The organism is Rhodothalassium salexigens DSM 2132 (genome assembly GCF_004341375.1).
Classification (GTDB): domain Bacteria; phylum Pseudomonadota; class Alphaproteobacteria; order Sphingomonadales; family Rhodothalassiaceae; genus Rhodothalassium; species Rhodothalassium salexigens.
Genome location: NZ_SLXO01000002.1, coordinates 171,274 through 400,805, shown reverse-complemented (window position 1 = coordinate 400,805; position 229,532 = coordinate 171,274). Strand labels below are relative to the sequence as shown.

Sequence of the window (229,532 nt, the reverse complement as noted above, 5' to 3'; positions counted from 1 at the left end):
GTCAAGACGGCTGAGCGCTTCCGATTGCAACGGCCCCGGGGCCGCCAGATCCCGGTCGAAGGCCGCGCCGTGCAGGATCGCCAGTTCCTTGAAATAGGCGATCACCATCTCGGCGCGCGGCAGGATGATCGCCCGCTCGCGCCGCGGGTCGAGCCGGGCCTCGCGGCACACGGTGTCGAACCGTTCGGCCAGCGCCGCCAGGGTCGGCTGGGCCATTTCGGCGATGGCGGCGCAAAAGCGGTCGAGCCGTTCGTCGCGGTCCTCCACCGGGGTCAACCTGCGCGCGGCGTCGGCACAGTCGACCACCGTCTCCAAGCCGGCGAGCAGGGCCTGCACGGTCTCGTCCATGGACCGGGCCACGTCGCCGCGGGTCGGCAGGCGGCCGGGACCGGGGATCACATTGTCGGTGCGTTGGTCGGTGCCGGTCACTGTCTGATCCTTTATTCGCGCGGGCGTCCGGCGTACACCGGGGCCTGCGACGCGCCGCCGTCCGGCCGCCCCCGGCTCGCAAGGGGCGCGGGCCGCGCCGCAGCGCGCGCCCTGACGCCGCTTCGGGGTCGCCGTCAAGCCGCCTGCCGGCCGCCTTGAGGGGACGACGGAGCGCGTCATGATGTTCAACCGATAATAAGGGGCTCCGGCCCCGGCTTGTAAAGGCACGCGTTGGCTCATGCCCCTCGATCCCCGTTATACCCTTGCAGCCCTCGACACCATCGGCTCCACCAATGACGAGGCCAAGCGCCTGGCGCGGCAAAGCGACGCGCCGACCCTGACGCTGGTCTGGGCGCGCCGGCAGAGTGCCGGCCGTGGCCGGCTCGAACGCCGCTGGATGTCGCCCGAGGGCAATCTCTATTGGAGCTGCGTGGTGCGTCTGCCGCTGGTCGGCGGACAGGTTGCGCCGGTGACCGGCGACCTGTGCTTCGCCGCGGCCGCTGCGGTGGTGGCGACGGTGCGGCGGCTGGCCCCCGAGGTCGCCGACCTGGCGGTCAAATGGCCCAATGACGTGTTGATCGGCGGTGCCAAAACCGCTGGCATCCTGGTCGAGGCCGACAATGGGGCCGCCCCCTTCGCGGTGGTCGGCATCGGCGTCAATGTGGGCTGGGCGCCCGACGACACGCCCTATCCCGCCACTTGCCTGGCCGCCCATGGCGGGACGACCGACGTGGCGCGCGCCTTCGACGCCCTGTCGGCGGCGTTCCTGCACTATCACGACCTGCTGATCACCGCCGGGCCGGCGGCGGTGCGCGCCGATCTGGAGGGCTTGTGGGCGCGGCTGGGCGAGCGCATCGAGGTGCGCGCCGGCGCCGAGCCGCTGGTCGGCGTGTTCGAGGGGCTCGACGGCCACGGCCGGCTGTGCCTGCGCCTGGACGACGGCCGCCGGCGCACGGTGACGGTGGGCGACGTGTTCTTCGTCTGAGCGGCCGGGCGCGGTCGCACCGGCCGGGGCCGGGCAGGGGGCGTCTCTCCCGCCCCCGCCTCTTCGCGCCCCCGCCTCTTGAGCTCCGAGCCTCTCCCCCCCTGAGCCTTCCCGGCCGAGCCTCGTCAAAGCCTGCTTGGCCGGCGCCCCGCGGGCCGGCGGGCTTAGAAGAACGCCTGCAAGCCGGTCTGGGCGCGGCCGAGGATCAGGGCGTGGATGTCGTGGGTGCCCTCATAGGTGTTCACGGTCTCCAGGTTCACCATGTGCCGGATCACGTGATACTCGTCCATGATGCCGTTGCCGCCGTGGATGTCGCGGGCCTGGCGCGCGATATCGAGCGCCTTGCCGCACGAATTGCGCTTGATCAGGGACACCGTCTCGGGCGCCAGTCGGCCGGCGTCCTTCAGCCGCCCGGCGCGCAGGCAGGCGCCAAGACCCAGGGCGATTTCGGTCTGCATGTCGGCCAGTTTCTTCTGCACCAACTGGGTCTGGGCGATCGGCTTGCCGAACATGGTCCGGTCGAGCGCGTAGCTGCGCGCCGCATGCCAGCAGAACTCGGCGGCGCCGAGCGCGCCCCAGGCGATGCCGTAGCGGGCATTGTTGAGGCAGCCGAACGGGCCCTTCAAGCCTTCCACATGGGGCAGCAGATGGTCGTCGGGCACCTCGACGCCGTCCATGACGATCTCGCCGGTGATCGAGGCGCGCAGGCTCATCTTGCCCTCGATCTTGGGCGCCGACAGCCCCTTCATGCCCTTTTTGAGCACGAAGCCGCGGATCACCTCGTCTTCGGTCTTGGCCCAGACCACGAACAGGTCGGCGACCGGCGAGTTGGAGATCCACATCTTCGCCCCGGTGAGCTTGTAGCCGCCGGCGGTCTTGACCGCGCGGGTCTTCATGGCGCCGGGGTCCGAGCCGGCGTCGGGCTCGGTCAGGCCGAAGCAGCCGATCAACGCGCCGCTGGCCAGGCCGGGCAGCCAGCGCTGGCGCTGGTCCTCGGTGCCGAAGGCGTGGATCGGGTGCATGACCAGCGACGATTGCACCGACAGCGCCGAGCGATAGCCCGAATCCACCCGCTCCACCTCGCGCGCGATCAGCCCATAGGCGACGCTCGACACACCGGCGCAGCCATAGCCTTCGATGGTCGAGCCGAGCAGCCCCTGCGCGCCCATCTCGGTCATGATCTCGGTGTGGAAGACCTCGTGGCGGTTGGCCTCCAGGATGCGCGGCATCAGCGATTGCTGGGCATAGGCGCGGGCGCTGTCGCGGATCAGGCGCTCTTCCTCGGTCAACTCGTCGTCGAGCAGCAGCGGATCTTCCCAGTTGAAGGTCGCACGGTTTTGCCGCTTGGGCGCATCGTTGCGGGTCTCGGGCGTCGGTCGGGCCACGGCCATCGGCCTGCTCCTTTGCGTCAGATGGTCTTTGGTTTCTTGATCCCGTCTTCTCATATACGGCTTGGCCCGTCGCGACGCCAGCGGCGTCACCGCGACGCGGGCGCCGCTGTTTCAGGCCTGGAGCATCGATTGACCGGCGTCAGCGCGCGGCCTAGCCTGGGGTTGAGGAACTGGAGAAGGGCGATGAAAATCGCATGTCTGGGGGGTGGACCGGCGGGGCTTTACGCCGCCATCTCCATGAAGTTGCGCGACCCTGACCAGACCATCGCCGTCTATGAGCGCAATCGTTCGGGCGACACGTTCGGTTGGGGGGTGGTGTTTTCCGACCAGACGATGGCCAATCTGCGCGCCAACGACCCCGAGACCGCCGACGCGATCTCCGCCGAACTGGCCCATTGGGACGATATCGAGGTGCGCATCGACGGTCATGTGGAGCGCTCCACCGGCCACGGTTTCTGTGGCATCGGCCGCAAGCGGCTGCTCGCCATCCTCCAGGACCGGGCCCGTGCCTTGGGCATCGAACTGGTGTTCGAGGCCGACATCGACCCCGACTGTCTGGCCGACGACCCGCGCTTCGCCGATTGCGACCTGATCATCGCCGCCGACGGCATCAATTCCAAGATCCGCAGCCGGTATGCCCAGCAGTTCAAGCCCGACATCGACGTGCGCCGCAACAAGTTCGTCTGGCTCGGCACCCACAAGCTGTTCGAGGCGTTCACCTTCAGCTTCAAGCGCACCGACCATGGCTGGATCTGGGCGCACGCCTACCGCTTCGACGATCGGACCTCGACCTTTATCGTCGAGTGCAGCGAAGCGACCTATCGCGGGCTCGGCTTCGATACCATGGATCAGGACGAGACCTGTCGGGCGTGCGCGCGGCTGTTCGCCGACGATCTGGACGGCCACGGGTTGATGAGCAATGCCCATCACCGGCGCGGCTCGGCGTGGATCAACTTTCCGCGCGTGCTGTGCGAAACCTGGCACCATGGCAATCTGATCCTGATCGGCGACGCCGCCCACACGGCGCATTTTTCCATCGGCTCGGGCACCAAGCTGGCGCTCGAAGACGCCATCAAGCTGGCCGAGGTGCTCGACGACGACGGCGACCGGCCGCTGGCTGCGGCCCTCGACGAGTATCAGGACGAGCGACGCACCGAGGTGCTGCGCCTGCAAAGCGCGGCGCGCAACTCCACCGACTGGTTCGAGGGGCTGGACCGCTACACCGGGTTCGAGCCGGTGCAGTTCGCCTATGCGCTGCTCACCCGCAGTCAGCGGGTCAGCCACGAAAATCTGCGTCTGCGCGACCCCGAATGGCTCGCCAAGGTGGAGCGGTGGTTCGCCGAACGGGCCACCGGTGCGCCGGTCAACGCGCCGGTGCCGCCGATGTTCGCGCCGTTTCGGCTGCGCCAGATGCGGCTGGCCAACCGGGTGGTGGTGTCGCCCATGTGCACCTACAGCGCCAAAGACGGCCTGGTCGACGACTTCCACCTGGTCCACTACGGCGCGCGTGCCATGGGCGGGGCCGGGCTGGTCTACACCGAGATGACCGACGTCAGCGCCGACGCGCGCATCAGCCCGGGCTGTGCCGGGCTCTATACCGACGCCCACACCGCCGCGTGGAAGCGCATCGTCGACTTCGTGCACACCCACAGCGAGGCCAAGATCTGCCTGCAACTGGGCCATGCCGGGCCCAAGGGGGCGACCAAGCGCGCCTGGGACGGCATGGACGAACCGTTGGACAGCGGTGCCTGGCCGATCGTCGCCGCCTCCGCGGTGGCGTGGACGCCCGCCAACCAGGTGCCCCGGGCGATGACCCGCGCGGATATGGATCGGGTATGCCGCGACCATGTGGCCGCCGTCACCCGCGCCGTCGAGGCCGGCTTTGACATGATCGAACTGCACGCCGCCCACGGCTATCTGCTGTCCAGCTTCATCACCCCGGTGCTGAATAAGCGCACCGACGCCTATGGCGGCAGCCTGGACAACCGGTTGCGCTTTCCCCTGGAGGTGTTCGCCGCCATGCGCGCCGCCTGGCCCGACGAGCGCCCCATGGCGGTGCGCCTCTCGGCGTGCGACTGGCTCGGAGCGCAAGGTGTGACGCCCGACGACGCGGTGGCGATCGCGCGCGCCTTTCGCGATGCCGGCGCCGACCTGATCGACGTGTCGGCGGGCCAGACCTCGCCCAAAGCCCGGCCGGTCTATGGCCGCATGTTCCAGACCCCGTTCGCCGACCGGGTGCGCAACGAGGCCGGCATTCCCACCATCGCGGTGGGCAATATCTACGAGATCGACCATGTGAACTCGATCCTGTGTTCGGGCCGCGCCGACCTGTGCGCGCTGGCCCGCCCGCACCTGGCCGACCCGCACTGGTCGCTGCGCGCCGCCGCCGAACAGGGCTATCGCGACATCGCCGTGCCGCCGCCTTACCAAAACGGCTTCGCCCAGTTGGGCCGGCTGTTGGAGAAGGCCGCCCAGGACCGGGTGCTGCCATGAGGGGGCGTCCATGAGCGAAGACGGTACGCCGACCGCCACCGCCACCGACGACCGGGCCGACGACCCGGGCCAGGCGGGTTTGGCCGGCCTGCACGCGGTGGTCACCGGTGGCGCCACCGGCATCGGCGCGGCGGTGGCGGGGCGGTTGGCGCGCGCCGGGGCGGCGGTGACCTTGATGGCGCGCAATGCCGAGCGCCTCGCCGAGGCCGCCGAGGCGCTGCCCGCGGCCGCCGGCGAGGTCTGCGACGTCACCGACGAGGGCGGCGTGCGCCGCGCCTTCGACCATGCGGTCCGACGCTTCGGCCCGGTGGCGATCCTGGTCAACAATGCCGGCATCGCGCCCACGGGGCCGCTGGCCAAGACCTCGCTGGCCGACTGGCAGCGGGTGCTCGACGTCAATCTGACCGGTGCGTTTCTGTGCAGCCGCGCGGTGATCCCGGCCATGGTCGAGGCCGGTTGGGGGCGCATCGTCACCATCGCGTCCACGGCCGGGCTCAAGGCGTACCCTTACGCCAGCGCCTATGTGGCGTCCAAGCACGGTGCCGTGGGGCTGACCCGCGCCATGGCCTTGGAGCTGGCCAGTACCGGGGTGACGGCAAATGCCGTTTGCCCTGGCTATGCCGACACCGATATCGTGGCCGCATCAGTTCGGACCATAGTGGAGAAGACCGGCCGCGAAGCCGACGAGGCCCTGGCGGCGCTCGTGAAGGCCAACCCACAGAAGCGGTTGATCGACCCTCAGGAGGTCGCCGCGACCGTGATGTGGTTGTGTTCGTCCGACGCGCGTTCCGTCACGGGCCAGGCGCTTGCCGTGGCCGGTGGAGAGGTAATGTAGATGGCCACCAACGAGGCGGAGATGCAGGAAAAACTGGGCGGCGCGCCGCAGTCGAAACAGGCGCTGCGTCTGTGGCTCCGGCTGCTGACCTGCACCACGCTGATCGAGAATCGGATTCGCAACCAGTTGCGCGCCGAATTCGATACCACCTTGCCGCGCTTCGACGTGCTGGCGGCCCTCGACCGCTATCCCGACGGCCTGACCATGGGCGAATTGTCGCGCTGTTTGATGGTCTCCAACGGCAATGTCACCGGCGTGGTCAACCGGCTGGTCACCGACGGATTGGTCAGCCGCACCGCGTCGCCCGCCGACCGGCGTACCCACTTCGTCAGATTGACCGACAAGGGGCAGGAAGACTTCAGGCGCATGGCCGAGGTGCACCATGGCTGGGTCGAATCCATGTTCTCGGGCATCGATGCCGCGGACGCCGACCAACTCTATAACGAACTCGAACGGCTGAAGCGTTCGGTGTTCGCCTTCGACGAGAAATCGGAGACCTCATGACCGCAACCGCCCCGGCCGATGGCCCCGACCCCGCCGCCTTCGACGTCCGTGTCGGCGGCCTTGAGCCCGAGACCTTCGCGCCCGCCCACTTTCGTTGGGCCTTCGGCCAGGGGGTTGCGACGATCACGCTCGACCGGCCGGCGCGCAAGAACCCTCTCACCTTCGCCTCCTATGCCGAACTGCGCGACACCTTTCGCGCGCTCGCCTACACGCCCGACGTCAAGGCGGTGGTGATCGCCGGCGCGGGCGACAACTTCTCCTCCGGCGGCGACGTCCACGAGATCATCGGCCCGCTGACCGCCATGGCGATGCCCCAGCTCCTGGCCTTCACCCGCCTGACTGGCGATCTGGTCAAGGCCATGCGCGGCTGCCCGCAGCCGTTGGTCGCCGCGCTCGACGGGGTGTGCGTGGGTGCCGGCGCGATCGTCGCCATGGCGTGCGACATTCGCTTCGCCACGCCCGAGACCCGGACCGCGTTTTTGTTCACCCGCGTCGGGCTCGCCGGTTGCGACATGGGGGCGTGCGCCATGCTGCCGCGGATTATCGGCCAGGGCCGGGCCTCGGAACTGCTTTATACCGGCCGCACCATGACCGCCGAGGAGGGCGAGCGTTGGGGCTTCCACAACCGTCTGGTCGACCGCGCCGAGTTGGCCCAGACCGCGCAGCGCTTCGCCGCCGACCTGGCCGCCGGCCCCAGCTTCGCCCACGGCATGACCAAGACCCAATTGCATACTGAATGGGCCATGGGGCTCGACGCCGCCATCGAGGCCGAGGCCCAGGCCCAGGCGATCTGTATGCAGACCCGCGACTTCGCCCGCGCCTATGAGGCGTTCGTCGCCAAGGCCCGGCCGGCGTTCGGGGGCGACTGATGGGCGAGCATCCCGCCACAACCCCGCCCGACGCGGTCGCCGAGCCCGGCGTCGCCCCGGCCCGCATGCCCCCTGCCTCGCCCGCCGGCGCCGCCGTCGGTGCCGCCGTCGGTGCCGATCCGGGGCGCTTCGTCGACCGCAGCTTTCTGCGCTGGCCGTTTTTCGAGCCGCACCACGCCCGGTTCGCCGAGGAGCTGGACGCCTGGGCGGCCGACCATATCGCGCCGCTGGCCCACGCGCCGGTCGGCGACGACGCCAGCCTCGACGCCCTGTGCACAGAGATGCGCCGGCGGTTGGGGGCGGCGGGCTGGCTGGCGCACGCGGTGCCGCGCGCCCATGGTGGGGTCGCCGACCGGCTCGATGTGCGCAGCCTGTGCCTGATCCGCGAGACCCTGGCGCGCCATTCGGGGCTTGCCGATTTCGTCTTCGCCCTGCAGGGGCTGGGCGCGGGTGCGGTGTCGTTGTTCGGCGACGCGGCGCTCTGCGCCCAAGTGCTGCCCCGGGTGGCGCGCGGCGACATGGCCGCCGCCTTCGCCCTGTCGGAGGCCGACGCGGGCTCGGACGTGGCCGCCATGACCACCCGCGCCGAGCCCGACGGCGACGGCGGCTATCGCCTGACCGGCACCAAGACCTGGATCTCCAACGCCGGCTTGGCCGATGTCTACACCGTGTTCGCCCGCACCGGCGAAGCACCCGGCGCGCGCGGCATCTCGGCGTTTCTGGTCGACGCCGACGCGCCCGGCGTCACCGTGACCGAGCGGATCCCGCTGATCGCGCCCCATCCCCTGGGCACGGTGGCGTTCGATGGTGTTCCGGTGCCGGCCAGTCGCCGGATCGGCGCGCCCGGCCAGGGCTTCAAGGTCGCCATGGCGACGTTGGACGTATTCCGCGCCACCGTCGGCGCCGCCGCCTTGGGACTGGCGCGCCGGGCGTTGGCCGAGGCCGCGGCGCACGCCCGGTCGCGGCGCCTGTTCGGCGCGCCGATGGCCGATTTGCAGATGATCCAGGCCAAGATCGCGCAGATGGCCTTGGCCGTCGACGCCGCCGCGCTGCTGGTCTATCGCGCCGGCTGGACCCATGACGTGGCGGCGCAGCGGGTCACCCGCGAGGCGGCCATGGCCAAGCTGTTCGCCACCGACGAGGCGCAGAAGGTGATCGACGAGGCGGTGCAGATCTTCGGCGGCCTCGGCGTGCGCGCCGGCCACCCGGTGGAGACGCTCTATCGCGAGATCCGGGCGCTGCGCATCTATGAGGGTGCTTCCGAGGTGCAAAAGCTGGTGATCGCCCGCCAAACGCTGGGGTAGCGCGCGCACGCCGCCCGTCGACACCGAATGCCCCGCCCCGAATGCCCCCATCGACTGCCCCCCGAGTGTGCCCGAGCGCCCAGGCTCCGCCGCTCGTCGCGCGGCCACCCGCCTCGGCCCGTGGCCGCCGTCATGGCGGGCGACGGCGACGCCATGGCGGGGCGTTGATCGCCGTGGGCAAGGGCGGCGCGTGATGGCTGGGGCTGTGATGCGGCGTCGGTGGTTGCGGGCCTGACGCGAGGCGCCGGGCGGGCGCGGGCGTCCTGGCGGCGGCGGGGGCTCTCAACAGTGGATGACAAGGGCCGCGCGGTCGATATGATGGCGGCCATGGACGATCTTCTGCGCACTTATACCCTTAGCCTGGCGGCGCTTTTGGCCACCCTGGCGGTGCTCAAACTGGGCTCGGGGCTGTTGATCCCGCTCGCCATCGCGGGCGTCATCTGGTTTTTGATCGAGGCCTTGGCGCGGGTTATCGGCCGCGCGGTCCGGGCGCCCATGTGGGTGCGCACGCTGGCCGCCACCTTCTTGATGCTGGCCGCGCTGATCGGCGTGGTCGAGATCGTGCGCGAGAACGTCGCCGGGGTTATCGAGTCCGTGCCCGACTATGAACGCCGCATCGAGTCCGCGTTGCGTAGCATTGACGAGACAGTGCCGTTCAGCCTGCCCAATTCGATCCCGACGCTGTTGGAGGCGAGCAACCTGCAGGCCTGGTTCCGCGACTTCGCCGCCGCGTTCGCATCGTTTCTGGGCAATATGGGGCTGGTGCTGGCGTTCGTGCTGTTTCTCTATATCTCGCAGCAGACCTTCCCCGAGCGCCTGCGCCGGGCGTTTTCGGACACCTCGCGGCTGCGCCACGCGCGCCGGGTGCTCAACCGCATCCAGCAGCAGGTGCGCAGCTATCTGTGGGCCAAGACCCTGATGAGCCTGCTGACCGCGGTGATCTGCGGCATCGTGCTGTGGGTCGCCGGGCTCAATTACTGGCTGTTCTGGGCGTTGTGGATCTTTCTGCTCAACTTCGTGCCCTATATCGGCTCGGCCATGGGCGTGTTGTTGCCGACCCTGCTGGCGCTGGTGCAGTTCACCAACCCGGTGGTGATCGCGGTGGTGTTCACCCTGCTGACCATCACCCAGGTGACCATCGACAATCTGGTCGAGCCGCAGGTGATGGGCAAGACGCTCAACATCGACCCGCTGGTGGTGATGATCGCGCTGGTGCTGTGGGGCAGCCTGTGGGGGATGGTCGGCGTGTTCCTGGCGATCCCGTTGACCGCCATCGCGATCTTCATCTTCTACCAGTTCCCGGGCACCCGCTGGCTGGCGATCCTGCTGAGCCAGGACGGCGACCTGGAAGGCGCGATGAGCGAGGATTGAGCGCGCCCGCGTCCGGGCGATCCCCGGACGCGGGCCTGCGGGCGCCGGACGGTCAGTCCTTGGGCGCCACCATGGTTTCGGGCCGGACCACGGCGCGGAACCGCTCTTCGCTCACGGCATTGAGTTCGAGCGCCGATTCGAGCAGCGTCAGGCCCTTCTTGTGGGCGTTCTTGGCCACTTCAGCGGCCTTGTCGTAGCCGATTTCGGGCGCCAGCGCGGTGACCAGCATCAGCGACTGGTCGAGCAGGGTGGCGATGCGCGCCTCGTCGGCCTCGATGCCGGCGACGCAGCGGTCGGTGAAGCTGGTCATGCCGTCGGCGAGCAGGCGGATCGACTGCAACAGATTGTAGATCATCACCGGCTTGAAGACGTTGAGCTCCAGATGCCCGGTGGCGCCGCCGACGGTGATCGCGGTGTGGTTGCCCATCACCTGGGCGCACACCATGGTCATCGCCTCGGCCTGGGTCGGGTTGACCTTGCCCGGCATGATCGACGAGCCGGGCTCGTTCTCGGGCAGCTTGAGCTCGCCGAGGCCGCAGCGCGGGCCCGAGCCCAGCAGCCGCAGGTCGTTGGCGATCTTCATCAGGCTGCACGCCACGGTGTTAAGCGCCCCCGACACCTCGACCAGCGCGTCATGGGCGGCCAGAGCTTCGAACTTGTTGTCGGCGGAGGTGAACGCCAGGCCGGTGATCGCCGCCACCTTCTGGGCCACCGTCTCGGCGAAGCCCGGCTTGGCGTTGATGCCGGTGCCGACCGCCGTGCCGCCCTGGGCCAGCGGGTAGAGCGCCGGCAGCGCGGCGCGCACCCGGCGCAGGCCCTGGCGCATCTGGGCGGCATAGCCCGAAAACTCCTGGCCGAGCGTCAGCGGCGTGGCGTCTTGCAGGTGGGTGCGGCCGATCTTGACGATGCCCTCGAACGCCTGCGCCTTGGCGTCGAGCGCGGCGAGCAGATGGTCCATGGCCGGGATCAGCCGCCGGTGCACTTCCTCGGCCGCGGCGATGTGCATGGCGGTGGGGAAGGTGTCGTTCGACGATTGCGATCGGTTGCAATGGTCGTTGGGGTGCACCGGGTCCTTGGTGCCGAGCTTGCCGCCGAGGATCTCGATCGCACGGTTGGCGATCACCTCATTGGCGTTCATGTTCGACTGGGTACCCGAGCCGGTCTGCCAGACCACCAGCGGGAAATGGGCGTCGAGCTTGCCGGCGATCACCTCGTCGGCGGCCTGCACGATCGCCTGGCCGAGCTTGGGCTCCAGATTGTCCAGGTCCATATTGGCTTCGGCGGCGGCGCGCTTGACGATGCCGAGCGCGCGGATCAGCGGCGCCGGCATGGTCTCGGTGCCGATCGGGAAATTGGTCAGCGAGCGCTGGGTCTGGGCGCCCCAATATTTGTCGGCGGGGACGTCGAGCGGGCCGAAGGTGTCGGTTTCCACGCGGGTGGCTGCCATGGCGATCACTCCATCGAGGGCGGGACAAGGTCGAAGGGTGGACAGACCGGTCGCGCGGGCGACGCCAACCGGCTCAACCTCGCGACCACCGAGAGGGCTGGGGCGGCCGGTCCGTGCGGCGGTGGACAATCAGGCGCGCGACGGCCGCCGGGTTGCCCGGCTGGCCTGCACCCGGCCGCTGGTCAGGTTTTCTTTCGGAACGCGTCGAGCGCCACCACGTTGGTGTCGTCTCCTTCGGCGTCGCCGTCGGGATCCTTGTCGCGGGTCGCGCCGGCCTCGGCGTCGGGTGCGGCCGCTGCGGCGTGCCCGTCTGCCGGTTCGTCCGCGTCGTCGTTCGGACGCTTGTCGGCGGTCGCCCCGGTGCTGGCGTGTCGGCGCTCGGCCTGGTCTTCGCGACCGCGGGCGCGCGCCGAGATATCGACCATCTCGGCCGGCGCGCCGCTGGTGTCGTCGGCGGCGGTGTCGGCGGTCTCGGCGTCCTGATCGGCCTCATGGTCTTGGAACTGCAAGGCGAACTGCACGCTCGGATCGACGAAGCCGACGATGGCGGCGAACGGTATCACCAGATGCTCCGGGTTCTGCTGAAAGCTGAGCCCGACCTGGAAATGGTCGTCGAACACCTTGAGGCCCCAGAACTTGTGCTGGAGCACGATGGTCATTTCGTCGGGATAGCGGGCGCGGAGATGATCGGCCATCTGCACACCCGGCGCGCGGGTGCGGAACGCCACATAAAAATGATGGTCGCCAGGCAGGCCGTCGCGGGCGGTTTTTTCAAGGATTTCCTTCACCACGCCGCGCAGTGCCTTCTGCACCAACTCGTCGTAATCGATTTCCAGCTTCGACATGAACAACGCTTTGCCGGTTATGGGGCCGCGGCAATGCCGGCAGCCGGTGTGTCGGAGACTATTGTGCACTGCCGTTATAGCGGGTGCGCCCCCGCGGCGCAAAGCCGAACCGATGGCGACCCTTGGCTTGTGCCGGGAATCAGATGGGGGCTTCTGTTGCTAGGTGCCCCCGGACCCCACCTAACCCTGTCGAGGGGCTAGGAATTGAAGAGTGCGATCACTCTTACCGCTTACGCGGCAATAGCGACCTCGACGTCATTGTCGTTCGCACTTGCTATATGGCCCGATAACGGCGGTACCATCCCGGGCGAAGGGTCACGTCCTTCAGTCCGCGTCGATCCTGGTTCGCCCCCATCAGCATCGTTCGCCCGCGCCGTTGCCGGCGGTCCAAACGCTGGTGGTGGAGGCGCCGGGCACTGCCCCCGGGTCCGCGTAACCTATTCGACGAGCCGTTTATCGCCATAGCCGACCGTCGCCGGCATCTATGGATATAGACCACAAGGGCCTGGATTTGAAGGGGGTGGACATCATTGCGTGCGCACCGACACCTCAGGCAGGGCTTGGGCGGCGATGCTGCGGATCATCTCGGCCATGGCGGCATAGTCGGTGGCGTTGCCGCTGGTGTGGCGCCACGCCAGGCCGATGGTGCGCACCGGTGGCTCACTGGCCAGCGGGCGCACGCACAAGTCGCCCCCGGCGGCGATTTCCGAGCGCACGTACAGGGCGGGCAGAAACGCCAGGCCAACCCCCATGCCGGCCATCAGACGCAGCGTATCGAGGCTGGTGCCTTCATAGTCCTGGAGGATTTCGGCACCATAGGCGTCGCACACCTGGCGCACCTGTTCGTGCAGAAAATAGCCGGGCTCAAGGGTCAAAACCTTGGCGCCTTCGAGGGCGCGCCGGTCGAGCGGGCCGGCGCCGGCCAGGGCATGGTCGGGCGCGCAGACCAGCAGCAGCGGTTCGTCGAACAGCGGCGCGAAGGCGATGTGGCGGCGCTCCTGCGACAGTGGCGACAGCACCAGGTCGAAGGCGCCGGCTTCCAGGCGGTCCGCCAGGGCACGGGGAAAGTCCTCGCGCACGAAAAGCTTGAGATCGGGGTAGCGGCGGTGCAGTTCGGGCACGATATAGCGCAGCAGATAGGGCCCGAGCGTCGCCGGCACGCCAAGCCGGACGATGCCCGCCAACCCGCCGGCACCCTTGGCGGCGACGCCGCGGATCGCGTCCACCTCGGCGAGCACGCGTCGCGCCCGGTCGACCACCTCACGCCCCACCGGCGTGATCGTGGCGCCGTGGCGGCCGCGTTCGACCAGTTGGACGCCGAGCGTCGCCTCAAGCGTGCGCAGCTGGCTGCTCAACGTCGGCTGGGTTGCGTGGGTGCGTTGCGACGCGCGGCCGAAATGGCCTTCCTCGGCGATCGCCACCAGGTAACTGAGTTGTCGCAATGTGGGCATAGCCAAACGCTTCCTTCTTCGATAGATATTGTCAATCGAAAAAGGCTTGTTCTTTCGATTGGACAAGGCTTAATCGGCGCGCCATCTGCTTAGCGCACAACGGCCGCCGGACTTCCGGGCGGGGAACGAGCAAAACCGGACATTGATACCATGTCGCAGGACATCGACAGCACGACCGCGCCGCTGACCGCGAAAAGCGTGCCCATGGGGCCCAAGACCGGTATCGGGACGACGCCCCCGCATGCGTTTTCGTTCAGCGAGTTGTGGTACTACTTCCGGCTCATTCTGGGGCCGGAGGCGCGCTATTTCTGGATGGCGGTGGTGTTTGGCGTGGCGATCAGCGTGCTGACGCTTGCGGTCCCGATCTCGGTCCAGATGGTCATCGACACGATCGCCAACACCGCCCTGGTGCAGCCGCTGATCGTGCTGTCGCTGGCGCTGTTCGGTCTGCTGGCGCTGTCGGCGCTGTTGATGGCGCTGCGCACCCATCTGCTCGAGATCTACGGCCGGCGCGCCTATGCCCGGCTGGTGTCGGAGTTTTCCCTCCAGGCGATCTACGCTCAGGCGCCGTTTTTCGAGGAGGTCAAGCGCGACGGCCTGTTCCACCGCTATTTCGACATCATGACCCTGCAGCGGAGCATGCCGGAGATCCTGATCGGCGGTTTCTCGATCATTCTCCAAGCGGTCATCGGCTTTGCCGTGGTGTCGCTCTATCACCCGGTGTTTCTGGCCTTCAATCTGGTGTTGATCCTGCTGTTGTTCCTGGTCTGGCAGATCTGGGGGCCGGGGGCGATCCGCACCGGCATCGACCTGTCGCACGCCAAGTATGAGACCGCCAAATGGCTGAGCCATCTGGGTGAGACCAATGGTTTTTACAAGTCGGACCACCATATCGGCTTCGCCTTGCAGCGCTCGGAAGAGTTGACCGCAAATTACATCAAGAAAAAGAAGGCCCATTTCCGGCGCAACTTCGCCCAGACCATCGGGCTGTTGTTTCTCTATGCCACGGCCAGCGCGGCATTGCTGGCGCTTGGCGGCTGGCTGGTCATTCGCGGACAGTTGTCGCTTGGCCAATTGGTCGCCGCCGAACTGATCATGTCGGCGATTTTCGTCGGCATGTCGCAGTTCGACTCCTATCTCAAGCGCTTTTACTATGTCTGCATGGCGATCGACGAGATCGGCCTGGTCTATAAGATCCCGTTGGAAAACACCGCCGGGCGGCTGCTGTTGGACGACAAGGTTTGCGACTTGCGCTTCGATCAGGTGGCCAAGACCGTTCGGCGGCGCGAAGCGGTGCTCGACATCGTCATCCCCGGCGGCGTCAAGGTGCGCGCGCGCGCCGAAGACGACGCTCTGCAACGCCTGTTCACCAACCTGCTCAAGCGCCACGAACTGCCCGACCGGGGCTGGATCACGCTGGCCGGCTATGACCTGATGGAATGCGATGTCCACCGCCTGCGCCAGGAGGTGGTGGTGATCGACCGGCCGATGGTCGCCGATTGCAGCATCGAGGAGTATCTGAGCCTGGCCGCCTCGGCCGAGGCGACGCGCGGGCAGATGTTCGATGTGCTGCGGATGGTCGGCATCGACGATATCGTCAAGTCGTTCGACAAGGGGCTCGACACGGTGATGTCGCCCTTGGGCCTGCCGCTGTCGCCCGAAGAGACCATGCGCCTGCAACTTGCGGCGGCGTTGTTGGCCGATCCGCACATTCTGGTGCTGAACGAGTCCTGCGACGTGATCGAACAGGCCGTGCTGGAGCGGGTTCTCGACCATATCGTGGCCGAGCGCGACATGACCGTGGTCTTCTTCAGCAACCACCACAGCCTGCCGCAACTGGACCATCGGTTGTGGCTGGGCTGGGATCGCCAGCGCTTGAGCCTGGTCGACTCCTCGGCCGCTGCCGGCGCCGAGGCCGTCACCGGCGCCCAGGCCGAATAACCGTTGCCGGCACCAGTGGAGCAGACAGGGATGTCCGTACCCAACGATCTAGGCTTTCGCGGCAAGCATCTGGATACCTGGCAGACGCTCGACTCGATCCGGATTCCGCGGGTGATGCGGATGGTCGTGTTGATCATTCTGGCGACGATCCTGATCGGCGGGACGTTTCTCTACTTTACCCCCTGGGTGCAGACCGCGTCGGGGCGCGGCGTGGTCACCGCGCTCGATCCGCGCGACCGGCAGCAGGACATCAACGCGCTGGTCGGCGGCCGCATCGAACAGTGGTTCGTGCGCGACGGCAGCACGGTCAAGAAAGGCGACCCGATCGTCCGTCTGGTGGACAATGATCCGCAACTGGTCGAGCGCCTGAAGAGCGAGATGCAGGCGCTCGAACGCAAGGTGATTGCGGCCGAACAACAGGTCTCGACGGCCGAATACGACGCCCGGCGCCAAAAGGAACTGTATGAAGAGGGCTTGAGCTCGCGGCTGGCCTATGAGAACGCCCAGATCAAGCTCGAAGACCTGCGCTCTAAGCTGGCCAGTGCGCGGGCCGAATTGAAGCAGGCCGAGGTGCGGCTGTCGCGCCAGTCGATCCAGACCGTGCGCGCGCCGCGCGACGGCACCATTCTGACCGTCAATGCCGGCGACAGCGCCACCTTCATCCAGCAAGGCCAGCGTGTCGCCACCTTCATCCCCGAGGATGTCAAGCGCGCCGTGCAGCTGTTCGTCGACGGTCGCGACGCCGCCCTGGTCGAAGAAGGCCGTCCGGTGCGCTTGCAGTTCGAGGGCTGGCCGGCGGTGCAGTTCTCTGGCTGGCCGTCGGTGGCGGTGGGCACCTTCGCCGGGCGCGTCGCGGTGGTCGACCGGGGGGCCAATCTGAGCGGCCAATTCCGCATCATGGTGGTCGAAGACCCCGACGGCGAACCCTGGCCCGAGGAACGCTTCGTGCGTCTGGGCACTCAGGCGCGCGGCTGGGTGTTGTTGGATACGGTCCGCCTCGGCTACGAATTGTGGCGGCAAATGAATAACTTCCCGCCCAACTTCACGGTGCCGGGTGGTTCAGGTGGCCAAGGCGGCGGCCAGGGCAGCGGCCAGGGCGGCGCGTCCGGCGGCCAGGGCGGTAGCGGGGGCAGTAATGGTGCGTCCTGACGGCGGAGCGGTGCGTCGTTATGTGGTCGGATTGGCAGCTGTGGCGTGGCTTGGAGTGGTGCCGGGGCTGGCCGTCGGCCCGGCGTCGGGGGCGGCTGCGGCCGCCGAGCCGCCCGGCGGTGCTCGGGTGGCGCCCCTGACCCTGAGCGACGGTACCGCCGATCCCGCCGACCCCGCCGACCCCGTATCGCCGACCCGGCCATTGCTGACCCTGGACATGCTCGACCGCCAGCAGGGAGGCCCCTCGGGGGCGTCCCAAGGCGCCTCTCCGGGGGCGTCGCAGGGCGCGGGCGGGTCGCAAACGCCTGCGGGGGCGCCATCACAGAGCCGCTCGGCCGAGGCGCAGGCCACGGACGGCGATCCCCTTGCCGCCGGCCGCCGGCCGCCGCTGACCCGCGATGAGGTGTTGGAAAGCTCGCTGCGCCACATGCCGCGCATCCTGGAGGCGATGGCGCAGTTCCGCGCCGCCCAGGGCGATATGGTGTCGGCCATGGGGGCCTTCGACCTGATGGTCAAATCGGAGGGTTTTGCACGCGCCAGCGGCTATTATGACGGTCGCGAGGTGGACGGACAGGTGCGCCAGGCGCTCGGGCCATTCGGCGCCGAGGTCTATGGCGGCTATCGGTTTTCCGGCGGCGACTTCCCAATCTATGAAGACAAGAGCTTCACCAACAAATTGGGCGAGGCGCGCATTGGCTTCGTGCTGTCGCTGTTGCGCGACCGCCAGATCGACGGCCGGCGCGGCGAGGTCCGGCGCGCCCGAATCGAGCGTGAACGCGCCGAGATCGAGGTCATGCTGACCCAGATCGGCGTTCAGTACCAAGCGCTCAGCGCCTATCTGCGTTGGATCGCCGCCGGGCTCAGGCAGGGGATTTTCGTCGACCTGTTGGCGCTTGCCGAGCGGCGCCAGGAGGCGTTGTCGCGGCGTGTGTCGGCTGGCGATGCGGCGGCGATCCTGCTGACCGAGAACCGCCAGAATCTGGCCCGGCGGGCCACGCTGGTGGCCCAGGCGAAGCGCGATTTCGTGAATGCCGGCCTCAGTCTGGCGCAATTCTATCGCGACGCCGCCGGCGAACCCGAGACCCCCGATCCCGCCCGCGCGCCCGACGGCTATCCGCCGATTCGGCAAGGCGAGTTGATGCAGGTGGAAAACGATATCCAGCGCGCGCGGGTGGCCCGGCCGGAACTGGCCCTGATCGATGCGAGCCTGGACCGCGCGCGGCTGTCGCTGGCTTTGGGGCGCAACGAGTTGCTGCCCCGCCTGCAATTCGGCAGCGAGGTGTCGCGCGATTTCGGCGCCGTCGATCTGGGCGGTCCGTCGCGCGACAGCACCGACACCATCGTCAAGTTCAGCTTTTCGGTGCCGCTGCAACGGCGCTTCGCCGAAGGCCGCATCAGCCGCGCCCAGGCCGAGTTGGACGCCTTGCGCTATCGCCGCCAATTCACCGCCGAGCGGATCGAGTTGGAAGTGCGCCGGCTGGTCAACGACCTGCGCGCGGCGGCCGAAACCGTGCGTCTGGCCGACTTGGAGGTGGATCAGGCACAGACCATGCAGGCGGCCGAGCGGCGTCGGTTCCGCGAAGGCGGCAGCGACTTTTTCGTCGTCAACCGACGCGAAGAAGCGACCGCCGACGCCCGCGTGCGGCTGGTCGACGCCCAGTTGCAGTATTTCGAAGCCCTGGCCAATTACCGCGCCGCCACCGCCGACCTCGGAGCGCTCGGCATCCGCTGAACCCGCGCTCCAACGCCTCGCCGATCCTGGGCGACGACGATGAGGACGACGGCCGCCGGCCGCGTGCGCCCCACCCGTGCCGTCGGCCGTCGGCGGACAGCCCCAGCCCAGAGACATCCGCGCTTCTGAAAGACGGTGCAAGACGCTGAGGCCGGTTTCGCCGGCCTTTGTCTTTTGGTGCTTCGGTGTGACAAAGCCACCCGAAATCGCCATGAATGGACGCAAAACCGGACTGCGACAATCTTGATTTAAGTATAGTTTAAGGGGTTTTTTTCTATTATAGGCTGTGAGTCTGGTAAATATCGATTTACCATTCTTATGGCTGATCATTTTTGTGCGGCTGTCTTGAAAAGGGCAGTGCCAAAGGGAAACCCTCTGCAATGCAACAATTGTCAAGCGATCCCGTTTTCGAGACCGACTTGGCCCGTCGAAAAGCGTTTCTGATGATCGACGACCGCGCTCTGGCCGATCTGAGGGCCATGCGCCCGGTGATCGAACCGATCATGGAGGAGATGCTCGACGCCTTCTATGTCCATGTCCGCAGCGTCCCGGAACTCGACGCCATGTTCGCCGATGACGGCATTGGTCGCCGGGCCCGCAACGCCCAGCAGCGCCATTGGATGCGCTATTTGTTCGATGGCAAGTTGGACGAGGAATACGCGCAACGCTGCACCGTCATCGGCCGCGTGCACCAGAAGATCGGCCTTGAACCGCGTTGGTACATCGGCGGCTACAGCCACATGCTCACCTGGGTCCAGGCCGCCCTCGCCGAAGCCTTCGGCGATGAACCTGGGCGCCTCGGCCGCCTGCAGGCATCGTTGCAGAAGGCGGTGATGCTCGACATGGACCTGTCGATCTCGGTCTATTTCGAGGCCGATCAGGCCGCCGACGACGCCCGGGTGGCGCAATTGGTGGCCGATTTCGAGTCGGATGTCCGGGCCTTGGTCGATGAACTGGGTCATACCATCAAGCAGGTGAACGACAGCAGCCGGACCCTGTTGGCGGGCGCCGACCGAACCTCGGCCCGGGCGCAAAGCGGCGCGTCGGCGGTCACGCAGGCGTCGGCCAATGTCCAGGCGGTGGCGTCGGCCGCCGAAGAGTTGTCCACCGCCATCGCCGAGGTCGCCGCCCAAACCGACAATGCTCACCGCCGAACCCGCGAGGCGGACGAGGCGGCCCGGGCGGCACGCGGTCAGGTGGAGGAACTGACCCAGTCCGCCGACGCCATGACGGCGGCGCTCGACCTGATCAAGTCGATCGCCGACCAGACCAATTTGCTTGCGCTCAACGCGACCATCGAGGCGGCGCGCGCCGGCGAGGCCGGCCGCGGCTTCGCGGTCGTCGCGGGCGAGGTCAAGACCTTGGCCAAGCGCAGCGCGCAATCGGCCGAGGATATCCATCGGCGTCTGACGACCATGAACCAGGCGACCCGCGCCACCGTCGGCCATATCGATCAGGTGGCCCAGGCGGTCGAGGGCGTGACCGAAATGGCGATGGCGGTCTCGGGGGCGGTCGAAGAACAGACGTCCGCGTCTCAGGAAATCGCTCGCAACGTGTCCGAAGCGGCCAACGGCACCACGACGGTCTCGGCCGATATCGAAAGCATGGCCGGCGACGCCGATGCCACCCGGGGGGCGGCGCAAACCATGCAGGAGGCCGCCGATCTGCTCGCCACCCGGTCCGACCAGTTGAACCGCAGCATGGCGGGCTTCATCGACAAGTTGCAGCGCCGCGGCCGCCGTCACGATGACGGCCCGGCCCGCCGGTCTCCCGCCCCGGTGCCGGCCACCGGCCGGGCTCACCGCCCGGCCGCCGCGGGCGCCCGATAGCGTCCCTGTCGGCCACTCTGGGTCTGCGGCGATGATCCGGATTGGCCGCGACAAAGGCCGCGATCGCCTCGGAGAGCGTGGTTTGGCGATCAGCCCGCCCGTGATGCCGCGCCTCTGCGGTCTTCGAGCGGCGCGCGGCGGCGTGCCATGCGAGGCAACCACCCGACCCCGGCAGCGCCTCGCCGGGAGCAAAAAAAAGCCGCACCGTTTCCGGCGCGGCCCAGGTTCAGGGAAGAAACGACAACGTCGTTATCCTCCCTTATGCCGGGAAAGTATTAAAAAATAGTTCACGTGATTTGCTATATTGCCGTTTTAGGCAAGCTTTTGTCAAAAGGCGCCATCTGCGCATCGAGCGGCGCGGCCGGATCATGGTCGGCGGCGCTGAGGTTCGACGGCGCGCCGGCTGGTCCGCCTTGCGGCCGTTGCGCGGCCTTGCCATGGTGGGGTGCCGGCCTGAGGCGCAGCGGCCGGCGGCGAGGAACGCATGGATCAACTCACGGCAATCCGGGTCTTTTTGCGGGTGGCGGACGTGGCCGGCTTTACCGAGGCGGCACGTCGTCTGGGGGTGTCCAAATCGGCGGTGTCGAAGCAGGTCACGGCGCTTGAGGACCATCTGGGCGTCAAACTGGTGCACCGGACCACCCGTCAGGTGCGTCTGACCGACGAAGGCCGCGCCTATGCCGAGCGGTGCCGGCGCCTTCTGGACGATTTGGACGAGGCCGACGCCGCGGTGCGCAGCTTGCGGGCGGCGCCGCGGGGGCGACTGCGGGTCAATGCGGCGCTTACCTTCGGAACCTTGCATGTGGCGCCGGCTCTGGCGGCGTTCTGTCGTGCCTATCCCGAGGTGGTGGTGGATCTGGACCTCAGCGACCGGTTCGTGGACATCGTCGACGAGGGCTATGATCTGGCGATCCGGATCGGCGCGCTGACCGATATGGGAATGATCGCGCGGCAATTGGCGCCGGCCCGGCTGGCCGTGGTGGCAGCGCCCGACTATCTCGACGCCCGCGGGATGCCGGCCGGACCGGAGGCGCTGACCGACCATGCCTGCCTGTTGTACAAAGGTCGGCGCGGGGCCGCCGAATGGACCCTTGAAACCGCCGACGACCCGCCCCGGCGCAGCGTCGTGCGCGTCGCCGGGCCGCTGGTCGCCAACAATGGCGATGTCATCCGCTGTGCCGCTCGCGATGGTCTGGGGCTGGCGCTCATGCCCACATTCGCCATCGCCGACGATCTGGCCGCCGGTCGGTTGGTCCCCGCCTTGCCCGGCTGGGCGCCGCCGCCGGCGGTGGTCCAGGCGGTCTATCCGCCGACCCGTCATCTGTCGGCCAAGGTGCGGGCGTTCATCGATTTTCTCGCCGTGCGTTTCGGCCCCGACCCGGTATGGGATCGCCTCGCCCGGGGCGAGGAAGCGGGGGCCGCCTGACCGCGCCGGCCGCTTGTCGGTGGGTCAGGGGGCCGGGCGGCCGGCATGGGCGGGGGCGGTGGCGTTTGCCGGCATGGGCGTTTCAATCCGACCGTGAAACGCTATAGAGTGCGCCGCCATTGCGTTCGCTGGGCAGTTGGAAGGGACCCCCATGGATCAGTATCACGACCTGTTGCGCCGGGTGCGCGAGACCGGCGTCTACCGCTCCGATCGCACCGGCGTGGGGACCTATTCGGTGTTCGGTCACCAGATGCGCTTCGACCTGGGCGATGGCTTTCCGGTGGTCACCACCAAGAAGCTGCATCTGCGTTCGATCATTCACGAATTGCTGTGGTTCCTGGCCGGCGACACCAATATCGGGTATCTGCGTGACCATGGAGTGACCATCTGGGACGAATGGGCCGACGCCCGGGGCGATCTGGGGCCGGTCTATGGCAAGCAGTGGCGGCGCTGGGAAACGGCCGATGGCCGGGTGATCGACCAGATCGCCGGTGTGGTCGACCAAATCCGCCGCAACCCGCACTCGCGTCGGTTGGTGGTCAGCGCCTGGAACCCCGCCGATGTGGACCGGATGGCGCTGCCGCCGTGCCATTGTCTGTTTCAGTTCTACGTCGCCGAGGGGCGCTTGAGTTGCCAGCTCTATCAACGCTCCGCCGACGTCTTTCTCGGCGTGCCGTTCAACATTGCCAGCTATGCCTTGCTCACCCACATGATCGCGCAGGTGACCGGTCTGGGCGTCGGCGATTTCATCCACAGCTTCGGCGACGCCCATCTCTACGCCAACCATATCGAGCAGGCGGATCTGCAACTGAGCCGCACGCCCCGGCCCCTGCCGCGCCTCCGTCTCAGCCCCGAGATTTGCGACCTGTTCGCCTTTCGCTTCGAGGATATCGCGCTCGTCGGCTATGACCCCCATCCGGCGATCAAGGCGCCGATCGCGGTCTAAAGCCGCTTGCCGGCCCAGATCACGCGGCCGCCCACGTGGACCTGCGCCAGATCGGCGTCGTGCCAGGGCGGGTAGGCGGCGTTGTCGGCGCGGATGGTGATTGCGCCGCTGCGTGGATCGCATTGGACCCGCCGCACCTGCCACTGTCCGCCGATGACCAGGACGAACAAGGCATCGGTCAGGCCCGACCCTCGGTCCTCGGCGGCCCATACCGCCCGACGTTCGAAGATCACATAGTCGCCTGGAAGCAGTGTGGGGATCATCGAATCGCCCATGACGCGTAGGGCGCAAAGCGCCTCCGTCTCGACACCCTCGCCCAAAAATAGGAAATCCATAGGGACTTCGATGTAGCCGGTAAGGGGCGGCCCATTGGCTGTCCCGTTCGCGCAGGTCGCCACCGGCAGGGTGCCCCCCTGCGGGCGCTCGCCGGCCGCGGGGAGCGGCGGCAACAGATCGCGTGCGGGAATGCCGAAATAGCGTGCGACGGCCGTCGCGTCTTCAGTCGATAAAAACTTTGGCGTGCCGCGCGTTATGTGCTGCTGCACATAGGCGTGGTTGCGTTTCAACAGCTTCGATACCGACGCATAGGTCTCGCCGTCGCGGCTGAGGACCAGTTCCTCCAATCGCGCCCGCGCGCGCCGCGATGCCGCGTCGATCAGTTCAATCCGCATGGCCATTCCGCCTCTCTGGTGTGTTTCGATCCACTGATAGGAGTGTAATAGGATTTTTTGTTGAAAAGTTCGTGCGTGTAGATAGACTAAGACACGACCTATAGTCGCAATAAAAGGACCACCCTACAATGACCCTGGTTGGTTTCAGCCCCCCCTTGAAGGCCGGTGGACGGAGGATTTCGGAAGCGGCGGCGGCGGTGCGGCGGCGGCTTTGCCCGCAGGTTTCTCCATGATGATCATGCGCGCGAGCGGTCCGGCCGCGCTGGTCATACTCGCCTCGCGCGTAAAACCATATTGACACGTTGGATACTATAAATGTACCATATTGGCTATATCTGCGATCGCTTTCGCCGCCCGACTCGGTTTGACCGATGGCGGGCTCTGCACGCCGCGCGGTCCGGGTCGCCCCCGTCCGACGGCGGATTTCGGGAGGACATCATGTGGAAGGATGTTGGCAAGCCTTTGACCCGGGCGGTCGTGGCGCGTCTGGCGCAATCGGCCGAATTGGTCGGTCTGGTGGGCGGTGCCGAGCGGATCGGGCCGATGCGGGTGGACGGCGCAGGCGATGGCGCGGCGTCGGCCGGGCACGACGGGCATGATGGGCACGACGGGCGGCGGTGCGCCGACGGGCCCGAGGCCCTGGCGGTGGCGGAGATGTCCCAGACCTGGTCGGCGCCGGATCTGGGCTCGGTGCGCGTGGCCGTTCGCGGCGTCCGGCGCTGGCACAGCGCCACCTTCGACGGTCAGGAGCATGATGTGCGCATCAGCGGCCGGGCGCGATCGGCGGCCGAGGTGGAGGCGCTGCGCCGTACGGTGATCGCGGTGTTGCACGATTGCGACCTGCCGCTGCCCGGTCAGGCACTGATCGACATGCGCTTCGAACGCGCCGAAACCCGCGATCCTGTCGGCGGCGCCTATGCTTGGTCGGTGGATTTCTTTGCGCTCACGGTCAACGACTGACCGTTGGTGCCACGGTCCGGGGGGCGGCATGGTCGGGGCGAAGCGAGCGCAAGGGAGCGCGCAACCGCCGGGTCGGTATTGCCCCGCCATCGTGGGGTGCACGACCCGGCCCACCGGTGACCCACCGATGGACGCCGGTCAGCCCCCGAAACGTCACCCCCCGGCCATTGGTCGGGGAGTGACGGGCCGGTCCGGTTTCCGGACCCAGTCTCAAGCGCCCCAGTCTAAGGGCCCACATGTCAGGGGCCAAGTCTCAGAGGCCAAGTCTCAGGGGCCGGGTTTCAGGGAGTGATCCCAGGCCCTGGAGGTCAGTACTCGTCTTCGCCCGGTAGCGGGAAATGCTCCGCTTCGAAGGACAGATAGCGGTACAGGCGATTGCCATAGCCGCGCAGCCAACGGCCGGCCTTTTTCAGATCGTCGAGCGGGCTGCCGCGCAGGGCGGTCAGGATGAACTGAAGAATGGCAATCGCCGTGGCGCCGAGCCAGGCGATGTAGGTGAGCAGAACCGCCAGCGCGGTCAGCAGTGCGCGCAGCAGCAATTCCTTGGCGCGGCCTTCCGGGGCCGGGGCGCCGGCTGCGGCGGTCGGGGCGGCGCTGCTGGGGCTGTCCGCGGTGCCGGTGGTCTTGGCCGACCCGGCGCTGGGCTTCGGTGCATCGTCACTCTTGGCGGCCATGCCCTTGGCCGGTTCGGCAGCCTGGGCGGTCGTGTCGGTGTCGCCGATGGGGGCTGCGGCGGCGGTCGTTTCGCCCTTGGGACGCTCGGTCGGTCCTTTCTTGGCGGAATCGGCCGACGCCTTAGCGGCGGTGCCGCCGGCCGCCGGTGTGCCCTTGGCTGGTTCGGCGGCGCTGGCCTGCGGGGCCGACGTCGGTTGGGCCGGCTTGTCGCTGCCCGATGTCTTGGTGGTTGCGCCGCTCTTGGCCGACTGGCTCGACGGCGCTGCCTCGGTGGTCTTGTCAGCGGCCGTACCCTTGGCCGGTGCCGCGGGCTTGGCGTTGTCGTCGGTTTTCTGGGCGGTCGCCTCGGCGGCGGGGGGGGGGGTGCCGGCCGTCTGGGTCTTTTTGCCGTCTTTCCGTGCGTCTTGTGCCGATTTGGCGGTGGTGGCGCCGTCAGCACCGGTGGGTTTGTTGTCCTTGTCCTCGGCCATCGTTTCGATCCCTGTTACTGAGCCGCGGGCGAGTATGCGGGCGCGCTCCGAGGCGGGTCAAGACGGGCAACGGGAATTCGGGCGGCGGGGTGAGCCCCCCACCGCCCGGATCGGGGTTACGAGCAGCCCGAGGTGGCGCCGCAGGTGTCGCACTTCATGCAGGTGCCGTTGCGCACCAGGGTGAAGTTGCCGCATTCGCCGCACGCGTCGCCCTCATAGCCTTTGAGCCGCGCCTGCACCTGGGCCTCCATGGTGGTGGTGGTCGTGGTGCTGGTCTCGCTCACCGACAGGGTCGCCTGGGCGGTGCCGTCGGTGCCGGCTCGCGCGGTCTCGCGGCTCACCTGCTGGTGCTTGGCCGGCGTTTGGCGCGGGTTCAGCACATAGAGGTTGGAGCGCACATAGCCGTTCGACGCCCATTCCATCATCCGGTCGATCGCCTGGCGCCCGACCAGACCGGCCGCACTGCCGTCGGCATCGCCGGCGGGCAGGGGCAGCCCTTCCTGGGTGGCGTCGCCGACGGTGTCGTGGCGCAGGTCTTCCAGGTCCACATGGGCCAGTTCGGTGCGGCCCAGATAGCTGACCGCCAGTTCGCGGAACAGATAGTCCAGGATCGAGGTGGCCATCTTGATGGCGTCATTGCCCTGCACCTGACCGAACGGTTCGAATCGGGTGAAGGTAAACGCGTCCACATATTCCTCCAGCGGCACGCCGTATTGCAGGCCGATCGAGATCGCGATGGCGAAATTGTTCATCAGGCTGCGGAAGGCGGCGCCTTCCTTGTGCATGTCGATGAAGATTTCGCCGAGCGACCCGTCGTCATACTCGCCGGTGCGCAGATAGACCTTGTGGCCGCCGACGGTGGCTTTCTGGGTATAGCCCTTGCGCCGGCCGGGCAGGCGCTTGCGCGCCGCCGGGCGTTCGACGATCCGCTCGACGATCCGTTCGGCCAACATATTGGCCTGTTGGCCGGCCGGCGCGTCTTCCATCTCGTCGACCAGGTCGGCGTCGTCGAGCAGCGCGCTCGACAGCGGCTGGCTGAGCTTGGAGCCGTCGCGATAGAGCGCATTGGCCTTGACCGCCAGCCGCCAGCTCAACTCATACGCCTTTTGGCAGTCTTCCACGGTGGCCGAATTGGCCATGTTGACGGTCTTGGAAATGGCACCCGAGATGAACGGTTGCGCCGCCGCCATCATGCGGATGTGGCTTTCCCAGCTCAGCGCCCGCCGGCCGATCTTGCCGCAGGCATTGGCGCAGTCGAACACCGCCAGATGCTCGTCGCGGATGTGCGGTGCGCCTTCCAGCGTCATCGCCCCGCAGACGTGCAGATTGGCCGCCTCGATGGCGTCGCGCTCGAAGCCGATGGCGGCCAGAAGGTCGAACGAGAAGTCGTTGAGCTGCGCGTCGGTCAGCCCCAGCGTGCCCTTGCAGAAGCCTTCGCCGAGCGTCCAGCGGTTGAACGCGAACTTGATGTCGAAGGCCGAGCCGAGCGCACCTTCCACGGCGTCGATCTGTTCCTGGCCGAAGCCCTTGGCGCGCAGCGCGTCATGGTCGATGCCCGGGGCGTCCTTGAGGCTGCCATGGCCGACCGCATAGGCCTCGATCTCGGCGATCTGCTGCTCGGTGTAGCCGAGCACGCCGAGCGCCTGGGGCACCACCCGGTTGATGATCTTGAAGTAGCCGCCGCCGGCCAGCTTCTTGAACTTGACCAGGGCGAAGTCGGGCTCGATGCCGGTGGTGTCGCAGTCCATCACCAGGCCGATGGTGCCGGTCGGCGCGATCACCGACGTCTGGGCGTTGCGATAGCCGTGCTTTTCGCCCAGTTCCAGCGCCTTGTCCCACGCCGTGGTGGCGGCGGCGAGCAGGCCGGCGTCGGGGCAGTTCTTGTGGTCGAGCGGCACCGGCGGGGTGTTCAGCGCCTCATAGCCGTCGTTCTGGCCATAGGCCGCCCGGCGGTGGTTGCGGATCACCCGCAGCATGTCCCGGGCGTTGGGCTTGTAGCCGGGGAAGGCGCCCAATTCGCCGGCCATCTCGGCCGAGGTGGCGTAGGCGGTGCCGGTCATCAGCGCGGTGATCGCGCCGCACAGCGCGCGGCCCTTGTCGCTGTCATAGCCATAGCCCAGCGACATCAGCAGGCCGCCCACATTGGCATAGCCCAGGCCGAGCGTGCGGTAGCGATAGCTCAACTCGGCGATGCGCGCCGACGGGAACTGCGCCATCAACACCGAGATTTCCAGCACCATGGTCCACAGCCGGGTGGCGTGGGCGAACGCTTCGGTCTGGAAGCCGCCGTCGGCAGCGCGGAACTGCATCAGGTTGAGCGACGCCAGATTGCACGCCGTGTCGTCCAGGAACATGTATTCCGAACACGGGTTCGAGGCCCGGATCGGCCCCGACTTGGGGCAGGTGTGCCAGTCGTTGATGGTGGTGTGGAACTGGATGCCCGGGTCGGCGCACGCCCAGGCGGCATTGCCCACCTTGTCCCACAGCTCGGCGGCGTCGACGGTCTTGGCCAGCGCGCCGTCGGTGCGCCGCTTCAGCTCCCACGGCTGGCGGTTCTGCACCTTGCGCATGAAGTCGTCGGTGACCCGGATCGAGTTGTTGGAGTTCTGCCCCGACACGGTCACATAGGCTTCCGAATCCCAATCCGTGTTGTAGGTCGGGAAGTCGAGCGACGTGAAGCCCTGCTGGGCGAACTGGATCACCCGCTGGATGTAGTTTTCCGAAATCATCGCCTGGCGCGCGGCCTTGATCTCGGCCTTGAGCGCGGCGTTGCGCTTGGGCTCGAAGGCGTCCTGGCCGAGCGCGTCCTGGTGCTGGTGGCAGGCGGCCATGATCGCGTTGAGGTGCTTGTTGGCCAGCTTGGAGCCGCTGACCAGGGCGGCCACCTTCTGCTCTTCGATCACCTTCCAGTCGATATAGGCTTCGATATCGGGGTGGTCCACGTCGACCACCACCATCTTGGCCGCCCGGCGGGTGGTGCCGCCCGACTTGATGGCGCCGGCCGCGCGGTCGCCGATCTTGAGGAAGCTCATCAGCCCCGAAGACTTGCCGCCGCCCGACAGCGGTTCGGCCTCGCCGCGCAGGTCGGAGAAGTTGGAGCCAGTGCCCGAGCCGTATTTGAACAGCCGCGCCTCGCGCACCCAAAGGTCCATGATGCCGCCGTCATTGACCAGATCGTCGGTCACCGACTGGATAAAGCAGGCGTGCGGCTGCGGGCGCTCATAGGCGTTGACCGAGCGCGCCACCTTGCCGGTCTTGTGGTCCACATAGAAGTGGCCCTGCGCCGGCCCGGCAATGCCATAGGCCCAGTGCAGCCCGGTGTTGAACCATTGCGGGCTGTTGGGCGCGGCCATCTGGCAGGCCAGCATGTAGCGCATTTCGTCATAGAAGGCGCGCGCATCGGTCTCGCGGTCGAAATAGCCGCCCTTCCAGCCCCAATAGGTCCAGGTGCCGGCCAACCGATCGAACACCTGCGTCGCCTTGGTCTCCTGGCCGAAACGCTGGTCTTCGGGCAGGCTGGCCAGCGCCTCCTCGTCGGCTTCCTGGCGCCACAGCCACTTGGGCACATGGTCTTCCTTGACCGGCTTGAGCGCCGCGGGCACGCCGGCCTTGCGGAAATACTTCTGTGCGAGCACATCGGTCGCCACCTGGCTCCACGCCTCGGGCACTTCCACATTGTCCAGACGGAACACCACGGTGCCGTCGGGATTACGGATTTCGCTGGTCGCCTTGCGGAAGCTCAGCGCGGCATAGGGGCTGGCGCCCTTTTCGGTGAAATGGCGGTCAATGCGCATCGCAAAAATGTCCTTCGTTCGCCGACGTCCGGCTGCCCGGCAGTGGTCTGCGGGGTGCCGGCTCCTGAGTCTTGTCTGAGGGGATATGTGCCGACCACACTTGGCGAACTCGGCGATTCGGCCGAACGCTGCCTACATATTGTGTGTCGTCCCCCTCTTGGACCCGAACTGTAGGTTTTTTTGGGGGGTCCCCGCAACCCGATTTTTTGTCCATGGCCCAATATACGGGGCTTGACGGCGTTTCCATCGCACCATGTAGGGGAGCGAAAGGAGCCGCTGCCCTTGGCCCGACTCACCGATCCGGGGCGTTCGGGCGTCCTGCGGGCAGGGCGCGGACCCGTCGGCGAGCCGGGGTGGCGGCCGGGTGCCGAGTTGGCGATTGCCATGGCCCGGCACCCTTTCCATATATAAGAACGTTGCTCGGTGATGCGACCCGTCAAGACCGGTGCAGGGCTTGACTTGGCCTCGCCGCGCGCGCATCACGCAAGCGAGTATGGGTCGCGATCCTTGGAGGGCGGCAGACGATGGTTTCGATTTTCGCATGGTGGAAGGGCGTGCCGCTCGGCACCTTGCTGACCACCCGGCGCAAGGGCCGCCTGGTCGGCCGGGACGATCAGGGCAACACCTATTATCAGAGCCGCGACGGCAAGCGCCGCTGGGTGCTCTATGATGGCGAGAACGAAGCCTCGCGGGTGCCGCCCGAATGGCATATGTGGCTGCACAAGACCACCGACACGCCGCCGAGCGAACGCCCGCCCGAACGCAAGACCTGGGAAAAGGACCACCTGCCCAATTTGACCGGCACGTCGGGCGCTTACTTTCCGCCCGGCAGTCTGAGCGTGGGCGGCGAGCGTGGCAAGATCAGCGGCGATTACGAAGCCTGGACGCCAGATAGCTGACCGGCCGACGGCGATCGGTCCGCTGGTGGCTCGACCGATCGGCTCGATAAAGCCCGGGCGAGGGCCGGCCGGCGGGCAGTTTCGCTGCCGCACGGCCGCCGCATTCGCCGGCCATAACCCCATCTTGACCCTGGACGAGAGAACACCATGCGCAGCAATCTTGTGGAAGCCTTGATCGGGGTGGTGGTCCTGGTGGTCGCCGGGGCGTTTCTCTATGTGGTCTACACCAAGACCGACGTGTCGGCCGGCAGCGGCGGCTATCGCTTGCAGGCCCGGTTCGACCAGGTGGGGGCGCTGTCCGCAGGCTCGGACGTGCGCCTGTCGGGGATCAAGATCGGCAGCGTGGTCGACCAGCGTCTCGACCCGCAAACCTTCCAGGCGGTGGTGGAGTTTACCATCGCGGACAGCGTCAAGCTGCCCTCCGACACGATCATCAAGGTGGGGTCCGAGGGGCTGTTGGGCGGCAATTACCTGCAGGTGGAGCCGGGCGGCGCGCCGGACAATCTGGTTGCCGGCGAAGAGGTGCAGTTCACCGAAGGCTATGTGGATCTCATGAGCCTGGTCAGCCGGTACGTGTTCAGCAGCGAGGGCGGCAATGGCAGTTCCTCCGGCAACTAGGCTGGCGGCACTCAAGCCAGCACAGGGGGCGCCTGCCAGGCGTCCGCGGCGCGGTTTGGTGGCGCTCGGTTTGGTGGCGCTCGGTTCGCTCGGGGCGCTTGGGGCGGGGCTCTGGCCGCCGGCATCGGCACTCGCTCAAAGCGTCAGCGTGCGCGTGGCGCCGCCCGAGGCTCGGACGCCCGAGACCGTCACCATCGCCCGGGCGCTCGACAAGGTGACCGCCGAAATCACCGAATTGCGGCTGCCCGAGGATCGCACGGTGGTGTTCGGCAGCCTGGCCATCACCGCGCGCCATTGCAAAAGCACCCCGCCCACCGAGGCGCCCGAGACCTATGCCTTCCTGCAGATCGACGAGATCGTCGGCGACACGGTCGACCGGCGCGCCGACGAACCGGCGTCGCAACGGCTGTTCTCCGGCTGGATGATGGCGTCGAGCCCGGCGCTCAACGCGCTCGAACACCCGGTCTACGATGTCTGGGTGCTGGATTGCGAAACCAACACCGATACCGACGGCGGCGACTGACCGAGCGCCGGGGGCGCGCCAGATCCACCATGGCCGCGCTCGCGATCACACCCCGTCGCACCGGTGTTCCTGCGAGCGTCGGGGGACGCGCGCGCCGGCCGGTCAGTGGGCCTTGCGCAGCGCCTGAACCAGCGTGGTGTAGAGCTTGCCCAGATCCGATGAGATCAGCGTGGTGCTGAGCGCGTTGCCGCCCTCGCGCTGGGCCGCCTGTTCCAGAAGCCCTTCGAACTCGCGCACATATTTGCTTGCTGCGGTGCGGAACTCGCCGTCCGTGTCATAGCGTTCGCGAATCCGCTGGCGCAGGTGCGGGGTGCCGATCTTGAGCGCCTGGCGCGCGAAGCGGCTGCGGTCGCCGGCCAGGAACTTGGCCCAGGCGTCGTCCGGCACGTCGTCCATCAACACCTTGGTCACGTCGATGGAATCGGACGCCAGCCGCTCGATGATGAACGAACTGGCGCGGATGAACTCGTCCTCGGTCGCCTCCTGGCGGCGTGCGGCAAGCTCGGCGGCCTTGGCCTCGAAGTCCCGGCTCATCTGTGCCAGCCGGTCGGCCTCGTCGCGCACATGGGCGGTGACCTGGTTGCTGGTCTCGTTGGTCGACTGGGCGGTCTGCTTGAGCAGCGCCAGCGCGCGCTCGAAGCCGTGGGCGGTCTCCTCGCTCAGCTTGGCGAAGCGGCCGCGATAGAGGGCGGCCAACTGGTCCATGGCGCTGCCCGACGCCTCGACGCTGCGCGACACCGTGCGCGCCAGCCGCTGTTCCAGGCGCTTGGCCGCCTCGGCGGTGCCGTCGTCCACCAGCGTCGCCATCTCGCGGATCTCGCTCGCCTGTTCCACGAACCGGTCGGCGGCCTGCTGGATCGTGGTTTCGGTCGCCGTGCGGGCCGCGTCGAGGGTCTCCAGCGTGGTCGACAGCCGGTCGAGCGCGGCGCCCGAGCGGTCGATCATCTGCGCGGTGTGGGCGTCGACCCGGTCGCGCTCGGCGCGCAGGTCTTCCAGCACCGAGGCCAGGGTGTCGCGGTTTTGCGCGATGCCGGTCTCCAGCGCGCCGCGCTCCTGTTCGAGGGTCTGGCGATGCGCGCTCAGCCGGTCGGCGACCCGGTCGCCGGCGTCGCTCAGGCCCGCCAGGCTGGTGGCGACCGCGCCGTCGGCGTCGCTCAGCCGGGTCACCACCTGGTCGGCGCGCGCCAGCATGGCCTGGAACGACGCCACCGTGTCCTCGGACAGGGCGGCGATCTGGCGGCCCTGCGCCTCGACCCGCTTGTCGGCGCTGTCGAGGGCGGCGAGCAGGGCGTCGTGGATGGTCTGGATGCGCTCGGCGCGCGTCTCCATGCCGTCGACCGCCGCGGTGATCCGGGTGTTGGCGGTCTCGGCGCGGTCGATCATGCCGGTCCACTGGGTCGACAGCCGCTCGGTCTGCTTGGCCATGGTGTCGCTGTGTTCGCGCGCGGCGTGGTTGAGAGCTGCAAGGCGCGCTTCCATCGCCTGTTCGAGCGTCTGGGCGTGGTCGTTGAGCAGTTCCATCTCTTGGACCAGGGCGCGGTTGCCGGTGCGGATCGGCGTCAGCACGCCCTCGACCGCCTCGTCGACGGTCTCGGGGATCGCCGACATTTCGCCGACGATGGTCTCGTTGATGCGGTTGGCGCTGTCGGTGGCGGCCTGCATGGTGTCGTCGATCAGCCGGCGCATGTCCTCGGCCTGGCGGTGGATGTCGCGCGCGGCGGTCTGCGCCTTGGCCATGGCCGCTTCCGCGCCGTCGGCCAATTGGCTGATCTTGTCGCCGAAGCCGTCGTCCAGTTCGCGCGCCGCCAGCACGGTGCGCTCGGCGGTCTCGGCCAGCGTGCGCCCGGTGCTCGCCAGATCCTGCGACAGGCTGCGCGCCATCGCCTCGACCGTGCCGACCCGGTCCTCGATCCGGCCCATGCCGCCTTCGAGCGTGTCCTGTGCCGCCGCGATCTGGCCGCTGACTGTCTGGCTCAGGCTTTCCAGGCGGCTCGACAGATTTTCGCCGGCGGCGTCGATCTGGGCGGTCAGGCCGTCGACGGTGCGGGTGGTGCGCTCGGACAGCCGGCGCTCGGCGCCGTCCAGATGGCTAATGAGCGTTTGGCCGGCCTGGTCCACGGTGGCGGTGGCGGCGGCGACCGCTTCGCTCAGCCGGCGGTCGATGGTCTCGGCGGCTTGCGCGCCGGCGGTGCGCGCCGTCTCCAGCCGGGCGTGCAGGTCGCCGAGCCGGTCGGCGGTCTCGCCTGCGGTGCGGTCGAGTTCGACGCGCACACCGTCGAGCGTGTCGACGCTGGTGCGGGTCTGGTTGGCCAGGCTCTCGGTGCCGGCCGCCAGCGATTGGGTGGCACCGCCCAGGCGCTGTTCGGCCTCGGCGAGGGTGTCGTCCAACTGCGCGCACAAGGCACCGAGCGCGTCGCGTTCCCGGCGCAGCGCCTCGCGCATGGCGGTGGCCTTGGCCTCGGTGTCGGCGGTGACCGAGAACAGCTCGGAAATCTCGCCGCGGAAGCTTTGTTCCAGGCTGCCGATGCGTTCGGCCGCCAGCTTGCCCGCCACGTCCAATTGCTCGACGCTTTTGGTCAGCCGGCTGTTCAGCAGCTTGACCCGCGCTTCCGCCGCGTCCACGGGCGCAAAGGCGCGGTTCATGTTCTGGGCGATATCCAACCGGTGTTCGAGCAGCGGATCGGTGCGTTGCAGCACCAGGGCCGCCAGCCACACCAGCATCACCGGGGCTAAGCCGCCGCCGAGCAGCGCGCCGACGTCGATCGGGCCGAGGCTTGCCGGGTCGATCGCCACCCGCCCCGACGCCAGCGCATAGCCGATCGCCGCGAACCAGGCGAGCGTGGCGACGCCGGCGAGCAGCGGCGGCACGATGCGGCGCACACGACCGGTGCGCGGCTGCTTGATGCGCGCGAGCGGGGTTGCCGGCGCGCTCGACGGGGTCGGGGTCTCGCCCTCGGGGGCTTCGAAGTGGATGGTCGGTCTCATCGCGGCGGCAATCGAACAGGCGTTAACGGACAAGTTGTTTTTCAAGCAGTATATTGTGCGGGCGGTTGGTTTACCATTTAATTTACGGGCCAAGCATCGCAGGGCAGGGGTGGAAAACGGCCATGACAAGCGCGCAAGAACCGCGGCCCGGTGCGGCGGGGCGGCCGCCCGACGCGCCGCGTCCGACCCGGGCGCAGCGGCATTATCTCAGCCAGGGGCTCGACCAGCCGGGCGGCAAGCTGCCGCTGTTCGACACTGCGGGTCAGGCCGTCGCCCCGGCGCTGATCCGCGCCTGTATCGACCGCGGCTGGGCGGCGCCCTGGTTCGCCAACCCGATCAAGCCGGACTGGCTGGTCTGCCGATTGACCGAGGCAGGGCGGCTTGCCCTTGGCGCCGGCGGCCCGGCCGCGGACGAGGCCCGGCTTGCGGCGGACCGGCCGACGCAGGATCGCCCGGCGGGGACCGGGCCGGCGGGGACCGAACCGGCGGGGGCCGGGATCGTGCCGGGGACGCAGACAGCACCTGGGGTCGCGCCGGTTGGGACCGGCCGGGACGGGGCTGTGGCGGCCGGGGACGGGATCGTGACCGATGAGGACGACGGCGATGTCTGACGATACGGCCGCGCCGCCGCCCATCGACCGGACGCACTTCTGGTCGGCGGTGTTCAATGACCACACGCTGGCGGGACAAATCCTGGCGGCGTTCATCGAAAGCGGCGACGAGTCCATGGCATCGTTGCGCGCCGCCGACAGCTATCGCGCCTTCAAGAGTGCGGCGCATCGGTTGAAAGGGACGGCGCGGTCGGTGGGCGCGCGATCGCTGGCGCGCCAGGCGGAACTGGCGGAACTGGCCCGCGACGCGCCCGAAGGCCCGCGCGCCATGCGTGCCCTCGACGCCCTCGAACGCCACTGGCTGGCAGCGCGGACCGACGCCGGGGCGCTGGCAGCCGACCTGTCATGAGCGGCCGGGGGCGCGCGGTGACGCCGGTGGCGCCGGCGCGGCGGGTGCGGTTGACTTCAAGCCCCCAGCCCGCCAGTGTCGCGCGGTTTCGGCAAGGTTATGGGATGCAGCAAGGCAGGATCGCCCATGGAAGATTATGATCTGGAGCGCCTCACCGTATTGGTGGTCGAGGACAGTCTGTTCATTCGCTCCTTGATCGTCAGTTCGTTGAAATTGCTGGGCGTCGGCCAGGTGATCCCCAAGGAACATGGCGGCGAGGCGATTGAGTTGTTGAAGCTGATCAGCATCGACCCCATGCTGGCCGGGGTTCAGAATATCGACGTGGTGTTCTCCAATTGGGAAATGCGTCCGGTCGATGGTATGATGCTGCTGCGCTGGATCCGGCGCCACAAGGAAAGCCCCGACCGGTTCGTGCCGTTCGTGATGATGACCGCCTATTCCGACAAGGACCGGGTGGCCAAGGCGCGCGACATGGGCGTGACGGAATTCGTCTACAAGCCGTTCACGGTCAAGGCGCTGGCCGAACGGATGCAGGCGATCATCGAGCGGCCGCGCCAGTTCGTCCACACGCGGACCTATTTCGGCCCCGACCGCCGGCGCCAGCAGCTTTTCTTCGACTATGAAGAGCGCCGCGAACTGACCGACAAGAGCCCCGGCGTGGAGATCATCTATGGCTAACGCGCGCAACAGCAGCGGCAAGAAGCCGCCCACCATCGTCCGCTACTACCGGTTCAAGAACCGGCTGAAGGAGAAGACGCTGGGCCTGGGCGGCGGCACCGGCGCGGTGTCCGACGAAGCCTTGCGGCGCGCGCAGGAAGCGCTGGAATCCATGGCCGAGGATTATCCCGACTGGGTCAACGGCCTGGTCACCGAGCTGGCCAACTATCACGGCCGCTGCGTCGACACGCCCGAACGCCGCCACGAGATTTTCGCCGAAATCCACTCGATCGCCCACGACATGCAGGGCCAGGGCGGCACCTTCGGCTATCCGCTGATCTCCAGCTTCGCCGAAAGCCTGCACAGCTTCACCGTGCCGACCAAGAACGAAATCACCGACAATATGATCGAACTGGTCAAGGCCCATATCGACGCCATGCGCGCGGTGATCCGCGGCCGGGTGTCGGGCGACGGCGGTAAGATCGGCGCGGAATTGCAAGGCTCGCTCAACGAGGCGATCGAACGCTACAAGAACCGCACCACCGAAGACGTGGCCGAACAGACCTACGACTACGCCTTCCAGCAGACACCGCGCGAATAGCCGCTAGCCGAGCCTCTGCCTTGCCCCCGGGCCGGCAACCGCAGGCCCAGGGCGCGTCCAAGCAGGCGAGGGCGGCCAAGCCCGAGCGCCGACGCGGTCTTGGCACCCGGACATAGCCGGACGCGGCGGTCAGCGCCCCAGCGTCGCCGCCAGGAAATCGAGGATATGGGCGGTGCCGCCGGTCTCGAACAGGTCCCAGCCATGGCCCGCGCCGTCGATCACCACCCGCTGGGCGTTGGGCAGGGCGGCGGCCAATGGTTCCGACAGGGTGACCGGCACGGTGGTGTCGCGGTTGCCGTGGACGATCAGCACCGGCTCGTGGACGTTCGGCGCGGCGGCCAAGCTGTCGAAGCGATCGGCCAGCACGGCGTCGACGAACCAGCGCGGATACTGGCCATAGCCCATCTGCGCGATCGAACCGAACGGGGCGGCCAGCACCACCGCGCCCACGTCGCGCCGGGCGGCCAGCGGCACCGCGACGCCGGTACCCAGTGAATAGCCATAGACCGCCACGCTGCCGGGGCGCACGCCGCGCCGGTCGAGCCAGTCGAGGGCGGCGGCGGCGTCGGCCAGCAAGGCTTCGTCCGTCGGCCGGCCCGGATTGCCGCCATAGCCGCGATAATCGAACACCAGCACGCCATAACCCGCCGCCACCAGCGGCGCGACGCCGGGCATATAGTCGCCCATATTGCCCGAATTGCCGTGCAGGTAGAGCACCGTCGCTTCACCGTCCTCGGGCGCGTGCCACCAGCCGCGCAGCGCCAGGTCGGGCGTCGGCCGGATGGTCACCGTCTCGACCGGGAAGACGGCGTCTTCGACCGCCGCCGGATCGTCGCCGGGGTTGAAGATCTGGCCGCGATAGTAGAGGTGAAGGCCCCACAGGCTCGCGACCGCGAAGCCGCCCAGAACGGCGAGGACGAGAAGGATGCGTTTGATCATGATCCGGGACCATAGGCAGCCGGCCGAAACAGGGCAAGCAGGCGCGCGCCGCCGCCGGGGTGGCCGATGAGCGCGCCCCCTGCCTGCGAGCCTCTCGGTGGGTGCGGTGCCGCCGGAGCTGCCGGGCGGCCGCGCCATGTGTCGCTGGTGGTGGCGGTGGCCGACAATGGCGTCATCGGCCGCGACGGCGACCTGCCCTGGTCGATCCCGGCCGAGTTGCAATGGTTCAAGCGCCAGACCATGGGCAAGGCGATGATCATGGGCCGACGCACCTTCCGCTCCATCGGCCGGCCGTTGCCCGGTCGGCGCAATATCGTGCTCACCCGTCAGCGCGACTGGCACGCCGAGGGGGTCGAGGTGGCGCCCGATCTGGACGCGGCCTTGGCGCTGGTGGCCGGGGCGGATGAAGCGGCGGTGATCGGCGGCGCCGAGGTGTTCGCCCAGGCGCTGCCGCTCGCCGACCGGCTGATCTGGACCGCGGTTCATGCCGCGCCCGAGGGCGATACGGTGATGCCGGCGGTGGACTGGTCGGCCTGGGCCGAGGTCCACCGCGAGCCGCACCCGGCCGACGGCACGGCACCGGCCTATGACTGCCTGATTTTCGACCGTCGCCGGCGTTGACGACGGCCACCTGGGCTGATGATCGGGCGACCGGCGCCGGGCTGGGCGCCTGCCGGCCCTCGATGCCGGGTCTCGGTGCCCGGCGTCGGACGGGGTGGCGGCACGGGGGTTGCGTCGCCCGCCGGTGATGGCCACGTCAGCGGGTATGACCGATGCAACCCGTTCGCGGTTGCGGGCACTCTTCGTGCTCGTGCCGCTCGCCCTGTCGGCCGGTGGCTGTGCGCTCGCCGCCGGTGCTACCGCCGGCGCCGTCACCGCCGACGAGGCCAACGAAAGCGACAGTCCCGACCCGCTCGAAGACGTGATCGAGTATGACGAAGACGCGCCGGAGGCGGGCGAAGGCTGAGGGCTCGCCCTGAAGGCGCGGGGGCACACACACGCGCGCGCCCCCGCGCACCGGTTACGCCGCCTTGGCGTGACGCAGGCTGCGCGCCGCCGAGACCATGGCTTTGAGCGCCGCCGCCACCTCGGGCCAAGCGCGGGTCTTCAGCCCGCAGTCGGGGTTGACCCACAGCCGGTCGCGCGGGATCGCCGCCGACGCCTTGGTCAGCAAGGCGACCATCTCGTCCGACGACGGTACCCGCGGCGAGTGGATATCCCATACGCCGGGGCCGATGTCGTTGGGATACGCGAACACCGCGAAGGCATCGAGCAACGCCATGTGCGAGCGCGACGTTTCGATGGAGATCACGTCGGCGTCGAGACCGGCGATGGCGTCCATGATGTCGTTGAACTCGGCATAGCACATATGCGTGTGGATCTGCGTTGCGTCGGCGACCGGTGCCGCTGCCAGCCGGAACGCATCCACCGCCCAGTCCAGATAGGCCGCGCGGTCGGCGGTGCGCAGCGGCAGTCCTTCGCGCAGCGCCGGTTCGTCGATCTGGATCATGCCGATACCGGCGGCTTCGAGGTCGGCCACCTCGTCGCGGATCGCCAGCGCGATCTGAAAGCAGGTGGCGCTGCGGGGTTGGTCGTCGCGCACGAACGACCATTGCAGAATCGTCACCGGCCCGGTGAGCATGCCCTTGACCGGCCGGTCGGTGAGCGATTGGGCATAGCGCGACCAGGCGACCGTCATCGGGGCCGGACGCGACACGTCGCCGTAGATGATCGGCGGCTTGACGCACCGGGTGCCGTAGGACTGTACCCATCCGGCGCGGGTGAAGGCGAAGCCGTTCAGTTGCTCGCCGAAATATTCGACCATGTCGTTGCGCTCGAACTCTCCGTGGACCAGCACATCGAGGCCCAGATCCTCCTGCGCGCGGATCGTGCGTTCGGTCTCCGCCTTGAGAAACGCCTCATAGGCGGCGTCGTCCATGTCGCCGCGTCGGTGGGCAGCGCGCGCCTTCCGGACCTCTCGCGTCTGTGGGAACGAGCCGATGGTGGTGGTGGGGAAGGGCGGCAGGTCAAAGCGGGCCTGTTGCTTGACCCGGCGCTCGGCAAATGGCGAGCGGCGCTCCATGTCGCGGGTTTGAACGCTGGCCAGACGGTCGGCGACCGCGCGGTCGTGGGTCCGGGCCGACGTACGCCGCCGGGTCGCCGCCATGTGGGCGTCATCGAGGGCGTCTTCGATGGCGGTGCTGGTGCCGTGCGCCGCCCGCGCCAGGACCGCGACCTCTTCGAGTTTCTGCTTGGCGAAGGCGAGCCAGCCGCGCAATTCGGCGTCAAGCTCGGTCTCGCGGGTCAGGTCCACCGGGCAATGGAGCAGCGAACAGGACGGCGCCACCTGCAACCGCTCGGGACCGCGTGCGGCGATCGCCACCTGCAGGGTCTTGAGCGTGTCGCGCAGGTTGGCGCGCCAGATGTTGCGGCCGTCGATCAGGCCCAGCGACAGCACCCGGTCGCGGTCGACCAGCGTCAGGGCGGGCGTCAGGTCCTGCGCGCCGCGCACCAGGTCCAGGTGCAGGCCGGCGACCGGTAGCCCGGCGGCAAGCGCCAGATTGTCGCCCAGGCCCTCGAAATAGCTGGTCAGCATGAGCGCCGGGCGTTCGTCGGCCAGCGCGGCATAGGCGGTGCGCAGCGCGTCCTGGGCCGACGCGGGCAAGTCGAGCGCCAGGACCGGTTCGTCCACCTGAACCCACTCCGCGCCCTCATCGGCCAGCCGGTTGAGCAATTGGCGATAGATCGGCAACAGCCGGCCGAGCAGCGACAGGGGCGCCGTTCCGTCCTGGGCCTTGCTGAGCATCAGGAAGGTGATCGGTCCGATCAGCACCGGCCGGGTTTGGATGCCGAGCGCGCGGGCCTCGCGGACCTCGGCCACCGGCTTGGGGTCGCGCAACTCGAAGCGCTGGTCGGCCGAGACTTCGGGCACGATGTAATGATAGTTGGTGTCGAACCATTTGGTCATTTCCATCGCCGGCGCGTCGTCGGTGCCGCGCGCCATGGCGAAGCGCAGGTCGAGCGGGTCGGCGTCGGCCAGCGCGGCGAAGCGCGGCGGCACCGCGCCCAGCGTCACCGCCATGTCGAGCATCTGGTCGTAGAACGAAAAGTCGTTGGACGGGATCACGTCGATCCCGGCGTCCTGTTGAAGCTGCCAGTGGCGGGTGCGCAGTTCGGCGCCGATCGCCTTGAGGCGGTCGGCCGAGCACTCGCCTTTCCAATAGGCTTCGACGGCGTGTTTCAGTTCGCGGCGGGCGCCGATGCGCGGAAAGCCCAGATTGGCGGATCGTACCATGACGGTCTCCTGTGAGAGAGGGATTGGCACGGGTCAGGGGGGGGCTCTTGGCCGACGCCGGTCCCGATGCGGTATCGGGGTGGCGGGCGACGGCGGCGAGCAGGTCGAGGCACTGGCGTTGGCGCGCGCTGAGGCCGGCCGGCTCGCCGTTCGGGCACAAGCGGTCGATCAACGACCGGGCGGCCTTGGACGGGGTCACCGGGGCGGCCAACAGCGCAAGCCAGGTGTACAGGATCGTGTCGGGCGCTTCGGACGCGAAGGCGTCGCCATCGAACCAGCGCTGCACCACCCGCAGGGGATCGTCCCACGGGACACACAGCCGCCGGGTCGGGGCCGGGCCGTCCGCCATCCGTCGCGCCCGCGTCACCTGTCGCGGGCACTGCGTCATGGTCTAGCCGGTCCGGCCAAGCGGTGAGTTCGGGAAACCGATGAAGAAACCCGGTGCGAGACCGGGACGCGGATCGCGTGCCGTCATTGCCAGTCCTCCGCCGAAAACACCCCGTTCGGCTGCATGAGTTGACCCAATGCGGCGGTAGGTCTCCTGGCTCGCGGGCTGGCGGCGCTCGCCTTCCCGGGGCCGAAGCCCCAGTGGCTTGGTTGAACGCGCCCATCCGCTTACAGTTGCGGGGACAGCGCCGGACTTGGCGGCTCGTATGAGCGCCGCACCGGCTTCCCTGTTATGCCCTTGCGGGCACCGTCGCATGGCCTCAGGGTCGCCGATCGACCGGGGTCGGTCAACACCCTGTTTGGCTTGACGGTCTTTACTCGGCCGCCGCCGGGTGGCCGAGATCCTTTTGCAGGGTGTCGAGCAGGCGGTCGGCGGCCTCGGCGATCACCGTGCCGGGCGGGAAGATCGCCGCCGCGCCGGCCTCGTAAAGCGCCGCATGGTCGCCCGGCGGGATCACCCCGCCGACGACGATCAGAATATCGTCGCGCCCCAGCGCCTTCAGTTCGTCGCGCAGCGCCGGCACCAGGCTCAGATGCCCGGCGGCCAGCGAACTGGCGCCGATCACATGGACGTCGTTCTCGACCGCCTGGGCGGCCGCTTCGGCCGGGGTCTGGAACAGCGGGCCGATGTCCACGTCGAAGCCCAGATCGGCGAAGGCGGATGCGATCACCTTCTGGCCGCGGTCGTGGCCGTCCTGGCCCATCTTGGCGATCAGGATGCGCGGCCGGCGGCCTTCTTCTTCGAGGAAACTGGCCACCCGGCCGCGCACGCGCAGCATGTCGGCCCGTTTCTCGCCCACTTCCTTGCCGTAGATGCCGGTCACCGTCTGGATCTTCGCCTTGTGCCGGCCCCACACCTTTTCGAGCGCCGACGAGATTTCGCCCACCGTGGCCTTGGCGCGCGCGGCGTGCACGGCCAAGTCCAGCAAGTTACCCTGGCCGTTGCCGGCGGCCTGGGTCAAGGCGTCGAGGGCGGTGGCGAGCGTCGCCTCGTCGCGGTCGGCGCGCAGCCGGGCCAGCTTGTCGAGCTGGCGCTGGCGCACCGCGGCGTTGTCCACCTTGAGCACGTCCACGTCCTCGTCGCCCTCGGGGCGGAACTTGTTGACGCCGACCACGGTCTGGCGGCCGCTGTCGATGCGCGCCTGGGTGCGCGCGGCGGCCTCTTCGATGCGCAGCTTGGGCAGGCCGGCGTCGATCGCCTTGGCCATGCCGCCCTCGGCCTCGACCTCTTCGATGTGGGCGAGCGCGCGCGCCGCCAGATCGTGGGTCAGACGCTCCACATAGTGGCTGCCGCCCCACGGGTCGATGACCCGGTTGTTGCCGCTTTCCTGCTGCAGGATCAACTGGGTGTTGCGCGCGATCCGGGCCGAGAAGTCGGTCGGCAGCGCCAGCGCCTCGTCGAAGCTGTTGGTGTGCAGCGACTGGGTGCCGCCCTGGGTCGCCGCCAGCGCCTCGATCATGGTGCGGGTGACATTGTTGTAGACGTCCTGGGCGGTCAGCGACCAGCCCGAGGTCTGGCAGTGGGTGCGCAGCGACAGCGATTTGGGGTTCTGGGGCGCGAAGGTCTCGGCCATCAGCTTGGCCCACAACAGCCGCGCGGCGCGCATCTTGGCGATCTCCATGAACGGGTTCATGCCGATCGCCCAGAAGAAGCTCAGCCGGGGCGCGAAGCGGTCGATGTCGAGCCCGGCGGCCTGGCCGGCGCGCGCATACTCGATACCGTCGGCGAGGGTGTAGGCCAGTTCCAGGTCGGCGGTCGCACCGGCCTCCTGCATGTGATAGCCCGAGATCGAGATCGAGTTGAACTTGGGCATGCGCTCCGCCGTGTAGGCGAAGATGTCCGAGATGATCCGCATGCTGGGGGCCGGCGGATAGATATAGGTGTTGCGGACCATGAACTCCTTGAGGATGTCGTTCTGGATGGTCCCGGCGAGCTTGTCGGGGCTGACGCCCTGTTCTTCGGCCGCCACGATGTAAAGCGCCATCACCGGCAGCACGGCGCCGTTCATGGTCATCGACACCGACATGCGGTCGAGCGGGATGCCGTCGAACAGGGTGCGCATGTCCAGGATGCTGTCGATGGCGACCCCGGCCATGCCCACATCGCCCGATACCCGTTCATGGTCGCTGTCATAGCCGCGGTGGGTGGCCAGGTCGAACGCCACCGACAGGCCCTTTTGCCCGGCGGCCAGGTTGCGCCGGTAGAAGGCGTTCGAATCCTCGGCGGTGGAGAAGCCGGCATATTGGCGCACGGTCCATGGCCGCTGGGTGTACATGGTGGCATAGGGGCCGCGGCCGAACGGCGCCAGACCGGGCCGGCCGTCCAGATGGTCGAGCCCGGCGGTGTCCTCGGCGGTGTAGAGCGGCTTGACCGCGATGCCCTCGGGGCTCGACCAGGCGGCGTCGGCGGGCGTCTGGCCGGTGGCGGTTTGGAATGCCTGCGCCCAGGCCGAGGCGTCGCCGTCTTGCGCCGGTGCGGCGAGGTCGAGGGTGGCGAAATCGGGAATGCGGCTCATGCGGGCTCTCCCAGACGGTCGTGGATGGCGCCGAGGGCGGCCAGGATATCGCAGCCCAGGTACAGATAGGCGTCGACGCCGGCGGCGGCCCACGCCTCGGCCCGGTCGCCGGGCTTGCCGGCCAGCGTCAGGTGACGGCAGCCGGCGGCCTTGAGCGCGCGCGCCGCCGCCTCGGCCTCGGCCTCATAGGCCGCGTCGCTGCCGCACAGCACCGCTTCGACGCAGCCGCTGTCCTTGAATTGTTGTGCCAGGGTCGCGGCAGCATCGGCGCCGGTCTCGGTACCGGCGCCGGCGGGGGCGTCGAGCCCGCCGGCGGCGAGCGCGTTGCGCGCCCAGTTGACCCGCGCGCCATGGTCGGCGAGCGGCCCGAGGGCGGCCAGGAACACCGCCGGGCGCCGGCCATCCGCTGCGACATGGGCGTCGGCACGGTCGCGCAGCGCCTCATAGGCCGCGGCCAGCGGGCGCCGGGCCAGGCGCGCCACCTGCACGCCTTCGCCGCTGTCGATCAGCATGGTCGGCGTCGCCCCCTGAGTCAGCGCGGTGATCTGCACCTCGAAGCCGGGATTGGCGGTCATCACCTGGGGCAGGGTATGGCCCGAGCGTTCGGCGCGCTCGCGCGCGGCGGCGCGCAGGGCGTCGCCGTCCACCGGCTCGACGGCGGGCAGTTCCTCGCCCGGGTCGGCGAATTCCGAGACCCCGGTGATCGCGTGCTTGCGGGTTGCCAGCGCGTCGTCGCGGCGTCGCGCGGTTTCGGCGATGCGCGCCTGCAGCCGCTCGGTCTCCAGCGCGCGGGCGATGCCGCCTTCGGCCTCGATGGTCTGGAACTGCACCCAGGCGGCCTGGGCCAGTTCGTCGGTCAGCGCCTCGAACGCCCAGGCGCCGCCGGCCGGGTCGATCACCTGGGCCATGCGGCTTTCCTCGGCCAGGATCACCTGGACGTTGCGGGCGATGCGCCGGGCGGTGTCGGTGGACTGGTCGTCCGGGCCGCCGAGTGCGGCGTCGTGCGGGCTGACGCTCAGCCAGTCGGCGCCGCCGGTGGCCGCGGCGAAGCCGGCCAGGGTGGCGCGCAGCAGGTTCACCCACGGGTCGCGCCGGGTCAGCATCCGCTCGGCGGTGCGCGCGCCGAGCGCCATGGGCACGTCGCCGGCGCCGCACGCGTCCATCACCCGGTGCCACAGCCGCCGGGCGGCGCGCAGTTTGGCGACGGTCAGATAGACGTCGGTGTCGGCGGCCAAGGTGAAGGCGATCTGTCGGCCGGCGCGCTCGGGCGGCAGGCCCTGGGCCTCCATGGCGCGCAGATAGGCGACGCCGGTGGCGATGGCGGCGGCCAGTTCCTGCGCCTCGCCGGCGCCGGCGGCGTGATAGACGCCGCTGTCGACGCCCAGCGCGGTCACCCGGGCGAAGCGCGCGTCGGTGCGCGCGCCCAGGTGCGCGGCCTCGGCCAGCGCCTGGGTCAGCGGCACCGGCAGGCTGCCCTCGGCGGCCAGCGTGCCCATCGGATCGATGTTGAAGGCGCCGGCCACCTTGGCGTCGGCCAGGCCGCGGCGTTGCCACAGGGCGGCCAGCATGGCGGCGGCGGTAACCCCGTGGGCGCCGGGGTCGAGCGCCACCGGCGCCAGGTCCAGATGCACGCCGGCGAGGGCGCGATCCAGGTCGTCCAGGCTGGCCACGGCGATGCCGCCGCGACCGCCGCGCCCGTCGAGCGCCAGGTCGAGCGTCAGGGCCACGTCGGTGGCGCCGCCTTCCAGGTCGGCCAGGATCTGCGCGTTGGCGGCGGCGGGGTCGGGATGGTCGCTGGTCTGGCGGATCGCCCAGCCCGGCCGGGCGGCGGCAGCGCCGCGGGTGAAGCTGGCGAAACCGGGGACGGGGTCCACATGGGCGGGGCCGTCGGCGCGGGTGTAGAGCGGCCGCACCGCGACGCCGTCGTCACTGGGCCGGGTCAGCGCCTTGTGCGGGTCGCGCCCGCCAAGCGCCTTTTCCGCCGCCGCCAGCCAGTCGGCTTCGCTGGGATTGGAAAACGCCCCGGCGAGCGCCGGGGACGATGTGTCGGCCGCCTTACTCATGGCTGTCGCGCCTCTATTCCAACAAAAAGGGAAAGCGGCGGCACGGTAGGCCGCGGCCTGCCGGGGGTCAAGAACCCCTAAAGTGGCAGGCCGCGGGTCGCGCCGACCGAGGCAGCGGGCGGCGGACGGAGCTTAATTCTTGGTATAGCTGGTATAGACGTGGGCCATGACGATGCCGAACTTGGCGAGCGTGGTGTGGGCGACCATGTGCGTCCGGTCGAGCGGCACCATCAGATCGACCACCTTCATGGCGATCGACCGCCCTTGGACCGGGATGTCCATGGTGTAAGTCCAGCGCCAGCCGCCGGCGGTGGGGTCGAGGGTGCGAATATCGGCCGCCCCGGTGTCGTGGCCGGGGGCGACGCTGTAGTGCCCGTCGCGGCCCTCGCGGATCAGCCAGTTGCGTTCGCTCAGCTCGCCATCGTCGAAGCGCAGCGCCTCAGAAACGGTCAGACCGCCATCGGCCCGCGCGCCCTCGAAGGCACCGCTGAACCGGCGCTTGATGTCGCCCCGGCGGCCGGTGACCACGCCGTCGCCACTGACCGGGCCTTCGAAGAAGCCGGTGAGTGTCAACTTGTCTTGATAGGTCAGAGTGTCCATCGGGCTTTGCTCCTTGCTTCAAGATTTACGGAGCGAGCGCCCGGGCCGGATCAGCGCGCGGTGTCAAAGGGTGGAAAAAAGTCGGATCGAGCTGGCGGCCAGGAACAGCCCGAACAGCACCGACAATTGCCGCCGGCTCAGCCGGTGCGCCACCTTGGCCCCCCAGGGCGCGGCGGCGACCGACAAGGGCGCGACGATGGCCAGCGCCGGCAGATTGACGAAGCCCAGCGAATAGGGCGGCACCGGGCCGTGCAGCAGGCCGCCGGCGATATAGCCCAGGGCGGCGATCAGGCTGACCACCAGGCCGGTGAACGCCGCCGTGCCCACCGCCCGGTGCACGGGCACCGAGAACAGCGCCAGATAGGGCACGGTGAACACCGCGCCGCCGATGCCCATCATGGCGGCCAGCCCGCCGATCAACGTGGGTGCGACCATCCCCGCAGGACCGGTGGGCACGCGCCGCGCGACCGCCGGCGGCTTGGCCGGCAGCAGCATGCGCACCGCCATCAGGGCGGCGAAACTGGCGAACAGGATCACCAGGGCATCGCTGGCGAGCGCGGTGGCGAGGCCGGCGCCGGCCAGCCCGCCGACGAACAAGGGTGCTACCCAGCCGCGCACCAGCGCCACGTCGACCGCGCCGCGGGCGTGGTGGGCGCGGACGCTGGAAATCGCCGTCGGCACGATGATCGCCAGCGAGGTGGCCAGGGCTGCGTGCATGCGGATCGCCGGGTCCACCTCGGTCAGCCCGAACACCGTGTAGAGCACCGGGGTCATGATGATGCCGCCGCCGATGCCCAGCAGGCCGGCCATGAACCCGGCGGTCAGCCCGGCGGCGGCCAACAGGGCAGCAAGCGTCACTAACTGATCGGGGGCCTCCATGGCGCATGCCTTTTCGATTGCCAGCGGGGGAAAGCGGCAGCGGGGCGGCTCGACGGCCGCCATCGCGCCATGTGTGCGACGGTTTGAGAGTGCCGCGCCTATTGCAGCGCGTGCCAGCGGTCCCGGTGATAGGCGCTGTCGCCGAACAATTGTTCGACCATGTATAGGCGCTTGAAATAGTGGCCCACGGCCATGTCGTCCGACACGCCCATGCCGCCGTGCAGTTGCACCGCCTGGGCGGCGATGAACCGGCCCCGGTCGCCGACCGTGACCTTGGCCGCTGATACCGCCGCGCGCCGCTCGGCCTCGTCGGCGTCGAGCATCAGGGCGGCGCGGATTGTCAGCGAGCGGGCCTCTTCCGCCGCGATGGTCATGTCCACCAGCCGGTGCTGGAGCACCTGGAAATCGCCGATCGGCCGGCCGAACTGGGTGCGGGTGCGCAGATGCTCGCGGGTCATGGCGACCGCAGCGTCCATGGCGCCCAGCGCCTCGGCGCACAGCATGGCGGTGGCGGCGTCGAGCACCCGTTCGGCGACCGCCAGTCCCTGGCCGCGCGGGCCGAGCATGGCGTCGGCGCCGACCCGCACACCGTCGAGCAGTACGTCGCCGGCGCGCTGGCCGTCGGTGGTGGGATAGCCGCGCACCACCACGCCGTCGGCGGCGGGGTCGACCAGGAACAGGCTCAAGCCCTGGGCGGTGCCCGGTTTGCGCCCGGTGCGCGCCAGCACCACCAGCCGGTCGGCCAAGGGCGCGCCGAGCACCACCGACTTGGCGCCGGTCAGCACATAGCCGCCGCCCTCGGCCGGGCGCGCCTCGCAGGCGGTGAAGGCGGGCGAATAGCGCGCCGCCGCCTCGGCGTGGGCGAAGGCGGCCTTAAGCTCGCCCGTCGCGATGGCCGGTAACAGCGCGGCGCGCTGGTCGGCGTTGCCGCAGGCGGCGACCACGCCGCCGGCCAGCACCACGGTGGGCAGATAGGGTTCGACCACCAGGCCGCGCCCCAGTGCCTCCATGACGATCATCATTTCCACCGGGCCCGCGCCCAGGCCGCCGTCGGCCTCGGCGAAGGGCAGGGCAAGCCAGCCCTGGTCGGCCATCTGCGCCCAATGCTCGGCGCTGAAGCCGGCCTCGCCCATGGCGATGCGCTGGCGGGTCTCGAAATCATAGCGTTCGCGCACGAACCGCGCCGCACTGTCGGCCAGCAGGCGCTGTTCTTCGCTGTATTGAAAATCCATTTCGGGCCCCGATCTGGTGCTGTATCGGCGACTGGACGCTCAGCTTGAACGTCGAGGCTGTATAGCCGGTCGCCACCAGCCACGCCAGGGGGGCGTGCCCGGGTGGCGTGCCAGGGTGTGGTGTCGGGTACCGTGCCAAGGCCCTTGCCGCCCGCCGGTGGCGGTGCCATGACAGGGTGCCGTCACAAAGCGCCCGACCGGACGCGTGCGGGAAAGAAGGTAGCGAGGGAAGAGCGGGAACAGTGTGTCGATGCCGATAATCTCCCTGACCGAGATCAATCCCGTGGCCCTGCCGCCTATGCTGGTGTTGCTTTTGGGCTTGGTCCTCAACATGGCGCTGGGGCGCGACACGTGGCTGCGGCGCACCTTCGAGGGCCCGATCGACGCCGCCAACCGCTTCGTCGGCGGGCTCGAACAGCGCTATAACCGGCCCAACATGAGCGCCGCCATGCGCAAGGCGGACGGGCTGTCCACGCTCGCCTTTCTGGTCCTGCTGGCCGGGCTGGTCGGCGTGTTGTTGATGTGGTTCGTGGCCGCAGTGCCCTATGGTTGGCTGCTCGAAGTGGTCATCATCGCCGCCGTGTTGGTCCAGCGCGCCCATCTGGACCGCACCCGCGTGGTCATCCGCAGCTTGGCCGCCGGCACCGAACAGGGCCGTGCGGCCCTGGCCCTGACCGCCCGGCGCGACACCGCCGCGCTCGACCGGCCCGGGCTGGCGCGCACCTGCGTGGAAAACACCGCCCGGGCCGCGTTCGAGGGGCTGATGGCGCCGGTGTTCTATTATCTGCTGTTGGGCCTGCCGGGGCTTCTGGTCCTGCGCACGGTCAACGGCTTCCATCACATGATCAACGATCAGACGCCGTTCAGCGCCTGTTTCGGGTGGGGTGGCGCGCGGTTCAACCAGATCCTGATGGCGCCGGTGGCGGTGCTGTCGCCGGTGATCGTCGGGCTCGCCACGCTGAGCCTGTGGCCGGGGCGGGCCTGGGAGGCCGTCGTGACCGGCTATCGCGCCGGCAATCGGCATTATCTGCCCATGACCGGGCCGGTCAGCGCGGCGTTTGCCGGCGCGCTTGGGCTGCGCCTCGGCGGGCCGGTGCGCATCAAGGGCACCGCCTATGACGGCGCCTTCTACGGCGGCCCGATCGAGGACGCCGATACGCCGCAAATGTGCGCCGCGTTGATGCTGTTCGTGCGCGTCAGCCTGACTCTGGCGCTGATCCTGGCGCTGGCGACCGCGCTTGGCTATGCGGCGCCGCTGGCCACGCTGGTGATGCCGCCGCCGGCCTAGCGGGTTTTGTGGTCGTCTCGCCCGGTTCCGGGCGGGCGATCGGGCTGGCAAGCCCTGCCCGACCGGGCCACGCGTCTGACGCGCAATGACGGCCCTGTTCCGGGTATCAATCTTGATGTTTTTCTAGGAATAACCGACACTGGTGTTCGCCGCATCGGCAGTGGGCCGGCGCGGCGATTGCGGGCTTCCACCGTCGGGCACCCGGTCAATGACCCTTGTTCAAGCAATCCTGGCCGGTCTGTTCTGGACGGTGGCGGGGCTGATCGCGCTGAACGGACTTGACGACCTGCTGACCGATCTGGGCCACCATGGGCGGACCTTGTGGCGGCGTCTGTGGGTCTATGGCCGCCACAGACGCGCCTGCGTCGCCCGGCTGCCGACCCTGGCTGAGCGGCCGATCGCCATCCTGGTGCCGGCCTGGTCGGAGGCCGAGGTGATCGGGCCGATGCTGGCGAGCCTGCGCCGCTCGGTCCGCTACCGCCGCTATCGGGTCTATCTGGGCGTCTATCCGAACGATCCCCTGACATCGCGCGCCGCCGAGGCGGTGCGGCACACGTCGCCGGCTGACGGCGGGGCCAGCGATCGGGCGAGGGATCAGGCCAAGGATCGGGCCAAGGATCGGGCCAGCGGGCGGGCCGGGGCGGCCGGGGACTGGCTGCGCATCGTGTCGCTGGACCGTGACGGGCCGACCTCCAAGGCCGATTGCCTGAACGCCCTTTATACCGCCGCCCGGGCCGACGCGCCGGCGGTCTATCTGCTCCACGACGCCGAAGACCTGGTCGACCCGGACGCCCTGACGGTCATCAACCTGCTGGTCGGGCGCTATCCCATGGTGCAGTTGCCGGTCGAGCCGCTGGCGCAGCCGTCCTGGTTCGGCGTCGCCAACCACTATATGGACGAATTCGCCGAGTCCCACGGCAAGGACTTGCCATGGCGCGAGGCGGTATCGGGCGGCGTGCCGTCGGCCGGCGTCGGCTGTGGGTTCGCCGCAGGCGCGCTCGACACGCTGGCCCGGGCGCGCGGCGGCCGACCGTTCCGCCCCGGCAGCCTGACCGAGGATTATGAAGCCGCGCTAAGCCTCGCCCTGGCGCTGGGCGAGCGCGGCGGCCGGCTGATCCTGGCCCGCGTGCCGCGCCGGCCGGGGGCGCCGCCGGTCGCCACCCGGGCCTATTTCCCGCATCGGTTCTCCGCCGCGGTGCGCCAGAAAGCGCGCTGGTATGTGGGCATCGCCTATCAGGGCTGGCGGCTGCTCGGCTGGCCCGGCGGGGTCGTGCGGCGCTGGGTGCTGCTGCGCGACCGCAAGGCGCCGTTGGTGGCGGTGTTGGCGCTGGCGGGCTACGGCTTCGTGGGCGCCTATGGCGGCTATTGGCTGACCGCCTGGCTCGATGGCGGGGCGGGCACGGCGTCGGCGCCCGCTTGGGTCGGCGCGCCGGGGACGCTGGCGTTGGTTCAGGTCAATCTGGCGCTGCTGGCGTGGCGCGCCGGCCACCGCATGGTCTATACCGGCCGCGCCTATGGCTGGCGCCAGGGGCTGTGGGCCTTGGCGCGCATGCCGGTGGCCAATCTGGTCAATGCCTGTGCGGCGGTGCGCGCCGGCTGGCTGGTGTGGGGCCATCTGCGCTCGGGCCGGCCGCTGGTCTGGCAGAAGACCGAACACAGCTTTCCCGACCCGGCGCGCCTGCCGGGCCCGGGCCGCCGCCCCGGCGAGCCGGCATCGTGACACCGGCGGGGTCGGGCGGCCCCCGTCGCTCAGACCGGGGCCTTATCCCGGGCTTGTTGGTCCGGAGCGGGGCTTGGGTCGGGGCTTGGCTCGGGGTCTGGAGTGGGGTCTGGTTTGGGGCCTGGCTCTGCGTCTGGCTCTGCGTTTGGGGCCTGGTGCTGGTGGGGCTTGCCAGCGCGCTCGGCGCGGCCGTGGCTCAGGAGACCGGAACCCAGGCCGCCGGCGCCCAAGCGCCCAAAACCCAAGCGGACGCCCAAGCCAACCCCGAAGCCACCCCCCAAGCCGATACCGGTGCGCCGTTGGCGGTCACCGTCGCGCCGGCGCCCTATGCCTTGGCCGAGGCGGGCTATGCGGCGCTGCGGGCCGGGCGCCTGGACGAAGCCGTCCGCCGGTTTGCCGCCGCCCTGGCGCGCACCGACGCCTTGCGGGCCAGCCAGGGCCCCGGCGGGCTCGACGCCGAGGCCCTGGCGCGGCTGGCCGCCGATCTGGGCTTCGCGCTCGACCGGCTTGGCCGGCGCGGCGAGGCGGCGGTCTGGTTCGCGCGCGCCCAGGACGGGCGGCCCAGTGCCCTGATGGCGCGCGCCGAGGGCTATGCGCTCAAGGCGGCGGGCGGCGCCGAGGCTCGGGCGGCGGCGGCGTTTCGTCGGGCGATCCGGCTGGAGCGGGCCCGCGCCGACGCCGAGCCCCGGCGGCTCGAACGGCTGCGCCGCGAGGTGCGCGACCTGGACCGTGTTGTCGGGCTGTCGGCGTCGGTGCTGCTGCGCGGCGAGCCCGGCGCGGGGGTCACCCTCGCCGGGCCGACGTTGGTCAACTCCCAGGGCGCGGTGCGCGCCGATGTGTGGCTCAAGCGCTGGGTCGGTGTCGACCTGCGGCCGTTCGCGCGCGCGCTGTGGGCGGTCGAGGACGGCGGCGTGGCCGGCGAGACCGTGCAGGCGGGGGTCGGCGTGCGCTGGCGGCCGCTGGCGGCGACCAATCTGGTGGTCGGCGTCGAGCGCCTGGTGGCGGTGGGCGACGCCGCGCGCGACGATTGGCTGCTGGGCATCGACTGGTCGGCCGGGCGCGGCTATGAGCGGCCGCCCTTGGCGTCGCGCTGGGGCTATTGGTCGGTGCTGGGCCAGGCGGCGCTGATCGACCCGGCGGCGGCCGATTGGCTGGTCTCGGGCGATGCGCGCGCGGGCCACGCTTGGGGCTTGGGGCAGCGGTGGGCGTTGCGCGCCGGCGTGGCGCTCAACACGCTGGCGCAGCACGGCTTCGGCGACACCTTGTCGCTGGTGGAGGCGGGGCCGGGGCTGGCGCTGGTCTGGCGCGCACCGGGCACGGCCGAGCGCGCCGGTAGCGGCCGGGTGCGCCTGGAACTGCGCTGGCGCCAGAAGTTCGCCGGCCGGACCGCCAACCGGTCCGGCCTGACGCTGACGCTCTCGGCGGGGTTTTAGGCCGCCAGCAGGTGGACGCTGAAGCGGTCCTGGTCGTCGGTCCACACCCGCTGGGGCGTGAAGCCGGCGTCGGCGGCCAGGGCCTGGGCGGTCTCGATGGTGTGTTTGTGCGAGTTTTCGGTGTGGATGGTCTCGCCGGCGGCGAACGCGATGGTCTGGCCGGCCACCTGGACGCGCTGGTCGGCGAGGCTTTCCAGATGCATCTCGACCCGGTGCAGATCCTGGTTGTAGAGCGCCTTGTGGCGAAACCGGCCGGGTTCGAAGTCGGCGCCGAGGTCGCGGTTGAGGCGGGTCAGCAGGTTGAGGTTGAACGCGGCGGTGACCCCGGCGGCGTCGTCATAGGCCGCTTCGAGGATGCGCGGGTCCTTGCGCAGGTCGACGCCCAGCACCATCAGCCCGTCGCGGCCCAACAGGCGCCGGGCGTTGGTCAGAAAATCGACCGCCGCGTCAGGCGCGAAATTGCCGATCGTCGAGCCGGGAAAGAAGCCCAGCCGGCGCCGCGGCGGCCCGGCCACCGGCGCGGGGATGTCGAAGTCCTTGTGATAGTCGGCGGCGATGGCGACCACGTCGAGGCCGGGATAGGCGTGCGCCAGGTCGCGTGCGGCGGCCAGCAGATGGTCGCCCGAGATATCGAGCGCGGCGATGCCCGCCGGGCGCGCCAGCGCGTCGATCAGCAGGCCGACCTTTTCAAGCGCGCCGGCGCCGAATTCGACCACCTGCACATCCGGCCCGGCGGCGGCCGCGATCTCGGGCGCTGCCGCCCTTAGGATGCCGATTTCGGTGCGCGTGGGATAGTATTCGGGCTGGTCGCAGATCGCCTCGAAGATGCGCGAGCCTTCCTGGTCATAAAGCAGGCTTGGCGACAGGCCCTTCGGGGTTGCGGTCAGGCCGTCCAGCACGGCGCTTTTCATGTCTTCGACCGGCGGCGCCATGTCGAAGAAGCGCAGGCCGGTGGCGTCGGTTTTTTGGCTCATCACAGATCCTTGGCGAGCCGCAGGCCGCTGAATTGCCAGCGTGCCCCGGCGGGGAAGAAGTTACGATAGGTGGGCCGCCAGTGGCCGGGCGGCGTGGCGCAGGAGCCGCCGCGCAGCACATACTGGTTGCACATGAACTTGCCATTATACTCGCCCACCGTGCCGGCGTGCGGCGCGAAGCGCGGATAGGGGCTGTAGGCGGAGCGCGTCCATTCCCACACATCGCCGGCCAGTTGCGCCAGGCCATGGCCCGACGACCCGCCCGTGCCATGGTCTTCCGCGACCGCGGGGTGCAGGCGGCCGCTGCCCAGATCGTTGGCGTCGTCGTGTCGGGCGGCGGCGGTCGCCACCTCCAACTCGGCCTCCCAGGGCAGGCGCGCGCCGGCCCAACTGGCATAGGCGTCGGCCTCATAGAACGACAGGTGGCATACCGGCTCGTCCCAGTTGATCGGTTGCAGGCCGCGCAGGGTGAATTGCTGCCAGCCGTCCCCGGTTTCGCGCCAGTAGAGCGGGTGTCGCCAACCCTCGGCGCACACCGTGGCCCAGCCGTCGGACAGCCACGGACCGGGGCGCTGGTAGCCGCCGTCCTCGATAAACGCCAGATACTCGCCATTGGTGATCGGCCGCGAGCCGAGCGCGAACGGCGTCAGCATCTGGGTGTGGCGCGGGCCTTCATTGTCATAGTGGAAGCCCGGCGCGTCCGGGGCATGGCCGATGTCGACAGCGCCGCCGTCGAAGGCCACGAAGCGGTGGTCGGGGGCGCTGGCGACGCGCTTGGGGTAGGGCGCGGCATAGGCCGGGGCGAACGGGTTTTGCGCCAGCACATGCTTGATGTCGGTGAGGATCAACTCCTGATGCTGTTCCTCGTGATGGCAGCCCAGTTCCACCAGCGCGGCCAGTTGGGGCCAGTCCTCGCGCGCGTCGCCGGCGTCGAGCAGCGCGGTAAGCCGGTCGGTCACGCGGGCGCGATAGGCGCGCACCTCATCGAGCGTCGGCCGGGTGATCAGGCCGCGATGGGGGCGCGGCTGGCGGTCGCCCTCGCCGTCATAATAGCTGTTGAACAGATAGGCGAAGCGCGGGTCGGCGGGGTCGTAGCCGGGGTCGAAGTCGCGCAGAACGAAGGTCTCGAAAAACCAACTGGTGTGTGCCAGGTGCCACTTGGTGGGCGACACGTCGGGCATCGATTGGACTTGCGCGTCCTCGGCCGACACGGGCGCGGCCAGGGCCTCGGTGCGATTGCGCACGGTGCGGAAATGGTCGCTCAGGCATTCGGCCGCGGCCAGGTCGGGGGACACGCGTAACTCGGGCTGTCGGGTCGGCACGGCGGATCTCCCTTTTTTGGTCCTCGTCGGCTCCCGGCGCCACGGCCGCAAGCGACCGGACCGGCGGAATTGAACACAGCCGGCCGCCGGGGTAAACCCGGGGCACCGGAAATGACCGCCGCCCAGGCGGGGAGAGCTTGAAGACGCAAGACTTTTTCTGCTGCCCACGACGGCCGGGCGCGGCGGTTTGGCGCAGACGCAACCGGGTAGGGCGCGATGACGCAGGCTGAAACCGTGGCGTGTTTGTTGCGCGAGATTCGCGCCTGCCGGCTGTGCGCCGAGGCGCTGCCGCTCGGGCCGCGTCCGGTGGTCCAGGCGTCGGCCACGGCGCGCATCCTGGTCGCCGCCCAGGCACCCGGCACGCGGGTGCACGCCACCGGGCTGCCGTTCAACGATCCGTCGGGCGACCGGCTGCGCCGCTGGATGGGCGTCGACCGGGCGACCTTCTACGACGCCCGGCTGGTCAACATCGTGCCCATGGGCTTTTGCTATCCTGGCCGGGCGGGGCGCGGCGGTGACCGGCCGCCGCGGCCCGAATGCGCGCGCACCTGGCACGACCGGCTGTTCGCCGCCCTGGCGCCGCCGCGTCTGACGCTGGTGATCGGCCAATACGCCCATGCCTATCATCTGGGCGCCGAGCGCGGCGCCACGCTGACCGACACGGTGCGCACCTGGCGCCGGTTCTGGCCCCACCGGGTGCCCATGCCGCACCCCTCGCCGCGCAATACCTATTGGCTGCAAAAGAACCCCTGGTTCGAGGCCGAACTGGTGCCGCGCCTGCGCGACCGGGTCGCCGAAGCCCTTGACGCCGCGCGGGCGGACCTGGCGGATGGCGGGATCCAAGCCGATGGGGCACACCGGGCGAGGCGAAAGGAGAAACAGACGTGATGGCTATGGGATGGCGACGGCGCATGGGTCCGGTGCTGGCGGTTTTGGGGCTGTTGGCGCTGGCCGGCTGCGCGGCGCGCTATGAGCTGCCCGAGGCGGCGCCCGATGCACTGGCCCCCGGGGCGCCCGGCTGGGACGGGGCGCGGGCGGTGATGGCCGACGGCACCGCGCTGGCCACCGCGCGCTGGGGCCGGGCGGACGACCCCGAGGCGGTGTTCCTGGCCCTGCACGGCTTCAACGACTATCGCTGCGGCTATGCGGTGCCGGCGCCCGACCTGGTGGGCGAGCGGGCGCTGTTGGTGTCTTACGACCAGCGCGGCTTCGGCGACGACGCCCAGGCGGGCTTGTGGCCGGGCAACGACCGGCTGGTGGCCGACGCCGCCACCATGGTCGCCCTGGTCCGCGCGCGCTACCCCAAGGCCCGGCTCTATCTTCTGGGCGTCAGCATGGGCGGTGCGGTAGCCTTGCAGGTGGCCGCCGATCCGGCGACGGCGCCGGCGCTTGACGGCGTGGTGCTGGTGGCGCCGGCGGTGTGGGGCTGGTCGACGCTCAACCCCTTCTATGCCCTGTCGCTGCGGCTGGTGGCCCTGGTCGCGCCCGGCTGGTCGCCCACCGGCGAGGGGCTCGACCGGGTGCCGTCGGACAATCGCGCGCTGCTCGCCGCCATGGGGGCCGACGCGCGGGTGATCAAGGCGACCCGCATGGCCACGGTCAAGGGGCTGGTGGACACCATGGACGCCGGCCTCAAGGCGGCGGACGGTGTGCGCGTGCCGTGGCTCGCGGTCTATGGCGGCCGGGACCAGATCGTGCCCGCCGATCCGGTGGCGCGGCTTGAGCGGACGCTGCCGGCCGACCTGGGGCGCTTGGAGCGGTTCCCCGACAGCTATCACATGATGCTGCGCGACCGGGGCCGGGCCCCGGTGCTGCGCGCGATCCGCAGCTTTGCCGGCCTGGCCCCGGTGGCGCCGTCGACGCCCGCGGCGGTCGCCGATGTGGGCGTGTGCCGGGCCTATGAGGCGGCGGCCCGGCCGGTCGAAGCGCTGGCCGACCCGGTGGTCGCCGGCGACGAGGCGCGCGATGGCGGTGCCGTTGGTCCCGCTTTGTCGGGCGCGGGGTCGTGATCGGGACCCCGCTCCGGGCCGCGATCAGGACCGTGATCTGGGCCGGTGCCGGTCAGGCGGTCGGCGACTGGGCGGTCGGCGCTCAGGCCGGGGCGGTTTCGTAGTCGAGCGCGTAGCCGGCCGAGCGCACGGTGCGGATCAGGTCGGGCAGGTCGTCTGTGTTGAGCGCCTTGCGCAGCCGGCGGATGTGCACGTCGACGGTGCGCAGTTCCACATAGACGTCGTGGCCCCAGACCGCGTCGAGCAGTTGTTCGCGGCTGAACACCCGGCCCGGGTTTTCGAGGAAGTGGCGCAGCATGCGAAACTCGGTGGGGCCCAGATGGACCGGCCGGTCGTTGCGCATCACCTTGTGGCTCTTGCTGTCGAGCACGATGTCGCCGTAGCGCAGCACCTCGCCCGACAGGCCCGGGCGCACCCGGCGCAGCACCGCGTTGATGCGCGCGATCAATTCGCGCGGCGAGAACGGCTTGGTGATATAGTCGTCGGCGCCGGTGTCGAGCCCGCGCACCCGGTCGGCCTCTTCGGTGCGCGCGGTCAGCATGATGATCGGCACGCTGGCGGTGGCGGTGTTGCGGCGCAGCCGGCGACAGATCTCGATGCCCGACAGGTTGGGCAGCATCCAGTCGAGCAGGATCAGGTCGGGCGGCACCTCGGTGGCCATCATCAGCCCCTCTTCGCCGTCGGCCGCGCAGGTGACGTCGAAGTTTTCCCGCTCCAGATTGTAGCGAACCAACTCGGTCAGACTCGCTTCGTCCTCGACGAACAGAATCTTGGCCTTCATGCGCCGTACCTCTCAGGATCGTTGGGGTCCAGGGTCGTGTAGCTGGTGTCGTCGCCCTTCGGGCGCACGTCCTCCATCACCACACCGGTGATCGAGAAATAGACCATTTCGGCAATGTTGGTGGCGTGGTCGCCGACGCGCTCCAGGTTTTTGGCGCAGAACAGCAGATGGGTGCACGGCGTGATCAGGCGCGTGTTTTCCATCATGTAGGTGAGCAGTTCGCGGAACAGGCTGTTGTAGAGCGCGTCGACGCGCTCGTCGCGCTGCCACACGTCGATGGCGCGGCCGGAGTCGGCCTCCACATAGGCGTCGATCACGTCGGCGATCATGCGCTGGGTTTCGGCGGCCATCTGCGGCAGGATGCCGACCGCGCGGATCGGGCTCGACTGGTTGAGCACGGTGGCGCGTTTGGCGATGTTCTTGGCATAGTCGCCGACCCGTTCGAGCGCGCCCGAGATCTTCAGCGCCGCGATCACGCCGCGCAGGTCGTCGGCCACCGGGCTGCGCCGGGCGATGATGCCGTGGACCTGGCGTTCCAGTTCCAGTTCCATGGCGTCGAGCTTGCGGTCGGCGGCGACCACGCGCTCGGCCATGGCGGTGTCGCGGGTGGTCAGGCAGTCGACCGCGCTGCGCACCTGCGCCTCGGCAAACCCGCCCATCTGGCTGACCAGCGTGCGCAGGTCGTCCAGTTCCTTGTCATAGGATTTCAGTGTGTGCGTGTGCGCCTGGGTCATTCTACGCGGTTCCTACTGCCATCCAGCATGCGGCTCAACCGTAGCGGCCGGTGATATAGTCCTTGGTCTTTTCCTGCTGCGGGCTGGTGAACAGCGCGCCGGTTTCACCGTACTCGACCAGGTGGCCCAGGTGGAAGAACGCCGTGCGCTGGCTGATCCGTGCGGCCTGCTGCATGGAGTGGGTGACCACCACGATGGCATAGCGTTGGCGCAGATCTTCGATCAATTCTTCGATTCGTGCCGTGGCGATCGGATCGAGCGCCGAACAGGGCTCGTCCATGAGAATCACCTCCGGGTTGACCGCGATGGCGCGGGCGATGCACAGCCGCTGCTGCTGGCCGCCCGACAGCGACGTGCCCGGCACCTCCAGCCGGTCGCTGACCTCGTCCCACAGCCCGGCCTTCTGCAGGCTGGTCTCGACCACCTCGTCGAGGTCGGCGCGGTTGCGCACCAGGCCGTGGATGCGCGGTCCATAGGCCACATTGTCGTAGATCGACTTCGGGAACGGGTTGGGCTTCTGGAACACCATGCCGACCCGGGCGCGCAGTTGCACCACGTCGATCTCGGGCGCGTGAATGTCCTGGGTGTCGAGCAGGATCTCGCCGTCCACCCGCGCCGACGCCACGGTGTCGTTCATGCGGTTGAAGCAGCGCAGGAAGGTGGACTTGCCGCACCCCGACGGCCCGATCAGCGCGGTCACCTCGCGCGCATTGACGTTCATGGTGACGCCCTTGATGGCGTGGGTGTCGCCATAGTGCACGTGCACGTCGCGCGCCGACATCTTGACGTCGGGGCGGTCGGCGGCGGTGGACAGGTCGCTCGGCGCCGGTGCCGGCGCGGCCGGGGTCGGCTGTTTCGTGGTCTCGGCGGTCATCACCGTCTCCCGCTACTTGGTCTCGAACCGATTGCGCAGGTACACCGCCAGCGCATTCATCGAAATCAGGAATATCAACAGCACCGAGATGCCGGCCGCGGTCTTGGCGCGGTAGGCGGCCTCGGGCAATTCGGCCCACATGTAAATCTGCACCGGCAACACCGTCGCCGCCTCGGTGAACGAGGCCGGCACCTCGACGATGAACGCGACCATGCCGATCATCAGCAACGGCGCCGTCTCGCCGAGCGCCTGGGCCATGCCGATGATGGTGCCGGTGAGCATGCCGGGCATGGCGGCCGGCAACACATGGTGCAGCACCACCTGGGTGCGCGAGGCGCCCAGGCCCAGGGCCGCGTCGCGGATCGAGTTGGGCACCGCCTTCAAGGCGGCGCGGCCCGAGATGATGATCGTCGGCAGGGTCATCAGTGCCAGGGTCAGCCCGCCCACCACCGGCGCCGAGCGCGGCATGCCGAAGGTGTTGAGGAACACCTGCAGCCCCAACAGGCCGAACACGATCGACGGCACGGCGGCCAGATTGTTGATGTTGACCTCGATGAAGTCGGTGATCCGGTTCTGCGGCGCGAACTCTTCCAGATAGATGGCGGTGAACACGCCGATCGGGAACGCCACCGCCAGCGTCACCAACAGGGTCAGGAACGAGCCGATCACCGCGCCGCCGATGCCCGCCAGCGCCGGGTCGCGGGAATTGCCGGTGGCGAAGAAGCGGCCGTTGAAGTGCGTCTTCAGGTCGCCGGCCGCGGCGAAACTCTCAAGCCAGCCCACCTGCCGCTCGCTCAAGGCGGTGGCCGCGTCGCGGTCCTTGGCCCATTGGTCGGCGGGTTCGGAGGCCGGCAGCCACAGCGTCGCGCGGCGGCCGATCAGCGTCGGGTCGTCGCGCACCGCCGCGCGCAGGGCGACCGCCGCGCCGCCGCGGCTGATCAGGCCGCGCAGGCTGGCCAGGTCGCCGCGGCTGTCGGCGCCGAAACGCTCGCGCAGCGCGCTAAGCGCCACGCTGCGCCAGGGATAGGCGTCGACGGCGGCGCCGAAACCGGGGCTGCCGGGCGTCTCGCCCGCGGCCACGTCGGCCGGGATCGCCACCTCCAGGCGCAGCTCGGTCTGGAAGAAGCCGGTGCGCGCCTGCCAGGCGATGTTGCCCACCAGCAGCAGCAAGAACAGGCCGGCGGCGGTGAGCGCGGCGAGGCCGGCGGCGCGGAACAGGCGGTCGCCCAGATAGCGCCGGCGGATGCGCCGGGTCATGGCGGGCGAATGCCACTGGGCCCGGCCGCCGTCGCGGTGGCGGGACGCGGGGCGGTCGGAGGCGCTGGCCATGGTCGGGAGCTCACTCATAGGTTTCGCGGTATTTACGCACGACCCGCAGCGCCACCACGTTCAGCGCCAGGGTCACGGTGAACAGCACCAGCCCGAGCGCGAACGCCGACAGGGTCTTGGCGGAATCGAACTCCTGGTCGCCGGTCAGCAGGCTGACGATCTGCACGGTCACGGTGGTCACCGCTTCGAGCGGGTTGGCGGTCAGGTTGGCGGCGAGCCCGGCGGCCATGGCGACGATCATGGTCTCGCCGATGGCGCGGCTGATCGCCAGCAGGAAGGCGCCGACGATGCCGGGCAGGGCGGCCGGGATCAGCACCTGCACGATGGTCTCGGCCTTGGTGGCGCCGAGCGCCAGCGAGCCGTCGCTGAGCGACTTGGGCACCGCGGTGATGGCGTCGTCGCTCAACGACGACATGAACGGGATGATCATGATGCCCATGACCGCGCCGGCGGCGAGCGCGCTTTGCGACGACACGGTCAGGCCGAGCGCCTCGCCGGCCTCGCGCACCCAGGGGGCGACCACCAGGATGGCGAAGAAGCCGTAGACCACGGTCGGCACGCCGGCCAGGATCTCCAGCACCGGCTTGGCCACCTGGCGCACCCGGCGGCTGGCATATTGGGTCATGTAGATGGCCGACATCAGGCCCACCGGCACCGCCACCGCCATGGCGATGACGCTGATCAGCAGCGTGCCGGTGAACAGGGGTACGGCGCCGAAAGCGCCCGAACTGCCCACCTGGTCGGCGCGCAGGGCGGTCTGCGGGCTCCAGTGCAGGCCGAACAGAAACTCGATCGGCGACACCCGGGCGAAGAAGTCCAGGCTTTGCTGCAACAGCGACAGCACGATGCCGACCGTGGTGGCGATCGCGACCACCGAACAGCCGATCAACAGATAGCGAAAGCCGCGTTCCACATGGTCGCGCGCGCGCCAGCCCGGTGCCACCTTGCGCACCGCCAGCGCGCCCATCAGCAGCGCGCAGGTCAGGGTCAGCAGCCAGACGATGGTACGGCCGCGCGCCATCAACTCGGCATAAAGGGCGGCGGCCTGTTCCTTGACTGGCGAGGTGGACGAGGCCACCGCGTCATGGGCGATGTTGTGCACATCGTTGAGGAACAGGTCGCGCAGCGCCGGGTCGGCGGGCACGGCGCCCGCCGGCAGGGCGTCGAGCACCATCGGATTGACCAGCGCGTTGCCGGCCATCAGCCAGACCAGCATGAACACCAACCCCGGCGGGATCACCAGGATGGCACCGAGCATACCGTGGTGGAACGGCCGCGAGTGCAGGGTACAGCGCCGCTCGGCCTCCAGGGCGAGGGCGCGCTGGTGGCACAACACGAACGCCGCGCCCCCGGCGAGCAGGCAGGTGGCCAAGGTGACGACCAACGGCACGTCAGGTCTCCTCTTTCAGCGGCGCACGCACGGGCGGCGCGCGCCGGCTGGATCATCGGGGGCGGGCGTCGCCACCCGTCCGGCTGGTCGGGCGCGCCGCACCGGCGCCCCCGGTTTTGACACCGCCGTCTACGACTTCCGCTCCAGCGTGGCCAGATTCTTTGCCCGCTCGATCATCGTCTGCCGGGCCGCGCCGGTGATCGGGATCAAGCCGCGCGCCGGCAATTCGCCATCGAGAAAGAAATTCTCAGGCGTGCCCATCTGTCGGTCGGACAGAAATTCGAGCATGTATTGCTGGATGCCCGGCACACTGCCCACATGCTGTTTCTTGACGTAAAAGAACAGCGAGCGCGAAATCGGATAGGCGCCGCTCTCGATATTCTCGAACGTCGGCGCGACGAAGGTGGCGTCTTCGCTGGCCACGCGGGCGGCCTGCAATTCGTCGGCATTCTGTTCCAGGAACGAATAGCCGAAAATGCCGTAGGCTGCGGGGTTGGACAGCAGCTTCTGGACGATCAGATTGTCCGACTCGCCGGCTTCCACATAACGCCCGTCCTCGCGGATATAGTGGGCGATGGCTTCGAACACGCTGGGGTGGCGGTGTTCGACGGCGGCCAGGCTGTCGAAGCGGACCGCGCGCACGTCGGCGAAGTCGTCGTCCGCAGCATTGGGGGCGACCCATTGCAGCGTGCCCGCGGCCCGGGCTTCCTGGCACGCCGTGTTGCCGGGGCGGCAGGTCGCGGGCACGCCGAGGTCGAGGCTGACCGGCTCGGTCACATGGGCCGCGCCGCCGCCCATGGCCAGTTCGTTGAAGGCGTCGCGGGTGCCCGAGGTGGGCGGCGGGCCGAGCACCTCGATCTCGGTGTCGGGCAGGTCCGAGCGGATTTCCGACCAGCGGGTGTAGGGGTTGGCGACCATGCGTCCGTCCACCGGGACGAACGCCGCCAGGGCCAGATAGATTTCCCTCAGCGACAGGGTGAGCGTTTCGCCGCGGTGGTCGTTGGCCAGCACGATGCCGTCGCTGCCGATGCGGATCTCGATGATATCGGTGACGCCGTTGCTTTCGCAGAGCGCGACCTCCGACGCCTTGATCGGCCGCGAGGCGTTGGTCACGTCCGGGTAGGTGGGGCCGACACCGCCGCAGAACAATTTCAACCCGCCGCCGGTGCCGGTCTGTTCGACGATTGGGGTGCGAAAGCGCGACGTGCGGCCGAATTCCTCGGCCACGGCGGAGGCGAAGGGTGACACGGTGGACGACCCGACCACGCGGATTTGTTCGCGCGCCTGGGCGTCGGCCGGCGCGGTATCGGCGGCCCAGATCGCCACCAGGGCCAAAGCGGAAATCAAGAAAGGCTTCGACGCGGGCGTAAACGACACGGCGGATCTCCAAGAGCGTCGGGTTGAAAGCGCACCGGTTCGACGCTGGGCCCCGACCGGCGGTACCGATGTCAGCACGGATGGACGCCGGCATCGGCCGGTTCGGCCGCACGAGGCGCCAGCGGCGTTCACCAAGCGTCTAAGGAGACAATGTTACCTGTTTGTGACGCTGTCACGTGGCCGGGCTGTCAGGCGGCGCCGGCAGGCTCGCGCTGCCGGGCATCGCTGGCGGCGGGCTCGAACAGCGGCAAGCTGACCGTCACCGTGGTGCCCTGGCCCAAGGTGCTGGCAATGGTCAGGTTGCCGCGGTGTCGGGTGACGATGTGCTTGACGATGGCGAGCCCCAGCCCGGTGCCGCCGATGCGCCGCGAGCGGGCGGTGTCGACCCGATAAAACCGTTCGGTCAGGCGCGGCAGATGCTCCTCGGGGATACCCTCGCCGCGGTCGATCACCTGCACGCTGGCACCGGGCTCGCCCGACTCCGGCACCCGGTCGAGCGGCCGCCCGCGCACGGTCACCGTCGAGCCCTCATTGGCGTATTTGATGGCGTTGCGCACCAGGTTCTGGAACACCTGGAACAACTGATCGCGGTCGCCGCGCACCGCCGGCAGGTCGCCGGGCAGGTCGGCTTCGAGCGTCATATGGCGGGCCTCGGCGTCGTGGGTCTGGCTTTTGAGTACGTCGTCGATCAGCCGCGCCAGGTCGACCCGGCCGCGCGGCTGGACGTGGCGGTCCAACTCGATCCGCGACAGGGACAACAGATCGTCGATCACGCGCACCATGCGATCCGCCTCGCTGTGCATGATCGACAGGAACCGTGCCTGGGCTTCGGGGTCGCGCTCGTCCATGGACTCGAGCGTCTCGATAAAGCCGATCAGCGACGACAGCGGCGTGCGCAATTCGTGGCTGGCATTGGCGACGAAGTCGACGCGCATCTGTTCGGCCAGTTTGGCCTGGGTGATGTCGTGGAAGGTGACGACGATGTAGAAATCGGGCTCGTTGAAGCCCAAGAGGCGCGGCTGGGCGGTGCTGTGGTTTTCGACCCGCGCGATCGACACCACATGGGTGCGGTCGGCGGGCCGGGAGAACGCCACTTCCAGGCGCGCCGACGCGCCGAGCTCGATCGCCTCGTCGATGGCTTCGAGGGCTGCGGGGTCGCGCAGGTGCAAGGCCACCGCCCGGCCTTCGATATGGTCGCCGAACAATTGGCGCGCGGCGCGGTTGGCGACGCGGATTTCCTTGTCGGGCGACAGCAACAAGAGCGGATCGGCGACGCCTTCGACCACATGGGCGCGCAACGGCCCCTTGAGGCTCTTGGCCAGCCGGGTGCGCAGCCGCGCCGCCGCCTCGCGCCGCGCCGATTGCAGGTCGTGACGGAACGCCAGGGTCGACCACAGGCCGAGCAATCCGACACCGGCGACGCCGGTCAAAAAGCCGATGGCGCCGACCGCCCCCATGGCCCACAGGAGTGCGAAGACGCCGGTGGCGGCGGCGACGCCGACGCCCAAGCGGGCGACAAGCCGGTTTTCGGGCCGGCTGAATGTGCGTTCGGAAGCCATGGGATCGCGCTACCCGTCGGCGGACGCCGCGATAGGGGCGTCCGCAGGTTGTGAGATTAAGCTTATCAGACCCGCGCCGGCCTTGCCAGGGGCGCCAAATGGCGGTCCACGTCGGCGAAATCGTCGATCAGGAAGGTGCCGCCGAGCTCGGCCGCCGGGATCGCCGAGAAGCCGAAGCTGACCACGCCCACCGGCACGCCCGAGGCCCGGCCCGCGGCCACGTCGGTGGCGGTGTCGCCCAGCAAAACCGCCGGGCCGTCGCCAAGCCGCGCCAAGACGGTGTCCAGGTGCACCGGGTCGGGCTTGCGGCCGCTCAGGGCGTCGCCGCCGATCATGACGTCGAAATAGTCGCTCAGGTCGAGCGCGTCCATCAGCGCCTCGGTCATCGCCTGGGGTTTGTTGGTGCACAGGCCGAGCCGCAGCCCGGCCGCGCGCGCCCGGTCGAGCAGGTCAACGGCGCCGGGAAACGGCCGCGATCCGTCGGCGATATGGGCGCCATAGAAATCCAGGAACCCGGGCAGCAAGTCGGCCACCGCGGGCACGCCCTCGGCGCCGCCGGTATGCGCCAGGCCGCGTTCGATCAGCTTGGCCGCGCCCTGGCCGACCATGTGGCGTACCGTCTGCGGGTCGAGCGCCGGCCGGTCCAGGCTCGCGAGCACATGATTGAGCGCCCGGGTCAGGTCGGGGGCGCTGTCGACCAGCGTGCCGTCCAGGTCGAGGATCAGATTGCGACAGTCAAGCGGGGCCATGGGCGGTTCTCCGGATCGCGACGAGAAAAAAGACCAGTCGTCTTGATGGCCCAGATGCCACCGGCGGACAACCGGATACGGACCGCGCGCCGGCCGGGCCGCTCTTGTAACATCATAACGCACCGCCTAGTTAGGGCTTTCGTATGAAGTGGAAGTGTGCCGGTGCGAAAGGCGAGGAACGATGGCAGAGCATGCGTACGATTATGACTTGTTTGTGATCGGGGCCGGGTCGGGCGGCGTGCGCGCGGCGCGCATGGCGGCCAGCTTCGGCGCCCGGGTCGCGGTGGCCGAGGAGTATCGCGTCGGCGGCACCTGCGTGATCCGGGGGTGTGTGCCCAAGAAGCTGTTGGTCTACGCCTCGCACTTTGGCGAGGATTTCGCGGATGCAGCGGGCTATGGCTGGTCGCTGCCGGGCGCGCCGAGCTTCGACTGGGGCCGGTTGATCGCCGCCAAGGATGCCGAGATCGACCGCCTGAACGGTCTCTATACCAAGGGCCTTGAGGCTGCCGGCGTCGATATTCACCAGGCGCGGGCCACGTTCGTGGACAATCACACGCTCGACGTGGGCGGCCGGCTGATCACCGCCGAGACGATCCTGATCGCGGTCGGCGGCCGGCCCAATCTGCCCGACCTGCCCGGCATCGAACACGCCATCACGTCGAACGAGGCGTTCCACCTGAGCGAGTTTCCCAACCGGGTGCTGGTCTGCGGCGGCGGCTATATCGCGGTGGAGTTCGCCGGCATCTTCAACGGCTTGGGCGCGCAAACCACGCTCGCCTATCGCAAGGACAAGATCCTGCGCGGCTTCGACGAGGATCTGCGCGACCGGCTGACCCGGATCATGACCGCCCAGGGTGTCGATATCCGGACCCATGCGGTGGTCGAGCGGATCGACAAGAGCGCCGACGGGCTCGATGTGACGCTGAGCGACGGCACCAGCCTGCAGGTCGATCAGGTGATGTTCGCCATCGGCCGGCAGCCCCATGTGGCCGGGTTGGGGCTCGATCGGGCCGGGGTCGCCACCGCCGAGACCGGCGCCATCGAGGTGGACGACTATTCCCAGACCAATGTGGACAATATCTATGCCGTCGGCGACGTCACCGACCGCATCCAATTGACGCCGGTGGCGATCAAGGAGGGCCACGCCTTCGCGCTGACCAAGTATAAGGGCGAGCGCACCTCGGCCGACCATACCCATGTGGCGTCGGCGGTGTTCTCCCAGCCGCCGATCGCCACCGTCGGCCTGACCGAGGACGAGGCGATTTCCAAGCTCGGCCGTTGCGACGTCTACACCTCGGACTTCAAGCCCATGCGCAACACCCTGGCGGGCCGGGACGAGCGCGCCTTCGCCAAGGCGATCGTCGACCCCGATACCGACCGGGTGATCGGTCTGCACATGATCGGCCCCGAGGCGCCCGAGATCATGCAGGGCCTGGCGGTGGCGGTGAAGATGGGGCTGACCAAGGCGCAGCTCGACGCCACGGTGGCCATTCACCCGTCGAGCGCCGAGGAATTCGTGCTCATGCGCGAGAAGCGCCCGGACCGATAACCCCCGCCCGGCCGGGGCCATGGTGCTGGGCGGACGCCCCGCGCGGCCGGGGCCAGCGGCGCGGGCGTTTTGTCGGTTTTTCCGCCCGCGCGCCGGTCACGGCGAACGGCCGGCGCGGGCTGGCTAGCAATAATCGGTCTGTCGATCCGGTGGAATCGGATTTTTTCCGTCTCCTTTCCCTGGTAGGATGATGCAGCGTCCGGCGATTTCGGGCGCCCGGTTGCGCAAGCGGAGGGCGGTGGTCGGCCGCCCGGCCCGGTGAGCGCGGCCGGTCATCACTGGCCATCATCTGAGGGGAGGGGCCAATGGCATACACCACCGTTCACGCCGAGACCGCGCGCGTGGCGCCCGAGGTCCGGCGTATTCACACCGACGACATCCAGGCGGCGTTGCGCGCCGGGCTCGACGATTTTCGCGCCAGACCGAGCCATCTGTTCTTTCTGGGGCTGATCTACCCCGTGTGCGGGCTGGTGCTGGTGCAGGTGGCGCTCAACCAGTCGCTGTTGCCGCTGTTGTTCCCGCTGGTCTCGGGCTTTGCGCTCATGGGGCCGTTCATCGCGCTCGGGCTCTACGACATTTCCCGCCGCCGCGAACAGGGCCTGGAGATCCATTGGACCCACGCGATCCCGATCGCCGGCGCGCCGCGCAGGGGCGGGCTGTGGGCGCTCGGCGGCCTGCTGGCGGCGTTCTTCATGGCCTGGTTGGCGGCCGCCTATGGCTTGTTCCAGCAGACCAGCGGCTTGGACGTGTCGGGCGGCACGCTGGCCTTCTTCACCGCCGTGCTGACCTCGGTGGAGGGGTTGAAACTGATCGTCGTCGGCCACCTTCTGGGCTTTGGTTTCGCTGCTGTGGTGCTCGCCACCACCGTGGTGGCGTTCCCGCTGATGCTCGACCGGCCGGAGATCGGCCCGCTCGGCGCCGTCGCCACCTCCTTGCGGGCGGTGGCGCGCAACCCCAAAGAAACCGCTCTTTGGGGGCTGATCGTCGCGGCCGCGCTGGTCGCCGGGACGCTGGCGCTGTTCGTGGGGCTGGCCCTGGTGATGCCGATCCTGGGGCACTCCTCCTGGCACCTCTATCGGCGCCTGGTGGTCGCCAGCTAAGCCCAGACCTCCGTCGAAGCCGTGAGACCACCGTCGAAGCCCAGACCACCCCCGAGGCCGCTCGGCCACGCCGCTCAGGGCCAGGGGGTGGTCGAGCGGCCCGAGCCCGATCGTCCCGAGGCTGATCGCCCGGAGGCCGATCGCCCCGAGATCAACCGCTCCGAGCCCAACCGATCCCTGTCCAGCCGCCCGAGCCGAGGCGCGCCGGTGCCTATCCCCGGTCGTGCCGCGTCGGTCATGGCTGCGCGGCGGCCTGTAATCGGACTTGCCGATATATCGTCTCCGAGATATAACGGATCGACCTATTACGAAACGATATGGTTTGGTCGACCGATAGCCAAGGAGGCGCCGCCCATGACCCCATCTCATCAAGCTCCGTCCGAACTGGGGCACGGCCGGTCGTCCGGCCCCGCCGCCCCGGTCCCGACCGTCGGTGCCGACGCCCGGAGGGACGTTCGTTTGGGCGCCCGTGACCATGCCCGCGCCGCTGGCCCGGATGCTGGCGCGGTTGCCGGCGCGCATGCTCGTCCGCGGGCGGGCGTCTACCGCAGCACGGGGCGCGTGCGGACGCGCTTGGCCGGCGCCGGCCTTGGGCTTGCCGCCCTGGCGTCGCTTGGTGGCTGCATTCACGTGGAAGGCGATGTGCCGCAGGCCCGCTACACCGCCGACAAGGCGTCGGTTCTGCTCGACGAGGGCGACTATCTGGTCACCATCGAACGCCCGGCCGCCGACCGCAAAGCGGGCGGGCGCCTGATCGACCAACTGCTGGGTGATGCGCGCGAGCGCGGCTGCTCGACGGTGAGCGTCAACAGCTATCGCCGGCTGGTGCGGATTGATGGGCGTGGCGATGACGTCTACGGCGTGCGCCTGGTGCTGAGCTGCCCGACATCGCCGGGCCCGCTTTGACCCGCGCCACGGGGGCCGGCGCGACCCGGCCGCCCAACTGCCCGTTCTCCGAACCGGCAGCAAAGCACCCCTGACCCAAACGTAGGTGCCCCTGACCGTGATGACCCCGCCGATCGGTGCTCGACGGGGTCATCGCCTTGACGTTTCGATGCCGGTGCGTCGCAACGGCGCAGCGGCGGTTGGGCCGGCGCTTAAGGGGCGAGCACGGCGCCGAGCATCAGCATGCCGTCGCGGGTGAAGATCTCGGTGTCGGTGCCACTGCCGTTCAGGGCCGGCACTTGCTGGATGTAAAACACCGCCATGTTGGTCGGTTGGGTTTCCTTGAAGTCCAACCGGTGGGGGTTGTTGGGGTTGACGGCATAGGTGGCATGGATGGTGTGGCTCATCGGGCTGGAGCCGTCGAACGTCCAGGTCACGGTCAGCGACGCGTCGGTGTCGCTGGTCAGGGACAGCGCCAGGGTGCCGTCCACGATGGTCTGGCCAAAGATCATGATCGCCTGGCCGTGCAGGGTCGCCGACCTGTCGGTGATCTCGGTGAACACACCCTTGGCGTCGGGCAGCGCGTGCCCGTCGATATAGTATTTCAGCGGCGTGTTCACCTCAGCGCTGCTGCCGAGGAAATTCCGCAGGTCGGTCCGTGTGAGAACGTCGCTCATGGTGGTGATCCCCTCTGGTCATTCATAAACCGTTAGGGATTAAAATTTGACGAAATCGGAAAGTCAGTCAACTTAAGTTTGAAAAAGCTTGTCCTGCCAAACCTTATGGTAAGCATGGCCGGGGCGAGGGACTCAAATCGTGCGCCCGGTCAGCGCGGCGGCCAGTTCCAGGCGGTCGCGGATCGCGTCGTCGTCGGGGGCGAGCCGGGCGGCGGTGGCATAGGCGTCGGTCGCCTGGTCCAACAGGCCGGCCTCGAACAGGCCGTTGCCCAGTTCGAGCCAGATGCCCGGGACCTCGGGCGCGCGGCCGGCGGCCAGTCGCAGCGCCTGGACCGCGTCGGTGCCGTGGCCTTGCGCCAGCAGCACCTGGCCCAGTTTGCGCCAATGATGGGCCGAGTGCGGGTTGGCGGTGGCGGCGCGCCGGAACGCCTGGGCCGCCTCATAGAGCCGGCCGGCGGCCACATGGATGTTGCCGAGCATGGTGGCGGCGTCGCACACCACCGGAGGTTGTGCGCGCCCCGATTGCAGCACCTCGGCCAGCGTCGCCATGGCTTCGTCGATCCGGCCTTGGTTACGATAGACGATGGCCAGGCTGACCTTCAGGCCCTCGATGCCCTCGGGCGCGGTGTCCAGGGCGTGGACGAACGCCGTTTCGGCGCGGTCCAGTTGTTTCTGCGCCAGACAGGCGAGGCCCAGATAGTACCAGGGCCGCGCCAGATGCGGAAAATCGCCGACCGCTTTCTCGGCCAGTTGGCGCAGGCCCACCCAATCCTGGCCCTGGAATTTTTCGCCCAACTCGTCGACCACCGGCTTGGGGTCGCCGGCGGTGCGCGCGGCCTCGGCGCGCTGGGCGAGGGCGCGCACGGTATCGGCGTCCAGCCCCGCCACGGCGGCGGTCTCGGCCAGCTTGGCCAGGGGTTTGTCCTGGCCCAGCATGCGATAGGCGTCGGCGAGCGCGAGCCAGTAGCGGCCGGTGCGCGGTGCCGTGCCCACCGCCTTGCGCAGCGGCAACAGCGCGTCGGCCCAGCGGTTCTTGCGGGTCAGCAGACGGCCCAGGCGATAGTGCGCCTCGGCGTGCTGGGGCCGTGCCTCGACCAGCTTGCGCAAGCGGCGGATCGCTTCGCTGGTGCGGCCTTGCACCTCGGCCTCGCGGGCCTGGGCGAGCAGGGTCTGGGCGTCGGCGTCGGGGGTGGGCAAGCGGGCCATGGCGATCCGGTCTCGGGGCGCGGAAGACAAGGCGGCTGGGCCGCCCGGCGATGGCGCGTTGATACACGAGCCGCCCCGGTCGCGCCAAGCGCCGCTTATGCCGCCCCGGCCGGCGTCCACGCTTGCACCGCCCCGCTCCGGGCGCCCCCCAGGCGTCACCGGCCAGGCGCAGCGGCACAATCCAGCCGCCGCCGACCCTGGCGGCGCCGGCGTTCCTGCGCTAGGAGCGAGCCACCGCCCCACGGCCCCGCCGAACCGGAGATCGCGCCCATGACCGACCCCTTAGCCCCGCCCACGCCGTCCGCCGTGCCGCCGTTCACCCGCCACACGCCCGACCTGCCGGCCGCCGTCGCCCGCGCCGTGGACCGGGCGGCCGAGCGCCTGGCCGGCCAGGCGGTGGTCACGCCGCTGGTGGAAAGCGACGCCTTGAACGCGCGCGCCGGCGGACGGGTGCTGGTCAAGGCAGAGGTGCTGCAACGCTCGGGCTCGTTCAAGTTTCGCGGCGCCTATAACCGGCTGGCGGCGTTGAGCGCGGACGAGCGCCGGCAGGGCGTGGTCGCCTTCTCTTCGGGCAACCATGCCCAAGGCGTGGCGCTGGCGGCCCGGCTGTTGGGCATTCCGGCGGCCATCGTCATGCCCGCCGACGCGCCGGCCATCAAGCGCGACAACACCCGCGCCCTGGGCGCCGAGTTGGTGCTCTATGACCGGGCCACCGAAAGCCGCGAAGAGATCGCCGCCGCGCTCAGCGCCGAGCGCGGCGCGGTGCTGGTGCCGAGCTTCGACGACCCGTGGATCATCGCCGGCCAGGGCACCTGCGGGCGCGAACTGGCGCACCAGGCGGCCGCGCGCGGCGCAGCCCTCGACGCGGCGGTCGTCTGCGCCAGCGGCGGTGGGCTGACCGCCGGGACCGCCGCCGCGCTGGTCGCCGCAGTGCCGGGCGTCGCCGTCTATACCGCCGAGCCCGAGGGCTTCGACGACCATGCCCGCTCGTTCGCCAGCGGCGCGCGCGAGCGGGTGGACCCCGCCGCCCGGTCGATCTGTGACGCGCTGTTGGCGCCGCAGCCGGGCGCGCTCACCTTCGCGATCAACGCGCAGATCTGCGCCGGCGGGCTGGTGGTTTCGGACGCCGAGGTGCGCGCCGCCATGCGCTTCGCGTTTCGCCATCTCAAGCTGGTGGTCGAGCCCGGCGGCGCGGTGGCGTTGGCGGCGCTGCTGGCCGGTCGGGTCGAGACCGCCGGGCGCACGGTCGCGGTGGTGCTGTCGGGCGGCAATGTGGACCCGGTCCGGTTCGCCGAGATACTGGCCGAGCGCGACTAACCCGCCAGACCTGTGGCAACCACGCGGGCGCGGCCGAGCGCCAGGGCCATGCTGTGGGCGCTCAGCAGCGGCGCGAACGCCCGGTCGGTGACGTCGAGCCCGCCGGTGAACGCGCCGAAGGCGGGCAGGATCAGGTGGCGCCCCGGGGTCAGCAGCGCGCAGCGGTGGGCGCGTGTTCCGCCCGCCGTGCGCAGCCGGACCTTGGGGTGATAGTGGCCGGACAACTCGGCCACCGCGCCGGGCTCGGCGGCGTGGCGGCAGACCAGCGGCGCGAGGTCGAGCGTCTGGACGGCCCGGCCGCCGAGGTCTGCGGGCAGGGCGGGGTCGTGATTGCCCAGCACCCAGTGCCAGTCATGGTCGGCGACCAGCCGGTCGAGCAATGCGCGTTCGGCGGGCCCGAGGCGGGTAGCGGCGCAGGCGTCGTGGAAGCTGTCGCCCAGGCAGACCACCCGGCGCGGCCGGTGGGCGGCCAGACAGTGGCCGAGCCGGGCCAGCGTCTCGGCGCTGTCATAGGGCGGCAGCGGCCGGCCGCGGCTGGCATACCAACTGGCCTTCTCCAGGTGCAGGTCGGCGACGAACAGGGTGCTTTCGCGCGGCCAGGTGACCACGCCCGCGGGCCAGACCAGCAGCCGCTCGCCGGCGAAGTCGACCGCCCGGGCGCCGCCGGGGGTGGGCGGCCCGGCCCGCCGCCGGGCGCCGTCGTCGGATGTCGCCGGGCCGGTGGCATCGGGGCGGCTCAAAGCGTCACGCCACATTCGGGTCGGTCTCCGTGTTGCGATCGATACCGGTCTCGGGCTCCGTCTCGGGACCGTCGGCCGGGGTGTCGAGGCCCTCGGTGGCTTCGGCGATCAGCGCCTCGGCGTCGACCAGATGGGCGTCTTGATGGGCGCCCGAGACCTGCTCGCGGCCGATCTCCAGCAGCACCGGCACGGCGAGCGGCGACACTCGCCCCAGCGCCCGATGACGAATACGGCCCTCAATGCGCTCCAGATGGGCGCGCAGCCGGTCCAGGTCGGTCAGCCGGCCCGACGCGTCGGCCCAGGTGGCGCGCAGCAGCACATGGTCGGGGTCGTACTTGCGCAACACGTCATAGATCAGGTCGGCGTTGAAGGTCACCTGCCGGCCGGTCTTCTCGGCACCGGGGTGTTTCTTGTCGATCAGCCCGGCGATCGTCGACACCTCGCGGAAGGTGCGCTTGAGCATCGACGTCTCGGCCATCCAGTCGGCCAGTTCGCGCACCAGGATGTCGGGCGCGAACAGGGCCGCGGGCTCGGCCACCGGGTCCAGCGACCAGACCGCCAGCACATAGTCGGTGGCGACGAAGCCCATCGGCCGCCGGCCCAGCCGTTCGAGCCGCTTGGTCACCAACATGCCCAGCGTCTGGTGGGCGTTGCGGCCCTCGAAGCAATAGGCGACCAGATAGTGGCGCCGGCGCTCCCCAAGCCCGCGCGGGAAGGTCTCCACCAACAGACCGTCCGGCCCCGGCAGGTCGGACACCCGCGCCTGCATGGCCAGCCACTGGCGCACCGGCGGTGCGAAACGCTGCCAGCCCGCGCGGTCGGCCAGCATGGCGCGCACCCGGTCGGCCAGATGGGTCGACAGCGGCATGCGCGCGCCGGCGTAGATCGGCACCATGGGCTCGGCCCCCCGGCGCGGCCGGGTGACGATCAGCCCGCGCTGGTCGAGCGCCTCGAACGCCAGCACCTGGCCCGCGAACACGAAGGTGTCGCCGGGGCTGAGCCCAAGCGCGAACCATTCCTCCACCGTGCCCAGCACGCGGCCGTTCTTGAACTTCACCTCCAGCATCGGCGCGTCGACGATGGTGCCGGCGTTCATGCGGTACTGGCGCACCACTTTCGGGCCCAGTGCACGCCAGCGGCCCTGCTCGTCCTCGACCAGGCGGCGATACTGGTTGTAGCGGCGCAGGGCATAGCCGCCGCGCACCACATAGTCGAAGGCGTCGTCGAAATCGGCGCGGCTCAGCGCGGCATAGGGGGCGGCCTGGCGAACCTCGTCATAGAGCGCGTCGGCGCACACGGGCGCTGCGCACGCACAGCCCAGGATGTGCTGGGCCAGCACGTCGAGCCCGCCGGGGCCGAACGGCTCGCCGTCCAGCTCGCCGGCGCGCACCGCGTCGAGGGCTGCTTGCGCCTCCAGATACTCGAACCGGTTGCCGGGCACCAGCAGCGCCTTGGACGGCTGGTCGAAGCGGTGGTTGGCGCGGCCGATGCGCTGGACCAGCCGGCTGGCCCCCTTGGGCGCGCCCAGTTGCACCACCAGGTCCACATCGCCCCAGTCGAGGCCCAGGTCGAGCGAGGCGGTGCACACCACCGCGCGCAGGCCGCCGCGCGCCATCGCCGCCTCCACCGCGACCCGCCGGTCGCGCGCCAGCGAGCCGTGGTGGAGCGCGATTTCAAGCCCGTCCTCGTTGAGCGCCCACAGGTCCTGGAACACCCGTTCGGCGATCGACCGGGTGTTGACGAACACCAGCGTGGTGCGGTGCGCCTTGATCTGGTCGTAGACGGCGGCGAGCGCGTGGCGCCCGGTGTGGCCCGACCAGGGGATGCGCGCCTGCGGCACCATCATCTGGATATCGGCGGCGGGGCCGGGCGGGGCGCTGACCAGGGCCACGCGGTCGGCCTCGGCGGCCGGGGCGAGCCAGCGGCGATAGGCGTCCACGTCGCGCACCGTGGCGCTCAGGCCGATGCGCGCGGCCGCGGGGGCGAGTTGGGCCAGCCGGGCCAGGCCCAGGCTCAACAACTGGCCGCGCTTGGTGGGCGCGAAGGCGTGCACCTCGTCGATCACGATGCGCTCAAGACCGGCGAACAGCCGCACCGCCTCGTGCGACGATAGCAGCAGCGCCAGCGATTCGGGCGTGGTCAGCAGGATCTGCGGCGGGTCGCGGCGCTGGCGGTCCTTGGCCGATTGGGCCGTGTCGCCGGTGCGCGTCTCGGCGCGGATCGCCACGCCCATCTCGGCCACCGGGCGCTCGATATTGCGCGCCACGTCGGCGGCCAGCGCCTTCAGGGGCGACACATAGAGGGTGTGCAGGCCGTCGCGCGGACGCTCGATCAACGCCTTGAGCGACGGCAGGAAGCCCGCCAGCGTCTTGCCCGCCCCGGTGGGCGCCAGCAAGAGCGCGTGGCCCGGCGTGGCCAGCAGCGCGCGCTGGTGGGCGTGCAGCGACCAGCCGCGCGCCGCCAGCCAGCCGGCAATCGGCTCGGGCAGGGCCGGCGTCGCGTCGCTGGCGGGGGCGGTCGGCTGGACGGTCATGACCCCTTCTGCTACACCATCGGTCCGTCCGGAACAAAGGGGAAACGATGGCGCAGGCGGACGCCCAATGGCTCCAGGTGCGCGACGACGGCCTCTATGTGGCGCCGGCGGATCTGTGGATCGACCCGGCCCGGCCCAAGGCGCGCGCGGTGATCACCCACGGCCATGGCGACCACGCCCGGCCCGGCCATGGCGCGGTTCTGACGACGCCGGCGACCGCGGCGATCATGCGCGCGCGCTATGGCGCTCAGGCCGCCGGCCGGTTCGAGGACGCGGCCTATGGCGTTCCCCAGCGGCTGGGTGGGGTCGATCTGACCCTGCGCCCGGCGGGACATGTGCTCGGCTCGGCGCAGGTGGTGCTGGATTATGGCGGCCGGCGCGCGGTGGTCTCGGGCGACTATAAGCGCCGCGCCGACCCCACCTGCGCGGCGTTCGAGCCGGTCGCCTGCGACCTGTTCGTCACCGAGGCCACCTTCGCCCTGCCGGTGTTCCGCCACCCGCCGATCGGGCGCGAATTGGACAAGCTGTTCGCCTCCATGGCGCGCTTCCCCGAGCGCAGCCATCTGCTCGGCGTCTATGCGCTCGGCAAGGCGCAGCGCTTGATCGCCGAGCTGCGTGCGCGCGGCTATGACCGGGAGATCTTCCTGCACGGCGCGCTCAAGCCCTTGTGTCGGCTTTACGAGGACTGGGGCGTGGCCTTGGGCCCGCTCGCCGACGCCACGGCGGCCGCGAAGGCGCGCCTGCGCGGTCAATTGGTGCTCGCCCCGCCCGCAGCGACCCGCGACCGGTGGGCGCGCCGGCTCGACGATCCGGTGGTCGCTCACGCGTCGGGTTGGATGACCGTGCGCCAGCGCGCCAAGCAGCGCCTGGCCGAGCTGCCGCTGATCGTCTCCGACCATGCCGACTGGGACGAATTGACCGCCACGGTGGTGGAGACCGGCTGCGAGACGCTGTGGGTCACCCACGGCCGCGAGGACGCGCTGGTGCACTGGGCGCGCGGCCGGGGCATCGACGCCCGCGCCCTGTCGCTGGTCGGCCGCGAGGACGAAGACGAGGACGCGGCCTAAGACCGTTCCCAATCGGTGCTGCCGTCGGGCCGGTCGAGCAGGCGGACGCCTTGGCCGGCCAGTTCGTCGCGGATCTGGTCGGCGCGGGCGAAGTCGCGCGCCTTGCGCGCCGCGCGGCGCTCTTCGATCAGGGCGTCGATCCGGTCGGGGCTGGGGCCCTGAGCCTCGCCGCCCGCGCCGCCGCCGCCCTTGAACCAGGCGTCGGCGTCCTGGCCCAGCAGGCCCAGGAACTGCGCGCCGGCCTTGAGGTCGGCCGGGGCCAGGTCTTCAAGCGCCGAGATCGCCGCCGGCGTGTTGAGGTCGTCGTCGAGGGCGGCGATCACCGACGCCGGCACCGTATCGGCGGCGGCCACATCGGCGGTGGTCCGGTACCAGCGGTCGAGCCGGCGCTTTTGGTCGCGGATCAGATCGGGCGTGAAGTCGAGCGGCTGGCGATAGCGCGCCGACAGCAGCGCAAGCCGGATCGCCTCGCCCGGATGGTCGTCGAGCAGCGCGTGCACGGTGTGGAAATTGCCCAGCGACTTGGACATCTTCTCGCCGCCCGACAACAGATAGCCATTGTGCAGCCAATAGCGCGCCAGCGGCGCACCGCCGTGGCAGCAGGCGCTTTGCGCGATCTCGTTTTCGTGGTGGGGGAAGATCAGGTCCTGGCCGCCGGCGTGGATGTCGATGGTCTGGCCCAGATGCGCCTCGATCATCGCCGAACATTCCAGGTGCCAGCCGGGCCGGCCGCGGCCCCACGGGCTGTCCCAGCCGGGCTGGTCGGCGGCACTGGGCTTCCACAGCACGAAGTCGGCCGGGTCGCGTTTGAACGGCGCCACCTCGACCCGGGCGCCGGCGACCTGTTCGTCGCGGCTGCGGTGCGACAGCGCGCCATAGTCGGCCATGGACGGCACGTGGAACAGCACATGGCCCTCGGCCTCATAGGCGTGGCCGCCGTCGATCAGCCGGGTGATCATCGCAGCCATGGCGTCGAGATGGGCGGTGGCGCGCGGTTCGAGGCTCGGGCGCAGGGCGCCGAGGGCGTCCATGTCGCGGTGGTAAAGCTCGGTATAGCGCGCGGCGATGGTGTCGATGGGCACGCCCTCGGCGGCCGCGGCGTCGATGATCTTGTCGTCGATGTCGGTGATGTTGCGCGCATAGGTCACGTGCGCCGGGCCATAATGGTGGCGCAGCAGGCGGAACAACACATCGAACACCACCACCGGCCGGGCATTGCCCACATGGGCGGTGTTGTAGACCGTCGGCCCGCACACATAGAGCCGCACCCGGGCGGGGTCCAGGGGCTCGAACGGGCGCTTGGCGCGGCTCAGCGTATCGTAAAGGTGCAGGGCCATGGGCGTCGGGCTCTTCGGGGCGAACGAGGGGATCAGGCGGTCTCGCCGGCCAGGCGGGCCAGCGCCTTGTCGCGGCCTATCAGCGGCAGAAGCGCGCCCATGTCGGGGCCGTGGCCTTGGCCGGTGAGCGCCTTGCGCAGCGGCATGAACAACTGCTTGCCCTTGCGTCCGCTGGCGTCCTTGAGCGCTTTGGTCCAGGCGCCCCAGCTGTCGCCGTCAAGCGGCGCGGGCGGCAGCATGCCCGCCGCCTCGGCCAGATAGTCGGCGTCCTCGGGCGCGATCTCGGGCGTCACCGGGCCGTCGACGATGGCCCGCCACTCGGCCAGATCGGCCAGGGTGTCGAGATTGGGCTGGGCGGCGGCGAACAGCTCTGCGTCGACGCCGGCGAGTTCCGGGCGATGGCGGACCGCGGCGAAGGGCAGGCGGCGCACCACCTTGTGGTTCAGCGTGTCCAGTTCGTCCAGGTCGACCTTGGCCGGCGCCTTGCCGAAGCGCGCGAAGTCGAACGTGCGCGCCAGCTCGTCGGGGTCGATGAACGGCTCGATCGGGTCGGCCGAGCCGAGCCGGGCCAAGAAGCTCATCAGCGCCATGGGCTCGATGCCGGCGTCGCGCAGACCGGCGAGCGAGCCGGTGCCGCCGGCGCGCTTGGAGAACGCCTGGCCCTCCTTGGCGGTCAACAGCGAGAAGTGGGCGAACGCCGGGGCTTGGGCGCCGAGGGCTTCGAAGATCTGCACCTGGACGCCGGAATTGGTCACATGGTCTTCGCCGCGCATGATGTGGGTGATCGCGAACTCGATATCGTCGACCACGCTCGGCAGGGTGTAGAGATAGCTGCCGTCGGCGCGGATCAGGATCGGGTCGGAGACCGAATTGGGGTCGATCTCCTGGGGCCCGCGGATCAGGTCGTCGAAGCGCACCGGCTGGCTGCGGTCGAGCTTGAAGCGCCAGTGCGGCCGGCGCCCCTCGGCCTCCAGGCGGGCGATGTCGTCGGCCGACAAGGCCAGCGCGGCGCGGTCATAGACCGGCGGCTTGCCCTGGGCGCGTTGGATCTTGCGCTTGACCTCCAACTCCTCGCCGGTCTCGTAGCACGGGTAGAGCCGGCCGGCGGCCTTCAGCCGCTCGACCGCCTCGCCATAGCGGTCGAAGCGCTGGGACTGGTATTCCTGGCGCCCCCAGTCGATGCCGAGCCAGGTCAGGTCGCGCTCGATGGCGGCGGTGTATTCGGGCTTGGAGCGTTCCAGGTCGGTGTCGTCGATGCGCAGGATGAAGTCGCCGCCCGCCTGGCGGCAGAACAGCCAGTTCAGCACGGCGGCGCGGGCATTGCCCACATGCAGGTAACCGGTGGGCGACGGGGCGAAACGAGCACGAATGGAGGTCACGGGCGAGCGGTCCGAAAGCGGTTGACGAGGGGGTAGCGGCGGTCGCGGCCGAAGTTGCGGCGGGTGATCTTGACGCCGGGCGGGGCTTGGCGCCGCTTATACTCGGCGACATAGAGCAGATGCTCCACCTTGGCAACCGTGGCCCGGTCGAAGCCCTGGGCGATCAGGTCCTCGCCGCCGGCTTCCGTGTCGACCAGGCCGGTCAGGATCGCGTCCAGCACCTCATAGGGCGGCAGGCTGTCTTCGTCCTTCTGGTCGGCGCGCAACTCGGCCGAGGGCGGCTTGGTGATCACCCGCTCGGGCATCACCGGGCCTTGCGGGCCCTTGAGCCCCGGCACGCCTTGGGGATGGCCCTTGTTGCGGTGCCGGCACAGCGCAAACACCTGGGTCTTGTAGACGTCCTTGAGCACCGAATAGCCGCCGGCCATGTCGCCGTAGAGCGTGGCATAGCCGACCGCCAGTTCCGACTTGTTGCCGGTGGTCAGCAGCATTGAGCCCAGCTTGTTGGACAGCGCCATCAAGATCACGCCGCGAATGCGCGACTGGATGTTCTCTTCGGTGGTGTCGGCGGCCCGGCCCTCGAACAGCGGCGCCAGCATCTGCTCGAAGCCGTCCATGGCCGGGCCGATCGGGATCTCGTCGAGCCGGCAGCCGAGCAGGCGCGCGCACTCGGCCGCGTCCTCCAGGCTGGCCCGCGAGGTGAAGGGCGACGGCATCATGACGGTGTGCACCGCCTCAGGCCCCAGGGCGTCGACCGCCACGGCGGCCGACAGCGCGCTGTCGATGCCGCCCGACAGGCCGACCAGCACGCCGGGGAAGCCCACCTTGGTCACATAGTCGCGCAGGCCCGTGACCATGGCGGCGTAGATTTCGTCGAGCCCGCCGGGCAGTTGGGCCACATCGCCCGGCCGCGGCGTCCAGGCGCCGGCGGCGTCGCGGGCCAGCGGCACCGCCGCGTCGGCGCTGTCCCAGGCGGGCAGGCGGCCGACCAGCCGGCCGGTGGCGTCGAGGGCGAAACTGGCGCCGTCGAAGGCCAGTTCGTCCTGGCCGCCCACCTGGTTGCAGAACACCAGCGGCAAGCCGGTTTCGGCCACCCGGGCGCGGGCCTGGGTCAGGCGCTGGTCGATCTTGGCGATCTCGTAGGGCGAGCAGGTGGGCACGGCGAGCATCTCGGCGCCTTGGGCGGCCAGGTGGGCGGCCACCGGCTCGATCCACATGTCCTCGCAGATCATCAGCCCCAGGCGCAGCCCGCGAACCGTCACCGGCTCGGGCAGCGGGCCGGGCACGAACACGCGCTTTTCGTCGAAGACGCCATAATTGGGCAGTGCCACCTTGTCGCGCACCGCCTGGATGCCGCCGGCGTCGAGCACGAAGACGCTGTTGCGCACCCGGTGGTCGGCGGCGCCGGCGACCTGACGGCAACCGCCGACGATCAACGCAGGCCCGCCGTCGGCGGTGTCCCGGGCCAGGTCGGCGACGGCGGCTTCGACCGCCGCGACGAACGCGGGTTTGAGCACCAGATCCTCGGGCGGGTAGCCAAGGATCGACATTTCCGGCGTCAACACGATGTCGGCGCCGGCATTGGCGGCCCGGGCCCGGGCGTCGCGGATCGCCGCCACATTGGCGTCGAGCGCGCCGAGCGTCGGGTTGAGCTGGGCCAGCCACAGCGAAAGCGTATCGGTCATGGGCGCTGTTCTACTCGCCCGGGCGGGCCAAGACCAGAGGGCATGGCCCGCGGTCATGGCCCGCCCGGGTGGGTGGTTCGGTCAGCCGGCGTTCTTGGCGCGCTCGATGGCGTCGAGGATGCGCTCGGGCCCGCCGGCACCCTGGACCACCTGGCCGTTGATCAGGAAGGTCGGGGTGGCGCGGATACCCATCAGCCGGGCCTCTTCCATCACCCCGTCCACATAGGCCGCCAATTCGGCGTCCTGGCGCGCGGCGGCCAGGGTTTCGGGTGCCAGGCCGGCGGCCTGGGCCAGGTCGTCCAGGCGTTCGGGCGTCAGCCGGCCGCTGCGGGTCATCATCGCGTCGTGATAGGCGGCGAAGCGGCCGGTTTCCTCGGCCGCCATGGCGTAGATCGCCGCCCGGCGCGACAGGGCCGGGTCGTCGTCTTCGCGGTCGAGCACCGGGAACAGCTTGAAGATATAGCGCACATCATCGCGGCTCGCCATGATTTCGCTGGTGTACTTATAAGCAACACGGCAATACTGGCAGCGATAATCGAAATATTCGACGATGGTTACCGGCGCGTTTTCGGGGCCGGCGCTGGGGGCACGCGGGTCGCTGGCCAGTTGATCGAAGACCTGGTCGGCCTTTTGCGCCAGGTCGTCCTGTTCGCGTTGCTGTTGCTGATACTGCCAGCGTTGCAAGGCGCGCGGAATGATGTCGGGATTGTCGAGGATATAGGCTTCGACCACTTGTTCCATGGCCGCGCGCTCGGCGGTGCTGACGGCCGCGTCGTCGCTGCCGCCGCGCGGCAGGATCAGGGCCGTCAGGGCGGTGGCCAGGGCGATCACGGCCAAGCCGAGGCTGAGAAATCGGGTCGTCATCGGGGGCGTACTCCGTTATCGCCGACCGCGCCGCGGGGCGCGCAGGGCTCGGGCCGGTCGGGCTGGGGGACAGGTGAGGGTCGCGCCGGCGTGCGGCGCGGATATGGCAGGATCTGAGCGGCGAGGGTCGGTGCGGCCCTCGCGCCAGTGGCCCGCCGATCCTAGCGTCGCGGGCCCTGGCCGTCGACGCGGCGCAGCTTGTCCGGGTCGATCTGGCCGATCGAGGCCGAGACGATGTCTTGGGCGCGCACCCAGTTGGGGGTGCCTTCTTCCAACTGGCGCATGGCGATCTGGCCCTGGCGCAGCGCGGCGGCGTAGTTGCGGGTGATGAACGCGCGCTCGGCGCCGACCAGATTGGCCAGGCCGGGCTGGTCGCGCCGGGTGTAGATGATCGCCAGATTGTAGCGCGACAGGGTGTCGTTCTGATCCATGGCGGCGGCGCGGCGCAGATAGGTGACCGCTTCGGTGTCGGCCTCGGGCGTGTCCTTGACCACCAGGGCGCGGCCGAGCAGGGTCTGCAACAGCGGCTCGTGGGGGCGCAGATTGGCGGCCCGGCGCAGCGACGGCAGGGCGTCGTCGATGCGGCCGTTTTCGTACAGCATCTGCCCCTTCATTTCGTGGAAATAGGGGTCGTCGGGGGCTTCGGCGATCAGGCTGTCGATCTCGGCCAGCGCCTTGTCCCAGTCGAGCGCCTTGTCATAGGCATAGACGCGGGCATAGCGCGCCGCCACGCTGGTGTCGCTGGGGGGGTATTTGGCCAGCGTCGCCTGCGGGCGATAGGTGAAGCCGTAGATCTTCGCCTGGACGCGCCGGAACAGCCGCTGGTCTTCCTCCGGGGCCGGGGTGTCCCAATGCTCCGACGCCTTGAGCAACGGGGTGATCCGGTCTAGCCGCCGCTCCGACAGCGGGTGGGTGATCACATATTGAAAGTTCTCCGCGCCAAGCGCCTTGTCGCGTTGCTCGAAGCGCTCGAACACGCTGACCAGGCCCCGGCCCGAGATGCCGGCTTGGTTGAGGAACCGCACGGCGGCCTGGTCGGCGGCGGATTCCTGGACCCGGCGATAGCTCAGGAAGCTGCGCTGGGCCATCGACTGGCCGCCCATGATCAGCCCGGCGCCGGCGGCGCCGCCGCCGGCCGCAATGGCCGCCGCGCCCAGTAGCACGCCCAGCAATTGCAGGCCCATCGACTGGCTGAAGCCTTCGCCCATGCGCGGGATGTGGCTGCCGGTGATGTGGCCGGTTTCGTGGGCCATGATGCCCTGCACCTCGCCCACCGTGTCCAGGTTGAGCAGCAGGCCGGCGTGGACGACGATGTTCTGGCCGCCGGGCACGAAGGCGTTCACCGAGGTGTCGTCCAGCAGATAGATGTTGACCGCCTGCGGGCTGAGCCCGGCGGCCTCGAAGATCGGGTCCGAGATATGGTGCAGGAACGCTTCGGTTTCGGCGTCGCGCAACAGCCGCTGGGCAAGGGCCGCGCGCCCGACCGGCTGGATCACCAGCGCGAGCGCGGCCACGGCGAGCAGGCACAGGCGTCGGATCATCGTAAGCGTCTCCCTGGCGACGGTGTTGCGCCGCCCCCGGCCGCGATGCCCCGGTGCGGCGCTGGGGGGACCGGACCGGGCAGGGCGTGCGGTCGCGGGCGGTTGGTCGGGTCGGGGCCGAGAGCCGGGGCAGGGCGGGGGTGCCGCCGCTGCCCCGGATATCCACGATCAGTTGCCGAAGGCGCGCTGCCACCAGCCCTTGCGCTTGGGCCGGTCGGCGTCCGATGCGGCGGACTCTTCGGCCGTCGCGTCGTCGCCGGTCGCCTGACCGAGCCGCTGGCGTTCGACGCCGCCGGTATCTTCGGCCATCACCGGGGCGTCGGGCCTGGGGGCGGCGGCGACCGGGTCGGATTTCGGCTTGGCCGGGGTGTCGGCCGGGGTGTCGGGGGACGCCGCGCCGGCGCCGGTCTCGGGCTGAGCGGTTTTCGGCTTGGCGGCCTGCGGGTCGGCCGGTTTGCGGGCGTCGGCGGTCGGTGCCGGCTCGGCGGTTGGCGCGAGCGGGGCGGCCGGTGCCGGCTCGGTGCCTTCGTTGGCGGCGCTTTCCCCTGCCGGAGTGTCCGCTTCGGCCGGCTTGCGACGCACCCGACGCTTGGGCCGCGCCGGCGGCGTGGCGTCGAGCGCCGGGGCATCGCCGTCACCTGCGGGCGGCGCCGTCGCGTCGCCGTCGCTTTGCGCGGCGGGCGCGTCGTCGCCCCCGCTCGGCTTGCGCCGGCGGGAGCGCCGGCTGCGGCTCGACTTGGCCGGCTTCTGGGCGTCGTCCGCCGCCGCCTGGTCGCTGCCCGGGGCGGCATCGGTCTGCGTCTCTCGGCCACCGTCGGCAGCCTCGTCGGCGGTTGCTGCGGTCGCGTCGGCGGGGCTTTCCGCGGCCGGCGTTGCACCGTCGTCGGCTGTTTGGCCGTCTTCGGCGCGCGTCTCCGCCGATGCCTTGGGCTTGCGCCGGCGGGAGCGTCGGCTGCGGCTCGGCTTGTCGCCGGATGCCCCGGTCTTGGCGGTGTCGTCGCCGTCGGCGCCGTCAGCCGTGGCGGGAACCGGGGCGGCTGCGGTCTCAGCGGTCTCGGCCACGGTCTCTGCGGTCTCGGTGCCGGCCTGTGCCTCGATCGTCTCGCTTTCGGTCTTTTTCTTGCGGCGCGGCCGGCGGCGGCGCTTTTTCTTGGACCCGCCATCATTGCCGCCCGCCGCCTCGGCCTGCGGCGTCGGCGTTTCGCGCGGCTTGTCGCGCTCGCGGCTGGTCTCGGCGTCGCGCTCGCGGGACTTGGCGCGCGCGGGCGCTTCGGGCGGCGGCGCGGCGCGTTCGCCGGCACCGGTTTCCTGGCGCACCACGATGGGGTCGGCACCCGGCTCGGCGTCCTTGGGCAGACGTTCCATCAGGAAGGCTTCGCCGTCGTCGCCGGCCTGGGGATAGACGCTGACCGAAAGGCCATAGCGCGCTTCCAGATCGGCGAGCGCGGTACGCTTGCGGTTGAACAGATAGGTCACCACCTCGGCGGGCGCGTGGATGATCACCTCGCCCGAGCGGTCGCGGATGCCTTCTTCTTCGAGCCGGCGCAGGATGCGCAGCGACTGGCTTTCAACCGACCGGGTGGTGCCGGTGCCCTTACACGCCGCGCAGGTCACCGTGCTCGCCTCGATCAGATTGGGGCGCAGGCGCTGGCGCGACATCTCCAGCAGGCCGAAGGGCGAGATGCGGCCCACCTGGACGCGCGCCCGGTCGGTCTTGAGCGCATCCTTGAGCCGCTTTTCGACCGCGCGATTGTTGCCGCGCTCGTCCATGTCGATGAAGTCGATGACCACCAGCCCGGCCATGTCGCGCAGGCGCAACTGGCGCGCCACCTCGTCGGCGGCTTCGAGGTTGGTCTTGAGCGCCGTCTCCTCGATATTATGCTCCTTGGTGGAGCGGCCCGAGTTGACGTCGATGGACACCAGCGCTTCGGTCGGGTTGATGACGATATAGCCGCCCGAGCGCAGTTCCACCTCGGGGTTGTACATGCTCTCCAACTGCTGTTCGACCTGATAGCGGTGGAACAGCGGGATATTGTCTTTGTAGTGCTTCACCTTGCGCGCATGGCTGGGCATCAGCATGCGCATGAAGTCCTTGGCGGTGCGGTAGCCGGTCTCGCCCTCCACCAGCACCTCGTCGATATCGCGGGTGTAAAGGTCGCGGATCGAGCGCTTGATCAGATTGGCCTCTTCATAGACCAGGCACGGCGCCACCGACTTGAGCGTCAGGGTGCGGATCTCGTCCCACAGGCGGATCAGATAGTCGAAATCGCGCTTGATCTCGGCCTTGGTGCGCGACAGCCCGGCGGTGCGGATGATGCAGCCCATGCCCTCGGGCACCGCCAGCGCCTCCATCACCGACTTCAGCCGCTTGCGGTCGCCGGCATTGGCGATCTTGCGCGAAATACCGCCGCCGGTGGTCGAATTGGGCATCAACACGCAATAGCGCCCGGCCAGCGACAGATAGGTGGTCAGGGCGGCGCCCTTGCTGCCGCGCTCTTCCTTGACCACCTGAATGAGCAGGATTTGCCGGCGCTTGATCACCTCTTGGATCTTGTAGCGCTTCTTGTGCGCCGACGCGGTCGGGCGCGGCGGGTCTTCGGCGTCGTCGCCGAGGGTCTCGACCTCGCCGTCGCCATTGCCGTCGGGCTCGCGCGCGGCATCGGCCGCCGCGGCGTCCTGTTCCTCGCGCAGCAGCGCTTCGCGGTCGGCGACCGGGATTTGATAATAGTCGGGGTGGATTTCGCTAAACGCCAGGAAGCCCTGACGATTGCCGCCATATTCGACGAACGCCGCCTGCAGCGAGGGTTCGACCCGGGTTACCTTGGCGAGATAGATATTCCCTTTGAGTTGTCGCTTGGTGCTGGATTCGTAATCGAATTCTTCAATCCGGTTGCCTTTGATCACGGTGACGCGCGTTTCTTCTTCGTGACGCGCATCGATCAACATTCGGGTCGACATAGGCTAAGTCTCCGCACCGGAGCCCGCGCCGTCGTCCAGGACGGGAACCTGGGGGCGCTTGGGTCCGGGTGTCTGGTTCGGGGAAATCGGGGGCCTTGGGGCAGCACGAGAACGCCGGCAACGCGCGGACGGCGCGGTTGGCGGCGATGGGGCCCGTATTCAGGGCTGTGGCTGACCTCATAAGGCGTACTTTCTCAACGCTCGGCGCCGTGCGGGGGCGGCTTGTCGGCGGTAGGGCTCGGCCCGGAACGGCGTTTCAACCGCCGACCCGGCGGCATTGGGCGCTTCTGTCAAGCGCCGGGCCATGGGCTGGGCTCGTTTTACCATCCGCCGGGCGCGAACCAGGCTCGGTCCCCGTACGGCAACGTATTGCCTCTCAAATCTAGACACTGAACCCACCGGGCGCAATCCTTCTTGTTGCGAACATGCCACGGCCAAACGATTGTGGGCTGACCCGGAGCGGTCGGGCGGAGTGACCGGATTGTCGTGCCGCCGCTCGATCTCTCCGGTCGCCGCCCCGCTACGGCCCCAGTACCGATTTGGCACGGTTCTGCCAGTGCTTGAGCCCTGTCGGGGCAGTGCCCGTGTGACACCTGCGCGGCGATGACGGCTTGACAGGCTGGTCTGGTGCGTCTTGTTGTGATTGGATCGCAAAGTGTATCGCTGAGCGTCAGGCCGGACCGGCTCAGCCGCGCTTTGCCGGTTCCGCCCGCGACTTGAAAGGCCCGATGAGAGAAATGCGTACTGCCGTGGCTCTGGCGTCTCTTCGCATGTGCCGAGCGTTGCGGGCAATGATGGTGCCGGCGTTGATGCTGGCCACCTTCGCCGTGGCGCTGTTTGGCGCGGCTGGCCCCGCCTTGGGCGCCGAGCCGCGGGTGGTGGGGCTGCGCGTCGGCGAGAATGGCGACCGCACGCGCTTCGTGATCGACCTGGACCGCAAACTCGACGCCGAGGTGTTCACCCTGGCCGATCCCTACCGGCTGGTGGTCAATCTGCCCGAAGTGACCTTCGACATCACCGGCCCCGGTCAGGCGGATGGGCGCGGGCTGATCCGCGAATATCGCTACGGCCTGTTCAAGCCCGGCACATCGCGGGTGGTGCTCGACCTGGCCGGGCCGGCGACGCTCGACAAGTTTTTCACCCTGTCGCCGTCGGGGCGCTATGGCTATCGGCTGGTGTTCGACCTGACCGAAACCAGCCGCCAGGCGTTTATCGACCATGTGGCCGAACGCCGCGCCCAGAACGGCGCCGGACCGCGCCGCGATCCGGTGCAGGTGCCGGCGATGGGCGCCGATGACGGTGGCAAGCCGGTGGTGGTGATCGACCCCGGCCATGGCGGCACCGATCCTGGCACAATCGGCGTGCTCGGCCGGCCGGAAAAGACCGTGGTGTTGGGCATCGCCAAGACCATTCGCGATCGGCTGGAGAAGAGCGGCCGCTATGAGGTCCACCTGACCCGCGACCGCGATATCTTCCATTCGCTGCGCAACCGTATCCGCATCGCCCACGAACACCAGGCCGACCTGTTTATCTCGGTGCATGCCGACGCCCTCGACAACCGCAATGTGCGCGGCGCCACCGTCTATACCCTGTCCGAGACCGCGTCCGACCGCGAGGCCGCGGCCCTGGCGCGCAAGGAGAACAAGGCCGACCTGATCGGCGGCATCGACCTCAACACCGAAGCACCCGAGGTGGCGCCGATCCTCATCGACCTGGCGCAGCGCCGGTCCATGAACCAGTCGGCGCGGTTGGCCAGCTTTCTGGTCGGCGAGTTGAAACAGCGCCATGTGGTGCGCACCAACACCCACCGCTTCGCCGGCTTCGTGGTGCTCAAATCGCCCGAGGTGCCGTCGATCCTGCTGGAGACGGGCTATCTGTCCAACCCGCGCGACGCCCGGTTGCTCGAATCCCGCAACGGTCGCGCCCGGGTGGCCGAGGCGGTGGCCCGGGCGGTCGACAGCTATTTCGATACCGCCAATGCCACGGACTTCTAGAGATTTGGCCACTGTCTGTTAACGTGGTGGCGCGACACAGGGAACTCGACGCGGGCCTGCGGCTGCTACCGGGGCTTCCGTCACCGCCATGGCCGCTGACACATTTTCTCCTTATGTTAGCGGCAGAAACAAGGCCGTAAGACGGTCGCGGGGGATAGGGGCGCGACGGTGCCCGCCCCGGTCGGCCGAAACCGGCGGGTCAGCCGATGAGTGGAGGCGGAAAGCGTGGGTCGAGCCATAGCGAAATGGGTACGGCGGCTGCTGGTCGTGGGCATCGTTCTCGGCGTCCTGGGCGCCCTGTCGGGCGCGGGCGTGGTGTTGTGGGCGTTCCTGACCTTCGGTCCCGGCTTGCCCGACCATACCGAACTGGCGCAGTACGAGCCGCCGATCATCACCCGCATCCATGCGGGCGACGGCTCGCTGTTGACCGAATATGCCCGCGAACGGCGCATCTTCGTGCCGGTCGACCAGATCCCGCGCAAGGTCAAGCGCGCCTTCATGGCCGCCGAGGACAAGAATTTCTACGGCCACTTCGGCATCGACCCCATGAGCATCGCGCGCGCCATGGTGCGCAACATCCAGAATCTGGGACAGCGGTTCCACGGCGCTTCGACCATCACCCAGCAGGTGGCGCGTAACTTCCTGCTGACCAACGACTATTCCTATGAGCGCAAGATCAAGGAAGCGATCCTCGCGCTGCGCATCGAAAAGGCGTTCTCCAAGGACCGCATCCTCGAACTCTATCTCAACGAGATTTATCTGGGCAGCCGGTCCTATGGCGTCGGCGCGGCGGCGCTGACCTATTTCGACAAGGCGCTCGAAGACCTGACCGTGGCCGAGGCGGCCTATCTGGCGGCGCTCCCCAAGGGGCCGGCCAATTACCATCCGATCCACGACCATGACGCGGCGGTCGGCCGGCGCAACTGGGTGCTCGCCCAGATGCGCAAGAACGGCTATATCGACGACGACACCTGGGCTGCCGCCGTGGCCGAGCCTTTGGTGCCCGATTTCGAGGAAGAGGAGCGGGTGTTCCGCGCCGACTATTTCGAGGAATCGGTGCGCCGGCGGATCGCCGAGCGTTATGGCAGCGATGCGCTCTACGAGGGCGGGCTGTCGGTGCGCACGACGCTTGAACCCCGGCTCCAGGCGATCGCCGAGCGGGCGTTGCGCGACGGGCTGGTGGCCTATGACCGGCGCCACGGCTGGCGCGGGCCGATCACCCGCATCCGGCTCGGGCGCGACTGGGCCGAGCGGCTGGACGCCGCCGCCGGGCCGCTGGCCATGCCCGGCTGGCGGTCCGCGCTGGTCATGGAATTGCGCGACGACGGCGCGGTGGTGGGCTTTGCCGACGGCAGCTTCGGCTGGGTGCCGTTCGAGACCATGGGCTGGGCGCGCAAGTGGCTGCCCGACCAACGCTTCGGCTATCCCCCTGAGGACGTGTCCGAGGTCCTGGCCGCCGGCGACGTGGTGCCGGTGGAAGCGCTCGACGACCGCGCCGGCGAACCGATCGACGATTTCTTCGACGAGGCGGGCGCGGCGCTTGGCGACACGCCGGTCTATGGCCTGCGCCAGATCCCTGACATCCAGGGCGCGATCGTCGCCCTCGACCCGCACACCGGCCGGGTGTTGGCGCTGGTCGGCGGCTTTAGCTATCAGCGCAGCCAATACAATCGCGCCATCCAGGCCGACCGCCAGCCGGGCTCGGCGTTCAAGCCGTTCGTCTACGCCGCCGCCTTGGAAGAGGGCTTCACGCCATCGTCGCTGATCCGCGACGCGCCGTTCGTCAAGGATCAGGGGCCGGGGCAGGGCAAGTGGAAGCCGCGCAACTATTCGCGTAAATTCTTCGGGCCGACGACGCTGCGCCGGGGCCTGGAAAAGTCGCGCAACCTGATGACCGTGCGCCTGGCCGACCATATCGGCATGGACAAGGTGATCGACCTGGCGGCGCGCTTCGGCCTGTCGTCGGACATGCAGCCGACGCTGTCGTTCGCGCTCGGCGCCGGCGAGGTCAAGTTGATCGACCTGACCGCCGCCTATGGGGTGTTCGTCAATGGCGGGCGCAAGATCGCTCCGGTGCTGGTGGACCGCATTCAGGATCGCTACGGCCGCACCGTCTACAAGACCGACAGCCGCGCCTGCCCCGATTGCGACCAGGACCAGTGGACCGGCCAGGCGCCGCCGGTGCTGCCCGACGACCGGGCGGAAATCCTCGACCCGCGCCATGCCTATCAGATGGTGTCCATGCTCAAGGGCGTGGTCGACCGCGGCTCGGGGCGGCGTATCCGCTCGCTCGGCTTTCCGCTGGCCGGCAAGACCGGCACCAGCAACGAGGCGGTCGACACCTGGTTCGTGGGCTTCGCGCCCGACCTGGCGGTCGGCGTGTTCGTCGGCTTCGACCGGCCGCGCACGCTCGGCCCCGGCGAGCAGGGCGCGACCGCCGCGGCGCCGATCTTCAAGCAGTTCATGGCCGAGGCGCTGGGCGATCAGCCGGCGATCCCGTTCCGCCGCCCGCCGGGCATCGTGCTGGTGCAGGTGGACGCCGAGACCGGCCTGCCGGCGCCCGGCCAGACCCGCGGCACGATCATGGAGGCGTTCATCCCCGGCACCGAGCCCCAGCCCGGCGACCGGGGCGTTCTTGACGGCTCGGGCGAGCTCGTGCGAAGCGACATCGGCGAGGGCACCGACGGCATCTATTAGCGCCGAACGCCGCCCTCGTCCTTGAGTGACATTGACGGAAGGAGAGCCCCCCATGCGGGCCGACGCAGAACATTTGGTCAGCAAAATCAAGCGGTCCCTGGGACTGCTGAGGAGGTATCTTTGACTGGGATCGGGCCCTTGAACGTCTCGAAGAGCTGAACGCGCTCGTCGAAGACCCCGATCTTTGGAACGATCCCCAACGCGCTCAGTCGGTGATGAAGGAGCGTCAGCGCCTCGACGCGTCGGTGTCGGCGTGCCGTGCGCTCGAAGACGAGTTGTCCGATACCGTCGAACTGATCGAACTGGGCGAAGCCGACGGCGACGACAGCCTGGTGGAAGAGGGCTTGGCGACGCTTGAAGCGTTGGCTGCCCGGGCCGGTGAGGCCGAGGTCAACAGCCTGCTGTCGGGCGAGGCCGATGGCAACGACACCTATCTGGAAATCCACGCCGGCGCCGGCGGTACCGAAAGCCAGGACTGGGCGCAGATGCTGTTGCGCATGTACCAGCGTTGGGCCGAGGCACGCGGCTACAGCGCCGAGTTGATCCAGTTCAGCGCCGGCGAAGAGGCAGGGCTGAAGTCGGCGACCCTGCTGGTCAAGGGCGAGAATGCCTATGGCTGGCTGAAGACCGAAAGCGGCGTGCACCGGTTGGTGCGCATTTCGCCCTACGATTCGGCGGCGCGCCGGCATACCAGCTTCGCCTCGGTCTGGGTCTATCCGGTGATCGACGACACCATCGAGGTGGAGGTCGAGGACAAGGATCTTCGCATCGACACCTATCGCTCGTCGGGCGCCGGCGGTCAGCACGTCAACACCACAGACTCGGCGGTGCGCATCACCCATGAGCCCACCGGCATCGTGGTCCAGTGCCAGAACGAGCGGTCGCAGCACAAGAATCGCGCGGCGGCGATGAAGATGCTGCGCGCCCGGCTCTATGAGCGCGAGTTGAAGCTGCGCGAGGAGGCCGCCCAGGCCACCGAGGCGCAGAAGAGCGACATCGGCTGGGGCCACCAGATCCGCTCCTACGTCCTGCAACCCTATCAGATGGTCAAGGACCTGCGCACCGGCGTGGAAAGTGGCCAGCCGCAGAAGGTGCTCGACGGCGACATCGGGGCGTTCCTGTCGGCGGCGCTTGCCGCGCGGGTCGCCGGCGAAGGCGGTGCCGACGAAGACGCCATGGACGCCGCGTCCTGATCCGCGCCAGGTGGCGATTATGACCCCCGCTGGCCGCCCGGTCGGCGGGGGTTTTTTGTGCCGCCCCCCGGTCGGCGACGCATCCGCCGCGGCGGCGCGCCCTGGGGCGGCGGTCAGCGCCGGCCGGCGAGCGCGGCGAGCGTCGCCTCGCCGGGGCAGGGCGAGGGCAGGGAGAAGAAGTTGCCGCGCACCTTGAGCGCGCGCTTGAGCAATTCGTGATAGAGCGGCTTGGGCACCTCCTGGGCGCCGAAGCGGGCCAGGTGGCCGGTGATGAACTGGCAGTCGAGTAATTGATAGCCGCCCGCCTTGAGCCGACCGACCAGGTGGGCCAGCGCCACCTTGGAGGCGTCGGTGACCCGGTGGAACATGCTCTCGCCGAAGAAGGCGCCCGCCAGGTCGACGCCGTAAAGCCCGCCGGCGAGCGTGTCGCCGTGCCAGCATTCCACCGAATGGGCGGCGCCGAGCCGGTGCAATTCGGTATAGATCCGTTCGATCGGATCGTTGATCCAGGTGTTTTCGCGGCCCGGGCGGGATTCCGCACAGCCCTCGATCACCGCCTCGAAGGCGGTGTTGACGGTCACCCGGAAGCTATTCTGCCGGATCGTCTTTTTGAGCGAGCGTGGCAGGTGAAAGCGCTCGAGCGGGAGAATGCCGCGGGTTTCGGGATCGACCCAGAACAGATCCGGGCTGTTGCGGTCGTCCGCCATGGGGAACAGACCGCACGCATAGGCCCGTAGGATCAGGTCTGGCGTGATGTCGCTCATCGCTTTCGGCTCACCGCCGGCTGTCTCCTGGCCGATTCCCGAGCCCCGTCTCCCCGGCCCCAGGTTTTCCGGCCCCCGTCTCCCCGGACCCAGGTTTTCCGGACCCGGTTATCCCGGGCCCGGTCCCAGGCCCAAGCCAGGCCGGCTGTTTTCCGGTCGGTCAGGACCGCCCGGCGCCGGCCCCAGAGCGGGCGCAAGGCGCGCTGCGGACCAGCCCCAAGGCGCGCTCCGATGAGGCCGGGGCCGTGCGGTCGCGGTGCCACCTCAGTTCTGGCGCTCCAGATAATTCTGCAGCCAGTGTATCGTATATTTCCCGGCGCGGAAATCCGCGTCCTGGCACAGGTCAATGTGCAACGGTTTCGTGGTCTTGATGCCGTCGATGACCATCTCTTCCAGGGCGCGACGCAGCCGGCTGAGGCATTCGTCGCGGGTCTGGCCGCGGACGATCAGCTTGGCGATCAGGCTGTCATAATAGGGCGGGATCCGATAGCCGGCGAACAGCGCGCTGTCCATGCGCACGTCGAGCCCGCCGGGCGGATGGTATTCGGTTACCAGCCCCGGCGACGGCGCGAAGGTCACCGGGTCCTCGGCATTGATCCGGCACTCGATGGCATGGCCGCGGAACACGATATCGTCCTGGGTGAACGACAGCGGCAGGCCGGCGGCGACGCGGATCTGTTCGCGTACCAGGTCGATGTCGGTGATCATCTCGGTCACCGGATGTTCCACCTGAAGCCGGGTGTTCATCTCGATGAAGAAGAACTCGCCGTCCTCGTACAAGAACTCGATGGTGCCGGCACCTTCATAGCCGAACTTACGCATGGCCGCGGCGACCCGCTCGCCCATTTCGGCGCGCTGTTCGGGCGTGATCACCGGCGACGGCGCCTCTTCGAGCACCTTTTGGTGGCGGCGTTGCAGCGAACAGTCGCGCTCGCCCAGGTGCACCACATTGCCGTGCCGGTCGCCGAGGATCTGGAATTCGATATGGCGCGGGCGCTCCAGATAGCGTTCCAGATAGACCGCGTCGTCGCCGAACGCCGCCTTGGCTTCGGTCTTGCAGGCGGCGACCGCGCGGTCCAGGTCTTCGGCCGCGTGCACCACCTTCATGCCGCGCCCGCCGCCGCCGGCCGCGGCCTTGACGATCAGCGGGAAGCCCACTTCCTTGGCGACGCGGCGCACGGTCTCGGGGTCCGAGACGCCGCCCGGCGAGCCCGGCACCACCGGGATGCCCAGCGACTTGGCGGTTTCCTTGGCCTCGATCTTGTCGCCCATGCGCCGGATCTGGTCGGGCTGCGGGCCGATGAAGGTCAGGCCGTGGTCGCGCACGATCTCGGCGAAGCGGGCGTTCTCGCTCAGGAAGCCGTAGCCCGGGTGGATCGCGTCGGCGCCGGTCACTTCGGCGGCGGCGATGATGTTGGGGATGTTGAGATAGCTGTCGGCCGAGGCGTTCGGGCCGATGCAGAGCGATTCGTCGGCCAGGCGCACATGCATGGCGCCGGCGTCGGCGGTCGAGTGCACGGCGACCGTGGCGATGCCCATCTCGTGGCAGGCGCGGTGGATGCGAACAGCGATCTCGCCGCGATTGGCTATCAGGACCTTTTTGAACATCGGCCTACTCAAGGATCACCAGAACTTCGCCGAACTCCACCGGCTGGGCGTTTTCGAACAGGATCTGGGCGACGCGGCCGTCCTTGGGCGCCTTGATTTCGTTCATCACCTTCATCGCCTCGACGATCAGTAGCGGGTCGCCGGCCGACACCTGGTCGCCGACGCGGATGAACGGCGACGAGCCGGGGTCGGGCGAGGCATAGGCGGTGCCGACCATGGGCGCGGTCACCGCACCGGGATGGTCGGCCAGATTGACCGGCGCCGGTGCCGGGGCCTCGGCGGCGGCGGGCTGGGCCGCCGCGGCGGGGGCCGGCGCGGCGGCCACGGCCGGTGCCGGGGCGGGCACGCTCACCTGCGCGTGAACGGTGCGGCTGACGCGGATCCGGATGTCCGCGCCCTCCACTTCGATCTCGGACAGATCGGACTGGGTCAACATGTCCGCCAGGTCCCGAATAAAGCCTTTGGTTTCGTCCAGTTTCGTCATCATCCGTCCGACGGGTTGGGGTGGGAGGGGCTGCGCGGCGATGGGGCACCGGCCGGCGGCGCGCCAGCGGTCGCCTGCAAACGCTCGACGAGCGCGGTCAGGGCCAACTCGTAGCCGAGCGGGCCGAAACCGGCGATGGTGCCGATCGTGCAAGGGGCGATCATGGACCGGTGGCGGAACGGCTCCCGCGCGTGAATGTTGCTCAGATGCACCTCGATGGCCGGCAGGTCAACCGCCGCCAGGGCGTCGCGCAGCGCCACCGAGGTATGGGTATAGGCCGCCGCGTTGAGCACCAGGCCCGCGGCCCGGCGGCCGGCTTCGTGGATCCAATCCACCAGCACCCCTTCGTGATTGCTCTGTCGGCACTCGACCGTCATGCCCAGACGCTCGGCGCAGGCATGGCAGCGCGCGTCGAGGGCGGCCAGATCGTCATGACCGTAGACCGACGGCTCGCGGGTGCCCAGAAGGTTCAAATTTGGACCATTGAGCACGAAAAAGCGCGGCGATGTGGCGGTTGGCTGAGGGGGCGACATGAGCAATGCCCGGGGTGAGCCGGTTAATGGGCAGGTTGCCCGCACCCCTACACCCAAGGTCGGGGCGTGGCAAGGCCGCACCGCCTTGCGCCGCACCGATCGGGGGCATAAATCTGCCCCATGGTCTCCGACGTCGCCGGGACCGGGTGCCGCGCTTTGGCCGGGCGCCGGGCCGGCCCGCCGCCGCTTATATGGGATGTTCGTATGATTTCTGTGACAGTGAATGGGGAACCGCGCCGCTTCGAGGCGCCGATGACCGTCGACCGGCTGCTCGACACCTTGGGGCTCGACCCGGCCAAGGTGGCGTTCGAGCGCAACCGCGAGATCGTCCCCAAATCGGCCTATGGCGACACCCTGGTGGGCGAGGGCGACCAGGTCGAGGTGGTCCACTTCATCGGCGGCGGTGAGGGCCATGCCGGGGCCGCGCCCGAGGACGACGGGTTCACCGTCGCCGGCCGGCGCTTCACGTCGCGGCTGATCGTCGGCACCGGCAAGTATGCGAGCTTCGAACAGACCCGCGACGCCATCGCCGCCTCGGGCGCCGAAATCGTCACCGTGGCGGTGCGCCGGGTCAATATCTCCGACCCCGACCAGCCCATGCTGATGGACTATGTGGACCCCAAGGCGGTGACCTATCTGCCCAACACCGCCGGTTGCTTCACCGCCGACGACGCGCTGCGCACGCTGCGCCTGGCGCGCGAGGCCGGCGGGTGGGATCTGGTCAAGCTTGAAGTGCTGGGCGACAAGAAGACCCTCTATCCGGACATGCGCGAGACCCTGAAGGCGGCGCGCACGCTGCTCGACGAGGGCTTTCAGGTGATGGTCTACACCAGCGACGACCCGATCCTGTGCAAGGAACTCGAAGACATGGGCTGTGCGGCGATCATGCCCCTGGGCGCGCCGATCGGCTCGGGGCTCGGCCTGCAGAACAAGGTCAATATTCGCCTGATCGTCGAACAGTCGCGGGTGCCGGTGTTGGTCGACGCCGGCGTCGGCACCGCGTCGGACGCGGCCGTGGCGATGGAACTGGGTTGCGACGGCGTGTTGATGAACACCGCCATCGCCGAGGCGCGCGACCCGGTGCGCATGGCCCGGGCCATGAAACTGGCGGTCGAGGCCGGCCGCGACGCCTATCTGGCCGGGCGCATGAAGACCAAGCGCTACGCCGACCCCAGTTCGCCGCTTGGCGGCTTGATCTGAGGCGCGGCCCGGCGCGTCGCCCGGGTGCGGCGCGCCGCGGTTGCGCGCTCGCGCACCGGCGCTCACAAGGTCGAGCGGTCCAGCCCTTGGTGTTGCTGGATGAGGTGATGCAGGGTGGTCAACAGGTCTCGGCCGGCGTCGCGCATCGCCACCTGGTCGGTCGAGTCCTTGATGCCCTGGATATCGAAGCGCATTGCCTCTTCGATGCCGGCGAAGGCCATCGACCAGTCGGAAAAGCCCCGCTCGTCGATTTGGTCGAAATAAAGAACAGTTATTTCTTTGTGTCGGCTGTCCATTTGGATCGTTTCGAACAATTCCTCCAGGTTGTCGGTTTCCCCCTCAAGGACCTGGCAAAAGTAACCGCCTGAATATAAAAGCGCGCCCGTAACGCCGATCGTTGCATTATTGCTCTGAGCAGTGCGCAGAATAGACGTCACATTGTCCTTAACCTGGTTCGGGGGGGCGGTCAGGTTGCTTTTGCTGATATAGGCAATCTGGCTCAACCAGGTCATTCCGACACCTCACACCGGGAAAAGTTGGTGAGGTAGTCGTCCAGCTCTGATTCGGGCAGCGGCCGGGCGAAGTGATAGCCTTGAAACAGGGTCGCGCCGAACGACGAGACCACGTCGACCTGGTCTTGGGTCTCGGTTCCCTCGACGATCGGCACCAGCGACAGAACCTGGCCCAGGGCGATGACCGCTTGGGTCAATTCGCGCGCCTTGCGCCGGGCTTCGGGGCAGGGCGCGCACAGATCGTTGACGAACGACCGGTCGATCTTGACATAATCGAGCGGCATCGCCTGCAGCTTGGTGATCGACGAATAGCCGGTGCCGAAATCGTCGAGGGAAACCGCGCAGCCCAAATCCTGGATCGATTGCAGCGGCTGGCGCAGGTCGTCGCTCGCCAGGGCGTTTTCGGTCAGTTCGACCTCCAAGCGTTCGGGCTCAAGCCCGGTTTCCGCCAGACTAGACTGGATCATCGCCATGATCAGGCGCGGCTCGGCGAATTGCGTCGGCGAGACATTGATGCTGACCGCCGGCTTGTCGCCGGTCGGGTCGGCCGGCCAGCGCGCGGCGGCTTGGCAAGCCATGCGAAACACCCACGCCCCGAGCACATCCATAAGCCCGATCTGTTCGGCAACCGGGACGAAGGTCGCCGGGGGGATCAGGCCACGCCGGGGGTGGCGCCAGCGGATCAGCGCCTCAAAGGCATGGACGCGGCGACGCGCGATGTCGACGATGGGCTGGAAACACAGAAAGAATTCCTCGTTGTGCAGGGCCCGGTGCAGTTCGTTCTTGTTTTTGACCAACGCGACCCGCAGGTCGTTTTCCAGGCGAAAGATATCGGTTGCTTCCCGGACCATCGAGGCGTCGAAATGGACCACCTTGGCCGCCGTGGCTTTGGCGCGATGCAGCGCAACCTCGGCCGAATGGAGCAGGGTCTGTGCGCTGTCGGCTCGGGCTTCCCGGTCGGCGACGCCGATGCGGATGCTCAAGACGATGACCTCGTGTTCGAGGGCGATGGGCCGCTGGGAAAAGTCCAACAGCCGTTCCACCACCTCGTCCCTGTCGATGTCCGGTCCGAACAACAAGGCGAAGTGGTCGCCATGCAGGCGTCCCAGACTCAGGGCGCCGGGAAAGGTCTTTTGCAGGCGCCGGGCGACCCGATGCAGGACCTTGTCACCCAGCGATACGCCGAGGCCGTTGTTCAGCCAGCCGAAGCGGCTGACCTGCAGGTTCACCAGCAACAGGGTGTCGAGACCGTAGATTTCGGCCGCACTGTCCAGTTGTGAAACGAAGCCCATCCTGGTGAGCGTGCCGGTCAATCGATCCATCAAGCTGCTTTCAGGACAGAGCGTGAGGCCGGAACCCGGTGTCCGGGCGGTGACAGATATGATGGTAGTTGGGCAGTCCTAACCAATCGCAAACGTCTGCGACGTCGACCCGAAAGACACGCATAGGTCGGGGTCGGCGTCCCCGGCTGGTCGGGTCCGCGGGTTGGCAGCGCCCCCGCCGCTCGGCGGGTCTCCAACTCAGCCCGCGTCGCCGGCGCCGCCCCGGTGGGTCGTCGAATGGTCCGGCGCCGTCGCGTCGGCTGCCGGTCTCTCGACTGCCCCCTCTTCCGGGGCCGACAGGCGGATCACGCCTTTGACCGAGGCCGGGTCGGCGACCGCCTTGCCCTTGCGCAGGATGCGCAGGCGTCCCGCCGCCGCCAGCACCTGCGCGCGCGCCCGCACCGGCTTGAGCCAGGGGCGCCAGTCGTCACCGCCGAGCGCCTTGGCCGCTTCCGACGGGCAGATCGACCTGGTCGGCCCGCGTTCGTTGACCAACCGAACCAACATCGTGTCGATCCGGTCTCGTTCTGTCGGCGTATCAATCACTGCAACTGGCTCCCTCGCATTCGGCGTCCTGTCACGGTTTTCGCGGGGCCGGCGAAAACAGGATTGATTTCGTCGGAATTATCCGCTTAAGTGCCGGGGTTGTCTTTTTTCCTGAGGGCTCGGCCTCTCCGTGCCTGCCGCCGACGGTCCTACACCGTCGGCGGCTTTTTTTTGCGCCGAGCCGGGCCGCCCTGCGGTGCGTTGCGCCCTGTGGCCGGCTATGCTCTGATTGCGGTCCTGTTTCAAGGGAGAAGGCTATGGTGTTGCCTCGTGTTGCCGCGGCTTTGGCCGCCGGCTTGTTGTCTGCTATTGTCTTGGTTCCGCCGCTATCTGCCCAAGCGCCGGAGGCGGCGTCGCCAGCGGGCCCCGCCCCCTGGCCCCATGACGCCGATATCCCGCGCCCCGGCCCGGTCAGCCCCGACCTGGCCGGCAGCGCGCGCCCCGACATCGTACGCTATCTGATGGTCCGGCGCGCCGGCGCGCCGGCGCTGTCGCCCGATGGGCGCACGCTCGCCTTCCGCATCGCCACCACCGGCGAGCCGCAGTTGTGGACCGTGCCGGTGGACGGCGGCTGGCCGCGCCAGCTCACCTTCGGGCGCGGCGTCACCTTCCACGCCTGGGGCCCGCAAGGGGCCGGGCTGATCTATGGCGCCGACCGCGACGGCGACGAGCGCGAGGGCTATCGCCGCATCGCCGCCGACGGCACCGCCGAACAGGTGGTGCGGCCCTATTCCGACGCCTTCGTGCGTTTCGGCGATTTTTCCAGCGACGGCCGGCGCATCGTCTATTCGACCACCGAGCGCAACGGCGTCGATTTCGACGTGCACGTGCTCGACCTGGCCAGCGGCGACAGCCGCGAGGTGTTGCAGGGCCGCTACGGCTTCTATGCCGAGACCTGGCAGCCCGGCGGCGACCTGGTGGTGGTCAGCGAGGCGCGCGGCGAGACCGCCAACAATGTCTATCTGGTGGACGTGACCACGGGCGCGCGCCGGACGCTGTTCAAGCCCGGCGACGCGGCGGCCTATTCGGGCTTTGCCTGGACCCCCGACGGCGCCGGCTTTTACCTGGCCACCAACCAGGACCGCGACCTGATGGCGCTGGCCTATTACGACCTTGAGGCCGGCGCGCTGCGCCTGATCGAGACCCCGGCGGGCGATGTGGGCCAGGTGAGCCTGTCGGCCGACGGGCGCTATCTGGCCTGGACGGTCAACCGCGACGGCTTCAGCCGGCTTTATGTGCGGGACCTGCAGACCGGGCAGGACATCGCGCCCGAGGCGCTGCCGGCGGGTGTGGTGCGCGCCATCGTCTGGGCGTCGGACGCGCCGGTGATGGCGCTGTCGCTGACCGCCCCCGGCCTGCCGGGCGACATCTGGACCTTCGACGCCGCCGAGCGCCGGCTGACCCGCGCCACCCACGCCACCGATGCCGGGCTTGACCTGGCCGCCCATGCGGTTGCGCCCACCAGCCACCGCTTCGCGGCGCGCGACGGCGTGCAGTTGCACGGGCTACTCTATCGCCCGGTGGACGGCGACAGCGGCGGCCCGGCGCCGGTGGTGTTGATGGTCCATGGCGGGCCGAGCGCCCAGGCGCGGCCCACCTTCGACCCGGTGATCCAGTATCTGGTGCACCGGGGCATCGCGGTGTTCGATTTCAACTATCGCGGCTCGACCGGCTTCGGGAAGCGCTTCGCGCGGCTCAACGACCGGCGCCAGCGCCCCGACGAGATGGGCGACCTGGAAGACGCCGCCGCCTGGCTCGGGGCCATGCCGGGGCTCGACGGCGACCGGATCGCGATCATGGGCGGCTCTTATGGCGGCTATCTGACCAATGCCGCGCTCGGCGCCTTGCCCGACACCTTCGCCGCCGGCGTGTCGTTCGTCGGCGTGTCGGACTGGGTGCGCGCGCTCGAAGGCGCGTCGCCGGCACTCAAAGCCTCGGACCGGGTCGAGTATGGCGATATCGAGGACCCCGACGACCGGGCGTTCTTCCGCTCGATCTCGCCGATCAACAAGGCCGACCGGATCGCCGCGCCGCTGATGGTCATCCACGGCGCCAACGACCCGCGCGACCCGGTGAGCGAGTCCGACCGGCTGGTCCAGGCGGTGCGCGACCAGGGCCATGAGGTGGTCTATCTGCGCTTCGCCGACGAGGGCCACGGCATCCGCAAGCTGGACAACCGCGTCCACGCCTATCGCCGCATCGCCGCGTTCCTCGAACGCCATCTGGGCCTGACCCAGTAACCGCAGGGGCGGCCGGCCGGGCGCCAACCCGCCGGCCGCCATCGCCCGCTCGCCGTATCCCGCTCGCCATCGCCCCGGGGGCCCATTGACCGGGCCCATGGACCGGCCCCCCGCTCACTGGACGCTGGCGGGCTCTCGGGCGGGGGGCTGGGTCGGGACGGTCGCCGGGCTCAGACCAGGAACGCCGCCAGGGCGACCAACACCAGGACGGCGCCGACCATCGCCCACTTGGTGCCCTGGGTGAACCGCTGATAGGTCTGTTCCTGCTCGTCGATTCGCATAGCCCTCTCCCATAATTGCTGTTGCCGGCAAGTATGGTCTGGATATACGCAGCGCCGGGCCCGCTTGCAATGTGCGGCGCCCGTCCCAAGCCGGCCCGCCGGCCCGCGGCGTGCTCAACGCTCGATCAGGGTGGCGAGGGCGTCGAGGCTGTCGGCCTCGGCCGCCGGCTTGTCCCAGCGGATGCGCTTGACCCGCGGGAAGCGCATGGCCAGCCCCGATTTGTGGCGCGGCGACGGGTGCAGGCTGTCGAACGCCACCTCCACCACCAGGGTCTTGGCCACCTCGCGCACCGGGCCGAAGCGTTCGACCGTGTGGTCGCGCACGAACCGGTCCAACTGGCGCAGTTCCGCGTCGGTGAAGCCGAAATAGGCCTTGGCCACCGGCAGCAGCCGGCCGTCGGCGGCCCAGGCGCCGAAGGTGAAGTCGGAATAGTAGGACGAGCGCTTGCCGTGGCCGCGCTGGGCGTACATGACCACCAGGTCGGCGCTCAACGGGTCGCGCTTCCACTTGAACCACAAGCCCTTGCGACGCCCGGCCACATAGGGGCTGCCGCGCCGCTTGAGCATCAAGCCCTCATAGCCTGCCGCCCGTGCGCCGGCGGCCAACCGGGCCAGGGCGGCCCAAGCGTCGCTCTCGTCGTCGTCGCCATTCTGGTCCTTCGGGTGCGCATCGAGCGTTTCCGACAGGTCGAAGCGGCCGGCGGGCAGGGCGGCGAGGCTGCGGGCCAGGGCCGCGCGGCGTGCCTCGATGGGCTCGGCGCGGCGGTCGGTCTCGCCCTCGAACAACAGGTCATAGGCGCGCACGAAGGCTGGATGGTCGCGCAGCAGGGTCTTGGTCACCCGTTTGCGGTTGAGCCGTTGTTGCAGATGGTTGAACGGCGCCACCGTGCCCTGGCCCGGGTGGGCGGTCAGCAATTCGCCGTCGAGCACGCCCCAGTCGCCGGGCACGTCGGCGACCACGTCGGGGAAGGCCGCCGAGATGTCGTCGCCGGTGCGCGAATAAAGCCGCACCTGGCCGGCCATGGCCACCAGTTGCACCCGGATGCCGTCCCACTTCCATTCGACCAGATAGTCGGCGGGGTCGAGCGTCTCGTCGTCCAAGGGATGGGCGAGCATGAACGGGCGGAACACCGGCTGGCCGGCGGCGTCGGGGCGCGGGCGCCGGCCCTCGGCCCAGGCGAACAGCGGCTCATAGGGCGGCGCCAGGCCGTGCCAGACCTCCTCGACCTGGCCCAGGTCGAGCGCGAACGCCTGGGCCAGCGCGGTCTTGGCCAGCCGCGCCGAGACGCCGACCCGCAGGCCGCCGGTGATCAGCTTCAACAACGCCCAGCGCTGGCGCTGGTCGAGCCCGTCGAGCCAGCCGGCGATCAGCCCCGGCAGATCGGCCTTCGCGGTCCGGTCGAGCGTGTCGACCACGGTGGCGAGCGCCGGCGGGTCGGTCTCTTCCGGCGTTTCGGGGCCGGGCCAGATCAGCGCCACGGTCTCGGCCAGGTCGCCCACATAGTCGTAGCTGAGCGCGAACAGGTAGGGGTCGACCCGGTCGCCGACCAATTGGCGCAACAGCGCCGGCTTGGCATGGCGAAACGACACGGCCCCCGCCAGGGCGGCCAGCGCCCAGCCCCGGTCGGGGTCGGGCGCGGTGCGGAAATAGTCGGCCATCAACCGCAGCTTGCCGGTGCGCGCGGGGCAGAAGATCAGCCCGTCGAGCAACTCGGCGAAGGCGCGCATGGTCCGGTCAGCCCAGCCAGCGGTAAAGCTGGATCGTGTCGAGCACCAGGGTGACCAGAAGCGTCAGCATCAGCGCGTGCAGCCACAGGCTGTAGCCGTTGACGATCGCCAGCGACGGCCGCCGGCGCGCCAGGTGGAAGAACAGGGGCAGCCACAACACCAGGCGCGACAGCCCCCAGGCCGGCAGCCCGAGCAGCAACACCACGAACACGCCGAGGAACCAACTGACCAGGCCGACGATCAGCGACAGCCGCGCGGGTGCGTTGCCGGGCACGAACCACAGGCTCGACGCGAACGCGAACACCGTCCAATAGACCCAGTATTCGACCCAGTTCGGCCGGGTCGCCAGATAGCTGTCGATGGCGGCCGACGCGGCGGCGTAGCTGTCATAGACCGGCAGGTCCATCGCGCTCTCCTCGAAACGCTCGGTTGCGATGCGGCGCACTATAGGCAGCGCACCGGCCGCTGGCCACAGGGCGTCTTGCGTCGGTCTGGTCCGATTCTATACTGCCGGCCAGGACACCGCCCCGGACAGAGACGACAACACTCACAACAACAAGCCGGGGCCATCGCGTTGAGGGGAGGGGACGCTGCCATGGCCGATGCACCGCACGACCCGGGCAAACGCACGGCGCTCAAGATCGCCGCGCTCGCCGGTGCGACCACGGTGGGGGTCGGCGCGGTCGCCGGATTGGTCGGCGGCAGCGACCCCAAACGCCGGGCGGGGGGCGGCGAGCGCGCCGGTGCGCCGGCGATCACCGGCCGGGCGGCGCGCGAATTGCGTCTGGTGACCACTTGGCCGAAGAATTTCCCCGGTCTCGGCACCGGTGCGCAGCGCTTCGCCGACCGGGTCACCGCGATCACCGAGGGGCGGCTGACCGTCAAGCTCTATGCCGCCGGCGAACTGGTGCCGGCGTTCGAATGCTTCGACGCCGTGGCGCAGGGCAATGCCGACATGTACCACGCCGCCGAATATTATTGGCAGGGCCGCTCGCCGGCGTTCAATTTCTTCTGCGCCGTGCCCTATGGCCTGATCGCCAGCGAACAGAATGCCTGGTTGCGCTTCGGCGGCGGGCAGGAGTTGTGGGACCGGGTGGCGCGGCCGTTCAACATCAAGGGCCTGCCCTGCGGCAATACGGGGTTGCAGATGGGCGGCTGGTTCAAGCGCCCGATCCGGTCGCTCGACGATTTCCGGGGGCTGAAAATCCGCATGCCGGGGCTCGGCGGCGAGTTGATGCGCCGGCTGGGCGCCACGCCGGTGACCAAGTCGGGCGGCGAGCTCTATCAGGCGCTCGACCAGGGCAATATCGACGCCACCGAATGGGTCGGGCCGTGGAACGACATGTCGTTCGGCTTCCACCGCATCGCCAAATGGTACCATTGGCCGGGCATCCACGAGCCGGGCTCGACCCTGTCGGTGGGCATCAATCTGGACCTGTGGGAGGATCTGCGCACCGCCGAGCGGGTCGCGGTCGAAGCCGCCGCAGCGGCCGAGAACGACATCATGTTCGCCGAATACAACCAGCGCAACGCCGAGGCGCTGGCGCGGCTGGTCGCCGACCCGTCGGTCCAACTGGTGCGCTTCCCCGACCCGGTGATGGCGGCCATGGCCGAAGCCGGCGCGGCGGTGCTTGAGACCGTGGCGCGCTCCGACGACGCCAATGTGCGCGACGTCTATCGAAGCTTTCTCGACGCGCGCACCAACATCGCCAAATGGGGCGACATCGCCGAGCGCGCGTTCGTCGCCGCCCGGGCGTTGCTGCCATGACCGCGCCGGTTCGCCCGCCGGCCAGCGGCCCAGGCAACCAGCCGGGCAACCAGCCGGGCAGGCCGCCGGGGCCGCTGGCCCTGCCGCCCGAGTTTCTGGCCCTTGCCCGCGGCATCGATTGGGTCAATGCCGGCATCGGCTGGCTGTTGGGCGGGGCGGCGTTGGTGCTGGTGGTGCTGCAATTCGCCCTGGTGCTGGCCTCGCACACCTTTTCGCTCGGCTCGATCGCGGCGCAGGACGCGCGTTTCTACGTCAACGGCGCGATGGTTCTGGGGGCGGCGGGCTATACGCTGTTGATGAACGAGCATGTGCGCGTCGACCTGTTCTATCGCGGCGCGCCGGCGCAGCACCGGGCGCTGATCGATCTGGCCGGTATCCTGGCGCTGTTGGGGCCGGTTTTGTTCCTGCTGTGGTGGTCGGCGACGCCTTATGTGCTGGAGAGTTGGGCACAGCGCGAGGGGGCGATCGAGTCCGGCGCGCTCGACTATGTCTATTGGCTGAAGGGGATGTTGCTGGCGTTCGCGGCCACCTTGTCGCTTCAGGCGGTGTCGGGGGCGATCAAGGCGTGGGCGGTGCTGTTCGGCACCCTGGGCCCGGCCGGCGACGCGCCGTCGGCGGGGCGGGGCTGATGGCCTTGTCGACCCTGTTGCTGATGCTCTTGGTGGTCGCGCTGTTCGCGTGGCTGATGACCGGCTTTCCGGTTGCCTTCACGCTGGCCGGCACGGCGTTGGTCTTCGGCGCCATCGGGCTCGCCAGCGGCGTCCTGGAGCCCGGCTTCATCGACCTGTTTCCCAACCGCATCTACGGCATCGTCCGCAACGAGTTGCTGCTGGCCGTGCCGATGTTCATCGCCATGGGCACCATGCTGGAAAGGTCCAAGGTGGCTGAAGACCTGCTGGAAAGCATGGGCCGCCTGTTCGGCTCGCTGCGCGGCGGTCTGGGCCTGTCGGTGACGCTGGTGGGGGCGCTGTTGGCCGCCTCCACCGGCATCGTCGGCGCCACGGTGGTGACCATGGGGCTGTTGTCGCTGCCGACCATGCTCAAGCGCGGCTATGACCCGCGCCTGGCCGCCGGGTCGATCACCGCGGCGGGCACCCTGGGACAGATCATCCCGCCGTCGATCGTGTTGATCCTGCTGACCGACCAGTTGAACGGTGCCTATCAGTCCGCACAACGGGAATTGAACGTGCTGTCGCCCGAGCCGTTGAGCGTCGGCGCCCTGTTCGCCGGTGCGCTGGTGCCGGGGTTGGGGCTGGTGGCGCTGTACATGCTCTATCAGGTGGCCATGGCGGTGCTGCGTCCGGCGTCAAGCCCGGCCCTGCCGCCGGTGGTGGGTGAGGCCGCGGACGCCCGCTTCATGGCCATGGTCGGGCCGCTGTTGCGCGCCTTGTTGCCGCCGGTGGTGTTGATCGTCGCCGTGCTGGGCTCGATCCTGGCGGGGGTCGCCACCCCCACCGAGGCGGCCGCCGTCGGTGCGGTGGGGGCGATCCTGCTGGGCGGGTTGCGCAGCGGCAGCGACGCGGCCGACACCGACACCGACGCCGACACTGAAACGGACACTGGCCCCCGCGCGGCGTGGACGTTGCGTGCGGTGCGGTGGGGGCTCGGCGCGCTGGTGGTGTTGCTGGCGCTGCCATTCGCGGTCGACCTGCGCCAGGGGCTGGCCGACCCCGGACCGCTGAGCCTGGTGGCGTTCTCAGCGGCGCTGGTCTTGACCGCGGTGTTCGTCGTCGGGCTCGCGGCTGCGCTGTGGCGGACGTTTCGCACCGGCGTCCTGGGCGAGGTGCTGCGCTCGACCGTGCGCATCTCGACGATGATCTACACCATCTTGATCGGCGCGGCGCTGTTCAGCCTGGTGTTTCGCGGCTTCGGCGGCGACGCGTTGATCGAACAGGCCTTGTCGGGGCTGCCCGGCGGCCCGGCGGCGGCGGTGGTCGTGGTCATGCTGGTGATGTTTTGCCTGGGCTTCTTTCTCGACTTTATCGAGATCACCTTCATTGTTGTGCCGATCGTGGCGCCGGTGTTGTTCTTGATGGGCGTCGATCCGGTCTGGCTTGGGGTGATGATGGCGATCAATCTGCAGACCAGTTTCCTGACCCCGCCCTTCGGCTTCGCGCTGTTCTACCTGCGCGGCGTGGCGCCCGACCAGGTGGCGACCCGCGACATCTATCTGGGCGCGGTGCCGTTCGTGGCCATCCAGGTGGCGGCGCTGGCCTTGCTGGCGCTGGTCCCGGACCTGGCCACCGCGCTGCCCGACCTGCTGGCCCGCTAAGGCAGTTTTCGCGCACCGCGTCACGCTCACGGGCTGCACGGCACAAAACAAAAGCCGCCGATGGTGCCATCGGCGGCTTTTGTTGAGATACCCGCGTCGACGCGCAGGGCTGGTTGCCCGGCGTCTCAGGACATCTCCAAGATCGGTCTTAGCGCTTCAGCAAGCCATCGCGTTCGGCACGCTTGCGCTCCAGCTTCCGGGCCCGGCGGACGGCGGCGGCCTGCTCACGGGCCTTCTTTTCGGAAGGCTTTTCGTAGAAGCGGCGCAGCTTCATCTCGCGGTAGACACCTTCGCGCTGGAGCTTCTTCTTCAGCGCGCGGAGCGCTTGGTCGACGTTGTTGTCGCGAACAGATACTTGCATATTGCGGCGATCTCCTGGGCTCGCTTGATCCTGATCCGTGGGTCGGTTTGTCGGCCGACAGTCGGTACGCGGGTGGCGGGCACGACGGCAACCGCCAAGAAATATGACGGCGCACATAACAAACGCGCGCGCCCCTGTCATCAAAAATGTCGGATCGGCAAAAGAACCCGCGCCCCGACGTGTCGGGGGCGATCCGTGCCGATCCGTTCAACGCTCGACTATAACTCGGTTAAGGCGCAAAATAAAGCCACTGGTCCGCGCGGGCGGGTTTGTCGTAATCACGCAGGCAGACGCATGCCGCCGCGCCGGCGGCCGGTTCAGACGGAAGGATACCCATGACCGCCACAGCTCAAGCCCGGCCGGGGGACAATTCCGGCGACATCACGCCCGAGGAACGCCGCGGCGCGTTGCTGGCCGCCGCCATGGAGCATTTCGCATTCGACGGCTGGACCATGGACAGCGTCTATCGGGGCGCGCGCGACCTGGGGCTCGATCCGGCGCTGGCCGATCTGGCGTTTCCCGAGGGGCTTTGGGACGTGGTCGATTTCTGCCTGTCCGAGACCGACCGGGTGATGACCGAGGCGTTGACCGCCCGCGGCGTCGACACCATGAAAGTGCGCGAGAAGATCACCACCGCCGTTTTGGTCCGCCTGGAGCATGCGCAAAAGCATCGCGAGGCCATGCGGCGGCTGGTCGGTCTGTTGTCGCAACCGGTCCACGCCAGCCGCATGTCGCGCTACACCTGGCGCGCCGCCGATGCCATGTGGCGCGCGGCAGGCGACACCTCCACCGACTACAACTGGTACACCAAGCGGACGATCCTGTCCGGTGTCTACGCCTCCACCGTGTTGGTCTGGATGGGCGACGACACGCCCGACCTGGACGAAACCCGAGCGTTTCTGGCCCGGCGGATCGAAAACGTCATGCAGTTCGAGAAAACCAAGGCCAAGGTGCTGTCGCTGGACGAGAACCGCCCCAGCTTGACGCGCTTTTTGGGCCGGCTGCGCTATCCCGGCGCCCGCGCTTGAGCGGCGCCCAAAGGGTCGGGGCGGCGTCTGGGTCGGTGGTCAGCGGTCGGCGCCGGGGCGGTAGTCCCGCGTCGCCCGGGCGGCGACCGTCTCCAGGTCGAGCGCCATCGGTTTGAGCGTCTCGGCGGCGAATAGCCGGGCCTGATCGTCATAGTGGGGGGACGCCGGGTCGTGCACGGCGGCGCCGTACTGGTGCACGGTGTCGACCCGCAGGGTGCCGTCGGCCGCCCAATCGGCCACCAGGATATAGCTGTCGCCGACGCTGGCGCGCAGCCTGCCGTCGGGGTCGAGCGTGTCGCCGCCATAAAGCGCGCGCAGCGTGTCGGGGCCGCCGCTCAGGGCTTCGTCGACCCGGCCGCGGTCGAGTCGCATCACCGTGCCCCAGGGCACATCGAGCCGGCCATGATGGCGCATGAGTTCGTCGGCCGCCTCGTGCAACGCCGCCACCGGGTCGCGGACCACCCGGCCATTGCCCGACGAGTCGTCGAGCGCCTTCAGCGCGGTCAGCAGCACCAGGGCGGCGCTTGGGTTGTCGGCCTCGGCATTGGCGTTCCAGTGTTCGAGCACCCAGCGTTTGCGGGCATTGTCGGCGGTGTCCGGCAGCGTGCCGTTGAGCAACGACACCACCAGGCGCACCGGCGCGCTGCCGGCGGCGTAGCGGGTGTCGAACTTGTTGGCGATGAACGCCGCACGCGAGATCGGCGCCGCGCCGCCATAGAGCGCGCGGGCCCGGAGCGCGCGGTTGGTCATGCCCCGTTCGACGCCCAGGGTGGGGTCGAGGGTTTCGGCGGCCAGATTGTCGGGCGCGTCGGTCACGTCGAGCGGGCTGTGATTGGCCGACACCACATAGCCGGCGGCCGGGTTGACCAACCGCGGCACGGCGTCGAAGCCACGCACCGACCGCCAGGCCACGGTGGACAGGTCGCCCGGCAGCACGCCGCGCCACGGCCAGCCCGAGGCCCGCGCCGGCACCCGGGCATTGTAGACGAAGGCGATATTGCCTTGGCCGTCGGCATAGACGGTGTTGAAGCTGGGGATCTGGTTGCGCGCCATGGCGGCCATCCAGGCGTCCAGGTCGCGGGCCTTGTTCATGGCCAACCATTGCTCCACCTGGCCGATGGCGCCTTGGGCGGCGTGGCGGATGGCATAGAAGCCGCTGGGCGTCTCGATCACCGGGGCGTCATGGGCCGGCGACCACAACACGTCGCGGGTCACCGGCCAGGCGAACCCGGGCGCCAAGCCGATCCGCAGGGTCACCGTGCGCCGGTCGAGCGCAACCCAGCGGCCGTCGAAGCGCAACCGTTCGGGCTCGGCGGGGTCGTCGACGATCAGCTTGAACGCGTCCACCAGGTCGGGCTTGTTGACCGTGTGCGCCCAGCCCAGATGGCGGTTGGCGCCGTGCAGCATCACCGGCGCGCCGGGGAAGGTGGCGCCGATGGCGTCCCAGCCCTCGTCCGACTTGAGCCGCACCTCGTACCACGCCACCGGCCCCTCATAGGGCTGGTGGGAATTGACCAGCAGGCGGGTGTGGCCGTCGGGCGCGCGCGCTGGCGCGACGGCAATGGCGTTGCTGCCGAGCGCCGCTTCGGGCAGGCCGGCGCGCAGGGCCAGACCGGTGCGCCGGATCGCGGCGGCGGTGGCGGTCGCAGGGGGCGGCGCGGCGCGGCTGGCGGCGGCCGGTTCGGCGGGCTCGACCAGGGCGGCCAATTCCCGGTCCAAGCCGAAGAAGAACGGCACCCGGAAGACGAACCCGGCGACGATGTCCTGTCCGGTTACCGGCAGGACGCCCGCCCGCACCGCCTCGGGGTGCTCGCCGGCCCACAGATTGAGGCCCGCGGCATAGCCGTCGAGCAGGGCCCGGGTTGCCGCCGACAGGTCGGTCTCGTAGCGCGCGGCGACCGTCTCGCGCACGCGGAACAGGTGCACCAGATAGTCGCCCATGGCTGCTTGGGCGCCGTCATGGGCCGCCAGATGGCCACGGCTCATGAGGACCACCCGTTCAAGGGTCGGCCAATCGTCTTCGGCATGGGCATAGCCGAGGCCGAAGGCGGTGGCGGCGTCGGTGCGCCCGTGAATGTGCGGCACGCCCCAGCGGTCGCGCAGGATACGCACGTCATAGGCCCGCGCCGCGTCGCGCAGGCTGGCCAGCGACGGCGGCGCCGGCCATTTGACCCGGGTGTGCACGGCCAGCCCCGCCAGCGTGACGATCAGCAACGCGGCCACGCCCGCACCGATGCCGCGCCACGGCAAACGCCGCCGGCGGCGCCGGACGCGGGTGTCCGCCGTGGCGCCTGGCGCGGTGTCGCCGCCAGCCGCGACTGCCGGGCCGGGCTCGGCGGCGCCCGTGGCGGAGCCGGGGGCATCCGCGCCGGCGACGGTCGCCGCGGGTGCGGACGCGCTCGGCGGTTTCGGGCCGGTCGCCTTTGGCCCTGTGTCCGGACCCGTCATCGGCGGGTGGCGCTGTTCAACACGGGCGGATGGGGCATCGGTTGGTCGCTCCAGGCGCGCTGTCTGGCGTCAGTGTGCGGTGTTGTGGCGGCATGGGCAAGGGCGAGGCGGTGCCGGCGTGCACCCAGCCGCCGACCCATTGTGCCGACACGGGTGATGGTTGCGCCGGGCGTGGGCGGCGCGCCATAGTGCGCGCCATCGTCACGCATCGCCGTCAAGGGGAGGGACCACTGCAGCTTATCTTCATCGCCGGGACCTGGGGCAGCGGCACCACCGCCATGGCGGCGGCCCTGGCCGAATTGGGCGTGCCGGCCCTGGGCCCGCACCTGCACACCAACGACCCGGCCACACCCAATGCCTTCGAGCTTCTGCCGTTTCGCGACCTTGTGTTGCGCTACACCGACGAGGCGACCTTGACGATCAAGCCCGACGTGGTCGCGCCCTTCGCGCGCGATTTGCAGGCGTTTGCCGCTGAGGTCGCGGCGGGCAAGCATGGCGCGATCGTCGGTGCCCGGCCGCGGTTTCTGCTCAAAATGCCCCTCGCGGGCCTTGCCTTGCCCTATCTGACCTATTTCTTCGATTTGTCGGTGATCTTGATGCACCGGCCGTTGGAGGAGGTGGAAATGACCCGCCAGCGGCGCGGGTGGCCCGAACTCTATGGGCTCGCCGGCGGCCGGGTGCTGGTCAACAAGACGGTCGGCGCGCTGATGGCGATCAAGAAGCCGTTCTTAGGCGTCAGCTACGAGGCTTTGACCCAGGCCCCCGAGGCCAGTTTGGCCCAGGTCATCGATTTCTGCGGTCTGGACGATCTGTCGGATAATGTGACCCGGGCGGCGGGCGTCATTCGGCGCGCCTGAACCAAGGCGCCGGTCCCGCCACACCCCGCCCGCCGGCCAATGGCCCCGAGGCGCGCGGACATCCGGCGCGTCGGGCCCCGCGACCGGCGGCGGCCGGCGGGTGCGCCGGCGTCGGCTACAGCGAATCGATCTCGTCGCGTAGATTGTGCCCCCGGTCGGTGACGATGCGTTCGAGGGTGCGTACCCGATCCTCCAACGCGGCGATGCGGTTGGCGGTCTGACTGTCGCCGCGTTGGGCCGCGACTTTGGCCATCTTCTCGCGGTGCTTGAGCAAGGCTTCCAAGCCACCGGCCGCCAAGGCTATGGCGACAATCACCACCACCATCATGGTGCCGCTCATGGATGTCTCCTATGGCTGGGGTTGGCGCGGGGTGTGCGGGCGTCACTGCCCTGCGCGACCCTCGGACTGGTCCGCGTCGCCCTTGTCAGCGGCGGCCGCGGCGAGGCGAAAGCCGGTCTGATCAACCTGTATGTGCGCGTCGTAGCCGAAAAAGTACAAGACTTTGCCGGCAACATCGACGGTCATGTGACTGGGCAGGACGCCTTGGCCGCTTGGCTCGACGGTGAAGCGAAACGCCAGGCCCAGATCTTCGAGCGACGCCACGGCGCGCCAGCCGACCCGTTCGGGCAGCGCGACCTCGACCGATTCCACATACGGGCCCAAGGGGCTGGTCTTGCGCACGATGACCTCGCCCGGCAGGTCGCCGTCCACATCGACCGTGCCGTTGGTGCCCACGTCGCCGAGCGGCACGTCGTCGCTGTCCAAGCCGGCGATTCGGTAGACCGCCACCTGGTCGTCTTCGCGGATCAACTGGGCGCCCTTCAGACCGCCGACGATGTCCTCATAGCTCGGCAGCGCCATGTTGTCGATTTCGGCGCGACCGTCGGCCTTGTCGTCGCCGGCAACCGCGCCGGCGGTCTCAAACTTGGTCACCGTCCAGGCGTCCTCGCCGGTCTCGCCGCCGGCATGGGTGGCGACGATGTGCATCCGTTCGTCTTCGGCGTCGATGATCAGTTCGGCTTGGTAATCGAAGGCGTCGACGGGATGCGGGCTGGTCAGCTTTTGCGCCGCTGCCAGCCAGTCGGTGTCGCCTTGCTCCTGGGCTTGGGCCAGGCCGGCCGGACCGGTCAGGCCGGCCAGCGCAAGCGCCGCGATCCAGGGCGCGGAACCAAGGGGGCGGGCAAGATAAGGGGTCATCATGGGCGTCTCCTATGTATAGTTTCGATATATATCGGCGTGACCGGAACGGCAAGACCCAACGCCGCCGGCGACCGCTCTTTTCGATCGTCCTTGTCCTGTCCATATGGCCGGGAACATGATGGACCCGACGGGTGTATTTCCTGAATGGAGGCCGCTCATGCTGACCGTGCCAACCGACGACATCAATCGCCTCATCGTTCTGGCTCGCGACTACGAGGCGCAGTTCATCTCCGCGGGGCAGGGGCTGGACAGCGGCGACGACACCGGCGGCGAGGCGACGCGCAAGTCGCCCTATCCGACGCCCGAAGCCGACCTGTTGGAGGCGGCGATCGACGACATGAGCGAGGAGCAGCAGGCGCAACTGGTCGCCCTGGTGTGGATTGGCCGCGGCACGTTCGAGCCCGAGGAATGGGACGATGCGGTGCGCACCGCGCGCGAGGAGGCGATCCACTCCACGTCGGAATATTTGATGGGGACGCCGCTCTTGGCCGACCAACTGGTCAACGGGCTCGATGCGCTGACCGAGTGAAGCGGACCGGGCGCCTGCGCTACTGGGTGTCGACCAGCAAAAGGTGCAGCCGCGCCACCTCCCAATTGTAGAGCCCGTGCAGCAGCATCACCGGCAGCAGCGAGCCGGTGGCCAGATAGAGCCCGCCGAACGCCAGCCCGGCGATCGCAGTGACGGCGAAGCCCAGAACACCCTGATAGAGATGCAGGGTGCCGAACGACAGCGCCGAGATGACCAGCACCGCAGCGGCGGGCAGGTCGGCCAACAGGAAGAACGGCAGGCCGCGAAACAGGATCTCCTCGCACACCCCGGCGGTCACCGCCACCGGGGCGAAGGCCGCCAGATCGGCCGGCGTCTGCGGCAACAGGCGCCGGGTCGCCGGGTGCATGCGGCGCCACAGCCAGACCCGCAGGCGGCTCGACCGCACCGCCCGGGCGCGCACCGCCAACAGCCCCACATGGATCGCGGCCACGGCAGCAAAGCCCGCCCACACCGCCGGCCCACCGGACAGATGCAGGCCGAGCCGCGCCAGATCGGTGCCGGTGAGGGCGAACAGCGTGACCAGCGGCACCACCAGGGCCCATTGCGACAGCATGGCATTGAGGTAGAGCGACGGGCGTTCGGGCGGCCGGTCGTCCAGCAGCAGCCGCGACATGGTGCGCGCCGAGGCGAAGCCGATGGCTGGGAATATGCCGAGGAAGAGGATCAGTCCCAGTGCGGTCATGGTGAGTGCGGTCATTGTGACTCCGATCGTGGGGGGCGACCCTGCCCCGCCGGCCCGGCTCTGTCGAGCCCCTTGCCGGTGGCGCGGGGCCAGGCGGCGTGCGGCAGTTTCGTTTGCACCCCCGCCGGCCTTGGGCTAGAGCGGAGCCCGGCCGGCGTCGCCCCCTTGAAGCGCGCGCCGGCGCCCGTCCCGCTCGCCCATCCAGCCCGGTTTTCGCACATCATGGCCCCAGCCCCCCAAGCCCACCCCATCGTCGTCCTGGTCCGCCCGCAACTGGGCGAGAATATCGGTAAGACCGCGCGGGCGATGTACAATTTCGGCCTCACCGATCTGGTGCTGGTGGCGCCGCGCGACGGTTGGCCCAACCCGGCGGCCGGTCCGGCGGCGGCCGGCGCCGATGTGGTGCTCGACCGGGCGCGGGTGGTCGACAGCCTGGGCGAGGCGGTCGGCGATTGCCGCCGGGTGTTCGCCACCACGGTGCGCGACCGGGGCATGGTGATGCCGGTGGTCACGCCCTTGGAAGCCGCCGCCCAGGCCCATGCCGAGATTGATGCCGGCGGCCGGGTGGCGCTGGTGTTCGGGCCGGAACGCTCGGGCCTCAGCAATGAGGATCTGGCGCTCGCCGACACCATCCTGACCGTGCCGGTCAACCCCGCTTTCGGCTCGCTCAACCTGGCCCAGGCGGTGGTGCTGGTGGCCTATGAGTGGTTCCAGCACCGCGCCCCGGCGCCGGCGGTGGCCGACCATCGCGCCGGCCAGGGCGCGCCCAAGCAGGCGCTGGCCGACCTGCACGCGCAACTGGTCGCCGACCTCGACGCGCGCGGCTATTTCCGCAGCGAGGGCCGCTACGAGCGCCAGGCGCGGTCATTGCGCACCTTGCTGGAGAACGCCCGGCTGACCGACCAGGAGGTGCAGACCCTGCGCGGCGTGTTCAAGACCCTGACCTGGGCGCCGCGCGACCCGGGCGACGCCTGACCGCCCGGCGTCCACGACGGTCCAGGGGCCGGGCGGGTAATCGCGGCGGTCCTCTCGGCCCGATGCCTATGCCCTTGGCCCTATGGCCCCGCCCTTTGGCGGCGCGCCCGGGGGGCGCTGAGCGGGGCGGCCGGCGCCGGGCATGGGCCCGGGCGCCGCGGTCGATCTTAGTCGTCGTCCTTGTAGATGCCGATGATGGCGTCTTCGCCTTCGCGCACCGAAGCGCGGTACATGCCCGGCGTGTTGAACACCAGCGCCACATTGCCGGCATGGTCGACCGAGATGATGCCGCCGTCGCCGCCCATCTTGACCAGCTTGTCCATGACCAGGCGGTCGGCCGCTTCGGCCAGGCTGAGATCGGCATATTCCATCAGCGCGCAGATGTCGCGTGCGACCGTGGCGCGGATGAAATACTCGCCGTGGCCGGTGGCCGAGACCGCGCACGAGGCGTTGTTGGCATAGGTGCCGGCGCCGATGATCGGGCTGTCGCCGATGCGGCCGTACATCTTGTTGGTCATGCCGCCCGTCGACGTGCCGGCGGCCAGATTGCCGTGCTTGTCGAGCGCCACCGCGCCCACGGTGCCATATTTGCTCGGCCGGTCGTCGCCGTCATGGTCCAGCAGCACCGCTTCCTTGTCTTCGCCGCGCACCTGAAGGATCTGTTGGAAGCGCCGTTCGGTGTAGAAATAGAGCGGCGAGACCATCTCCTGGCCCTGGTCGCGGGCGAACTGTTCGGCGCCTTCGCCGGCCAGCATCACGTGCGGGCTGTCGGTCATCACCTTGGCCGCCAGGGCGATCGGGCTCTTGACCCGCGAGATATCGGCGACCGCGCCGGCGTTGAGCGTGCGGCCGTCCATGATCGAGGCGTCGAGCGCGTTGCGTCCCTCGGCGGTGTAGACCGCACCGCGCCCGGCGTTGAACAGCGGCGAGTCTTCCATGACCTGAATGGCGGCGATCACCGCGTCGGTGGCCGCTCCGCCGTCCGCCAGCACCGCTTGGCCGGCGGCCAGCGCCTCGCCGAGCTTGGCGCGATAGTCGGCTTCCAGGTCAGCGGTCAGCTTGTCGCGGGTGATGGTCCCGGCGCCGCCATGGATCGCGAAGGCGTACGGGGTGGGGTCGGTCATTGCCTGGTCCTTGTGGTGGTGGGACTGATGGTCGCGCGCGGCGCCGGACAGCGACAGCGCCAGAGCGGCCGCAGCGGCGGTCAGGGCCAGGATTGGGCGGGCCATGGGGAAGCCTCCTGTTATGATTATCGGGTCGGATGAGCACCCAGCTTTGCCCGCGCCGCTGCGCCCTGGCAAGGCCGCAGCCACGCCGCGATCCCGCCAGCGAGCCGGGGTGGCGGCACGGGCCGGCGAGCCGGGGCAGCGGGACGGGGCGGCTGCGGGCGGTCAGTCGGTCGCGGCTGCTGGCCCCCCAGGTGCTGGCCCCTCATGTGCTGGCTCATGTGCGGATGGCGTGGCGGGCGGCGGGCCGAGCAGGGCGGCGGTGAGGATCGTGTAGCTGAGCTTGGCGGCCAGGAAGTCGGGCGCGTGCAGGCCGTCGATGGGCGCCAGTTCGACCACATCGGCGCCGACGATGGTGCCGGCGCCGGCGACCGCGCGGACGATCGCGACCACCTCGTCCCACATCAACCCGCCGGGCTCGGGCGTGCCGGTGGCGGGCATCAGGCTGCTGTCGAAGCCGTCCAGGTCGACGGTCAGATAGACCGGCTTGCCGCGCACCGCGTCGGCGATGTCGGCCGCCGACCAGCGCGCCTTGTCTTTGGCCCAGTGAATGGCGATGCGGTGGCGGTTGGCCTCCAGAAACGGGATTTCCTCGGCCGAGATGTTGCGGATGCCGGCGGCCACCAGGCTCACGCCCGGGTCGTCGAGGCACCGGCGCATGGCTGCGGCGTGGCTGTAGGGCTCGTCCTCATAGCCGTCGCGCAGGTCGGCATGGGCGTCGATCTGCACCACCATCAGGCCCGGGTGGCGCGCCGCTGCCGCGCGCACCGGCCCCGGGGTCAGCGAATGCTCGCCGCCCAGGATCAGCGGAAAGCGCCCGGCGTCCAGGATCTGGCCGGTCAGCGTCGCCAATTCGTCGACCATCTGGCTCAGATCGCCGGGCACGCGCGGCGGCTCCACCGTGGCGACGCCATAGCGGTGCACGGGCTCGCACCAATAGCTCTCGTCGAACAGCTCGACCTGGTGCGAGGCGAGCCGGATCGCGTCCGGCCCGCGTGCGGTGCCGCCGCCATAGGACACGCTGCGCTCGATCGGGAACGGCACCACCACCGCGCGCGCGGCCTCGGGCGCGCTGGCGTCGGCATCGGGCAGGCCCAGAAAGCCCGCCTCGGCCGTCATATAGGGCGGCAGCGGGCTTTCGGCGTCGTCGTCGGTCTGGGCGGCGGTGGTGTCGTCGGTCATCGGGGTCCCTTCGGCGGTTCAGGACCGGGCTTGAAACAGCTCGGCGAAGCGGCGCCGGGGTCGCTGTTCGCCCAGACCCTTGTGGTAGGCGGCCGAGGCGAGCAGCGGGATCACGCTGCCGGCTTCGGCATAGACCATCTGTTCCTGCGCGGTTTCCACCTTGCCCCAACTGGACGCTTCCTTCAGCGTCGAGGACGAGCAGGCGCCGTCGCGCACATCGGCCACGGTGATCTGCACCGCATATTTGTGCATGTCCACCTCTTGACCGAGGATTTCGGCGCACACCACGGTGTCCTGGACGAAATTCTTCGGCACGCCGCCGCCGATCATCATCAGCCCGGTGGTGCCGGCCTTGATCTTGACCTCGGTCAACTCGTGGAAATCGGCAATCGAGTCGATGGTGATCGGCTGGGCCTTGGCGGCCAGGCGCTCGACCCGGTGCTTGACCAGCCCGAAGCCCGCCGAACTGTCGGTGAACGCCGGGCAGAAGATCGGCACGCCGTGGTCATAGGCGGTTTCGATCAGGCTGCCGGGCTTTTTGGCGTTGGCCTTCAGCCAGCGGCCCATCTCGGCGATGAACGCGCGCGAGGAATAGGCGCCGGGCGCCAGCGCGTCGGCGATCTCCTTGATCGTGGCGTCGCAGACCTGAAGCTCTTCCTCGTCGATGAAGGTGTCGTAGATGCGGTCGATGTAGAGGCCGCGCATCTCATTGTCGTCGACCTCGGCGCTGCCCTGATAGTGGCGGAAGCCCAGGGCCTCGAAGAAGTCCATGTCGACGATCGACGCGCCGGTGGCGACGATGGCGTCGACCATGCCGTACTTCACCATGTCGCGATAGACATGCATGCAGCCGCCGGCCGAGGTCGAGCCCGCCAGCGTCAGGATCACGCTGCACGCCGGGTCGCCCAGCATGGTCTCGAAGATCTGGCCGGCGCGCGCCAGGTCGCGGCTGGTGAACGACATGTGCCCCATGGCGTCGAGCAGCGGCCGGGCGTCGATTTGGGTGATGTCGATATGCTCGACCGGGGTGGAAAGCAGCGCCGCCTTGCGGTTGGTGGGCGTCATGGGCTTGGGTCCTGTCAGTGATCGGGTCGGTGGGGGGCAGCGGCGGTCATTCCGCCGCCACCGCGGGCAGGGGCATGTCGGGCCGGGGGGCGTCCGCTTCGGGGTAGGCGGCCACCGGGAAGGCCGCCACCGGGTGCACGGTCATGGGGGGCTGGCCGGTCTGGACCTGGCCGGTTTGGGGCTGATGGGGCGGACGGGCGGCTTGGGCGCGCGCGTCGATCGCCACCAGCGCCTCGGCGGTGAAGCCGTTGAAGGCGGTGCGCAGGGCGGTGCCATAGGCGCCCAGTTGGCCGATTTCGATCCAGTCGCCTTCGTCCACATCGTCGGGCAGGTGAAACGGGCCGGCCATGGCGTCCAGGCTGTCGCAGGTGGGGCCGAAGAAGCTGAACGCCCGCGCCTCGGCCGCGCTTTCCCGGCCGACCAGCCGGGTCGGGAAGCGCCAGCCGACCGTGCGTCCGGCGTCGAACAGCGAGCCATAGGTGCCGTCGTTGAGATAGAGCCGGTCGCCCTTGCGCAGTTCGACCCGCGCCAGCACCGACCCCGCCGCCGCCACCAGCGCCCGGCCGGGCTCGCAGGCCAGATGCGCCCGGCCCAGGCCGTGGGCGTCGACCGCGCCGTGGATGGCGTCCATATAGGCGGCGAGCGGCGGCGGCGTCATGCCCGGATAAGGGGCCGGGAAGCCGCCGCCCACGTCGAGCGCGTCGACGGGGGTGCCCGCCCGTGCCGCGACGTCGGCGGCCATGGCGATGGCGCGGGCATAGGCTTGCGGCTCCATGCACTGGCTGCCCACATGGAAGGTGAGCCCGAGCCGCTGGGCCACCGTGGCGGTGCGCGCCACCAGGTCGACCGCCTCGGCCCCGGCGATGCCGAATTTGGTGTCGAGCGCATAGGCCGCGCTGCCCTGGTCGCAGCCGAGCCGGACGAACAGGGTCAGGTCGCGCGCGCCGCCGGTGGCGGCGTCGATCTTGGCCAGTTCAGCAGCGCTGTCGAGCGCGAAGGTGCGCACGCCGGCGGCATAGGCCCGGGCGATCGCCGAGCGCGGCTTGACCGGGTGCATGAACGCGAGGTGGGCCGCCGGCACGCTGCGCTGGACCAGGTCCACCTCGGCGGTCGACGCCACATCGAAGCGGGTCACCCCGGCATGGGCCAGGCGGCTCAGGATCACCGGGTCGGGGTTCGACTTGACGGCATAGACCACATGGCCGCGAAACGCGCCCACAAAGGCCTGAGCGGCGCGGTCCAGTGCTTCGGGATAGAACAGCGGCACCGGCCGCTCGCCGTCATGGTCGGCGATCGCCGCCTCGACGCTTTGATAGACGGGCAGCAGGCCCGACCCCGCCTCCTGGCGGCGGCAGTCGGCCTCGGCAAACAACTGAGTCATGGGTACGTGTCCGCTCTACGACGGGTTTCGGAAACGGTCGAAACGCCGGATGCGGGCCGCGTGGATCAGCGACCCGCGGTCGAACACGTCATATCAAGCACCATGAGCCGCCAGCGCCAATAGCCGCGGTCGGTGCCCAGGCGGACCACCCGCCGAGCCCCGGTTCCCCCCGGATATGTCACTTCGCGCAGGCCCATGGGCTTTGAGGGTCCTTCTAAAGCCGTGGAACACCATCAGGTCGTTTGGCCGAGATACCGCGCTTGACTTGAATTTCAAGGGGTTTTTGTCGACCTTGTCGGGATGACCGTCTTACCCCTATCCGCTTTGGCCGCCGCCGCCCGATCCGTGGCGGTCGCAGCCCTCGTCACCCTGCTGTGCACCACCGTGGTCGGGGCGCAGGAACCGGCCGAAAAGCCGCGTGTGGTGGCGACCATCGCGCAGATCGGCGAGCCGCTGGCGCGCATCGCCGGCGACGCCCTACGGGTGACCAGCCTGATGGGACCGGGCGTCGATCCGCACCTCTACCGGCCGACGCGCAGCGATATTCTCGCCCTGACCCGGGCCGATCTGATCGTCTGGACCGGTCAGACGCTCGAGTCGAAGATGGCCGGGGCGATCCGGCGGCTCGGCCGGCGCTCGGCGCAGGTGGCGCTGATCGACCATCTGCCGCCCGAGCGCTTGCTGCAGGACGCCGACAACAAACGCGACCCGCATCTGTGGATGGACGTGGGGTTGTGGCGCACCGCGCTCGGCGCCGGGGTGGCGGCGCTGGTGCGTCTGGCGCCCGACGAGGCCGACGCCATCCGCGCCCGCGCCGACGCCTATTTCGCCGAGCTGGGCGCGCTCGACGCCTATGTGAGCCAGGTGATGGCCGGCGTGCCCGAGCGCCGGCGGGTGTTGATCACCGCCCACGACGCCTTCGCCTATTTCGGCCGCGCCTATCAGATCCAGGTCGAGGGCGTGCAGGGCACGTCCACCGAGACCGAGGCCGGGCTCAAGGATATCGAGCGGCTGGTGCGCCTGATCGTCGAGCGCGATCTCGCCGCGGTGTTCGCCGAGACCTCGGTGTCCGACCGCAATGTCACCGCGCTGATCGAGGGCGCGGCGGCGCGCGGCCACGATGTGGTGCTGGGGGGGAAGCTGTTTTCCGATGCCATGGGCGAACCGGGCACCTATCTGGGGACGTATGTGGGCATGTTGGACCATAACGGCACCACCATCGCCCGCGCGCTCGGCGGCGCCCCGCCCGAGGGCGGCTTCGGCGCCTGGCGTCAAGGCAGCGAAGCGGCGGCGCCCGGCGCCGCCCCGGCCGGTGCCCGGTCCGCTGGTCCGCCCGCTGGTCCATCCGCCACCCCGTCCGCCGAGGCGGCCACGCAGGAGACACCGCCATTTTAAGATCGACGCCGATCACCCGCCGCCATCTGGACACGCCGCCGCTCATGGTCGACGGCCTGACCGTCACCTATGGCGGCAAGCCGGCGCTTGAAGACGTCTCCTACACCGCGCCGCCGGGCGGGCTCGTCGCCGTGGTCGGGCCCAATGGCGCGGGCAAGTCCACCTTCATCAAGGCGGTCATGGGGCAGGTATCGGCGACGGCGGGCGAGATCGCCCTGTTCGGCAAGTCGGCGCGCAGCAACCGCAGCGTGGTCGGCTATGTGCCCCAGCGCACCAGCGTGGATTGGGATTTTCCGGTCAGTGCGCTCGACGTGGTGACCATGGGGTTGTACCGGCGCATCGGCTGGTTGTGGCCGGTGCGCGCCAAGCACCGCCGGCAGGCGTTCGGCTATCTCGACCGCATGGGGCTCGCCGATTATGCCGACCGCCAGATCGGCCAGCTTTCGGGCGGCCAGCAACAGCGGGTGTTCCTGGCCCGCGCGCTCGCCCAGGACGCCGACCTCTACCTGATGGACGAACCCCTGGCCGGCGTCGACGCCAAGACCGAACGCACCATCATCGGCGTGTTGCAGGATTTGAAAGACGAGGGGCGCTCGGTGTTCGTGGTCCACCACGACCTGCGCACGGTGCCCGAATATTTCGACCATCTGATGCTGCTCAACACCCGCCTGGTCGCCGCCGGGCCGATGAGCGAGACGTTCACCGTCGCCAATCTGCAACAGACCTATGGCGGCCACATGGCGGTGCTGCCCGGCGGCGCCACGGCGGTGGTGGACTGAGCCGATGGCCGAGATCGTCCGCCTTCTGTCCAGCTATAACACCGCCGTGGTGCTGCTGGCCGCCACGCTGCTGGGCGCCGCCGGTGCGGTCGCCGGCACGTTCGCGCTGTTGCACAAGCGCAGCCTGGTCTCCGACGCCATCGGCCACGCCGCCCTGCCGGGCATCGCCGGGGGGTTTCTGGTCGCCCTGGCGTTCGGCTTCGACGGCCGCAATCTGGCGATCCTGTTGTCGGGTGCGGCGCTGTCGGGCGCGCTCGCCACGGTGATGATCTCGTGGATCGCCAGCCAGACCCGGCTCAGCGAAGACACCGCCATCGCCACCGCGTTGGCGGTGTTCTTCGGCCTGGGGGCGGTTTTGCTGTCGGTGGTGCAGTCGCTCCAGGTCAGCGGCCAGGCCGGGCTCGACAGCTTTCTGCTCGGCACCACCGCGGCGATCAGCGCGCGCGAGGCCGGCACCATCGCGGTCATGGCGCTGCTGGTGGCCTTGGTCGGTCTGGGGCTGTTCAAGGAGTTTCGCCTGCTCACCTTCGACGCCGCGTTTGCCGGCGCCATGGGCTATCCGGTGCGCGCGCTCGACCTGGGGCTGATGGCGCTGTTGCTGTTGGTGGTGGCGCTGGGGCTCAAGACCGTCGGCCTGATCCTGATCGTCGCCATCGTCATCCTGCCCCCGGCGGCGGCGCGGTTCTGGACCGACCGGTTGGGGGCCATGACCGCGCTCGCGGCCCTGTTCGGCGCCGGCGCCGGGGCGGTCGGCGCCGGTGCTTCGGCGGTGCTCGACGATCTGCCCACCGGCGGCGCCATCGTCATGACCGCAGGCGCGCTGCTGCTGATCAGCCTGGTCGCCGCACCGCGCCGGGGGCTGGTGGCTCAAGGGGTGGTGGCGGCGCGCTTTCGCCTCGCGCGGCGCCGGGAAGCCCGCGCCCGGTCCGGCCAGGGCTTGGGCCAGGGCTTGGGCCAGGGATCGGGCCAGGGGACCGGCGAGGGGAGGGCGCGGCCGTGACCCTCGACCCGGCGCTGTTCCTGACCGTCGATTTTCCCGCCTGGGCGGTCGCGTCGCTGTCCAGCGCGGTGTGCGCCTTGCTGGGCAATTTCCTGGTCCTGCGGCGCCAGGCGATGATGGGCGACGCGGTGACCCATGTGGTGCTGCCCGGCATCGTCGTGGGTTTTTTGATCGCCGACGCCCATTCGGCGGTGCACATGACCCTCGGCGCGTTGGTCGCCACGGTGCTGGCGGTGGGGCTTATCGAGGCGCTGCGCCGTTTCGGCCGGCTCGAAGAGGGCGCGGCCATGGGCACCGTGTTCACGGTCATGTTCGCGTTCGGCATCGTGCTGATCGAACAGACCGGTAACGCCAACAGCCACATCTCGCCCGACCATGCGCTGTTCGGCAATCTCGAAGCCACGGTCTGGGTCGGCCCGACCGCTTGGGGCGACCTGTTGAGCGCCGATATGTGGGCGCTGCTGCCGCCCGAGTTCGCGACGCTGCTATGGGTGGTGCCGCTGACCGGCGGGGCGGTGCTGTTATTCTACAAGGAATTGAAGCTGGCCACCTTCGACCCGCTGCTGTCCCGTTCGCTCGGCTTTGCGCCCGGCGCTTTGGGGCTCGGGTTCATGGTCTTCGTGGCGATCGCGGCGGTGGCGTCGTTCGAGGCCGTGGGCTCGATCCTGGTGGTCGCCATGTTCATCTGCCCCGCCGCCACCGCCCGGCTGCTGACCGACCGGCTGGCGGTCCAGCTTTGGCTGTCGGTGGCGATCGCCGTGCTGGCCGCCACGCTCGGCTATGTGCTCGCCGCCAGCGCACCGGTGTGGGCCGGCACGCCCGGCGCGCTCAGCGCTGCCGGCATGATCGCGGTCGCCGCCGGCGGGCTCGAACTGGCGGCGATCCTGTTCGCACCGCGCTATGGCCTGCTGGCCCGTCGCCGCCGCGCCGCCATCGCCCGCGCCGCCGCCGGGGTCTCGTCATGACCGCGGCAAAGGGGTTTGTGACGGCGACGGCGCCTTGAGGGAGCGAGGCCGGGGGCAGCGCGCGCCCGTAATGTAAGGCCCGGGCGCGCGCTTGGGGCGCTTATTCCGCCGCCGCTTCGACCGCGCGCCAGACGCGCAGCAGGTTGCCCGACAGGATCTTGACGATGTCGCCGTCGCTATAGCCGCGGTCGATCAGTTCGTCGATCAGGTTGGGCAGATCGGCGGGCGACTTAAGCCCCTCGGGCAGGGTGTCGCCGACGCCGTCGAAGTCCGAGCCCAGGCCCACATGGTCGATGCCGGCCAACTCCACCGCCCGGTCGATATGGTCGGCCACGTCGCTCACATCGGCGTGCGGATAGGGCTTGTTCAACTGATAGCCGGCCTCGAACGCCGCCTCGCGCTCGGCGCTGTGGGTCAGGTCGTTGTCGGCCAGATAGGCGTCATAGGCCTCGGCCATGGCGCGGCGATGGCCATTGGCCTCGGCGGTCAGGAACGACGAGCCGAAATTGATCATGATCACGCCGCCATTCTCGCCCAGCCGCTCGATCATCGCGTCGCTCATGTTGCGCTCGAAGCCCGGGGTGAAGTGCCGGCACGACGAATGCGAGGCGATCACCGGCGCCCGGGTCACCGCCATCACGTCGTCGAAGGCGGCGTCGGTGATATGGCTGACGTCGACCATGAGCCCCAGCCGGTTCATCTCGGCGACCGCCAGCCGGCCGAACGGCGACAGCCCGCCCCAGCGGCGTTCCTCGTCATAGCTGCTGTCGGACAGGTGGTTGACCCGCGAATGGGCGAGCGTGATGTAGCGGATGCCGCGCTTGTGGAAGTGCGCCAGATTGGCCAGGTCGCCCTCGATCGGCGCGCCGTTCTCCATGCCCATGGGCAGGGCGATCTTGCCGGCCTTCTTGATCCGCACCACGTCCTGGGCGCTGTAGGCGATCTCGAATTTGTCCGGGTGCAGGGCCGCCTGACCCTCGACCAGGCCGATCAGCCGGTCGGCCTCGGCCCGCGCGCCGCCGGTGCCTTGAAAGGCGGCGCCCACATAGATCGACATGAACGGCGCGTCGAGCCCGCCGGCCTTGGCGCGCGGGAAATCGAAATCGTGCGCCGGCACCGCCTGGCCCACATCGGCGCCCGAGACCTGAACGCGATAGGGCATGTCCACATGGCCGTCGACGATGATCGCCGTCTGGGCCAGCGCCCGGGCGCGATCGCTGGCCCGGTCGGCCTGGGCGTGGGCGGCGGTCGGCAAGAGCGCGGGCAGGGCCAGACCGCACAAGGCGGCGGCCAGCAAGGATCGGGTCATGGGCGTCTCCCTGGACTGTTGTTATCGCTGTTGAGATTGGAACCGTTGCACCGCGTCGCCAGGCGGTCAAGGCGCCCGGCGCGCCCGGCGGTTCAGGCGATCAGCCACTCGGCCGCCCGACCGATGCCATAGGCGGCACCCGCCGCCAGGGTGCCGATGGCGAAGGTTTCCAGCCCGCCCCAGATCGGGCTGCGCACGCTCCACGCGCTTTTGGCCGCGCCCACGGCGAAGAAGGTCACGCCGGTGAGCGCCACCGACAGCGCCAGCGCCTGGTCGAGCCGGAACAGATAAGGGGCGATGGGCACGAACCCGCAGACCACGAAGGCGGCGAAGGTGGCGGCGGCCGCACGCCATGGGTTGGGCGTGGCGTCGGGCAGGCCGTATTCCTCGCTCAGCATGGTGGCGATCCAGCGCTCGCGGTCGCTGGTGATCACGTCGACCACCCGGTCCAGGTCGGTGCCGTCGAAGCCCTTGAAGCGATAGATCTCGCGGATTTCCATCCGTTCGCCCTCGGGGTCGGTGTCGATGTGACGTTCCTCGACGGCGCGCAGCCGAACCCGATTGTCCACTTCCGCCCGGGTGCCGGCGAAGTTGGCCGCGGCCATGGACAGCCCGTCGGCGACCAGGTTGCTCAATCCCAGGATGATGATCACCGTGTCCGATAGCGACCCGCCGACCGCACCGGCGACGATGGCGAAGGTGGTGATCACGCCGTCGATGCCGCCATAGACCCAGTCGCGCAAGACGCTCGCCTTGGGACCTTCGTAAAGTCGCTGGCGGATCGAGGCCGGGTCGTGGTCGTGTTCGGCCCGCTGCGGCACGGTTTCGGCGGACATGGCGTCTGAAGCCTCCGGCCTGGAACGTGGAGAATCCCGAGCTTAACCCGAACAGGTTGTGTGAAAAAGGCTTTCTGCGGCGCGCCGTCCCTTGCACTGTGGGACCGCGCCGGATACCACCCATGCCGAGGATCGTCCGCACGGTCCCGGCCGGTGTGGGGGCAGGCCGCGCACGACGCCGGGGTCGCCTAGTCTTTGAGGAAGGGAAACTCCATGCTGATCGGTGTCCCCAAGGAGATCAAAACCCACGAGTACCGGGTCGGCTTGACGCCAGAGAGTGTCCGTGAACTGGTCGAAAACGGCCATCAGGTGCTGGTGCAGACCAATGCCGGGCTCGAGATCGGCATGTTCGACGATCATTATGTGGCCGCCGGGGCCGAGATCGCCGGTTCGGCCGAGGCGGTGTTCGCCCGTGCCGACATGATCGTCAAGGTCAAGGAACCCCAGCCGGTCGAGTGCGCCATGCTGCGCGAAGACCAGATTCTGTTCACCTACCTGCATCTGGCGCCCGATCCGCAGCAGACCCATGGGCTGGTGGAATCGGGGTGTGTGGCGATCGCCTATGAGACGGTCACCGACGATCGCGGCGGTCTGCCGTTGTTGGCGCCGATGAGCGAGGTGGCCGGGCGCATGTCGGTGCAGGCCGGCGCCCACGCGCTGGAGATGGAACAGGGCGGACGCGGCATGTTGCTTGGCGGCGTGCCCGGCGTGCCGGCGGCCAAGGTGGTGATCATCGGCGGCGGCGTGGTCGGTACCAATGCCGCGCGCATGGCCATGGGGCTCGAAGCGCAGGTGGCTGTGCTCGACCGGTCGGCGCGGCGCTTGCAGGAGCTCGACTTCCAGTTCGGTTCCAAGCTGTCGACCGTGTTCTCGACCCGCGAGAGCCTGGAGCGCCATGTGCTCGACGCCGATCTGGTGATCGGCGCGGTGCTGGTGCCGGGCGCCGCCGCGCCCAAGCTGGTGACCCGCCAGATGGTCGCCCAGATGAAGCGCGGCTCGGTGCTGGTGGATGTGGCCATCGACCAGGGGGGCTGTTTCGAGACCTCGAAACCCACCACCCACGACGCCCCCACCTATGTGGTCGACGGCACGGTGCACTATTGTGTCGCCAATATGCCGGGCGCGGTGGCGCGCACCTCCACCCAGGCGCTTAACAATGTCACATTGCCGTTCGCCCTGGCGCTTGCCAATAAGGGGTGGCGGCAGGCGTTGGCCGATGATCGCCATCTTCTGGCGGGGCTCAATGTCTGTCGCGGCAAGCTCACCTATCGGGCGGTCGCCGAGGCGTTGGGCGAACCGTTCGTGCCGGCGGCGGAGGCGCTGTCGGCGGCTTGAGTCGAGGTTGAGGGAGCGTCCATGTCCCACCCACCGCGCCTGCGTATTTTCACCCTCGGTGGCACCATTGCCATGGCCCGGCCGGCTGCCGCCGGCGCCGATGGCGGCGGCGTGTCGCCCAGTCTCGGCGGTCAAGCCCTGATCGACGCGGTGCCCGGCCTGAGCGATCTGGCGGCGATCACCGTCGAGCCGGTGGCCGAGCTTGGCAGCGGCAATCTGGGCTTCGCCACTGCCGTAGACCTGGCCCGGCGCATCCGGTCGAGCCAGGCCGACGGCCATGTGGTGGTCACCGGCACCGACACGCTGGAGGAACTGGCGTTCGCGCTCGACCTGCTGCTCGGCGCCCAGGCGCGTACGGTGGTCACCGGGGCGATGCGCGCCGCCGATGCCCCCGGGGCCGACGGCCCGGCCAATCTTTTGGCGGCGGTGCGCGTCGCCGGCTGCGCCGGCCTGCGCGGTCGCGGCGTGGTGGTGGTGATGAACGATACCATCCATGCCGCGCGCATGGTCACCAAGGGTCATAGCCAGCGGCTCGACGCGTTCGTGTCGCCCGATGTGGGGCCGGCCGGCTTCGTCGCCGAGGGCCATGTGGTGTTCAACGGCCTGATCCGCCGCCCGCCGGCGCTGGAAGGCGTCGAGCGCGACGATTTGGCCTGCCCGGCGGTGGCGCTTTGGGAAGCCGCCTTCGACGATGACGGCCGGCTGCTCGACCAGATCGCGCCGGCCGGCTATCGGGCTGCCGTGCTGGCTGGTTTCGGCGGCGGTCATCTGAGCGAGGCCCAGGCCGACCGGGCCGCCGAACTCGCCAAGCTCATGCCGGTGGTCCTGGCGGGCCGCGCCGGCACAGGCCGCGTGCTCACCGAAACCTATGGCTATGTGGGCGCCGAGCGCGATTTGATCGCGCGTGGATTGATTCCAGCCGGCTGCTATGCGCCGCGCAAGGCGCGCGTGTTGACCGCCGTGGCGCTGGCCGCCGACTATTCGCGCGACGGCCTGACCCATTTGCTGGCCGCCTGACGCGCGTTCAAAACTGCACTGCATCGGTTGATCCCGGCGCTCGCGCTCCCATTTGGCAATGGGGTGAGCAAGAGTAGTATGCCGATGATTTCTGACAGGCAAACCTTGGCAGAGCGGGTCGCTCTGCCGGACACGCCGGACCTGTTGGTCCAGTTCATCCGGCACATGCCGGTCGCCGTGGCCATGTTCGATAGCGACCTGCGCTATCTGGCGGCCAGCGCGCGTTGGTATCAGGATTACGGCCTGGTGGGCCGGTCGATCATCGGCCAGCGCCATTACGATATCTTCTCCGAAATCCCCGAGAGGTGGCGGCGTATCCACGCGCGCAATCTGGCCGGCGAACGTCTGAGCGCGGCCGAAGACCGGTTTTTGCGCGCCGATGGTCGGGTGGACTATGTGCAGTGGGAGAATGTGCCCTGGCGCAACGCCGACGGCGGTATCGGCGGCGTGATCATGTTCACCCAGGTGGTCACCGAAGCGGTCGAGATGCGCCGGGCACTGGAGCAGAAGGCGGACGAGCTTCAATACTATGCCGATTACGACTATCTGACCAATGTCTACAACCGCCGGAAGTTCGTCGAATTGGCCGAGGCCGAATTGCAACGCCAGCGACGCTATGACGGCATGACCGCCTTCGCGCTGGTCGACCTGGACGATTTCAAGGCCATCAACGACAGCTTCGGCCATGCCGCCGGCGACGAGGTGTTGCGCCGCTTCGCCGCCCTGGCGCAGCGGGAACTGCGGCCATCGGATGTGATCGGCCGGGTCGGCGGCGAGGAGTTCGGCTTTTTGTTCCCCGAGACCGATGCGGACGGCGCCGCGGCCTTCCTGGCGCGCCTGCGCGGCCTGTTCAAGGCCGAGCGGTTCCATTTCGCCGACACCGTGCGGACCGTCACCTTCAGCGGCGGATTGGCCATGGCCGCCGGTGCTGCATCGGCGGATCTGGACCCGGTGATGGCCCAAGCCGATGCGGCGTTGCTGAGCGCCAAGGCGTCGGGCAAGGACCGCCTGCTGCGCGCCGGCTGAGCGGACGCGAAGCGGGGCTCGGTCAGCCGTTGCCAGGGCCAGCGTCGGTGTCGCTGTCGCCGTCGCCCGGTGGGGGGAAAGCGGCGACATCGCGCCCCAGAGGGGCCAGGTCAACCCCCTCCAGACTGCTCAGCACCCGGTCGAGCGCGGCGCGGTCGCGTGGCGAGAGGCGGTCGAGCAGCGCGCGTTCATAGGCTTGCGCCAGCGGCACGACGGCATCGTGAATATGCCGGCCCTCGGCAGTCAGGGTCAGGACCGACCGGCGTCGGTCGTCGGCGGCGACGGCGCGGTCGACGCGCCCGGCGGCGATCAACCGGGCCACCGCGCGGCTGACCATCACCTTGTCCATGGCCGTGCGCTGCGCCACCTCCTGCGCCGACATGGGCCGGTCGTCCGCCGCCGCCTCGCCCAGCACCGCCATGACCCGCCATTCGGGCAGGGTCAGATCGAAGCGCCGTTCATACAGGTCGGCGATGCGCGCGCTGATCCGGTTGGACAAGACCGACAGGCGATAGGGCAGAAACCGCGCTAGCGGCAAATGGGATGCGGCCGCCGCGGCCGGGTCTTCGCGACCGCCGTCATCGTCTCTGGCCATGGCTGTGCCCCCCCGCCTGCGGTCTGGCGTCCCCCACCGGTCGGCCAACCTGCTCGCCGCGGTGTGTCGGTTTTTGCGCCATACGGCCCGCGGCTTCTTGCATCGATAATAGTTCATGCCTAAATTGGTTTCAAATGAAACCATCTGCCGGCTGGTGGCTGGCAGACCGTCCGCGATCCGGGGAGATCGCCGCCGAGAGGAGATTGAGCGATGGCCGACCTGCACGACAACCCGTTGGGCACCGACGGTTTCGATTTCGTCGAATACGCCGCCCCCGATCCGCAGATGCTGCGCGCCTTGTTCGACCGCTTGGGCTTTCCCGCCGTGGCCCGGCACCCGGCGCGCGACATCACCCTGCACCGCCAGGGCGACGTGGTGTTTCTGGTCAATGCCGAGCCGACCGGTTTCGCCGCCGCCTTCGCGCGCGCGCACGGGCCGTGCGCCTGCGCCATGGGGTTCCGGGTTCGCGACGCCGAGTTCGCCTATAAGGGCGCGTTGGAGCGCGGCGCCGAGCCCGCCCCGGTCGTGGGCGACGACACGGTGGTCGACGCCCCGGTGATCGGGGGCATCGGCGGCAGCCGGATCTATCTGGTCGACCGCTATGGCGACTTTGGCACGGTGTTCGACGCCTATCAGCCGCTGCCCGGTGCTGCCGACGCCATGGCCGCCCAAGGGGCCGGGCTGACCTATCTGGACCACCTGACCCACAATGTGCAGCGCGGCAATATGGATACCTGGGCCGGCTTTTACGAGCGGGTCTTCAACTTCAGGGAAATCCGCTACTTCGACATCGAGGGCAAGCAGACCGGGCTGTTCAGCCGCGCCATGACCGCGCCGTGCGGCAAGATCCGTATTCCGATCAACGAAAGCCAGGACGACAAGTCCCAGATCGCCGAGTATCTCAAGGAATACAAGGGCGAGGGCATCCAGCACATCGCGCTCGGCACCGACGACATCTACGCCACGGTGGACAAGTTGCGCGCCAATGGCGTGGCGTTTCAGGAGACGCCGGCCACCTATTACGAACAGGTCGACGCCCGCGTGCCGGGCCATGGCGAACCCCTCGACGCGTTGCGCCGGCGCTCGATCCTGGTGGACGGGGCGCCCACCGAGGGCCAGGGTCTGCTGTTGCAGATCTTCACCCAGACGGTGATCGGGCCGATCTTCTTCGAGATCATTCAGCGCAAGGGCAATGACGGCTTCGGCGAGGGCAATTTCAAGGCGCTGTTCGAGTCGATCGAGCTCGACCAGATCCGCCGCGGGGTGCTCGACGCCGAGGATGCCACCAGCGCTGCGGAATAACCGCGCCAGTGTCGGGGCGCACGCGCCCCGGTCGCCGCCATTGCCAAGGAGGCTGCCCCATGAGCGTCGATATTCAGCGCATCCACCATGTGGCCTATCGCTGCCGGGACGCCAAGGAAACCGCCGATTTCTACCAGCGCGTGTTGGGCATGGACCTGACCGTGGCGATCTCGGAGAACCGCGTGCCGTCCACCAAGGAGCCCGACCCCTATATGCACATCTTTCTCGATGCGGGGATGGGCAATGTGTTGGCGTTCTTCGAACTGCCCAACTCGCCCGACATGGGCGCCGACCCCAACACGCCCCGGTGGGTCCAGCACATCGCGTTCGAGGTCGGGTCGCTCGACGCGCTGATGGACGCCAAGCGCCATATCGAGGCCGAGGGGCTCGACGTGCTCGGCCCGGTCAATCACGGCGTGTTCAAGTCGATCTACTTCTTCGACCCCAATGGCCATCGCATCGAACTGGCCGCCAACACCGGCACGCCCGAGCAGATGGCCGACCTGCGCCGGGTGGCGCGCGAGATGGTCGAGGAATGGGCGGTGACGCGCCAGGCGCCCCAGCACGCCGCCTGGCTGCACGCCGAGGACTGAACACGAGCCCGGGGCGGGGCGCCATGGCGGGCCGGCCCGGGCGACCCAGGGCAGGCCACAAGCGACGGACACCAAACGACAGAGAGGCTTAGCGGATGAAACTGGCAACCTTGCAAAGCGCGGGCCGCGACGGGCGGTTGGTCCTGGTCTCCAGCGATCTGGCGCGCTTCACCGGCGCCGATGGCATTGCCGACACGCTCCAGCAGGCGCTCGACCATTGGTCGGACCTGGCGCCCCGGCTGCACGAACGCTGGCGGATGCTGGAAGACGACCGCATGCCCTCGACCCCGTTCGACGAAGCCGCCTGCCTGTCGCCCTTGCCGCGCGCCTATCAGTGGGCCGATGGGTCGGCGTATGTGAACCATGTGGAACTGGTGCGCAAGGCGCGCGGCGCCGAGATGCCCGAGAGCTTCTGGGACGACCCGTTGATGTACCAGGGCGGCTCGGACAGCTTCCTGGCCCCGCACGCGCCGATCCCCTTGGGCGACCCCGACTGGGGCTGCGACTTCGAGGCCGAGGTGGCGGTGATCACCGACGACGTGCCCATGGGCGTCGACGCCCGGGCGGCGCGCGATCACGTCAAACTGGTGACCATCGTCAACGACGTGTCGCTGCGCAACCTGATCCCCGGCGAGTTGGGCAAGGGCTTCGGCTTCTTCCAGTCCAAGCCCAGTTCGGCGTTCGCGCCGGCGGTGGCGACACCCGATCAACTGGGCGACGCCTGGCGCGACGGCAAGCTGCATTTGCCGGTGCGCTCGTTCCTGAATGACGCGCCGTTCGGCTATCCCGACGCCGGGGTCGACATGACGTTCGACTTCGGCCGCCTGATCGCGCATGCTGCGCGCACCCGGCCGCTGGCCGCCGGCACCATCATCGGCTCGGGCACCGTGTCCAACAAGCAGGACGGCGGCCCCGGCAGACCGGTGTCGGACGGCGGGGTCGGCTATAGCTGCTTGGCCGAATTGCGCATGATCGAAACGATCGAGCACGGCGCGCCGCAGACGCCGTTCATGAAGCCCGGCGATCGCATCCGCATCGAGGTGCGCGACCCGGCCAATCGATCGGTCTTCGGCGCCATCGACCAGCGAGTGGTGGCCACGCCGGCCTGACCGCACCATCGCGGCCGGGTCGGCCCGATTGGGAGACAGACCAGATGTTCGACGTGCGTGCCGTCCCGCAGACCCGGCCGCAGATGCGCCCCGGGATCGAGCGGATCACCCCCTACAAGCCCGGCGAGTCGCAGCTACCGGGCCATGACCGGGTGATCAAGCTGGCGTCGAACGAAAGTGCGCTCGGCGCCAGCCCGCGCGCGATCGAGGCCGCCCAAGCCGCGCTCGCCGACGCGGCACTCTATCCCGACGGCGGTTGCGCGGCGTTGCGCGCCGCGTTGGCCGAGCATCACGGCGTGGCGGCCGATCAGTTGGTTTGCGGTGCCGGGTCCGAGCAATTGCTGTCGCTCCTGGTGCGCGCCTATGCCGGCCCCGGGGACGAGGTGCTGCAAAGCCAACACGCCTTCATGGTCTATCGCATCGCCGCCGACGCCCAGGGGGCGCACAATGTGTTCGCGCCCGAACGCGACGCCCGGGTGGACGTGGACGCGCTGCTCGACCGGGTGACCGAAAAGACCCGGCTGGTGTTCGTGGCCAATCCGGGCAACCCCACGGGCACCTGGATCGGCCGCCGGGCGTTGCGCCGGCTGCGCGCCGGCCTGCCGGCGCGGGTGCTGTTGGTGATCGACGGCGCCTACGCAGACTATCCCGACGATCCTGAGTTCAGCGACGGCCACGACCTGGTGGCCGAGGCGATCGCCGCCCAAGCCGACAATGTGGTGGTCACGCGCACCTTCTCGAAGGCCTATGGCCTGGCCGGGCTGCGCGTCGGCTATCTCTACGGGCCGCCCTCGGTGGTTGAACCGCTTAACCGGATACGCGAGGTGTTCAACGTCACCGCGCCGTCGCAGGCCGCCGCCCTGGCGGCGCTGGCCGATCAGGCGCACCTGGCCCAGACGCTGGCCCACAACCGGCGCGAAATCGACCGCCTCGGCGCCTTTCTGGCCGACCGTGGCTACAAGACCAGCCCATCAGGCGCCAATTTCCTGCTGGTCCATTTCGACACGGCCGAACGCGCCCAAGCCGCCGACGCCCATCTGCGCGAGCAGGGCATCATCGTGCGCCCGGTGGCCGGCTACGGTCTGCCCCAGTGCCTGCGCGTCACGGTGGGCGCCGAGGCCGACAATGACGCCTTCATGACCGCGCTGGACGCGTTCTAGCGCCGGTCTCGGCGCGCCGCCGGGGCGGTCGGGAGGGTCCCGCCGGCGGCGCACCCGGGCGACACAGGAGAGAGGAGGGGCTCATGCGCATCACCACCCGGCTGGGCCGCGAAGTGGACGTGGCCGAGGACTATACCGTCGACCAGAATTGGGCGCATTTCTCGGCCGAGGAACACGCCCGTTGGGACCGGCTGTACGCGCGTCAGATGGAGGTGCTGCCGGGCCGTGCGGTCCAGGCGTTCTTCGACGGTCTCGACAGCCTCAAGTTGAGCGACGGCGGCATCCCCGATTTCGAGGAGTTGAGCGAGCGGTTGATGGCGCGCACCGGCTGGCGCGTGGTGGCGGTGCCCGATCTGGTGCCCGACGCGGTGTTCTTCGACCATCTGGCCAACCGGCGCTTCCCGGCCGGCAATTTCATCCGCACGGAAGCCCAGTTCGACTATATCCAGGAACCCGACGTCTTCCACGACGTGTTCGGCCATGTGCCCTTGTTGGCCAACCCGGTGTTCGCCGACTATCTGGAAGCCTATGGCAAGGGCGGGTTGGCGGCCGCCGGGCGCGGCGTGCTGGCCAATCTGGCGCGGCTTTACTGGTACACGGTGGAATTCGGCCTGATCCAGACCGCCGAGGGCCTGCGCATCTATGGCGCCGGCATCGTGTCGAGCCCGGCCGAAAGCGTCTTCGCGCTGGAGAGCGACAGCCCCAATCGGCTGCATTTCGACCTGGAGCGGGTCATGCAGACCGACTACCGGATCGACGACTTTCAGCAGACCTATTGGGTGATTGACAGTTTCGAGGAACTGCTGGGCGCCACCTATCAACCCTTCGGGCCGATCTACGACCGCTTGGAGGGGCGCACCGACGCCTACCGCCCCGCCCAAGTGATCGAGGGCGACACGGTCTATACCCACGGCACCCAGAGCCACGCCTCGGACCAGGCCGCCCGCCTGTGACGGGTGACCGGGGCGGGATTATGGCGCCGTGACGGTGACCATCGGGGTGGCCTCGGCGGCCAGCACCCGGCCGGCGGGGAACCGGACGCGCGCCGTGGTGCCCTGATCGGGGATGCTGTCCAGGTCGAATGAGGCGCCATGGGCTTCGGCCATGCTTTTGACCAGCGGCAGCCCGAGACCGGTACCATGGCCACTCTGCCGACGCTGGATATGGGCCACTTGGGCGAACGGCTCCAAAACGCGCTTGAGATCGGCCTGGGTCATGCCGATGCCATCGTCGGCGACGGTCAGGTCGACGCTGCCGTCGTCGTTGCGGGCGACGCGGACCGCGACGCGCCCGCCCGGCTGCGAGAACTTGACCGCGTTGGACACCAGGTTGAGCACGATCTGCCGCACCAGCCGGGGATCGGCGTGCACGTCGGGCAGGTCGTCGTCGATCTCGGTGACCACCTGGATCTGGCGTCGCTTGGCGGTTTCGAGCATCATGCGCACCGCCGAGGTGACCGCGTCGTCCAGGTTCAGCCGCTCTGCGTCGAGTTCCAGCCGCCCGGCTTCGATCTTCGCCATGTCCAGCACCGCATTGATCACCGACAGCAGATGCTTGCCGCTTTTGTGCACGTCTTCCACATAGCCGGCATAGGACGGCGGGTTGATCGGCCCGTGGATCTGCTGGCGCATCAGGTCGGTGAAGCCCAGAATCGCGTTCAATGGCGTACGCAACTCGTGGCTGACCGTGGCGAGGAACTGGCTTTTTGAGCGCGACGCCTGTTCTGCCGCCGCCTTGGCCTGTTGCAACTCGCTGTTGCGGTGGCACAGGTCGCGGGTGAGGGCGTCGCGTTCCTTCTGCATCAACGTGAACCGTTCCACTACGCCGATGCCATAGATCGCGCCGATTACCAGGATCAGCAACTGCGCCATGTCCATGGACGCGGGCAGTGAATGGTGGAAATAGGCCGATACGCACAAGCCTGTCAGCACCGCCAAACCGACGCACAGGAGCGCGATGCGCGCATAGGGCCGGTCGTGACGGACCGCGCGCACCAGTATGGTCGCCATCAGCCCCAGGACGGTGAAGGCGAACACCTCATAAGGTTCGCGCCACAGGGTGATCCAGGCCGGCGCCAGAAACGGCGTCACCGCCACCACGAGCCCGATCCAGACAGCCGACAGCCCAAGCACGAACCAACTGGCCCATCGCAGCCGCTCATGGGGAAACATGGCGGCGATGAAGCCGTAGAAGGCAGACAGAAGCACGAAAAAGGACAGATACTCAAGGTCATACTTGCGGCTGAGATTGAGGCTCGGGGCATAGTCCCAGACCTGATCGCTGGTCAGCAGAACGCGCGCCGCCGCGGCCAGCGACATCAGCGCGAACAGATAATAGCTGGCCGGGCTCGGCTGGGTCATGCCGGCGCCGACGGCAGCAAAGGCCATGATCACCAGAATCAAGGTGATCGCCACCACCTGGCCGTCCTGAATCGCTGTATTGCGGTTGATCATCGCCACGTCGCCGATCATCGGCGTGGCGATGATCCCGCCCTGCTTGTGCACATGGTTGGCGACCTGGATCACCAGCGTGACCCGGCGTTTGTCCGACGGCAGGAACAGAATCGACGCCAGCGGCGGCGGACCCCGTGGGCTCAACGCGGTCGCCGTGGGATCGCCATTGCTGCCCAGAAGATGAACTTCCGGCGCACCGCTCGGGCCCGTGGAGACGGCATAGACCCGGGCGATCGACCGTATCCGAGGCACGGTCAGCGCCAGTGCGCCGGCGGCCTTGGGTAACGTCAGGTCGAGCGCATAGGTGGCCTGGCCGTGACCGCTGTCCAACCGATCGGTGAATGTCGGCCCCCACACATCGGGCACGTTGTGCGGCGTGCCCGGCCGGTCGGCGCGGTCGGGGGCCAGCCGTTCGGGAGCGACGATGGCGTCGTCGATCTTGCGCCATTCCCCGTCGAGCGCCACCAGCGTGTCGCCGCGCCAGCCCAGCGCGGCCAGATCGAGCTGGCCGGCGTCGGCCTGGACGTCGAGCAGGGTCACGAACGCCCGTTGCGGCCAAAACAATACCAGCACGATGAGGGTCAGGGCGAGCGCCAGCCACAGACGGGTAGAATATCGCTTGTCGGGCATCGCGATGCCTATTCCTGGCCGCTGATCCATAGAAACTGGCACCGATTGTCGGCGCCCCATCCAGACAGCGTTGGCATCGACCACACGCCGCTTACCGGGACCAGACACCCAATGCTTGGGTCTTGTAATAAAATGGCGGTTGGAAATCCAGTCAGTGTGTCGCCCGGCTCCAGCACCGCGTCGCCCGGCCTGTGGGCAGGCGACGCGCCGTCAAGGGGTCGGGTGAGGCGTTAGCCCGGATCGCTCTGGCCGCGGCGTTCGCCGGTGGCCGGTGCGGGGTCGTTATGACGGCGCCGGTCGGGGCCGGTGTACTGGCGTGAGATCACGAACGGCCGGGGATTGGCAATCAACTGGTTAAGCTTGGCCAGCAGATTGTTGGGCCGCAGCGGTTTCGCGCAAACCTCGTCGATGCCATGGTCGCGGGCTGCGGTGATCTGGCTGATGTCGGTGAGATAGGCGGTCAGGATCAGCGGCGTCGCGCGGGCCAGATGGGTCTTGCCGCGGCGTACCCGGTCGGCGAACGCCAGCGGCTTGAGGCCTTTCACCTCTTGGGCGACGATGATGCACGAGGGGGCGCGGTCGGCGCCGTCGGGACTGGTATCCTGGCTCAAAAACCCGTCGACCGAATAATAATGGTCGACGGGGGTGTACCCTTGGTCACGCAAGGCGCGCATTAGCGGGCTGGCCACGTCTTGCTGCGTCTCGATCAGGACGATGCGGTGGGTCACGGGCTGGGCGTCCCATACTGGGGCGCCCCCCGTCGTCGTTGTTACGCCGAAACGGATACGCCCTTGTTTTCGAACTCTTGCTTGAGCTCGCCGGACGAAAACATCTCGCGCACGATGTCGCAGCCGCCGACGAACTCTCCCTTAATATAAAGCTGGGGGATGGTTGGCCAGTCCGAGAATTCCTTGATGCCCTGGCGCAACTCTTCGTCCTGCAGCACGTCATAGCCCTTGAAGGGCACCTGCAGATGTTCCAGTACCTGCACGACGGCGGCGGAAAAGCCGCATTGCGGGAAGGTCGGCGTGCCCTTCATGAACACCACCACGTCGTCGGTCTTGATATAGTCGTTGATGCGGTCGAACACGGGATTGTCTGCCATCGGGCTCTCCTGTCTCGCGGGGGCTTAGGGGTCTTCGGGATCTGCTAAGCGGTCTGTCACGGGGGTGCCGGCGGCCGTGCGGGCTGCGCGCGCAACGGCGGCGGATACCTTCCGCTTACTTGGGGGCCGAGGTCTGCAAGGCAAGGGCGTGCAATTCGCCGCCCATCCGGCCTTCGAGTGCTTGATAGACCAACTGGTGCTGTTTGACCCGGCTCATGCCGGCAAAGCCCTCATAGACCACGCGCGCGGCATAATGGTCGCCGTCGCCGGCCAGGTCCTCAATGGTCACCTCGGCGCCGGGCAGCGCCTCCCGGATCATCGTTTCGATCTGGGTCTTCTCCATCGGCATCAGCCATCTCCCTCCGAATTACCGGACTTATTTAATCTTATTTCCATGGTCTGTCCACCGCCAAGCGTCGCTCAAGCATGGCCGGCATCGGTCTTAGCCGGCGCTCAAGAGCCCCGGAACAGCGAGCGCAGATCGTTGTCGGTTTCGCCGTGCGAGCCGGTCTCGTCCTCCAGATCCGGCACCGGGTCGAAGCGGCGCAGCGCCCGCACCTCGTCCACCAACAGCGGGTCGAAGCCGTGCTGGCGGGTCAGCATGGCGGCGCGCAGGTCGTCGAGCGCGGCGGGCGCGGGTTCCAGGTCGCGCGCCGCCGCGTCGAGCATCAGGTCATAGGTCTGCTGGGCCAGCGGGTCGATGCCATAGACCTTGTCGTCGGCATCGGGCGCTGGGGCGGCCGGGCATTTGAGCGTCGGCAGCAGCTTTTGTTCCAGGTCGTGGCGGTAGCTCGGTGCGGGGTCGAAGGCGAGCCCGCGCGCCAGTTCCTCGGCGGCCTGGTAGAGATGGGTGCGCACCCGGTCCACCGGCAGGATCACCCGGCGCGCGCCGCGGCTGACCCGTTCGGCCCACAGCATGTGCTTGAGCCACAGATGGATGGCGCGGCGTTCCTGGGTGCCGTAGCGATAGGCCATGGCGCCGGCAACCTGGAACGGGTGCGACAGCACGATGACCACGCGCGGCTCGTCGCCCCGGCGCGCCATGCGGTCGAGCCAGAACGGCGCCAGGATCGACAGCCGCGGGTCGCTGGCGGCGGCGATGCCGCTGTCTCCGGCGCGCCCCAGCACGGTGTCGACCCAGACGCGGATTTCGTCGAGCTCGGGGTCGCGCCACCAGCCTTCGTCGAGGCTCAGGCTGTCGTCCCAGCCCGAGCCCAGCAGCATGTAGAGCGCCTCGTTGATGCGCTGGATGGTCGCCGGGGGCAGGCCCGCCGCGTCGTCGAGGGCGGGCACCCCCAGCGTGTCCAAAACCTGCGAGACCGGCCAGACCCCGCCGAAATGCATGCCGATCGTCAGGCAGAAAACCGTCATGCGGCGGGTTCTCCTCAGGCCATCAAGGTGGGCAGAAAGCGCTCATGGGCGGCGCGCAGGTCATCGAGCGCCAGAGTGGCGACGCCGGCGATGGCCAGTTGCGGACCGGCCACGGTGTCGCCGATCCGCTCGACCGGCACGCGCGCCTCGGCACAGGCGTGGGCGAACGCCTCGGCCCGGTCGGCGGGCAGGCAGACCAGATAGCGGCCCTGGTCCTCGCCGAACAGCGCGGCGTGGGCGGCCAGCGGCTGGCCGTCGGGGTCGTTCGGCAGGCGCACGTCGAGGCCATAACCGTCGCCGGCCAGCATCAGGGTCGCCAGCGCCTCGGCCAGCCCGCCGTCGGACAGGTCGTGCACGGTGTCGAGCCGCCCTAGGGCGATCTCCTGGCGGACCAGGCCGCCGGCGCGCATCTCCAGGTCCAGATCCACCGGCGGCGGCGCGCCCGCATCGTGGCCGAGCGCGTGGGCGGCGTAGAGCGAGGCGCCCAGATGGCCGCGGGTCTCGCCAAGCAGGAACACCGCGTCGCCGGCGCGCTTGATGCCCGGGCTTGCGCGATGGTCCAGATTGCGGATCAGGCCGACGCCGCCCAGCGTTGGCGTCGGCAGGATCGCCTGACCCTCGGTTTCGTTGTAAAGCGACACATTGCCCGACACCACCGGATAGCCGAGCGCTTCGCACGCCTGCGCCATGCCCTCGATGCAGCCGACGAACTGGCCCATGATCTCGGGCCGTTCGGGGTTGCCGAAATTGAGGCAATCGGTGACCGCCAGCGGCTCGGCACCGACCGCGCTCAGATTGCGCCAGGTCTCGGCGACCGCCTGTTTGCCGCCCTCGAACGGGTCGGCCTCGCAATAGCGCGGCGTGCAGTCGGCGGTCAGCGCCAGCCCCTTGTTGGTGCCGTGGACGCGCACGATGGCGGCGTCGCCGCCGGGCCGCGCGATCGTGTCGCCCATCACCGTGTGGTCGTACTGCTCCCAGATCCAGCGCCGCGACGCCAGGTCGGGCGCGCCGACCATGTCCAGGATCGCTTGGCCCATATCGTCGGCGGCCGGCACCTCGTCGGGGCGGAGCAGGGGGCGCGGCTCGCTCGGCACGTGCGGCCGGTCATAGTTGGGCGCGTCGTCGGTCAGGCTGTCGAGCGGCACGTCGGCGACGGTCCGGCCGCCGTTCACCAGGGTCATGCGCCCGGTGTCGGTGAGCGCGCCGATGACCGCGAAATCCAGTTCCCACTTCTCGAAGATGGCGCGCGCCTGATCCTCGCGGCCGGGCTTGAGCACCATGAGCATGCGCTCCTGGCTCTCCGACAGCATCATTTCATAGGCGGTCATGGCGTCTTCGCGGGTCGGCACCCGGTCCAGGTCCAGACGGATGCCGACGCCGCCCTTGCCGGCCATTTCGGCCGACGACGAGGTCAGACCGGCCGCGCCCATGTCCTGGATCGCCACGATCGCGTCGGTGGCCATCAATTCCAGGCACGCCTCGATCAGCAGCTTTTCGGTGAACGGGTCGCCGACCTGCACGGTCGGGCGTTTCTCGGCGCTGTCCTCGCTGAACTCGGCCGACGCCATGGTCGCGCCGTGGATGCCGTCGCGGCCGGTCTTGGCGCCCACATAGACCACCGGATTGCCGACCCCGGCGGCGGCCGAATAGAAGATCTTGTCGGCATCGGCCAGGCCCACCGCCATGGCGTTGACCAGGATGTTGCCGTTGTAGCGGCTGTGGAAGCGGGTTTCGCCGCCCACCGTGGGTACGCCCACGCAATTGCCATAGCCGCCGATGCCGGCGACCACGCCCGACACCAGGTGCTGGGTCTTGGCATGGTCCGGGGCGCCGAAGCTCAAGGCATTGAGCAGGGCCACCGGCCGCGCGCCCATGGTGAACACGTCGCGCAGGATGCCGCCGACGCCGGTCGCCGCGCCCTGATAGGGCTCGATGAAGCTCGGATGGTTGTGGCTTTCCATCTTGAAGATCGCCGCCTGGCCATTGCCGATGTCGACCACGCCGGCGTTCTCGCCCGGGCCCTGGATCACCTGCGGGCCGCTGGTCGGCAGCTTTTTCAAGTGTCGGCGCGACGATTTGTAGGAGCAGTGCTCCGACCACATCACCGAATAAAGGCCAAGCTCGGTCAGCGTCGGCGTGCGGCCGAGGGTGGCGAGCACACGGTCATATTCCGCGGCGTTCAACCCGTGTTCGGCGGCCAGGTCGGCGGTCACGGCGGGTTCGGTCGGGGTGTCGGCGACGGGCGTCTGAGCACCCTGGGTCTTGGTCGGATTGTCGGGCATGTCCGGCTCACAGCGGGGCGATAGGCCAGGGCAGCGGTGCCGATCCCACTTCAACTGCGGCACCGCGCCCATCGGGTTTCGGCCGTTCTAAAGCCCGCGCCCCGGCGACGCAATTGCCATCGCCCTGGGGCGGTGTGCACGCCATCGACCGACGGCCGCGCTCAATAGCCCCACAGCGGCGAAACCGGCACCACGCCGAAGCCCAGATGGACCTGGGGCGGGGGCAGATGGGCGTCGAATCCGCCGCCCCGGATGCCCTGGTCGGCCAGATTATGGCTGCCGAACACCAGCCGGCCGGTGGGGCTGTCCACCTGGCCCGTATTGTATTCAAGCGGCACGCCGGGGGTGGTCACCGCATAAGGCACCAGCGCGCCATAGCCGACCCCATGGCGCCGCCAAGCTGGGTGGCCCCATCCCCGGTATCCCAGGGCCTGGTGCTGGGCAAACGGCGTCACCAGCGGGGTGGCAAACGCCTGGTTGGGGAACACGGTCACCCGGTCGCCGGCGATCCGCGTGCCCTGGAAGCGGGCCGAGGCGGCCGGCGCGGCGGCCAGGCCCGGCGTCAGGGCAGCGCTGTTCGGGGCGGCGGACAGCGGTCCGGCCGGGGCGCCGGTGTCGCCGACCACGTAATAGAAGGGCTGCGCGGTGCCGGCGGCGGCTGCGGGCTCGGCAGTGCGCAGCGTGTAGCTATGCGCGCCGGTGTCGGTCACATAGGCGATGGCGCCCGCGCCGTGGCCGGATTGCACGCCGTCCACGGCGGGGCCGGCGGCGACGCGTGGTGCGCCGGGGTCGCTGTGCGGGGCGCCCGCGCAGCCGGCAAGCGCCAGCAGCGCCAGGCTTGCGCCAAATACCTGAAATCGATTGCTCGCACCCGCCATTGCCGCCTCCATGGAATCGGTCTCGATCACTCTAGCCAGGATGTGGGGTGTCACACCAGCAGAACCAGGGGTAGCAGTGTTTCGGGCCGGCGTCGACGGCGGGGATCAGGCGTCGGCGAGGGCGGCGACCAGGCTGTCGAACACGCCGCGGCCGTCGGTGCCGCCCAATTCGGGCGCGATCAGCCGTTCGGGGTGGGGCATCATGCCGAGCACATTGCCGGCGGCGTTGAGCACGCCGGCGATGTTGTTGCGCGAGCCGTTGGGGTTGGCGTCCGGGGTCACGGCGCCGTCGGCCGCGCAATAGCGAAACGCCACCCGGCCCTGGTCCTCAAGGGCTGTGAGGGTGTCGTCGTCGCAGAAGTAATTGCCGTCATGGTGCGCCACATGGCCCCGGATCACCTGGCCCTGGCCATAGGCGTTGGTGAACGCGGTGCGGGCGTTGTCCACCCGCAGGTGGACGTCGCGGCAGACGAAGTGGATGCCGGTGTTGCGCATCAGCGCGCCGGGCAACAGGCCGGCTTCGCACAGCACCTGGAAGCCGTTGCACACGCCGAGCACGCGCAGGCCGCGTTCGGCGCGCGCCTTGACGTCGGCCATCACCGGCGAGCGGCCGGCGATGGCGCCGCTGCGCAGATAGTCGCCATAGGAAAAGCCGCCGGGCAGGGCGACCAGATCCAGGTCGGCCGGCAGGCTGGTCTCCCGGTGCCACACGGCGACCGGCGGGCGGCCGGTGGCGGCTTCGAGCGCGACCATCATGTCGCGGTCGCAGTTGGAACCGGGAAAGACGATGACGGCGGATTTCATGGGGCCGGACCTCGGGGCGTGAAAGAGGGGTCGCGAAAGAGATTGGGGGCGCGAAAGCGGCCGGTCGGCGGGCGACCGGCCGGCGGCGCGGGCTCAGATCAATTCGATCTCATAACGTTCGATCACCGTGTTGGCGAGCAGGTCGCGGCACATGGCGTCGACCCGGTCGCGCGCGGCTTGGGGCTCGGTGTCGGCCAGGTCGAGTTCGACGACCTTGCCCTGGCGGACCTCGCCGACGCCGTCATAGCCAAGGGCGGCGAGGCCGCGGCCGATGGCCTTGCCCTCGGGGTCGAGCACGCCGGGCTTGAGGGTGATATGGACGCGCGCTTTCATCTACTGTCTCCGGGGTCTCTGGGCGTGGGCTTAGCTGTCGGCCTGCTTGGCCTTGGGGTGGGCGGCCAGTTCGCGGATGTCGGCCGAGGGCAGCACGCCGAGGCGGCGGGCGACCTCCTGATAGGCTTCGATCTCGCCGCCCAGGTCGCGACGGAAGCGGTCCTTGTCCAGCTTCTCGCCGGTCTTGATGTCCCACAGCCGGCAATTGTCCGGGCTGATTTCGTCGGCCAGGATGATGCGCATGTCGTCGTCCACATAGAAGCGGCCGAACTCCAGCTTGAAGTCGACCAGCTTGATGCCGACGCCGGCGAACAGGCCAAGCAGGAAGTCATTGATGCGCAGGCTGCTGGCGACGATCTCGTCCATCTCGTCCAGATAGGCCCAGCCGAAGGCGGTGATATGCTCTTCGGTGACCATCGGGTCGCCCAACTCGTCCGATTTGTAGTAGTATTCGACGATCGAGCGGGGCAGCGGCGTGCCTTCCTCCAGGCCGAGGCGCTTGCACATCGACCCGGCGGCGACATTGCGCACCACCACCTCGATGGGGATGATCTCGACCGCGCGCACCAACTGCTCGCGCATATTGAGGCTGCGGATGAAATGGGTCGGTATGCCGATGCCTTCGAGGGCGGTGAAAACGTGCTCGGAAATCCGGTTGTTGAGCACGCCCTTGCCCTTCAGTTCCGCCTTTTTCTCGGCGTTGAAGGCGGTGGCGTCGTCTTTGAAATACTGGATGAGCGTGCCGGGCTCGGGACCCTCGTAAAGGATCTTGGCCTTGCCTTCATACAAACGTGTGCGCCGGGCCATGGCCCATGGGCTCCTTCGTGTCTCGGGGCTTGCTCGGGGCGGCGGGCTGGCGACGGGCACCGAAACCGGGCCGCCCGGTCGGGAAGCCGCGACAGTATCGAAAGGGGCGCGCGGCGGCAATCGCGAAGTTGGCATCGCGCCGGGCCGCGCATGGTCTTGTGCCGCTGCGTCGGGCCGATTAAGAAACGCTCCATAAGACACTGCCGATCGGGGCGGCCGGTTCGTCCGCCTGCCCATCAAGACGGCCTGCACAAAGACGACCCGCACAACAAAGGTTGCTGCCATGACCACGTTCAACGATCGCGAAGCCGCATTCGAGAACCAGTTCGTCCATGACGAGGAGCTGAAGTTCAAGGCGCTGGCCCGGCGCAACAAGCTTTTGGGGCTGTGGGCGGCCGAAAAGATGGGCATGGACAGCCTGTCGGCCGTCGAATACGCCAAGTCGGTGGTCAAGGCTGACTTTGAAGAGCCCGGCGACGAGGACGTGATCCGCAAGGTGTTGGGCGATTTCGAGCGCCAGCAGGTCAAGATCGGTCGCGACGAACTGGTCTTGCAACTGGAAAAGCTGTTCGACGAGGCCAAGCGTCAGGTGATGATCGACAAGGACTGATCCGGCCGGCGCTACCCCTCCGGCCGGCTCCCCTGCGGCTGGAGGCCCTCGGCGGCGACGGTCCGCCCGGAGACCGATCCGCTTTGGACCGGTCCGGCGCGGCTGTGGCTCAGGCGCGGTAGCCCGGGTCCAGGCGGTCGAGCTTGCGGCGCAGGGCCGCCCAGCTCAACCCGGCGCCGGCGGCAAACGCCGCCCGCCCCTGGGCCGCCACCTTGTGGCCCATGGCGTCGCTTTGGTGGATCAGGTCCGCGCCGCCGGCTTGGGCCGCCACCTGCATTTCGCACGCCCGCTGAAGGATGAACAGGCGCACGAACGCATCGGCCACCGTGGCACCCACGGTCAGCAGGCCGTGGTTGCGCAGGATCATCAGATTGTGCGTGCCCAGATCGGCGACCAACCGTTCCTTTTCGCCGGTCTCGACGGCCAGCCCCTCATAATCGTGGTAGGCCAGATCGTCCCAGCCGAGCAGGGCGTTTTGGCTCAGTGGCAACAGCCCGTCGCGCTGGGCGGCGACCGCCGTGCCGGCCACGGTGTGCAGGTGCATGACGCACTGGGCGTCTTCGCGCGCGGCATGGACGGCGCTGTGGATGACGAAGCCGGCCGGGTTGACCGGCTGGGTGTTGTCGCCCACCGGGCGGCCTTGAAGGTCGATCTTGACCAGACTGGATGCGGTGATCTCCTCGAACAAAAGCCCCAGCGGGTTGATCAGAAACTGGTGGTCGGGCCCCGGAATGCGCACCGACAGGTGGGTGAAGATCAACTCGTCCCAGCCGAAATGCGCCACCAGGCGGTAGGCGGCGGCCAGGTCCTCGCGCAGGGTTTGTTCGTCCGGCGTCTCGGCCGGTTTGGTTGCCGCGACGGTGGCCATGATGTGTCTCCCTCTCCCCGGATGTGGTTCTTTTTAGAGTGTGACTAATTGCGCGCGGCCTGTGAAGCCGTTGCGACCTTGACGGCCGGCACCCGACGCCGATCTAGTGGGGCCGGGAAGGGAGAGCGCCTATGCCCGACGACGCCACGCCGCCGCCGGTCGCCGTGCCGCCGCCGGTCGCCGTGCCGCCACCGATCGCCGCGCCGCCACCTGAAAGCGGACCGAAAGCCGTTGACGGGCCGGCGCTGGTTGATCGGTTCGGCCGGACGATCCGCTATCTGCGCCTGTCGGTGACCGACCGGTGCGACCTGCGCTGCGTCTATTGCATGGCCGAGCAGATGACCTTTCTGCCCAAGGCCGAGGTGCTGACGCTGGAAGAACTGGACCGGCTGGGGTCGCTGTTTGTCGCGCGCGGGGTGCGGCAGTTGCGGATCACCGGCGGCGAGCCGCTGGTCAGGCGCAATGTGGTGTGGCTGTTCGAGCGGCTCGGTCGGCATCTGGACGGCGGCGGCCTCGACGAGTTGACCCTGACCACCAACGGCAGCCGCTTGGCCGCGTTCGCCGGGCCCTTGGCGCGGGCCGGCGTGCGGCGGATCAATGTGTCGCTCGACACGCTCGATCCCCAGACCTACCGGGCGCTGACCCGGGGCGGTGACGTGGCGGCGGTCATGGCCGGGCTCGACGCGGCGGTGGCGGCGGGCCTGCGGGTCAAGATCAACACGGTGGCGTTGCGCGGCGTGACCGAGCGCGACATCGACCGGCTGATCGGCTTCTGTGGCGACCGTGGTTTCGACCTGACGCTGATCGAGACCATGCCGCTCGGCGACGTGGCCGGCGACCGGACCGAGCGCTACCTGCCGCTCGACGCGCTGCGGCGGCAGATCGCGGCGCGCTGGACGCTCGACGATATTCCCGACCGGACCGGCGGGCCGGCCCGCTATGCACGGATCGCCGAGACCGGCGGCCGGTTGGGTTTCATCACGCCGTTGACGCAGAATTTCTGTGCCGGGTGCAACCGGGTGCGGGTGACCTGTACCGGCCGGTTGTTCCAATGTCTGGGCCAGGAGACGCACGTGGACCTGCGCGCGCCCTTGCGCGCCTCGGCCGATGACGATGCGGTGGGCCAGGCGATCGAAGCGGCGGTGGCGGCCAAGCCGTGGGGCCATGATTTCGTCATCGATGCCGAGCACCGCACCCCGGCCCTCAGCCGCCATATGAGCGTCACCGGCGGGTGACCGGCCGGGGCTTGGGATCGGACGGGCTCAGCATCGGGCGGGCGTGGCATCGGGCGCGGGCGCCGACGATCTAGGCGGCCACGTTGCTGCGGCCGTAAAGAAGGCGGGGGCCGCCCTGTTCCAGCACGTTCATGTAGCGCACCAGCGCGCGGCGGATCAGCCAGCGCAAAACTGGCGCGCCCAGCCCGCTGCGCACGCCATTGGGCCGTAGGCACAGCCGCAGGTCGACCCGGCTTTCCCAGGTGGACAGAGGCGATAACACCATCAACACGGTCAACCGATCGCGCCGAAACAGGGTGCGCAGCAGCGGGTGGCGGGCGGTCAGCCAGATACGCCGGCCCGGGTCCTGAACCGAAACGGTCAGGTCTACGGGCGTGGCCGGCAAAGGCCGCAGCGCCACCGCAAACCGGCCAGGGCCAAGCCGGTCGAGGCGTGCCAAAGGCGCCACCGGCCGCGGCCCGCCGGTCAGCAGCATTTCGCTTGCGTCCATGGCCGACCACAACTCGGCCATCGACAATGGCGTGAAATGCGTCGTACGCATGTCCTCTCTCCGCCCACCGAACCACCCAACCAGAATATAGGTGCCGGTCCGTGAAGTGGGTATGAAATACTTAGGTAAAAGTGGATGCTTAAGATGATTTTTTTGTTGCAACGAGCGACCTTGCCGATAACCGCGAGCCCGAAATACCCGCGTGGCGGGTGCCGCCAGGGCCAGGGCCAGGGGCGCGCGCATCATGGCTGACACCGAGCCGCCAGTGCCCAAGATCGCCATCATCGCCAGCGACACCCCAGACGCCCAAGCGGCGGAATTGGCGCTCAAGCAACGCTACGACCATGTGTCCGAGGACCAGGCCGAGATCATCGTGGCGCTCGGTGGCGACGGCTTCATGTTGCAGACCCTGCACCGTTTTCTGGGCCAGGATCGGCCGGTGTTCGGTATGAACCGGGGCACCGTGGGGTTCCTGATGAACGAGTATCAGGAACACGGCCTGATCGAACGGTTGCAGCGCGCCGATACGTTTCAGTTGCACCCGCTGCGGATGCATGCGGTCGACCAGCAGGGCCAGATCACCGAAGCGCTGGCGATCAATGAGGTGGCGCTGCTGCGCGAGACCCGGCAGGCCGCCAAGTTGCGCATCTCCATCGATGGCAAGGTGCGGATGGAGGAATTGACCTGTGACGGGATCATCGTCGCCACGCCGGCGGGCAGCACGGCCTACAATCTGTCGGCACACGGGCCGATCCTGCCGATCGGTTCGGACCTGATCGCGTTGACGCCGATCAGCGCGTTTCGCCCGCGCCGCTGGCGCGGAGCGCTGCTGCCCAGCGGCGCCCGGGTGCGGCTGGAGTTGTGGGAAAGCCGCAAACGCCCGGTCAGCGCCACCGCCGACCATGTGGAGGTGCGCGACATCAATGCGGTCGAGGTGGTCGAGGACCGGTCGATCTCGCTGACCTTGATGTTCGATCCCGACCACAATCTGGCCGAGCGGATTCTGCTGGAACAGTTCATTCAATGACCTGCCTTGCCATCGCGCCACCCGTCAGCGGCGCCGCCGTCAATCGGTCAGTCGCCACCGGGCCGACCGCTGTGCGCGGGGCATTCAGAAAATCGGCGATGCGCAGGGCGACGCGGTCGGCGGCATAGCCGTCGCCGAACAGCCAGCGCGCGCGCGGGCGCGGCGGGTCGGTCCGGGCGGCATGGGTCTGGGCGACGATGGCGCCGGGGTCGGGCGCGGCCAGCCGGGCGCCGGCGGCGATCGCTTCCGGCCGTTCGGTGCGCGCGCGGATGACCACCGCGGGCCGGCTCAGCACCGTCGCCTCTTCCTGCAGGCCGCCCGAGTCCGTGATCACCGCGGCGGCGTGGGCGAGCAGGCGTTGAAACGCGCCGAAGCCGGCGGGCGGCAGAATCTGCACCGCGGGCGCCAGGCGGGCGGCCACCGGGTCGGTGGCGCGCGGATTGGTGTGGGTGACGAACACCACCGTGTCGCCCAGGCCGGCCAGGCGGTTGAGCGCCTCGGCCAGGGCGCCCTGGAAGCGGCCGAAGCCGTTGCGGCGGTGCGCGGTGGCGAGCACCGGCGCCGGACCGCTCAGCAGGCCGGCGGTGGCGGTGTCCAGCATGGGGGTCCAACTGCGCGCCAGACGCACCGCATCGATGCCGGTGTTGCCGGTCAGCGTGATGCGGTCCTGAGGTATGCCTTCGGCGACCAGATTGCGCCACGCCTGCACGGTGGGTGCGAAGTGCAGCACGGCCAGCTTGGCGATGGCGCGGCGGTTCTGTTCTTCGGGCCAGGGGTCGGACGGGTCGCCGCTGCGCAGCCCGGCCTCCACATGGCCCACGGGCACCTCAAGCCAGCGTCCGGCCATGGCGCCGGCCACCGCCGACAATGTGTCGCCTTGCACCAGAATCAGGTCGAGGGGCTTACCGGCCGGCCGGCGCAGCGCGGTGGCCAGGCGTCCCGCCAGTCGGCTTGTGCGCGCGAAGGTCGGGCTGTGGAGGAGGTCGGGCGCCAGCGACAGCGTCGGCAGGAGCCCGAACTCCGCCAGCGTGCGCGGCGCCAGGTCGGCCTGCTGGCCGGTGCACACGATGATCGGCACCACCCGCCGGGTCCGCCGGAGCGCCAGGCAGACGGGCGCCAGCTTGATCGCCTCGGGGCGCGTGCCGACCACCAACGCAACATGCCTGGGTTGCCTCGGTCGGGCCATGCCACCGCCTCAAGGTTGATCTCCCCAGGCGATCATTACGCTATAAACTAAAAATGGTCAATTTTCTGTTGTGCGCGGGCCGGCCCATCAGATGAAGTTCAACAGAGTTGTCTGTTGCAACAGGCTGATCGAGCGATAGGAAGCTTCGAGCGCGAATTTGTCATTCATCAGGCGGTTGATGGCTTCGGCGGGGTCGACGTCTTCGACCTCGGTCTTGAAGCGTTCGAGCGCGATGGCCTCCTGTTCCAACTGATCGCTCGCCACGTTCAGCCGGTTGAGGTTGAGTCCATTGTCGGTTTGCGCGTTGGCGACATCGCGGGTGGCGGTTTCCAGATTGCCGACCTCGGTGGTCAGGGTGGCGATCTGGGCCGCCGACAGCTTGTCGTCGGGGAACGGGCCGGCATTGGTGATGTTTTCGATCACCTGGAACAGGTTGCGCGCTACATCGTCGGCTTGCACGCCCAGTTCGACGGTCAGATTGTCGGCCACGCGGGCCTCGCGGCTGGGGCCGAAATTGTCGAACGCGTTGGCCGTGGTGGTGGCTTGCAGGTCGGCCCGCGTGGCGACATTGACCGGCGGGGTGTCGGTGCGCGTGCCGCCGAAGATATAGAGGTCGTTCTGGCGGCCGTTAAGGATGCCGACGATCTGCTCGAAGCTCTTGTCGAGGGTTTCCTCCAAGCCGTCGCCGCGCTCCTGGCCGACGGCGTTCTTGAGCGTCTTCACCAGGTCCTGAGCGATCTCGTAGACGGTGTTGAGCCGGGTGTCGGTGGCCTTCAGGTCGACCCGCGCGCGCGACACGGCGCCTTGCAACGATTCGTTGCGGCTCAACAGGCTGCGCGTCGACAGCGCGGTCTGGGTGTCTTCGGCCAGGCCCTTGAAGTCCTGCGCCTTCTTGCCCGAGCCCACTTGCAACTGGCTTTCCGTGGCGCGGTCGCGGTTGGCCAGCGCCAGTTGGACCAGCAGGTCGGAATCGTTGGTGATACGCATGGGGAAACCCTCCTAAGGCGTCAGACCACGGCCAGCAGTTGGTCGAAAGCGTCCTGGACCGACTGCAAGACCCGCGCCGAGGCATTGAACGAATTCTGGAACACCACCAGGTTGGCCAGTTCTTCTTCCATGTTGACGCCCGAGACATCGCCGCGGCGTTGGCTCAACTCGGTCAACAGGGCCTGGGCGTCGATCTCGCGGTTTTGCGCTTGGGCCGCCAGGGCGCCGGCGCCGGCCAGCACGTTGGACATGTAGTTGCCGAGCGTGGTGGTGCGGATCGGCTGGCCGCCGGCGGCGTCGAAGCCGATCTGGGTGGTGGCGATTTCTTCGAGCGCCCGGGCGCCGCGCTGGTCGCCGCCGCCGAGCACCAGGTCGCCGACCGCCTGGCCGCGGGTGTACTCGGCGGTCGCCATGGCGCTCAGGTCGTTGGCGACCCGCGGCGAGACTTCAAGCCCGAGCGCGGCTTCTTCAAGGGCGGCGTCGCCGATGCCGCCGAACTGGGTGACGGTCAGGCCGCTGCCGGCCATGTTGGTGGTGTCGTTGACCACCTGCACTTCCAGATCGTCGAAGCCGGGTCCGGGGTTGAACACCACCTGGCCGGTGCCGGTGATCAAGAAGTTGCCGAACGCGCCGAGCTGGCCGCTCTGGTTGAAGCCGCTGGTGCCGCTGGTGAACACGTCGCCATAGGTGCCGCCGGCGGTGTTGGTGTTGATGGTCGCCGTGGTGACCACCCGGCCGTTGCCGTCGACCAGGCGCAAGGTGATGTCGCCGCCGCCGGGCGTGGTGTCATTGAGGCTGTCGGTGGCCGAGACGCCGTTCTCGAAATTGCCGCTGGCGTCGGAGGTGACCAGATCGTTGAGCCCGAAGAAGGCCGAGAAGCCTTGGCCTGCGCGCTGGCTGGGATTGCTCGGGTCCTGGGAGATCGACAGCCCCTGGTTGGGGGTGCCGCTGTCGATGCTGAGCGTGCCGTTGGTCAGGCTGACGCTGGCGCCGCTCGGGCCGCTGGCGAACTCTGTGTTGATTGCGTTGATCGCGTCGCCGAGCGTGCCGCCGCCGAAGTTGGTCCCCGGCGCGCCGCTGCTGAGCGAGGTGGCGGTGCCGGCGTCGAAGTCCACCAGCACCTCGTCGACCAGGCGGTTGGTGGTCCGGTCGACCACGGCGAGGGTCACCTGGCCGGTGAAGTTGGCGTCGTTACCCGCAGCCAGCCCGGTCGGCCGGCCGGACAGGGTGGCGGGCGGCGGCACGGCGGTGAACTCGTTGTGGACGCGGTTGAACTCGGTGCGCACCTGGCTCGCGAACTCGCCCAACTCGCGGCTGACCTGGGGCAGGATATCGTCGCGCAGGTCGATCAGGCCGGCGATCTCGCCGCTGCGGATATTGGCCTGGAAGTCCTGCGGCGCGCCGAGGCTGGCATTGGTCTGGTTGTCGAAGCGCTCGATCTGGATGCGCGGGAACAGCGTGCCCGACGACACCGAGCCGGTGCGGTCGATGGACAGTTGCGCATAGGTGTCGCCGACCAGTTGCGCACCCGACGCGGTGCGGATGCTCAGGCTGTTATTGGGGTTGGTCTCGACCTTGATGTCGATCAGTTGGGACAGTTGCGAGGTCAGTTCCGCCGCCCGGTTCTGCAAACCGGTGGCCGAGGCCCCCTGGGCGTTCTGCGCCACCAGACGCGGGTTCAGGTCGCTCAATTCGCGCAGCAGGCGGTTGGCCTCGTCGACCCGGTCGCCAAGCCGATCCTGGATGGTCTGGCGCAGCCCCTGGATGTCCTCGGCGACCCGGGTCACCTCGCCCAGAAAGCCGTTGAGTTTGTCGACCACATCGCGCCGGGCGAAGCTGTCGGTGGGGTTCTGGGCCAGCGTCGACAGGGCGCCGAACACCTTGTCGAGGCGGGCGGTGGCGGTGCTGTCGCTGTCCGGGTCGCCCAGCAAGGATTGGAACTGGTCCAGGATCTGGCGCTGGACGGAAGCGCTTTCCAGATCGGATTCACTCTCCAAAACCGCGCGTTCGAGGAAGCGGTCGATGACCCGTTCGGCGGTCTCGGTGAACACGCCGGCGCCTTGACCGCCCAACACGCGCGTCGATTGCTGAACCTCGCTGCGCGCGAAGGTGGGGTTGTTGACGTTGGCGATGTTGTTCGATGTGATCCGCAGGGCTTCTTGATTGGCGGTGATGCCCGAAAGCGAATTCTGCAGAGCCCCTAGAAGCGCCATTGTCCATCCCTCCTGTGCCGCGCGCTCGATGGTGTCGCGCGGTGGGCAAAACTTTCACGATCGGCCGCGGTCTGAAGACCCGGCCCGGCAAAGCTTGCGGCGCGGCCGCCCGCGGCGAAAACGCCGGCGGGGCGGAAATGCAGGGATCGGAAGTGGCTGATCGCTTGCGTCATGGTCTCGCGCCTGTTGTTGCCGGTGCGACCGAAGCAAGCGACGTGCCAAGCATATTTGGGGGCGGTGTTATAGCAGGAAACTGCAACCTTTAATGGCGGTTGCCGGGCTGTCCGGCTCGCAGGCTGCATTCAAAGCATTGTTGGTCGTTTAGAAAGTTTGCCGGGTTTTACGGGGATGGCAACTGACTGTGAAGACCATGTCTTGCATTCTCGATACAAGCACTCGGTCGACGACCATGAAGGTCGCAGGTTAATGGCAATTGGATGTTATCGCACGAGTGGACTTACCGGGATCTGCGCCGCGCCAGGGTGTTGCTGAGTATGAGCCAGGAGGCGTTTGGCTTCGCCCTCGGCGTATCGCGCAATTGGGTTTCCGAAATGGAACGGGGGCGGGCGACAATCGAGGCTCGGACCGTTCTTTCCTGTTTGTACCTGTTGTCTCGACGCTATGGCTGGGTGGTGACATCACTCGATGAGTTGAGTGACGTGAGCCCGCCGCCGATCCTGCGCACGCCTTCGTCCGCCCGCGGGCCCGACACAGCCGGAGATGGCCGGGGCGGGGATGCCAGCGGTGCGGTCGCCGGGTCCGGCGGCGACGGCGGCGATCCCGACGGATCCCGGACCTGACGCGGACCCGGGGGCCGGGCACGCGCCGTTTGGCGTTCGAGCGCCGGTGGGTCGGTCGTGCAAGCGGTGGCGCGGCCGCGGGTGGCCGGTGGGCCGCCGCCCCGTCAGGACGCGCTCGCGACCGCGGCCGGCGCATCGCTGCGGTCTTTCCCGCCCATGCGGACGGGCGGCGTATCGTCACACCGGGCTGACCGCTGCAATGGTGCCCTGGCCCGTTCGCCGCCCTATCACCCGGCGTCGGGGCCGTGGCTGCGGCGCCCCGGCGCCGGATCGCCAAGATGGTGCCCGCTGCCGGACTCGAACCGGCACGGCCTTGCGGCCCCGGGATTTTAAGTCCCGTGCGTCTACCAATTCCGCCAAGCGGGCATGCGGGAGTGGACCACGGCGCAGGGCGCCGCCGCCTCATCGCTGTCCCCCAAATGTCGGTGTGGCGTCAAGGGCTTTGGCGGTCAGGGCAGGGCATCGACCCGATCACAGACCAGCCCGGTGCGCGCTGCCGCATCCTCAAGCACCCGGGCCGCGCGTTCGAGCGCTTGGCTGTCGGTGGCGCGAAACACCACCTGCACGCCCACATGGCCGGCAACATAGAAGGGATAGCTGCCGACGCTGACCGTCGGCGCGTCGGCCTGAACCCGGGCCAACAGGTCGGCGACCTTGCTTTCGGACTCGTCGAGGCGGATCGTGATCGACCGCATCGGGGCGCCGCCGACGATCTCGTGCGCCAAGCTGTCCAGCATGGCTTCCATGATCATCGGCACGCCGGCAAGCACATAGACATTCCCGACCGCGAAGCCTGGCGCGGCGCTGATCGGGTTGGCGATCAGCCGGCCGCCCTTGGGCACCCGCGCCATGCGCTGGCGGGCGGGCGTGAACTCGCCGGGGGCATACTGGGCCTCCAGCAATCGCCAGGCTTCGGGGTGTACGTCCAGCGGCAGGCCCAAGGCTCGGGCCACGCTTTCCGCGGTCACGTCGTCATGGGTCGGGCCGATGCCGCCGGTGGTGAACACATAGTCGTGGGCGCGCCGACAGGTGTTGACCGCTTCGGCGATGATGTCGGGCACGTCGGGGATCACCCGCGCCTCGCGCAGTTGCACGCCGCGCGCGTCGAGCCAGGTGGCGAGCGTGGCCAGGTTGGCATCGCGGGTGCGTCCCGACAGGATCTCGTCGCCGATGACGATCAGCGCGGCGGTGACCGGGGCGTCGGGGCGGGCGGGCGTGTCGGACAAGGCGGGTCCCCTCGGGCAACGGGCTTGAGCGGCAGACCGGGGGCGCGCAAACCAACCGGTGCGCACAGCTTAGCCCGCCTGTCCGGGGATGGCGAGGCCCGCTGGCGGGCGGCGATGCCGCGGCCGGCCCGGTGATGGCGTCGGCCGGTGCCGGGCGCCGCCACCCACGCGGCGCGCTGGCCCGCCCCCTCAGCCCCACCGGCGGGTTTCATCGTCGGACCCGGCGATCTGGCGCTGGCGACCGGTCGGCGCCGCCGGCGTGACCATCCCTGGCCCTTGACGGCCGGGCCCGGTCGCCGCATAGGCAGGCTCATGGATTTCGACACGCCCCTGACCCAAGCGCGGCTGATCCGCCGTTACAAGCGCTTTCTGGCCGATGTGGAGCTGCCCGACGGCAGCACGGCCACCGCCCATTGTGCCAATTCGGGCTCGATGCTCGGCTGCGCCGCGCCGGGCGCCAAGGTGTGGTTGTCGCCCAACCGCTCGAAAACCGCCAAGCTGCCGTGGCGCTGGGAGATGGTCGAGGTGGACGGCCATCTGGTCGGCATCAACACCAACCGACCCAACCGGCTGGTGGAGGAGGCGATCCTGGCCGGCCAGATCCCCGAGCTGGCCGGCTATGCGACCTTGCGTCGCGAGGTCGCATACGGCCAGGCCAGCCGCATCGACCTGTTGCTGGAACAGCCCGGCCTGGCCAATCTGCCCCACTCGGCCTATGTGGAGGTCAAGAACGTCACCCTGCGCGATGGCGATCTGGCGCGCTTTCCCGACGCGGTGACCGCACGCGGGCGCAAGCATCTGGAAGAGCTGGCGGCCATGGCGGCGGCCGGCCACCGGGCGGTGATGGTGTTTCTGGTCCAGCGCGGCGATTGCCAGGCATTCGCGCCCGCCGACGCCATCGACCCCGGCTATGGCGAGACCTTGCGCCGGGTGGCGGGCGAGGGGGTCGAGATGCTGGCCTATCGCTGCCGGTTGAGCCCGCAGGCGATCGGCGTCGATCGGCCCCTTCCCATCCGGCTGGACGTGGCCTAGATTAGTCAATTCACACGCGAGTATTGGACCGACCATGATGAAACAGGGGAAAGCGACCGCCCGCCTGCCGCGCAGCAATGGCATTCCGATCCACGACGAGGCCGGGTTCGAGGGCATGCGCAAGGCCGGCCGCCTAGCCGCCGAGACGCTGGACATGCTGACCCCGCATGTGGTGCCGGGCGTCACCACCGAGGCGCTGGACCAGTTGGCGCACGACTTCATCCTCGACCATGGGGCGACGCCGGCGCCGCTCGACTATCGCGGCTTTCCCAAGTCCATCTGCACCTCGATCAACCATGTGGTGTGCCACGGTATTCCCGGGCCCAAGGCGCTCAAGGACGGCGACACGCTGAACATCGACGTGACCGTGATCCTCGACGGCTGGCACGGCGACACCTCGCGCATGTTCTTCGCCGGCAAGCCGAGCATCAAGGCGCAGCGGCTGTCGGACGTGACCTATGAGGCGCTGATGCGCGGCATCGCGGTGGTCAAGCCGGGCGCCCGGCTTGGCGACATCGGCCACGCCATCCAGCGCTACGCCGAGGCCGAGCGGTTTTCGGTGGTGCGCGAGTTTTGCGGCCACGGCCTCGGGCTGGTGTTCCATGACGAGCCGAGCGTGCTGCACTATGGCGCCGCCGGCACCGGGCCGGAACTCAAGCCCGGCATGTTCTTCACCATCGAGCCGATGATTAACGCCGGCAAGGCGGGCACCAAGGTGCTCGACGACGGCTGGACCGCGGTCACTCGCGATCGCTCGCTGTCCATGCAGTTCGAGCATTCGCTGGCGGTGACGCAAGACGGCTGCGAGATCTTCACCCTGTCGCCCGCCGGGCACACCAAGCCACCTTACACGCAGGGCTGACGGCCGCCGCCGCAGCCCGCCACCCGGGGCCTCGCCGATGCCGGATACGTCGGACACGCCGGACAGACCCGGAAACGCCCGTCCGCCATCCAGGCATCGCCCCGCCGCGTCCGGGGCCGTGGCCGGCCCCGCCCCCCATTATGCCGGCCATCGCGACCGGCTGCGCCAGCGCTTTCGCGACGGCGGCGCGGCGGCGCTTCAGGATTATGAGCTGCTGGAGCTGTTGCTGTTCCTGTCGATCCCGCGCCGCGACGTGAAGCCGCTGGCCAAGGACCTGATCGCCCGGTTTTCGAGCCTGGCGGGTGTGTTGAGCGCCGACCTCGGCGCCCTGCGCGCGGCGGGCTTGAGCGAGCGCAGCGCGCTGGCGCTGAAAACCGTCCAGGCCGCCGGGCTCACGCTCGCCCAGGCCGAGGTGATGAACCGGCCGGTGGTGTCCAGTTGGCAGGCGCTGCTGGATTATTGCCGCGCCGCCATGGGTCGGTCGCCGGTGGAGCAGACGCGCATCCTGTTCCTCGACCGCAAGAACCGCCTGATCGCCGACGAGGTGCTGCAGACCGGCACCGTCGACCACACGCCGCTTTACCCGCGTGAGGTGATCAAGCGCGCGCTCGACCTCCATGCCTCGGCGATCATCATGGTCCACAACCATCCCTCGGGCGACGCCACGCCGAGCCGTGCCGATATCGAGATCACCCGGCAGGTTCAGCAGGCGGGCAAGCAATTGGGCGTCGTCCTGCACGACCACATCATCATTGCGCGCGGCGAACATGCCAGCTTCAAGTCCATGGGGCTTATCTGATCGCTGACAATTTTATCTATTCTTGCGACCGTTGCCTGATGATTTAGGCATTAAAAAAGAAAAGTTTGACGTTAACGATCTTTCGGGGAACAATCCGCCCGTTTTCCGAAGCGTGGTACCCGTTGTCCGCCCATGGCGGTGCGGCGGGGCGCGCGCCGGTGCCCGAACCGGGGCCGCAATCAAGGCCGAAACCGAGGCCGAGGGGACGAGGCGGATATGCAGCGATTGTTACGGAAGATCAACGACCTGAATATTCAGGCGCGGGTGTCGGCGGCGTTTGTGCTGCTGATCGGCCTGATGGTGGGCAATGGCGCCTTGGGGCTCGCCAGTCTCGACCGCATCGACCGGATCAACCGGGAAATCTATGAGTATCCGTTCGAGGCGCTGGCGTCGGCCTATGCCATGGACGCCTATGTGACCACGATCCAGCGCCGGGTGCGCCAGGTGATCCTGGCGCCCGACGCCGCGACCCGGGCCGAAAGCCTCGACCGCCTGCCGACCTATTTCGAGCAGTTGAACGACCAGTTTCTGCCCGCGCTCGCGCGCACCTTCCGGGGCGATCCGGGGCTGGTCGACACGGTGGCCAACGGTGTTGCCGGCTATCCGCCGATCTATGAGCGTGCGTTTGCGATGCACGACGCCGGCCGCGCCGACGAGGTCCGGCGGTATCTGGAGACGGTGGAATATGACCATGTGTTGCCGGTGTTCGAGGCGTTGGCCGAGATCCAGGCCCAAAGCCAGGGCCAGGTCGACGCCATGATCGCCGAGGCGCGTGCCGAGAAAGCGCGCTTCACCTGGATCGCCGGTATTTTCGTGGCGGTGGCGTTCGCGCTGTCGGTGCTGATCGCGCTGGTCATCGGGCGCGGCACGGCGCGGCCCCTGGTGGCGCTCAAGGACGCCATGGCGGCGGTGGCGGCCGGGCGCACCGACGTGGCGATCCCGTCGCAAACCCGCGGCGACGAAGTGGGCGACATGGCCCGCGCTGCCCAGGTGTTCCGCGACGAGGCCGAGCGCAAGGTGCAGATCGAGGAGGAGCGTCGGTCGCTCGAAGAACAGCGCCGGGCCGAGGAAACCCGCCGGCTGGAGCAGGAAAGGGCCGCCGCCGAGGAGCGCCGCGAGGCCGAGGAGGCGGCTTATGCCCGCGAGGCCGAAGAGCGGGCCATGTTGATGGCCAGTCTGGGCGACCAGTTCGAGCGCGACGTCAAGTCGGTGGTCGAGGCGGTCAGCCAGGCGGTGGCCGAGGTGCGCGGCGCGGCGGATTCCATGACCGCGCTGGTGCGCCAGACCTCGGAACACGCCGAACAGGCCGACGGCGCCGCCGGGGCCACCTCGGCCAATGTGGAGGCGGTATCGGCGGCCACCGAACAGATGGCCGCGTCGATCCGCGAGATCGAAGAGCAGGTCATCCGGGCGGCCAAGGTGGCGCGGCGCGCCGTCGAGGAAGCGGCGTCGACCACCCAGACCATGGACAGCCTGGGCACCGCCGCCGACCGCATCGGCGAGGTGGTCGGGCTGATCAGCGACATCGCCGAACAGACCAATCTGTTGGCCTTGAACGCCACCATCGAGGCGGCACGGGCCGGCGAGGCGGGCAAGGGCTTTGCGGTGGTGGCGGGCGAGGTCAAGTCGCTGGCCAGCCAGACCGCCAAGGCCACCGACGAGATCACCGGCCAGGTCCACGCCATGCGCACCGCCACCGGCGACGCCACCGCGGCCATGCGCAGCATCGGCCAGACCATCGACGAGTTGGACGACGTGGCGACCACCGTCGCCGGCGCGGTCAAAGAGCAGGGGGCGGCCACCAAGGACATCTCCCAGGCGGTGGTCAAGGCCGCCGAGGGCACGGCCACGGTCACCGCGCGCATCCGCGAGATGAGCACGGCGGCCTGGCAGACCGGCGAACATTCCCAGGCCATGCTGGCGGCGGCCCAGACCCTTGACGAGCGCAGCGGCACCCTGGGCGACCGGGTCGACGGCTTCCTGGCCGAGATCCGCTAAGCCGGCGCCCAGACCCGGCCCCGACCGGCCCCGAGGGGGCCGAGGACGGCGCCAAGGCGGAGGGCGCCGGGGTTTGGCACCGGTGGCGGCGTCCGGGCGGCTCGCCGCCCGGCACGCTGACGGCGGCTTGCTTGTGCGCTCCGGCCCGCTTTGCTAGACGACGCGGGACCCTGGCGGTTTTGGGCGCGCCGGTGCGCCGGGCCGTCGCCATCGTCTCGTTCCGTCGCGCGGGCGCTTGCTCCGGCCGGCGCCGGCGCCCAGCTCAAGGGAAGTGCCCATGATCCCCCGCTATACCCGTCCGGCCATGGCCGCGATTTGGGAGCCCAAGACCAAGTTTCAGATCTGGTTCGAGATCGAGGCCCATGCCTGCGACGCCCAGGCCGAGTTGGGCGTCATCCCCAAGGCGGCGGCCGAGGCCGTGTGGGCGCGCGGCGCCTTCGACGTGGAGCGCATCGACGCCATCGAGGCCGAGGTCAAGCACGATGTGATCGCGTTTCTGACCAACCTGGCCGAGCATGTGGGCGACGAAGCGCGGTTCGTCCACCAGGGCATGACCTCGTCGGACGTGCTCGACACCTGCTTCAACGTCCAGTTGGTGCGCGCCGCCGACCTGTTGATCGCCCAGACCGAGGCGCTGCTGCAGGCGCTGCGCCGCCGGGCGTTCGAGCACAAGGACACGGTGTGCATCGGCCGCAGCCACGGCATCCACGCCGAGCCGACCACCTTCGGGCTCAAGCTCGCCCAGGCCTATGCCGAGTTCGCGCGCGCGCGCGACCGGCTCAAGCTGGCGCGCGAGGAGGTCGCCACCTGCGCGATCTCGGGCGCGGTCGGTACCTTCGCCAATATCGATCCCGCAGTCGAGGCCCATGTGGCCGCCAAGATGGGGCTCAAGCCCGAACCGGTGTCGACCCAGGTGATCCCGCGCGACCGCCACGCCCAGTTCTTCGCTACCTTGGGCGTCGTCGCCTCGTCGGTCGAGCGGCTGGCGACCGAGGTGCGCCACCTGCAACGCACCGAGGTGGGCGAGGCGGAAGAATATTTCTCGCCCGGCCAGAAGGGCTCGTCGGCGATGCCGCACAAGCGCAACCCGGTGCTGACCGAGAATCTGACCGGGCTGGCGCGCATGGTGCGCGGCTATGCGCTGCCGGCGATGGAGAATGTGGCGCTGTGGCACGAGCGCGACATCTCGCACAGCTCGGTGGAGCGGATGATCGGCCCCGACGCTACGGTGACGCTCGACTTCGCGCTCGCCCGGCTGACCCAGGTCATGGACAAGCTGGTGGTCTACCCCGAGGTGATGGCCGAGACGGTGGAGAAGCTCGGCGGGCTGGTGCATTCCCAGCGCGTGCTGCTGGCATTGACCCAGAAGGGCGTCAGCCGCGAGGACGCCTATCGCCTGGTCCAGCGCAACGCCATGACGGTGTGGCAAAGCCGCGGCGAGCACACGCTCCTGGAATTGCTGCAGCAAGACGCCGAGGTGTCCGCGCATATGAACCGCGACGAACTCGCCGGGCTGTTCGACCTGGGCTATCACACCGCCCATGTGGACACGATCTTCGAGCGCGTCTTCGGCACCGCCCGCGACCATATGGCGTAACCTGTTCGTTGACGCGCCGGCGGGCCGGGCTCGCCGCGCCGGCGCTCTTGCGTGATCCCTTGGCATCGTCGCCGCTTGCGCTGCTTGACCGCGAACCCGCCGGTCGTTCAGGCGCCGCCGGGCGACCGGCGACCGGCGACCGGCGACCGGCGACCGGCGACCCGTGCCCGCCCGGGCCGGTCGTGCAGGCGCGATCGGGGCCCTAGGAGGGCGTGGCAGGGGGGGCGTCAGGCGGCGAGATTGGTGCGCGTGGCGAAGCCGGTCTGGCCGCTGGCATAGCGGGCCACGGTGCCGGCATTGCCCTGATAGGTGCGCACGCCGGCGGCCATCTCGACGCCGCGACCGGCAGCCCCGGTGGCCGCATTGGCGCCCGCCTGGGCCAGGATCACCTGGGCGAACGGCCCCTGGGGGTTCTGCGGCGACGTATTGATCAGGATCGCCCGGCCGCCGGCGCCGCCGGCGATCGTGTTGGCGGGCGTGGCTGCGGGCGGTTGACCGGTGCCGCGCTGGGCCTGAGCCGCTGCTTGCGTCCGGGCGGGCTGGGTCATCGAGGCTTGGGACACGCGTGCGCCGAAGCCGCCAGCCTGAGGCTGGAACAGCCGCCGGCCGGCCTGTGGCTCCTGGGCCTGAACCGCCCGGCCATAGGCCTCCAACGCCTGGCGCGCGAAGCTGGCGCTGGCTGTTGGCGCCGGCGCTGCCGATGGGGCCGGACGCGCCGATGCGCCCCCTTGCCGGGCCACTTGCTGGCCGCCGTCGCGGCTTGGCGTGGTCGGTGCTTTGACCGGGGCCTTGACCGGGGACGCGGGCTTCGGCGGCGCGGTCTGGGGCGCGCGCTCGGCCATCCCGGCGGGCGGCGCACCGGTTGAGGAGGTCACGGCCTGCGGCGCCGGCACCTTGGACGGCGCCGAGGTGGCTCCGCCGGTCGGTGTGGTGGCGCTCGTGACGTTCATGGTGGGTGTCTCCCGTTATCAAGATCTTCGGCGGGGCTCGGTGCGGTTGGTTGCGGCGGCCGCCACGCGGTCAAATCCGCGCCCCGCGATCCGGTCGGTCTGCGTCCAATCCTCGTCCGCCATTCATCTTCCGTGCCAGCCGCGCGTCGGGCGGGCCGATCGGCGCGCACCGCAGTTTCCCCCGCTGTCGGCCAATGGCGCCACCGGTTCGCGGGGCCGCCCGCGTCTCGGTCACCGATCGGGACCGGCAGCCCCGACCCGGCAAGCCTTGCTGCCCGTCTCCAAGCCTCGACCCGCCAGTCCCGAGCCCCAAGGCCCAAGGGGACGCGGTCAGGCACGTTCGTCGACGCGGTCGAGCAGCGTGTCGAGCATCTCGTCGCTCGCCTTGACGGTGCGGACATTGGCGTCGAACGCGACCGCCGAGCGGCGCAGGTCGACGATATCCTTGACGATCCGCCCCTCGGCCCCGCCAGCGGCGCTCTGCGACAGGCGCACGGCGCTGGTCTCGAAGGACGTCTGGGCGGCTTGCAGCCCGGCGATTGCGGTGGCTTGGGCACTGTCGATGGTCATGGGTCGATCGCTCCGGGGTCGGGCGCGACGGCTGCGCCGTTCAGGGTCAGGCGAGAATATCCACCGGTTGAATGGTCAAGCTGGTCTCGGCGGCCTGGATCAGACCCAGAAACGCCGGATCGGCACCGGCTACCAGGGCGGTGGTCGACAGGTCGGCCAATTGCGTCGACAACAGCTCGGGCGTGCGGGGCTCGGACATGCGGGGCTCGGGGCTCCGGCGCTCCGGCGGATTGGGCTCGGGTGCGGCCTCGGCGGTCGGTTGCGGTGCGCCGCCGGCTTGGGCCGCTGTCGCGCCCTCGACGGCGACCGACGCCAAGCCGGCCTCGCCGCCGCCCAGCGCCGGGTCCAGGCTGACCCGGTCGACCGGCGCAGGCCGGCCGCCGGCTGGTCCGGCACCGTCTAATGCCGCCGCCGCACCCGCGTCCGCCGCCAGGGTGGGCGCGGGCAGGCCGGTCGATAGCGGATCGATCATCGCCATATCGCTGTTGCCTCGCCTTAGGACCCTCTTTGTCCAGATTGCCTTACCCTTGTAATATAGGTCACAAGCTGGATCAGGTCAAAGCAAGGTGGGGCGGCGGGGCGCGGTGCCGCCGCCCAAGGCGCCGGCGGGCGCCTGTCAGGCGGCCAGGGCGGCGTCTGCGGTCCAGGCGTCGATGGCGTCGCGGGCGCGGGCGAGGGCTTCGTCCTGCTCGAACAGTACCCGGTCGGCGGCCGCCAGGGTGACGTCGGTGATGCCCAGGAAACCCAGCATGTGGCGCAGATAGGTGCTGGCATAGTCGATTTCGCTGCCCGCCGGCGTGCCGCCCGAGGCCATGACCAGGAGCGCGCGCTTGTTCTTCAACAGCCCTTCCGCCCCGTTCTCGGTGTAGCGGAAGGTGACCCCGGCGCGCGCCACATGGTCGATCCAGCTTTTGAGCGGCGCAGGCGGGGCGAAGTTATAGACCGGCAGGCCGATCACCAGCCGGTCGGCGGCTTGGACCTCGGCGACCAGCGCGTCGGACAGGGCGAGCGCCTGGCGTTGCGCGTCGGTGCGTTGCTCGGCGGGGGTGAAATTGGCCGCCGTCCAGGCGTCGTCCACATAGGGCAGAGCAGGTGCCGTCAGGTCGCGGTCGGTCAGGCGCAGGCCCCGGTCGCGCAGAGCTTCGGCCGCGCGCGCCACCAGCGGCCGGCTGACCGAGGCGTCGCGGCGCACCGACGCTTGAAGGATGAGCGCGGTCTGGGGGCCAGTCTGAGGGGCTGAATGGGGCGTGGTGTCGGCGGTCATGGCGCGCGGTCTCCGATCTGCTGGTGAAGGGCGTTGTTACCGCCTCTATCTGGACTGTTGCGGCCAGAGGCGGAAGCGGACAGCCCGGAAACGCGCTGTTTACCAGTTGGCGACAATCGCGCCGCTCTCTCGGCGGCGCGGTCGTCTGGTCATGCGGCAGCTTGGGCCTTCTCGGCGATGCGGGCGAGGCCGCGGGCCAGCGAGTGGGCGGTCTTGAGGCGTTGGCCCACCGTCTCCATGCGCGCCTTGTAGAGCAGGCTGTGGTCGGGGCGCAGCTTGGCCACCGCGGTCTGCTTGGAGATGAACTGCACCAGCCCTTCGGGGTTGGCGAAGCGGTTGGCGCGGAACGACACCACCAAACCCTTCGGCCCGGCCTCGATCTTCTCGATCCCGGCGCGCAGGCATTCCGCCTTGATGGTGATCACCGCGATCAGTTGTTTGACCTCGGGCGGCAGCGCGCCGAAGCGGTCGATCAGTTCGGCGGCGAAGGCGTCGATCTCCTCGCGGGTGCGCAACTCGGCCAGGCGGCGGTAAAGCCCCATGCGCAGTTCCAGGTCGCCCACATACGAGTCAGGGATCAGCACCGTCGCCCCCACATTGATGGTCGGCGACCAGGCGGCGCTCTCGCCGTCCTCGGCGTCGTCGCCGGCGCGCGCCTCGGCGACCGCCTCTTCGAGCATCTGTTGATAAAGCTCGACGCCGACCTCGCGCACATGGCCCGACTGTTCTTCGCCGAGCAGATTGCCGGCGCCGCGGATGTCCATGTCGTGGCTGGCGAGGGTGAAGCCGGCGCCGAGGGTATCGAGCGACTGCAGCACGCCCAGCCGGCGTTCGGCGGCGCCGGTGAGCTGGCGGTTGGCCGGCGTGGTCAGGTAGCAATAGGCGCGGATCTTGGCGCGCCCGACCCGGCCGCGCAGCTGGTAGAGCTGGGCCAGGCCGAACTGGTGCGCCCGGTGCACCACCATGGTGTTGGCGGTCGGGATGTCGAGACCGGATTCGACGATGGTGGTCGACAGCAGCACGTCGAACTTGCCCTCGTAGAAGGCGGTCATGGTGTCCTCGATCTCGCCCGGCGCCATCTGGCCGTGGGCGACCACGAACTTGACCTCGGGCACATGGGTGCGCAGGAACTCGGCGGCCTCGGCCAGGTCGGAGATGCGCGGGCAGACATAGAAAGACTGGCCGCCGCGATAATGCTCGCGCAGCAGCGCCTCGCGCACCACCATGGGGTCGAAGGGCAGCACGAAGGTGCGTACCGCCAGCCGGTCGACCGGCGGCGTGGCGATGATCGACAGGTCGCGGATGCCCGACATGGCCAGTTGCAGGGTGCGCGGAATCGGCGTGGCGGTCAGCGTCAGGACGTGCACGTCCTTCTTCATCTCCTTCAGCCGTTCCTTGTGGGCGACGCCGAAATGCTGTTCCTCGTCGACGATCACCAGGCCCAGATTCTTGAACGTGACGGTCTTGGACAGGAGCGCATGGGTGCCGACGGCGATGTCGACGGTGCCCTCGGCGATCTGCTTCTTCGAGGCGTTCATCTCCTTCTGGGTCACCAGCCGCGACAGATGGGCGATGTTGACCGGATAGTCGCGGAAGCGTTCGCAGAAGGTCTTGAAGTGCTGGCGTACCAACAGGGTAGTCGGCGCCACCACCGCCACCTGATAGCCGGCCATGACCATGACGAAGGCGGCGCGCAACGCCACCTCGGTCTTGCCGAAGCCCACATCGCCGCAGACCAGCCGGTCCATGGGCCGGCCCGAGCCCAGATCGTCGATCACCTGGGCGATGGCGTTCAACTGGTCGCCGGTCTCGGTATAGGGGAACCGCGCGGCGAATTCGTCATAAAGGCCGGCGGGCAGGTCGGCCTTCTTGCCGGGCTTCAATTCGCGCGCTGCGGCGATGGCGATCAACTGGTCGGCCATCTCGCGGATGCGCTGCTTGAGCCGCGCCTTCTTGGCCTGCCACTGGCCGCCGCCGAGCTTGTCCAGTTCGAGCCCGGTCTCTTCCGAGCCGTAGCGCGACAGCATCTCGATATTCTCGACCGGCAGGTAGAGCTTGTCGCCGCCGGCATATTCGAGCGCCACGGTGTCGTGGGCGGCGCCCGCTGCGGTCACCGTCTCCAGGCCCAGAAACCGGCCGACGCCGTGGTCCACATGGACCACCAGGTCGCCGGGGCTGAGCGCGGTCGCCTCGCGCAGGAAGTTGTCGGCGCGGCGCGACTTGCGCGACTGGCGCACCAGCCGGTCGCCGAGCACGTCCTGTTCGGTGACGATCGCCAGGTCGGGCGCTTCGAGCCCGTGTTCGAGCGGCAGCACGGCGAGTCCGACGCGCCCGCCCAGGTCGCCCATGTCGGCGGCGGTGTCGACCAGCCGGGTGCCGGTGACGCCATGGTCTTCGAGCACGCCCTGCAGGCGCTCGCGCGCGCCGACGGAATAGCTGGCCACCAGCACCGAGCGGCCGGGGGCGGCGGTCAGGTCTTCCAGGTGGCCGCGCACCGCGTCATAGACGTTGACCGCCTTGTCCTGGCGTTCGGGCGCGAAGTCGCGGCCCATCTTGGCGCCCAGGTCGATGACGCCGGGGCCGTCGGGCAATTGGAACGGCGTGAAGTCGCGCACCGCGCGCTGGTCGAGCACCGCCGCCCATTGCTCGGAGCTCAGATAGAGCTGGTCGGGCGGCAGCGGCTTGTAGGGGGTGTTGAGCGCGCTGGCGCGGTCGCGGGATGCGGCCAATTGGGTGCGCCGGCTGTCATAATAGTCGGCGATGGCGTCGAGGCGCTGGCGCGCGGCGTCCTCGCCCTGATGGTCCAGGGTGGTGACGGCGCCCGGCACCAGGTCGAAGACGGTGTCCAGCCGGTCGTGGAACAGCGGCAGCCAGTGGCCGGCGCCCTGGTGGCGGCGGCCGTCGCTGACCGCCTCGTAGAGCGGGTCGTCGTCGGTGACCGGGCCGAATTCGGCCACATAGCCGCGGCGAAAGCGCTTGATGGCGTCGGCGTCGAGGGTGAATTCGCTGGCCGGCAGCAGGTTGAGTGCCGCCACCTTGTCGGTGGTGCGCTGGCTGGCCGGGTCGAAGCGGCGGATGGTGTCCAGTTCGTCGCCGAAGAAGTCGAGCCGCACCGGCCCGTCGCCGCCGGTGGGGTACAGGTCGACCAGGCCGCCGCGCACGGCGTATTCGCCGGGCTCGGTCACTTGGCTGGCGCGGGCGTAGCCATTGGCGGTCAGGAACTGGGTCAGCGCGTCTAGGTCGACGCTGTCGCCGGGCCGGGCCGAGAAACTGTGGCCGGCCACCCAGTCGCGCGGCGGCACCCGTTGCAACACCGCGTTGACCGTGGTCAGCAACAGGCGCTGGCGCTTCGGCGCGGTCGCCAGGGTGTAAAGCGCGCTCATGCGCCGGGCGGCGATTTCGGGGTTCGGGCCGACCCGGTCATAGGGCAGGCAGTCCCAGGCCGGCAGGGTGACCACCTCCACCTCGGGGTGGAAGAAGCGCACCATGTGCGCCAACGGGTCGAGCCGGGCGTCTTCGCGCGCGATGTGCAGCACCGGGCGGTCGGTCTCGCTCAGCAATCGGGCAAGCACGCGCGCGTCGACGCCCTGGGGCGCGCCCGCCAGGGTCAGCCGGCCGGGGTCGTCGGCCAGGTCGGTCAGCAGCGATTGGGTCAGCGGTGTCACCGGGCGGACCTAGGCGCGCGGGCGCATATAGTCAAGCGCGCGCAGGGCGGCCATCAGCGGCGTGTCGAAGGGCTCGGGGATCGCCGGGTCGGGGGCGGTGATCCAGGTCAGGATGTCCTGGTCGTTCTCTTCGAACAGCCGTTCCATCCAACGGACGTCGTCGGCGTCCCAGCTGTCGATATGGCGTTCGACGAACTGGCCGAGAATCAGATCGGCTTCCTTGATGCCCCGGTGCCAGGCCCGGAACACCAGCCGGCGCTTGCGGGTCGCCAGGTCTTGGGGCGTTTCGGCGGCGGCCTTGTGGGCAGCCGCTTGGGCGGCGGCGTCCAGGGCGGCGTCGCGGCCGGGGCGGGGCGGGCGGTCTTCGGACGGGGCGGCCATGGTCGTGTCTCGCAGCTATTGGACTGCTGCTGCCATAAGACCTGGCCGGCCTCGCGTCCAGATGCGCGAGCGGTCGGGCGGCCGCGTCACGTTCCCGCGCCCCTCGGCGCGCGGTGCCGGCCAGTGGGTGCTGGCCAGGGCGCGCGCGGGTGGGTGAAGGGCGCGGTGGGGCTGCGCAGGGCGCGCGGGCTTAGACCTTGCCTTGGCCGCGGCGGGTGGTGCGGCTGGCGAAGGCGTTCTTGCTGCGCGGGCGGGTGCGCTTCGAATCGCCGATCGAGGTGCGCTTGTAGCGTTGGATGCTGTCGGTCTTTTTCGCTTGTCCTTGCAATTTGGCCATGGGGGATCTCCTTTCCGTCCGGCTGGTGGGTTAAAGCGCAAGGGTTTGTCGGCGCCCGTGCATCAGATTCGGCCCCGGCGCGTCAACCGGGCGACCGTGCGTTGACAAGCCGCAACCCGGCGCGCACCTAGGAGGGAGATTTGGACCCCTCTTTGCGGGAGACACTCATGCTTCGCTTTGTCGTTGTCTTCATCGGCGTCATCGTGGTGGTGGTCGCCGGGGTGCTCGGCTTCGTCTGGGTCAAGGGCGAGAGCCTGATCACCCAGGGCGTGTCCGAGCGCGGGCCGGCGCTGACCGGCACGCCCGTGCGCCTCGACGGCGTGTCGTTCCAGCCCCTGGGCGGCACCGCCGGCATTCGCGGCTTCGTGGTCGGCACGCCCGAAGGCTACAGCGCCGACAAGTCGATCTCGGTGGGCGAGATGTCGCTGACCGTGGCGCCCATGAGCCTGTTGTCCGACACCATCCAGGTGGCCGACATCAGCGTGATCGAGCCCGAAATCGTCGTCGAGCCGTCGAAGCGCGGCCTGACCAACCTGCAGGTGATCCAGAAGAACCTCGAAAAGGCCACCGGCCCGGCGCCGGCGGACAGCGGCGAGCCGACCAAGAATCTGATCATCGAGCGCCTGCACATCGCCGCGCCCAAGCTGCGTTTTTCCGGCGGTGCGGTGGGCCTGTCCGACCAGACGCTCGAACTGGCCGACATCACCCTGACCGGTATCGGCGTCGACCAGAACGGCGTGCCGCCGGCTGAGGTGGTGCGTCTGGTCGCCGACGCGCTGATGCCCCAGGTCACCAAGGCGATGGCCAGCGACCGGGCCCAGGAATTGTTCGACAAGCTGACCAAGGGCAAGGTGGATCTGCAACTGCGCGGCGACATCAAGCAGCAGATCGAGGACAAGGCCGACGCGCTCAAGGACAAGGCCAAGCAGGACATGACCGACAAGGTCCGTGGCACGCTCGACGAGAAGTTGGACGGCGAGGCCGGCGAGGCGGCCCGGGGCCTGTTCGACAAGCTCAAGGAAAAGGCCGAAGAGAAGAAGGAGAAGAACGGCGAGGGCGAGGACGGCGGCTCGGGCTCCAACTGACCCGCGCCCAGGCGGCCGCCCGCGTCATCCGCGGCACTTGGCGGTCCAGGCGCGGGTAGCCGCCCCTCACGCGCGGCCGCGTCCCCGGATGCGCTGCGGCCGCCCCTCGCCCCATCCCCTCTCCCCCAGGGAGAGGGGCTTTTTTTCCGTCTTCCGCTTGTCGGCAGAGAACGGGTGAGGGCGGCTTCAAACAGTCCGCGAGCCCGTCAGGGCTCGTCCGAGACCGAGCGCCCGGCACACCCGATCGGCGGGCTCGTGCGAGGGCGGAGCCCGCCCGGACAACCGCCGAAACGCCCGCTCATCAGACGGCGCGCCGCCGCCCGTCCTGTTGTCCCTTCCCAACCGACCGACCGACGCCCATGCGCCCGCAAAGCCTGTTTCCGCTGTTCGCCGAAATCACCAGCCTGTCCGGCATCGGACCACGGCTGGCCAAGCTGTTCGCGCGCCTGGAGGTCGAGCGGGTGGTCGACCTGTTGTGGCACCTGCCGAGTGGTCTGGTGGACCGGCGCGCCGCCTTCGCGCTCGCCGACGTGCCCGCCGACCGGGTGGTGCGGCTGACCCTGCGGGTGGTCGACCACCAGGTGCCGGCCAACCGGCGCGCGCCCTATCGGGTGCTGTGCGAGGACGGCACCGGCCGCATCGCGCTGGTGTTCTTCAATGGCCGCGAGGACTATCTGCGCCGCCTGCTGCCGGTCGGCCACACCCGGCTGGTGTCGGGCCGGGTCGAGCTGTTCGGCGAGCGGTTGCAGATGGCCCACCCCGACTATGTGGTCGCCGAGGACGAGGCACATCTGATCCCGGCCCTCGAACCGGTCTATCCGCTGACCGAGGGGTTGAGCGGCAAGGTGGTGCGCAAGGCGGCCGCCGCCGCGCTCGCCAAGGCGCCCGACCTGCCCGAATGGCTCGACCCGGCGCTGGTCGCCGAGCGGCACTGGCCGGCCTGGCACGCCGCGCTCGACGCCGTGCACCGGCCGAGCGAGGCGCAAGCCGTCGAGCCCGACCACCCGGCGCGCGCCCGCCTGGCCTATGACGAATTGCTCGCCAATCAACTGGCGCTCGCCCTGGTGCGCCAGCGCGCGCGCCGGCGCAAGGGCCGGGCGCTGACCGGCGACGGCCGGCTGGTGGCTGCGGCGTTGGGCTGCCTGCCGTTCGACCTGACCGGCGACCAGCGTGCCGCGGTCGACCAGATCCTGGCCGACATGGGCGCCGACGACGCCATGCTGCGGCTGGTCCAGGGCGATGTGGGCTCGGGCAAGACCGTGGTGGCGCTGGTCGCCATGCTGACCGCAGTCGAAGCCGGGACCCAGGCGGCGATGCTGGCGCCGACCGAGATCCTCGCCCGCCAGCACGCGGCCGGCTTGGCGCCCCTGGCCCAAGCCGCCGGCGTGCGCCTCGCCGTGCTCACCGGTCGGACGCCCAAGGGCGAGCGCGCGCGGCTGCTGGCCGACCTGGCGGCGGGCGGCATCCACCTTCTGGTCGGCACCCATGCGGTGATCGAAGAGGCGATCCAGTTCAAGGATCTGGGGCTGGCGGTGATCGACGAACAGCACCGCTTCGGGGTCTTCCAGCGGCTGGCGCTGTCGGGCAAGGGCCGGGCGGTGGACACGCTGGTGATGACCGCGACGCCGATCCCGCGCACGCTGACGCTGACCGTCTATGGCGACATGGAGGTCAGCCGCATCCAGGAAAAACCGCCCGGGCGCCAGCCGGTGGACACCCGGGTGGTATCGCTGGCCCGGCTCGACGCGGTGGTCGACGCGGTCGGCCGGGCGATCGCCCAGGGCGAGCAGGTCTATTGGGTCTGTCCGCTGGTCGAGGAGGCCGAGGGGCTAGACGTGACCGCAGCGGCCGACCGCCACCGCGACCTGGCGGCGCGCTTCGGCGACCGGGTCGGGCTGCTGCACGGCCAGTTGAAGGGCGCGGAGAAAGAGGCCGCCATGGCCGCCTTCGCCGACGGCACCACGCGCCTGCTGGTCGCCACCACGGTGATCGAGGTGGGCGTCGACGTGCCCAACGCCACGGTGATGGTGATCGAGCACGCCGAGCGCTTCGGGCTCGCCCAGTTGCACCAGTTGCGCGGCCGGGTCGGGCGCGGCGATAAGGCGTCGCGCTGTCTGCTGCTGCGCGCCGAGCGGGTCAGCGAGACGGCGCGCGCCCGGCTCGACGTGCTGCGCCGCTCGGACGACGGGTTCCTGATCGCCGAGGAGGATCTGCGGCTGCGCGGCGCCGGCGAGGTGCTGGGCACCCGGCAAACCGGCCTGCCGCAGTTTCGCCTGGCCGACCTTGAAGCCCATGGCGAGTTGATGGCCCGGGCGCGCGACGAGGCCCGGTTGATCCTGGCCCGCGACGCCGAGCTTCAGGGCCCGCGCAGCGCCGCGCTCAGGACGTTGCTTTACCTCTTCGAAAGAGACGCCGCCGTCCGGACCTTGCGCTCGGGCTAGGCGGCGCGGCCGGCGGGGCCTGGTCCGCCGGGGCGGGGTCGGCGGCGGCGCTGTGGGCCATCGCCAGGCTGGTCAGCCGGGGATCGGTGGCGGTCGCCGGGGTTGCCGGCGTGGCTATGGGCGAGGCGGTGCCGGTGTTGCCGTCGCCACCGCTGCTGGCACCGTCGCTGCCGTCGCCGTTTGCTGTCCGGGGCGCGTCGCCGTCTTGGCCGATCGGGCCGGCCGGGCCGGTCGGGTTCTGGTTGTCGGTGCCGTCGCCGGTAGTGTCGCCGGCGCGTTTCTGCTCGTTTGGCGGGCGGATCGCCAGGGTTTCGCCTTCGCCATTGTTCTTGCCCACAAGACCGGCCGAAATCACATATTTGATCGCCTCTTCCACGCTCATATCCAGGAACAGGCATTGTTCGCGCGGCACATAGAGCAGGAAGCCGTTGGTCGGGTTGGGGGTGGTGGGCAGGAACACGTTGAGCATGGTCTCCGGCGTGCGCGCCTGCACCGGGCCCTTGGCCGGGCTCGACACCAGGGCCAGCGACCAGATGCCTTTGCGCGGATACTCCACCAGCACCACCTCCTTGAAGGTATCGCTGTTCTGCGCCGAGATGGTGTCGATGATCTGCTTGAGCGTGGCGTAGACCGACTTGACGATCGGCATGCGGTCGACGATGCGCTCGCCCATGCGGATCAGCGTCCGGCCCATGAAGTTGGTCGCCAGCGCGCCGAACAGGGTCAGAAACGCGATCATGATCAAGATGCCGAGTCCGGGGATCGAGAACGGCAGATAGGTGTCGGGATTGTATCGCGGCGGCAGGTTGCGCACGACGATATTGTCCACCGTGTCGATGAACACCCAGGTCAGATAGCCGGTGATCAGAATCGGCGCGGCGGTGAACAGCCCGGTCAGAAAATAGTTTCTCAGCTGTTGGATCATGCCAGGGGGCCTTTGTGACGATGCGGGGGCGGTGCGCAGGCGCACGCCTTTACCTTACCGTCGCGATATGGCGCCGGTGTGATCGCCGCTCAAGGGACCACTTGCGGCGTCCACACCGACCGCCGGTCGCCCCGGCACCGGATCGCCCGGCCCGGGGCTCGGTCCGGTTTGGGCTTGGTCCGGGCTGGGCCCGGGCAGGCCAGAGCAGAGCCGGGGCGCGTCAAAGGGCCTTTTCGTAGATCCGATAGGTCTTGTAGATCCGGCAGCCGATCTGGCGCAGCATGTTGTTCATGCCGGCATTGTCTTCCAGAATCCAGCCCAACTCGGCCTGGCGCGCGCCGCGTTTGACGGTTTCGTCGCGGATGTCGTTGATCAGCATGAACGCCATGGTGGCGCCCAGGGCACCGCGCTGAAACTCCGGCAGCACGCCCATCAGCGGCACCCGCACCCGGGTGGGGTAGCTGCGATACAGCCGCCACACCATGCGCGCCCAGCCGAACGGCATCAGCGAGCCGTTGAGGTCGGCGATCCAGTCGTTGACGTCGGCGATGGTGATCATGAACGCCGCCGGGCGCCCGTCATATTCGACGATCTGGCAGCGCTCCGGCCCGATCAGCGGCTTGAGCGTTTTCGCCGCATGCTTGAGCTGGTCTTCATTGAACGGCACGAAGCCCCAATTGCCCGCCCAGGCCTTGTTGAAGATGTCGAACACGACGCGGATTTCGCGGTCCAGGTCGGCCATGTTCACATGGCGGATGGCAAGGCGCGGGTTGCGCCGGCCGGCGGCGACGATGCGCGCCACCTTGGGCGGGAAGCCGGGCGTCAGGTCCAGGTCATAGGCATAGATATCGCGAACCTTGGCATAGCCCTGGGTCTCCACCAGGCGCGCATAATAGGGCTTGGCGTGGCCCATCATGACCCGTGGCGGGGTGTCGAAGCCGTCGATCAGAAGGCCGGTTTCTTCGTTGATCGACAGGGTGAAGGGGCCGGTCACGCGGGTCGTGCCGCGGGCGCGCAGCCAATCCTCGGCGGCCTGGAACAGTGCCGCCGCCGCCTCGGTGTCGTCCAGGCAGTCGAAGGCGCCGAAATGGCCGAGGCCCGGCTCGCCGGCGCCGCGGGCCAGTTCGTCCACTTGCGCCGAGATGCGCCCCACCGGCCGGCCGCCGCGCTCGGCGATCCAGTATTGCGCTTCGGCGGTGGCGAAATAGGGGTTGCGCTGTTTGTCGAACACGTCGCGGCGTTCGAGGTCCAGCGGCACGATCCAGTTGGGATCGTCGGCGAAGACCTGGCGCGGCATACGGATGAACGCGCGCAGGTCCGCCCGGTCGGTCACCGGGCGCAGGGTCAGGCTTTGGGTCATGGGGCGCTGGAACAGTCCGGTCAGTTCTGGCCTGCTGCCGGGGCGTCCCCGTCGGCTGCCAACTCGTCATAGCCCTTGGGCGGCCGGCGGTGCTTGGGGTGGCGCTCGTCGACGCCGCCGGACAACTCGGCGACCCAAGGGTATCGGGCCGCCATCGCCGCGTCATAGCCCAGATTGAACACATAAGGGCTCTTCTCGGGCCGGTCCTGGCGGTCGTAGAGGGTGCCGAAGATGCGATCCCAGGTGAAGTCGGTGATGCCGTAATTGCCGTCTTCGTCGTGGAAATGGTGCGCCATATGGCGCAGTTTCATGGTCTTGAGCGCGTCGTTGCCCGGCTTGATCGACAGATGCTGGATGCAGTGGACGAATTCGTTGGCGGCGGCCATCAGGCAGCCGGTGGCGAACGCCACGCACAGCCCGCCGATGCCGTCGAGGCCATAGCCGATCGGCATGGTGATCAGCGCGATCGGCGGCAGAGTGGTGTGCAGGGCGCCGAATAGCACCTGAAGATTGTGCGGGTCCATATGGTGGTCGTAATGGATACGCTTCCAGGTGGCGGCGGTCAGCGGCGACTTGGCAAGCCAGGTGCCGTGCAGCACCCAGCGGTGCAGGATGTACCAGACCAGCGGGAACAAGATCAGGGTCGAGCCGATGGCGAGCAGATTGGGCACCACCGCCGTCACGGTGAAGCTGGCGATCAGGATGCACACCGCCGCAATCGCCAGATAGGCCTGGATCGCATAGTAGCGAAAATAGGCACGGACCAACTGGCCCATGGTCATCTTGTCCAGGTGATGCGTTTGCTTGGTCCAGAAATCGCTGGTGCCGAACATGTTTCGGTCTCCGCCGCTGCCCGGGATCGGGACGCTGGGACTGGCCGCGCGCACCGCTTCGGCGCGCACCTGTGATCTTGTCTCGTTTATGGTCTTGAGACGCCGAAAGCAAGGGGCCGCAATGCCTCAGCGGCGGCGCAGGGCGCGGCGGTCGTCAGCGGTCAGACCGAGCCGCAGACCAAGCCACACCGCCAGGACGAGCGCCGGGATGGCAGCGCCCAAGCCGGCGAACGGCGCCAGGTCGGCCGTCGGCCCGGACACCGCCGCCACCACGGCGGCCGCCACGACCCCGCCGGCGAGCGCGCGCAGGATGCCGGCGGTACCGGCGGTGCCGGGCTGCGGTCGATCGCCGGCCCCGGGCGCGGCCAGACCGGCCTGCACCGCCGCCAGCCCGCCGGCGAGCGCCAGCCCCGCCGCCGCCGCCATCGCCGCCGCCAGGGTGGCGCCGAGCCCCGGCGCCAGGATCATCAGCGCCGGCGTGCCGGCCAGCAGCAGCGCCAGACCGGCGGCGGTGTTGAGCGTCGACAGCCAATGACCGCGGGTCATCTCCACCACCACGGTGGCGGGCGTGCACAGCGCCTCCACCAGCCGGCCGGCGACCAGCACCGCGATCGGCAGGGCGGCGGCGGCGAAGTGCGGCTCGAACAGGCGCAGCACGTCGCCGCGCACCACCAGCAGGCCCGCGGCCAGGGGCGGCCCGACGATCACCACCACCCGACGGGCGAAATCGGCCAGGTCGCGCGCGCCCGCGCCGCTGGCGTCGCGCCGCGCGCTGCCGGCGAGCAGCGGCGCCATGGCATAGTCGACCGCGGCGCGCAGCACCTGCATCACGCTCGCCACCTTGCGCGCCACGGCATAGACGGCGGCGGCGGCGGGCCCGGCGAGCGCGGACAGCAGCATCACCGGCGCCTCGCTCATCAACCGGCGCATCACCGGCACCGCGATCATGGCGCGGGCGAAGCGGTCGAGACCGGCGGGGGCTGTGGCCCGGTCGCAGGCCCACAAGGCGGCCACCGGCGCGCCATAGGAGCGCCGCACCAGCCGCAGCGCCAACAGCCCGGCGATCAACAACGACGCGCCATGGGCCAGAAACAAGCCGGCGGCGCCCAGCCCGGCGCCGGCGAGGCCGAGCCCGAAGACCAGCCGCAGGCCCTGTTCATAGGCGATGCGCACGCGCACCTCGGCGCCGAAGCGGGCGGTGGCGCGCACCGCAGCGGTGGCCACCTCCAAGAGCGTCCACAAGGGCAGCACCCAGACATAGAGCCCGAGCGCCCAGACCTCTGACACGCCCGCCGATACGCTGCCCGACATACCCGCTGCTCCGGCCCCGGCTGCCGCGCCCGGGCCGGCCAGTACCGGCGCCCACCAGACGGCGGTCAGGCTCAACAGGGCGGCGAGGGCGGTGGCGGTGGCCAGGCTGGTGCGCAGCGCCAGGCCGACGGCGGCGCGGGCGGCGGCGGGCTCGGCGCCGGCAGCGTAGCGTTGCAGGGCGATCGCCATGCCGCGCTCGGACAGGGCCGAGGCGACCTTGACCAGTGCCCAGCCGGCGGCGAACAGGCCGTAGGCGGTGGCGCCATAGGCCCAGACGAACAGCGGCAGGCTCGCCGCCTCGACCAGCGCGCCCATGCGGCCGAGCACGGCGACGCCGGCACCGCGCATCAGCGGCCGGCGCAGGTCGCCGTCCCGCTCGCCGGTCTTCGGGGTGCCGGTCTCTGGGGCGCCCGTTCGGGGCTTGGGGGCGGTCATCGCGGCAGCGCCCGCCAACGGGCATAGAAGGCGCCGGCGATGGCGCACAGGCCGGCGAACACCGGCCACATGGTGAGCCAGGGCGACGCGCCGTCGCGGGTGGCGCTCTGGCCGGTTTGCAAGGCTTCGTGATAGGCGATGACGATCACCAGCCCGACCAGCGCGCGCACCAGCCCGGCCCGGCGCTTGGCCACCGGCCCCACGGCGACCGCCAGCAAGGGCAGCGGCAGGAAGGTCAGGACATAGAGGATGCGCCAGTGGAGTGCCGCGCGGACCTCGGCGATCATGTGGCCCGGCACCCGCTCGGGCACCGCGCCGGCCAGGGTCTGGGCCAGTTCGCGCAGGGTCATCTCGCGCGGTAGGGCACCACGGCTGCGGAACGCCGCCAGGCCGCTGTCGAATAGCGGGATCTCGGCGCGCTCGAAGGCGGCCGCGCCCGGTGGGTCGCCCGCCGGCCGCAGCATCCGCCCCTCGGCCAGGTCGAGCACCACCCGGCTGCCGCCGGGGTCGGCCAGCAATTGGCCGCGCGCGGCGGTCAGGGTTTGTTCCGGCCGGTCGCCCTGGCTCGGGCGGTGCAGGAACACGCCGCGCATGTCGCCGTCGGTGCCGATGCCGCGGGCGAACAGGGTGATGCCGTCGGGCAGGGTATAGAAGCGTCCGGGGGTCAGGCCGCCGCCGAGCGCCTGGCCGGTGGCCTCGAACACCAGCCGGTTGAAGGTATAGCGCGCCAGCGGCTGGACATAGGCGGTAAGCAGGATGCTGACCGCGACCACGGCGAGCGTCATGGCATAGACCGGCCGCAACAGCCGCCCCGGCGCGATGCCGGCGGCGAACAGGGCGTCCAACTCGCTCGACAGCGACAGCCGGCGAAACGCGGCGAGCGTGCCGATGAACAGCCCGAGCGGCAGCGCCAGCCCCACATAATGGGGCAGCAGCGCCGCCAGCATACGCCACACCATGTCGGGCGCGCCCTGGCTTTGGACGATCATGTCGAGCAGGCGCAGCAGCCGTTCGAGCACCAGAAGCAAGGCCGCGATCAACAGGGTGAGCGCGAACGGCCGGGCGATCTCGCCCGCCAGATACCGATCCAGTCGCCCGATAAACGGCGTTGCCATATCGCTGGGTCTCCCATGGTGCGGGGCGCGGGGCTTTTCTTCACGCCGCCGAGCCGCCATACTCCTGTCACTGCCCCATGAAAAGACGAGGCCTTATGAGTAAGCATCGCCTTTGGGCCGTCGCCCTGTCGTTCGGCCTTGCCGCCTGCGCGGCCGAGCGCGGCACAGACGCCCCGACAGCCGGCGTTCCCGACGCTGCGGGCCCCGACAGCGCCACCGCCGAGCGTAGCACCACCGGGTCGGGCGCTGCCCAGGCCGACGCCCGGGCGCGCCCGGGCGTCGATGGCGCGGCGAGCGCTGACCGGTACGCCGAAGGCGCGCCATCGCGCCCGGCCACCGCCGACGACAGCGCCGGCCCCACCGACGCCGCCACGGTGCCCGAACGGGTCGCCCTGCGTGCGGCAGAAAGCCGGCCGCCGCGTCCCGATGACGACCGGCGCCAGACCCGGGGCGAGCGTCGGGACCGCCGGGACGGTGACGCCAAGGCCGACCGGGTGTGTGCGGCCGGCTGCTGCGCGCCGGCCGGCCAGGCGGTGATCACCGTGCGGGTCACCAACGTCAAGTCGGATAAGGGCAATGTGCGGGTCACGGTCTATCCCGGCGAGAAGTCGAAGTTCTTGGAGCGCGGCATGGGCATCGTCAAGGTCGATGTGGCGAGCCGCGCCGACAGCGTCGATGTGTGCGTGCCGGTACCGGGCGACGGTGACTATACCATCGCGGTGATGCACGACCGCGACGCCGACGGCGAGGCGGACAAATTCTCCGAAGGTTTCGGCTTTTCCAACAACGCCATCTTCATGTTCGGCCCGCCGGCGTTCGAGGACGCCCTGTTCTCGGTGCGCGACGGCAAGGCCGACCAGTCGATCCGGCTGAAATATCCGTTCGGTTGAGCCGGTGCGCGCTATAGAGGCGCGGCCGCGCCGTGCCATGATGCCATGCTGTGGGGCCGTCATGGCGGGCCGAGGCGCTGGCTTCGGCGGCACCCTTGTCTGGCTCGGTCGGGTCGGCTATCCAGCGCGGGCGGCGCCAACGGTCGGTTGGCGGCCGACGCGCCCCGGCGACCAGGACCTTATTTCGGACCGGTTCTAAACCCATGCCCGTCACGTCCCCAACCGCGCCCCGTTGGCGCCCCGTCGCGTGCCTTGTCGTGCGCCCTCGCACCTGCCCTGGCGCATGCCGTGGCGCGCGCCTTGGGCTGCCCAGGCGCCCCGGGGGCCAGCCGTGACCGACGACGGTCCCGACCGTCTGGTGGCCCCGGGCGAGGGAGCGGACGACGCGGTCGAGGTGGCGCTTCGGCCGCAGCGGCTCGACGATTTTATCGGCCAGGACCAGGCGCGGGAGAATCTGCGCATCTTCGCCACCGCCGCGCGCGGTCGCGGCGAGGCCATGGACCATACGCTGCTCTACGGTCCGCCGGGGCTGGGCAAGACCACCCTGGCGCAGATCGTCGCCAAGGAATTGGGGGTCAATTTCCGCGCCACCTCGGGCCCGGTGATCGCCAAGGCCGGCGACCTAGCGGCGCTGCTGACCAACCTCGACGCCCGCGACGTCTTGTTCATCGACGAGATCCACCGCCTGTCGCCGGGGGTCGAGGAGGTGCTCTATCCGGCGATGGAGGATTTCCAGCTCGACCTGATCATCGGCGAGGGGCCGGCGGCGCGCTCGGTGCGCATCGACCTGCCGCCCTTTACCCTGGTTGGGGCGACCACGCGCATGGGGTTGCTGACCAACCCGCTGCGCGACCGCTTCGGCATCCCGACCCGGCTCGATTTCTATTCCGTCGACCAGTTGACCGAGGTGGTGCTGCGCGGTGCGCGGGTGTTGAACCTGGCGCTGGCCGTCGATGGGGCGCGCGAGATCGCCGCCCGGGCGCGCGGCACGCCGCGGATCGCCGGGCGGCTGTTGCGCCGGGTGCGCGATTTTGCCTCGGTCGCCGGCGTCGATCTGGTCGACCGGGCGACCGCCGACGCCGCCCTGACCCGGCTGGAGGTCGACCCCTCGGGCCTCGACGCCATGGATCACCGCTATCTGGCGTGCATCGGCCGCACCTATAGCGGCGGCCCGGTGGGCATCGAGACCCTGGCGGCGGCGCTGAGCGAGCCGCGCGACGCCATCGAAGACATCATCGAGCCCTATCTGTTGCAACAGGGCTTTATCCAGCGGACCCCGCGCGGGCGCATGCTGGGCCGGCGCGGCTGGCGCCATCTGGGCCTGCCCGAGCCGAGCGCGGCGCCGGGCGATCTGTTCGCTGAGCCTCCCGATAGCGGCGCGGATGAGGGCGGTCCCGGCGACACCAGCGGCGAAGAGGAGAGCGATCGATGACCGAACCCGCCGCCACGGCGCTGAGCCCCGGCGTTCAGGGGGTGTTGGACGGGGCCCGTCACCGGCTCGGCCTGCGGGTCTATTTCGAGGACACCGACACCGCCGGCATCGTCTATCACGCCCGCTATCTGGCGTTCTTCGAGCGCGGTCGGGCGGAGTATCTGCGCGCCGCCGGCATCCATCACGGGCCGGCCTGGGTCGAACGCGATATCGACACGCGCCTTGGTTTTGCCGTAACCCGGTGCGACATGGAATTCGTGCGCCCGGCCCGGCTTGACGATTGGCTGGAAATCCATACTGAGGTGGAGACCAGCCGGGCGGCCAGCGTGGTGGTGCGTCAGTGCGCCTGGCGCGGCGACACGCTGTTGGTGCGCGCGCGGATCGGGGTGGCGGTGCTCGACGGTCACGGCCGGCCGCGGCGCATGCCGGCGGATTGGCGGCGCGTTTTGGACCAAATGGCGGTGCCGGCCGAGACCATGGCGGACGACACGAAGCGAGATGCCCGCGGCGCGGCCGAGGGCCCACACGGAGAGGACAAAGCGTAATGCAGGACGCCGTACCGACCGGCGAGGTGGCCAGCGAAAATCTCGGCGATGCCGCCGTTTCGTTCGGCCCCGTCGACATGTTCATGCACTCCGACATCGTCGTGCAGGCGGTGATGGTGGCGCTGATGGTGGCGTCGGTGGTGTCGTGGGGGATCATCTTTTCCACCGTGCTGCGGTTGCGCAAGGCACGCGGCGCCGCCGACGATTTCGAGGAAGCGTTCTGGTCCGGCACCTCGCTCGAAGACCTGTATGAAAGCCTGCGCAACCGGGCGGCCAACCCGCTGGCGCTGGTGTTCGTCGCCGCCATGCGCGAATGGCAGCGCTCGATCGCCGGGCGCGGGGCGATCCGTGACCGGTTGTCGGTCCAGGACCGGGTCAGCCGGGTCATGTCGGTGACCATCGCGCGCGAGATGCAGCGGCTTGAAGGGCGCTTGCAGGTGCTGGCCACGATCGCCACCGCGGCCCCGTTCATGGGCCTGTTCGGCACCGTCTGGGGGGTGATCAAGAGCTTCCAGGCGATCGCCATGACCTCCAACACCTCGCTCGCGGTGGTCGCGCCGGGCATCGCCGAGGCGCTGTTGTCCACCGCGGTCGGATTGATCGCGGCGATTCCGGCCATGGTCGCCTATAACGGCCACATCAACCAGATCGGCCGCTTTGTCGGGCGCATGGAAGGCTTCGCCGACGAATTTCAGGCGATCCTGTCGCGCCAGTTGGACGAGAAAGCGGAGGGCTGGTGATGGCCGGGCCGTCGTCGCCCCATAGCAGTGGCAGCCAGAGCCGGCGCCTGGGCAATGGGCGTTATCGGGTGATGGCCGAGATCAACATGACGCCGTTCGTCGACGTGGTGACGGTGTTGCTGATCGTGTTCATGGTCACCGCGCCGTTGCTGACCATCGGTGTGCCGGTGGACCTGCCCGAAGCCGACGCCCAGTCCATGGGCGAAGACAATCAGCCGCTCGAACTGACGATCCAGCAAAACGGCGCCATATTTCTGCAAGACAAAGAAGTGTCGTTTGACGAATTGATCCCGCGGCTGACCGCGATCGCCGGCAATGACCTGCAAAAGCGCATCTATGTGCGCGGCGACAGCAATCTGAACTACGGCCGGGTCATGGAGGTGATGGCGGCGGTCAACCGGGCCGGTTTCAGGAAGGTGGCCATGGTCTCGCGACGGCCAAGCCAAGCCCGTTGAGCGTTCGGACGCCCATAACCGGGCGCGGCCCGCGGCACGACACCAGCGCCATGGGCCTGGGGCTGTCGGTGGCGCTGCACGTCGGCGTGCTGTTGTTCGCGATTTTCGGCCTGCCGCGCCTGACGCCGCCAGTGCCCGAACCGCCCGAGGTGATCGAGGTGGAATTCGTCGAGGTGGCTGAGGAAACGGCGACCAAGGCGGACGACGGCGCGGCCCAGCCCGAACCGCCGAAGCCTGAACCCGACCCCGAACCGCAGGAACCCGCGCCCGATCCCGATCCCAAGCCCGAACTGCGCACCGCGCCCGAAGATGTCGAGCCCGAACCGGCCGAGGCGGCGCCCGAGGTGCCGTTGCCCGAACCCAAGCCGGAGCCGAAGCCCGAGCCCGAACCCGAGCCGAAGCCCGAGCCGGAAGAGACGGTGACCGCCTTGGCCCAACGGGTGATGCCGCAGTCGAAGCCCACGGCCCCGAGCCGGTTCGACGCCGGCCAGATCGCGGCGTTGATCGACAAATCGGTCAAGGAGACGCCGAGTCTCAACGTCGCCGACCTGGAAAAGGCGATCAAGGCCGAGGCCAAGCGCCAGGGCGCGCGCTCGCGGCTCAAGGCGCAGCGCAATCTGGCGCGGATCGAACAGTTGATCCGCCAGAAGGTGCAGCGCTGCTGGTCGATCCCGGTCGGGGTCAAGAATATCGAGCAGATGAGCGTCAAGATCCGCCTGCGCCTGCGTCCCGACGGCTCGATGATGGGGCCGCCGCGCTACGTCAATGCCGGCGATCTGAACGCGCCGGGGCGCGAGTTCTACCGCACCTTCGCCGAAAGCGCGCGCCGGGCGGTGCAACGCTGTGCGCCTTACGATCTGCCGGTGGACCTCTATGACACCTGGGACGACATCGTGTTCAACTTCGACGCCAGCGCCATGGTTGGGGGATAAAGGGCCGATATGACGATGGAAACGCTGCGGATGAATGCGCTTGCCAGTCGCTTGACCGGGATCGGCCGGCGCGTCGCCGGTTTGATGGCCGGAATTGTGTTACTGGCCGTGCCGGCGGCGGCGCAGATCCAGGTGGATATCCGCTCGGGCTCGGTGAACCCGCTGCCGATCGCCATCCCCGCCTTCGAGGCCGGCCCCGGCGGGCCGCTGGCGGTGGGCAAGAACGGCACCCAGACGACCCTGGCGGCGGACGAGTTCGCGCGTCGCCTGGCCGGCGTGGTCAGCGCCGATCTGGCGCGTTCGGGGCTGTTCAAGCCGTTGTCGCCCAAGGCCATGCTCGACGATGTGGCGTCGCCCAATGTGCGGCCGCGCTTTGCCAACTGGCGCGCGGTGTCGGCCGACGCCCTGGTCGCGGGCGGTATCTATCCGCGCGGCGATGGCCAGGTGCGGGTCGATTTCCGGCTGTGGGACGTGCTGGCGGAAGAACAGATCACCGGCTATCGCTATGTGGCCCAGCCGGCCGAATGGCGTCAGATCGGCCACAAGATCGCCGACGTGATCTATCAGCGGCTGACCGGCGAGAGGGGCTATTTCAACACCCGCATCGTCTATATCGCCGAAAGCGGCGGCGAGTTGAACGTGCGCAAGCGCCTGGCGATCATGGACCAGGACGGGTTTAACCACCAGTATCTGACCAATGGCGACGATCTGGTGCTGACCCCGCGGTTCAGCCCGGACCAGCAGGAAATCACCTATCTGGCCTATTACAACGACCAGCCGCGGGTCTATCTCTACAATCTGGACACCGGCCGCCACGAGGTGCTGGGCGATTTCCCCAACATGACCTTCGCGCCGCGCTTTTCGCCCGATGGCAATTCGGTGGTCATGAGCCTGGCGCGCGCCGGCAATTCCGACATCTACACCATGAACCTGCAGACCCGGAAGGTGCGCCGGCTGACCCGCGACCCCAATATCGACACCTCGGCCAGCTATGCGCCGTCGGGCGATCGCATGGTGTTCAATTCCGACCGCGGCGGCAGCCAGCAGCTTTATGTGATGAACGCCGACGGCAGCGACATCCACCGGATCAGCTTCGACGGCGGGGCGCGCTATGCCACGCCGGTCTGGTCGCCGCGCGGCGACCTGATCGCGTTCACCAAGATCGCGTCGGGCAAGTTCGTCATCGGCGTCATGCGCCCCGACGGCAGCGGCGAGCGCATCCTGACCGACGCCTATCAGGACGAAGGCCCCACCTGGTCGCCCAACGGGCGGGTGCTGATGTTCTTCCGGCTCAATCCCAATACCGGAGCCAGTTCGCTGATGTCGGTGGATTTGACCGGCCGTAACTTGCGCGTCATCGAGACGCCGGTGGACGCGTCGGACCCGGCCTGGTCGCCTCTCTTGGACAATCCGAATTCTTGACGTGGGTTTTAGTCAATTCGTGCCCGTTTGACTGCCGGAAAACCGGTCGGGCCTCTTGCACCCCTGAGGTTCTGAATTTATCGTTTGACCGCATCAGTGCGCCCGTTTAACGATCTGATAAACGGTCTTAAAAAGCCATGTCTGCGGCCCAGCTCGGCACCGAGCGTCGGGTGCGGACGTGATAACCATCTTGTCGGTTTTCGGAGGAGCCATCCTATGCCCGTATCGACCAAGGGCCTTCGGCACGGCCTGACCCTGTTCGCCATCGTGTTGGTGAGCGCGTGTGCGCGCGACGCCGCCCAAGAGGAGGGCCCGGACGTCACCGCGCCCGCGCCCGAGATGACCGACGCGGCCGATGGCCCCGGCGCGGTCGGGCGGGGCGGCGTGGACGGCACCCGCCTCGACGGCGCGGACGACCGCTACGGTGCCGCCAGCTATTCCAGCTTCAAGGACTTCGTCGGCGCCGACCGGGTCTATTTCGACTTCGACGAGTCCAACATCCGCGTCGACGCCCGGCCGATCCTCGACGAGATGGCCGAGTGGCTGAAGCACCATGACGACGTGACCTTCACCATCGAAGGCCATGCCGACCGTCGCGGCACCCGCGAATACAACCTGGCGCTGGGCGAACGCCGGGCTCAGTCGGTCGAAGACTATTTGGTCGCCCAGGGCGTCTCGTCGGACCGGATCGACACCATCAGCTACGGCAAGGAGCGGCTGGTGGCGTCGGGCACCAGCCAACGCGCCCACCAGTTGAACCGCCGCGCCCGCGTGGTGTTCAACAACTAGCATCGACCGCCCACCGGGGCGTTGGGCCCCTGGCTCCGGTCGACGGTGAGGGGAAGCCGGCGGCCCGGGCGCCAGCCGCCCTTGCGTCGGTCGCTCGGCGGGAGCCGCATTGCCGGATCTGTCGCGGCGCGGCAGCGGTCTGACGGTTGAGCGGGCTTGACCCGGCGTCGAAACATTGGCCCTGTTGCCCTGATTTCGCCCGATCCGGCATCGACGGATAGGCGAGGGGCAGCGGGGCCGTTTCGTTTCCGGCAGGGCAAGCGGGGCGGGCGCCGCTTGTCCCGCCGCGTCCAGACGCCGACCGGCGTCGGCAAGGGAGCGCATCGACGGACGAACACAGGGGATCAGACAGCGATGAAACAGGTGGCAGGACCCGTGCTGGGGCTGGTGGCGGTGGCGGCGATCTCGGTGGCCACGCTGACGCCGTCGGTGGGCGCGCAGACATTCAGCAGCGTCGACCGGCGGATCGTCGAACTGGAAAAACAGGTTGAGCAGTTGCGCCTTCTGGTCACGCGCCCGGGGACGTCGGCGCTGCGCGGCGGCGGCGCCACCGAGGCGGTGGGCGCTGCCGATGCGGCGCCGGGGGGTGACAATCTGATGGCCCAGATGACGCTGCGGCTTCAGGAACTCGAATCCGCGCTTGCCGACCTGCGCGGCCAGGTGGAGGAGGTGCAGTTCGAAATGCGCCGCCACCGGCAACGCAGCCAGAGTTTTCGCGAGGATGTGGAGTTTCGCCTGAGCCAGTTGGAAGGCGGTAGCACCGGGCGCGCGCCGGGGGCTGGGGCGGACGACGCGGCGGGCGATGCGGCGCGCGACGGCGGCCCGACGGGCAGCCCGGGCGGCGAGGCGTTGGCGCCGCCGCCGGCAGGCGATGCGTCGGCCGGTGAGGCTATGGGCGCTGACGACGGACCGTTGCCCGAGGGCAACGCGCAGACCCAATACGACTATGCCTATGGGTTGTTGCGGCGTGGCAATTACGGTGCGGCCGAACGGGCGTTCCGCGCCTTTGTCGAGCGCCACGGGTCGAGCGACCTGGCCGGCAACGCCCAGTACTGGCTTGGCGAGACCCACTATGCGCGTCAGCAATACCCCCAGGCGGCGCAGGCCTTCTTGAAGGGCTTCCAGGATTATCAACGCGGTGCCAAGGGGCCCGACAGCTTGCTCAAGCTGGGTCTGTCGCTGGCCAATCTGGGCAATACCGACCGCGCCTGCGATACCTTGAACGAACTCGACCGCGCCTATCCCGACGCGCCGGCGCGGATCACCCGGCGCGCGGCCCAGGAGCGCGCCCGGCTCGGCTGCTGAGGCGGCGGTGCCGGCGCCGCGCCCGCTGAGCGCCCACGACCTGACCCGGCGGCTCGCGGCGCTCGGCGTGCCCGCCGAGGCGCCGGTGGCGCTGGCGGTCTCGGGCGGGGCGGACAGCCTGGCGCTCGCCTGGCTGGCTGCGCGTGCCGGTCTGCGCGCCGTGGCGCTGCATGTGGATCACCGGCTGCGGCCGGACGCGGCGGACGAGGCGGCGCGGGTCCGAGGCTGGCTCGATGCCATGGGGCTGTCGGCGCAGCTGCTGGTGCGCCAGGGCGACCGGCCCGTCGCCAATCTGCAAGCCCGCGCCCGGGCCGATCGCTATCGCCTGCTGGAAGACTGGTGCCGGGCCCATGGCGTGGCGACCCTGGTGCTCGCCCATCATCAGGGCGACCAGGCCGAGACGCTGCTGCTGAACCTGGCGCGTGGCAGCGGCGTCGACGGGCTGGCGGCCATGGCGCCGACCGCCCCGGCGGTGACCCCGCCCCACGACCTGCGGCGCGTACGTCCCTTGCTCGACGTGCCCAAGGTGCGGCTTCAAGCCACGCTGGTCGCCGCCGGCCAGCCGTGGATCGCCGACCCGAGCAATGACGACCCGCGCTTCGATCGGGTCAAGGCACGCCGGTTGCTGGCCGATCCGCCGCTGCCGGGGCTGTCGACCGCGCGGCTGGCCCAGACCGCCCATCGTCTGCGTCGGGCCTCGGCGGCGCTCGAAGCGGCCACCGATGCCCTGTTGGACACCGCGGCCTGCGTGGCGATGCTGCCCGGCGGTCCGGCGGGGTTGGTGACCTTGGACCGCGCCCGTTGGCAGACGGCGCCCGAGGACATCCGCCTGCGGGCGCTGGTGCGGCTGCTCGGCTTTGCTGGCGGCGCTGCCTATCGCCCCCGCGAAGACAAGCTGCTGCGTCTGGCCGCAGCACTGGCCGAGCCGGGATTCCGCGGTGCCACGCTCGCCGGCTGCACCCTGCGACCGGACCGCGACGGCCGTTGTACCATCATGCGCGAATCGGACGCAGTCGCAGAGCCGATGACGCCCACGGCACCGGGTGAGACGGTGTGGGACGGTCGGTTCGTGCTCACCCTGCCGGCCGCGGTGCCCGGCGATCTGTGCCTGCGCGCGCTCGGCCGACCGGCGTTCGAGCGCTGGGCGTCAGGCCAAAGCCCCGCCCTGACCGCCGAAACCGAGCGCCTCGCTGCGACGGTTGCGCCCGGCCTGCCGGCGCTTTGGTCCGCCGGCGCACCCTGGGCCGTACCTCATCTAGACATCGCGCCAGCCGGGGTTGGTCTTCGCGCGGTCCGGTCGCGGCCTTGAACCGGTTTTTCACGAGTTGTCAACGGCTTCGACGGATCATGGCGAGGCGCTCCACGGGCGGTGGCTCACCTTGTGTTAACGCGCGGGCAGCCTATCTGTTGGAGGATGACAAGACGGCGCTGCCGTGACATCCTCATGACAGCCGGTGAGGCGCTCACCCGGGCGGGTCTTAAAACGGCCGGAAGGACGGAAAGTTGAATAATATCGGACGGAATCTATTGCTGTGGCTGGTGGTCATTCTGCTGCTGGCCGCGCTGTTCAACCTGATGCAGGGGCCCGGCGGCAACAGCCAGAGCGTTGCCTATTCCGAGTTCATGCGCCGGGTCGAGAACGGCGCCGTGGCCCAGGTGGAACTGCAGGGTCAGAAGATCGAAGGCGTGTTGAACACCGGCGAGCGCTTCTCCACCTTCATCCCGCCGAGCGACCCGGATCTTATGCCGGTGCTGCGTGACAATGGCGTCACCGTCCAGGTCCAGCCGCAGGACAACAATCTGCTGCTCAACACGTTGCTGGCTTGGTTCCCGATGTTGCTCCTGATCGGCGTGTGGGTGTTCTTCATGCGCCAGATGCAGGGCCGCGGCGGTGGCGGCGGTGCCATGGGCTTCGGCAAGTCCAAGGCGCGCATGCTGACCGAGAAGACCGGTCGGGTCACCTTCGAGGACGTGGCGGGCATCGACGAGGCCAAGGAAGACCTCGAAGAGATCGTCGACTTTCTGAAGGACCCGCAGAAGTTCCAACGCCTGGGCGGCAAGATCCCCAAGGGCGGCCTGCTGGTCGGCCCGCCGGGGACCGGTAAAACGCTGCTGGCGCGCGCCATCGCGGGCGAGGCCAATGTGCCGTTCTTCACCATCTCGGGCTCCGACTTCGTGGAAATGTTCGTCGGCGTCGGCGCCAGCCGTGTGCGCGACATGTTCGAACAGGCCAAGAAGAACGCGCCGTGCATCATCTTCATCGACGAGATCGACGCGGTCGGCCGGCACCGGGGCGCGGGCCTTGGCGGCGGCAATGACGAGCGCGAACAGACCCTCAACCAGTTGCTGGTCGAGATGGACGGCTTCGAGGCCAATGAGGGCATCATCCTGATCGCGGCGACCAACCGCCCCGACGTGCTCGACCCCGCGTTGATGCGCCCGGGCCGCTTCGACCGTCAGATCACCGTGCCCAACCCGGACATCATCGGCCGCGAGAAGATCCTGAAGGTGCACATGCGCAAGGTGCCGCAGGCGCCGGACGTGGACGTGCGGGTGATCGCGCGCGGCACGCCGGGCTTCTCGGGCGCCGACCTGGCCAATCTGGTCAACGAGGCGGCGCTGCTGGCGGCGCGCAAGTCCAAGCGCCTGGTCTCGATGCGCGAGTTCGAGGAGGCCAAGGACAAGGTGCTGATGGGGGCCGAGCGCCGCTCCATGGTGATGACCGAGGACGAGAAGAAGCTGACCGCCTATCACGAGGGCGGCCATGCGCTGGTCGGTCTGTTCTGCAAGGCGTCGGACCCGGTGCACAAGGCGACGATCATCCCGCGCGGTCGCGCGCTCGGCATGGTCATGCGCCTGCCCGAACGCGACGAATACTCGCAAAGCCGCGAGAAGATGCTCGACAATCTGGCCATCGCCATGGGCGGCCGGGTCGCTGAAGAGTTGATCTTCGGCTACGACAAGGTGACCTCGGGCGCGTCGGGGGATATCCAGATGGCCACCGGTCTGGCGCGCGCCATGGTCACCAAGTACGGCCTGTCCGACAAGCTCGGGCCGTTGCTCTACGACCAGAACGAGGAAGAGGTGTTCCTCGGCCATTCGGTGTCGCGCACCCAGAACGTGTCCGAGGCGACGGCGCAACTGATCGACGAGGAAGTGCGCCGGATCGTCGACGAGGCACATGATCGGGCCAAGCAGATCCTGACCGACAATATCGATCAGTTGCACACCCTGGCCAACGGTCTGCTGGAGTACGAAACGCTGACCGGTGACGAGATCAACCGCGTCTTGCGCGGCGAAACGCTCGACCGGGGCGACAGCGACCAGACGCCGCCGACCTCCAAGGCGCCGTCGGGCCCGGCCACCGTGCCGAGCGCCGGCGACGACGAGGAAGAAGGCCGCGGCGGCCTCGGCCCCGAGCCCCAGCCCCAGGGCTAGGCTCCAGGCGCGATCATGGCCGACACGTCGGTTGCGGCGGCGGCGCGGGTCTATCTGCGCCCCGCCGGCCTCGACCCCACCCCCGGCCCGGGCCGTCTGCCCCTGGCCGGGGGTGCTGTTTTTTTCTCTCTTCTCGACCTTGCGGTGCGGGACCCGGCGGGGTGCATTGTCGCGCGCTGGCACGGCCCGGTGGCGGCGTTCGAGGCCGATGCGCTGGCCTCCTTGCCCGAACCGGTGGCAGCGGCGGCGCGCGCCCGGTTGGCGACGCTTCAGGCACCGCGCCCGGCGCTGTCGCTGGGGTCGGCGGCGCTGTCGCTCGACCGGCCGCGGGTCATGGGCATCGTCAATGTGACGCCGGACAGCTTTTCCGACGGCGGCCGGCACCAAAGCGTCGAGGCCGCCGTGGCCCACGGTCGGGCGTTGCGGGACGCGGGCGCCGACATTCTGGACATTGGCGGCGAGTCCACCCGTCCCGGCGCCGACGCCGTGCCGCTCGACGAGGAACGCCGGCGCGTGCTGCCGGTGGTCGAGCGCCTGGCGGCCGACGGCGCGGCGATCTCGGTCGACACGAGGCGCGCGGCGGTGATGGCCGAGGCGGTCGCCGCCGGTGCCGCCATGATCAACGATGTCAGCGGCCTGACCCATGACCCGGACGCCCTGGCCACCGCCGCCGGGCTCGACGTGCCGGTGTGCGTCATGCACCACCGGGGCACGCCGGCGACCATGCAGGACGACCCGCGCTATGACCATGTGCGGTTCGACGTCTTCGACTGGCTGGCCGAGCGTCTCGACGCGCTCTTGGCGGCCGGGGTCAGGGCGGACCATGTGATGCTTGACCCCGGTATCGGGTTCGGCAAAACCGTTGGTCATAATTTGGACCTAATCCATGGCTTAGCCCTATACCATGGGCTTGGCCCGGCGCTGTTGCTGGGGGCATCGCGCAAGCGGTTCATTGGCGCGCTCAGCCGCGACGAGCCGGCCGACCGCCGGCTGGGGGGCTCGCTGGCGGCGGTGCTGGCCGGCGCCGAGCGGGCGGTGCAGTTGTTTCGCGTCCACGATGTGGCCGAGACCGCCCAGGCCCTGGCGGTGGCACGCGCCGTGTATGGCGCGACGGGCGGCGTGGCGGCCGCCGGGTGAGGCCGCCGTCAGCCCAAATTTGCGGCCGCCGGGCCAACCAAGAACCATCGCTCGACGGGCCAGGCCACGGCCGGGGCGGCACACCAGGGGGGACGATCTGAGATGACGCGGACGCTTTTCGGCACCGACGGGATTCGCGGCTATGTGAACCAGCCGCCGATGACGCCCGACATGGCCTTGCGCTTAGGTCTGTCGGCGGGGCGGCTGTTCCGCCGACAGGCCCAGGGCGGCCGGGTGGTGATCGGCAAGGACACGCGCCGTTCGGGCTATATGCTTGAGTCTGCGCTGACCGCAGGCTTCGTCGCCGCCGGCATGGATGTGACCCAGTGCGGGCCGATCCCGACCCCGGGGGTGGCCATGCTCACCCATTCGCTGCGCGCCGATCTGGGCGTGATGATTTCGGCGTCCCACAACCCCCACCACGATAACGGCATCAAGCTGTTCGGCCCCGACGGCTACAAGCTCTCTGACGCGCGCGAGGCCGAGATCGAGGCGCACATGGCCAATGGTTGGCAGGACGGCCTGGCCGCCCCCGACCGGCTCGGCCACGCCGCCCATCTCGACGACGCGCGCGGCCGCTATATCGAGTTCGCCAAGCGCACCGTGCCCCAGGGCCTGACCTTCGAGGGGCTCAAGGTGGTGCTCGACTGCGCCAATGGTGCCGCCTATCGGGTCGCGCCGGCGGTGTTGTGGGAACTGGGCGCCGAGGTCACCAAACTCGGCGTCACCCCCAATGGCGTCAACATCAACGAGCGCTGCGGCTCCACCGACACCGCCGCCCTGCGTGACGCGGTGGTCGGGCAGGGCGCTGACCTCGGCGTGGCACTGGACGGCGACGCCGACCGGGTGATCCTGGTCGACCAGACCGGCCGCACCATCGACGGCGACCAACTGATGGCGCTGATCCTCGACGACTGGCACGCACGCGGCTGTCTCAAGGGCGGCGGCCTGGTGGCGACGGTGATGTCGAACCTGGGTCTGGAGCGGTTCGTGAGCGCGCGCGGTCTGCGCCTCGAACGCACCAAGGTGGGCGACCGCTATGTGGTCGAGGCGATGCGCCGCCAGGGCATCAATCTGGGCGGCGAGCAGTCGGGCCACATCATCCTCAACGACTTCACCACCACCGGCGACGGGCTTCTGGCGGCGTTGCAGGTGTTGACCGTGATCGCACGGTCGGGCCGGCCGGCCTCCGAGGTGACCCATCTGTTCGACCCCGTGCCCCAGGTGCTGCGCAGCGTCTGCTATCAGGCCGCCGACCCGCTGGCCTGCGACACCGTGCGCACCGCGATCAGCGCCGGCGAGGATCGCTTGCGGGGCAATGGCCGGCTGGTGATCCGCAAGTCGGGCACCGAGCCCAAGGTGCGGGTCATGGCCGAAGGCGACGACGAAGCCCTGGTGGCCGCCGTGGTCGACGATATCTGTACGCGCGTCGAGACCGCGGCGTGACCCGGCCGCCGGCGGCCTTTCTTCAGGCGGAACACGTCCAGCCATGACCGACACCGATCCCGATACCGCTATCGACCTGGGCGCCAGGCCCGCCCCGGTGCACCGCGCCCCGGGCACCGCGCCGGCGCGGGTGCTGATCGCCGCCGGCTCCGACCCCGGCGGCGGGGCCGGTATTCAGGCCGACATCAAGGCGGTGACCGCGCTCGGCGGCTTTGCCATGACCGCGATCACCGCGGTTACCGTGCAGGACACCAAACAGGTCTTCGGGTTTCACCCGGTGCCGCTCGACACCATCCGCCAGCAGATGAGCGCGGTGCTGGCCGACATCGGCGCCGACGCCATCAAGACCGGCATGCTGCACAGCGCCGGCGTGATCTCGACCGTGGCCGAGATGGTGGCCGAGTACGCACCGACGGCGACCCTGGTGGTCGACCCGGTGATGGTCGCCACCTCGGGCGACCGGTTGACCGACGATACCGCGTTGGCGGCGCTCAAGGCCGAGTTGCTGCCCCGGGCGACGCTGCTGACCCCCAATCTGGCCGAGGCCGGGGTGTTGCTGGGCCGCGATCTGAGCGAGGCGGGGCCTGAGACCATGCCGCGGGTGGCCGCCGAGTTGCGCGCGCTCGGCCCCGACGCCGTGCTGGTCAAGGGCGGCCGGGGCGAGGGCGGCAGCATCGTCGATTGTCTGGCGGTCGAGGGCGGCACCGAGACCTTTGCCGCCCCGCTCATCGACACCCGCCACACCCATGGCACCGGCTGCACGCTGGCCAGCGCCATCGCCGAGGGCTTGGGGCGCGGGCTCGATATGCGCGCAGCCGTGATCCGGGCGCGCGCCTATCTGCGCGGGGCGATCGCCCGGGCGCCCGGTTTCGGCGGCGGCCACGGGCCGCTCGACCATGGCTGGATGATCGCCGAGGGCTAGGCGGCGGTGGGCGCTCAGCGCACCGTGACCGCCTTGGCGAGGGCGCGCGGCTTGTCGATATTGCGGCCCAGCTTGACCGCGCAGCCATAGGAAAACAGCTGCCCGGCGGTCAGTTGGATCAGCGGGTCGAGCCATTTGGACAGGCTCGGCAGTTGGATATAGCGCTCGAACAGGCCGTCTTCGAAGGCGTCGGCGGCGTCATGGCCGAAGCCGATCACATTGCCGCCGCGCGCGGCGATCTCGTGCACGCTCGACACCACCAGGCCGAACGAGTCCGGGTCGTGGGCGCGGTTGGGGATGAACGCCACGGTGAAGAACTTCTCGTCGATCAGCGAAATGGTGCCGTGCTTGAGGAAACCCGCAGGCATGCCCTCGGCGTGCAGATAGGACACTTCCTTGAACTTGAGCGCCGATTCAAGCGCCACCGGATAGTGCAGGCTGCGGCCGAGGAAGAACCAATTGTCGATCCAGCGGTACCGCTCGGCGGCGTCGTCGATCTCGGCGCGCTTGTCGGCGATCAGTTCGCCCAGTACCCGGGGCAGGGCGGCCAGGTCGGCGAGCAGCCGGTGGTGCTCGGCGGCGTCGATGCGCCCGGCCGCTTCGGCCGTGCCCAGCGCCAGGCGATACAGCACCGCCACCTGCGCCAGGATCGACTTGGTCGACAGCACGCAGATCTCGCGCCCCGAATTCTGCAAAATCGGAAACTCGGCCATGCGCTGCGACGTGGACGCGGCCACATTGTTGATCGCCACGCTGGCCACGCCGGCGGCCTGGGCGGCGCGCATGACCCGCAGGGTGTCGAAGGTCTCGCCCGACTGCGACACCGCCACCAGCGCCTGACCGGGGCCTGAGAACGCGTTGACGTCGAGAAACTCGTCGGCCGGGTGGCAGCGGGCATAGCGACCGGCCAGTTGGGCGAAGAAATATTGGCCCAGCAGGCAGGCATAAAAGGCGCTGCCCGAGCCGACCAGCGCCACCTCGTGGGTGGCCAGATGGTCGACCGCGCCTTGCAGGCCGGCCGCGGGCAGTTCGGCCATGCGCTGCACCGACTGCGGCGTTTCGTGGATTTCCTTCAGCATATAATGCGGGAAATCGCCCAGATCGTCGGCGCCATTGTCGATGTCGAGCGCGGTCATGGCGCGCTCCACCGGGGCGAGCGCGGTGTCGCCGTGGAGGATTTCCACGCCGTCGGGGCGCACGAACGCCACGTCGCCGTCTTCGAGATAGGCGATCTGCCCCTCATGGCCGGCGAGCGCGATCGGGTCGGAACACAAGAAACCGCCGTCCGGCCCCGCGCCATTGGCCAGCGTGCCGGCGGCCAGCGGGCTTTGGTTCTTGACGCCGATCAGCAGCCCGGGCTCGTCGCGCAGCGCGATGGCGAAGGCGTATTCGCCGCGCACCTCGGCGCGCACCGCGGCGATCGTCGCCATCAGGTCGCCGGTTTCGCGATAGTGCAGGGCCAGCAAATGGGCGACCACCTCGGTATCGGTTTCGGACGTGCACTGGATCTGGCGCGCGGCCAGGCGCTCGCGGATCTCGTGATGGTTTTCGATCACGCCATTGTGGGCGAGCACGAAGCGCTGGTCGAACGAGGTGTGGGGGTGGGTGTTGGCCACCGTCACCCGGCCGTGGGTGGCCCAGCGGGTGTGGCCGATGGCGGCGTGGGCCTCGGGCATGCCGCCGTCGCGCAGGCGTGCGCGCTTTTCCGACAACACGCCCACATCGCGCACCAGCGACAGCTCGCCATTGGCCATGCAGGCGAAGCCGAACGAGTCATAGCCGCGGTATTCGAGCCGCGCGAGCCCGTCGAGAATGTCGTTTCCAATGTCGCGCTTGGCGGAAATCGCAACAATGCCGCACATGGATTGGCTCCGGGGCAGGCCGGGGCCGCACGGGCCGCCGGCGGGATGAACCAGACCCGGGGTCGTCCTGGGTTGCTGCACAACCCGGCCCGACCCCGGTGGCAAACCTTGTGGACCATGTCCGCAGACGGATCAAGCCGGTGCAAGGCCGACCATCGATCGCCGGGTTGGCGGCGGTCGGTCAGGTGCCGGCGCGAACGACCGGCAGATTGTCGATCAGGCGCACGCCGTTGAGCCGGGCGGCGGCGAGCAGGCGCCCCGGTCGGTCGCCGAGCCGGACCATCGGGTCGAGCGTCTCGGCGTCGGCCAGGGTCACATAGTCGACGCCGTCGAAACCGGCGTCGAGCAGCGCCGCCTCCACGTCGGTGGCGACCACCAGGGCCGCTTCGCCGGCGGCCGCGCGCTCGGCGCCTTGGGCCAGCGCCTGGTAGAGCTGCGCGGCGGTGGCGCGCGCGGCGGCGCTGAGATGCTGGTTGCGCGACGACAGCGCCAGGCCGTCGGCTTCGCGCACCGTCGCCACGCCCTGGATCTCGACGCCCAGGTCCAGGTCGGCGGCCAACCGGCGGATCACCAGCAATTGCTGATAGTCCTTCTCGCCGAACGCCGCCACGTCCGGGCTTGCCTGGGTCAGCAGCTTGGTGACCACGGTGGCGACGCCGTCGAAATGGCCGGGCCGGTGGGCGCCTTCCAGCCGGTCGGTCAGCCCGTGCACCAACACGGTGGTGGCGAAGCCGGCGGGGTACATGGCCTCGGCGGTCGGCGCATAGACCAGATCGGCGCCGGCGCCCAACGCCGCCGCCACATCGTCGGCCTCGCGGCGCGGATAGGCGGCCAAGTCGGCGGGATCGTTGAACTGGGTCGGGTTGACGAACACCGACACCACGACCCGGTCGCACTGGCCGGCCAGATGGCGGATCAGGGTCAGATGGCCGTCGTGCAGCGCGCCCATGGTGGGGACCAGCCCGACCCGCAGCCCGTCGCGGCGCCAGGCGGCTATGGGGCCGCGCAGGTCGGCGACGGTGCGCATCGGCTCGGCAAAGGTCGGGGAAGCGGCGGTCTCGGTCATGGGCGGCGGGTCATGGGCAGCGGGTCCGGTGATGGGCGCCACCGGAGGGGCGGCGCGGGGTCGGCCCCCCGATGGGGCCAGAGCGAAGCGGTCAAGACAAGCGGGGCGAGACGGGCGAGACGAGGCGGGGCGAGGACAGGCCGGTCGGAACGGGCCGGTCAAGACGTTGCGGCCGCGGGCGGCGCAAGCGCGGCGCGGTCGAACACCTCCAACGCGTTACCGCGGATCATCTGCTGCAATTCGTCCACATAAGCCTCGCGCCGCTCGGAATAGTTGATCAGCGTGCCGGCCAGCGCATGGCCGTCGAGCGGACCGCCCGTGGCCATCTGCTCGGCGCGCAGGCGGCGAAACTCGGCATAGGCACCGCCCTTGTTCAGCGTCAGGATATAGTCGAGCACCGAATCGATCAGATAGTCATAGGCGCGCACACGATGGTTGGCGCCCTCGGCGCGCTCTTGCGGCACGATGCCGTCATGGGTCTCGTTCCAGGTCCAGACGCCGAACGCCGCATTGCCCTGGCGGGCGAACCGCGACGTACCCCAAGCGCTTTCGGTCGCCGCCTGGGTGAGCGCCAGCGACACCGGCACCGGCGCCAGCCGGCGCTTGAACGCCGCGCGGTCGATCCCGGCCACGTCGTCGACGCGTTCGCGCTCCGGCATCAGCCGATTGTAGGTCTGCACCAGCCAAGCGCGGTCGGGCTCGGGCAGCGGCTTGTCGGCGTCGAGGTCATCGACCAGGGCGATCATGCGGGCGCGCTGGGCGTTGACGATTTCGTTGGCGCGCAGGACCAGCGGCAGCATGACCGCGTAGAAGCGCCGCTTGCGCGCCTCGCCGGCGGGAATGGCCTTCAGCCCCGTGGGAAAGCCACGGTAGAAACGCCGTGGCACCGGCTCGCCGTCGCGCACCGCCGCCAGCGTCGTGCCGAGGATCGCCTGGGGCGCCAGATCGGCCGGGGGCGGCGCGTTATGGGCACCGTAATCGACCACCTGCGGGCGGCTGCCGGGCGGGACGCTGCCGTTGCCGCCGCGTAAAAAAACCAGCCCCGTGATCAGAAGAACGGCACAGGTTGAAAGCACAAGGAGAGTTCGTGTTTGCATGGGCGGTGTTCTCGTGATTTGTCGGGTCGCTGTCAAACCCATAGGCACGCCCGCAGACTTGAGGGCAGATATTGACAAAACAAGGGCGGCGCCGGCAACATCTCGGGGCTGTTAAGGGGAACGAGTGTGACCGAACAAGCGGCAAGGCCCTGGATTATCGTCATCGGCAACGAAAAGGGCGGGTCGGGCAAATCGACCTCGGCCATGCATGTCCTCATCAGTCTGGCCCAACGTGGCCGCCGGGTCGCGGCCATCGACCTGGACGGTCGCCAGCGCAGCCTGACCCGCTATCTGGAGAACCGGGCCGCCCATTGCAAGGACCAGGGCTTGTCGCTGGTCCAGCCGCCGATCATCACCGTCGAGCGCTCGGAGGAAGAAACCACCCAGGACGCCAAGCGCGACGAGCGCAAGCGCTTTACCGACGCGCTCGAAACCCTGGCCGCCGAGCATGACACGATCATGATCGACTGCCCGGGCAGCGACACCTATCTGGCGCGCTACGCCCACGCCCATGCCGACACGTTGATCACCCCGGTGAACGACAGTTTCGTCGACCTGGACCTGTTCGCGCGCATCGATTCCGACACCTACAAGGTCAAGGCGCCGAGCCTCTATGCCGAAATGGTGTGGGAGGCGCGCAAGTGGCGCGCGGTCGCCGACGGCGGCCAGATCGACTGGCTGGTGCTGCGCAACCGCATGCCGGTGCAGCGTTCGCGCAACAAGGCGCGCATTCAGGAAGTGATGGATCTGCTGGCCAAGCGCATCGGCTTTCGCCATGTGCCGGGCCTGTCCGAGCGGGTGGTGTTCCGGGAATTGTTCTTGAAGGGCTTGACGCTGATGGACCTGTCCGACAGCGGCATCGTCGGCGGCTTGCGCAATTCCATGAGCCTGGTCAGCGCGCGCGCCGAGGTGCGCCGCCTGGTCGAGGCGGTGTTGAGCGCCGAAAAGGCCACCAGCGGCACCGGCGTGCCCGGGGCGCCGTCCGCCAGCGCCGGCACCGGCCGTCGGATGTTCGCCGGCTGAGCGCCGCGCCGAGGCCTGCGCCGGCCCCCCTTGGACCATGCGCCGCGCTTGGCAGGGCGGGGCCGGGCTGCCATGTCTAGGACCATGACCGATCGACCCGACAAAAACCGGCGGCCCGCGTCCGCCGCCGCGCCGCCGCCCGATCAGGCGCCCGACCAGGCGCCCGATCCGATGCCCAATCCGGCGCCGGAGCAGGGGGCGGTCGATGCGTTTCTGGCGCAGGTGGCGGCGACGCCGGCGCGCCGCAGCGGCCGGGGCGCCGGGCGCGACCGGCGCGGCCGGCTGGTGTTCGCGCTCGACGCCACCATGAGCCGCCAGCCCACCTGGGACCGGGCGTGCCAGATCCAGGGCGACCTGTTCGCCGAGACCGACGCCATCGGCGGGCTCGACGTCAAGCTGATCTTCTTTCGTGGCATGGGCGAGTGCAAGGCGAGCCGCTGGGCCGCCGATGGCGCCACGCTCAGCGCCTGGATGACCCGGGTGGCGGTCCGGGGCGGGCCGACCCAGATCGGCCGGGTGCTCGACCGGGTCGACCGCGAGGCGCGCGACGCGCCGGTGGACGCGGTGGTCTATGTGGGCGACTGCTGCGAGGAAGACCCCGACCGGCTGTGCGCCAAAGCGGCGCGGCTGGCGGCGCGCGGCACGCCCTTGTTCATGTTCCACGAGGGCGGCAATCCGCTGGCCGGCCAGGTGTTCCGCGAACTGGCGCGCTTGACCGGCGGCGGTTATGCGCCCTTCGACCCGTCGAGCCCGGCGCAGTTGCGCAGCCTGTTGCGCGCGGCGGCGGTCTATGCCGCCGGCGGCGTCACCGCCCTGTCCGACCGGGCCGGCGGCTATGGCGCCGATGCGGTCAAGCTTCTCGAACAGATACGGTGACGTGATGCTCTTCATGGCCGGTGCCGTTTTGGCGCTGTTGATCGCCTATGTCCTGTTGTCCTGGCTGGCCAACGCGCCACGCCGGCAGCTCGCCTATGTGCTGATGATCCTGATCCTGAGCGCGGTGCTGATCGTCGGCATCGTCATGTTCGTCACCGGCCGGCTGACCACCGCCTTGCCGCTGCTGTTGTCGGCGCTGGCCGGCATGTGGCGGCAGCGCTGGGTGGTGCGATGGATCGCACGCAACCTGCTTGGCGGCGGGCCGGGCAGCGGGGCGGCGGGCCCCGCCACCGTGTCGACGCCGTGGCTCGACATGACCCTCGACCGGCGCTCGGGCGCGCTGTCGGGGCGGGTCAAGCAGGGGGCATTCGCCGGCCGCGACCTCGGCGACCTCAGCCTCGACGACCTGATCGCCTTGTACGAAGACCTGGCGCGCGCCCATGGCGAGTCCGCCCGGCTGTTGGAGACCTTCCTCGATCGCGAGCACGGCGCCGCATGGCGGCAACGCACCGCCGCCGGGCCCGGTGCCGGAGCGGCCGGTGCCGGCGCGGGCGGCGGCGGGGCGATGACCCGGGCCGAGGCGCTGTCGATCCTCGGCCTGCCCGAGGACGCCGACGCCGACGAGGTGCGCCACGCCCACCGCCGGTTGATCCGCAAGCTGCACCCCGACCAGGGCGGATCGAGCTATCTGGCCGCCAAAATCAACCAGGCCAAGGACTACCTGCTCGCCGGTCGACATTGACGGCGGCCCCCGCATCCTGGTATTGTTGCAGTGCAAAAAATCGCCGGCCCGGGTAATGATTGCGACCCGTGAGGCGCCGCCCAATATGGTAAGAAGCGGCCGGAATTGCGCGGCGTCGGACGGTCGGGGCAACCGGCCGCCCGACCAACAGACGGCTTGGCGACACAGGCCCCGGTAGACCCGGTGTGCCGAGCGGAAAGGCGAGCCAATCATGACCGACAAGAAGGACACAAGGGCCAAGGCGGCCAAGACAGCCAAGGGTGGGGCGAGCAAGCCCGCGCACGCCACCGAAGCCACCGCGCCCAAGCGAGGTGATCAGCCGGCTCAGCGTCCGGCCGCGTCGTCTGCCGGCCAATCGGCGCCGGGGAAGGCCGTCGGCAAAGCCCCGGACAAAGCGCCTGGCAAGGCACCACAGGCCAAGGCGACCAAGCCGGCGTCGCCATCGACGGCGCCCTCGGGCGGCGCGTCGAAGGTGGCTACCGAGACGACGCGCGCGACGAGCCGGTCGACGCCGGCCGATGCGCGCGGCCAGACGCCCGCCAAACCGGCCGCCGCCCGCAAGGATCAGGCCGGCCCCGCCCCGACCGGCGCGACCGGTACGACCGGTGCGACCGGTGCGACCGGTGCGACCGGTGCGACGCCGGCGGCAAAACGTGCCGGTGGTCAGCCCGCCAAAGCCCAGCCCGCCAAATCTCAGACCCCTGAGCGCCAAGCGTCTGAGGGCCAGGCCAGGGGTGGCCAGGGCGTGCGGGATGACGCCCGGGCGGTGCAGTCCGGGCCGGCGAAATCCGGGTCTTGGAAGGCCGCGCCGGTTCGGTCCGGGTCGGCCAAGACCGCGGGCGAGACGGCCGCTGCGGCGCCCAAGCGATCGCCCGTGGCGGCGGTGGAGAGCACCGAGCCCCTGCCGCCGGCGCCAACGCCGATGCCCGCCGCATCCGGTGCGACCGCCAAATCGGCTGCGGCATCGCGGTCAGCGACGGCGCAGTCGTCGGCCGGCACCGACGTCGCGTCGCCCGGCTGGATGCTCGCCATGGTGCCCGATGCCACGGTCAAGCAGTTCGAGGCCTCGATGACCGTTGCGCGCCAGACCGTCGACGACGCGCTGACCATGGTCGACCAATGGTCGGATACCGGCCGGCTCCAGATCGATCAGGCGCTGTCGGTGTCGACGGCGGCGGTCGATAGCCTGAACACCTGGAACAAGGCGGTCATCGCCATCATGGAACGGCATATGAGCGAGACGCGCGAGTTGCTGGCGACCTGGACCTCGGCCCAGGACCCGCAACAGTTTTTCGAGGCCAATCAGGACTTCATGCGCGCCCATGTCGACTCATTTGCCAAGGACATGACCGCCTGGTCGCAAACGGCGCTGCAAGTGGTGTCGGCGATGATGGCGCCCCTGGGGACGCCCCCGACCGACGGCGACCACAAGCGCGCACGCTGACCCAAGGGGGCGCGTATCGATTGCCGCGACATGGCGGCCCGGGCTGCGGCGCTGGCGCACCCCGGGCGCGCTCCCCTTTGCGTTCCGGCGGGGTTCGTGGCAATACTGGTGGCGAGTGGCAAGACCCCACCGCGGTGGGGTGGCGGCCCGTCAGGCGGTGGATCGGGCGCAACCGGCGATCGCCCGGGCCGCCGATAAGACAAACGGCCATCGGGGAGGCGACGGAGTCGCAACCGTCCTGTGGAGCCGGTCGGGATGCGACCGGTGGACCCGCGGGTCGGTGCGGTGCGGCGGGATGCCGCCGCGGATGGCTCGCAACACCCCGAAGGTATCGGAGTGGAACCATGACCCGGACATGCGAGGAGGCTGAGACGGTGCAGCGCTGGGTGCTGTCGGATGAAGACGGCGACGACACCGGAGGCAAGGACGGCAGCGGTAGCGGCACGGGCGTGCTGACCAAACCCCGGACCGAAACCAAGAAGCCGTCCATGTACAAGGTGCTGTTGCTCAACGACGATTACACACCGATGGAATTCGTCGTTCACGTGCTCAAGAAGTTCTTCCGCATGTCGACCGAGCAGGCCACGCGTGTCATGCTCCAGGTGCACCAGCGCGGCGTCGGTGTGTGTGGCGTGTTTACCTATGAGGTAGCCGAAACGAAGGTAAACCGGGTGTTAGACTATGCCCGGCAACATCAACACCCGCTCCAGTGTACCCTTGAAAAGGAGTAGCGCTGATCCCCACAATAGGGATGATTCCGCTCCGACAGAAAGGACGACCTCGTGCCCAGTTTTTCGCCTCATCTCGAACAGACGCTGCACCGGGCGCTCGCCGAGGCCAATGCGCGTAAACATGAGTATGCGACGTTGGAGCACCTTCTGCTGGGCCTTCTGGAGGATCGCGACGCCGTCGCCGTGCTCAAGGCCTGCAATGTGGACATCGCGCGGCTGCGCCATAACCTGATCGGCTATCTCGACGAGGAGTTGCAGAACCTCCAGGTCGAGGACGACTCCGTCGAGGCGACGCCGACCGCCGGTTTCCAGCGGGTCGTGCAGCGCGCGATCCTGCATGTGCAAAGCTCGGGGCGCGAGGAAATGACCGGCGCCAACGTGCTGGTGGCGCTGTTTTCCGAGCGTGAAAGCCATGCCGTCTATTTCCTGCAACAACAGGACATGACCCGTCTCGACGCGGTCAGCTATATCAGCCACGGCATCGCCAAGTCGCCCCAGAACAGCGAGCGGCGCACCGTGCGCGGCGCCGACGAGGAGGAGGCCGAACAGGCCAGCCGTGCCGAGCAAAGCGCCAAGAAGGGCGACAGCGCGCTCGAAGCCTATTGCGTCAACCTCAACGAAAAGGCGAGTGCGGGTAAGATCGACCCGCTGATCGGCCGCGATTCGGAGGTCGAACGGACGATCCAGATCCTGTGCCGCCGGTCGAAGAACAACCCCTTGTTCGTCGGCGATCCCGGTGTCGGCAAGACCGCCATCGCGGAAGGTCTGGCGCGCAAGGTGGTCAACAAGGAAGTGCCGCCGGTGCTGGAAGACGCGACCATCTTCGCGCTCGACATGGGCGCATTGCTGGCCGGCACGCGCTATCGCGGCGATTTCGAGGAACGCTTGAAGGCGATCGTCAAGGAACTCGAAGAGACCGACGGCGCGATCCTGTTCATCGACGAGATCCACACGGTGATCGGCGCCGGCGCCACCTCGGGCGGCGCCATGGACGCGTCGAACCTGCTCAAGCCGGCGCTGTCCAACGGCACCATCCGCTGCATCGGGTCGACCACCTACAAGGAATTCCGCAGCCATTTCGAGCGCGACCGGGCGCTGCTGCGGCGGTTCCAGAAGATCGACGTCAACGAGCCGGCGACCGGCGACGCGGTCAAGATCCTCCAGGGGCTCAAGCCCTATTTCGAGAAGCACCACCAGGTGCGCTACACCCAGGACGCCATCAAGGCGGCGGTGGAATTGTCGGCGCGCTATATCACCGACCGCAAGCTGCCCGACAAGGCCATCGACGTGATCGACGAGACCGGCGCGGCGCAGATGCTGGTCGCGCCGTCGAAGCGGCGCAAGCAGATCGGCGTCAAGGACGTGGAAGCGGTGGTCTCCAAGATCGCGCGCATCCCGCCCAAGACGGTCAGCCGCGACGACGCGCGGGTCATGGCGTCGCTCGACCAGGATCTCAAGCGGGTGGTGTTCGGGCAGGAAAAGGCCATCGAGGCGCTGTCCGCCGCCATCAAGCTGGCGCGCGCGGGCCTGCGCGAACCCAATAAGCCGATCGGTTCCTACCTGTTCTCCGGTCCCACCGGCGTCGGCAAGACCGAGGTGGCGCGGCAATTGGCCAATCTGCTGGGGGTCGAACTGACCCGCTTCGACATGTCGGAATATATGGAACGCCATTCGGTGTCGCGGCTGATCGGCGCGCCGCCGGGCTATGTGGGCTTCGACCAGGGCGGGCTGCTGACCGATGCGGTCGACCAGAACCCGCACTGCGTGCTGTTGCTCGACGAGATCGAGAAGGCTCACCCGGACCTGTTCAACATCCTGTTGCAGGTGATGGACAATGGCACGCTCACCGACCACAACGGCAAGAAGATCGATTTCCGCAATGTGGTGATCATCATGACCACCAATGCCGGCGCGGCGGAGATGGCCAAGTCGGCCATCGGTTTCGGCCGCGAGGCGCGCCAGGGCGAGGACGAAGAGGCGATCAAGCGCACCTTCAGCCCGGAATTCCGCAATCGTCTCGATGCGGTGGTGCCGTTCGATTATCTGCCGCCCGAGGTGGTCGAGCGGGTGGCCGAGAAGTTCGTGCTGGAGCTTGAGGTGCAACTGGCCGAACGCAACGTCCATATCTCGCTCACCGAGGACGCCAAGGCATGGCTGGCCGAGCGCGGCTATGACCGGCTCTACGGTGCGCGGCCGCTCGGTCGGGTAATCCAGGAGACCATCAAGAAGCCGCTGGCCGACGAACTGTTGTTCGGCAAATTGCAGCGCGGCGGCGAGGTGGTGGTCAAGGTGGAAGATGGCGCCATCGCCTTCGAGATCACGCCGGCGCCGCCCAAGGGTGGCAAGGCGGCCGATACGTCGGACGCCGAAGCCGCCGAACCCGCCTGACCGCCAAACCGCCTGAACGATGGCCTCGTCGACCGGACCGGTCGGCGCGGCCATCGCGAGGCCGCCCCGCCCGGCGCCGTCCGGGCGGGGTTTCGCATTTGCAGCATCGGCGCGCTTGTCCCAATCCGCCGGCCGTGGTCTAACCCGGTGGTCGGCGCATTGTGGGACAGGACCGCGGCTCGGGCCGCGCATCGCATCGAGGGACGCCATGCTGTACCGCCAGACCATCCGCTGGGCTCGGGCCGCCGAACTGGCCCTGGCCATCGACGCCGGCCGCGAGCGCGCCCAAGAGGCCCTCGACGCGCTGCGCCGCCAGCGCGACGACGACCGCCGCCCTTATCTGTGTTTACCCGCGCGCACCGACGACCTGCCCGCCATCGAGGCGCGGGCCGAGGCGATCCGGGCGTCGGGCGTGGGCGACGTGGTGGTGTTGGGCACCGGCGGGTCGAGCCTGGGCACGCGGGCGTTGCTGGCGCTCGACGGGCCGACGCTCGGCGCGTCGTCGGGCTTGCGCGTGCACGTACCGGACAATCTGGGGGCCACGCTCATGGACGCGGTGCTGCGCGACCTGGACCCGGCGCGCACCCATTTCATCGCCGTGTCCAAGTCCGGCGGCACCGCCGAGACGGTGGCGCAGACGCTGACCGCGTTCGAGGCGGTGTCGGCCGCACTGGGCCCGACGCGCGCGGCGCAGGCCTTTACCCTGGTCAGCGAACCGGGCGGCAGTCCGCTGCGCCGTCTGGCCGGCCAATGGGGGGTGGCGACGCTCGACCACGACCCGGACCTGGGCGGGCGCTATTCGGTGATGTCGGTGGTCGGCGCGTTGCCGGCGCTGTTGGCGGGCTTCGACATCGCCGCCCTGCGCCGCGGCGCAGGGCGGGTGGTCGACCAGGCGCTCGCTCCCGGCGCCGATCCGGCCCATGTGCCGGCGGCCGAGGCGGCGGTGCTGGGCCATGTGGCGGGCGAGGCGGCCGGTGCCGCAATCGCGGTTCTGCTGGCCTATGACGACCGGCTGGCGCCTTTTACCCGCTGGTGGGCGCAGCTTTGGGCCGAAAGCCTGGGCAAGCGGGGGCTCGGCAGCACGCCGGTGGCCGCCCTCGGTCCGGTAGACCAGCACAGCCAGTTGCAGCTTTATCTGGACGGTCCGGGCGACAAGCTGATCTCGCTGGTCAAGCCGGTGACCGCGGGCACCGGTCCGCGCGTGGCGCCGGCGCTGACCGCTGGCGCCGGGGAGGGCCGGCTCGACTATCTGTCCGGGCGCACCATCGGCGACTTGGTGGACGCCGAGGCCGACGCCACCGCCGAAGCGTTGGTGCGTCGCGGCCGACCGGTGCGCGTGCTGACCATCGACCGGGTGGACGCCGAGACGCTCGGCGCGCTGATGATGCACTTCATGTTGGAAACGGTGATCACGGCGCATCTGATCGCGGTCGATCCGTTCGACCAGCCGGCGGTGGAGGAGGGCAAGCAATTGACCCGGGCGGCGCTGCGCGGGACGGGCGACGCTTTGGCGGCGGCGGTGCCAGCGGGGCTGGTGTCGGATCTGGGCGTCTCGGCGACCTGACCGTCCGGCGCCTTGAAGCGCGCGGCGTCGATGGTCCGGCGTGTCGCGCCGCTGTCGCCAAGCCTGTCGCCAGCTCTGTCCGGCGCCCTGGCGGCGTGGCCAAGTCTCTGACCGGATTGGCATTGGCGGCATTCGCACCCTTGTCAGCGGCGGGGAATTGACTAAAGCTGTCGCGCACCGATCCGACCGGCCGAAGGGGACCCCCATGACCGAGATCGCACCGAAGGTGGGACTGTATCCCGGCACCTTCGATCCCATCACCTACGGGCATCTGGATATCGTCCGCCGCGGCCTCAAGCTGGTCGACCGCCTGGTCATGGGTGTGGCCACCAATCCGGGCAAGCAGCCGCTGTTCAGCCTGGAGGAGCGCTGCGCCATGGTCGAGCGAGAGACCGCGCCGCTGGCCGAAAAGGCCGGCGCCGAGATCGAGGTGGTCGCGTTCGACGAATTGTTGATGCACATCGCCGAGAAGGTGGGCGCGCACATCATCATCCGCGGCTTGCGCGCGGTTTCCGATTTCGAATACGAATTCCAGATGGCGGGCATGAACACCCAGCTCAACCCCAATATCGAGACGGTGTTTCTCATGGCCGACGCCAAATATCAGCCCATCGCGTCCAAGCTGGTCAAGGAGATCGCCCATTATGGCGGGTCGATCGACGGTTTCATTCCGCCCTTGGTGGCCGATGCGTTGCGGGCGAAAGTAGAGGACAAGGCATGATGATACGTCGCTGGATTCTGGGCGCGCTGGCCGCGCTCGGCGTGACCTCGGGCGCGGTGACCGCGCCGGCGGACGCCCAGGACACAACCGAGATCGATCCTGAAAACCTGCTCTTGATCGACCTGCCGCACGGCCGCGTGGTGATCGAAATGTTCCCGGATGTGGCGCCCAACCATGTGGCGCGGATCAAGACCCTGGCCCGGCAGGGCTTCTATGACGGTCTGATCTTCCACCGGGTGATCCCGGGCTTCATGGCCCAGGGCGGCGACCCGCAGGGCACCGGCGCCGGCGGCAGCGATCTGCCCGACTTGCAGGCCGAGTTCAACGACAAGCGCCACCTGCGCGGCACCGCGTCGATGGCGCGCGCGGGCGACCCCCATTCGGCCAACAGCCAGTTTTTCATCATGTTCCAGCCCAATCCGAGCCTGGACGGCAAGTATACCGTCTGGGGCCGGGTGCTCGACGGCATGCGCGCGGTCGACAAGATCGCGGTCGGCGAACCGCCGGCCGAGCCCACGCCCATGGTGCGCGTGCGCGTCGCCGCCGACGTGACCGACGACGCCCCCGACGCCCAGGACCCCGGCCCGTGATCGGTCGCGGCCCGCGCCCAGGGGCGTCTTTGGGGCGGTCTTTGGGACGGCGTTGGCGGCCGGCCAGCCTGGGGCTCGTCCTCGCGGCATCGGGGCTGCTGGCCTCGGGCGTGATGGTGGCACCGGCGGCCTTGGCCCAGGCAAGCGACCAACAAACCGGCCCCGAAGCGCGCCCCGAAGCAGGCCCCGACAGCCGGCCCGACGCCACCAGCCAGGACGCGGGCGTCCGCAGCGCCGGGGCGGCGTTGCACGCGCTGTTCGACGAGGCGTGGGCGGCCCGGCTGGCCCGCGACCCGCTGTTCGCCACCCGGGTCGGCGTGCGTCGCTACAATGACCGGCTGCCCGATGCGTCGCCCGAGGCGCACGCGCGCGCCGCCGCCCAAGCGCGCAGGCTTCGCGACCGGCTGGCGGCCATCGACCGCGCCGCCTTGTCGCCCGCCGACCGGATCAATGCCGACCTGTTCGCCTATGTGCTCGACCGCCGGCTGAGTGAGCAGCGCTTCAAGACCTGGCGCATGCCGTTCCTGAGCGACAGCGGTTTCCACACCCGGCTGAGCTTCGTGGTCGAGGCGACGCCGTTCGAGACCGTGGCCGACTATGAGGCCTATCTCGACCGGCTGGCCGCCATGCCGCGCTATCTGGACCAGCACCGCGCCAACATGGCCCAGGGGCTGGCCGACGGCTTCACCCAGCCGCGCGCGATCCTCGACCAGGTGGCGCCGAGCTTCGCCGCGCTCGCCGTTACGCGTGCCGAGGACAGCGCCTTCTTCGCGCCGTTCGAGGCCATGCCCGAGGCCATCGCCGCGGCCGACGCCGCGCGGCTGCGGGATCGGGGGCGGCGGCTGTTGACCGAGACGGTGCTGCCGGCGTTCGCCACGCTGCATCGGTTCTTTACCGAAACGTACATGCCCGAGGCGCGCACCAGCCTCGGCGCCAGCGACCAGCCCGAGGGCGACGCCTATTATCAGGCCCAGATCCGCCACTACACGACGCTGGACCTGGACGCCCGGGCGATCCACCAGATGGGCCTGGACGAGGTCGCCCGCATCCGCGCGCGGATGGAGGCGATCATCGACGAGGTCGGGTTTGAGGGCGGCTTCCAGGCGTTCGTCGACCGGTTGCGGAGCGACCCGCGCTTCTATGCCGAGACGCCCGAGGCGCTGTTGAAACAGGCCGCCTGGATCGCCAAGCGCATCGACGAGAAACTGCCGGCCTTCTTCGCCACCATGCCGCGCACCCCCTATGGCGTGCGCGCGGTCCCCGCCGCCATCGCGCCCAATTACACCAGCGGGCGCTATTGGCCGCCGATCCCGGGCCAGCGCGGCGGGCTGTTTATGGTCAACACTCACAATCTGGCCCAGCGCCCGCTCTACAATCTGCCGGCGCTGGCGCTGCACGAGGGCGTGCCGGGCCACCATTTCCAGATCGCCCTGCAATTGGAGCGCGACGACCTGCCGGCATTCCGCCGTTATATCGGCCTGTCGGCGTTCAGTGAGGGCTGGGGCCTGTATTCGGAGCGCCTGGGCGAGGAGATGGGATTGTATACCACGCCCTATGAGCGCTTCGGCCGGCTGACCTACGAGATGTGGCGCGCCGGGCGCTTGGTGGTCGACACCGGCATCCACGCCATGGGCTGGAGCCGCGAGCGCGCGGTGCGCTTCTTCCGCGAAAACTCGGCGCTGGCCGAGCACAATATTCGCACCGAGGTGGATCGCTATATCTCCTGGCCCGGCCAGGCGCTGGCCTACAAGCTGGGCGAGATGCGCATCGTGGCGTTGCGCGACAAGGCCGAGGCGGCGTTGGGCGCGGCGTTCGACCGGCGCGCGTTCCACGACGCGGTGCTCGCCGAAGGCGCGGTGACCCTGCCGATGCTCGATCGCCAGATCGCCGCCCATATCGACGCTCATAAGCCTTAACCGGGGCCGCGCCAGGGTGTAACCGGGCGTTTACCTTGTCACGGAAATGTCGTATGCAACCGGACGACCGGGGCCGTTTTCCCGGTCGTTTGGTTTTATAATAGGCACAGGTGTCTTTCGTGACAGCCCTTTACGCCCAACCGGACCACCGGGTTGTCGAAACCCTGCTGCCCGGCATCACCGAGACATGGTTGCCCCCTGCGGCCGCGGCCCAGCGGTTCGAGGTCGTTCCGGGGCTGGTGCCGGTGGCGGTGCGGCCGACCGGCGGCGTGGGCCGGGGGCTGCTCTATGTCGCCGACCTGGGGACCCATCCGTTCCGCGAATGGCAGTTCATGTATACGCTGGACCATCTGGCCCGCGGCGGCCTGGTGGGCGAGCGGTTCGTCACCGATTTGAGCTTGCTCGACCAGCCGGGGGTGGGCCGCGACGGGCTCGACCCGCAGGGCTTGATCCTGCACGTGTCGCGCTGCGGCTCGACGCTTCTGTCCAAGGCGTTGGCCAGGCTCGACGACACCGTGATGATCACCCAGGGCGGGCCGCTTCAGCGCGGCTTCTGGGCCGCCCAGTGCGACGACTGGCGCGGTGATCTGCTCTCTGATCCGGCGACACCGGCGCGCCTGCGCACCCTGGTGCGGCTGATGACCCGGCGTCGCCGCGGTCATGAGCGGCGGGCGTTCGTCAAGTTCATCAGTTGGAACGTGATGGTGCGCGATACCATCGAATGCGCCTGGCCCGGGACGCCGACGCTGTTTCTCTATCGCGATCCGGTCGAGGTGATCGCCTCGGTGTTCAAGGAGACCACGGCGGTGCTGGAAGCCAAGGGCACCGCCCAGGCGGCGTTTCTGACCGGCCAGCCGGCCGCGGCCACCGAAACGATGTCGGACGCCGACTATCTGGCCCAGTGCTACCGGGGTTATTTCAAGGCCGCGCTCGATGCGCCGATGACAACGCCGTTGACGTTCCTAAATTACAGGCAGATGAAGGAACCAAGTCGGTTCCAAGATGTGATCGCCCGCGGCCTGGCCCATCGGCCGACCGCCGAGCAATTGGGCACCATGATCGCTCAGTTCGACACCCATTCGAAGGATGATGCCAACACGCAGCCGTTCCAAGACGATGACCTTGCCAAGCGTCGGTCCTTGCCGGAAGACGCGGTACGCCGCATTCGCCAGATTTGTGGCGACTTGACCAACCGGCTGGACGCCGACGCCCGTAACCTGTATCCCGCCGCGGCCGAGTTCTCCCCGACCGCAGTCCTCAGCCCCAGCGATGGACCCATGCTATGACCGTTTGTAACGCCCAATCCCGCCGACGACTGTCGATTCTGATCCCCAACCACAACTACGCCGCCTATATCGGTCAGACCATCGACAGCGTCCTGGCGCAGGATTATGGCCCGATTGAGTTGGTGATTGTGGACGACGGCAGCACCGACGGGTCGGTCGATGTGATCGAGGCGGCCTTGGACCGCGCTGGCCATCTGGCCCGCACCAAGCTGGTGGCCTTGCCCCGCAATCGCGGCAAACTGGGCGCCATCAACGCCGTGCTGGACCAGTTGACCGGCGACTATCTGATCACCCTCGACGCCGACGATCTGTTGGTGCCGAATTATGCCCGCCGCTGCATCGACGTGTTGGAGGCCGAACGTGCCACCGACCCCGCCGTCGGCTTCGTCTATTCCGATTGCCTGTTGATCGACAGCCAGGGCGAACTGATCGACCGTGGCCGGTCGACGCCGTTCGACGCCGACCTGCTCGACCAGTTCAGCTATGTGCCCGAGCCCGCCGTGGTGGTGACCCAGGCGTTCCTCGACGTGGCGCCGTTCGACGAATCCATCCGCGTCGCCACCAAGCATCACAAGTGGAAACGCATGGTCGCGCGCGGTTGGACCGGCCACTATCTGCCCGAACCGCTGTTCCACTATCGCATGCACGGGAACAACCTGTCCGGCATCGGCAGCCGGGTAACCGCCGAGGTGGCCCAGGGGCGGCGCGGCGAGCGCATCCTGTCGGGATACTGGACCACGGCGGAGGCGTGACCATGGCGTCGAGCGGCCAAGTCACCGCGCTGGTCATGGCCGCCAGCCGGCGCGGTCCCAAGGACAGCGTCGCCGCCTTGTGCGGCGTGTCGCACAAGTGTCTGGCGCCGATCGCCGGCCGGGTGATGATCGAGCGGGTGGTCGAGACGCTGATCGCCAGCCAACGGGTCGGCCGTGTCTTCGTGTCGATCGAGGATGGCGCGCTGTTGCGCGGCGTGCCGGCGCTGGCCCGGCTGATGGACCAGGGCCGGCTGGTCGCCGCCACCAGCCGGGGCAATCTGGCCGACAGTGTGCTGGCCGGGGTCGAGGCCATCGAGGCCGCCGGCGCCGACGCCTTCCCGCTGTTGATCACCACCGGCGACAATGCGCTGCATACCCCCGCCGTGGTGCGCGACTTCGCCGACGCGCTTCTGGCCAGCGAGCGCGACATCACCGTGGGCGTCGCGCCCGAGGCGGCGGTTGCGCGCGACCATCCCGGCGCACCCATCGCCTATCACCGGTTCCGCGACATCTCGGTGTCGGGCTGCAACCTCTATGGCCTGCGCACCGAGCGCGCCTTGAAGGCGGTGCGCGTGTTCGAAGGCGGCGGCCAGTTCGGCAAGCGCCACAAGCGCATCCTCGACGCCTTCGGGGTCATGCCGTTCATCCTCTACAAGACCCGCTGGGCGACCGCGCAGGGGTTGTTCGACCGCATCGGCCGCAATTTGGGCCCCACGCTGGAGCCCACCTATCTCGACTATGGGTTCGCGCCGATCGACGTGGACAACCCCGCGTCCTACAATCTGAGCGCCGAGATCCTCGCCGCCCGCGCCGACGCGGCACCGCCTGCCGCCGCCGATCCGTCGACCGACCCGCCCGCCGGGCTCGCCTCGGCCTGACCGCCCGCCTTGCCGGGCCGTGGCCCCGGGCGTGATCCTGACCCCGAGCCTGGCCCGCCACGCTTGGCCCCGGCCGGCGCCGGTCGGCGGCTCGAAGCCCGATCGCTGCCGCCCGGGGTCCGGGCTCTGGCCTCCCGCCGCCGGCTTTGCTAAGCCGCTCGGAGCCGGGAGCGGCCGCCGGGGCGCTCCTTGATAACCGATGGGAGAGCGGCGATGGCGACGGGCACGATGTGGGGGGCGAGCTCTTGGGGGCGCCGGTGCGGGGCATTCGGCGCCGTGTTGGCCGGGGCCTTGGCGCTGGCCGGCTGTGCTGCGGGGTCGGGGGCTGAGACGGCGGCCGGTGGCAGCGTCGAGACCAACAGCGCCGCCGCAGCGTTCGAGGCCGCCAAGGCCGCCGACCGGCCGCGCCTGCGCCGGTTTCTCGAAGCCATGCCCAAGGGCGGCGACCTGCACAATCATCTGACCGGCGCCATCTATGCCGAAACCTGGCTCGACTGGGCGGCCGAGGATGGCTTGTGCATCGACCCCGCGGTGCCGGCGTTGCGCGACCCGGCCCAAGGCGTGGCCTGCGACGGGGTGGGCTGGGTGCCGGCGAGCCGCGCCTATGAGGACGTGGACCTGCGCCGGCGCCTGATCGACGCCTTGAGCCTGCGCCATTTCGTGGCCCGCGACGGCTGGTCCGGGCTCGACCAGTTTTTCGTCACCTTCAACCGCATGGCGGCCAAGCCGCACCGGCTGGGCGACATGTTGGCGATGGTCAGCCGCCGCGCCGCCGACCAGAACATTCTCTATCTGGAACTGATGCACACCATCGTGGTGGGCGAGATCGTGCCCCTGGTCGCCGATGTGACGCTGACCGGCGACGCCGGCACCGACTATCGCCGGCTGATGGCCAGCCCGTTCGGCGCCGCGCTCGACGACCTGACCGACCGGATCGTCGACACCGTCGACGCCGCCATGGCCAAGCGCCGGGCGCTGCTCGGCTGCGACGGCGGCGCGGCTGAGCCCGGCTGTGCGGTCACCGTGCGGCTTCAGCACCAGGTGCTGCGCGACTTTTCGCCCGCCGGGGTCTATGCGCAGATGATCCTCGGTTGGCGCGCCATGGCGGCGAGCGACCATCTGGTGGCGATCAACCTGGTGACGCCGGAAAACCGCCATGTGGCGCTGCGCGACTATACCCGCCACATGGACATGTTGGACCATCTCTACCGCACCGAAGGCCCGCGCAACGTGGCCTTGCACGCCGGCGAACTGGCGCTCGGGCTGGTGCGACCGGACGATCTGCACTTCCACATCCGCGAGGCGATCGAACTCGGCCACGCCCGGCGCATCGGCCACGGCGTGTCGATCGCCCATGAGCGGGACAGCGAGGCGCTGTTGGCGCGCATGGCCGCCGAGGGGATCGCGGTCGAGATCAACCTGACCAGCAACGACGTGATCCTGGGCGTCCGCGGCGACGACCACCCGTTCGACCTTTATCGCGCCGCCGGAGTGCCGCTGACCCTGTCCACCGACGACGAGGGCGTGTCGCGCATCGACCTGACCCATGAATATGTGCGCGCGGTGCAAACCTTCGACCTCAGCTATGACGACGTGAAGCGATTGTCGCGCAATGCCATTGGCTATGCGTTCGTGGACGAGGCGACGCGCCAGCGCCTGGCCGAGCGGCTCGACGCCCGCTTCGCCGCCTTCGAGGCCCGGTTCGAGTAACGCCGATCCGGCCCGGCGGCCCGGCGCCCCCATTGGCACCGGCCAGGACAGCGCGGACGCCCAGGCCGCGCTCCGCCCGGACCAAGACCGGGGTTATCGCGCCGTGCCGTCTGCGCCGTTGGCTCCGGCCGCCTCGGGGCGTAGGGAAAAGACCGTGCCGTCGGGGTCGCTGCGGGTCAGATCGAGGCTGTGTTTGTTGAGGGCTGCGAGCCGGACCGAGATCGGCAGGCCGAGCCCCATGCCGTCGCTGCGGCTTTGCATCGGCTCGTCGCCGGACGGGGTAAAGGGCTGCCAGAGGCTGTGCTGATGGTCCACGGGGATGCCCGGTCCGTCGTCGGCGATGCGCACCTGCGGGCCATGGGGGCCGGGCAAAGCCGACAGGGTGATCGTCTGCGCGCCGGCCTCGATGGCGTTGCGGATCAGGTTTATCAAGATCTGGCGAAGGTGGTCGGGGTCGAAGTGCATCGGCACCGGCGCCGGGTCAGGGGCGATGCGCACCTCGGCGCCGGTCTCGCGCAGTTGAAACACCAGCATGTCGGTACATGTTGCCAGCTCGGCGGCCAGATCCACCGGCACCGGCTGCGCCTGGACCTTGCCGCCGTCGAGCCGGTGCAGGTCGATGATCGGACCGATCACCGACAGCAGATGCCGCCCGGCCTGGCCGATTTTGTCGGCATAATCGGCGTAGCGCGCCGGCAAGGGACCGAACACCTCCTCGCTCATGGTCTCGGCGAAGCCGATCATGGCATTGAGCGGCGTGCGCAGTTCATGGCTCATCATGGCCAGAAAGCGCGATTTGGCGCGGTTCGCCTCCTCGGCTTGCAAGCGCAACTGGTTGGCCTCGTCGGACAGGCGCCGTTCCTTGATCTGGGCCTGCACGTCGGCGGTGATGTCATAATTCAGGCCGACCACGCGGATCACCGTGCCGGCCGCGTCGCGCACCGCCTTGCCGGTCGACTGAAGCCAGCGTTCGGGCCCCAGGTCGGGATGCAGACGAAAGCGGACGGCGCCGCACGAGCCCTGTAGCGTCAGCCGCTCCAGCGCCGCCCGGACCGCCGGCACGTCGTCGGGGTGCAGATAGGCGAACCAGTCCGACAAGCAGCCGGTAAACAGCCGCGGATCGATGCGATAGAGATCGAACATCTCGGTGTCCCAGCGCAGCGTGCCGGCGAGCGGATCATAGTCCCAGATTCCGGCGCCGAGCGATTCCTGCGCCAGTTTGGCCCGGAACCGCGCCTCGCCAACCTCGGCCAAGGTCGATTTGATACGGGTGATGTCCTGAATGAAACCGTACCAGGCGGTTTCGTCCGCGCTGATCCGTTCGGGCATCGACCGGCCGTGGACCCAGACCACCCCCTTGCGCGGGTGGGCGATGCGATACTCCGCCTCCCACTCGGTCAGCGTCTCGGCGGAGCGTCGAACGCTGGCCAGGATATCGTCGCGATCATCGGGGTGGATGATGTCCCACAGTGCCGCGAAGTCGTTGTGGGCCGCCTGTTCGGGCGTGATCCCGTAGACGTCCGCCATGCCGGGCGAATGCCAGGACAGCCACCGTTTACCGCCGTCGGTCTCGTGATACTTGTAAAAAAAACCTGGTAAGAATTTATCAAGTTTTTCAAAAAGGTCTTCGTCCCACATGGGGCTCGCCCCCGCCCTCTTTTGTTGATCGACTTTCAGCATATGTGCCTCCCAGCCATGAATTCATATCTGATTCTCGTCTGGCGTGTAAATTTCTGATTGCAAAGGGGTCGCGGCGCAGAGTAGTCAGTCAAAAGTTAAAATTTAGGTGACAAAAAATTGCCAATACCGGGACGGCGTGGGGCGGTCGCGGTGGGCGTGTCCCGCTGTCTGGCCGCAGCGGCCCAGTTGGCCGGTGCGGTCCCACGGTGCGGTCGCGGTCCGGTTCCTGCCAGGGCCTTGGTCGGCAATTGATTTGGCGTCGGCGGTGGGGCACGGTCGGGCGGTGGTCGATCAAGCCGAGCCTGTGTCCCGCCGATGTCGTTTCGTTTCCTTCACACCGCCGACGTGCACCTGGATTCGCCGCTACGCTCGCTGTCCCTGCGCGATGCCGAGGCCGGGCGGACGATTGCCAACGCGACCCGTCAGAGCTTTGCGCGCATCGTCGATCTGTGCCTGGAAGAGCAGGTCGACGCGCTGCTGATCGCCGGCGACCTCTATGACGGCGACCTGCGCAGCATGAAGACGGCGGCGTTCCTGACCGGCCAGATGCGCCGCCTGACCGATGCCGGCATCGCCGTCTGTCTGATCCAGGGCAATCACGACGCGGCGTCGGTGGTCACCCGCGACCTGGCTTGGCCCGAGGGGGTTTTCCAGTTTCCGCCCGACGGCGGCACGGTCGCGCTCCAGGACGGCCGGGTGGCGGTGCACGGGGTCAGCTTCGCCCGGCCCCAGGCGCCCCACAGCCTGCTGCCCGTCTATCCCGCCCCGGTGGCCGGCGCCATCAATGTGGGCCTGCTGCACACCAGCCTGGCCGGCAGCGCCGAGCACGACACCTATGCGCCCTGCGCGCTCGCCGACCTGCTCGCCCATGGTTACGATTATTGGGCGCTCGGCCACATCCACAAGCGCATGGTCCATGCCGAGGCGCCGGTGGCCGTGGTCATGCCCGGCATCCCCCAGGGCCGTCACATCAACGAGGCCGGTGTTAAAACGGTGACGCTGGCCGAGATCGACGACGACGGTCGCACCCGGCTTGCCGAACGGGTGGTCGCCCCGGCGCAGTTCGAGCGCGTGGCGGTGGACCTGGACGGGCTGGCCCAGTGGTCGGCGCTGCCCGAGCGGCTGGAGGCGGCTTTGGCCGAGGCGCGCGCTGGTGTCGCTGCTGACCATCTGGTGGCGCGGCTGACCCTGACCGGGGCCACCGGGCTGGCCGCGCGGCTGGTCCGCGACGCCGACATGGTCGTCGAAGAGGCGACCGAAGCGGGGCGGCGCGTCGGCGGCGTGCTGATTGATCGGCTGGATAACCGCACCGAGCCTGCGGGTCGCGACGATGGCGCGGTCGAGACCAAGGCGGCGGCCGACGCGCTACCGCTCGCTGAACTCGGGGCGCTGCTCCGGACGCCGGGGCCCGGGCGCGAGCGGGTGGCGGCCGAGGTCGCCGACCAAGCGGCCGGTCTGCAACGCAAGCTGCCGCCCGAGGTGCGCGACCGGCTGCTTGACCCGGCCGCCGATGACCCGGTGGCGGCCTATCTCGACACCGGGGCCCAAGCGGTCTTGGCCCGGTTGACCGCCCGCGGTTCGGCCGACCCCGAGAGCGGCGAGCAGGGGGGAGGGGGCGACTGATGCGCTTCGACCGGCTTTCGCTGATCCGCTACGGCCATTTCACCGACCATGAGATCGTCTTCGACCGCCCGGCCGATGGCGGCGACTTTCATCTGGTCTACGGGCCCAACGAGGCCGGCAAATCGACGCTGCGCGATGCCTGTCTCGATTTCCTGTTCGGCTTTCAGCACAAGACGCGGTACGCCTTCTTGCACCAGACGACCCATCTGGAGGTGGCGGCCGCGTTGAGCGCGGCGGGCATGGATGGGGTCACCGCCCGGCGCGTCAAGCGGCGCAAGGACGACCTGCTCGACGCCGCCGGCGCGCCGGCGCCCAACGTGCTCGGTGGCGCTGTCCGGGCGGCCCTGGGGGGCATCGACCGGGCTGCCTACACGTCGATGTTTTCGCTCGACGAGGCATCGCTGGCCAAGGGTGGCGAGGACATTCTCGATAGCCGGGGCGATCTGGGCGCGCTGTTGTTCTCGGCGACCTCGGGGCTGGCCTCGGTCGCCAAGGAACTCGACGATCTGCGCGCCGAAGCCGACGGCTTCTACAAGCCGCGTGCCCAAAAGCACCGTTTGAAGGAACTGACCGACGAACTGGCCGAGATCGACGCCGAAATCGTGAACAGCGATGTGACCGCGTCCGCTTTCGCCGCCTTGCGCCAGGCCGAAGACACCGCCCGCGCGGCCTATGAAGACGCCGCCCGCAGCGCTGAAACCGCCGCCCGGCGGTTGGCCCATGTGGGGGCCACGCTCGACGCGCTGCCCGGCTGGCAGGCGCTCGCCCGGTTGCGAGCCCGGCGCACCGACCTGGCCGACGCGCCCGATACCGCCGACCTGGTCGATACCGCCGAGGCCCTGCGCCCGCGCGAGGTCGGGGCGCGCACGGGCCTCGCCAATGCCCGCGCGCGGGTGGCCGAGGCCCGGGCGGCGCGCGACCGGGTGCAGGTCGACCGGGATGCGCTGGCGCTTGCCCCGGCGCTCGACCGGCTCGACGCCACCGACCGCGAAGTCCGCTATCGGGCCGCCGATGGACTAGCCGAGGCGCGCGCGGAGCGTCGCCGGCTCGACGACCATATCGCCGACTTGTTGGCGCGCCTCGGCCGGCCGGACGCCGCACCCGCGTCGTTGCGCCTCGACGACGCCACCTTGGCGACGCTGCGCGCCCGGTTGGCTGAGCGCACGCGGCACCTGGATCGGATCGAGACCGCCGAGGCCGAGCGGGCCCGCGCCGATGAGGCCGCAGCGGCAGCCCGGGCCGCGCTCGACGCCGTGCCGGCTCCGGCCGACCTGTCGGCTCTCGACCGGACGCTCGACGCCGGGCGCGAGGCGCTGGCGCCGGCTGCCGTCGCCGCCGCCCATGCCCAGGCTGCAGAGGCGGCGGACGATCGCCGGCGCGAACTGGCCGCGCTCGCGCCCTGGACCGGCGACGCGGCGGCGCTTGATGCCCTGGTGCTGCCGGACGCTGCGACCCTCGATGCCCTGGCGGCGCGCGAACGACAATTGGCCGACGACCGGCGCGACGCCCGCAAGGCCCTTGATGCCGCTGAGGCCGAGTGTGCCCAAGCCGCCGCCGACCGGGACGCGCTGATGGCCGACGCGACGGTGAGCGCGGCAGCGGCCCTTGACGACCGGCGCGGTGCGCGCGACGCCGCCTGGGCCGAACACCGGGCGTTGGTCGACGCCGAGGCCCCGCCGGCGCCCGAGCGGTTGCGCGCCACCGCCGACCGGTTCGAGGCTGCGGCGGCCGACCATGACCAGGCGGTCGAGGCGCGGCTCGCCCATGCCGACGCCTGGGCGCAGGTGACCGAGGCGCGCCGGCGGCTGAACCGCGCCGAGGCCGAGCGCGATACCGCCCGCCGGCGTGACGCGGCGCTGGCGGCGGACGCGGCGGCCTTGGAGGCGGAGTTGGCCGACCGTGCCCGGGCGCTCGGTCTGGGCGAGCCGGTGTCGGCGGCGTCATTGGGGCGCTGGGCGACGGCCGCCCGGGCCGTGCGCGACCGGTGGCCGGCCCTGGAGCGCAAGGTCATGGCCGCGCGCACCCGGTTGGACGCGGCGACACAGGCGCGCGAGCGCCTGACCCAAGACCTGGCCGCCGCCGGTCTTGAGGTCGGCCCCGGTTTTGGCGGCGGCGCCCCGGCGGACGGCGGGATTGCCCCAGCACAGGCCCCAGAGAATGCTCCCGACGAGGCCGAGGCCCGGGCGCTGCTGGCCCATGTCGACGCGGCGCTCGACCGGTGGCGCCGGGCGGCGCAGGATCGGCGCACCCATGAACGAGCGCTGGCCGACGCCACCGCCGAACGCGACCGGCGCGTCGCCACGCTCGACGACGCGCGCCGGGCGCTCGACGCCTGGACGGATGCGTGGCGTCAGGCGCTCGGGCCAACCTGGATCGCGGCCGGGACCGAGCCCGAAACGGTGGCCGTCCTGCTGGACCGGCTCGACGATCTGGCCCAGCGCCTGGGCGAGGCGCGCGCGCTCGACGCCACGATCGACGCCCTGGCCGCCGACCGCGACCGCTTCGCCCAAGCGGTCGCCGACTTGGTGGCCGAGGCGCCGGCCGATTGGGCGCTGGACCCGGTCGGCGACCCGGTGGCGGCGCTCAAGGCGGTGCGCGATCGGGTCGGCGAGGCGCGCGCTGCCGAGCGCGACCACCAAACCCTCACCCAAGAGTGGCAGGCTGCCGGGCAAGCCCTGGCCAAGGCCGAGGCCGCCATGCGCGATGTCGACCGGGAGATCGCCGCGCTCGCCGAGCGGGTGCCGGGCTGCGACGACCTGGGCCAGATGATCGCCGAGATCCGCCGGGCCGCCGAGCGCGACGACCTGGACGCCCGGATCGCCGAGGCCGAGGACGATCTGTGCCGCCGGCTTGGCGCCGCCGACCTGGACGCGGTCGCCGGGCGCTTGGCGGCGGTGGCCGACGACCCGGAGCAACAGGACGAGTTGGCGGCCGAGCGCGAGCGCCTGGACGCCCAGCGCGACGCCGACCGGGTCCGGGTGTCGGAGGCCTATGCGGCGTGGAAGCAGGCCGAGGCGGCGCGCGACGGCATCGGCAGCGACGACCGCCCGGCGCGGCTGGCCGAACGGCGCGCGGCGCTTTTGCTGCTGATCGAGGAGGAGGCGCAGGCGTTTTTGCGCCTGTCGGCCGGCGTCGCCATGGTCGAGGAGGCGTTGCGCGCCTATCGCGACACCCACCGCAGTTCGATGATGCGGCGCGCCAGCGAGGCGTTCGCCACCATCACTGGCGGCGCGTTCCGGGGCCTCGATTCGGCGGTGTCGAAGACCGGCGAAGCGCTGGTCGGTGTGCGCGCCGAGGGCGGCACGGTGACCGCCGATGAGATGTCGCGCGGCACCCGGGCGCAGCTTTATCTGGCCCTGCGCATCGCCGGCCATGCCGAGTTCGCCGAGCGCGGCCCGGTGCCGCCGTTCTTCGCCGACGACATTCTGGAGACCTTCGACGACGACCGCGCGGCCGAGACGTTCGCCTTGCTGCACGCCATGGCCGGGCAGGGCCAGGTGATCTACCTGACCCACCACCGCCATCTGTGCGAGATCGCCCGCACGGTCTGCGGCGACGGCGTGCGCCTGCACCAGTTGCCCGGGCGCGGCGGCACCTGACCGGGCCGCTGCCGGCCCGGCACGATGCGCCACGAAACATCACGAAACATGATGGGCCACGAAAAAAGCCCAGCCGGCGTCGGCTGGGCTTTCGGAAACTGGCTCCCCGGGACGGATTCGAACCGCCGGCCAAGCGGTTAACAGCCGCTTGCTCTACCGCTGAGCTACCGGGGATCAGGGGGCGACAGGCGCCGCCCTGGTGGACGCTCAGGTATCAGGCTTCGCGCCGCCTGCCAACCCCTAAATGAGAGTTTTTTCATCGCCGTACCGGCTCACCGCCCGGTCCTGGCCCGGTCCTGGCCGGGGCATGGCCGGGCACGCGCCAAGCTGCATCGCCATGGCAAGCCCGCCCGGGCAAAGCAATCCAACCGCCGCCGGCCCGACAGCCCGGCCTGGCACCCCGGCCCGGACCCGACCACTGCGGCGGTGTCGACTTTTCGTCGCGCCGGCCGTGCCGGGCCTTGCCCGCGCCGGCGCGCCGGTCTAGAGGTCGGCTGTCAACGGCGCTGGACAGTCGTTGTGCGACAGACCGCATTTACAGTTACGCTTTGTGGAGTGTATGCGGGGCTTATGGGGTTACGGCCCCGGCCGGTCGATGGATCGTCGGGCGGCCGCCGATGCCCGGCCGGGGTCTCCGGTTCCACCCTCCCCGCGATCAGATCAGGACGGATGAGATGAGCTTGGGTCCCGCGTCGATCACGCCGTTGACACCTCTGGGCCTGCTGGCCCGGCCATTGCCGCGCCGGCCGCTCGAACGGCTGCTGCAAGGGCTGGCCGACCGGCTGGTCGAGCGCCACCCCGAGATGCTCGACCGGGTCGCCGATGCCGGCTCGGCGCGGCTGTATCTGCGCGCCAGCGACCTGCCGTGGCACGCGCTGATCGCCATCGAGAGCGACCGCGCCGAGGTCTGGCTGCTCGACGAGGCGCCGGGCGAGAGCGAGTGGGACGCCGCCATCGAAGGGCCCTTGGCCCGGCTGCTGGCCACCGCCGGCGGCACCGACGACGGCGACGCGCTGTTCTTCTCGCGCGAGATCCGGGTCACCGGCAACAGCGATCTGGCGGTGGCGCTGCGCAACGCGCTCGACGGCGCCGAGATCGATTTCGTCGACGAACTGTCGGGCATGTTCGGTCCGGCGTCGGGGCTGGCCACACGCGGCATTGGCGCGCTGGTCGATGCCTATCGCGCCGCCGAGACCGGGCTCGACCATGTCAAGACCGAGTGGCGCGCGCCGCTCGCCGCCCGGATCGACGCCCAGGCGCGCGAGATCGCCGCGCTCAAGGCCGAGGTCGAGCGCCTGCGCCGGCGCGCCCCGCGCGGTCGGCCCACCGGGGCGCCGTCCGCGCCGACCGCTTCTTCGCAAAAGGAGTCCATCTGATGACCACCGGACCGGAACTGGTCTGTCCCGCCGGCACGCCGGCGAGCCTGCGCGCCGCCGTCGACGCCGGCGCCGACGCGGTTTATGTGGGGTTTCGCGACGAAACCAACGCCCGCAACTTCCCCGGCCTCAATTTCTCGCGCGATGAACTGGCCGAGGCGGTCGACTATGCCCATGCCGGCGGCAGTCACGTCTATCTGGCGGTCAACAGCTTCGCGCGCGCCGGCGATCTGAAGATCTGGACCGACGCCATCGACGACGGCGCGCGGATCGGCGTCGACGCGGTGATCCTGTCGGACATCGGCATGCTCGCCTATGCCGCCGAAACGCACCCGGATTTGCGCCTGCACCTGTCGGTCCAGGCCAGCGCCGCGCACCCCGAGGCGCTGGAATATTATCGCCGCGCCTTCGGCATCAAGCGCGCCGTGCTGCCGCGGGTGCTGACCGTCGACGATATCCGCCGGCATGGCGACCGCACCTCGGTGGAATATGAGGTGTTCGTGTTCGGCGGCCTGTGCCCGATGGCCGAGGGTCGCTGCCACCTGTCGTCCTACGCCACCGGCAAGTCGCCCAACACCACCGGCGTGTGCTCGCCGGCGGCGTCGGTGCACTATGAGGACGGCCCCGACGGCCTGGTCACCCGGCTCGGCGACTTCGCCATCAACCGCGTGGCGCCGGGCGAGGCGGCCGGCTATCCGACCCTGTGCAAGGGCCGTTTCCAGGTCGCCGGCCAGGAACTGCACATTTTCGAAGACCCGGTGAGCCTCAACGCCGCCGAGGTGATGAAGGGGCTGGTGGACGCCGGCGTCTCGGCGCTCAAGATCGAGGGCCGGCAGCGCGGCCGGTCTTATGTGGACCGGGCGGTGCGCACCATGCGCAGCCTGCGCGACGCCGCCCTGCGCGGCGAAACCCCCGACGCCAGCGTGCTCGACAGCCTGTCCGAGGGCGGCCGCCGCTCCACCGGTGCCTATAAGAAGGAATGGCGATGACCGAAGACCTGTCCCCCGCCGTGCGCGACCTGACCGAGGCGACGCGCGACGGCGCCGGCGACCTGGGGCTGTTGAGCCTGGGGCCGCTGTTGTTCCACTGGCCGGCCGAGCGTTGGCGGGATTTCTATTGCCAGATCGCCGACGAGGCGCCCGTCGACACGGTCTATGTGGGCGAAGTGGTGTGCCCCAAGCGCTGGCGCTTCAACCGCCCGCACCTGCAAACCGTGGTCGAGCGGTTGCACAAGGCCGGCAAGACCGTGGTGATCTCGACGCCGGGTCTGGTCTCGGAGGAAGAGGATCTGGCGCTGGTCGAGGAATTGATCGACCTGGGCCTGCCGGTGGAGGTCAATGATATCGCCACCTTCGGCGTGCTCGAACGGCGCGGCCGGCGCGGTGCGGTCGCCGGGTCGCTGCTCAACGTCTATAACGAGGCGACGCTGCGTTACCTGGCCGGCGCCGGCGTCGAGCGCTCGGTGACCCCGAGCGAATTGCCCGGCCCGTCGATCCACGCCCTGGCGGCGGTCGGCGAACCGGCGCTCGAAGTGCAGGTGTTCGGCCGCTGGCCGCTGGCGATTTCGGCGCGCTGCTACCATGCCCGCGCCCATGGCCGGGCCAAGGCGTCGTGCCGCTTCGTCTGCGGCGAGGACCTGGACGGCCTGCCGGTGGATACGCTCGAAGGCCAGCCGTTCCTGTCGGTCAACGGCGTGCAGACCCTGTCGGGCGCCTATGCCTGCCTGACCGGCGAGATCGCCACCCTGCGCGGCGTCGGCGTGGCCGGCTTCCGGCTGTCGCCGCAGGATGTGGACATGGTGCGCATGGCGCGGGTCTATCGCGACCTGCTCGACGGCCGCTTGGACGCCGAAGAGGCGCTCGGCGAGGTCGAGGACGAATGCCCGCACGTGCCGCTGGCCAACGGTTTTTACCGCAACAATCCAGGCGCGGCCTGGGTCGAGGCGTAACGCCGCTTAGCGCCCCCGGCGCCCAGGTTCTGGTGAGGCCATCGGGCCGGGCGGGAGCGATCCCGTCCGGCCCGATGGCGTTTTCACCGGCGCGACCAGGCCCCGCCCGTGGCCGCCGACGGGCCGGCGGGTCAGGCGCGGCGGCGTTTGCGGGCGGTCAGGTTGAGCACTTCGACCAGGGCCGAGAAGCCGACCGCGAAATAGAGATAGCCGCGCGGGATGTGGAAATGCAGGCCGTCGGCCACCAGCGCCACGCCGATCAGCAACAAAAAGCTCAACGCCAGCATCTTGGTGGTCGGGTGGCGCTGGATGAAGTCGGCCACCGGGTCGGCGGCGAAGATCATCACCCCGATCGCCGCCGTGACCGCCGCGATCATCACCTCGATATGGTCGACCATGCCGACCGCGGTGATCACGCTGTCGAGCGAGAACACCATGTCGAGCGCCATGATCTGGGCGATGGCGGCGGCGAAGCCGATGCTGGCCGCCTTGGTGGCGTTGCCGTGGTCGTCCTCGCCCTCGACGGTGGCATGGATCTCGGTGGTGCCCTTGTAAAGCAGGAACAACCCGCCGCCCATCAAGATCAGGTCGCGCCAGCTGACCCCTTGGCCGAACACGGTCATGAACGGTTTCTGAAGCGAAATGATCCAGGCGATCCCCAGCAGAAGCCCGATGCGCATGACCAAGGCGCCCAACAGGCCGATCAGCCGGGCGCGGGCTTGGCGGTGCTCGGGCAGGCGGCTGGTGATCACCGACAGAAAGATCAGATTGTCAATGCCGAGGATGATTTCGAGCAACGCCAGGGTGGCGAAACTCGCCCAGACTTGCGGATCGGTCAGCAGGGCCATGATGTGGTTCCCAAACGGCGCACTAGCCCGGTTGACGCGCGCGCGGCGACGGTTTCACCCTTGGGCCGGGGCGATGAGCGTACGCGCCCGTGCCTGCCATGGAGACGCCAGCGATGCAAGCCGACGGCATTTTTTCAGCCCAGCCCGACCATATGGCGGTTGTGGCGCGGTTGTTCCGGGACTATCAGGCCGAGCTCGGGATCGATCTGTGCTTTCAGGGGTTCGCGGCCGAGTTGGCCGGCCTGCCCGGGGTCTATGCACCGCCGGCCGGGGCGTTGCTGCTGGCCTGGGCCGGCGGCGAGGCGGTCGGCGTGGTCGGCCTCAAGCCGCTCGAACCGCCCGAGGTGGCGGAGATGAAGCGGCTTTATGTGGTGCCGTCGGCGCGCGGTGCGGGCGTGGCCGAGGCATTGTGCCTGCGTATCGAGGGGGCGGCGCGGCTGGCTGGCTATCGCCGCCTCAAGCTCGACACCCTGGCGCGTCTGGACGCCGCGAACCGGCTCTATCAACGGCTCGGATACCGACCGACGGCGCCCTATTCGTACAACCCCGAGGCCGATATCCGCTACTTCGAAAAGGCGCTGTGAGCGGCCCCGAACCGGCCCGCACGGGTCTCCTCGAACCGGACCAGAACCGGGCAATTTGCGTGCTTTGTTTAATCATCTTTTTACAGCCTGCCCTTTAGAAGGGGTGCGACCAATTTTCCTGCTCACATGTTGGAGGCTGATATCATGAAACGCATTGGTCGTGCCTTGTTCGTTTTGCCCGCTTTGGTGGCCGCCTGGATGGTCCTGGGCGCGCCGGACGCCCAAGCGCAGGATGTCAAGTCCTGGCAAAAGGCCATTCTGCAAAAAGTGCAAAAGAACCAGGATTACCCTCGCTCGGCGATTGCGCGTCGGCTGGAAGGCGCTGCCAAGATCGAAATCACCATCGACGGTCAGGGCGTGATCACCAGCTACGAAGTGCTGGAGAGCACCGGCCACGATGTGCTGGATCGCCAGTTGCCGCGCCTGATGGACAAGCTGGACCCGCTGCCGGTGCCGCCGGCGCAATTGATGAAGGGCGACAGCTTCACCTTCAAGCTGCCGCTGGTCTGGCGCCTGGGCTAAGCGACGCCGCACCGCTCGCCCGATGGCCCCACGGGTCGCGCCGCGTCTCCGGGCACCGACCGGGACGCCGACCCCCATGGACGCCGATCCGGGGACGCCGGTCGACCCGAGCCGTGGGATGGCGTTGGCGCGGCCGACGGGGCGTTGCGGCCATGGCGGTGTTGCGGCGGTGGTGTGGTTGCGAAATGAGCCGCCTTGGGCAGCCGGTTGGCCGGACGTCCAAGGCGGCTCATTTTGTTTGCGGCGGCCGCGTCGGCGCGGTTTTCCGCGCTCGATTTATGCCGCAGCGCGAAAAGATCATTTGACATCCCTCTCCCGATCTCTAGCTTGGCGCGTGGGCCACGACCTCCCAACGGGTCGCGTGCTCTCTGGAAGGAGAGGAGAAAACCTATGTCGAAGCCTACCGACCGTCCCCGACGGCCGCATTTCTCGTCGGGGCCTTGCGCCAAGCGTCCGGGCTGGACGCCAAGCGTGCTCGCCGAAGCCCCCGTCGGCCGTTCCCACCGCTCCAAACCCGGCAAGGCCAAGCTCGCTGAGGCGATCGAGCGTACCCGCGCGATCCTCAACGTGCCCGCCGACCACCGCATCGGCATCGTGCCGGCGTCCGATACCGGCGCTTATGAAATGGCCATGTGGTCGCTTCTGGGCGCCCGGCCGGTGGAGATGCTGGCTTGGGAGAGCTTCGGTCAGGGTTGGGTGACCGACGCGCAGAAACAGCTCAAGCTCGACAACTGCCAGATCAAGACCGCCGACTATGGCGAGATCGTCGATCTGGCCGGCGTCAATGCGGCCGAGCACGATGTCTGCTTCACCTGGAACGGCACCACCTCGGGCGTCAAGGTGCCCGATGGCGACTGGATTCCGGCCAATCGCGACGGCCTGACCCTGGTCGACGCCACGTCGGCCGCGTTCGCCATGGATCTGCCCTGGGACAAGATCGACGTCGCCACCTTCTCCTGGCAGAAGGTGATGGGCGGCGAGGCTGCCCACGGTGTGCTGATCCTGAGCCCGCGCGCCGTGCAGCGGTTGGAAAGCTATACGCCGCCCTGGCCGCTGCCGAAGATCTTCCGCCTGACCAAGGGCGGCAAGCTCAACGAGGGCATTTTCGAGGGCGCGACCATCAACACGCCGTCCATGCTGTGCGTCGAAGACTATCTCGACGCGCTCAAATGGGGCGAGCAGGTGGGCGGTCTCAACGGTCTGATCAAGCGCAGCGAGCGCAATCTGGCGGTGCTCGAAGACTGGGTCGCCAAGCGCGACTGGATCGATTTCCTGGCCGCCGACAAGGCGATCCGCTCCAACACCTCGGTGTGTCTGAAGATCGTCGACGACTGGTTCGCCGGCCTCGATGCCGAGGCTCG

The 229,532-nt window shown here is 69.3% G+C and carries 194 protein-coding genes, 2 tRNA genes, 1 other RNA gene, 1 pseudogene and 1 riboswitch (2 of these 199 only partly in view); of the genes and pseudogenes, 104 read left to right on the top strand and 94 right to left on the bottom strand.

All coding sequences use genetic code 11. From position 1 onward, the window contains the following. Positions 1-429, bottom strand: the 5' portion of a protein-coding gene (locus EV659_RS04180) for a hypothetical protein (protein WP_132707591.1). The gene continues 45 nt to the left of window position 1, outside the view; 429 of the gene's 474 nt are visible here — the first part of the coding sequence; its start codon is at positions 427-429; its stop codon lies beyond the left edge, outside the window. A gap of 238 nt (positions 430-667) precedes the next feature. On the opposite strand from EV659_RS04180, the gene EV659_RS04175 reads away from it, so the two are divergent. Further along, entirely contained in the window at positions 668-1,414 is a 747-nt protein-coding gene (locus EV659_RS04175; RefSeq protein WP_132707590.1) for a biotin--[acetyl-CoA-carboxylase] ligase, read from the top strand. Between the two features lie 164 nt (positions 1,415-1,578). Here EV659_RS04175 and EV659_RS04170 read toward each other — a convergent pair whose 3' ends face one another. Continuing rightward, the gene (locus EV659_RS04170) at positions 1,579-2,805 is read right to left on the bottom strand and encodes an acyl-CoA dehydrogenase (protein WP_132707589.1); all 1,227 of its coding nucleotides are present in this window, start codon (positions 2,803-2,805) and stop codon (positions 1,579-1,581) included. A gap of 183 nt (positions 2,806-2,988) precedes the next feature. On the opposite strand from EV659_RS04170, the gene EV659_RS04165 reads away from it, so the two are divergent. The 6 genes from EV659_RS04165 to EV659_RS04140 all read left to right on the top strand — a co-directional run bounded on the left by EV659_RS04165 (position 2,989) and on the right by EV659_RS04140 (position 10,181). Beyond that, on the top strand, positions 2,989-5,298 hold the full coding sequence (locus tag EV659_RS04165; protein WP_132707588.1) for a bifunctional salicylyl-CoA 5-hydroxylase/oxidoreductase: 2,310 nt from the start codon (positions 2,989-2,991) through the stop codon (positions 5,296-5,298). Positions 5,299-5,308: 10 nt separating this feature from the next. Further along, positions 5,309-6,133, top strand: coding sequence for an SDR family NAD(P)-dependent oxidoreductase (locus EV659_RS04160; RefSeq protein WP_132707587.1), 825 nt, complete (start codon positions 5,309-5,311; stop codon positions 6,131-6,133). Next, positions 6,134-6,637, top strand: coding sequence for a MarR family winged helix-turn-helix transcriptional regulator (locus tag EV659_RS04155; protein WP_132707586.1), 504 nt, complete (start codon positions 6,134-6,136; stop codon positions 6,635-6,637). Next, entirely contained in the window at positions 6,634-7,506 is an 873-nt protein-coding gene (locus EV659_RS04150; protein WP_132707585.1) for an enoyl-CoA hydratase family protein, read from the top strand. The genes EV659_RS04155 and EV659_RS04150 overlap by 4 nt, the downstream gene beginning before the upstream one ends. Further along, the gene (locus EV659_RS04145) at positions 7,506-8,810 is read left to right on the top strand and encodes an acyl-CoA dehydrogenase family protein (RefSeq protein WP_200288013.1); all 1,305 of its coding nucleotides are present in this window, start codon (positions 7,506-7,508) and stop codon (positions 8,808-8,810) included. The genes EV659_RS04150 and EV659_RS04145 overlap by 1 nt, the downstream gene beginning before the upstream one ends. Positions 8,811-9,137: 327 nt before the next feature. Further along, the gene (locus EV659_RS04140; protein ID WP_165878716.1) at positions 9,138-10,181 is read left to right on the top strand and encodes an AI-2E family transporter; all 1,044 of its coding nucleotides are present in this window, start codon (positions 9,138-9,140) and stop codon (positions 10,179-10,181) included. 52 nt (positions 10,182-10,233) lie between these two features. Here the strand turns inward: EV659_RS04140 and fumC are convergent, their stop codons facing one another. From fumC to EV659_RS04120, 4 genes are all read right to left on the bottom strand, one after another. Further along, on the bottom strand, positions 10,234-11,628 hold the full coding sequence (fumC, locus tag EV659_RS04135) for a class II fumarate hydratase (protein WP_132707583.1): 1,395 nt from the start codon (positions 11,626-11,628) through the stop codon (positions 10,234-10,236). A gap of 182 nt (positions 11,629-11,810) precedes the next feature. Further along, entirely contained in the window at positions 11,811-12,473 is a 663-nt protein-coding gene (locus EV659_RS04130) for an SspB family protein (protein ID WP_132707582.1), read from the bottom strand. Between the two features lie 142 nt (positions 12,474-12,615). Continuing rightward, positions 12,616-12,993: a transfer-messenger RNA gene (gene ssrA, locus EV659_RS04125) on the bottom strand. A gap of 7 nt (positions 12,994-13,000) precedes the next feature. After that, positions 13,001-13,924, bottom strand: a complete 924-nt coding sequence (locus tag EV659_RS04120) for a hydrogen peroxide-inducible genes activator (RefSeq protein WP_132707581.1) — start codon at positions 13,922-13,924, stop codon at positions 13,001-13,003. Positions 13,925-14,074: 150 nt separating this feature from the next. On the opposite strand from EV659_RS04120, the gene EV659_RS04115 reads away from it, so the two are divergent. The 6 genes from EV659_RS04115 (at position 14,075) to EV659_RS04090 (ending at position 22,947) form a co-directional block, all read left to right on the top strand. Continuing rightward, positions 14,075-15,865, top strand: coding sequence for an ABC transporter transmembrane domain-containing protein (locus EV659_RS04115; protein WP_132707580.1), 1,791 nt, complete (start codon positions 14,075-14,077; stop codon positions 15,863-15,865). A 30-nt stretch (positions 15,866-15,895) separates the two neighbouring features. After that, positions 15,896-17,014, top strand: a complete 1,119-nt coding sequence (locus EV659_RS04110) for an HlyD family secretion protein (protein ID WP_132707579.1) — start codon at positions 15,896-15,898, stop codon at positions 17,012-17,014. Between the two features lie 40 nt (positions 17,015-17,054). Further along, positions 17,055-18,746 carry a TolC family protein gene (locus tag EV659_RS04105; protein ID WP_165878715.1) on the top strand — a complete coding sequence of 564 codons (1,692 nt, stop codon included), beginning with the start codon at positions 17,055-17,057 and terminating at the stop codon, positions 18,744-18,746. Between the two features lie 380 nt (positions 18,747-19,126). Then, complete coding sequence (locus EV659_RS04100) at positions 19,127-20,575, top strand: globin-coupled sensor protein (protein WP_132707577.1); 1,449 nt, start codon at positions 19,127-19,129, stop codon at positions 20,573-20,575. 484 nt (positions 20,576-21,059) lie between these two features. Continuing rightward, entirely contained in the window at positions 21,060-22,001 is a 942-nt protein-coding gene (locus EV659_RS04095) for a LysR family transcriptional regulator (RefSeq protein ID WP_132707576.1), read from the top strand. A 151-nt stretch (positions 22,002-22,152) separates the two neighbouring features. Then, a complete protein-coding gene (locus EV659_RS04090; protein WP_132707575.1) occupies positions 22,153-22,947 on the top strand; it encodes a thymidylate synthase in 795 nt (264 codons plus the stop codon). Here the strand turns inward: EV659_RS04090 and EV659_RS04085 are convergent. Beyond that, entirely contained in the window at positions 22,944-23,624 is a 681-nt protein-coding gene (locus EV659_RS04085; RefSeq protein ID WP_132707574.1) for a S24 family peptidase, read from the bottom strand. The two genes, EV659_RS04090 and EV659_RS04085, sit on opposite strands and share 4 nt — an antisense overlap. Before the next feature lie 432 nt (positions 23,625-24,056). Between EV659_RS04085 and gp17 the strand changes: the two genes are divergently transcribed. Continuing rightward, on the top strand, positions 24,057-24,578 hold the full coding sequence (gene gp17, locus EV659_RS04080; RefSeq protein ID WP_165878713.1) for a tail completion protein gp17: 522 nt from the start codon (positions 24,057-24,059) through the stop codon (positions 24,576-24,578). A 308-nt stretch (positions 24,579-24,886) separates the two neighbouring features. Here gp17 and EV659_RS15120 read toward each other — a convergent pair whose 3' ends face one another. Beyond that, positions 24,887-25,723, bottom strand: coding sequence for a DUF4389 domain-containing protein (locus EV659_RS15120; RefSeq protein ID WP_132707572.1), 837 nt, complete (start codon positions 25,721-25,723; stop codon positions 24,887-24,889). A 116-nt stretch (positions 25,724-25,839) separates the two neighbouring features. Then, the gene (locus EV659_RS04070; RefSeq protein ID WP_132707571.1) at positions 25,840-29,517 is read right to left on the bottom strand and encodes a vitamin B12-dependent ribonucleotide reductase; all 3,678 of its coding nucleotides are present in this window, start codon (positions 29,515-29,517) and stop codon (positions 25,840-25,842) included. Between the two features lie 524 nt (positions 29,518-30,041). On the opposite strand from EV659_RS04070, the gene EV659_RS04065 reads away from it, so the two are divergent. From EV659_RS04065 to EV659_RS04055, 3 genes are all read left to right on the top strand, one after another. After that, complete coding sequence (locus EV659_RS04065) at positions 30,042-30,416, top strand: NADH:ubiquinone oxidoreductase subunit NDUFA12 (protein ID WP_132707570.1); 375 nt, start codon at positions 30,042-30,044, stop codon at positions 30,414-30,416. A 147-nt stretch (positions 30,417-30,563) separates the two neighbouring features. After that, entirely contained in the window at positions 30,564-31,034 is a 471-nt protein-coding gene (locus EV659_RS04060) for an MlaD family protein (RefSeq protein WP_132707569.1), read from the top strand. Between the two features lie 58 nt (positions 31,035-31,092). Then, on the top strand, positions 31,093-31,557 hold the full coding sequence (locus EV659_RS04055) for a DUF2155 domain-containing protein (RefSeq protein WP_200287448.1): 465 nt from the start codon (positions 31,093-31,095) through the stop codon (positions 31,555-31,557). A 102-nt stretch (positions 31,558-31,659) separates the two neighbouring features. Here the strand turns inward: EV659_RS04055 and EV659_RS04050 are convergent, their stop codons facing one another. Continuing rightward, positions 31,660-34,542 (bottom strand): coiled-coil domain-containing protein, encoded by a 2,883-nt coding sequence (locus EV659_RS04050; protein WP_132707567.1) that lies wholly within the window; start codon positions 34,540-34,542, stop codon positions 31,660-31,662. Between the two features lie 122 nt (positions 34,543-34,664). On the opposite strand from EV659_RS04050, the gene EV659_RS14825 reads away from it, so the two are divergent. The 4 genes from EV659_RS14825 to EV659_RS04030 all read left to right on the top strand — a co-directional run bounded on the left by EV659_RS14825 (position 34,665) and on the right by EV659_RS04030 (position 36,760). Beyond that, on the top strand, positions 34,665-35,153 hold the full coding sequence (locus tag EV659_RS14825; RefSeq protein ID WP_200287446.1) for a hypothetical protein: 489 nt from the start codon (positions 34,665-34,667) through the stop codon (positions 35,151-35,153). After that, positions 35,146-35,502: an Hpt domain-containing protein gene (locus tag EV659_RS04040; RefSeq protein WP_165878712.1), complete on the top strand. Its 357-nt coding sequence runs from the start codon at positions 35,146-35,148 to the stop codon at positions 35,500-35,502. The genes EV659_RS14825 and EV659_RS04040 overlap by 8 nt, the downstream gene beginning before the upstream one ends. A gap of 126 nt (positions 35,503-35,628) precedes the next feature. Continuing rightward, entirely contained in the window at positions 35,629-36,180 is a 552-nt protein-coding gene (locus EV659_RS04035; RefSeq protein WP_165878711.1) for a response regulator, read from the top strand. After that, on the top strand, positions 36,173-36,760 hold the full coding sequence (locus EV659_RS04030) for an Hpt domain-containing protein (RefSeq protein WP_132707564.1): 588 nt from the start codon (positions 36,173-36,175) through the stop codon (positions 36,758-36,760). The genes EV659_RS04035 and EV659_RS04030 overlap by 8 nt, the downstream gene beginning before the upstream one ends. Before the next feature lie 129 nt (positions 36,761-36,889). On the opposite strand, the gene EV659_RS04025 is transcribed toward EV659_RS04030, so the two are convergent. Next, positions 36,890-37,699: an alpha/beta hydrolase gene (locus tag EV659_RS04025; RefSeq protein WP_165878710.1), complete on the bottom strand. Its 810-nt coding sequence runs from the start codon at positions 37,697-37,699 to the stop codon at positions 36,890-36,892. A gap of 66 nt (positions 37,700-37,765) precedes the next feature. On the opposite strand from EV659_RS04025, the gene EV659_RS04020 reads away from it, so the two are divergent. Both EV659_RS04020 and EV659_RS04015 read left to right on the top strand, forming a co-directional pair. After that, positions 37,766-38,320 (top strand): dihydrofolate reductase, encoded by a 555-nt coding sequence (locus EV659_RS04020; RefSeq protein ID WP_132707562.1) that lies wholly within the window; start codon positions 37,766-37,768, stop codon positions 38,318-38,320. A gap of 145 nt (positions 38,321-38,465) precedes the next feature. Beyond that, a complete protein-coding gene (locus EV659_RS04015; protein WP_132707561.1) occupies positions 38,466-38,666 on the top strand; it encodes a hypothetical protein in 201 nt (66 codons plus the stop codon). A 54-nt stretch (positions 38,667-38,720) separates the two neighbouring features. Here EV659_RS04015 and metE read toward each other — a convergent pair whose 3' ends face one another. The 6 genes from metE to EV659_RS03985 all read right to left on the bottom strand — a co-directional run bounded on the left by metE (position 38,721) and on the right by EV659_RS03985 (position 48,731). Continuing rightward, positions 38,721-40,994 (bottom strand): 5-methyltetrahydropteroyltriglutamate--homocysteine S-methyltransferase, encoded by a 2,274-nt coding sequence (gene metE / locus EV659_RS04010; protein WP_132707560.1) that lies wholly within the window; start codon positions 40,992-40,994, stop codon positions 38,721-38,723. A gap of 514 nt (positions 40,995-41,508) precedes the next feature. Beyond that, positions 41,509-41,708: riboswitch (cobalamin riboswitch) on the bottom strand. 47 nt (positions 41,709-41,755) lie between these two features. Then, complete coding sequence (gene scpA, locus EV659_RS04005; protein WP_132707559.1) at positions 41,756-43,957, bottom strand: methylmalonyl-CoA mutase; 2,202 nt, start codon at positions 43,955-43,957, stop codon at positions 41,756-41,758. After that, positions 43,954-46,020, bottom strand: coding sequence for a methylmalonyl-CoA mutase family protein (locus EV659_RS04000; protein ID WP_132707558.1), 2,067 nt, complete (start codon positions 46,018-46,020; stop codon positions 43,954-43,956). Before EV659_RS04000 ends, scpA begins: the two co-directional genes overlap by 4 nt. A gap of 132 nt (positions 46,021-46,152) precedes the next feature. Next, a complete protein-coding gene (locus EV659_RS03995; protein ID WP_132707557.1) occupies positions 46,153-46,620 on the bottom strand; it encodes a DUF3833 family protein in 468 nt (155 codons plus the stop codon). Between the two features lie 63 nt (positions 46,621-46,683). Next, positions 46,684-47,499 (bottom strand): sulfite exporter TauE/SafE family protein, encoded by an 816-nt coding sequence (locus EV659_RS03990; RefSeq protein WP_165878709.1) that lies wholly within the window; start codon positions 47,497-47,499, stop codon positions 46,684-46,686. 98 nt (positions 47,500-47,597) lie between these two features. After that, positions 47,598-48,731, bottom strand: coding sequence for an acyl-CoA dehydrogenase family protein (locus tag EV659_RS03985; protein ID WP_132707555.1), 1,134 nt, complete (start codon positions 48,729-48,731; stop codon positions 47,598-47,600). A gap of 250 nt (positions 48,732-48,981) precedes the next feature. Between EV659_RS03985 and EV659_RS03980 the strand changes: the two genes are divergently transcribed. From EV659_RS03980 to EV659_RS03970, 3 genes are all read left to right on the top strand, one after another. After that, the gene (locus EV659_RS03980; protein WP_132707554.1) at positions 48,982-50,019 is read left to right on the top strand and encodes a cobalamin biosynthesis protein; all 1,038 of its coding nucleotides are present in this window, start codon (positions 48,982-48,984) and stop codon (positions 50,017-50,019) included. 208 nt (positions 50,020-50,227) lie between these two features. Continuing rightward, positions 50,228-51,739, top strand: coding sequence for a glycosyltransferase family 2 protein (locus EV659_RS03975; protein ID WP_132707553.1), 1,512 nt, complete (start codon positions 50,228-50,230; stop codon positions 51,737-51,739). A 191-nt stretch (positions 51,740-51,930) separates the two neighbouring features. Continuing rightward, positions 51,931-53,172, top strand: coding sequence for an NfrA family protein (locus tag EV659_RS03970; protein WP_165878708.1), 1,242 nt, complete (start codon positions 51,931-51,933; stop codon positions 53,170-53,172). Here the strand turns inward: EV659_RS03970 and egtD are convergent. Together egtD and egtB are read right to left on the bottom strand one after the other, a co-directional pair. Next, the gene (egtD, locus tag EV659_RS03965; protein WP_132707551.1) at positions 53,169-54,146 is read right to left on the bottom strand and encodes an L-histidine N(alpha)-methyltransferase; all 978 of its coding nucleotides are present in this window, start codon (positions 54,144-54,146) and stop codon (positions 53,169-53,171) included. The two genes, EV659_RS03970 and egtD, sit on opposite strands and share 4 nt — an antisense overlap. Further along, positions 54,146-55,468: an ergothioneine biosynthesis protein EgtB gene (gene egtB, locus EV659_RS03960; RefSeq protein ID WP_200287444.1), complete on the bottom strand. Its 1,323-nt coding sequence runs from the start codon at positions 55,466-55,468 to the stop codon at positions 54,146-54,148. Before egtB ends, egtD begins: the two co-directional genes overlap by 1 nt. Before the next feature lie 216 nt (positions 55,469-55,684). Between egtB and EV659_RS03955 the strand changes: the two genes are divergently transcribed. Beyond that, positions 55,685-56,356 (top strand): uracil-DNA glycosylase family protein, encoded by a 672-nt coding sequence (locus tag EV659_RS03955; RefSeq protein WP_132707550.1) that lies wholly within the window; start codon positions 55,685-55,687, stop codon positions 56,354-56,356. Next, on the top strand, positions 56,356-57,477 hold the full coding sequence (locus EV659_RS03950; protein ID WP_132707549.1) for an alpha/beta fold hydrolase: 1,122 nt from the start codon (positions 56,356-56,358) through the stop codon (positions 57,475-57,477). Before EV659_RS03955 ends, EV659_RS03950 begins: the two co-directional genes overlap by 1 nt. A gap of 82 nt (positions 57,478-57,559) precedes the next feature. On the opposite strand, the gene phoB is transcribed toward EV659_RS03950, so the two are convergent. From phoB to gph, 8 genes are all read right to left on the bottom strand, one after another. After that, positions 57,560-58,258: a phosphate regulon transcriptional regulator PhoB gene (gene phoB / locus EV659_RS03945; protein ID WP_132707548.1), complete on the bottom strand. Its 699-nt coding sequence runs from the start codon at positions 58,256-58,258 to the stop codon at positions 57,560-57,562. After that, positions 58,255-58,992 (bottom strand): phosphate signaling complex protein PhoU, encoded by a 738-nt coding sequence (gene phoU, locus EV659_RS03940; RefSeq protein WP_132707547.1) that lies wholly within the window; start codon positions 58,990-58,992, stop codon positions 58,255-58,257. Before phoU ends, phoB begins: the two co-directional genes overlap by 4 nt. Positions 58,993-59,026: 34 nt before the next feature. Further along, positions 59,027-59,866, bottom strand: a complete 840-nt coding sequence (gene pstB, locus EV659_RS03935; protein ID WP_132707546.1) for a phosphate ABC transporter ATP-binding protein PstB — start codon at positions 59,864-59,866, stop codon at positions 59,027-59,029. Positions 59,867-59,878: 12 nt separating this feature from the next. After that, positions 59,879-61,195, bottom strand: coding sequence for a phosphate ABC transporter permease PstA (gene pstA, locus EV659_RS03930; RefSeq protein WP_132707545.1), 1,317 nt, complete (start codon positions 61,193-61,195; stop codon positions 59,879-59,881). A gap of 10 nt (positions 61,196-61,205) precedes the next feature. After that, a complete protein-coding gene (gene pstC, locus EV659_RS03925; RefSeq protein ID WP_200287442.1) occupies positions 61,206-62,585 on the bottom strand; it encodes a phosphate ABC transporter permease subunit PstC in 1,380 nt (459 codons plus the stop codon). A 129-nt stretch (positions 62,586-62,714) separates the two neighbouring features. Beyond that, positions 62,715-63,962 (bottom strand): substrate-binding domain-containing protein, encoded by a 1,248-nt coding sequence (locus tag EV659_RS03920; protein ID WP_165878706.1) that lies wholly within the window; start codon positions 63,960-63,962, stop codon positions 62,715-62,717. 188 nt (positions 63,963-64,150) lie between these two features. Next, positions 64,151-65,521, bottom strand: a complete 1,371-nt coding sequence (locus EV659_RS03915) for a sensor histidine kinase (RefSeq protein WP_132707543.1) — start codon at positions 65,519-65,521, stop codon at positions 64,151-64,153. 65 nt (positions 65,522-65,586) lie between these two features. Further along, on the bottom strand, positions 65,587-66,270 hold the full coding sequence (gene gph, locus EV659_RS03910; RefSeq protein WP_132707542.1) for a phosphoglycolate phosphatase: 684 nt from the start codon (positions 66,268-66,270) through the stop codon (positions 65,587-65,589). Positions 66,271-66,451: 181 nt separating this feature from the next. On the opposite strand from gph, the gene gor reads away from it, so the two are divergent. From gor to EV659_RS03895, 3 genes are all read left to right on the top strand, one after another. Next, a complete protein-coding gene (gene gor / locus EV659_RS03905) occupies positions 66,452-67,819 on the top strand; it encodes a glutathione-disulfide reductase (protein WP_132707541.1) in 1,368 nt (455 codons plus the stop codon). A gap of 305 nt (positions 67,820-68,124) precedes the next feature. Next, positions 68,125-68,919 carry a DUF2189 domain-containing protein gene (locus EV659_RS03900; RefSeq protein ID WP_132707540.1) on the top strand — a complete coding sequence of 265 codons (795 nt, stop codon included), beginning with the start codon at positions 68,125-68,127 and terminating at the stop codon, positions 68,917-68,919. Between the two features lie 561 nt (positions 68,920-69,480). Continuing rightward, the gene (locus EV659_RS03895) at positions 69,481-69,825 is read left to right on the top strand and encodes a hypothetical protein (RefSeq protein WP_132707539.1); all 345 of its coding nucleotides are present in this window, start codon (positions 69,481-69,483) and stop codon (positions 69,823-69,825) included. Positions 69,826-70,016: 191 nt separating this feature from the next. Here the strand turns inward: EV659_RS03895 and EV659_RS03890 are convergent, their stop codons facing one another. Both EV659_RS03890 and EV659_RS03885 read right to left on the bottom strand, forming a co-directional pair. Then, positions 70,017-70,481: a hypothetical protein gene (locus tag EV659_RS03890; protein WP_132707538.1), complete on the bottom strand. Its 465-nt coding sequence runs from the start codon at positions 70,479-70,481 to the stop codon at positions 70,017-70,019. 132 nt (positions 70,482-70,613) lie between these two features. Further along, complete coding sequence (locus tag EV659_RS03885; RefSeq protein ID WP_132707537.1) at positions 70,614-71,687, bottom strand: tetratricopeptide repeat protein; 1,074 nt, start codon at positions 71,685-71,687, stop codon at positions 70,614-70,616. A 270-nt stretch (positions 71,688-71,957) separates the two neighbouring features. On the opposite strand from EV659_RS03885, the gene EV659_RS03880 reads away from it, so the two are divergent. Next, positions 71,958-73,004 carry a threonine ammonia-lyase gene (locus tag EV659_RS03880; RefSeq protein WP_132707536.1) on the top strand — a complete coding sequence of 349 codons (1,047 nt, stop codon included), beginning with the start codon at positions 71,958-71,960 and terminating at the stop codon, positions 73,002-73,004. Here EV659_RS03880 and pdeM read toward each other — a convergent pair. Further along, the gene (gene pdeM / locus EV659_RS03875; RefSeq protein WP_132707535.1) at positions 73,001-73,759 is read right to left on the bottom strand and encodes a ligase-associated DNA damage response endonuclease PdeM; all 759 of its coding nucleotides are present in this window, start codon (positions 73,757-73,759) and stop codon (positions 73,001-73,003) included. The two genes, EV659_RS03880 and pdeM, sit on opposite strands and share 4 nt — an antisense overlap. After that, a complete protein-coding gene (locus tag EV659_RS03870) occupies positions 73,749-76,277 on the bottom strand; it encodes a ligase-associated DNA damage response DEXH box helicase (protein ID WP_132707534.1) in 2,529 nt (842 codons plus the stop codon). The genes pdeM and EV659_RS03870 overlap by 11 nt, the downstream gene beginning before the upstream one ends. A gap of 47 nt (positions 76,278-76,324) precedes the next feature. On the opposite strand from EV659_RS03870, the gene EV659_RS03865 reads away from it, so the two are divergent. After that, a complete protein-coding gene (locus EV659_RS03865) occupies positions 76,325-77,344 on the top strand; it encodes a ligase-associated DNA damage response exonuclease (protein WP_132707533.1) in 1,020 nt (339 codons plus the stop codon). Here the strand turns inward: EV659_RS03865 and cysS are convergent. The 6 genes from cysS to EV659_RS03835 all read right to left on the bottom strand — a co-directional run bounded on the left by cysS (position 77,341) and on the right by EV659_RS03835 (position 87,108). Next, entirely contained in the window at positions 77,341-78,681 is a 1,341-nt protein-coding gene (cysS, locus tag EV659_RS03860; protein ID WP_132707532.1) for a cysteine--tRNA ligase, read from the bottom strand. The two genes, EV659_RS03865 and cysS, sit on opposite strands and share 4 nt — an antisense overlap. Positions 78,682-78,713: 32 nt before the next feature. Continuing rightward, the gene (gene gltX / locus EV659_RS03855) at positions 78,714-80,060 is read right to left on the bottom strand and encodes a glutamate--tRNA ligase (protein ID WP_132707531.1); all 1,347 of its coding nucleotides are present in this window, start codon (positions 80,058-80,060) and stop codon (positions 78,714-78,716) included. Continuing rightward, a complete protein-coding gene (locus EV659_RS03850; protein WP_132707530.1) occupies positions 80,057-81,745 on the bottom strand; it encodes an NAD+ synthase in 1,689 nt (562 codons plus the stop codon). Before EV659_RS03850 ends, gltX begins: the two co-directional genes overlap by 4 nt. Positions 81,746-81,826: 81 nt before the next feature. Further along, positions 81,827-82,609 carry a DsbA family protein gene (locus tag EV659_RS03845; protein ID WP_132707529.1) on the bottom strand — a complete coding sequence of 261 codons (783 nt, stop codon included), beginning with the start codon at positions 82,607-82,609 and terminating at the stop codon, positions 81,827-81,829. Positions 82,610-82,770: 161 nt separating this feature from the next. Further along, complete coding sequence (locus tag EV659_RS03840; protein WP_132707528.1) at positions 82,771-84,150, bottom strand: M48 family metalloprotease; 1,380 nt, start codon at positions 84,148-84,150, stop codon at positions 82,771-82,773. Between the two features lie 168 nt (positions 84,151-84,318). Then, the gene (locus EV659_RS03835) at positions 84,319-87,108 is read right to left on the bottom strand and encodes a ribonuclease E/G (RefSeq protein WP_132707527.1); all 2,790 of its coding nucleotides are present in this window, start codon (positions 87,106-87,108) and stop codon (positions 84,319-84,321) included. A 770-nt stretch (positions 87,109-87,878) separates the two neighbouring features. Between EV659_RS03835 and EV659_RS03830 the strand changes: the two genes are divergently transcribed. The 3 genes from EV659_RS03830 (at position 87,879) to prfB (ending at position 92,992) form a co-directional block, all read left to right on the top strand. Further along, the gene (locus EV659_RS03830) at positions 87,879-89,102 is read left to right on the top strand and encodes an N-acetylmuramoyl-L-alanine amidase (RefSeq protein WP_200288084.1); all 1,224 of its coding nucleotides are present in this window, start codon (positions 87,879-87,881) and stop codon (positions 89,100-89,102) included. A gap of 267 nt (positions 89,103-89,369) precedes the next feature. Beyond that, positions 89,370-91,799 (top strand): penicillin-binding protein 1A, encoded by a 2,430-nt coding sequence (locus EV659_RS03825; RefSeq protein WP_165878705.1) that lies wholly within the window; start codon positions 89,370-89,372, stop codon positions 91,797-91,799. A gap of 52 nt (positions 91,800-91,851) precedes the next feature. After that, positions 91,852-92,992 (top strand): peptide chain release factor 2 gene (gene prfB, locus EV659_RS03820; RefSeq protein ID WP_132707525.1). Its coding sequence is split into 2 segments (ribosomal slippage): positions 91,852-91,920 and positions 91,922-92,992, totalling 1,140 coding nucleotides; the frame shifts between segments, so codons are not numbered across the junction. A gap of 113 nt (positions 92,993-93,105) precedes the next feature. On the opposite strand, the gene aat is transcribed toward prfB, so the two are convergent. The 4 genes and pseudogenes from aat to aroQ all read right to left on the bottom strand — a co-directional run. Next, positions 93,106-93,756 carry a leucyl/phenylalanyl-tRNA--protein transferase gene (gene aat / locus EV659_RS03815; protein ID WP_132707524.1) on the bottom strand — a complete coding sequence of 217 codons (651 nt, stop codon included), beginning with the start codon at positions 93,754-93,756 and terminating at the stop codon, positions 93,106-93,108. A gap of 264 nt (positions 93,757-94,020) precedes the next feature. Continuing rightward, positions 94,021-95,364, bottom strand: coding sequence for an acetyl-CoA carboxylase biotin carboxylase subunit (gene accC / locus EV659_RS03805; RefSeq protein WP_132707522.1), 1,344 nt, complete (start codon positions 95,362-95,364; stop codon positions 94,021-94,023). Between the two features lie 4 nt (positions 95,365-95,368). After that, entirely contained in the window at positions 95,369-95,851 is a 483-nt protein-coding gene (accB, locus tag EV659_RS03800; RefSeq protein ID WP_342355433.1) for an acetyl-CoA carboxylase biotin carboxyl carrier protein, read from the bottom strand. Between the two features lie 71 nt (positions 95,852-95,922). Further along, a pseudogene (aroQ, locus tag EV659_RS03795) lies at positions 95,923-96,381 on the bottom strand (type II 3-dehydroquinate dehydratase); the annotation flags it as partial. A 204-nt stretch (positions 96,382-96,585) separates the two neighbouring features. Between aroQ and thiS the strand changes: the two are divergent. Then, positions 96,586-97,581 (top strand): sulfur carrier protein ThiS, encoded by a 996-nt coding sequence (thiS, locus tag EV659_RS03790; RefSeq protein ID WP_132707519.1) that lies wholly within the window; start codon positions 96,586-96,588, stop codon positions 97,579-97,581. A gap of 62 nt (positions 97,582-97,643) precedes the next feature. On the opposite strand, the gene EV659_RS03785 is transcribed toward thiS, so the two are convergent. From EV659_RS03785 to EV659_RS03775, 3 genes are all read right to left on the bottom strand, one after another. Beyond that, a complete protein-coding gene (locus tag EV659_RS03785; RefSeq protein WP_132707518.1) occupies positions 97,644-98,093 on the bottom strand; it encodes a BLUF domain-containing protein in 450 nt (149 codons plus the stop codon). Then, complete coding sequence (locus tag EV659_RS03780) at positions 98,090-99,415, bottom strand: putative bifunctional diguanylate cyclase/phosphodiesterase (RefSeq protein ID WP_132707517.1); 1,326 nt, start codon at positions 99,413-99,415, stop codon at positions 98,090-98,092. Before EV659_RS03780 ends, EV659_RS03785 begins: the two co-directional genes overlap by 4 nt. A 198-nt stretch (positions 99,416-99,613) precedes the next feature. Beyond that, complete coding sequence (locus EV659_RS03775; RefSeq protein WP_279388328.1) at positions 99,614-99,961, bottom strand: DUF3253 domain-containing protein; 348 nt, start codon at positions 99,959-99,961, stop codon at positions 99,614-99,616. 257 nt (positions 99,962-100,218) lie between these two features. Between EV659_RS03775 and EV659_RS03770 the strand changes: the two genes are divergently transcribed. Next, entirely contained in the window at positions 100,219-102,201 is a 1,983-nt protein-coding gene (locus EV659_RS03770; RefSeq protein ID WP_132707515.1) for a S9 family peptidase, read from the top strand. Between the two features lie 170 nt (positions 102,202-102,371). Here EV659_RS03770 and EV659_RS03765 read toward each other — a convergent pair whose 3' ends face one another. The 3 genes from EV659_RS03765 to EV659_RS03755 all read right to left on the bottom strand — a co-directional run bounded on the left by EV659_RS03765 (position 102,372) and on the right by EV659_RS03755 (position 104,616). Further along, entirely contained in the window at positions 102,372-102,482 is a 111-nt protein-coding gene (locus EV659_RS03765) for an aa3-type cytochrome c oxidase subunit IV (RefSeq protein WP_132707514.1), read from the bottom strand. Between the two features lie 114 nt (positions 102,483-102,596). Then, a complete protein-coding gene (locus EV659_RS03760; protein ID WP_132707513.1) occupies positions 102,597-104,210 on the bottom strand; it encodes a cisplatin damage response ATP-dependent DNA ligase in 1,614 nt (537 codons plus the stop codon). Between the two features lie 7 nt (positions 104,211-104,217). Continuing rightward, positions 104,218-104,616, bottom strand: a complete 399-nt coding sequence (locus EV659_RS03755; protein WP_132707512.1) for a hypothetical protein — start codon at positions 104,614-104,616, stop codon at positions 104,218-104,220. Between the two features lie 189 nt (positions 104,617-104,805). Here EV659_RS03755 and EV659_RS03750 point away from each other — a divergent pair, with 189 nt between their 5' ends. From EV659_RS03750 to EV659_RS03740, 3 genes are read left to right on the top strand one after another with little or no spacing between them, the layout of a single operon-like run. After that, entirely contained in the window at positions 104,806-105,978 is a 1,173-nt protein-coding gene (locus tag EV659_RS03750) for a TRAP transporter substrate-binding protein (protein ID WP_132707511.1), read from the top strand. Further along, complete coding sequence (locus EV659_RS03745; RefSeq protein ID WP_165878704.1) at positions 105,975-106,607, top strand: TRAP transporter small permease subunit; 633 nt, start codon at positions 105,975-105,977, stop codon at positions 106,605-106,607. Before EV659_RS03750 ends, EV659_RS03745 begins: the two co-directional genes overlap by 4 nt. Continuing rightward, the gene (locus EV659_RS03740; protein WP_132707509.1) at positions 106,607-108,250 is read left to right on the top strand and encodes a TRAP transporter large permease; all 1,644 of its coding nucleotides are present in this window, start codon (positions 106,607-106,609) and stop codon (positions 108,248-108,250) included. The genes EV659_RS03745 and EV659_RS03740 overlap by 1 nt, the downstream gene beginning before the upstream one ends. A gap of 148 nt (positions 108,251-108,398) precedes the next feature. On the opposite strand, the gene rpsU is transcribed toward EV659_RS03740, so the two are convergent. Beyond that, the gene (gene rpsU, locus EV659_RS03735) at positions 108,399-108,611 is read right to left on the bottom strand and encodes a 30S ribosomal protein S21 (RefSeq protein WP_132707508.1); all 213 of its coding nucleotides are present in this window, start codon (positions 108,609-108,611) and stop codon (positions 108,399-108,401) included. Between the two features lie 335 nt (positions 108,612-108,946). On the opposite strand from rpsU, the gene EV659_RS03730 reads away from it, so the two are divergent. Next, the gene (locus EV659_RS03730; protein WP_132707507.1) at positions 108,947-109,639 is read left to right on the top strand and encodes a COQ9 family protein; all 693 of its coding nucleotides are present in this window, start codon (positions 108,947-108,949) and stop codon (positions 109,637-109,639) included. Between the two features lie 39 nt (positions 109,640-109,678). On the opposite strand, the gene EV659_RS03725 is transcribed toward EV659_RS03730, so the two are convergent. Further along, positions 109,679-111,862 carry a penicillin acylase family protein gene (locus EV659_RS03725; protein ID WP_165878703.1) on the bottom strand — a complete coding sequence of 728 codons (2,184 nt, stop codon included), beginning with the start codon at positions 111,860-111,862 and terminating at the stop codon, positions 109,679-109,681. 254 nt (positions 111,863-112,116) lie between these two features. Here EV659_RS03725 and EV659_RS03720 point away from each other — a divergent pair, with 254 nt between their 5' ends. Next, complete coding sequence (locus EV659_RS03720) at positions 112,117-112,944, top strand: sulfotransferase (protein ID WP_132707505.1); 828 nt, start codon at positions 112,117-112,119, stop codon at positions 112,942-112,944. A gap of 115 nt (positions 112,945-113,059) precedes the next feature. Here the strand turns inward: EV659_RS03720 and EV659_RS03715 are convergent, their stop codons facing one another. Together EV659_RS03715 and EV659_RS03710 are read right to left on the bottom strand one after the other, a co-directional pair. Further along, complete coding sequence (locus EV659_RS03715) at positions 113,060-113,284, bottom strand: hypothetical protein (RefSeq protein ID WP_132707504.1); 225 nt, start codon at positions 113,282-113,284, stop codon at positions 113,060-113,062. A 42-nt stretch (positions 113,285-113,326) separates the two neighbouring features. Further along, positions 113,327-114,145: a hypothetical protein gene (locus EV659_RS03710; RefSeq protein WP_132707503.1), complete on the bottom strand. Its 819-nt coding sequence runs from the start codon at positions 114,143-114,145 to the stop codon at positions 113,327-113,329. Positions 114,146-114,302: 157 nt separating this feature from the next. Between EV659_RS03710 and EV659_RS03705 the strand changes: the two genes are divergently transcribed. Further along, positions 114,303-114,674: a DUF3775 domain-containing protein gene (locus EV659_RS03705; protein WP_132707502.1), complete on the top strand. Its 372-nt coding sequence runs from the start codon at positions 114,303-114,305 to the stop codon at positions 114,672-114,674. Positions 114,675-114,693: 19 nt separating this feature from the next. Here EV659_RS03705 and EV659_RS03700 read toward each other — a convergent pair whose 3' ends face one another. Next, positions 114,694-115,377 (bottom strand): CPBP family intramembrane glutamic endopeptidase, encoded by a 684-nt coding sequence (locus EV659_RS03700; protein ID WP_165878701.1) that lies wholly within the window; start codon positions 115,375-115,377, stop codon positions 114,694-114,696. A 222-nt stretch (positions 115,378-115,599) separates the two neighbouring features. On the opposite strand from EV659_RS03700, the gene EV659_RS03695 reads away from it, so the two are divergent. Further along, on the top strand, positions 115,600-116,352 hold the full coding sequence (locus EV659_RS03695; RefSeq protein ID WP_132707500.1) for an RNA methyltransferase: 753 nt from the start codon (positions 115,600-115,602) through the stop codon (positions 116,350-116,352). Positions 116,353-116,519: 167 nt separating this feature from the next. On the opposite strand, the gene EV659_RS03690 is transcribed toward EV659_RS03695, so the two are convergent. The 4 genes from EV659_RS03690 to EV659_RS03675 form a co-directional block, all read right to left on the bottom strand. After that, on the bottom strand, positions 116,520-117,581 hold the full coding sequence (locus EV659_RS03690; RefSeq protein WP_132707499.1) for an isoaspartyl peptidase/L-asparaginase family protein: 1,062 nt from the start codon (positions 117,579-117,581) through the stop codon (positions 116,520-116,522). Between the two features lie 162 nt (positions 117,582-117,743). After that, on the bottom strand, positions 117,744-118,760 hold the full coding sequence (speB, locus tag EV659_RS03685; protein ID WP_132707498.1) for an agmatinase: 1,017 nt from the start codon (positions 118,758-118,760) through the stop codon (positions 117,744-117,746). Between the two features lie 18 nt (positions 118,761-118,778). Beyond that, on the bottom strand, positions 118,779-119,825 hold the full coding sequence (locus tag EV659_RS03680) for a 1,9-bis(guanidino)-5-aza-nonane synthase (RefSeq protein WP_132707497.1): 1,047 nt from the start codon (positions 119,823-119,825) through the stop codon (positions 118,779-118,781). 46 nt (positions 119,826-119,871) lie between these two features. Continuing rightward, a complete protein-coding gene (locus tag EV659_RS03675) occupies positions 119,872-121,206 on the bottom strand; it encodes a type III PLP-dependent enzyme domain-containing protein (protein ID WP_132707496.1) in 1,335 nt (444 codons plus the stop codon). 300 nt (positions 121,207-121,506) lie between these two features. Here EV659_RS03675 and EV659_RS03670 point away from each other — a divergent pair, with 300 nt between their 5' ends. From EV659_RS03670 to EV659_RS03655, 4 genes are read left to right on the top strand one after another with little or no spacing between them, the layout of a single operon-like run. Beyond that, complete coding sequence (locus EV659_RS03670; protein WP_132707495.1) at positions 121,507-122,601, top strand: metal ABC transporter solute-binding protein, Zn/Mn family; 1,095 nt, start codon at positions 121,507-121,509, stop codon at positions 122,599-122,601. 44 nt (positions 122,602-122,645) lie between these two features. Further along, a complete protein-coding gene (locus EV659_RS03665) occupies positions 122,646-123,380 on the top strand; it encodes a metal ABC transporter ATP-binding protein (protein ID WP_132707494.1) in 735 nt (244 codons plus the stop codon). Between the two features lie 4 nt (positions 123,381-123,384). After that, a complete protein-coding gene (locus EV659_RS03660) occupies positions 123,385-124,380 on the top strand; it encodes a metal ABC transporter permease (RefSeq protein ID WP_132707493.1) in 996 nt (331 codons plus the stop codon). After that, positions 124,377-125,345, top strand: coding sequence for a metal ABC transporter permease (locus EV659_RS03655; protein ID WP_132707492.1), 969 nt, complete (start codon positions 124,377-124,379; stop codon positions 125,343-125,345). The genes EV659_RS03660 and EV659_RS03655 overlap by 4 nt, the downstream gene beginning before the upstream one ends. A gap of 100 nt (positions 125,346-125,445) precedes the next feature. Here the strand turns inward: EV659_RS03655 and EV659_RS03650 are convergent, their stop codons facing one another. Both EV659_RS03650 and EV659_RS03645 read right to left on the bottom strand, forming a co-directional pair. Further along, complete coding sequence (locus EV659_RS03650; RefSeq protein WP_132707491.1) at positions 125,446-126,654, bottom strand: dipeptidase; 1,209 nt, start codon at positions 126,652-126,654, stop codon at positions 125,446-125,448. Between the two features lie 92 nt (positions 126,655-126,746). Then, a complete protein-coding gene (locus tag EV659_RS03645) occupies positions 126,747-127,490 on the bottom strand; it encodes a VIT1/CCC1 transporter family protein (RefSeq protein ID WP_132707490.1) in 744 nt (247 codons plus the stop codon). Positions 127,491-127,703: 213 nt separating this feature from the next. On the opposite strand from EV659_RS03645, the gene ald reads away from it, so the two are divergent. The 3 genes from ald (at position 127,704) to EV659_RS03630 (ending at position 130,868) form a co-directional block, all read left to right on the top strand. Beyond that, positions 127,704-128,825 (top strand): alanine dehydrogenase, encoded by a 1,122-nt coding sequence (gene ald, locus EV659_RS03640; RefSeq protein WP_132707489.1) that lies wholly within the window; start codon positions 127,704-127,706, stop codon positions 128,823-128,825. 21 nt (positions 128,826-128,846) lie between these two features. Beyond that, the gene (locus EV659_RS03635; RefSeq protein WP_132707488.1) at positions 128,847-129,842 is read left to right on the top strand and encodes an asparaginase; all 996 of its coding nucleotides are present in this window, start codon (positions 128,847-128,849) and stop codon (positions 129,840-129,842) included. Positions 129,843-129,926: 84 nt separating this feature from the next. Continuing rightward, a complete protein-coding gene (locus EV659_RS03630; RefSeq protein ID WP_165878700.1) occupies positions 129,927-130,868 on the top strand; it encodes a GGDEF domain-containing protein in 942 nt (313 codons plus the stop codon). A gap of 22 nt (positions 130,869-130,890) precedes the next feature. Here EV659_RS03630 and EV659_RS03625 read toward each other — a convergent pair whose 3' ends face one another. Continuing rightward, positions 130,891-131,463 carry a MarR family winged helix-turn-helix transcriptional regulator gene (locus tag EV659_RS03625; protein ID WP_132707486.1) on the bottom strand — a complete coding sequence of 191 codons (573 nt, stop codon included), beginning with the start codon at positions 131,461-131,463 and terminating at the stop codon, positions 130,891-130,893. 210 nt (positions 131,464-131,673) lie between these two features. Between EV659_RS03625 and hppD the strand changes: the two genes are divergently transcribed. The 5 genes from hppD to phhA all read left to right on the top strand — a co-directional run bounded on the left by hppD (position 131,674) and on the right by phhA (position 136,580). After that, a complete protein-coding gene (hppD, locus tag EV659_RS03620; protein ID WP_132707485.1) occupies positions 131,674-132,765 on the top strand; it encodes a 4-hydroxyphenylpyruvate dioxygenase in 1,092 nt (363 codons plus the stop codon). 59 nt (positions 132,766-132,824) lie between these two features. Further along, positions 132,825-133,358, top strand: a complete 534-nt coding sequence (locus EV659_RS03615; protein WP_132707484.1) for a VOC family protein — start codon at positions 132,825-132,827, stop codon at positions 133,356-133,358. Positions 133,359-133,453: 95 nt separating this feature from the next. Next, a complete protein-coding gene (locus tag EV659_RS03610; protein ID WP_132707483.1) occupies positions 133,454-134,467 on the top strand; it encodes a fumarylacetoacetate hydrolase family protein in 1,014 nt (337 codons plus the stop codon). Between the two features lie 44 nt (positions 134,468-134,511). Then, on the top strand, positions 134,512-135,627 hold the full coding sequence (gene hisC, locus EV659_RS03605) for a histidinol-phosphate transaminase (RefSeq protein WP_132707482.1): 1,116 nt from the start codon (positions 134,512-134,514) through the stop codon (positions 135,625-135,627). 83 nt (positions 135,628-135,710) lie between these two features. Then, the gene (phhA, locus tag EV659_RS03600) at positions 135,711-136,580 is read left to right on the top strand and encodes a phenylalanine 4-monooxygenase (RefSeq protein WP_132707481.1); all 870 of its coding nucleotides are present in this window, start codon (positions 135,711-135,713) and stop codon (positions 136,578-136,580) included. A gap of 18 nt (positions 136,581-136,598) precedes the next feature. Here the strand turns inward: phhA and EV659_RS03595 are convergent, their stop codons facing one another. The 10 genes from EV659_RS03595 to purC all read right to left on the bottom strand — a co-directional run bounded on the left by EV659_RS03595 (position 136,599) and on the right by purC (position 146,290). Further along, positions 136,599-138,710 carry a sensor histidine kinase gene (locus EV659_RS03595; RefSeq protein ID WP_165878699.1) on the bottom strand — a complete coding sequence of 704 codons (2,112 nt, stop codon included), beginning with the start codon at positions 138,708-138,710 and terminating at the stop codon, positions 136,599-136,601. A gap of 230 nt (positions 138,711-138,940) precedes the next feature. Next, positions 138,941-139,438: a response regulator gene (locus EV659_RS03590; RefSeq protein WP_132707479.1), complete on the bottom strand. Its 498-nt coding sequence runs from the start codon at positions 139,436-139,438 to the stop codon at positions 138,941-138,943. A gap of 41 nt (positions 139,439-139,479) precedes the next feature. Continuing rightward, positions 139,480-139,815 (bottom strand): Grx4 family monothiol glutaredoxin, encoded by a 336-nt coding sequence (gene grxD, locus EV659_RS03585; protein WP_132707478.1) that lies wholly within the window; start codon positions 139,813-139,815, stop codon positions 139,480-139,482. A 115-nt stretch (positions 139,816-139,930) separates the two neighbouring features. After that, on the bottom strand, positions 139,931-140,164 hold the full coding sequence (locus EV659_RS03580) for a BolA family protein (protein ID WP_132707477.1): 234 nt from the start codon (positions 140,162-140,164) through the stop codon (positions 139,931-139,933). Between the two features lie 104 nt (positions 140,165-140,268). After that, positions 140,269-141,186: a hypothetical protein gene (locus tag EV659_RS03575; RefSeq protein WP_132707476.1), complete on the bottom strand. Its 918-nt coding sequence runs from the start codon at positions 141,184-141,186 to the stop codon at positions 140,269-140,271. A gap of 14 nt (positions 141,187-141,200) precedes the next feature. Beyond that, positions 141,201-143,468, bottom strand: a complete 2,268-nt coding sequence (gene purL / locus EV659_RS03570) for a phosphoribosylformylglycinamidine synthase subunit PurL (protein WP_132707475.1) — start codon at positions 143,466-143,468, stop codon at positions 141,201-141,203. Positions 143,469-143,629: 161 nt separating this feature from the next. Next, entirely contained in the window at positions 143,630-144,346 is a 717-nt protein-coding gene (locus EV659_RS03565; protein WP_132707474.1) for a hypothetical protein, read from the bottom strand. Between the two features lie 105 nt (positions 144,347-144,451). Then, entirely contained in the window at positions 144,452-145,150 is a 699-nt protein-coding gene (gene purQ, locus EV659_RS03560; RefSeq protein WP_132707473.1) for a phosphoribosylformylglycinamidine synthase subunit PurQ, read from the bottom strand. A gap of 93 nt (positions 145,151-145,243) precedes the next feature. Next, a complete protein-coding gene (gene purS / locus EV659_RS03555) occupies positions 145,244-145,483 on the bottom strand; it encodes a phosphoribosylformylglycinamidine synthase subunit PurS (protein ID WP_132707472.1) in 240 nt (79 codons plus the stop codon). 30 nt (positions 145,484-145,513) lie between these two features. Next, positions 145,514-146,290 (bottom strand): phosphoribosylaminoimidazolesuccinocarboxamide synthase, encoded by a 777-nt coding sequence (purC, locus tag EV659_RS03550; protein ID WP_132707471.1) that lies wholly within the window; start codon positions 146,288-146,290, stop codon positions 145,514-145,516. Positions 146,291-146,573: 283 nt separating this feature from the next. Between purC and EV659_RS03545 the strand changes: the two genes are divergently transcribed. Next, positions 146,574-146,900 (top strand): DUF1476 domain-containing protein, encoded by a 327-nt coding sequence (locus EV659_RS03545; RefSeq protein ID WP_132707470.1) that lies wholly within the window; start codon positions 146,574-146,576, stop codon positions 146,898-146,900. 109 nt (positions 146,901-147,009) lie between these two features. On the opposite strand, the gene EV659_RS03540 is transcribed toward EV659_RS03545, so the two are convergent. Next, positions 147,010-147,768: a class II aldolase/adducin family protein gene (locus EV659_RS03540; protein ID WP_132707469.1), complete on the bottom strand. Its 759-nt coding sequence runs from the start codon at positions 147,766-147,768 to the stop codon at positions 147,010-147,012. 131 nt (positions 147,769-147,899) lie between these two features. Here EV659_RS03540 and moaA point away from each other — a divergent pair, with 131 nt between their 5' ends. Further along, positions 147,900-149,003, top strand: coding sequence for a GTP 3',8-cyclase MoaA (gene moaA, locus EV659_RS03535; RefSeq protein ID WP_132707468.1), 1,104 nt, complete (start codon positions 147,900-147,902; stop codon positions 149,001-149,003). Between the two features lie 70 nt (positions 149,004-149,073). On the opposite strand, the gene EV659_RS03530 is transcribed toward moaA, so the two are convergent. Then, complete coding sequence (locus EV659_RS03530; RefSeq protein WP_132707467.1) at positions 149,074-149,544, bottom strand: hypothetical protein; 471 nt, start codon at positions 149,542-149,544, stop codon at positions 149,074-149,076. A gap of 193 nt (positions 149,545-149,737) precedes the next feature. Here EV659_RS03530 and EV659_RS03525 point away from each other — a divergent pair, with 193 nt between their 5' ends. Continuing rightward, the gene (locus EV659_RS03525; protein WP_132707466.1) at positions 149,738-150,520 is read left to right on the top strand and encodes an NAD kinase; all 783 of its coding nucleotides are present in this window, start codon (positions 149,738-149,740) and stop codon (positions 150,518-150,520) included. Here the strand turns inward: EV659_RS03525 and wecB are convergent. From wecB to flgK, 3 genes are all read right to left on the bottom strand, one after another. Then, entirely contained in the window at positions 150,510-151,706 is a 1,197-nt protein-coding gene (wecB, locus tag EV659_RS03520; RefSeq protein WP_132707465.1) for a non-hydrolyzing UDP-N-acetylglucosamine 2-epimerase, read from the bottom strand. The genes EV659_RS03525 and wecB overlap by 11 nt on opposite strands. Positions 151,707-151,793: 87 nt before the next feature. Then, positions 151,794-152,693 carry a flagellin gene (locus EV659_RS03515; RefSeq protein WP_132707464.1) on the bottom strand — a complete coding sequence of 300 codons (900 nt, stop codon included), beginning with the start codon at positions 152,691-152,693 and terminating at the stop codon, positions 151,794-151,796. Between the two features lie 20 nt (positions 152,694-152,713). Continuing rightward, the gene (flgK, locus tag EV659_RS03510; protein ID WP_132707463.1) at positions 152,714-154,906 is read right to left on the bottom strand and encodes a flagellar hook-associated protein FlgK; all 2,193 of its coding nucleotides are present in this window, start codon (positions 154,904-154,906) and stop codon (positions 152,714-152,716) included. A 437-nt stretch (positions 154,907-155,343) separates the two neighbouring features. Here flgK and EV659_RS03505 point away from each other — a divergent pair, with 437 nt between their 5' ends. Then, positions 155,344-155,706, top strand: coding sequence for a helix-turn-helix domain-containing protein (locus EV659_RS03505; RefSeq protein WP_132707462.1), 363 nt, complete (start codon positions 155,344-155,346; stop codon positions 155,704-155,706). A 279-nt stretch (positions 155,707-155,985) separates the two neighbouring features. On the opposite strand, the gene EV659_RS03500 is transcribed toward EV659_RS03505, so the two are convergent. Next, a tRNA-Leu gene (locus tag EV659_RS03500) sits at positions 155,986-156,072 on the bottom strand. A gap of 83 nt (positions 156,073-156,155) precedes the next feature. Continuing rightward, on the bottom strand, positions 156,156-156,932 hold the full coding sequence (locus EV659_RS03495) for a competence/damage-inducible protein A (RefSeq protein WP_132707461.1): 777 nt from the start codon (positions 156,930-156,932) through the stop codon (positions 156,156-156,158). 312 nt (positions 156,933-157,244) lie between these two features. Between EV659_RS03495 and sfsA the strand changes: the two genes are divergently transcribed. From sfsA to purB, 5 genes are all read left to right on the top strand, one after another. Continuing rightward, the gene (gene sfsA, locus EV659_RS03490) at positions 157,245-157,964 is read left to right on the top strand and encodes a DNA/RNA nuclease SfsA (protein WP_132707460.1); all 720 of its coding nucleotides are present in this window, start codon (positions 157,245-157,247) and stop codon (positions 157,962-157,964) included. 37 nt (positions 157,965-158,001) lie between these two features. After that, complete coding sequence (map, locus tag EV659_RS03485) at positions 158,002-158,826, top strand: type I methionyl aminopeptidase (RefSeq protein WP_132707459.1); 825 nt, start codon at positions 158,002-158,004, stop codon at positions 158,824-158,826. Positions 158,827-158,863: 37 nt separating this feature from the next. After that, positions 158,864-159,625, top strand: coding sequence for a RadC family protein (gene radC / locus EV659_RS03480; RefSeq protein WP_132707458.1), 762 nt, complete (start codon positions 158,864-158,866; stop codon positions 159,623-159,625). Between the two features lie 216 nt (positions 159,626-159,841). Further along, positions 159,842-161,623, top strand: coding sequence for a methyl-accepting chemotaxis protein (locus EV659_RS03475; protein WP_165878696.1), 1,782 nt, complete (start codon positions 159,842-159,844; stop codon positions 161,621-161,623). A gap of 277 nt (positions 161,624-161,900) precedes the next feature. Further along, complete coding sequence (gene purB, locus EV659_RS03470) at positions 161,901-163,220, top strand: adenylosuccinate lyase (protein ID WP_132707456.1); 1,320 nt, start codon at positions 161,901-161,903, stop codon at positions 163,218-163,220. A gap of 227 nt (positions 163,221-163,447) precedes the next feature. Here the strand turns inward: purB and EV659_RS03465 are convergent, their stop codons facing one another. The 7 genes from EV659_RS03465 to EV659_RS14640 form a co-directional block, all read right to left on the bottom strand. Continuing rightward, positions 163,448-164,170: a hypothetical protein gene (locus tag EV659_RS03465; RefSeq protein ID WP_132707455.1), complete on the bottom strand. Its 723-nt coding sequence runs from the start codon at positions 164,168-164,170 to the stop codon at positions 163,448-163,450. Positions 164,171-164,500: 330 nt separating this feature from the next. Continuing rightward, positions 164,501-164,740 (bottom strand): flagellar basal body rod C-terminal domain-containing protein, encoded by a 240-nt coding sequence (locus tag EV659_RS03460; protein ID WP_132707454.1) that lies wholly within the window; start codon positions 164,738-164,740, stop codon positions 164,501-164,503. A 46-nt stretch (positions 164,741-164,786) separates the two neighbouring features. Next, complete coding sequence (locus tag EV659_RS03455) at positions 164,787-165,212, bottom strand: hypothetical protein (RefSeq protein ID WP_132707453.1); 426 nt, start codon at positions 165,210-165,212, stop codon at positions 164,787-164,789. Positions 165,213-165,356: 144 nt separating this feature from the next. Beyond that, positions 165,357-166,004, bottom strand: coding sequence for an FMN-dependent NADH-azoreductase (locus EV659_RS03450; RefSeq protein WP_132707452.1), 648 nt, complete (start codon positions 166,002-166,004; stop codon positions 165,357-165,359). A gap of 149 nt (positions 166,005-166,153) precedes the next feature. Next, positions 166,154-169,669 (bottom strand): transcription-repair coupling factor, encoded by a 3,516-nt coding sequence (gene mfd / locus EV659_RS03445; RefSeq protein WP_200288051.1) that lies wholly within the window; start codon positions 169,667-169,669, stop codon positions 166,154-166,156. Positions 169,670-169,678: 9 nt separating this feature from the next. Further along, positions 169,679-170,050 carry a succinate dehydrogenase assembly factor 2 gene (locus EV659_RS03440; protein ID WP_132707451.1) on the bottom strand — a complete coding sequence of 124 codons (372 nt, stop codon included), beginning with the start codon at positions 170,048-170,050 and terminating at the stop codon, positions 169,679-169,681. Between the two features lie 190 nt (positions 170,051-170,240). Then, the gene (locus EV659_RS14640) at positions 170,241-170,387 is read right to left on the bottom strand and encodes a hypothetical protein (RefSeq protein ID WP_165878695.1); all 147 of its coding nucleotides are present in this window, start codon (positions 170,385-170,387) and stop codon (positions 170,241-170,243) included. 167 nt (positions 170,388-170,554) lie between these two features. Here EV659_RS14640 and EV659_RS03435 point away from each other — a divergent pair, with 167 nt between their 5' ends. Both EV659_RS03435 and recG read left to right on the top strand, forming a co-directional pair. Further along, positions 170,555-171,472 carry an AsmA family protein gene (locus EV659_RS03435; protein WP_132707450.1) on the top strand — a complete coding sequence of 306 codons (918 nt, stop codon included), beginning with the start codon at positions 170,555-170,557 and terminating at the stop codon, positions 171,470-171,472. 359 nt (positions 171,473-171,831) lie between these two features. Next, on the top strand, positions 171,832-173,913 hold the full coding sequence (gene recG / locus EV659_RS03430) for an ATP-dependent DNA helicase RecG (protein WP_132707449.1): 2,082 nt from the start codon (positions 171,832-171,834) through the stop codon (positions 173,911-173,913). Here recG and EV659_RS03425 read toward each other — a convergent pair. From EV659_RS03425 to EV659_RS03405, 5 genes are all read right to left on the bottom strand, one after another. Beyond that, the gene (locus EV659_RS03425) at positions 173,852-174,838 is read right to left on the bottom strand and encodes a DUF502 domain-containing protein (RefSeq protein WP_132707448.1); all 987 of its coding nucleotides are present in this window, start codon (positions 174,836-174,838) and stop codon (positions 173,852-173,854) included. The two genes, recG and EV659_RS03425, sit on opposite strands and share 62 nt — an antisense overlap. Before the next feature lie 220 nt (positions 174,839-175,058). Then, positions 175,059-176,198, bottom strand: coding sequence for a hypothetical protein (locus EV659_RS03420; RefSeq protein WP_132707447.1), 1,140 nt, complete (start codon positions 176,196-176,198; stop codon positions 175,059-175,061). A 20-nt stretch (positions 176,199-176,218) separates the two neighbouring features. Continuing rightward, entirely contained in the window at positions 176,219-177,031 is an 813-nt protein-coding gene (locus tag EV659_RS03415) for a sterol desaturase family protein (protein ID WP_132707446.1), read from the bottom strand. Positions 177,032-177,157: 126 nt separating this feature from the next. Beyond that, positions 177,158-178,777, bottom strand: a complete 1,620-nt coding sequence (locus EV659_RS03410; RefSeq protein ID WP_132707445.1) for a hypothetical protein — start codon at positions 178,775-178,777, stop codon at positions 177,158-177,160. After that, positions 178,774-179,892, bottom strand: coding sequence for an LptF/LptG family permease (locus EV659_RS03405; RefSeq protein ID WP_165878694.1), 1,119 nt, complete (start codon positions 179,890-179,892; stop codon positions 178,774-178,776). Before EV659_RS03405 ends, EV659_RS03410 begins: the two co-directional genes overlap by 4 nt. Before the next feature lie 95 nt (positions 179,893-179,987). Between EV659_RS03405 and EV659_RS03400 the strand changes: the two genes are divergently transcribed. The 14 genes from EV659_RS03400 (at position 179,988) to thiD (ending at position 195,345) form a co-directional block, all read left to right on the top strand. Then, positions 179,988-180,782 (top strand): DUF2141 domain-containing protein, encoded by a 795-nt coding sequence (locus EV659_RS03400; protein ID WP_165878693.1) that lies wholly within the window; start codon positions 179,988-179,990, stop codon positions 180,780-180,782. A gap of 331 nt (positions 180,783-181,113) precedes the next feature. Then, complete coding sequence (ruvB, locus tag EV659_RS03395) at positions 181,114-182,214, top strand: Holliday junction branch migration DNA helicase RuvB (protein WP_243641578.1); 1,101 nt, start codon at positions 181,114-181,116, stop codon at positions 182,212-182,214. Then, positions 182,211-182,759 (top strand): YbgC/FadM family acyl-CoA thioesterase, encoded by a 549-nt coding sequence (locus EV659_RS03390; RefSeq protein ID WP_132707442.1) that lies wholly within the window; start codon positions 182,211-182,213, stop codon positions 182,757-182,759. Before ruvB ends, EV659_RS03390 begins: the two co-directional genes overlap by 4 nt. Then, on the top strand, positions 182,759-183,499 hold the full coding sequence (tolQ, locus tag EV659_RS03385; protein WP_132707441.1) for a protein TolQ: 741 nt from the start codon (positions 182,759-182,761) through the stop codon (positions 183,497-183,499). Before EV659_RS03390 ends, tolQ begins: the two co-directional genes overlap by 1 nt. Continuing rightward, complete coding sequence (locus EV659_RS03380) at positions 183,499-183,954, top strand: ExbD/TolR family protein (protein WP_200287410.1); 456 nt, start codon at positions 183,499-183,501, stop codon at positions 183,952-183,954. The genes tolQ and EV659_RS03380 overlap by 1 nt, the downstream gene beginning before the upstream one ends. A 50-nt stretch (positions 183,955-184,004) precedes the next feature. Beyond that, entirely contained in the window at positions 184,005-184,886 is an 882-nt protein-coding gene (locus EV659_RS03370) for a cell envelope integrity TolA family protein (RefSeq protein ID WP_165878692.1), read from the top strand. A 15-nt stretch (positions 184,887-184,901) separates the two neighbouring features. Continuing rightward, positions 184,902-186,308 (top strand): Tol-Pal system beta propeller repeat protein TolB, encoded by a 1,407-nt coding sequence (tolB, locus tag EV659_RS03365; protein ID WP_420877583.1) that lies wholly within the window; start codon positions 184,902-184,904, stop codon positions 186,306-186,308. A gap of 216 nt (positions 186,309-186,524) precedes the next feature. Beyond that, a complete protein-coding gene (pal, locus tag EV659_RS03360; protein WP_165878691.1) occupies positions 186,525-187,097 on the top strand; it encodes a peptidoglycan-associated lipoprotein Pal in 573 nt (190 codons plus the stop codon). A 354-nt stretch (positions 187,098-187,451) separates the two neighbouring features. Then, positions 187,452-188,402: a tol-pal system protein YbgF gene (gene ybgF / locus EV659_RS03355; RefSeq protein WP_132707438.1), complete on the top strand. Its 951-nt coding sequence runs from the start codon at positions 187,452-187,454 to the stop codon at positions 188,400-188,402. A 7-nt stretch (positions 188,403-188,409) separates the two neighbouring features. Next, positions 188,410-189,711, top strand: a complete 1,302-nt coding sequence (tilS, locus tag EV659_RS03350) for a tRNA lysidine(34) synthetase TilS (protein ID WP_165878690.1) — start codon at positions 188,410-188,412, stop codon at positions 189,709-189,711. Positions 189,712-189,905: 194 nt separating this feature from the next. Continuing rightward, the gene (ftsH, locus tag EV659_RS03345; protein WP_132707436.1) at positions 189,906-191,840 is read left to right on the top strand and encodes an ATP-dependent zinc metalloprotease FtsH; all 1,935 of its coding nucleotides are present in this window, start codon (positions 189,906-189,908) and stop codon (positions 191,838-191,840) included. A gap of 15 nt (positions 191,841-191,855) precedes the next feature. Next, positions 191,856-192,977 carry a dihydropteroate synthase gene (folP, locus tag EV659_RS03340; protein ID WP_132707435.1) on the top strand — a complete coding sequence of 374 codons (1,122 nt, stop codon included), beginning with the start codon at positions 191,856-191,858 and terminating at the stop codon, positions 192,975-192,977. Positions 192,978-193,079: 102 nt separating this feature from the next. Further along, positions 193,080-194,423: a phosphoglucosamine mutase gene (gene glmM / locus EV659_RS03335; RefSeq protein ID WP_132707434.1), complete on the top strand. Its 1,344-nt coding sequence runs from the start codon at positions 193,080-193,082 to the stop codon at positions 194,421-194,423. 43 nt (positions 194,424-194,466) lie between these two features. Beyond that, positions 194,467-195,345 carry a bifunctional hydroxymethylpyrimidine kinase/phosphomethylpyrimidine kinase gene (gene thiD / locus EV659_RS03330; RefSeq protein ID WP_132707433.1) on the top strand — a complete coding sequence of 293 codons (879 nt, stop codon included), beginning with the start codon at positions 194,467-194,469 and terminating at the stop codon, positions 195,343-195,345. Positions 195,346-195,359: 14 nt separating this feature from the next. Here thiD and glmS read toward each other — a convergent pair whose 3' ends face one another. From glmS to EV659_RS03315, 3 genes are all read right to left on the bottom strand, one after another. Continuing rightward, complete coding sequence (gene glmS / locus EV659_RS03325) at positions 195,360-197,207, bottom strand: glutamine--fructose-6-phosphate transaminase (isomerizing) (protein WP_132707432.1); 1,848 nt, start codon at positions 197,205-197,207, stop codon at positions 195,360-195,362. Between the two features lie 181 nt (positions 197,208-197,388). Continuing rightward, the gene (gene panC, locus EV659_RS03320) at positions 197,389-198,273 is read right to left on the bottom strand and encodes a pantoate--beta-alanine ligase (RefSeq protein ID WP_132707431.1); all 885 of its coding nucleotides are present in this window, start codon (positions 198,271-198,273) and stop codon (positions 197,389-197,391) included. A 158-nt stretch (positions 198,274-198,431) separates the two neighbouring features. Further along, positions 198,432-199,349 (bottom strand): glucosaminidase domain-containing protein, encoded by a 918-nt coding sequence (locus EV659_RS03315; protein WP_165878689.1) that lies wholly within the window; start codon positions 199,347-199,349, stop codon positions 198,432-198,434. 147 nt (positions 199,350-199,496) lie between these two features. Between EV659_RS03315 and EV659_RS03310 the strand changes: the two genes are divergently transcribed. The 14 genes from EV659_RS03310 to EV659_RS03250 all read left to right on the top strand — a co-directional run bounded on the left by EV659_RS03310 (position 199,497) and on the right by EV659_RS03250 (position 215,991). Further along, positions 199,497-200,393: a division plane positioning ATPase MipZ gene (locus EV659_RS03310; RefSeq protein ID WP_132707428.1), complete on the top strand. Its 897-nt coding sequence runs from the start codon at positions 199,497-199,499 to the stop codon at positions 200,391-200,393. 84 nt (positions 200,394-200,477) lie between these two features. Then, on the top strand, positions 200,478-201,269 hold the full coding sequence (locus tag EV659_RS14635; RefSeq protein WP_165878688.1) for a vWA domain-containing protein: 792 nt from the start codon (positions 200,478-200,480) through the stop codon (positions 201,267-201,269). A gap of 13 nt (positions 201,270-201,282) precedes the next feature. After that, on the top strand, positions 201,283-202,011 hold the full coding sequence (locus tag EV659_RS03305) for a DnaJ domain-containing protein (protein WP_165878687.1): 729 nt from the start codon (positions 201,283-201,285) through the stop codon (positions 202,009-202,011). Between the two features lie 922 nt (positions 202,012-202,933). Further along, positions 202,934-203,455: a phasin family protein gene (locus tag EV659_RS14815; RefSeq protein WP_184409779.1), complete on the top strand. Its 522-nt coding sequence runs from the start codon at positions 202,934-202,936 to the stop codon at positions 203,453-203,455. Positions 203,456-203,799: 344 nt separating this feature from the next. After that, positions 203,800-204,186 carry an ATP-dependent Clp protease adapter ClpS gene (gene clpS, locus EV659_RS03295; RefSeq protein ID WP_132707423.1) on the top strand — a complete coding sequence of 129 codons (387 nt, stop codon included), beginning with the start codon at positions 203,800-203,802 and terminating at the stop codon, positions 204,184-204,186. A gap of 51 nt (positions 204,187-204,237) precedes the next feature. After that, complete coding sequence (gene clpA / locus EV659_RS03290; RefSeq protein ID WP_132707421.1) at positions 204,238-206,574, top strand: ATP-dependent Clp protease ATP-binding subunit ClpA; 2,337 nt, start codon at positions 204,238-204,240, stop codon at positions 206,572-206,574. Between the two features lie 208 nt (positions 206,575-206,782). Further along, positions 206,783-208,138 carry a glucose-6-phosphate isomerase gene (locus EV659_RS03285; protein ID WP_165878686.1) on the top strand — a complete coding sequence of 452 codons (1,356 nt, stop codon included), beginning with the start codon at positions 206,783-206,785 and terminating at the stop codon, positions 208,136-208,138. A gap of 205 nt (positions 208,139-208,343) precedes the next feature. Continuing rightward, the gene (coaD, locus tag EV659_RS03280; protein WP_184409780.1) at positions 208,344-208,859 is read left to right on the top strand and encodes a pantetheine-phosphate adenylyltransferase; all 516 of its coding nucleotides are present in this window, start codon (positions 208,344-208,346) and stop codon (positions 208,857-208,859) included. After that, positions 208,859-209,449 carry a peptidylprolyl isomerase gene (locus EV659_RS03275; RefSeq protein ID WP_184409784.1) on the top strand — a complete coding sequence of 197 codons (591 nt, stop codon included), beginning with the start codon at positions 208,859-208,861 and terminating at the stop codon, positions 209,447-209,449. The genes coaD and EV659_RS03275 overlap by 1 nt, the downstream gene beginning before the upstream one ends. Positions 209,450-209,490: 41 nt before the next feature. After that, a complete protein-coding gene (locus EV659_RS03270; RefSeq protein ID WP_200287412.1) occupies positions 209,491-211,365 on the top strand; it encodes a DUF885 domain-containing protein in 1,875 nt (624 codons plus the stop codon). 119 nt (positions 211,366-211,484) lie between these two features. Next, positions 211,485-212,651: a hypothetical protein gene (locus EV659_RS03265; RefSeq protein WP_132707417.1), complete on the top strand. Its 1,167-nt coding sequence runs from the start codon at positions 211,485-211,487 to the stop codon at positions 212,649-212,651. Beyond that, positions 212,648-213,403, top strand: coding sequence for a glycosyltransferase family 2 protein (locus tag EV659_RS03260; protein ID WP_132707415.1), 756 nt, complete (start codon positions 212,648-212,650; stop codon positions 213,401-213,403). Before EV659_RS03265 ends, EV659_RS03260 begins: the two co-directional genes overlap by 4 nt. A 2-nt stretch (positions 213,404-213,405) precedes the next feature. Further along, positions 213,406-214,281, top strand: coding sequence for an NTP transferase domain-containing protein (locus EV659_RS03255; protein ID WP_132707413.1), 876 nt, complete (start codon positions 213,406-213,408; stop codon positions 214,279-214,281). Positions 214,282-214,494: 213 nt separating this feature from the next. Continuing rightward, positions 214,495-215,991, top strand: coding sequence for an adenosine deaminase family protein (locus tag EV659_RS03250; protein WP_132707411.1), 1,497 nt, complete (start codon positions 214,495-214,497; stop codon positions 215,989-215,991). Between the two features lie 93 nt (positions 215,992-216,084). Here the strand turns inward: EV659_RS03250 and EV659_RS03245 are convergent, their stop codons facing one another. After that, positions 216,085-217,518 (bottom strand): PAS domain-containing sensor histidine kinase, encoded by a 1,434-nt coding sequence (locus EV659_RS03245; RefSeq protein ID WP_165878685.1) that lies wholly within the window; start codon positions 217,516-217,518, stop codon positions 216,085-216,087. A gap of 468 nt (positions 217,519-217,986) precedes the next feature. Between EV659_RS03245 and EV659_RS03240 the strand changes: the two genes are divergently transcribed. Together EV659_RS03240 and EV659_RS03235 are read left to right on the top strand one after the other, a co-directional pair. Further along, positions 217,987-219,294 (top strand): metallophosphoesterase family protein, encoded by a 1,308-nt coding sequence (locus EV659_RS03240; protein ID WP_132707408.1) that lies wholly within the window; start codon positions 217,987-217,989, stop codon positions 219,292-219,294. Next, positions 219,294-222,893, top strand: a complete 3,600-nt coding sequence (locus tag EV659_RS03235; protein ID WP_132707406.1) for a YhaN family protein — start codon at positions 219,294-219,296, stop codon at positions 222,891-222,893. The genes EV659_RS03240 and EV659_RS03235 overlap by 1 nt, the downstream gene beginning before the upstream one ends. Before the next feature lie 99 nt (positions 222,894-222,992). Here EV659_RS03235 and EV659_RS03230 read toward each other — a convergent pair. After that, positions 222,993-223,067 (bottom strand) — tRNA-Asn (locus EV659_RS03230). Between the two features lie 500 nt (positions 223,068-223,567). Between EV659_RS03230 and ubiT the strand changes: the two genes are divergently transcribed. Genes ubiT through ubiV form a run of 3 tightly spaced genes read left to right on the top strand, consistent with a single transcriptional unit; the run spans position 223,568 to position 226,217 of the window. Next, entirely contained in the window at positions 223,568-224,269 is a 702-nt protein-coding gene (gene ubiT / locus EV659_RS03225; RefSeq protein WP_165878684.1) for a ubiquinone anaerobic biosynthesis accessory factor UbiT, read from the top strand. Continuing rightward, a complete protein-coding gene (gene ubiU / locus EV659_RS03220) occupies positions 224,269-225,258 on the top strand; it encodes a ubiquinone anaerobic biosynthesis protein UbiU (protein WP_132707402.1) in 990 nt (329 codons plus the stop codon). Before ubiT ends, ubiU begins: the two co-directional genes overlap by 1 nt. After that, the gene (ubiV, locus tag EV659_RS03215) at positions 225,255-226,217 is read left to right on the top strand and encodes a ubiquinone anaerobic biosynthesis protein UbiV (RefSeq protein WP_132707400.1); all 963 of its coding nucleotides are present in this window, start codon (positions 225,255-225,257) and stop codon (positions 226,215-226,217) included. Before ubiU ends, ubiV begins: the two co-directional genes overlap by 4 nt. A 131-nt stretch (positions 226,218-226,348) precedes the next feature. Here the strand turns inward: ubiV and EV659_RS03210 are convergent, their stop codons facing one another. Continuing rightward, positions 226,349-227,068 (bottom strand): TerC family protein, encoded by a 720-nt coding sequence (locus tag EV659_RS03210; protein ID WP_420877584.1) that lies wholly within the window; start codon positions 227,066-227,068, stop codon positions 226,349-226,351. A 110-nt stretch (positions 227,069-227,178) separates the two neighbouring features. Here EV659_RS03210 and EV659_RS03205 point away from each other — a divergent pair, with 110 nt between their 5' ends. The 3 genes from EV659_RS03205 to EV659_RS03195 all read left to right on the top strand — a co-directional run. Next, complete coding sequence (locus EV659_RS03205) at positions 227,179-227,649, top strand: GNAT family N-acetyltransferase (RefSeq protein ID WP_132707397.1); 471 nt, start codon at positions 227,179-227,181, stop codon at positions 227,647-227,649. 144 nt (positions 227,650-227,793) lie between these two features. Next, positions 227,794-228,171 (top strand): energy transducer TonB family protein, encoded by a 378-nt coding sequence (locus tag EV659_RS03200; RefSeq protein ID WP_165878683.1) that lies wholly within the window; start codon positions 227,794-227,796, stop codon positions 228,169-228,171. A gap of 390 nt (positions 228,172-228,561) precedes the next feature. After that, positions 228,562-229,532, top strand: the 5' portion of a protein-coding gene (locus tag EV659_RS03195; protein ID WP_132707393.1) for a phosphoserine transaminase. The gene runs 187 nt beyond the window's last position; the window shows 971 of its 1,158 coding nt (coding positions 1-971); it begins with the start codon at positions 228,562-228,564; the stop codon falls past the right edge of the window.

Excerpts from the sequence above, each read along its gene's own strand:
- EV659_RS03900 (WP_132707540.1), top strand. The coding sequence starts at position 68,125 with ATGGCATACACCACCGTTCACGCCGAGACCGCGCGCGTGGCGCCCGAG.
- EV659_RS03465 (WP_132707455.1), bottom strand. The coding sequence starts at position 164,170 with ATGAACGTCACGAGCGCCACCACACCGACCGGCGGAGCCACCTCGGCG.
- pdeM (WP_132707535.1), bottom strand. The coding sequence starts at position 73,759 with ATGTGGCGTGACGCTTTGAGCCGCCCCGATGCCACCGGCCCGGCGACA.
- EV659_RS03540 (WP_132707469.1), bottom strand. The coding sequence starts at position 147,768 with ATGGCCACCGTCGCGGCAACCAAACCGGCCGAGACGCCGGACGAACAA.
- EV659_RS03715 (WP_132707504.1), bottom strand. The coding sequence starts at position 113,284 with ATGAGCGGCACCATGATGGTGGTGGTGATTGTCGCCATAGCCTTGGCG.
- EV659_RS03740 (WP_132707509.1), top strand. The coding sequence starts at position 106,607 with ATGGCCTTGTCGACCCTGTTGCTGATGCTCTTGGTGGTCGCGCTGTTC.
- EV659_RS03635 (WP_132707488.1), top strand. The coding sequence starts at position 128,847 with ATGTCCCACCCACCGCGCCTGCGTATTTTCACCCTCGGTGGCACCATT.
- EV659_RS03410 (WP_132707445.1), bottom strand. The coding sequence starts at position 178,777 with ATGACCGCCCCCAAGCCCCGAACGGGCGCCCCAGAGACCGGCACCCCG.
- EV659_RS04090 (WP_132707575.1), top strand. The coding sequence starts at position 22,153 with ATGGATCAGTATCACGACCTGTTGCGCCGGGTGCGCGAGACCGGCGTC.
- flgK (WP_132707463.1), bottom strand. The coding sequence starts at position 154,906 with ATGGCGCTTCTAGGGGCTCTGCAGAATTCGCTTTCGGGCATCACCGCC.
- EV659_RS03390 (WP_132707442.1), top strand. The coding sequence starts at position 182,211 with ATGACCGAACCCGCCGCCACGGCGCTGAGCCCCGGCGTTCAGGGGGTG.
- EV659_RS03205 (WP_132707397.1), top strand. The coding sequence starts at position 227,179 with ATGCAAGCCGACGGCATTTTTTCAGCCCAGCCCGACCATATGGCGGTT.
- EV659_RS03780 (WP_132707517.1), bottom strand. The coding sequence starts at position 99,415 with ATGGATCGATTGACCGGCACGCTCACCAGGATGGGCTTCGTTTCACAA.
- EV659_RS04060 (WP_132707569.1), top strand. The coding sequence starts at position 30,564 with ATGCGCAGCAATCTTGTGGAAGCCTTGATCGGGGTGGTGGTCCTGGTG.
- EV659_RS04110 (WP_132707579.1), top strand. The coding sequence starts at position 15,896 with ATGTCCGTACCCAACGATCTAGGCTTTCGCGGCAAGCATCTGGATACC.
- EV659_RS04160 (WP_132707587.1), top strand. The coding sequence starts at position 5,309 with ATGAGCGAAGACGGTACGCCGACCGCCACCGCCACCGACGACCGGGCC.
- EV659_RS03250 (WP_132707411.1), top strand. The coding sequence starts at position 214,495 with ATGGCGACGGGCACGATGTGGGGGGCGAGCTCTTGGGGGCGCCGGTGC.
- EV659_RS03845 (WP_132707529.1), bottom strand. The coding sequence starts at position 82,609 with ATGACGACCCGATTTCTCAGCCTCGGCTTGGCCGTGATCGCCCTGGCC.
- EV659_RS03525 (WP_132707466.1), top strand. The coding sequence starts at position 149,738 with ATGGCTGACACCGAGCCGCCAGTGCCCAAGATCGCCATCATCGCCAGC.
- purL (WP_132707475.1), bottom strand. The coding sequence starts at position 143,468 with ATGCCCGACAATCCGACCAAGACCCAGGGTGCTCAGACGCCCGTCGCC.
- phoU (WP_132707547.1), bottom strand. The coding sequence starts at position 58,992 with ATGACCCAGGCGCACACGCACACACTGAAATCCTATGACAAGGAACTG.
- EV659_RS04100 (WP_132707577.1), top strand. The coding sequence starts at position 19,127 with ATGCAACAATTGTCAAGCGATCCCGTTTTCGAGACCGACTTGGCCCGT.
- accB (WP_342355433.1), bottom strand. The coding sequence starts at position 95,851 with ATGATGACGAAACTGGACGAAACCAAAGGCTTTATTCGGGACCTGGCG.
- EV659_RS03995 (WP_132707557.1), bottom strand. The coding sequence starts at position 46,620 with ATGGACACTCTGACCTATCAAGACAAGTTGACACTCACCGGCTTCTTC.
- radC (WP_132707458.1), top strand. The coding sequence starts at position 158,864 with ATGCCGGATACGTCGGACACGCCGGACAGACCCGGAAACGCCCGTCCG.
- accC (WP_132707522.1), bottom strand. The coding sequence starts at position 95,364 with ATGTTCAAAAAGGTCCTGATAGCCAATCGCGGCGAGATCGCTGTTCGC.
- egtD (WP_132707551.1), bottom strand. The coding sequence starts at position 54,146 with ATGAGCCAAAAAACCGACGCCACCGGCCTGCGCTTCTTCGACATGGCG.
- EV659_RS03670 (WP_132707495.1), top strand. The coding sequence starts at position 121,507 with ATGACCGTCTTACCCCTATCCGCTTTGGCCGCCGCCGCCCGATCCGTG.
- gph (WP_132707542.1), bottom strand. The coding sequence starts at position 66,270 with ATGGCCCCGCTTGACTGTCGCAATCTGATCCTCGACCTGGACGGCACG.
- EV659_RS03305 (WP_165878687.1), top strand. The coding sequence starts at position 201,283 with ATGGCCGGTGCCGTTTTGGCGCTGTTGATCGCCTATGTCCTGTTGTCC.
- EV659_RS03785 (WP_132707518.1), bottom strand. The coding sequence starts at position 98,093 with ATGACCTGGTTGAGCCAGATTGCCTATATCAGCAAAAGCAACCTGACC.
- EV659_RS04070 (WP_132707571.1), bottom strand. The coding sequence starts at position 29,517 with ATGCGCATTGACCGCCATTTCACCGAAAAGGGCGCCAGCCCCTATGCC.
- hppD (WP_132707485.1), top strand. The coding sequence starts at position 131,674 with ATGGCCGACCTGCACGACAACCCGTTGGGCACCGACGGTTTCGATTTC.
- EV659_RS03680 (WP_132707497.1), bottom strand. The coding sequence starts at position 119,825 with ATGACGCCCACCAACCGCAAGGCGGCGCTGCTTTCCACCCCGGTCGAG.
- ubiV (WP_132707400.1), top strand. The coding sequence starts at position 225,255 with ATGACCGAAGACCTGTCCCCCGCCGTGCGCGACCTGACCGAGGCGACG.
- purS (WP_132707472.1), bottom strand. The coding sequence starts at position 145,483 with ATGAAAGCGCGCGTCCATATCACCCTCAAGCCCGGCGTGCTCGACCCC.
- moaA (WP_132707468.1), top strand. The coding sequence starts at position 147,900 with ATGCCCGACGACGCCACGCCGCCGCCGGTCGCCGTGCCGCCGCCGGTC.
- EV659_RS03610 (WP_132707483.1), top strand. The coding sequence starts at position 133,454 with ATGAAACTGGCAACCTTGCAAAGCGCGGGCCGCGACGGGCGGTTGGTC.
- EV659_RS03990 (WP_165878709.1), bottom strand. The coding sequence starts at position 47,499 with ATGGAGGCCCCCGATCAGTTAGTGACGCTTGCTGCCCTGTTGGCCGCC.
- map (WP_132707459.1), top strand. The coding sequence starts at position 158,002 with ATGAAACAGGGGAAAGCGACCGCCCGCCTGCCGCGCAGCAATGGCATT.
- hisC (WP_132707482.1), top strand. The coding sequence starts at position 134,512 with ATGTTCGACGTGCGTGCCGTCCCGCAGACCCGGCCGCAGATGCGCCCC.
- EV659_RS04170 (WP_132707589.1), bottom strand. The coding sequence starts at position 2,805 with ATGGCCGTGGCCCGACCGACGCCCGAGACCCGCAACGATGCGCCCAAG.
- ybgF (WP_132707438.1), top strand. The coding sequence starts at position 187,452 with ATGAAACAGGTGGCAGGACCCGTGCTGGGGCTGGTGGCGGTGGCGGCG.
- coaD (WP_184409780.1), top strand. The coding sequence starts at position 208,344 with ATGACCGAGATCGCACCGAAGGTGGGACTGTATCCCGGCACCTTCGAT.
- EV659_RS14640 (WP_165878695.1), bottom strand. The coding sequence starts at position 170,387 with ATGGCCAAATTGCAAGGACAAGCGAAAAAGACCGACAGCATCCAACGC.
- tolB (WP_420877583.1), top strand. The coding sequence starts at position 184,902 with ATGGAAACGCTGCGGATGAATGCGCTTGCCAGTCGCTTGACCGGGATC.
- wecB (WP_132707465.1), bottom strand. The coding sequence starts at position 151,706 with ATGGCCCGACCGAGGCAACCCAGGCATGTTGCGTTGGTGGTCGGCACG.
- EV659_RS03980 (WP_132707554.1), top strand. The coding sequence starts at position 48,982 with ATGCCGATAATCTCCCTGACCGAGATCAATCCCGTGGCCCTGCCGCCT.
- fumC (WP_132707583.1), bottom strand. The coding sequence starts at position 11,628 with ATGGCAGCCACCCGCGTGGAAACCGACACCTTCGGCCCGCTCGACGTC.
- EV659_RS04095 (WP_132707576.1), top strand. The coding sequence starts at position 21,060 with ATGGATCAACTCACGGCAATCCGGGTCTTTTTGCGGGTGGCGGACGTG.
- EV659_RS03595 (WP_165878699.1), bottom strand. The coding sequence starts at position 138,710 with ATGCCCGACAAGCGATATTCTACCCGTCTGTGGCTGGCGCTCGCCCTG.
- EV659_RS03565 (WP_132707474.1), bottom strand. The coding sequence starts at position 144,346 with ATGGCGGGTGCGAGCAATCGATTTCAGGTATTTGGCGCAAGCCTGGCG.
- EV659_RS03450 (WP_132707452.1), bottom strand. The coding sequence starts at position 166,004 with ATGACCGCCGACACCACGCCCCATTCAGCCCCTCAGACTGGCCCCCAG.
- EV659_RS03645 (WP_132707490.1), bottom strand. The coding sequence starts at position 127,490 with ATGTCCGCCGAAACCGTGCCGCAGCGGGCCGAACACGACCACGACCCG.
- EV659_RS03890 (WP_132707538.1), bottom strand. The coding sequence starts at position 70,481 with ATGAGCGACGTTCTCACACGGACCGACCTGCGGAATTTCCTCGGCAGC.
- rpsU (WP_132707508.1), bottom strand. The coding sequence starts at position 108,611 with ATGCAAGTATCTGTTCGCGACAACAACGTCGACCAAGCGCTCCGCGCG.
- EV659_RS03865 (WP_132707533.1), top strand. The coding sequence starts at position 76,325 with ATGGCGCAGGCGGACGCCCAATGGCTCCAGGTGCGCGACGACGGCCTC.
- scpA (WP_132707559.1), bottom strand. The coding sequence starts at position 43,957 with ATGAGCCGCATTCCCGATTTCGCCACCCTCGACCTCGCCGCACCGGCG.
- EV659_RS03705 (WP_132707502.1), top strand. The coding sequence starts at position 114,303 with ATGCTGACCGTGCCAACCGACGACATCAATCGCCTCATCGTTCTGGCT.
- sfsA (WP_132707460.1), top strand. The coding sequence starts at position 157,245 with ATGGATTTCGACACGCCCCTGACCCAAGCGCGGCTGATCCGCCGTTAC.
- folP (WP_132707435.1), top strand. The coding sequence starts at position 191,856 with ATGGCCGACACGTCGGTTGCGGCGGCGGCGCGGGTCTATCTGCGCCCC.
- EV659_RS03690 (WP_132707499.1), bottom strand. The coding sequence starts at position 117,581 with ATGGCCCGCCCAATCCTGGCCCTGACCGCCGCTGCGGCCGCTCTGGCG.
- EV659_RS03695 (WP_132707500.1), top strand. The coding sequence starts at position 115,600 with ATGGCCCCAGCCCCCCAAGCCCACCCCATCGTCGTCCTGGTCCGCCCG.
- ubiU (WP_132707402.1), top strand. The coding sequence starts at position 224,269 with ATGACCACCGGACCGGAACTGGTCTGTCCCGCCGGCACGCCGGCGAGC.
- pstA (WP_132707545.1), bottom strand. The coding sequence starts at position 61,195 with ATGGCCAGCGCCTCCGACCGCCCCGCGTCCCGCCACCGCGACGGCGGC.
- cysS (WP_132707532.1), bottom strand. The coding sequence starts at position 78,681 with ATGGCCCTGCACCTTTACGATACGCTGAGCCGCGCCAAGCGCCCGTTC.
- EV659_RS04175 (WP_132707590.1), top strand. The coding sequence starts at position 668 with ATGCCCCTCGATCCCCGTTATACCCTTGCAGCCCTCGACACCATCGGC.
- EV659_RS03665 (WP_132707494.1), top strand. The coding sequence starts at position 122,646 with ATGGTCGACGGCCTGACCGTCACCTATGGCGGCAAGCCGGCGCTTGAA.
- EV659_RS03625 (WP_132707486.1), bottom strand. The coding sequence starts at position 131,463 with ATGGCCAGAGACGATGACGGCGGTCGCGAAGACCCGGCCGCGGCGGCC.
- EV659_RS03615 (WP_132707484.1), top strand. The coding sequence starts at position 132,825 with ATGAGCGTCGATATTCAGCGCATCCACCATGTGGCCTATCGCTGCCGG.
- EV659_RS03545 (WP_132707470.1), top strand. The coding sequence starts at position 146,574 with ATGACCACGTTCAACGATCGCGAAGCCGCATTCGAGAACCAGTTCGTC.
- EV659_RS04155 (WP_132707586.1), top strand. The coding sequence starts at position 6,134 with ATGGCCACCAACGAGGCGGAGATGCAGGAAAAACTGGGCGGCGCGCCG.
- EV659_RS03435 (WP_132707450.1), top strand. The coding sequence starts at position 170,555 with ATGCTTCGCTTTGTCGTTGTCTTCATCGGCGTCATCGTGGTGGTGGTC.
- EV659_RS04165 (WP_132707588.1), top strand. The coding sequence starts at position 2,989 with ATGAAAATCGCATGTCTGGGGGGTGGACCGGCGGGGCTTTACGCCGCC.
- thiD (WP_132707433.1), top strand. The coding sequence starts at position 194,467 with ATGACCGACACCGATCCCGATACCGCTATCGACCTGGGCGCCAGGCCC.
- EV659_RS03660 (WP_132707493.1), top strand. The coding sequence starts at position 123,385 with ATGGCCGAGATCGTCCGCCTTCTGTCCAGCTATAACACCGCCGTGGTG.
- speB (WP_132707498.1), bottom strand. The coding sequence starts at position 118,760 with ATGACCGACGACACCACCGCCGCCCAGACCGACGACGACGCCGAAAGC.
- EV659_RS03710 (WP_132707503.1), bottom strand. The coding sequence starts at position 114,145 with ATGATGACCCCTTATCTTGCCCGCCCCCTTGGTTCCGCGCCCTGGATC.
- EV659_RS03730 (WP_132707507.1), top strand. The coding sequence starts at position 108,947 with ATGACCGCCACAGCTCAAGCCCGGCCGGGGGACAATTCCGGCGACATC.
- EV659_RS03835 (WP_132707527.1), bottom strand. The coding sequence starts at position 87,108 with ATGTCGACCCGAATGTTGATCGATGCGCGTCACGAAGAAGAAACGCGC.
- EV659_RS04120 (WP_132707581.1), bottom strand. The coding sequence starts at position 13,924 with ATGCCCACATTGCGACAACTCAGTTACCTGGTGGCGATCGCCGAGGAA.
- EV659_RS03915 (WP_132707543.1), bottom strand. The coding sequence starts at position 65,521 with ATGGCTTCCGAACGCACATTCAGCCGGCCCGAAAACCGGCTTGTCGCC.
- EV659_RS03975 (WP_132707553.1), top strand. The coding sequence starts at position 50,228 with ATGACCCTTGTTCAAGCAATCCTGGCCGGTCTGTTCTGGACGGTGGCG.
- EV659_RS04050 (WP_132707567.1), bottom strand. The coding sequence starts at position 34,542 with ATGAGACCGACCATCCACTTCGAAGCCCCCGAGGGCGAGACCCCGACC.
- EV659_RS03580 (WP_132707477.1), bottom strand. The coding sequence starts at position 140,164 with ATGCCGATGGAGAAGACCCAGATCGAAACGATGATCCGGGAGGCGCTG.
- EV659_RS03880 (WP_132707536.1), top strand. The coding sequence starts at position 71,958 with ATGACCGACCCCTTAGCCCCGCCCACGCCGTCCGCCGTGCCGCCGTTC.
- EV659_RS03700 (WP_165878701.1), bottom strand. The coding sequence starts at position 115,377 with ATGACCGCACTGGGACTGATCCTCTTCCTCGGCATATTCCCAGCCATC.
- EV659_RS04015 (WP_132707561.1), top strand. The coding sequence starts at position 38,466 with ATGACCGATGCAACCCGTTCGCGGTTGCGGGCACTCTTCGTGCTCGTG.
- EV659_RS03240 (WP_132707408.1), top strand. The coding sequence starts at position 217,987 with ATGTCGTTTCGTTTCCTTCACACCGCCGACGTGCACCTGGATTCGCCG.
- purB (WP_132707456.1), top strand. The coding sequence starts at position 161,901 with ATGATCCCCCGCTATACCCGTCCGGCCATGGCCGCGATTTGGGAGCCC.
- EV659_RS04040 (WP_165878712.1), top strand. The coding sequence starts at position 35,146 with ATGTCTGACGATACGGCCGCGCCGCCGCCCATCGACCGGACGCACTTC.
- EV659_RS03260 (WP_132707415.1), top strand. The coding sequence starts at position 212,648 with ATGACCGTTTGTAACGCCCAATCCCGCCGACGACTGTCGATTCTGATC.
- EV659_RS04150 (WP_132707585.1), top strand. The coding sequence starts at position 6,634 with ATGACCGCAACCGCCCCGGCCGATGGCCCCGACCCCGCCGCCTTCGAC.
- ald (WP_132707489.1), top strand. The coding sequence starts at position 127,704 with ATGCTGATCGGTGTCCCCAAGGAGATCAAAACCCACGAGTACCGGGTC.
- aat (WP_132707524.1), bottom strand. The coding sequence starts at position 93,756 with ATGAGCGACATCACGCCAGACCTGATCCTACGGGCCTATGCGTGCGGT.
- phhA (WP_132707481.1), top strand. The coding sequence starts at position 135,711 with ATGCGCATCACCACCCGGCTGGGCCGCGAAGTGGACGTGGCCGAGGAC.
- EV659_RS03870 (WP_132707534.1), bottom strand. The coding sequence starts at position 76,277 with ATGACCGTCCAGCCGACCGCCCCCGCCAGCGACGCGACGCCGGCCCTG.
- grxD (WP_132707478.1), bottom strand. The coding sequence starts at position 139,815 with ATGGCAGACAATCCCGTGTTCGACCGCATCAACGACTATATCAAGACC.
- EV659_RS03440 (WP_132707451.1), bottom strand. The coding sequence starts at position 170,050 with ATGGCCGCCCCGTCCGAAGACCGCCCGCCCCGCCCCGGCCGCGACGCC.
- clpS (WP_132707423.1), top strand. The coding sequence starts at position 203,800 with ATGACCCGGACATGCGAGGAGGCTGAGACGGTGCAGCGCTGGGTGCTG.
- purQ (WP_132707473.1), bottom strand. The coding sequence starts at position 145,150 with ATGAAATCCGCCGTCATCGTCTTTCCCGGTTCCAACTGCGACCGCGAC.
- EV659_RS03765 (WP_132707514.1), bottom strand. The coding sequence starts at position 102,482 with ATGCGAATCGACGAGCAGGAACAGACCTATCAGCGGTTCACCCAGGGC.
- EV659_RS03400 (WP_165878693.1), top strand. The coding sequence starts at position 179,988 with ATGAGTAAGCATCGCCTTTGGGCCGTCGCCCTGTCGTTCGGCCTTGCC.
- EV659_RS04140 (WP_165878716.1), top strand. The coding sequence starts at position 9,138 with ATGGACGATCTTCTGCGCACTTATACCCTTAGCCTGGCGGCGCTTTTG.
- EV659_RS03530 (WP_132707467.1), bottom strand. The coding sequence starts at position 149,544 with ATGCGTACGACGCATTTCACGCCATTGTCGATGGCCGAGTTGTGGTCG.
- EV659_RS03675 (WP_132707496.1), bottom strand. The coding sequence starts at position 121,206 with ATGACTCAGTTGTTTGCCGAGGCCGACTGCCGCCGCCAGGAGGCGGGG.
- thiS (WP_132707519.1), top strand. The coding sequence starts at position 96,586 with ATGATTTCTGTGACAGTGAATGGGGAACCGCGCCGCTTCGAGGCGCCG.
- recG (WP_132707449.1), top strand. The coding sequence starts at position 171,832 with ATGCGCCCGCAAAGCCTGTTTCCGCTGTTCGCCGAAATCACCAGCCTG.
- EV659_RS03575 (WP_132707476.1), bottom strand. The coding sequence starts at position 141,186 with ATGACGGTTTTCTGCCTGACGATCGGCATGCATTTCGGCGGGGTCTGG.
- tolQ (WP_132707441.1), top strand. The coding sequence starts at position 182,759 with ATGCAGGACGCCGTACCGACCGGCGAGGTGGCCAGCGAAAATCTCGGC.
- EV659_RS03425 (WP_132707448.1), bottom strand. The coding sequence starts at position 174,838 with ATGATCCAACAGCTGAGAAACTATTTTCTGACCGGGCTGTTCACCGCC.
- EV659_RS14815 (WP_184409779.1), top strand. The coding sequence starts at position 202,934 with ATGCCCGCCGCATCCGGTGCGACCGCCAAATCGGCTGCGGCATCGCGG.
- EV659_RS03720 (WP_132707505.1), top strand. The coding sequence starts at position 112,117 with ATGGGGCATCGGTTGGTCGCTCCAGGCGCGCTGTCTGGCGTCAGTGTG.
- phoB (WP_132707548.1), bottom strand. The coding sequence starts at position 58,258 with ATGAAGGCCAAGATTCTGTTCGTCGAGGACGAAGCGAGTCTGACCGAG.
- EV659_RS03255 (WP_132707413.1), top strand. The coding sequence starts at position 213,406 with ATGGCGTCGAGCGGCCAAGTCACCGCGCTGGTCATGGCCGCCAGCCGG.
- EV659_RS03850 (WP_132707530.1), bottom strand. The coding sequence starts at position 81,745 with ATGACCGATACGCTTTCGCTGTGGCTGGCCCAGCTCAACCCGACGCTC.
- EV659_RS04130 (WP_132707582.1), bottom strand. The coding sequence starts at position 12,473 with ATGTCGAAGCTGGAAATCGATTACGACGAGTTGGTGCAGAAGGCACTG.
- EV659_RS03370 (WP_165878692.1), top strand. The coding sequence starts at position 184,005 with ATGGGCCTGGGGCTGTCGGTGGCGCTGCACGTCGGCGTGCTGTTGTTC.
- EV659_RS04035 (WP_165878711.1), top strand. The coding sequence starts at position 35,629 with ATGGAAGATTATGATCTGGAGCGCCTCACCGTATTGGTGGTCGAGGAC.
- EV659_RS03380 (WP_200287410.1), top strand. The coding sequence starts at position 183,499 with ATGGCCGGGCCGTCGTCGCCCCATAGCAGTGGCAGCCAGAGCCGGCGC.
- EV659_RS03950 (WP_132707549.1), top strand. The coding sequence starts at position 56,356 with ATGGCTATGGGATGGCGACGGCGCATGGGTCCGGTGCTGGCGGTTTTG.
- EV659_RS03245 (WP_165878685.1), bottom strand. The coding sequence starts at position 217,518 with ATGGCGGACGTCTACGGGATCACGCCCGAACAGGCGGCCCACAACGAC.
- EV659_RS14635 (WP_165878688.1), top strand. The coding sequence starts at position 200,478 with ATGACCGATCGACCCGACAAAAACCGGCGGCCCGCGTCCGCCGCCGCG.
- EV659_RS03200 (WP_165878683.1), top strand. The coding sequence starts at position 227,794 with ATGAAACGCATTGGTCGTGCCTTGTTCGTTTTGCCCGCTTTGGTGGCC.
- pstB (WP_132707546.1), bottom strand. The coding sequence starts at position 59,866 with ATGACCGCCGAGACCACGAAACAGCCGACCCCGGCCGCGCCGGCACCG.
- EV659_RS03475 (WP_165878696.1), top strand. The coding sequence starts at position 159,842 with ATGCAGCGATTGTTACGGAAGATCAACGACCTGAATATTCAGGCGCGG.
- EV659_RS03420 (WP_132707447.1), bottom strand. The coding sequence starts at position 176,198 with ATGACCCAAAGCCTGACCCTGCGCCCGGTGACCGACCGGGCGGACCTG.
- EV659_RS14825 (WP_200287446.1), top strand. The coding sequence starts at position 34,665 with ATGACAAGCGCGCAAGAACCGCGGCCCGGTGCGGCGGGGCGGCCGCCC.
- pal (WP_165878691.1), top strand. The coding sequence starts at position 186,525 with ATGCCCGTATCGACCAAGGGCCTTCGGCACGGCCTGACCCTGTTCGCC.
- EV659_RS03955 (WP_132707550.1), top strand. The coding sequence starts at position 55,685 with ATGACGCAGGCTGAAACCGTGGCGTGTTTGTTGCGCGAGATTCGCGCC.
- EV659_RS04030 (WP_132707564.1), top strand. The coding sequence starts at position 36,173 with ATGGCTAACGCGCGCAACAGCAGCGGCAAGAAGCCGCCCACCATCGTC.
- EV659_RS03285 (WP_165878686.1), top strand. The coding sequence starts at position 206,783 with ATGCTGTACCGCCAGACCATCCGCTGGGCTCGGGCCGCCGAACTGGCC.
- EV659_RS15120 (WP_132707572.1), bottom strand. The coding sequence starts at position 25,723 with ATGGCCGAGGACAAGGACAACAAACCCACCGGTGCTGACGGCGCCACC.
- EV659_RS04000 (WP_132707558.1), bottom strand. The coding sequence starts at position 46,020 with ATGAGTAAGGCGGCCGACACATCGTCCCCGGCGCTCGCCGGGGCGTTT.
- EV659_RS03840 (WP_132707528.1), bottom strand. The coding sequence starts at position 84,150 with ATGATCCGACGCCTGTGCCTGCTCGCCGTGGCCGCGCTCGCGCTGGTG.
- EV659_RS03505 (WP_132707462.1), top strand. The coding sequence starts at position 155,344 with ATGTTATCGCACGAGTGGACTTACCGGGATCTGCGCCGCGCCAGGGTG.
- EV659_RS04025 (WP_165878710.1), bottom strand. The coding sequence starts at position 37,699 with ATGATCAAACGCATCCTTCTCGTCCTCGCCGTTCTGGGCGGCTTCGCG.
- EV659_RS03415 (WP_132707446.1), bottom strand. The coding sequence starts at position 177,031 with ATGTTCGGCACCAGCGATTTCTGGACCAAGCAAACGCATCACCTGGAC.
- EV659_RS03515 (WP_132707464.1), bottom strand. The coding sequence starts at position 152,693 with ATGCGTATCACCAACGATTCCGACCTGCTGGTCCAACTGGCGCTGGCC.
- EV659_RS03885 (WP_132707537.1), bottom strand. The coding sequence starts at position 71,687 with ATGGCCCGCTTGCCCACCCCCGACGCCGACGCCCAGACCCTGCTCGCC.
- EV659_RS03275 (WP_184409784.1), top strand. The coding sequence starts at position 208,859 with ATGATACGTCGCTGGATTCTGGGCGCGCTGGCCGCGCTCGGCGTGACC.
- EV659_RS03985 (WP_132707555.1), bottom strand. The coding sequence starts at position 48,731 with ATGGATTTTCAATACAGCGAAGAACAGCGCCTGCTGGCCGACAGTGCG.
- EV659_RS04085 (WP_132707574.1), bottom strand. The coding sequence starts at position 23,624 with ATGGCCATGCGGATTGAACTGATCGACGCGGCATCGCGGCGCGCGCGG.
- EV659_RS03460 (WP_132707454.1), bottom strand. The coding sequence starts at position 164,740 with ATGACCATCGACAGTGCCCAAGCCACCGCAATCGCCGGGCTGCAAGCC.
- EV659_RS04115 (WP_132707580.1), top strand. The coding sequence starts at position 14,075 with ATGTCGCAGGACATCGACAGCACGACCGCGCCGCTGACCGCGAAAAGC.
- gp17 (WP_165878713.1), top strand. The coding sequence starts at position 24,057 with ATGTGGAAGGATGTTGGCAAGCCTTTGACCCGGGCGGTCGTGGCGCGT.
- EV659_RS04065 (WP_132707570.1), top strand. The coding sequence starts at position 30,042 with ATGGTTTCGATTTTCGCATGGTGGAAGGGCGTGCCGCTCGGCACCTTG.
- EV659_RS03745 (WP_165878704.1), top strand. The coding sequence starts at position 105,975 with ATGACCGCGCCGGTTCGCCCGCCGGCCAGCGGCCCAGGCAACCAGCCG.
- metE (WP_132707560.1), bottom strand. The coding sequence starts at position 40,994 with ATGGTACGATCCGCCAATCTGGGCTTTCCGCGCATCGGCGCCCGCCGC.
- EV659_RS03405 (WP_165878694.1), bottom strand. The coding sequence starts at position 179,892 with ATGGCAACGCCGTTTATCGGGCGACTGGATCGGTATCTGGCGGGCGAG.
- EV659_RS03455 (WP_132707453.1), bottom strand. The coding sequence starts at position 165,212 with ATGATCGATCCGCTATCGACCGGCCTGCCCGCGCCCACCCTGGCGGCG.
- EV659_RS03830 (WP_200288084.1), top strand. The coding sequence starts at position 87,879 with ATGTGCCGAGCGTTGCGGGCAATGATGGTGCCGGCGTTGATGCTGGCC.
- ubiT (WP_165878684.1), top strand. The coding sequence starts at position 223,568 with ATGAGCTTGGGTCCCGCGTCGATCACGCCGTTGACACCTCTGGGCCTG.
- gor (WP_132707541.1), top strand. The coding sequence starts at position 66,452 with ATGGCAGAGCATGCGTACGATTATGACTTGTTTGTGATCGGGGCCGGG.
- EV659_RS03755 (WP_132707512.1), bottom strand. The coding sequence starts at position 104,616 with ATGGACCTGCCGGTCTATGACAGCTACGCCGCCGCGTCGGCCGCCATC.
- EV659_RS03760 (WP_132707513.1), bottom strand. The coding sequence starts at position 104,210 with ATGCGCGCCTTCGCCGAGTTGCTCGACGGGCTGATCTTCTGCCCCGCG.
- purC (WP_132707471.1), bottom strand. The coding sequence starts at position 146,290 with ATGGCCCGGCGCACACGTTTGTATGAAGGCAAGGCCAAGATCCTTTAC.
- EV659_RS03630 (WP_165878700.1), top strand. The coding sequence starts at position 129,927 with ATGATTTCTGACAGGCAAACCTTGGCAGAGCGGGTCGCTCTGCCGGAC.
- EV659_RS03235 (WP_132707406.1), top strand. The coding sequence starts at position 219,294 with ATGCGCTTCGACCGGCTTTCGCTGATCCGCTACGGCCATTTCACCGAC.
- glmS (WP_132707432.1), bottom strand. The coding sequence starts at position 197,207 with ATGTGCGGCATTGTTGCGATTTCCGCCAAGCGCGACATTGGAAACGAC.
- EV659_RS03770 (WP_132707515.1), top strand. The coding sequence starts at position 100,219 with ATGGTGTTGCCTCGTGTTGCCGCGGCTTTGGCCGCCGGCTTGTTGTCT.
- panC (WP_132707431.1), bottom strand. The coding sequence starts at position 198,273 with ATGACCGAGACCGCCGCTTCCCCGACCTTTGCCGAGCCGATGCGCACC.
- glmM (WP_132707434.1), top strand. The coding sequence starts at position 193,080 with ATGACGCGGACGCTTTTCGGCACCGACGGGATTCGCGGCTATGTGAAC.
- EV659_RS04020 (WP_132707562.1), top strand. The coding sequence starts at position 37,766 with ATGAGCGCGCCCCCTGCCTGCGAGCCTCTCGGTGGGTGCGGTGCCGCC.
- EV659_RS03750 (WP_132707511.1), top strand. The coding sequence starts at position 104,806 with ATGGCCGATGCACCGCACGACCCGGGCAAACGCACGGCGCTCAAGATC.
- EV659_RS04145 (WP_200288013.1), top strand. The coding sequence starts at position 7,506 with ATGGGCGAGCATCCCGCCACAACCCCGCCCGACGCGGTCGCCGAGCCC.
- EV659_RS03650 (WP_132707491.1), bottom strand. The coding sequence starts at position 126,654 with ATGACCCGATCCTTGCTGGCCGCCGCCTTGTGCGGTCTGGCCCTGCCC.